This is a genomic window from Streptomyces sp. NPDC002018 (assembly GCF_042890865.1).
Classification (GTDB): domain Bacteria; phylum Actinomycetota; class Actinomycetes; order Streptomycetales; family Streptomycetaceae; genus Streptomyces.
The window spans coordinates 228,537-455,206 of sequence record NZ_JBIASO010000002.1 but is presented as its reverse complement, the minus strand read 5'-3'; the positions used below and the strand labels follow the sequence as shown (position 1 = coordinate 455,206).

202 protein-coding genes and 2 pseudogenes (2 of these 204 cut by a window edge) are annotated in these 226,670 nt (G+C 70.8%); 113 read left to right on the top strand and 91 right to left on the bottom strand.

Features of this window, described 5'->3' with window-relative positions:
• Positions 1-797: the 3' portion of a purine-cytosine permease family protein gene (locus tag ACFYYH_RS05515; RefSeq protein WP_388546233.1), read on the top strand. Its footprint begins 892 nt before the window's first position; 797 of the gene's 1,689 nt are visible here — the last part of the coding sequence; the start codon falls outside the window, past its left edge; it ends in the stop codon at positions 795-797.
• 194 nt (positions 798-991) lie between these two features.
• Here ACFYYH_RS05515 and msrA read toward each other — a convergent pair whose 3' ends face one another.
• Together msrA and ACFYYH_RS05505 are read right to left on the bottom strand one after the other, a co-directional pair.
• Positions 992-1,657, bottom strand: a complete 666-nt coding sequence (msrA, locus tag ACFYYH_RS05510) for a peptide-methionine (S)-S-oxide reductase MsrA (RefSeq protein ID WP_388546230.1) — start codon at positions 1,655-1,657, stop codon at positions 992-994.
• Between the two features lie 162 nt (positions 1,658-1,819).
• Positions 1,820-2,923, bottom strand: a complete 1,104-nt coding sequence (locus ACFYYH_RS05505) for a hypothetical protein (RefSeq protein WP_388546228.1) — start codon at positions 2,921-2,923, stop codon at positions 1,820-1,822.
• 273 nt (positions 2,924-3,196) lie between these two features.
• Here ACFYYH_RS05505 and ACFYYH_RS05500 point away from each other — a divergent pair, with 273 nt between their 5' ends.
• Positions 3,197-4,372, top strand: coding sequence for a cystathionine gamma-synthase (locus ACFYYH_RS05500; protein WP_388546225.1), 1,176 nt, complete (start codon positions 3,197-3,199; stop codon positions 4,370-4,372).
• A gap of 180 nt (positions 4,373-4,552) precedes the next feature.
• Here the strand turns inward: ACFYYH_RS05500 and ACFYYH_RS05495 are convergent, their stop codons facing one another.
• From ACFYYH_RS05495 to ACFYYH_RS05485, 3 genes are all read right to left on the bottom strand, one after another.
• A complete protein-coding gene (locus tag ACFYYH_RS05495) occupies positions 4,553-4,810 on the bottom strand; it encodes a hypothetical protein (RefSeq protein ID WP_388546222.1) in 258 nt (85 codons plus the stop codon).
• Positions 4,807-5,364, bottom strand: coding sequence for a sigma factor-like helix-turn-helix DNA-binding protein (locus ACFYYH_RS05490; RefSeq protein WP_388546362.1), 558 nt, complete (start codon positions 5,362-5,364; stop codon positions 4,807-4,809). The genes ACFYYH_RS05495 and ACFYYH_RS05490 overlap by 4 nt, the downstream gene beginning before the upstream one ends.
• A 118-nt stretch (positions 5,365-5,482) precedes the next feature.
• The gene (locus ACFYYH_RS05485) at positions 5,483-6,025 is read right to left on the bottom strand and encodes a MarR family winged helix-turn-helix transcriptional regulator (RefSeq protein ID WP_388546219.1); all 543 of its coding nucleotides are present in this window, start codon (positions 6,023-6,025) and stop codon (positions 5,483-5,485) included.
• Positions 6,026-6,180: 155 nt separating this feature from the next.
• On the opposite strand from ACFYYH_RS05485, the gene ilvA reads away from it, so the two are divergent.
• The 3 genes from ilvA to ACFYYH_RS05470 all read left to right on the top strand — a co-directional run bounded on the left by ilvA (position 6,181) and on the right by ACFYYH_RS05470 (position 9,498).
• Positions 6,181-7,410 (top strand): threonine ammonia-lyase, encoded by a 1,230-nt coding sequence (gene ilvA / locus ACFYYH_RS05480; RefSeq protein WP_388546217.1) that lies wholly within the window; start codon positions 6,181-6,183, stop codon positions 7,408-7,410.
• A 184-nt stretch (positions 7,411-7,594) separates the two neighbouring features.
• Positions 7,595-8,650 carry an ATP-binding cassette domain-containing protein gene (locus tag ACFYYH_RS05475; protein WP_388546214.1) on the top strand — a complete coding sequence of 352 codons (1,056 nt, stop codon included), beginning with the start codon at positions 7,595-7,597 and terminating at the stop codon, positions 8,648-8,650.
• Positions 8,647-9,498, top strand: a complete 852-nt coding sequence (locus tag ACFYYH_RS05470; protein ID WP_388546211.1) for an ABC transporter permease — start codon at positions 8,647-8,649, stop codon at positions 9,496-9,498. Before ACFYYH_RS05475 ends, ACFYYH_RS05470 begins: the two co-directional genes overlap by 4 nt.
• 126 nt (positions 9,499-9,624) lie before the next feature.
• Here ACFYYH_RS05470 and greA read toward each other — a convergent pair whose 3' ends face one another.
• Both greA and ACFYYH_RS05460 read right to left on the bottom strand, forming a co-directional pair.
• A complete protein-coding gene (greA, locus tag ACFYYH_RS05465; protein WP_388546208.1) occupies positions 9,625-10,122 on the bottom strand; it encodes a transcription elongation factor GreA in 498 nt (165 codons plus the stop codon).
• 225 nt (positions 10,123-10,347) lie between these two features.
• A complete protein-coding gene (locus ACFYYH_RS05460) occupies positions 10,348-10,749 on the bottom strand; it encodes a DUF4307 domain-containing protein (protein WP_388546205.1) in 402 nt (133 codons plus the stop codon).
• A gap of 97 nt (positions 10,750-10,846) precedes the next feature.
• On the opposite strand from ACFYYH_RS05460, the gene mca reads away from it, so the two are divergent.
• Positions 10,847-11,728 (top strand): mycothiol conjugate amidase Mca, encoded by an 882-nt coding sequence (gene mca, locus ACFYYH_RS05455; protein WP_388546203.1) that lies wholly within the window; start codon positions 10,847-10,849, stop codon positions 11,726-11,728.
• Position 11,729: 1 nt separating this feature from the next.
• Positions 11,730-11,963: a hypothetical protein gene (locus tag ACFYYH_RS05450; protein WP_388546201.1), complete on the top strand. Its 234-nt coding sequence runs from the start codon at positions 11,730-11,732 to the stop codon at positions 11,961-11,963.
• Positions 11,964-12,228: 265 nt separating this feature from the next.
• On the opposite strand, the gene ACFYYH_RS05445 is transcribed toward ACFYYH_RS05450, so the two are convergent.
• On the bottom strand, positions 12,229-15,567 hold the full coding sequence (locus tag ACFYYH_RS05445) for a tetratricopeptide repeat protein (RefSeq protein ID WP_388546198.1): 3,339 nt from the start codon (positions 15,565-15,567) through the stop codon (positions 12,229-12,231).
• A 454-nt stretch (positions 15,568-16,021) separates the two neighbouring features.
• Between ACFYYH_RS05445 and ACFYYH_RS05440 the strand changes: the two genes are divergently transcribed.
• Positions 16,022-16,819: an SDR family NAD(P)-dependent oxidoreductase gene (locus ACFYYH_RS05440; RefSeq protein ID WP_388546195.1), complete on the top strand. Its 798-nt coding sequence runs from the start codon at positions 16,022-16,024 to the stop codon at positions 16,817-16,819.
• A 13-nt stretch (positions 16,820-16,832) separates the two neighbouring features.
• On the opposite strand, the gene ACFYYH_RS05435 is transcribed toward ACFYYH_RS05440, so the two are convergent.
• Positions 16,833-17,813, bottom strand: a complete 981-nt coding sequence (locus ACFYYH_RS05435; protein ID WP_388546192.1) for a helix-turn-helix transcriptional regulator — start codon at positions 17,811-17,813, stop codon at positions 16,833-16,835.
• Positions 17,814-18,029: 216 nt separating this feature from the next.
• On the bottom strand, positions 18,030-19,040 hold the full coding sequence (locus tag ACFYYH_RS05430) for an NAD(P)-dependent alcohol dehydrogenase (protein ID WP_388546188.1): 1,011 nt from the start codon (positions 19,038-19,040) through the stop codon (positions 18,030-18,032).
• 454 nt (positions 19,041-19,494) lie between these two features.
• Here ACFYYH_RS05430 and ACFYYH_RS05425 point away from each other — a divergent pair, with 454 nt between their 5' ends.
• The 5 genes from ACFYYH_RS05425 (at position 19,495) to ACFYYH_RS05405 (ending at position 24,452) form a co-directional block, all read left to right on the top strand.
• A complete protein-coding gene (locus ACFYYH_RS05425) occupies positions 19,495-20,961 on the top strand; it encodes an aldehyde dehydrogenase (protein WP_388546185.1) in 1,467 nt (488 codons plus the stop codon).
• Positions 20,962-21,115: 154 nt separating this feature from the next.
• Positions 21,116-21,346, top strand: a complete 231-nt coding sequence (locus tag ACFYYH_RS05420) for a GMC oxidoreductase (RefSeq protein WP_388546360.1) — start codon at positions 21,116-21,118, stop codon at positions 21,344-21,346.
• 7 nt (positions 21,347-21,353) lie between these two features.
• The gene (locus tag ACFYYH_RS05415; protein ID WP_388546182.1) at positions 21,354-22,175 is read left to right on the top strand and encodes an SDR family NAD(P)-dependent oxidoreductase; all 822 of its coding nucleotides are present in this window, start codon (positions 21,354-21,356) and stop codon (positions 22,173-22,175) included.
• Positions 22,176-22,376: 201 nt separating this feature from the next.
• Positions 22,377-23,222: a helix-turn-helix transcriptional regulator gene (locus ACFYYH_RS05410; protein ID WP_388546180.1), complete on the top strand. Its 846-nt coding sequence runs from the start codon at positions 22,377-22,379 to the stop codon at positions 23,220-23,222.
• Between the two features lie 171 nt (positions 23,223-23,393).
• On the top strand, positions 23,394-24,452 hold the full coding sequence (locus ACFYYH_RS05405; RefSeq protein ID WP_388546178.1) for an aldo/keto reductase: 1,059 nt from the start codon (positions 23,394-23,396) through the stop codon (positions 24,450-24,452).
• A 699-nt stretch (positions 24,453-25,151) separates the two neighbouring features.
• On the opposite strand, the gene ACFYYH_RS05400 is transcribed toward ACFYYH_RS05405, so the two are convergent.
• A complete protein-coding gene (locus ACFYYH_RS05400; protein ID WP_388546175.1) occupies positions 25,152-25,718 on the bottom strand; it encodes a Uma2 family endonuclease in 567 nt (188 codons plus the stop codon).
• 122 nt (positions 25,719-25,840) lie between these two features.
• On the opposite strand from ACFYYH_RS05400, the gene ACFYYH_RS05395 reads away from it, so the two are divergent.
• The 6 genes from ACFYYH_RS05395 to ACFYYH_RS05370 all read left to right on the top strand — a co-directional run bounded on the left by ACFYYH_RS05395 (position 25,841) and on the right by ACFYYH_RS05370 (position 36,346).
• Positions 25,841-28,015, top strand: a complete 2,175-nt coding sequence (locus ACFYYH_RS05395) for a thioredoxin domain-containing protein (RefSeq protein WP_388546172.1) — start codon at positions 25,841-25,843, stop codon at positions 28,013-28,015.
• 205 nt (positions 28,016-28,220) lie between these two features.
• Positions 28,221-29,477 (top strand): glycosyltransferase, encoded by a 1,257-nt coding sequence (locus ACFYYH_RS05390; protein WP_388546358.1) that lies wholly within the window; start codon positions 28,221-28,223, stop codon positions 29,475-29,477.
• Positions 29,474-31,162 carry an ArnT family glycosyltransferase gene (locus ACFYYH_RS05385; protein ID WP_388546170.1) on the top strand — a complete coding sequence of 563 codons (1,689 nt, stop codon included), beginning with the start codon at positions 29,474-29,476 and terminating at the stop codon, positions 31,160-31,162. Before ACFYYH_RS05390 ends, ACFYYH_RS05385 begins: the two co-directional genes overlap by 4 nt.
• Entirely contained in the window at positions 31,159-32,565 is a 1,407-nt protein-coding gene (locus ACFYYH_RS05380; RefSeq protein ID WP_388546167.1) for a glycosyltransferase, read from the top strand. Before ACFYYH_RS05385 ends, ACFYYH_RS05380 begins: the two co-directional genes overlap by 4 nt.
• Positions 32,553-35,183, top strand: coding sequence for a galactose oxidase-like domain-containing protein (locus ACFYYH_RS05375; protein WP_388546164.1), 2,631 nt, complete (start codon positions 32,553-32,555; stop codon positions 35,181-35,183). Before ACFYYH_RS05380 ends, ACFYYH_RS05375 begins: the two co-directional genes overlap by 13 nt.
• A complete protein-coding gene (locus tag ACFYYH_RS05370; RefSeq protein ID WP_388546356.1) occupies positions 35,147-36,346 on the top strand; it encodes a transcriptional regulator in 1,200 nt (399 codons plus the stop codon). Before ACFYYH_RS05375 ends, ACFYYH_RS05370 begins: the two co-directional genes overlap by 37 nt.
• Before the next feature lie 122 nt (positions 36,347-36,468).
• On the opposite strand, the gene ACFYYH_RS05365 is transcribed toward ACFYYH_RS05370, so the two are convergent.
• The 5 genes from ACFYYH_RS05365 to ACFYYH_RS05345 all read right to left on the bottom strand — a co-directional run bounded on the left by ACFYYH_RS05365 (position 36,469) and on the right by ACFYYH_RS05345 (position 40,324).
• Positions 36,469-36,915, bottom strand: coding sequence for a hypothetical protein (locus tag ACFYYH_RS05365; protein ID WP_388546161.1), 447 nt, complete (start codon positions 36,913-36,915; stop codon positions 36,469-36,471).
• A 43-nt stretch (positions 36,916-36,958) separates the two neighbouring features.
• A complete protein-coding gene (locus ACFYYH_RS05360; protein ID WP_388546158.1) occupies positions 36,959-37,135 on the bottom strand; it encodes a hypothetical protein in 177 nt (58 codons plus the stop codon).
• Complete coding sequence (locus ACFYYH_RS05355; RefSeq protein ID WP_388546155.1) at positions 37,132-37,608, bottom strand: hypothetical protein; 477 nt, start codon at positions 37,606-37,608, stop codon at positions 37,132-37,134. The genes ACFYYH_RS05360 and ACFYYH_RS05355 overlap by 4 nt, the downstream gene beginning before the upstream one ends.
• Positions 37,609-37,776: 168 nt before the next feature.
• A complete protein-coding gene (locus tag ACFYYH_RS05350) occupies positions 37,777-38,982 on the bottom strand; it encodes a helix-turn-helix domain-containing protein (protein ID WP_388546153.1) in 1,206 nt (401 codons plus the stop codon).
• Between the two features lie 121 nt (positions 38,983-39,103).
• Entirely contained in the window at positions 39,104-40,324 is a 1,221-nt protein-coding gene (locus ACFYYH_RS05345; protein WP_388546150.1) for a helix-turn-helix domain-containing protein, read from the bottom strand.
• A 107-nt stretch (positions 40,325-40,431) separates the two neighbouring features.
• On the opposite strand from ACFYYH_RS05345, the gene ACFYYH_RS05340 reads away from it, so the two are divergent.
• Positions 40,432-41,052, top strand: a complete 621-nt coding sequence (locus ACFYYH_RS05340) for a 2'-5' RNA ligase family protein (RefSeq protein ID WP_388546147.1) — start codon at positions 40,432-40,434, stop codon at positions 41,050-41,052.
• Between the two features lie 109 nt (positions 41,053-41,161).
• On the opposite strand, the gene ACFYYH_RS05335 is transcribed toward ACFYYH_RS05340, so the two are convergent.
• Positions 41,162-41,635, bottom strand: coding sequence for a carboxymuconolactone decarboxylase family protein (locus ACFYYH_RS05335; protein WP_388546144.1), 474 nt, complete (start codon positions 41,633-41,635; stop codon positions 41,162-41,164).
• 179 nt (positions 41,636-41,814) lie between these two features.
• Positions 41,815-42,567 carry a hypothetical protein gene (locus tag ACFYYH_RS05330; RefSeq protein ID WP_388546141.1) on the bottom strand — a complete coding sequence of 251 codons (753 nt, stop codon included), beginning with the start codon at positions 42,565-42,567 and terminating at the stop codon, positions 41,815-41,817.
• 355 nt (positions 42,568-42,922) lie between these two features.
• Here ACFYYH_RS05330 and ACFYYH_RS05325 point away from each other — a divergent pair, with 355 nt between their 5' ends.
• The 6 genes from ACFYYH_RS05325 to ACFYYH_RS05300 all read left to right on the top strand — a co-directional run bounded on the left by ACFYYH_RS05325 (position 42,923) and on the right by ACFYYH_RS05300 (position 49,951).
• Positions 42,923-43,651, top strand: a complete 729-nt coding sequence (locus ACFYYH_RS05325; protein ID WP_388546138.1) for a cupin domain-containing protein — start codon at positions 42,923-42,925, stop codon at positions 43,649-43,651.
• Complete coding sequence (locus tag ACFYYH_RS05320) at positions 43,648-44,793, top strand: hypothetical protein (RefSeq protein WP_388546135.1); 1,146 nt, start codon at positions 43,648-43,650, stop codon at positions 44,791-44,793. The genes ACFYYH_RS05325 and ACFYYH_RS05320 overlap by 4 nt, the downstream gene beginning before the upstream one ends.
• Positions 44,790-45,806, top strand: coding sequence for a hypothetical protein (locus ACFYYH_RS05315; RefSeq protein WP_388546132.1), 1,017 nt, complete (start codon positions 44,790-44,792; stop codon positions 45,804-45,806). Before ACFYYH_RS05320 ends, ACFYYH_RS05315 begins: the two co-directional genes overlap by 4 nt.
• On the top strand, positions 45,772-46,368 hold the full coding sequence (locus ACFYYH_RS05310; RefSeq protein ID WP_388546130.1) for a hypothetical protein: 597 nt from the start codon (positions 45,772-45,774) through the stop codon (positions 46,366-46,368). Before ACFYYH_RS05315 ends, ACFYYH_RS05310 begins: the two co-directional genes overlap by 35 nt.
• A 242-nt stretch (positions 46,369-46,610) precedes the next feature.
• Entirely contained in the window at positions 46,611-48,455 is a 1,845-nt protein-coding gene (locus ACFYYH_RS05305; protein WP_388546128.1) for an asparagine synthetase B family protein, read from the top strand.
• A 20-nt stretch (positions 48,456-48,475) separates the two neighbouring features.
• Complete coding sequence (locus tag ACFYYH_RS05300; RefSeq protein ID WP_388546125.1) at positions 48,476-49,951, top strand: aldehyde dehydrogenase family protein; 1,476 nt, start codon at positions 48,476-48,478, stop codon at positions 49,949-49,951.
• A gap of 51 nt (positions 49,952-50,002) precedes the next feature.
• Here ACFYYH_RS05300 and ACFYYH_RS05295 read toward each other — a convergent pair whose 3' ends face one another.
• Positions 50,003-50,644, bottom strand: a complete 642-nt coding sequence (locus ACFYYH_RS05295) for a TetR/AcrR family transcriptional regulator (RefSeq protein ID WP_388546122.1) — start codon at positions 50,642-50,644, stop codon at positions 50,003-50,005.
• Positions 50,645-50,851: 207 nt separating this feature from the next.
• Entirely contained in the window at positions 50,852-51,448 is a 597-nt protein-coding gene (locus ACFYYH_RS05290) for a hemolysin III family protein (protein WP_388546354.1), read from the bottom strand.
• A 364-nt stretch (positions 51,449-51,812) separates the two neighbouring features.
• Between ACFYYH_RS05290 and ACFYYH_RS05285 the strand changes: the two genes are divergently transcribed.
• Positions 51,813-53,648, top strand: coding sequence for a phosphoenolpyruvate carboxykinase (GTP) (locus ACFYYH_RS05285; RefSeq protein WP_388546119.1), 1,836 nt, complete (start codon positions 51,813-51,815; stop codon positions 53,646-53,648).
• A gap of 75 nt (positions 53,649-53,723) precedes the next feature.
• Positions 53,724-53,999 carry a hypothetical protein gene (locus tag ACFYYH_RS05280; RefSeq protein WP_388546116.1) on the top strand — a complete coding sequence of 92 codons (276 nt, stop codon included), beginning with the start codon at positions 53,724-53,726 and terminating at the stop codon, positions 53,997-53,999.
• A gap of 23 nt (positions 54,000-54,022) precedes the next feature.
• Here ACFYYH_RS05280 and ACFYYH_RS05275 read toward each other — a convergent pair whose 3' ends face one another.
• Genes ACFYYH_RS05275 through ACFYYH_RS05260 form a run of 4 tightly spaced genes read right to left on the bottom strand, consistent with a single transcriptional unit; the run spans position 54,023 to position 58,580 of the window.
• On the bottom strand, positions 54,023-54,643 hold the full coding sequence (locus ACFYYH_RS05275) for a hypothetical protein (protein WP_388546114.1): 621 nt from the start codon (positions 54,641-54,643) through the stop codon (positions 54,023-54,025).
• A complete protein-coding gene (locus ACFYYH_RS05270) occupies positions 54,630-56,249 on the bottom strand; it encodes an extracellular solute-binding protein (RefSeq protein ID WP_388546111.1) in 1,620 nt (539 codons plus the stop codon). The genes ACFYYH_RS05275 and ACFYYH_RS05270 overlap by 14 nt, the downstream gene beginning before the upstream one ends.
• A complete protein-coding gene (locus ACFYYH_RS05265; protein WP_388546108.1) occupies positions 56,246-57,454 on the bottom strand; it encodes a toxic anion resistance protein in 1,209 nt (402 codons plus the stop codon). The genes ACFYYH_RS05270 and ACFYYH_RS05265 overlap by 4 nt, the downstream gene beginning before the upstream one ends.
• 49 nt (positions 57,455-57,503) lie before the next feature.
• Positions 57,504-58,580 (bottom strand): hypothetical protein, encoded by a 1,077-nt coding sequence (locus ACFYYH_RS05260; RefSeq protein WP_388546105.1) that lies wholly within the window; start codon positions 58,578-58,580, stop codon positions 57,504-57,506.
• A gap of 232 nt (positions 58,581-58,812) precedes the next feature.
• On the opposite strand from ACFYYH_RS05260, the gene ACFYYH_RS05255 reads away from it, so the two are divergent.
• Positions 58,813-58,998: a hypothetical protein gene (locus ACFYYH_RS05255; RefSeq protein ID WP_388546102.1), complete on the top strand. Its 186-nt coding sequence runs from the start codon at positions 58,813-58,815 to the stop codon at positions 58,996-58,998.
• Between the two features lie 59 nt (positions 58,999-59,057).
• On the opposite strand, the gene ACFYYH_RS05250 is transcribed toward ACFYYH_RS05255, so the two are convergent.
• From ACFYYH_RS05250 to ACFYYH_RS05240, 3 genes are all read right to left on the bottom strand, one after another.
• On the bottom strand, positions 59,058-59,462 hold the full coding sequence (locus ACFYYH_RS05250) for a hypothetical protein (protein ID WP_388546099.1): 405 nt from the start codon (positions 59,460-59,462) through the stop codon (positions 59,058-59,060).
• Between the two features lie 160 nt (positions 59,463-59,622).
• Positions 59,623-60,834 carry a pyridoxal phosphate-dependent aminotransferase gene (locus ACFYYH_RS05245; RefSeq protein WP_388546097.1) on the bottom strand — a complete coding sequence of 404 codons (1,212 nt, stop codon included), beginning with the start codon at positions 60,832-60,834 and terminating at the stop codon, positions 59,623-59,625.
• 200 nt (positions 60,835-61,034) lie between these two features.
• Entirely contained in the window at positions 61,035-61,895 is an 861-nt protein-coding gene (locus tag ACFYYH_RS05240; RefSeq protein WP_388546094.1) for a helix-turn-helix domain-containing protein, read from the bottom strand.
• A gap of 171 nt (positions 61,896-62,066) precedes the next feature.
• On the opposite strand from ACFYYH_RS05240, the gene ACFYYH_RS05235 reads away from it, so the two are divergent.
• Positions 62,067-62,414, top strand: a complete 348-nt coding sequence (locus tag ACFYYH_RS05235) for a DoxX family protein (RefSeq protein ID WP_388546092.1) — start codon at positions 62,067-62,069, stop codon at positions 62,412-62,414.
• Positions 62,415-62,519: 105 nt separating this feature from the next.
• Positions 62,520-63,143 (top strand): hypothetical protein, encoded by a 624-nt coding sequence (locus ACFYYH_RS05230; RefSeq protein WP_388546090.1) that lies wholly within the window; start codon positions 62,520-62,522, stop codon positions 63,141-63,143.
• 131 nt (positions 63,144-63,274) lie between these two features.
• Here ACFYYH_RS05230 and ACFYYH_RS05225 read toward each other — a convergent pair whose 3' ends face one another.
• Together ACFYYH_RS05225 and ACFYYH_RS05220 are read right to left on the bottom strand one after the other, a co-directional pair.
• The gene (locus ACFYYH_RS05225) at positions 63,275-64,903 is read right to left on the bottom strand and encodes an amidohydrolase family protein (protein ID WP_388546087.1); all 1,629 of its coding nucleotides are present in this window, start codon (positions 64,901-64,903) and stop codon (positions 63,275-63,277) included.
• An 11-nt stretch (positions 64,904-64,914) separates the two neighbouring features.
• A complete protein-coding gene (locus ACFYYH_RS05220; protein WP_388546085.1) occupies positions 64,915-66,279 on the bottom strand; it encodes an amino acid deaminase in 1,365 nt (454 codons plus the stop codon).
• A gap of 267 nt (positions 66,280-66,546) precedes the next feature.
• Here ACFYYH_RS05220 and ACFYYH_RS05215 point away from each other — a divergent pair, with 267 nt between their 5' ends.
• The 5 genes from ACFYYH_RS05215 to ACFYYH_RS05195 all read left to right on the top strand — a co-directional run bounded on the left by ACFYYH_RS05215 (position 66,547) and on the right by ACFYYH_RS05195 (position 72,514).
• Positions 66,547-67,830: a sugar kinase gene (locus ACFYYH_RS05215; RefSeq protein ID WP_388546082.1), complete on the top strand. Its 1,284-nt coding sequence runs from the start codon at positions 66,547-66,549 to the stop codon at positions 67,828-67,830.
• Positions 67,827-68,594 carry an IclR family transcriptional regulator gene (locus ACFYYH_RS05210; RefSeq protein ID WP_388546080.1) on the top strand — a complete coding sequence of 256 codons (768 nt, stop codon included), beginning with the start codon at positions 67,827-67,829 and terminating at the stop codon, positions 68,592-68,594. The genes ACFYYH_RS05215 and ACFYYH_RS05210 overlap by 4 nt, the downstream gene beginning before the upstream one ends.
• A 7-nt stretch (positions 68,595-68,601) precedes the next feature.
• A complete protein-coding gene (locus ACFYYH_RS05205; RefSeq protein WP_388546077.1) occupies positions 68,602-69,012 on the top strand; it encodes a RidA family protein in 411 nt (136 codons plus the stop codon).
• 270 nt (positions 69,013-69,282) lie between these two features.
• Positions 69,283-70,755, top strand: a complete 1,473-nt coding sequence (locus ACFYYH_RS05200) for a GntP family permease (RefSeq protein WP_388546075.1) — start codon at positions 69,283-69,285, stop codon at positions 70,753-70,755.
• A 190-nt stretch (positions 70,756-70,945) separates the two neighbouring features.
• On the top strand, positions 70,946-72,514 hold the full coding sequence (locus tag ACFYYH_RS05195; RefSeq protein ID WP_388546072.1) for an alpha-1,2-mannosidase: 1,569 nt from the start codon (positions 70,946-70,948) through the stop codon (positions 72,512-72,514).
• A gap of 69 nt (positions 72,515-72,583) precedes the next feature.
• Here ACFYYH_RS05195 and ACFYYH_RS05190 read toward each other — a convergent pair whose 3' ends face one another.
• On the bottom strand, positions 72,584-74,692 hold the full coding sequence (locus tag ACFYYH_RS05190) for a serine/threonine-protein kinase (RefSeq protein WP_388546069.1): 2,109 nt from the start codon (positions 74,690-74,692) through the stop codon (positions 72,584-72,586).
• A gap of 321 nt (positions 74,693-75,013) precedes the next feature.
• Here ACFYYH_RS05190 and ACFYYH_RS05185 point away from each other — a divergent pair, with 321 nt between their 5' ends.
• Positions 75,014-76,471: an Nramp family divalent metal transporter gene (locus tag ACFYYH_RS05185; protein ID WP_388546066.1), complete on the top strand. Its 1,458-nt coding sequence runs from the start codon at positions 75,014-75,016 to the stop codon at positions 76,469-76,471.
• A 242-nt stretch (positions 76,472-76,713) separates the two neighbouring features.
• Here ACFYYH_RS05185 and ACFYYH_RS05180 read toward each other — a convergent pair whose 3' ends face one another.
• The 7 genes from ACFYYH_RS05180 to ACFYYH_RS05150 all read right to left on the bottom strand — a co-directional run bounded on the left by ACFYYH_RS05180 (position 76,714) and on the right by ACFYYH_RS05150 (position 82,647).
• A complete protein-coding gene (locus tag ACFYYH_RS05180; RefSeq protein ID WP_388546064.1) occupies positions 76,714-78,429 on the bottom strand; it encodes a chitinase in 1,716 nt (571 codons plus the stop codon).
• A 138-nt stretch (positions 78,430-78,567) separates the two neighbouring features.
• Positions 78,568-78,978 (bottom strand): hypothetical protein, encoded by a 411-nt coding sequence (locus tag ACFYYH_RS05175; protein WP_388546062.1) that lies wholly within the window; start codon positions 78,976-78,978, stop codon positions 78,568-78,570.
• Between the two features lie 12 nt (positions 78,979-78,990).
• Positions 78,991-79,743 carry a DUF6415 family natural product biosynthesis protein gene (locus ACFYYH_RS05170; RefSeq protein WP_388546060.1) on the bottom strand — a complete coding sequence of 251 codons (753 nt, stop codon included), beginning with the start codon at positions 79,741-79,743 and terminating at the stop codon, positions 78,991-78,993.
• A gap of 225 nt (positions 79,744-79,968) precedes the next feature.
• Positions 79,969-81,222 carry a helix-turn-helix domain-containing protein gene (locus ACFYYH_RS05165; protein WP_388546058.1) on the bottom strand — a complete coding sequence of 418 codons (1,254 nt, stop codon included), beginning with the start codon at positions 81,220-81,222 and terminating at the stop codon, positions 79,969-79,971.
• Between the two features lie 201 nt (positions 81,223-81,423).
• Entirely contained in the window at positions 81,424-81,834 is a 411-nt protein-coding gene (locus ACFYYH_RS05160; protein ID WP_388546056.1) for a hypothetical protein, read from the bottom strand.
• Between the two features lie 166 nt (positions 81,835-82,000).
• Positions 82,001-82,156 (bottom strand): hypothetical protein, encoded by a 156-nt coding sequence (locus ACFYYH_RS05155; RefSeq protein ID WP_388546053.1) that lies wholly within the window; start codon positions 82,154-82,156, stop codon positions 82,001-82,003.
• Positions 82,153-82,647 (bottom strand): hypothetical protein, encoded by a 495-nt coding sequence (locus ACFYYH_RS05150; RefSeq protein ID WP_388546050.1) that lies wholly within the window; start codon positions 82,645-82,647, stop codon positions 82,153-82,155. The genes ACFYYH_RS05155 and ACFYYH_RS05150 overlap by 4 nt, the downstream gene beginning before the upstream one ends.
• Before the next feature lie 203 nt (positions 82,648-82,850).
• On the opposite strand from ACFYYH_RS05150, the gene ACFYYH_RS05145 reads away from it, so the two are divergent.
• A complete protein-coding gene (locus ACFYYH_RS05145; protein ID WP_388546047.1) occupies positions 82,851-84,248 on the top strand; it encodes a helix-turn-helix domain-containing protein in 1,398 nt (465 codons plus the stop codon).
• On the opposite strand, the gene ACFYYH_RS05140 is transcribed toward ACFYYH_RS05145, so the two are convergent.
• From ACFYYH_RS05140 to ACFYYH_RS05120, 5 genes are all read right to left on the bottom strand, one after another.
• On the bottom strand, positions 84,245-84,790 hold the full coding sequence (locus tag ACFYYH_RS05140) for an NUDIX domain-containing protein (protein WP_388546044.1): 546 nt from the start codon (positions 84,788-84,790) through the stop codon (positions 84,245-84,247). The two genes, ACFYYH_RS05145 and ACFYYH_RS05140, sit on opposite strands and share 4 nt — an antisense overlap.
• A gap of 142 nt (positions 84,791-84,932) precedes the next feature.
• On the bottom strand, positions 84,933-85,376 hold the full coding sequence (locus ACFYYH_RS05135) for a hypothetical protein (RefSeq protein WP_388546042.1): 444 nt from the start codon (positions 85,374-85,376) through the stop codon (positions 84,933-84,935).
• A 424-nt stretch (positions 85,377-85,800) separates the two neighbouring features.
• Complete coding sequence (locus ACFYYH_RS05130) at positions 85,801-86,226, bottom strand: DUF3592 domain-containing protein (RefSeq protein ID WP_388546040.1); 426 nt, start codon at positions 86,224-86,226, stop codon at positions 85,801-85,803.
• 8 nt (positions 86,227-86,234) lie between these two features.
• Positions 86,235-86,789 (bottom strand): hypothetical protein, encoded by a 555-nt coding sequence (locus ACFYYH_RS05125; protein WP_388546038.1) that lies wholly within the window; start codon positions 86,787-86,789, stop codon positions 86,235-86,237.
• Positions 86,790-86,816: 27 nt separating this feature from the next.
• Positions 86,817-88,274: a hypothetical protein gene (locus ACFYYH_RS05120; protein WP_388546036.1), complete on the bottom strand. Its 1,458-nt coding sequence runs from the start codon at positions 88,272-88,274 to the stop codon at positions 86,817-86,819.
• An 801-nt stretch (positions 88,275-89,075) separates the two neighbouring features.
• Between ACFYYH_RS05120 and ACFYYH_RS05115 the strand changes: the two genes are divergently transcribed.
• From ACFYYH_RS05115 to ACFYYH_RS05030, 18 genes are all read left to right on the top strand, one after another.
• Positions 89,076-89,954: a hypothetical protein gene (locus ACFYYH_RS05115; RefSeq protein ID WP_388546035.1), complete on the top strand. Its 879-nt coding sequence runs from the start codon at positions 89,076-89,078 to the stop codon at positions 89,952-89,954.
• A gap of 245 nt (positions 89,955-90,199) precedes the next feature.
• Positions 90,200-90,910, top strand: coding sequence for a Flp pilus assembly protein CpaB (gene cpaB / locus ACFYYH_RS05110; protein WP_388546033.1), 711 nt, complete (start codon positions 90,200-90,202; stop codon positions 90,908-90,910).
• 7 nt (positions 90,911-90,917) lie between these two features.
• Positions 90,918-92,174, top strand: a complete 1,257-nt coding sequence (locus ACFYYH_RS05105; RefSeq protein ID WP_388546031.1) for a CpaE family protein — start codon at positions 90,918-90,920, stop codon at positions 92,172-92,174.
• A gap of 81 nt (positions 92,175-92,255) precedes the next feature.
• On the top strand, positions 92,256-92,639 hold the full coding sequence (locus ACFYYH_RS05100) for a TadE/TadG family type IV pilus assembly protein (RefSeq protein ID WP_388546029.1): 384 nt from the start codon (positions 92,256-92,258) through the stop codon (positions 92,637-92,639).
• 2 nt (positions 92,640-92,641) lie between these two features.
• The gene (locus tag ACFYYH_RS05095; protein WP_388546027.1) at positions 92,642-93,160 is read left to right on the top strand and encodes a TadE/TadG family type IV pilus assembly protein; all 519 of its coding nucleotides are present in this window, start codon (positions 92,642-92,644) and stop codon (positions 93,158-93,160) included.
• A gap of 144 nt (positions 93,161-93,304) precedes the next feature.
• Positions 93,305-94,645 carry a CpaF family protein gene (locus tag ACFYYH_RS05090; protein ID WP_388546024.1) on the top strand — a complete coding sequence of 447 codons (1,341 nt, stop codon included), beginning with the start codon at positions 93,305-93,307 and terminating at the stop codon, positions 94,643-94,645.
• Between the two features lie 89 nt (positions 94,646-94,734).
• Positions 94,735-95,676 (top strand): type II secretion system F family protein, encoded by a 942-nt coding sequence (locus tag ACFYYH_RS05085; protein WP_388546021.1) that lies wholly within the window; start codon positions 94,735-94,737, stop codon positions 95,674-95,676.
• A gap of 18 nt (positions 95,677-95,694) precedes the next feature.
• Complete coding sequence (locus tag ACFYYH_RS05080; protein ID WP_388546351.1) at positions 95,695-96,582, top strand: DUF5936 domain-containing protein; 888 nt, start codon at positions 95,695-95,697, stop codon at positions 96,580-96,582.
• A gap of 97 nt (positions 96,583-96,679) precedes the next feature.
• A complete protein-coding gene (locus ACFYYH_RS05075; RefSeq protein ID WP_388546018.1) occupies positions 96,680-98,020 on the top strand; it encodes a sensor histidine kinase in 1,341 nt (446 codons plus the stop codon).
• A 108-nt stretch (positions 98,021-98,128) separates the two neighbouring features.
• Positions 98,129-99,229, top strand: coding sequence for a response regulator (locus ACFYYH_RS05070; RefSeq protein ID WP_388546015.1), 1,101 nt, complete (start codon positions 98,129-98,131; stop codon positions 99,227-99,229).
• A gap of 194 nt (positions 99,230-99,423) precedes the next feature.
• A complete protein-coding gene (locus tag ACFYYH_RS05065) occupies positions 99,424-99,660 on the top strand; it encodes a hypothetical protein (RefSeq protein WP_388546013.1) in 237 nt (78 codons plus the stop codon).
• Positions 99,661-99,665: 5 nt separating this feature from the next.
• Positions 99,666-100,340, top strand: a complete 675-nt coding sequence (locus ACFYYH_RS05060; RefSeq protein ID WP_388546011.1) for a pilus assembly protein TadG-related protein — start codon at positions 99,666-99,668, stop codon at positions 100,338-100,340.
• Between the two features lie 30 nt (positions 100,341-100,370).
• Positions 100,371-100,958: a hypothetical protein gene (locus ACFYYH_RS05055; protein ID WP_388546008.1), complete on the top strand. Its 588-nt coding sequence runs from the start codon at positions 100,371-100,373 to the stop codon at positions 100,956-100,958.
• Positions 100,958-101,626 carry an OmpA family protein gene (locus tag ACFYYH_RS05050; protein ID WP_388546005.1) on the top strand — a complete coding sequence of 223 codons (669 nt, stop codon included), beginning with the start codon at positions 100,958-100,960 and terminating at the stop codon, positions 101,624-101,626. The genes ACFYYH_RS05055 and ACFYYH_RS05050 overlap by 1 nt, the downstream gene beginning before the upstream one ends.
• Before the next feature lie 283 nt (positions 101,627-101,909).
• Positions 101,910-103,643 carry a polymorphic toxin-type HINT domain-containing protein gene (locus tag ACFYYH_RS05045; RefSeq protein ID WP_388546002.1) on the top strand — a complete coding sequence of 578 codons (1,734 nt, stop codon included), beginning with the start codon at positions 101,910-101,912 and terminating at the stop codon, positions 103,641-103,643.
• A gap of 27 nt (positions 103,644-103,670) precedes the next feature.
• Complete coding sequence (locus ACFYYH_RS05040) at positions 103,671-104,432, top strand: hypothetical protein (RefSeq protein WP_388546000.1); 762 nt, start codon at positions 103,671-103,673, stop codon at positions 104,430-104,432.
• Between the two features lie 277 nt (positions 104,433-104,709).
• Entirely contained in the window at positions 104,710-105,708 is a 999-nt protein-coding gene (locus ACFYYH_RS05035; RefSeq protein WP_388545997.1) for a hypothetical protein, read from the top strand.
• Between the two features lie 225 nt (positions 105,709-105,933).
• Entirely contained in the window at positions 105,934-106,758 is an 825-nt protein-coding gene (locus ACFYYH_RS05030; protein WP_388545994.1) for a hypothetical protein, read from the top strand.
• Between the two features lie 78 nt (positions 106,759-106,836).
• Here ACFYYH_RS05030 and ACFYYH_RS05025 read toward each other — a convergent pair whose 3' ends face one another.
• Positions 106,837-107,205 (bottom strand): DUF192 domain-containing protein, encoded by a 369-nt coding sequence (locus tag ACFYYH_RS05025; protein ID WP_388545991.1) that lies wholly within the window; start codon positions 107,203-107,205, stop codon positions 106,837-106,839.
• Positions 107,206-107,331: 126 nt separating this feature from the next.
• Here ACFYYH_RS05025 and ACFYYH_RS05020 point away from each other — a divergent pair, with 126 nt between their 5' ends.
• Positions 107,332-108,270, top strand: coding sequence for a prepilin peptidase (locus ACFYYH_RS05020; RefSeq protein WP_388545989.1), 939 nt, complete (start codon positions 107,332-107,334; stop codon positions 108,268-108,270).
• A gap of 576 nt (positions 108,271-108,846) precedes the next feature.
• Here the strand turns inward: ACFYYH_RS05020 and mgrA are convergent.
• The gene (mgrA, locus tag ACFYYH_RS05015; RefSeq protein ID WP_388545986.1) at positions 108,847-109,884 is read right to left on the bottom strand and encodes an L-glyceraldehyde 3-phosphate reductase; all 1,038 of its coding nucleotides are present in this window, start codon (positions 109,882-109,884) and stop codon (positions 108,847-108,849) included.
• A gap of 148 nt (positions 109,885-110,032) precedes the next feature.
• Between mgrA and ACFYYH_RS05010 the strand changes: the two genes are divergently transcribed.
• The 5 genes from ACFYYH_RS05010 (at position 110,033) to ACFYYH_RS04990 (ending at position 116,106) form a co-directional block, all read left to right on the top strand.
• Positions 110,033-110,794 (top strand): isoprenyl transferase, encoded by a 762-nt coding sequence (locus ACFYYH_RS05010; RefSeq protein WP_388545984.1) that lies wholly within the window; start codon positions 110,033-110,035, stop codon positions 110,792-110,794.
• A 454-nt stretch (positions 110,795-111,248) separates the two neighbouring features.
• Positions 111,249-112,574: a PhoH family protein gene (locus ACFYYH_RS05005; RefSeq protein ID WP_093598250.1), complete on the top strand. Its 1,326-nt coding sequence runs from the start codon at positions 111,249-111,251 to the stop codon at positions 112,572-112,574.
• A gap of 386 nt (positions 112,575-112,960) precedes the next feature.
• Positions 112,961-113,659 carry a transglycosylase SLT domain-containing protein gene (locus ACFYYH_RS05000; RefSeq protein WP_388545981.1) on the top strand — a complete coding sequence of 233 codons (699 nt, stop codon included), beginning with the start codon at positions 112,961-112,963 and terminating at the stop codon, positions 113,657-113,659.
• A 195-nt stretch (positions 113,660-113,854) separates the two neighbouring features.
• Positions 113,855-115,210 (top strand): AI-2E family transporter, encoded by a 1,356-nt coding sequence (locus ACFYYH_RS04995; protein ID WP_388545977.1) that lies wholly within the window; start codon positions 113,855-113,857, stop codon positions 115,208-115,210.
• Positions 115,207-116,106, top strand: coding sequence for a hypothetical protein (locus tag ACFYYH_RS04990; RefSeq protein WP_388545974.1), 900 nt, complete (start codon positions 115,207-115,209; stop codon positions 116,104-116,106). The genes ACFYYH_RS04995 and ACFYYH_RS04990 overlap by 4 nt, the downstream gene beginning before the upstream one ends.
• Before the next feature lie 139 nt (positions 116,107-116,245).
• Here the strand turns inward: ACFYYH_RS04990 and ACFYYH_RS04985 are convergent, their stop codons facing one another.
• A complete protein-coding gene (locus ACFYYH_RS04985) occupies positions 116,246-116,824 on the bottom strand; it encodes an alkyl hydroperoxide reductase (protein WP_388545972.1) in 579 nt (192 codons plus the stop codon).
• A gap of 5 nt (positions 116,825-116,829) precedes the next feature.
• Entirely contained in the window at positions 116,830-117,384 is a 555-nt protein-coding gene (locus ACFYYH_RS04980) for a peroxiredoxin (protein WP_388545969.1), read from the bottom strand.
• A gap of 142 nt (positions 117,385-117,526) precedes the next feature.
• Here ACFYYH_RS04980 and ACFYYH_RS04975 point away from each other — a divergent pair, with 142 nt between their 5' ends.
• Positions 117,527-118,525 (top strand): hydrogen peroxide-inducible genes activator, encoded by a 999-nt coding sequence (locus ACFYYH_RS04975; protein ID WP_388546349.1) that lies wholly within the window; start codon positions 117,527-117,529, stop codon positions 118,523-118,525.
• Between the two features lie 108 nt (positions 118,526-118,633).
• On the opposite strand, the gene ACFYYH_RS04970 is transcribed toward ACFYYH_RS04975, so the two are convergent.
• The 5 genes from ACFYYH_RS04970 to ACFYYH_RS04950 all read right to left on the bottom strand — a co-directional run bounded on the left by ACFYYH_RS04970 (position 118,634) and on the right by ACFYYH_RS04950 (position 123,552).
• A complete protein-coding gene (locus ACFYYH_RS04970; RefSeq protein WP_388545967.1) occupies positions 118,634-121,033 on the bottom strand; it encodes an FtsX-like permease family protein in 2,400 nt (799 codons plus the stop codon).
• Positions 121,030-121,716, bottom strand: coding sequence for an ABC transporter ATP-binding protein (locus ACFYYH_RS04965; protein WP_388545964.1), 687 nt, complete (start codon positions 121,714-121,716; stop codon positions 121,030-121,032). The genes ACFYYH_RS04970 and ACFYYH_RS04965 overlap by 4 nt, the downstream gene beginning before the upstream one ends.
• A complete protein-coding gene (locus ACFYYH_RS04960) occupies positions 121,713-122,237 on the bottom strand; it encodes a PadR family transcriptional regulator (RefSeq protein ID WP_388545961.1) in 525 nt (174 codons plus the stop codon). The genes ACFYYH_RS04965 and ACFYYH_RS04960 overlap by 4 nt, the downstream gene beginning before the upstream one ends.
• A 152-nt stretch (positions 122,238-122,389) precedes the next feature.
• On the bottom strand, positions 122,390-122,668 hold the full coding sequence (locus tag ACFYYH_RS04955) for a hypothetical protein (protein ID WP_388546346.1): 279 nt from the start codon (positions 122,666-122,668) through the stop codon (positions 122,390-122,392).
• Positions 122,614-123,552, bottom strand: coding sequence for an SPFH domain-containing protein (locus ACFYYH_RS04950; protein WP_388545958.1), 939 nt, complete (start codon positions 123,550-123,552; stop codon positions 122,614-122,616). The genes ACFYYH_RS04955 and ACFYYH_RS04950 overlap by 55 nt, the downstream gene beginning before the upstream one ends.
• A gap of 248 nt (positions 123,553-123,800) precedes the next feature.
• On the opposite strand from ACFYYH_RS04950, the gene ACFYYH_RS04945 reads away from it, so the two are divergent.
• Positions 123,801-126,044, top strand: coding sequence for a transglycosylase domain-containing protein (locus tag ACFYYH_RS04945; protein WP_388545955.1), 2,244 nt, complete (start codon positions 123,801-123,803; stop codon positions 126,042-126,044).
• Between the two features lie 82 nt (positions 126,045-126,126).
• Here ACFYYH_RS04945 and ACFYYH_RS04940 read toward each other — a convergent pair whose 3' ends face one another.
• The 5 genes from ACFYYH_RS04940 to ACFYYH_RS04920 form a co-directional block, all read right to left on the bottom strand.
• Positions 126,127-127,590 (bottom strand): catalase, encoded by a 1,464-nt coding sequence (locus ACFYYH_RS04940; protein WP_388545953.1) that lies wholly within the window; start codon positions 127,588-127,590, stop codon positions 126,127-126,129.
• 152 nt (positions 127,591-127,742) lie between these two features.
• Positions 127,743-129,617 carry a SpoIIE family protein phosphatase gene (locus ACFYYH_RS04935; protein WP_388545950.1) on the bottom strand — a complete coding sequence of 625 codons (1,875 nt, stop codon included), beginning with the start codon at positions 129,615-129,617 and terminating at the stop codon, positions 127,743-127,745.
• Between the two features lie 609 nt (positions 129,618-130,226).
• Complete coding sequence (locus ACFYYH_RS04930; protein WP_388545947.1) at positions 130,227-130,901, bottom strand: DUF402 domain-containing protein; 675 nt, start codon at positions 130,899-130,901, stop codon at positions 130,227-130,229.
• Positions 130,902-131,007: 106 nt separating this feature from the next.
• Complete coding sequence (locus ACFYYH_RS04925) at positions 131,008-132,405, bottom strand: class II fumarate hydratase (protein WP_388545946.1); 1,398 nt, start codon at positions 132,403-132,405, stop codon at positions 131,008-131,010.
• A gap of 247 nt (positions 132,406-132,652) precedes the next feature.
• Positions 132,653-134,335 (bottom strand): fumarate hydratase, encoded by a 1,683-nt coding sequence (locus ACFYYH_RS04920; RefSeq protein ID WP_388545944.1) that lies wholly within the window; start codon positions 134,333-134,335, stop codon positions 132,653-132,655.
• Positions 134,336-134,634: 299 nt separating this feature from the next.
• On the opposite strand from ACFYYH_RS04920, the gene ACFYYH_RS04915 reads away from it, so the two are divergent.
• Positions 134,635-135,318, top strand: a complete 684-nt coding sequence (locus tag ACFYYH_RS04915) for a DUF1707 domain-containing protein (protein ID WP_388545942.1) — start codon at positions 134,635-134,637, stop codon at positions 135,316-135,318.
• A 186-nt stretch (positions 135,319-135,504) separates the two neighbouring features.
• Positions 135,505-135,879, top strand: coding sequence for a WhiB family transcriptional regulator (locus tag ACFYYH_RS04910; RefSeq protein ID WP_066942704.1), 375 nt, complete (start codon positions 135,505-135,507; stop codon positions 135,877-135,879).
• 260 nt (positions 135,880-136,139) lie between these two features.
• Here ACFYYH_RS04910 and glpX read toward each other — a convergent pair whose 3' ends face one another.
• Complete coding sequence (gene glpX, locus ACFYYH_RS04905; protein ID WP_388545939.1) at positions 136,140-137,171, bottom strand: class II fructose-bisphosphatase; 1,032 nt, start codon at positions 137,169-137,171, stop codon at positions 136,140-136,142.
• Positions 137,172-137,303: 132 nt separating this feature from the next.
• Here glpX and ACFYYH_RS04900 point away from each other — a divergent pair, with 132 nt between their 5' ends.
• Positions 137,304-137,825: a DUF4245 domain-containing protein gene (locus ACFYYH_RS04900; RefSeq protein WP_388545936.1), complete on the top strand. Its 522-nt coding sequence runs from the start codon at positions 137,304-137,306 to the stop codon at positions 137,823-137,825.
• Between the two features lie 190 nt (positions 137,826-138,015).
• Here the strand turns inward: ACFYYH_RS04900 and ACFYYH_RS04895 are convergent, their stop codons facing one another.
• The 3 genes from ACFYYH_RS04895 to xseA form a co-directional block, all read right to left on the bottom strand.
• Positions 138,016-138,606, bottom strand: a complete 591-nt coding sequence (locus tag ACFYYH_RS04895) for a malonic semialdehyde reductase (protein WP_388545933.1) — start codon at positions 138,604-138,606, stop codon at positions 138,016-138,018.
• Positions 138,607-138,784: 178 nt separating this feature from the next.
• The gene (locus ACFYYH_RS04890; protein ID WP_388545930.1) at positions 138,785-139,024 is read right to left on the bottom strand and encodes an exodeoxyribonuclease VII small subunit; all 240 of its coding nucleotides are present in this window, start codon (positions 139,022-139,024) and stop codon (positions 138,785-138,787) included.
• 244 nt (positions 139,025-139,268) lie between these two features.
• The gene (xseA, locus tag ACFYYH_RS04885; RefSeq protein ID WP_388545927.1) at positions 139,269-140,477 is read right to left on the bottom strand and encodes an exodeoxyribonuclease VII large subunit; all 1,209 of its coding nucleotides are present in this window, start codon (positions 140,475-140,477) and stop codon (positions 139,269-139,271) included.
• Between the two features lie 192 nt (positions 140,478-140,669).
• Here xseA and ACFYYH_RS04880 point away from each other — a divergent pair, with 192 nt between their 5' ends.
• Complete coding sequence (locus ACFYYH_RS04880; protein WP_388545925.1) at positions 140,670-141,698, top strand: 4-hydroxy-3-methylbut-2-enyl diphosphate reductase; 1,029 nt, start codon at positions 140,670-140,672, stop codon at positions 141,696-141,698.
• A gap of 85 nt (positions 141,699-141,783) precedes the next feature.
• The gene (ppgK, locus tag ACFYYH_RS04875; protein ID WP_388545922.1) at positions 141,784-142,521 is read left to right on the top strand and encodes a polyphosphate--glucose phosphotransferase; all 738 of its coding nucleotides are present in this window, start codon (positions 141,784-141,786) and stop codon (positions 142,519-142,521) included.
• A gap of 254 nt (positions 142,522-142,775) precedes the next feature.
• On the opposite strand, the gene ACFYYH_RS04870 is transcribed toward ppgK, so the two are convergent.
• Positions 142,776-143,285 (bottom strand): DUF6542 domain-containing protein, encoded by a 510-nt coding sequence (locus tag ACFYYH_RS04870; protein WP_388546343.1) that lies wholly within the window; start codon positions 143,283-143,285, stop codon positions 142,776-142,778.
• A gap of 466 nt (positions 143,286-143,751) precedes the next feature.
• Here ACFYYH_RS04870 and ychF point away from each other — a divergent pair, with 466 nt between their 5' ends.
• Together ychF and ACFYYH_RS04860 are read left to right on the top strand one after the other, a co-directional pair.
• Entirely contained in the window at positions 143,752-144,840 is a 1,089-nt protein-coding gene (ychF, locus tag ACFYYH_RS04865; protein WP_388545919.1) for a redox-regulated ATPase YchF, read from the top strand.
• 464 nt (positions 144,841-145,304) lie between these two features.
• On the top strand, positions 145,305-145,580 hold the full coding sequence (locus tag ACFYYH_RS04860; RefSeq protein ID WP_200695347.1) for a hypothetical protein: 276 nt from the start codon (positions 145,305-145,307) through the stop codon (positions 145,578-145,580).
• A gap of 408 nt (positions 145,581-145,988) precedes the next feature.
• On the opposite strand, the gene ACFYYH_RS04855 is transcribed toward ACFYYH_RS04860, so the two are convergent.
• The 3 genes from ACFYYH_RS04855 to ACFYYH_RS04845 form a co-directional block, all read right to left on the bottom strand.
• On the bottom strand, positions 145,989-147,047 hold the full coding sequence (locus ACFYYH_RS04855) for a serine/arginine repetitive matrix protein 1 (protein WP_385830684.1): 1,059 nt from the start codon (positions 147,045-147,047) through the stop codon (positions 145,989-145,991).
• 813 nt (positions 147,048-147,860) lie between these two features.
• A complete protein-coding gene (locus ACFYYH_RS04850) occupies positions 147,861-148,220 on the bottom strand; it encodes a hypothetical protein (RefSeq protein WP_388545916.1) in 360 nt (119 codons plus the stop codon).
• 101 nt (positions 148,221-148,321) lie between these two features.
• The gene (locus tag ACFYYH_RS04845; RefSeq protein ID WP_385830682.1) at positions 148,322-148,882 is read right to left on the bottom strand and encodes a hypothetical protein; all 561 of its coding nucleotides are present in this window, start codon (positions 148,880-148,882) and stop codon (positions 148,322-148,324) included.
• Positions 148,883-149,010: 128 nt separating this feature from the next.
• On the opposite strand from ACFYYH_RS04845, the gene ACFYYH_RS04840 reads away from it, so the two are divergent.
• The gene (locus ACFYYH_RS04840; RefSeq protein WP_388545914.1) at positions 149,011-149,814 is read left to right on the top strand and encodes a hypothetical protein; all 804 of its coding nucleotides are present in this window, start codon (positions 149,011-149,013) and stop codon (positions 149,812-149,814) included.
• A 155-nt stretch (positions 149,815-149,969) separates the two neighbouring features.
• On the opposite strand, the gene ACFYYH_RS04835 is transcribed toward ACFYYH_RS04840, so the two are convergent.
• Positions 149,970-152,612 (bottom strand): S8 family peptidase, encoded by a 2,643-nt coding sequence (locus ACFYYH_RS04835; protein WP_388545912.1) that lies wholly within the window; start codon positions 152,610-152,612, stop codon positions 149,970-149,972.
• Positions 152,605-153,591: an AAA family ATPase gene (locus ACFYYH_RS04830; protein WP_388545909.1), complete on the bottom strand. Its 987-nt coding sequence runs from the start codon at positions 153,589-153,591 to the stop codon at positions 152,605-152,607. Before ACFYYH_RS04830 ends, ACFYYH_RS04835 begins: the two co-directional genes overlap by 8 nt.
• Positions 153,592-154,490: 899 nt before the next feature.
• Between ACFYYH_RS04830 and ACFYYH_RS04825 the strand changes: the two genes are divergently transcribed.
• Positions 154,491-155,702: a tyrosine-type recombinase/integrase gene (locus ACFYYH_RS04825; protein WP_388545906.1), complete on the top strand. Its 1,212-nt coding sequence runs from the start codon at positions 154,491-154,493 to the stop codon at positions 155,700-155,702.
• A 671-nt stretch (positions 155,703-156,373) separates the two neighbouring features.
• Positions 156,374-157,006, top strand: a complete 633-nt coding sequence (locus tag ACFYYH_RS04820; protein WP_388545904.1) for a hypothetical protein — start codon at positions 156,374-156,376, stop codon at positions 157,004-157,006.
• Positions 157,007-157,087: 81 nt separating this feature from the next.
• On the opposite strand, the gene ACFYYH_RS04815 is transcribed toward ACFYYH_RS04820, so the two are convergent.
• From ACFYYH_RS04815 to ACFYYH_RS04805, 3 genes are all read right to left on the bottom strand, one after another.
• Complete coding sequence (locus tag ACFYYH_RS04815; protein ID WP_352084052.1) at positions 157,088-157,351, bottom strand: type II toxin-antitoxin system RelE/ParE family toxin; 264 nt, start codon at positions 157,349-157,351, stop codon at positions 157,088-157,090.
• Positions 157,344-157,613 (bottom strand): type II toxin-antitoxin system Phd/YefM family antitoxin, encoded by a 270-nt coding sequence (locus ACFYYH_RS04810; RefSeq protein ID WP_382853427.1) that lies wholly within the window; start codon positions 157,611-157,613, stop codon positions 157,344-157,346. The genes ACFYYH_RS04815 and ACFYYH_RS04810 overlap by 8 nt, the downstream gene beginning before the upstream one ends.
• A gap of 75 nt (positions 157,614-157,688) precedes the next feature.
• Positions 157,689-157,883 carry a hypothetical protein gene (locus tag ACFYYH_RS04805; RefSeq protein WP_388545900.1) on the bottom strand — a complete coding sequence of 65 codons (195 nt, stop codon included), beginning with the start codon at positions 157,881-157,883 and terminating at the stop codon, positions 157,689-157,691.
• A gap of 33 nt (positions 157,884-157,916) precedes the next feature.
• On the opposite strand from ACFYYH_RS04805, the gene ACFYYH_RS04800 reads away from it, so the two are divergent.
• From ACFYYH_RS04800 to ACFYYH_RS04790, 3 genes are all read left to right on the top strand, one after another.
• On the top strand, positions 157,917-158,138 hold the full coding sequence (locus ACFYYH_RS04800) for a hypothetical protein (protein ID WP_388545898.1): 222 nt from the start codon (positions 157,917-157,919) through the stop codon (positions 158,136-158,138).
• A 96-nt stretch (positions 158,139-158,234) separates the two neighbouring features.
• A complete protein-coding gene (locus ACFYYH_RS04795) occupies positions 158,235-158,468 on the top strand; it encodes a hypothetical protein (protein ID WP_388545896.1) in 234 nt (77 codons plus the stop codon).
• Positions 158,465-158,860 carry a hypothetical protein gene (locus ACFYYH_RS04790; protein ID WP_388545894.1) on the top strand — a complete coding sequence of 132 codons (396 nt, stop codon included), beginning with the start codon at positions 158,465-158,467 and terminating at the stop codon, positions 158,858-158,860. The genes ACFYYH_RS04795 and ACFYYH_RS04790 overlap by 4 nt, the downstream gene beginning before the upstream one ends.
• Before the next feature lie 647 nt (positions 158,861-159,507).
• On the opposite strand, the gene ACFYYH_RS04785 is transcribed toward ACFYYH_RS04790, so the two are convergent.
• Complete coding sequence (locus ACFYYH_RS04785; protein WP_388545891.1) at positions 159,508-159,735, bottom strand: type II toxin-antitoxin system RelE/ParE family toxin; 228 nt, start codon at positions 159,733-159,735, stop codon at positions 159,508-159,510.
• A gap of 65 nt (positions 159,736-159,800) precedes the next feature.
• Between ACFYYH_RS04785 and ACFYYH_RS04780 the strand changes: the two genes are divergently transcribed.
• Positions 159,801-160,979, top strand: coding sequence for a damage-control phosphatase ARMT1 family protein (locus ACFYYH_RS04780; RefSeq protein ID WP_388545888.1), 1,179 nt, complete (start codon positions 159,801-159,803; stop codon positions 160,977-160,979).
• A gap of 24 nt (positions 160,980-161,003) precedes the next feature.
• Here the strand turns inward: ACFYYH_RS04780 and ACFYYH_RS04775 are convergent, their stop codons facing one another.
• Positions 161,004-162,215, bottom strand: coding sequence for a threonine synthase (locus tag ACFYYH_RS04775; protein WP_388545886.1), 1,212 nt, complete (start codon positions 162,213-162,215; stop codon positions 161,004-161,006).
• Between the two features lie 153 nt (positions 162,216-162,368).
• On the opposite strand from ACFYYH_RS04775, the gene ACFYYH_RS04770 reads away from it, so the two are divergent.
• The 5 genes from ACFYYH_RS04770 to ACFYYH_RS04750 all read left to right on the top strand — a co-directional run bounded on the left by ACFYYH_RS04770 (position 162,369) and on the right by ACFYYH_RS04750 (position 167,717).
• Positions 162,369-163,121, top strand: coding sequence for a GntR family transcriptional regulator (locus ACFYYH_RS04770; protein ID WP_388546341.1), 753 nt, complete (start codon positions 162,369-162,371; stop codon positions 163,119-163,121).
• A 395-nt stretch (positions 163,122-163,516) separates the two neighbouring features.
• Entirely contained in the window at positions 163,517-163,696 is a 180-nt protein-coding gene (locus tag ACFYYH_RS04765) for an SPOR domain-containing protein (RefSeq protein ID WP_388545884.1), read from the top strand.
• A gap of 101 nt (positions 163,697-163,797) precedes the next feature.
• On the top strand, positions 163,798-164,211 hold the full coding sequence (locus ACFYYH_RS04760; RefSeq protein WP_388545882.1) for a (deoxy)nucleoside triphosphate pyrophosphohydrolase: 414 nt from the start codon (positions 163,798-163,800) through the stop codon (positions 164,209-164,211).
• Between the two features lie 286 nt (positions 164,212-164,497).
• On the top strand, positions 164,498-165,004 hold the full coding sequence (locus ACFYYH_RS04755; protein WP_388545880.1) for an ATP-binding protein: 507 nt from the start codon (positions 164,498-164,500) through the stop codon (positions 165,002-165,004).
• 145 nt (positions 165,005-165,149) lie between these two features.
• On the top strand, positions 165,150-167,717 hold the full coding sequence (locus tag ACFYYH_RS04750) for a SpoIIE family protein phosphatase (protein ID WP_388545878.1): 2,568 nt from the start codon (positions 165,150-165,152) through the stop codon (positions 167,715-167,717).
• Positions 167,718-167,983: 266 nt separating this feature from the next.
• Here the strand turns inward: ACFYYH_RS04750 and ACFYYH_RS04745 are convergent, their stop codons facing one another.
• Positions 167,984-169,894: a TPM domain-containing protein gene (locus ACFYYH_RS04745; RefSeq protein WP_388546337.1), complete on the bottom strand. Its 1,911-nt coding sequence runs from the start codon at positions 169,892-169,894 to the stop codon at positions 167,984-167,986.
• 89 nt (positions 169,895-169,983) lie between these two features.
• On the opposite strand from ACFYYH_RS04745, the pseudogene ACFYYH_RS04740 reads away from it, so the two are divergent.
• A pseudogene (locus ACFYYH_RS04740) lies at positions 169,984-170,328 on the top strand (hypothetical protein); the annotation flags it as partial.
• Here the strand turns inward: ACFYYH_RS04740 and ACFYYH_RS04735 are convergent.
• The 6 genes from ACFYYH_RS04735 to ACFYYH_RS04710 form a co-directional block, all read right to left on the bottom strand.
• Entirely contained in the window at positions 170,312-171,796 is a 1,485-nt protein-coding gene (locus tag ACFYYH_RS04735; RefSeq protein ID WP_388545876.1) for a glucoamylase family protein, read from the bottom strand. The pseudogene ACFYYH_RS04740 and the gene ACFYYH_RS04735 overlap by 17 nt on opposite strands.
• Before the next feature lie 208 nt (positions 171,797-172,004).
• Positions 172,005-173,852: a glycoside hydrolase gene (locus tag ACFYYH_RS04730; RefSeq protein WP_388545874.1), complete on the bottom strand. Its 1,848-nt coding sequence runs from the start codon at positions 173,850-173,852 to the stop codon at positions 172,005-172,007.
• Positions 173,853-174,058: 206 nt separating this feature from the next.
• Complete coding sequence (locus tag ACFYYH_RS04725; protein WP_388545871.1) at positions 174,059-175,060, bottom strand: carbohydrate ABC transporter permease; 1,002 nt, start codon at positions 175,058-175,060, stop codon at positions 174,059-174,061.
• Entirely contained in the window at positions 175,057-176,055 is a 999-nt protein-coding gene (locus ACFYYH_RS04720; RefSeq protein ID WP_388545869.1) for a carbohydrate ABC transporter permease, read from the bottom strand. Before ACFYYH_RS04720 ends, ACFYYH_RS04725 begins: the two co-directional genes overlap by 4 nt.
• 5 nt (positions 176,056-176,060) lie before the next feature.
• Positions 176,061-177,305: a sugar ABC transporter substrate-binding protein gene (locus ACFYYH_RS04715; RefSeq protein ID WP_388545866.1), complete on the bottom strand. Its 1,245-nt coding sequence runs from the start codon at positions 177,303-177,305 to the stop codon at positions 176,061-176,063.
• A 463-nt stretch (positions 177,306-177,768) separates the two neighbouring features.
• Positions 177,769-178,833, bottom strand: coding sequence for a LacI family DNA-binding transcriptional regulator (locus tag ACFYYH_RS04710; RefSeq protein ID WP_388545863.1), 1,065 nt, complete (start codon positions 178,831-178,833; stop codon positions 177,769-177,771).
• 176 nt (positions 178,834-179,009) lie between these two features.
• Between ACFYYH_RS04710 and ACFYYH_RS04705 the strand changes: the two genes are divergently transcribed.
• Both ACFYYH_RS04705 and ACFYYH_RS04700 read left to right on the top strand, forming a co-directional pair.
• Positions 179,010-179,468 (top strand): MarR family winged helix-turn-helix transcriptional regulator, encoded by a 459-nt coding sequence (locus ACFYYH_RS04705; protein ID WP_388545860.1) that lies wholly within the window; start codon positions 179,010-179,012, stop codon positions 179,466-179,468.
• A gap of 154 nt (positions 179,469-179,622) precedes the next feature.
• Positions 179,623-180,177 carry an isochorismatase family protein gene (locus tag ACFYYH_RS04700; protein ID WP_388545858.1) on the top strand — a complete coding sequence of 185 codons (555 nt, stop codon included), beginning with the start codon at positions 179,623-179,625 and terminating at the stop codon, positions 180,175-180,177.
• A gap of 185 nt (positions 180,178-180,362) precedes the next feature.
• Here the strand turns inward: ACFYYH_RS04700 and ACFYYH_RS04695 are convergent, their stop codons facing one another.
• From ACFYYH_RS04695 to ACFYYH_RS04680, 4 genes are read right to left on the bottom strand one after another with little or no spacing between them, the layout of a single operon-like run.
• Positions 180,363-181,298: a succinate dehydrogenase/fumarate reductase iron-sulfur subunit gene (locus tag ACFYYH_RS04695; RefSeq protein ID WP_388545856.1), complete on the bottom strand. Its 936-nt coding sequence runs from the start codon at positions 181,296-181,298 to the stop codon at positions 180,363-180,365.
• On the bottom strand, positions 181,295-183,379 hold the full coding sequence (locus tag ACFYYH_RS04690; RefSeq protein ID WP_388545854.1) for a fumarate reductase/succinate dehydrogenase flavoprotein subunit: 2,085 nt from the start codon (positions 183,377-183,379) through the stop codon (positions 181,295-181,297). The genes ACFYYH_RS04695 and ACFYYH_RS04690 overlap by 4 nt, the downstream gene beginning before the upstream one ends.
• Positions 183,380-183,400: 21 nt before the next feature.
• Positions 183,401-184,222 (bottom strand): hypothetical protein, encoded by an 822-nt coding sequence (locus ACFYYH_RS04685; protein WP_388545852.1) that lies wholly within the window; start codon positions 184,220-184,222, stop codon positions 183,401-183,403.
• A gap of 55 nt (positions 184,223-184,277) precedes the next feature.
• Complete coding sequence (locus ACFYYH_RS04680; protein ID WP_388545851.1) at positions 184,278-184,508, bottom strand: hypothetical protein; 231 nt, start codon at positions 184,506-184,508, stop codon at positions 184,278-184,280.
• A gap of 282 nt (positions 184,509-184,790) precedes the next feature.
• Between ACFYYH_RS04680 and ACFYYH_RS04675 the strand changes: the two genes are divergently transcribed.
• The 7 genes from ACFYYH_RS04675 (at position 184,791) to ACFYYH_RS04645 (ending at position 196,294) form a co-directional block, all read left to right on the top strand.
• Positions 184,791-187,319: an ABC transporter substrate-binding protein gene (locus tag ACFYYH_RS04675; RefSeq protein ID WP_388545849.1), complete on the top strand. Its 2,529-nt coding sequence runs from the start codon at positions 184,791-184,793 to the stop codon at positions 187,317-187,319.
• Positions 187,320-187,608: 289 nt separating this feature from the next.
• On the top strand, positions 187,609-189,483 hold the full coding sequence (typA, locus tag ACFYYH_RS04670) for a translational GTPase TypA (protein WP_388545846.1): 1,875 nt from the start codon (positions 187,609-187,611) through the stop codon (positions 189,481-189,483).
• 559 nt (positions 189,484-190,042) lie between these two features.
• Complete coding sequence (locus ACFYYH_RS04665; RefSeq protein WP_388545843.1) at positions 190,043-191,074, top strand: ABC transporter permease; 1,032 nt, start codon at positions 190,043-190,045, stop codon at positions 191,072-191,074.
• Positions 191,075-191,171: 97 nt separating this feature from the next.
• The gene (locus tag ACFYYH_RS04660; protein WP_388545842.1) at positions 191,172-192,971 is read left to right on the top strand and encodes an ABC transporter substrate-binding protein; all 1,800 of its coding nucleotides are present in this window, start codon (positions 191,172-191,174) and stop codon (positions 192,969-192,971) included.
• Positions 192,972-193,085: 114 nt separating this feature from the next.
• Positions 193,086-194,063 (top strand): ABC transporter permease, encoded by a 978-nt coding sequence (locus ACFYYH_RS04655; protein ID WP_388545840.1) that lies wholly within the window; start codon positions 193,086-193,088, stop codon positions 194,061-194,063.
• A 10-nt stretch (positions 194,064-194,073) separates the two neighbouring features.
• Positions 194,074-195,135 (top strand): ABC transporter ATP-binding protein, encoded by a 1,062-nt coding sequence (locus ACFYYH_RS04650; protein ID WP_388545837.1) that lies wholly within the window; start codon positions 194,074-194,076, stop codon positions 195,133-195,135.
• A 25-nt stretch (positions 195,136-195,160) separates the two neighbouring features.
• Positions 195,161-196,294 (top strand): ABC transporter ATP-binding protein, encoded by a 1,134-nt coding sequence (locus tag ACFYYH_RS04645; RefSeq protein WP_388545835.1) that lies wholly within the window; start codon positions 195,161-195,163, stop codon positions 196,292-196,294.
• 181 nt (positions 196,295-196,475) lie between these two features.
• Here ACFYYH_RS04645 and ACFYYH_RS04640 read toward each other — a convergent pair whose 3' ends face one another.
• Positions 196,476-197,309 carry a hypothetical protein gene (locus ACFYYH_RS04640; protein ID WP_388545832.1) on the bottom strand — a complete coding sequence of 278 codons (834 nt, stop codon included), beginning with the start codon at positions 197,307-197,309 and terminating at the stop codon, positions 196,476-196,478.
• A 114-nt stretch (positions 197,310-197,423) separates the two neighbouring features.
• Between ACFYYH_RS04640 and ACFYYH_RS04635 the strand changes: the two genes are divergently transcribed.
• The 6 genes from ACFYYH_RS04635 to ACFYYH_RS04610 all read left to right on the top strand — a co-directional run bounded on the left by ACFYYH_RS04635 (position 197,424) and on the right by ACFYYH_RS04610 (position 204,186).
• On the top strand, positions 197,424-198,353 hold the full coding sequence (locus ACFYYH_RS04635) for a GNAT family N-acetyltransferase (RefSeq protein WP_388545829.1): 930 nt from the start codon (positions 197,424-197,426) through the stop codon (positions 198,351-198,353).
• Positions 198,354-198,528: 175 nt separating this feature from the next.
• A complete protein-coding gene (locus ACFYYH_RS04630; RefSeq protein ID WP_388546335.1) occupies positions 198,529-200,157 on the top strand; it encodes an ABC transporter substrate-binding protein in 1,629 nt (542 codons plus the stop codon).
• A 115-nt stretch (positions 200,158-200,272) separates the two neighbouring features.
• Positions 200,273-201,196, top strand: a complete 924-nt coding sequence (locus ACFYYH_RS04625; protein ID WP_388545827.1) for an ABC transporter permease — start codon at positions 200,273-200,275, stop codon at positions 201,194-201,196.
• Complete coding sequence (locus tag ACFYYH_RS04620) at positions 201,189-202,166, top strand: ABC transporter permease (protein ID WP_388545824.1); 978 nt, start codon at positions 201,189-201,191, stop codon at positions 202,164-202,166. Before ACFYYH_RS04625 ends, ACFYYH_RS04620 begins: the two co-directional genes overlap by 8 nt.
• Positions 202,167-202,178: 12 nt before the next feature.
• On the top strand, positions 202,179-203,153 hold the full coding sequence (locus ACFYYH_RS04615; protein WP_388545822.1) for an ABC transporter ATP-binding protein: 975 nt from the start codon (positions 202,179-202,181) through the stop codon (positions 203,151-203,153).
• Positions 203,101-204,186, top strand: a complete 1,086-nt coding sequence (locus ACFYYH_RS04610) for an ABC transporter ATP-binding protein (RefSeq protein WP_388545819.1) — start codon at positions 203,101-203,103, stop codon at positions 204,184-204,186. Before ACFYYH_RS04615 ends, ACFYYH_RS04610 begins: the two co-directional genes overlap by 53 nt.
• A 137-nt stretch (positions 204,187-204,323) precedes the next feature.
• Here the strand turns inward: ACFYYH_RS04610 and ACFYYH_RS04605 are convergent, their stop codons facing one another.
• Entirely contained in the window at positions 204,324-206,519 is a 2,196-nt protein-coding gene (locus tag ACFYYH_RS04605) for a prolyl oligopeptidase family serine peptidase (RefSeq protein ID WP_388545816.1), read from the bottom strand.
• A gap of 156 nt (positions 206,520-206,675) precedes the next feature.
• Between ACFYYH_RS04605 and ACFYYH_RS04600 the strand changes: the two genes are divergently transcribed.
• The 4 genes from ACFYYH_RS04600 (at position 206,676) to ACFYYH_RS04585 (ending at position 210,750) form a co-directional block, all read left to right on the top strand.
• Positions 206,676-206,870: a hypothetical protein gene (locus ACFYYH_RS04600; protein WP_046497980.1), complete on the top strand. Its 195-nt coding sequence runs from the start codon at positions 206,676-206,678 to the stop codon at positions 206,868-206,870.
• A 170-nt stretch (positions 206,871-207,040) separates the two neighbouring features.
• Entirely contained in the window at positions 207,041-208,009 is a 969-nt protein-coding gene (gene mshB / locus ACFYYH_RS04595) for an N-acetyl-1-D-myo-inositol-2-amino-2-deoxy-alpha-D-glucopyranoside deacetylase (protein WP_388545813.1), read from the top strand.
• On the top strand, positions 208,006-208,422 hold the full coding sequence (locus ACFYYH_RS04590) for a DUF6113 family protein (protein ID WP_388545811.1): 417 nt from the start codon (positions 208,006-208,008) through the stop codon (positions 208,420-208,422). Before mshB ends, ACFYYH_RS04590 begins: the two co-directional genes overlap by 4 nt.
• A 195-nt stretch (positions 208,423-208,617) precedes the next feature.
• Entirely contained in the window at positions 208,618-210,750 is a 2,133-nt protein-coding gene (locus tag ACFYYH_RS04585; RefSeq protein ID WP_388545808.1) for a hypothetical protein, read from the top strand.
• A gap of 151 nt (positions 210,751-210,901) precedes the next feature.
• On the opposite strand, the gene ACFYYH_RS04580 is transcribed toward ACFYYH_RS04585, so the two are convergent.
• Positions 210,902-211,732, bottom strand: coding sequence for a tetratricopeptide repeat protein (locus ACFYYH_RS04580; protein WP_388545805.1), 831 nt, complete (start codon positions 211,730-211,732; stop codon positions 210,902-210,904).
• Between the two features lie 17 nt (positions 211,733-211,749).
• The gene (locus ACFYYH_RS04575; protein WP_388545803.1) at positions 211,750-212,862 is read right to left on the bottom strand and encodes a GNAT family N-acetyltransferase; all 1,113 of its coding nucleotides are present in this window, start codon (positions 212,860-212,862) and stop codon (positions 211,750-211,752) included.
• Between the two features lie 140 nt (positions 212,863-213,002).
• Between ACFYYH_RS04575 and fdxA the strand changes: the two genes are divergently transcribed.
• Positions 213,003-213,323 (top strand): ferredoxin, encoded by a 321-nt coding sequence (fdxA, locus tag ACFYYH_RS04570; RefSeq protein ID WP_003985062.1) that lies wholly within the window; start codon positions 213,003-213,005, stop codon positions 213,321-213,323.
• A 120-nt stretch (positions 213,324-213,443) separates the two neighbouring features.
• Entirely contained in the window at positions 213,444-214,556 is a 1,113-nt protein-coding gene (gene dapC, locus ACFYYH_RS04565) for a succinyldiaminopimelate transaminase (protein ID WP_388545800.1), read from the top strand.
• Positions 214,557-214,667: 111 nt separating this feature from the next.
• Here the strand turns inward: dapC and ACFYYH_RS04560 are convergent, their stop codons facing one another.
• Together ACFYYH_RS04560 and ACFYYH_RS04555 are read right to left on the bottom strand one after the other, a co-directional pair.
• Positions 214,668-215,102, bottom strand: coding sequence for an ATP-binding protein (locus tag ACFYYH_RS04560; protein WP_388545797.1), 435 nt, complete (start codon positions 215,100-215,102; stop codon positions 214,668-214,670).
• Between the two features lie 411 nt (positions 215,103-215,513).
• Positions 215,514-216,479, bottom strand: a complete 966-nt coding sequence (locus ACFYYH_RS04555) for a hypothetical protein (RefSeq protein ID WP_388545794.1) — start codon at positions 216,477-216,479, stop codon at positions 215,514-215,516.
• A 325-nt stretch (positions 216,480-216,804) separates the two neighbouring features.
• On the opposite strand from ACFYYH_RS04555, the gene dapE reads away from it, so the two are divergent.
• Both dapE and ACFYYH_RS04545 read left to right on the top strand, forming a co-directional pair.
• The gene (gene dapE / locus ACFYYH_RS04550; RefSeq protein ID WP_388545792.1) at positions 216,805-217,884 is read left to right on the top strand and encodes a succinyl-diaminopimelate desuccinylase; all 1,080 of its coding nucleotides are present in this window, start codon (positions 216,805-216,807) and stop codon (positions 217,882-217,884) included.
• A gap of 91 nt (positions 217,885-217,975) precedes the next feature.
• Positions 217,976-218,725, top strand: coding sequence for a TIGR00730 family Rossman fold protein (locus ACFYYH_RS04545; protein WP_388545791.1), 750 nt, complete (start codon positions 217,976-217,978; stop codon positions 218,723-218,725).
• Positions 218,726-218,901: 176 nt separating this feature from the next.
• On the opposite strand, the gene folP is transcribed toward ACFYYH_RS04545, so the two are convergent.
• Positions 218,902-219,774, bottom strand: coding sequence for a dihydropteroate synthase (folP, locus tag ACFYYH_RS04540; protein WP_388545789.1), 873 nt, complete (start codon positions 219,772-219,774; stop codon positions 218,902-218,904).
• Positions 219,775-219,853: 79 nt separating this feature from the next.
• Here folP and ACFYYH_RS04535 point away from each other — a divergent pair, with 79 nt between their 5' ends.
• Both ACFYYH_RS04535 and ACFYYH_RS04530 read left to right on the top strand, forming a co-directional pair.
• On the top strand, positions 219,854-220,252 hold the full coding sequence (locus ACFYYH_RS04535; RefSeq protein ID WP_388545786.1) for a DivIVA domain-containing protein: 399 nt from the start codon (positions 219,854-219,856) through the stop codon (positions 220,250-220,252).
• Positions 220,249-220,830, top strand: coding sequence for a DNA-3-methyladenine glycosylase I (locus tag ACFYYH_RS04530; protein WP_388545784.1), 582 nt, complete (start codon positions 220,249-220,251; stop codon positions 220,828-220,830). The genes ACFYYH_RS04535 and ACFYYH_RS04530 overlap by 4 nt, the downstream gene beginning before the upstream one ends.
• A 117-nt stretch (positions 220,831-220,947) precedes the next feature.
• Here the strand turns inward: ACFYYH_RS04530 and ACFYYH_RS04525 are convergent, their stop codons facing one another.
• Positions 220,948-221,751 carry an enoyl-CoA hydratase/isomerase family protein gene (locus ACFYYH_RS04525; protein ID WP_388545782.1) on the bottom strand — a complete coding sequence of 268 codons (804 nt, stop codon included), beginning with the start codon at positions 221,749-221,751 and terminating at the stop codon, positions 220,948-220,950.
• Between the two features lie 312 nt (positions 221,752-222,063).
• Between ACFYYH_RS04525 and ACFYYH_RS04520 the strand changes: the two genes are divergently transcribed.
• Positions 222,064-222,231, top strand: a complete 168-nt coding sequence (locus ACFYYH_RS04520; RefSeq protein ID WP_003966491.1) for a DUF3117 domain-containing protein — start codon at positions 222,064-222,066, stop codon at positions 222,229-222,231.
• A gap of 215 nt (positions 222,232-222,446) precedes the next feature.
• Here the strand turns inward: ACFYYH_RS04520 and ACFYYH_RS04515 are convergent.
• A pseudogene (locus ACFYYH_RS04515) lies at positions 222,447-223,113 on the bottom strand (O-methyltransferase).
• A 152-nt stretch (positions 223,114-223,265) separates the two neighbouring features.
• Here ACFYYH_RS04515 and sigE point away from each other — a divergent pair.
• The 3 genes from sigE to ACFYYH_RS04500 form a co-directional block, all read left to right on the top strand.
• Positions 223,266-224,024 (top strand): RNA polymerase sigma factor SigE, encoded by a 759-nt coding sequence (gene sigE, locus ACFYYH_RS04510; protein WP_388545780.1) that lies wholly within the window; start codon positions 223,266-223,268, stop codon positions 224,022-224,024.
• Entirely contained in the window at positions 224,021-224,884 is an 864-nt protein-coding gene (locus ACFYYH_RS04505; RefSeq protein ID WP_388545777.1) for a zf-HC2 domain-containing protein, read from the top strand. The genes sigE and ACFYYH_RS04505 overlap by 4 nt, the downstream gene beginning before the upstream one ends.
• A 90-nt stretch (positions 224,885-224,974) precedes the next feature.
• Positions 224,975-226,670, top strand: partial view of a trypsin-like peptidase domain-containing protein gene (locus tag ACFYYH_RS04500; RefSeq protein ID WP_388545775.1) — the 5' portion only. It continues 131 nt past the right edge of the window; 1,696 of the gene's 1,827 nt are visible here — the first part of the coding sequence; the start codon lies at positions 224,975-224,977; the stop codon falls past the right edge of the window.

Genomic DNA, 226,670 nt, shown 5'->3' with positions numbered 1-226,670 from the left:
ACGTCCTCTCCGAGGTGGGACCGGCCGCCGCGACCGAGCCGATCCAGCAGTTCCGGGGCGCCTTCGACGCGATGATGCCGTCCTGGCTGGTCGTCCCGCTGGCGGTGGTCCTTGTCGTGATCAGCCAGATCAAGATCAACGTCACCAACGCGTACTCGGGATCGCTGGCGTGGACGAACTCCGTCACCCGGATCACCAAGCACTATCCGGGCCGGATGGTCTTCGTCCTGGTCAATCTGGCGTTCGCGCTGATCCTGATGGAAGCGGACATGTTCAGCTTTCTGAACACCATCCTCGGCTTCTACTCGAACTGCGCGATCGCCTGGGTCGTGACCGTGGCCACCGACATCATGGTCAACAAGTACCTGCTCAAACTCTCCCCGCGCGTACCGGAGTTCCGCAGGGGCATGCTCTACGCGGTCAACCCGGTCGGCGTCGTGGCCTTCACGGCCGCCTCGGGACTGTCCATCGCCATGTACTTCCATGTCCTGGGCGACGCGCTGCAACCGTACTCACCGGTCGCCGCCGCGCTGATCGCGTTCTTCCTCACGCCGCTGATGGCGGTCGTCACCAAGGGCCGCTACTACCTGCGGCGCACGGACGACGGCCTCGACGAACCGCTGCTCGACGCGGACGGCAACCCGAGCGCCGTCCCGTACGTGTGCCATGTCTGCCGGCAGGAGTTCGAACGCCCGGATGTGACCGCCTGCCGTACGCACGACGCGGTGGTCTGCTCCCTGTGCCTCAGCACGGACAAGGTCGGCGACCACCTGCTCCCCGCCGCCCCCGCCACCTGACCGCCGCCCCGGCCCGGGGCCCACGTGTCCGGTCGGGGGGCTGCCCCCGGCCCGGGTGGGCCTGCGCCGGGCCCAGTGGCCGCAGCCCCGCCCCGGGCCGGGTGGCAGCGCGTACAGCGGCGCGGCGCGGTGCTGACCGGGCCGGAGCCGGTCAGCAGCGCGTGCGACGCCGCGGCGACGTCGGGCGGAGAGGCTCAGCCATCCGCCTTGGCCACGCCGATCGGGCAGGAGACTCCTGTGCCGCCCAGGCCGCAGTAGCCCGCCGGGTTCTTGTCGAGGTACTGCTGGTGATAGGCCTCGGCCGGGTAGAAGGTGCGGCCCGTGGAGGGGAGGATCTCCGTGGTGATCGTGCCGTACCCCGAGCCCGTCAGGACCTTCTGATACGCCTCGCGGGAGGCGGCGGCCGCCTCGGCCTGGGCCGTGTCGTGGGTGTAGACCGCCGAGCGGTACTGCGTGCCCACGTCATTGCCCTGGCGGAAGCCCTGGGTGGGGTTGTGCGACTCCCAGAAGAGCTTCAGCAGCTCGTCGTACGAGATGATCTTGGGGTCGTAGACGACACGGACCGCCTCGGTGTGGCCCGTGAGGCCGGAGCAGACCTCTTCGTAGGTCGGGTTCGGTGTCGAACCGCCCTGATAGCCGACCAGCGTCGTCCAGACGCCGTCCTGCTTCCAGAACGTGCGCTCGGCACCCCAGAAACAGCCCAGGCCGAAGTCGGCGATCTCCAGGCCCTCCGGATACGGACCGAGCAAGGGGTTGCCGAGGACCGTGTGGCGGGAGGGCACCGGGAAGTCGCGCTCGGGCCGGCCGGGCAGGGCCTGCTCCGGGGTGGGAAGCTCGGGGGTGCGGCGGGTCAGGAACATCTCAGGTCTCCTCGGCTGTGGGGTCCTGCTCTCTCAAACGTAACGGCGGCCCCGGACATTCCGGAAAGCGCCGGGCGCCGGCCCGCGCCGGCGGGGGACCGTTGAGGGCCGGTGAGGGCCGGCGGGGAACGGTGAGGGCCGGTGGCCCTCAGGCCGGTCCGCTCACCGCGGCAGTGTCGCCGGGTTTCCGCCGTTCGCCTCGTACCCCGCCACCGCCAGCGCGCGGTACACCGCGTAGACATGCGCCGGGTCGCCCTCCAGCGTCCACGGCAGCGCCCCGACATGGCCGTCCACCCGCGTGAGCTGGTTCATCGCCTCCGCCCAGCGCTCCTGCCGTACGAGGAAGAGGACCAGCAGATGCCTTACGTGCGCGAGCATCGGGTCGTCCGGCCGCGCCGCGTGCACCGCGAAGAGCGCGCCCTCCACCGCCTTGGTGACCACCGCGCTCCGGTAGAAGCCCTGCACCAGATTGACCTCGGGCAGGTGCTCGTACACCGCGAACAGCGGCAGGGCCGCCAGCAGTGAGCCCCGGGGGGCGCGCGCCGCGGCCGTCGTCGCGAAGTGGTCGGCCTCCTCGCGTGAGCCGTGCCACTTCTCGCACCAGTAGTGCAGCGCGGCGAGATGCGCGCCCATGTGCGCCGGGGCGCGGTCGATCACCTTCGCCCAGAGCTGGTCGAACTGCTCGTGCGGATAGCCGAGTCCGCGCGCGACGGCCAGCTCGGTGATGTACGGCACCGGGTCGCCCGGCGCCAGCAGGGCCGCCTCGCCGCAGACCGTACGGGCCTCCTCCAGGATGATCCGGAAGTCGTCGGTCCCGGCGGACGAGGACCGCCAGGCCTGCTGCACCAGGAACTCGGCGTGCACCTGCGCGGCGCCCGCGTCCTTCGGCGCGTCGGACCGCCACGCCCGCAGCCAGGCCCCGCCGGCCCCGGGCCGCTGCTGGAGCTCCAGCGAGGCCGCGCCGGCGAACGCCTGGACGCGCTGCCAGCGCACCTCGCCCTCCTTGCCGGTGCCCGCGAGCAACTGCGCGGCGGCCCGCCACTCCTGGGTGTGCTGGACGACATCGAGGACATCGAGGAGATCCTGGTCCGGCCCCGGCAGCCGGATGTCCAGCTCCTCCTGGCGTACGAACCCGTACGCGGCGGGGTCGGCGGCATCGGGCGAACCGGGGGCGACCTGGCGGATACCACCGCGGCGGTGCATGACGTACGGGCCGATGACCGCGGCCAGCAGGCCCATCGCGATCAGGAACCAGAGAATCTCCATGGCCCCATTGTCCCGGACGCCGCGCGACGCGAACCCGGCCGGTGCGCGCGGTCCGCGCGCGGTCCCGCGCGGGGTCTGCGCGGGGTCTGCACGGGGTGGCCGTACGGGCGTCCTGCGCGCGGTCCGCGTGGGTGGCCGTGCGGGCGTGCGGGCGTACGCGGGTGCACCGGCGGGCGTGCGCCGCGCCCCGCCGCCCGGCGCGCGCTTCCGTTCAGCCGCAGGCCAGCCGCGTGTGTGCCCGGTGCTCCACGACCGGCGCTACGCTCGGGCCTCATGAGCCACCAGCACACCAGCGAGCAGTACTCCGACGAGCATCAGCACTTCGAGACTCTCGCCATCCACGCGGGCAACACCGCCGACCCCCTCACGGGCGCGGTCGTTCCGCCGATCTACCAGGTCTCCACCTACAAGCAGGACGGCGTCGGCGGCCTGCGCGGCGGTTACGAGTACAGCCGCAGCGCCAACCCGACCCGTACCGCGCTGGAGGAGAACCTCGCGGCGCTGGAGGGCGGCCGGCGCGGGCTCGCCTTCGCCTCGGGTCTCGCGGCCGAGGACTGTCTGCTCCGTACGCTGCTGGCGCCCGGTGACCATGTCGTGATCCCGGACGACGCCTACGGCGGCACCTTCCGGCTCTTCGCGAAGGTCCTGGAGCGCTGGGGGGTGGACTTCTCGGTCGCCCACACCTCGGAGCCCGCGGCCGTACGGGCCGCGCTCACGCCCCGTACGAAGGTGATCTGGGTCGAGACCCCGTCGAACCCGCTGCTCAACATCACCGACATCGCCGGTCTCGCCGGCATCGCGCACTCGGCCGGGGCGAGGCTCGTCGTCGACAACACCTTCGCCAGCCCGTACCTCCAGCAGCCGCTGGCGCTGGGCGCGGATGTCGTCGTCCACTCGACGACCAAGTACATGGGCGGGCACTCCGACGTGGTGGGTGGCGCGCTCGTCGTCGCCGACGCCGGGCTCGCGGACGAACTGGTCTACCACCAGAACGCGATGGGAGCGGTCGCCGGACCGTTCGACGCGTGGCTGGTGCTGCGGGGCATCAAGACGCTGGCGGTACGGATGGACCGGCACTGCGAGAACGCGACACGGATCGCGGAGATGCTCACCAAGCACCCGCGCGTCTCGAAGGTCCTCTACCCGGGCCTGCCCGAGCACCCGGGCCACGAGGTCGCCGCGAAGCAGATGAAGGCGTTCGGCGGGATGGTCTCCTTCCAGGTCGCGGACGGCGAGGAGGCGGCGGTGGCGGTCTGCGACCGCGCGAAGCTCTTCACCCTGGGCGAGTCCCTGGGCGGCGTCGAGTCGCTGATCGAGCACCCCGGCCGGATGACGCACGCGTCGGCGGCGGGCTCGGCGCTGGAGGTGCCGTCCGACCTGGTCAGGCTGTCGGTGGGGATCGAGGCCGGGGACGATCTGCTGGCGGACCTCCAGCAGGCGCTGGGTTAGCAGGTCCTGTCCGGTAGGTCCTGTCCGGCGGCCTGTTGTGTCCCGGGCACCGGTCTGTCGTGTCCCGGGGACGTGCCGCCCGTCCTGCGGGGCGGCGGGGTGGCGGCGCGGCGGGGCGGCGGGGCGCGGACGGCGGGTCCGGTGGCCGCGCCCGTTCGTTCCCGCGCGCCTTGTCGCTGCCTACCAGCCCTCCAGCGGCGGGGTCGTGTCGGCGGGCGGCGGCGCGTTCCAGGGATCGGCCACGGACGCCCAGACCGTGAACACCAGCACGCCGACGCACAGCAGGGTCCAGAACACCCGGTGGACGGCCCGGCGGCGGTGCAGCAGCCGGGCGCCGAGTTCGGTGGCGCGCGGGACGAGATCGCCCGGCACGGCGGGCCGGCCCGCCTCCAGCATCCGCCGCACTTCGGCGGTTTTCCTGTGATCGGGCCCGGTCATGACCGGGCCTCCCCGAGGCGTACGTCGCCCCGCCCGGCCCCGCCGCCGGTTCCGCCGCCGGGGACCGGGCCCGGCGGGGCCGCCGGACGGGGTCCGGCCGCCGGGTGGCGCGGTGGCTTCTGCCGCATCGTTCGGATCGCGCGTGCGCAGATCGCGTGGACGCGCTCCACCGGCAGGCCGATCAGGGCCGCCGTCTGCTCCTCGGCCACGCCCTCGTAGACGCGCAGGACGAGTACGACACGCTCCTGCGGGCCCAGCCGCGCCAGGATGCCCGCCGTGGGGCGGCGCCGCCGGGGGTGCCAGGCGGTGCGGGCGAAGCGCAGGGCGAGGTCCTGACGGGTGCGGTCGTAAGGGTCCTCGCCGCGCAGCCGGTCCCAGTCCGCGTACGTACGGGCCAGCGAGGCGATCAGCAGCCGCTGCGCGCGCGGCGCCGCGTCCGGGGACTCTCCCGTGAGCAGCGCCGCCGCATGCAGCAGCCGGCCGCCCGCACCCGCGGCGAACGCCTCGAACTCGCGGGCGCGGCGGCGATCCGTGGCTGTCCGCCGCTCTCGCACGTCCTCCATTGACGCCAGTCGGCGGCCCCTGGTCAAGAGGGCCTTTCGCGTACCGGGCCCGTCGGGGTGCGGCCGACCGCACGATCCGAACGTGACGGCACGTTCCGGACGAGAGGCCCTAGTTGTCCGTGCCGCCCTCGCCGGACGGCTGTCCCGCCGCCCGTGCCGACAGCGCCCCGTTGAACCGTGTGAGCAGCGTGGTGAAGGACTGCCGTTCCTCCGCCGTCCAGCCGCCCGTGACCTGCGCCATCAGCTCGCGCCGCGACGAGCGGACCTCGTCCAGCCTGGCCAGTCCGCGCGCCGAGAGCTGGAGCACGACCGCACGGCCGTCCTCCGGGTGCGAGGTGCGTTTGACCAGGCCGGTGTCGACGAGCGGCGCCACCTGCCGGGTGACCGTGGAGGAGTCGATGCCCATGCCCGCGGCCAGGGCCTTGACACCCATCGGGCCCTCCTGGTCGAGCCGGTTGAGCAGCAGATACGCGGCGCGGTCCATCGAGTTGCGGACCTGGCCGATACCGCCGAGCCGGGTCTGTTCGGCCCGCCGGGCGAAGACGGCCACCTGGTGCTGGAGTGCATCGAGGAGGCCGGCGTCACCCAAGGGTTCGGAGGCCGTCTCCCGGGAGGCCGACGCAGCGGAAGTCATGTCCTGAATGGGGGGCATGGCTGGGGGCTCTCTTGTGCGGGGGTCGGTTGGTGGGGGACAGAGTACGCGTGGATGACCCCGCCCGTACCGGGGCTGCGCAAACCCATGGGCAGGGATTCACGGTCGGCGGTCGCCGACCGCCGCCGCCCCGGTGAGCTGCGAGACTGACAACCATGAGCTTCGGTACGTCCCGCCTCCCGCGTCCCGTGATCCTCGATGACATCAGGGGAGCCCAGAAGATGCTGTCCGGCGTGGCGAGGACGACCGCCATGGAGGGCAGCAGATATCTGACCCGGCTCGTCGGCGCCCCCGTCCTCCTCAAGTGCGAGAACCTCCAGCGGACCGGCTCGTTCAAGCTGCGCGGCGCCTATGTACGGATCGCGGGGCTCTCCCCGGAGGAGCGCGCTGCGGGTGTCGTCGCCGCCAGCGCGGGCAACCACGCGCAGGGAGTCGCGCTCGCCTCCACCCTGCTCGGAGTCCGCTCGACGGTGTTCATGCCGGTCGCCGCGCCCCTGCCCAAGGTCGCGGCCACCCGCGACTACGGCGCCGAGGTCCGGCTGCACGGACAGGTCGTGGACGAGACACTGGCCGCCGCGCAGGAGTACGCGCGCGACACCGGCGCGGTCTTCATCCACCCCTTCGACCACCCGGACATCATCGCCGGACAGGGGACGGTCGGGCTGGAGATCCTGGAGCAGTGCCCGGAGGTGCGCACCGTCGTCGTGGGGATCGGCGGGGGCGGACTGGCCGCGGGCATCGCCCTCGCCGTGAAGTCCCTGCGCCCCGAGGTCCGGGTGGTCGGGGTGCAGGCGGAGGGCGCCGCCGCGTATCCGCCCTCGCTGCGCGCGGGCCGCCCGGTGGCGGTCAGGACACCGCAGACGATGGCCGACGGCATCAAGGTGGGCCGCCCCGGGGACGTACCGTTCCAGATCATCCAGGAGCTGGTCGACGAGGTGCGTACGGTCTCCGAGGACGAGCTGTCCAGCGCGCTGCTGCTCTGTCTGGAGCGGGCGAAGCTGGTCGTGGAGCCGGCCGGGGCGAGTCCCGTGGCCGCGCTGCTGAGCGATCCGGGGGCCTTCCGCGGGCCGGTGGTGGCGGTGCTCTCGGGCGGCAATGTGGATCCGGTGCTGATGGAGCGCATCCTGCGGCACGGGATGGCGGCCGCCGGGCGCTATCTGAGTCTGCGGCTACGGGTGACGGACCGGCCGGGCGCGCTCGCGACGATGCTCACGGTGCTGTCGGGGGCCGACGCCAATGTGCTCGACATCAGCCATGTACGGACCGATCCCCGGCTCGGGCTGGCGGAGGCCGAGGTGGAGGTGCATCTGGAGACCAAGGGGCCGGACCACTGCGCGGAGGTCGCGACGGCGCTGCGGTCGGCGGGTTACACGATCCTCCCCTGAGCCCCCGGGGAGGGGCGTTCCACCGGCGTGGGAAACCCTCTTGTGAGTCGCGATGTATCGCGTTACTGTGCCGGTCCTGGCGCCTGCCGCGACCGGACTTCCGCAACGGCCGGGCAGGGGACGACCAGCGAACCTAAGCTCTGCGTAAGCAGCAGCACCGACAGCGATCCACGGGAGAAACCACATGCCGGGCGCCATCTACGCCGAAGGCCTGGTGAAGACCTTCGGCGATGTCAGGGCTCTGGACGGCGTCGATCTCGATGTTCCCGAGGGCACGGTCCTGGGGCTCCTCGGACCCAACGGCGCGGGCAAGACCACCGCCGTGCGCGTGCTCACCACCCTGCTCAGGCCCGACAGCGGCAAGGCCGTGGTCGCGGGCATCGACGTTCTCAAGCACCCCAACGAAGTCCGCCGCTCCATCGGGCTCTCCGGCCAGTTCGCGGCGGTCGACGAGTATCTGACCGGCCGCGAGAACCTGCGGATGGTCGGCCGGCTCTACCAGATGAGCGCCCGCGCGGCGAAGGCGCGGGCGGACGAGCTGCTGGAGCGCTTCAACCTCTCCGACGCGGCGGACCGTACGGCCAAGACCTACTCCGGGGGCATGCGCCGCCGGCTCGACCTCGCCGCCGCGCTCGTCGTCTCCCCGCCCGTGATGTTCATGGACGAGCCGACGACGGGCCTGGACCCGCGCAACCGGCAGCAGCTCTGGGGCATCATCCAGGAGCTGGTGGCCGGCGGGACGACCCTGCTGCTCACCACCCAGTATCTGGAGGAGGCCGACCATCTGGCCCATGACATCTGTGTCGTGGACCACGGTCAGGTCATCGCCCGGGGCACCGCCGACCAGCTCAAGGCCCGTACGGGCGGCGAGCGCGTCGAGGTCGTCGTGCACGAGCGCGACCGGATCGACACCGCCCGCACCGTCCTCGGGGCGTTCGGCAAGGGCGGCGAGGTGACGGTCGACGAGCACACCCGCAAGCTGACCGTCCCGGTGACCGGCGGCGCCAAGCTGCTCGCCGAGGTCATCAGGGAGCTGGACACCCGGGGCGTCGAGATCGACGACATCGCCCTGCGCCGCCCCACCCTCGACGACGTCTTCATCTCCCTGACCGGCCACGCGGCCGAGGACGCGGTTGCCGAAGCCGACGGCCCCGGCGGCCCCGGCGGCACCACCGCCGGGAGCGGCAGGGCCGCCAGGGCCGCGAGGACCGCCAAGAGCACGAAGGAGACCGGGAAGTGACCGTCACCACGGAAGCCGCACCGACCGCGGCCCCCCGGCCGCGCGGCGGGATCGTCCAGTCGGCCACCGACTCGCTGGTCGTCGCCCGCCGGAATCTGATCCGCATGACCAGGATCCCCGAGGTCGTTCTCTTCGGGCTCATCCAGCCGATCATGTTCGTGGTGATGTTCAGCTATGTGTTCGGCGGATCGCTCCAGGTGGGCGGCTCTGTCAACGCCGATGTCTACCGCAACTTCCTGATGGCCGGGATCTTCGCGCAGACCGTGACCTTCGCCACCGCGGGCGCGGGCGCCGGAATCGCCGACGACATGCACAAGGGCCTCATCGACCGGTTCCGCTCACTGCCCATGGCGCGTGGCGCGGTCCTCACCGGCCGTACGCTCGCCGATCTGGTGCAGACCGCGCTGACCGTGGTGGTGCTCGCGATCGTCGCCGTGCTCGTGGGCTGGCGCATCCACGAGGGGCTGCCGAAGGCGCTGGGCGCGTTCGGGCTGCTGCTGCTCCTCGGGTACGCCTTCTCCTGGATCGGGGCGCTGATCGGGCTGTCCGTCCGTACCCCGGAGGCCGCCACCTCGGGCGGGCTGATCTGGCTCTTCCCGGTGACGTTCATCTCCAACGCCTTCGTGGACACCAGCGGGATGACGCCCTGGCTGCGGCACATCGCCGACTGGAATCCGTTCAGCGCGACGGTGCAGGCGTGCCGGGTGCTGTTCGGCAACCCGGGGGTCTCGCAGTCCGACGCCTGGCCCATGGAGCATCCGGTGCTGGCGTCGCTGATCTGGTCGGTCCTGATCATCGCGGTGTTCCGGACGCTGGCGGTGCGGAAGTACCGCTCGGCGACGGCCTGAGGGCCTGAGGGTCTGACGGCCTGACGGCTCGTTGCGGGTCTGCGGGTCCGCTGGTCTGCGGGTCCGCGGGCCCGTACGTCCCGCGGAAACAGCCCCCGGCTCCCTGGGCCGGGGGCTGTCGCGCTCTCAGCCCTGGTAGGGCTTGGCGTCCAGGATCTTCACGGAGGCCTTCTTGCCGTTGGGCAGTTCGTACTCCGCGTCGTCGCCGACCTTCTTGCCGTTCACACCGCTGCCGAGCGGGGACTGCGGCGAGTAGGTCTCGATGTCCGAGCTGGCGTACTCGCGCGAGGCCAGCAGGAAGTCCAGGGTGTCGTCCGGATCGCCGTCGAAGGCGATGGTCACGACCATGCCCGGTTCGACGACGCCGTCGTCCGCGGGGGCCTCGCCGACCTTCGCGTTCTGAAGGAGCTGGGTGAGCTGGCGAACCCGGAGCTCCTGCTTGCCCTGCTCCTCCTTGGCCGCGTGGTACCCGCCGTTCTCCCGGAGGTCGCCCTCCTCACGGGCCGCCGCGATCTTCATGGCGATCTCGGTGCGGGCGGGACCAGACAGGTACTCCAGCTCGGCCTTGAGCTGGTTGTACGCCTCCTGGGTGAGCCAGGTGACGTTTTCGCTGGTCTGGGTCACAGGTGCTCCTCGTAGGTACCGGGAATACAAAGCAACGCCCTACCCAGAAGAATGTTGCCTTCTCGGGCGGGCGAAACCACGAGCCTAACAATTTCGTGGCGCGAGGGGGAGGACGAAAGCCATCAGAATTGCGTTAGCGCAGGTCAGCGCCGAGATGTGCGGCGGGTCCCGGTGCCGCTGGGAGCGGTGGGACCAGCGTGACGGGCGGGACCGGCGGGGGATCCGTCAGTCCGACGTACAGCCCAGCAGCTCCGCACTGGTCGCGGTCGCCGTCGTACGCACGGTGACGACCTGGTCGATCCTGGCCTCGCCGGAACCGAACCGTACGTCCTTGCGGCCCACCTCGGCGCCGTTCTCCGCGAGGGAGCGCAGTGTGCAGCTTCCCCTCGCGTCCCGGTCCTTGCGGACCTCCAGATGGACTTCGACCGAGGTGGCGGAGACCACCTTGAACTTGATGAGTTCCCCGGAGACACTGCGATCGACCACGTAGTGGTAGCCGAACCAGCCGATCACGGCGAGCAGGACGGCGCCGAGTACGGCACCCACGATCCGCAGCCGGCGATCCGCGTGCTCGTCCGCCGTGCGGCCGTAACGGCCGGGGGGGAGCTGCTCGCGCACCACGGCCATGATCGTCCCTTTCCGCGTCGGGCGGCCGGAATTTCCGCCCCCGGACATCCGTCACTATAGAAGCCGTCCGATGCGACGAATCACTGAGGATCGAGTCTTGACTGAGCAGCTACGGCTGATGGCCGTCCACGCGCACCCCGACGACGAGTCGAGCAAGGGCGCGGCCACCATGGCCAAGTACGTGTCCGAGGGGGTGGACGTGCTGGTCGTGACCTGCACGGGGGGCGAGCGCGGCTCCATCCTCAACCCCAAGCTCCAGGGTGACAGCTATATCGAGGAGCACATCCACGAGGTCCGCAAGAAGGAGATGGACGAGGCGCGCGAGATCCTCGGCGTCGAGCAGGAGTGGCTGGGCTATGTCGACTCCGGGCTGCCCGAGGGCGACCCGCTGCCGCCGCTGCCCGAGGGCTGCTTCGCGCTGGAGGACGTCGACGAGGCCGCCGGGCGGCTGGTGCGGCTGATCCGTTCGTTCCGGCCGCAGGTCATCACGACGTACGACGAGAACGGCGGGTATCCGCACCCCGACCACATCATGACCCACAAGATCTCGATGGTGGCGTTCGAGGCCGCGGCGGACAAGGAGAAGTACCCGGAGGACGAGTTCGGCCCGGTCTGGCGGCCGCAGAAGCTCTACTACAACCAGGGCTTCAACCGGCCGCGCACGGTCGCGCTGCACGAGGCGCTGCTGGCGCGCGGCCTGGAGTCGCCGTACGGGGAGTGGCTGGAGCGCTGGAAGGAGATCGCCCGCGAGGAGCGGACGCTCACCACCTACGTGCCGTGCGCGGACTTCTACGAGATCCGGGACAAGGCGCTGATCGCGCACGCCACGCAGATCGACCCCGACGGGGGCTGGTTCCGGGTGCCGATGGACGTCCAGCGGGAGGTCTGGCCGACCGAGGAGTACGAGCTGGCGAAGTCGTTCGTCGATACGTCCCTCCCCGAGAGCGACCTCTTCGCGGGCATCCGCGACAATGCCTGATATGTATGCGACCCAGGCAATGACGCACATGCTTCCGCTCGCCAAGGAGCTGGACGAGAACAAGGTGACGCCCGGTGTCCTCGGGTTCATCGTGTTCGCGGTGATGGCGGGCGGCGTGTGGCTGCTGATGAAGTCGATGAACCGGCATATGAGCATGGTCAACTTCGAGGAGACCCCGGAGCCGGAGAAGACTCCGGCCGGCGCCCCGACGAAGACGCCGCCGCACGGCGAGTAGCGCGTCCGCCCGCCCCGCCGCCCGCCGCCGTAGGGCGGTAGCGCGTCCCGACGCCACCGGCCGCCCCGAGGGGCGGCCGGCCCCCCGACGCCGCAGTGACGGCCCCGGGCGGATCCCCGACGGCCCGGTCCGGTTCCGGCCCCGCCCCGGCCGGTGACGGCGGCGGAACACCCCGTGCCCGTGCGGGCCGACCGGCCGGCCGCTGGGCGGGACCGGGCACGGGCCACGCGGGGGCGGGTCGGATTACGCCCGAGGTGGGGCCGGATTACGCCGGGGTGGGTTCCACGGGCACGCCCATGACCTCGCGGGCGTGGCGGGTCGGGACCATGCCGAGGTGCCAGGCCTGCCAGCCGTCCTCCAGGCTGACGCCGCGCCGCAGCATCACCGCGTACGCCTCCGCGCAGTCCTCCAGCTTGCCGTCGCGCTGCCCGTGGCGCGCGGCCGTCAGCTCCGCCAGCTCCTGTTCGGCCACCACCGAGCCCACCTCGATACCGCCCGCCGAGGCGTACGGCAGCAGGGTGCAGCGCAGGAAGCGGGACCAGTCGGCGCCCCGGTGGTCCCCGTACGAGACGAAGAGCGCCGTCGCCTCGTCACAGAGCTGGAGCGCCTGGGCCGCGCGGTTGTTGCCCGCGTCGATGATGGCCAGTTCCAGACAGGTCCACGCCTCGCCGTGCGCCACCCCGATCCGGTGGAAGTCCGCGCGGGCGTCGACCAGGAGCTGACGGGCGAAGCCCGAGTTGCGCAGATTGCCGGTCCTGGCGGCGCTCTGGTCGCGGGTGACCCGGCCCGAGTGGTGCCGGGCGCAGGCCAGACCGTAGACGTCGCGCATCCGCGAGAACATCGTGCGGGCCCGCTCCAGCTCCCGTACCGCCTCGTCCCGGCCGCCGTTCTCCTCCAGCGCCTGGCCCAGGTAGTAGAGCGTCCACGCCTCGCCGCGCGCGTCCTCGTTCTCCCGGTGGCGGGCGAGGGCGTCCCGGAGCTGCCCGATCGCCGGGCCCGGCTCGCCGTCCACCAGCCGCCCCCGCGCGAGCTGGGTCAGCGCCCAGGCCTCACCGCGGCCGTCACGGGTCCTGCCGTACAGCTCCAGCGCCTCGCCCAGCGCGGCCTCCGCGCGCGGTACGTCGCCCATCCGCAGACAGACCTGGCCGAGCTGGAAGTGCGTCCAGGCCTCGCCGTGGACGGACTCGCTCTCGCGGTGCAGCACCAGCGCCGTGTCGAGCATCGCCAGCGCCTCCGCGAGAGCGCCGCGGTCCCGCTCGACGGCGGCGAGGGCGTGCAGGGTCCAGGCGCGGTCCGCCGCCAGCTCGTCGCCGGACTGGAGCTCCAGCGCCTCGCGCAGCTTCGCCGACGCCTCGGTCAGATTGCCCTGGTGGTGCAGGGTGATGCCCAGCGAGCAGAGCGCGCGGGCCGCGCCCGCGTCGTGCTGCGCCTCCCGGTAGAGGTCGACCACCGAGGTCAGGGTGGAGCGCGCCTTGTCCAGCTCCCCGAGCTGGCGGGCCGCGATACCCGTACGCCACTGGACCGAGCGCACGAGCAGTCCCTGGTCCACCGCCTGGGTCAGCTCGTTGATCTCGCCCAGCCGGTAGAGATCGCCGCGCAGCAGGCAGTAGTCGCAGAGCGCGCCGAGCAGATCCAGCACGGCCTGCTGGTCGACGCCCTCTGCGTGCCGCAGCGTGGCCGTGATGAAGCTGGACTCGTCGTCCAGCCAGCGCAGCGCCGCGTCCAGGGAGGAGAAGCCGTGCGCGCCCGCCGGGCTCTTGAAGATGTCCGCGCGCGTCGAGGTCTTGCCGTCGACCAGCCGGATCACCGAGTCGGCCAGCTCCGCGTAGTTGCGGATCAGCCGCTCCTGCGCGGCGGTACGGTCGGCCGCCTCCTCCTCGTCCAGCAGCCGTGCCTGGGCGAAGGTCCGTACGGCGTCGTGCAGCCGGTAGCGGCTGGCCCGTACGTGGTCGATCAGACCGGCCCGGGACAGGGTGGTCAGAAGCCGTCCGGCCTCCTGCTCGTCCGTCGCCATCAGCGCCGCCGCGGCGGCGGCGCCCAGGGACGCGCGGCCCGCCAGCGCGAGGCGCCGCAGCAGCGTGCGGGCCTGCTCGGACTGGTCGGTGTAGCGCAGCCACAGCGCGCGCTCGACCGGCCCGACCGGGCCGTACGCCGCGAGGTCCGTGGCCAGGCCCTGGGGGGTACGGGTGCCGAGCGAGGACCCCGCGACCCGCAGGGCGAGCGGCAGCCCGCCGCACAGCTCCCGCACCCGGTCGGCCGACTGGGCGTCGTAGAGGGCGTCGGAGCCGGTCCCCGCGCCGGCCGCTGCTCCGCCTGTTCCGGCCCCTGCTCCGGTCCCTGCGCCGGTGCCTGCGCCGGTCCCTGCTCCGGTTCCTGCGGAGTCGGCCCGGGTGGTGGCCGCCACCGCCCGCAGCAGCTCCTCGGCGCCCGCGCCGTCCAGTGCCTCCACCGGCAGATGGTGCACCCAGGCCGGTACGTCGGCGGGCAGATCGAGGGGCTCGCGCGCCGTCACCAGCACCAGGCTCTCGGACCGCTCCGGCACCAGGGTGCGCACCTGCTCGGGATCGGAGGCGTCGTCCAGCACGACCGTCACCGGAAGGCCCGTCAGATGCTGGTGGTACAGCTCGCTCAGCCGCCGTACCTGCTGCTCGGGGGAGGACCGCTCACGGAACAGGAGCTGTTCGCGCGGGGCGCCGAGCCGGTTCAGCAGATGCAGCAGCGCGTCGCGGGTCGACAGCGGAGTCTCGCCCGTCCCGCCGCCGCGCAGATCGACGACGCACGCCCCGCGGAACTGGTCCTTGAGCCGGTGCGCCGCCCGTACGGCCAGGGTGGTGCGCCCGGAGCCCGGATCGCCGTGGATCACCACCACCGTCGGCCGGGTCTCCGTCGAGGCGCGCGCCGCGTGGACCCACTGCGCGATCCGCGCCAGCTCGGCGCGGCGCCCGGCGAACGGCCCGTCGGGCTGCGGGAGATGACCGAAGGACTGCTCCAGCACCGTGCGCCGGCGCGCCGCCGCGCTGCGGTCGCCGCCCCGCAGCCGTGGGGCGGCGGCGGACTTCTTGGCGCTGGTGCGGCGGGTCGCGGAGGTGAGCACCCGCTGCTGGTCGAGGAACGGGCGGATGCCCCGTACCTCCAGCGCGGTCAGCCACTGGAGCCGCAACTGCTCGGTGCCGCCCGGCTGGCCCGCCGCGCCCGCCCGCTGGTGCGCGGCGGGCCAGTGGGACGCGGTCACCTTGGCGACGGTGGTGGCGGCTCCGGCGACGGCCACCACGGCGCCCGCGCCGAGCGCGACACCCGTGGCGGTGCCCAGCGCGACGTCCGCGCCGACGGCGGCGGCGGTGGCGACGGCCGTGACCAGCACGGGCGTTGCCAGGGCCTGCCTGCTGAAGCGCTGGGACAGGGGCCGCTGTTCCGCCTCCGCCGCCTCCACGGCCCGCGCGTAGGCGGCGTATTCCTCGGCCGCTCCTGACGCCATGGCGTCCAGCGCGCTCCGCCCCCGCGCCAGCAGCGCGCTCCCGTCGGTCCGGCCGCCGGAGCGCCGTACCTCCTCCTCGACGGCGCGCACCAACAGCCGCTCGGCTTCGACCCGATGGCTCTCCCGCATACGCGTCCCCCTCCGCAAGCACTCGCTGGAGGGTCATTCTCCTGCGCCGGACCCACGAACGCGAGGAACTCGTGGGTGTTCCTCCCGGACGAGTGGTCCCGCGGGCCGGGCGCTGACGAGGTCCGGAGCCTGGCCGTATTACGTCCTGGTTGGCCGAGGACGCTTTTCCTAGGGTCGATGTCAGGGAACAGCGGCGGGGCACCGCCGTGAATCCGGCCGACTCGTCTCCAGGGAGATCCATGTACGCGACCCCCGAGCAGCCGGCCGATGCCGGGGCGTTTCCTGGGAGACCGGTGAGGATCCCACGCGGGCCTTTTCCTGAGCGGACCCGAGCGGCCCTTTTCCTGAGCGGACCCGAGCGACGCGGAAACGGAAGCCGGCGGAATCCGGCACTCGCCGGACGCTCGGTCCGGCGGGTGCCGGACCGAGCGGAACAGCAAGGAACGGAGCGGACATGACATCGACACAGACGGACACCCGGCAGAGCGGTCTCACCGACGCGGTGCTGCTCGTGACCGGCGGCACGAGCGGTATCGGCTTCGCCACCGTGCGCCATCTCCTCAAGAGCGGTGCGCGGGTGGTGGTGACAGGGCGGAGCGAAGAGCGGCTGACGACGGCCCGCGAACAGCTCAAGGACGTCTCCGACGGGGGTTCCCGGCTCCTGCCGGTGCGGGCGGACGCCGCGGATCTCCCGGGCACGGACGCGCTCATGGAGGAGATCGGTGAGCGGTACGGCCGGCTCGACGGCCTTTTCGCCAACGCGGGGTCCGGAATCTTCAGGACCATCCACGACACCGAGGAGGACGACTTCGACAAACTGGTGGCGGTGAATTTCAAGGGCGCCTTCTTCACGGTGAAGAAGGCCCTTCCGCTGCTGCGGCAGGCGGGCGGCGGCTCGGTCGTCCTCACCGCCTCCTGGACCCTGCACCGGGGCATGTTCCCGGCGGCGGTCTACGCGGCCACCAAGGCGGCCGTCCACAACCTCGCCCGCTCCCTCGGGACCGATCTCGCGCACGAGGGGATCCGCGTGAACTCGGTGAGCCCCGGTTACATCCGCACGCCGATGTACGACACGTTCGTGCCGAGCGAGGCCGGACGGGAGGCCACCGCCGCCGCGGTCCCGGCCGGGCACAACGGGACGCCGGAGGACATCGCGCACGCCGTCGGCTTTCTCCTGTCGCCGCAGTCCCACTACATCGTGGGCCAGGACGTGGTGATCGACGGAGGCCTGACGATGGGCCTGCCGCGGTGAGGTGAAACGGAGGTCAGCCTTCGCCGGGGGCGCGGCCGCCTCCCGGCGGGGCCGCGGCGGTCAGCGCCCCGTCGGCCGAGGGTGTCGCCGAGGGTGTCCTCGCCCCGTCGGGCGAGGGTGTCCTTGCGGCATCGGCCGAGGGGGTCCTCGCCCCGTCGCGCGAGGGCGTCCGCCCGGCGAGGGTGCCCAGCAGCCGCAGCGCATGCTCCGAGGGGCTGCCCGGCTCGGCCTGGTAGACGAGGAGCTGCTGGCCCGGGGCGCTGTTCACGGTGAACGTCTCGTAGGTCAGGGTCAGGTCCCCGGCCACGGGGTGGTGGAAACTCTTGTCCGACCAGGTCTTGGCGCGTACGTCGTGGCTGTGCCACAGCCTCCGGAAGTCCGCGCTCCCCGCCGAGAGTTCCGCCACGAGCGCGACCAGCCGAGGGTCCTCGGGATCGACACCGGCCGCGGCGCGCAGGGACCCGACACCGTTGCGCGCCACCCTCTCCCATTCGGCGTAGAAGCCGCGGGAGGCCGGGGAGAGGAAGACGAAGCGGAGCAGGCTGTCGCCGGGCTCCATCGGCGAGAAGAGCGTCCTGGCCAGGTCGTTCACCGCGAGTACGTACAGGCAGCGGCTCAGCACCATGGCCGGTGTCTCCGTCCAGCGGCTCATCAGCCGCAGGAGGTGGGGGCTGACCTCCTCGCTCCACTCCTGCCGGAACCGTGCGTCGCCGCGGAGCCGGGCCAGGCCCTGCAAATGGGCGCGGGCCTCGGCGTCGAGCCCCAGGACGGTGGCCAGCGCGTCGAGCACCTGCTCCGAGGGGTGCCGTTCGCGTCCCTGCTCCAGCCGGGTGTAGTAGTCCTTGCTGACCCCGGCGAGCGCGGCCACCTCCTCGCGGCGCATTCCCGGCGTGCGCCGCCGGCCCCCGGTCATCACCACGGGCTGCGGATCCGTGGTGACGCGCCGTGCCCGCAGGAAATCTCCGAGCGCGTTGTTCTTCCTGTTGGCAGTCATGTTGGCACTCATGCTCACCATGCGTTTCCGACGGACGTCGCCCTGCCGGGGCGGGTGGTCCAGTTTACCGGGCAGGGCGGGTGCGCGACCGGAGACCTCATCGGGTGCGCGACGGAGACCTCACCGGGCGCACGATCGGAGACGTCACCGGGCGCACGGCCGGAGGCGCACGGCCGCGGCACCGTGCGCCTCCCACCGAGCCGGGCGGACCGGCGGTCAGCCGACGCGGACGACGATCTTCCCGAACGCGCCCTGCCCGAGCCGCTCGAATGCCAGCGGCGCGTCGTCGAAGGCGTGGACGGTGTCGATGACCGGCTTGATGCCATGGACGCCGACGAAGGCGGCCAGTTCCTCGAAGGCGCGCCGGTGGCCGGTGGCGATGCCGGTGACGCGGGTCTGCCCGTACAGGAGCGGCATGAGGTCCAGGGAGGCGGTCATCGACTCCAGGAAGCCGATGACGGCCACGTGTCCGTTCGGTCGCGTGGCGGACACCGACCGGTTCAGGCTGCTGCCGCCGACGACGTCGAGCACCTGGTCGACGCCGTTCCCTCCGGTGAGCTCGACGGCGGCGGCCGCCCAGTCCGGCGTGGTCCGGTAGTTGATCACTTCGGCGGCGCCGAGTTCACGCATCCTGGCCAGTTTGCCGTCGTCGCTGGAGGTGGCGATGACGCGGGCGCCGAAGGCCGAGGCGAGCTGCGCCGCGGCGACGGAGACCCCACCGGTCCCCTGCACCAGCACGGTCTGGCCGGGCTCCAGCCCGCCGCGCTCGAACAGCGCGAACCACGCGGTCAGCGCGGCGATGGGCAGCGTGGAGGCCTCCTCGTCGCTGAGCGACGGCGGTGTGGCGACCGCGCCGTCCTGGTCGAGCAGCAGATATTCGGCGAGGCCGCCGTCGAGCGGTCCGCCGAGGGTGAAGTCGCCCAGGTCGCGGCGCGGGGGCCCGTCCAGCCAGCGCGACGCGTAGTGCGACATCACCCGGTCGCCGACGGAGAAGCGGCTCACTCCCGGGCCGACGGCGCTCACCGTCCCGGCGGCATCCGACACGGGAATGAGGTTCGGCGGCATTTTCTCCGGGGTGTAGTAGCCCTCCGCGACGGCGCGGTCGCGGAAGTTCAGGGAGACCGCGGAGACCTTCACCAGGATCTGACCGGGTCCTGGTTCCGGGGTCGGTACCGTGCGTTGTTTCAGATTCTTCAAGCCGAAGTCTTCGAGGACGAAAGCCTTCACGAGGAACTCCCTGGTGATGTGCTGGTATTTCCGCCGGTGTTACCGGGCGACGACAGTCAATGCGATCACAGGAACAGGGGTGTCGGCGCCTTTCAGGGAGGGTGCGACACACCCTCCCTGACCAGCCGCCTTCTTGCTAGCGTCGAGATTCGACAGGCATTACCGGAGCGGTTGGGCCATTCCGGGGCGGCTGGGCCCGCATTCCCCGGGACCATCGCGCTCCTTGAACCCGGGCGGCCGTCCGCCGTACCCGCGATGCCGTACGGAGCTGCCGCCCCCGGTGTGCGGAACCCCGAGGAGAAAAGCCGGGGAGCACCCCGACGAGAAACCCGGAGAGCACTCCGATGAGAAAGCCGGGGAGCCCCCCGAGGAGAAACCCGGGGAGCACCCCCGGAGAACACCCCGAGGAGAAATCCCGGAGAGAAAGCAGCCCCCCCGAAGGGAAACGTCCTCCATGAGCACCAGCATCTTCCCGGCCACACGAACGGAGTTCTTCATCGGCGGACGGTGGGTGGCGCCCCGTTCGCGGACCACCCTCGAGGTCCGGTCGGCGAACACCGGCGAGCCGATCGGTTCCGTGCCCGCCGCCGGCCCGGCGGACGTGGCCGCCGCCGTGGCCGCCGCCCGGTCCGCGTTCGACGCCCCGGACGGCTGGGCGCACCAGCCCGCTTCCCCGCGCGCGGCCGTGTTGCGGCGTTTCGCCGACGCGCTCGACGCCCGAGCCCAGGCCATGGCGCCCCTGGTGAGCGAGCAGAACGGCATGCCGGTCTTCCTGGCCGAGGCGGGGGACTCCCGGCGGCCGGGCCACCTGCTGCGCTACTACGCCGATCTCCTCGACGGGCCGGACGGGGCCGGTGAGGAGATCCGGGAGGGCGCCGGCACCGGCCGTACGCTCGTGCGCCGGCTCCCGCTCGGCGTGGTGGCGGCCGTCGTGCCGTGGAACTTCCCCAACACCATGGCAGCGCTCAAGTACGCGCCCGCGCTCGCCGCGGGCTGCACGGTCGTCCTCAAGCCGTCGCCGGAGACCGTCCTCGACACCTACCTGGTGGCGGAGGCCGCCGTCGAGGCCGGCCTGCCGGAGGGCGTGCTCAACATCGTGCCGGGCGGCCGGGAGACCGGGGCCCACCTGGTCGGCCACCCCGGGGTCGACAAGGTCGCCTTCACCGGCTCCACGGCGGCGGGGCGGCACATCGGCGAGGTCTGCGGGCACCTGCTGCGCCCGGTCACGCTGGAGCTCGGCGGCAAGTCGGCCGCGATCGTACTGGACGACGCCGACCTCGACCTGCCGTCCGCCGCACCACGACTGGCACCGGCGCTGTTCGGCAACAACGGGCAGACGTGCTTCCTCACCAGCCGCGTCCTGGCTCCGCGCAGCCGCTACGAGGAGGTCGTCGGGACCGTCGCCGCGCTGGCCCGGTCGCTCAGGGTCGGCAACTCCCTCGACCCGACGACCCAGGTGGGTCCCCTGGTGAGCGAGCGGCAGCGCGAACGCGTGGAGGAGTACATCGCCCAGGGCGTCGCCTCCGACGCGCGGCTGATCACCGGCGGGGGACGGCCGGCGGGCCTGCGCGCGGGCTGGTTCGTCGAGCCGACGGTCTTTGCCGACGTCGATCCCTCCCACCCGATCGCGCGGGAGGAGATCTTCGGCCCGGTGGTCACCGTGACCCCGTACGAGGACGACGACCAGGCGGTGGAGCTGGCCAACGACTCGGAGTACGGCCTGGCCGGAACGGTGTGGACGGCCGACCCCGACCGCGGCCTCGCCGTCGCGCGCCGGATCGTGACGGGGTCCGTCGGCATCAACCACTACACCCCGGACACGACCTCCCCCACGACCATGATCAAGGCCAGCGGAGTGGGCCTGAAGTTCGGCCCCGAGGCCCTGCTGTCGTACCAGCGCTACCAGTCGGTCTACCTCTGAGCTGCCTCTGAGCTGCCTCTGAGCTGCCTCTGAGCGACGCCCCCGGCGGGGCGGGGGCGCGCGGGGCTCGACGGGAGGACAAAGAAGCCGCGCCCGCCCGTGTGCGGACGCGCTCGCGCGGCGGGCCGTCGGCGCGGGTACAACGGAAGGAGAGCTGTGCGGAGAGAGCTGTGCGTCGGTTCGACTACGTCGGGGTCGCGGTTCGACTGCGTCGTGGTCGCCTACGTCGTGGTCGCGACTCCCCGTCCACGGCGTCCACGGCATCACGCGGCTGAGGATCGCGGACGCCTCCGTCATGCCGTCCCCCGTCTCGGGAAACACCGACGCCGCCGTGCTCGCCGTCACCGAGCGCGCGGCGGACCTCCTCACCCGGCAGGAGCCGTGACACGGATATGAGTGCTGTGCCGAGCCACACGAAGGGCGGGACCGGGCTTGCCGGGCTTGCCGGCCACGTCGCGATCGTCACCGGCGGTGGGCGCGGGCTGGGGCACGACATCGCCAGGACCCTCCACACGGCCGGGGCCGACGTCGTCGTCTGCGGCCGGGAAGGGGAGGTCCTGACGGCGTCTGCCCGGGAGATCGATCCCTCCGGCGAGTCGGTCGTGCCCATGGTGTGCGACATCAGGGACGAGCGGGCGGTGTCCGCCCTGGTCCCAGGCGTGCTCCAACGGTTCGGCCGGATCGACGCGCTGGTCAACAACAGCGGCATAGCCGGCCCGACCTCGCGGCTGTGGGAGTCCTCGCTCGCCGAGTGGCAGGACACGCTCGACACCAATGTGACGGGCACTTTCCTGTGCTGCCGGGCGGTATTGCCGTCCATGATCGAGCAGCGCTCCGGCGCCGTGGTGACCATAGGTTCCGCCGGTGGCAAACGGCCGAATTCCGGGCGGGCGGCCTATGCGGCGAGCAAGACCGCCCTGATCGGTCTGACACGGACGCTCGCCGTGGAGGCGGGTCCTTTCGGGATCAGGGTGAATCTGGTGACGCCGGGAGCCATCAACAGCGAGAGATTCCAGAAAGTCATCGATCAGCTCGCCGTGGGGCGCGGCGTCCCCCGGGCGGAGGTGCTGCGCGAAGCCGTCTCCGGGTCGCCCCTCGGACGACTGGTGGAACCCTCCCATGTGGCCGATGTGGTCGCCTTTCTCCTCGGCGACGGCGCCGCTTCCATCACCGGAGAGGACATCAATGTCTCGGCCGGCCTGGTGATGTATTGAGGTGAGGAATCGCCCGCTTGAGGGGGTGCGGCACGGCCACCCTGAGCGGGGGACGGCTGCCCGACCGTGGTCGACCATGGCGGTGGACGCGTCGGCGCCTCTCTTGCCGGCGCCTCTCTTGTGGGCTTGTGGGCTTGTGGGCGATTTCCTGTCGGCGAGCGCGGTCGGCCATTGCCGGAGACACCAGAAAGCGCGGCGATCATGCCTGTCGGCAAGAAGAACAACGAACTCGGCGAGTTCTTGCGGGCCCGGCGGACCTCGACGGAACCCGACCCGACAGTGATCACGTCCGGGCGGCGGCGTACGACCGGAATGCGCCGCGAGGAAGTGGCGGCGCTGGCCGGGGTCAGCAAGGACTACTACACCCGGCTGGAACAGGGCCGCGAGCGGTACCCCTCGGACCAGGTCCTCGGCGCGATCGCCCTTGCCCTGCGCCTCGACGCCGAGGCCCGCGCCCACCTGCTGGGTCTGGTGCGCCGTCAGAGCGCCGCCCGGTACCGGAGCACCTGGAACCAGGACGTCGCGCCGGACCTGGTGCGGCTGATGGCGGGGTGGACGGACCTCCCCGCCATGGTGCTGAGCCGCTGCCTGGACGTGCTCGCCGCCAATGAACTCGCCCGCGTTCTGTTCTCGCATGTGCCCCCCGGCGACAATCTCCTGCGCTTCATTTTTCTGCATCCGGCCTCCTGCCGGTTCTATCCCCGGTGGGACGAAGCGGCGCGGGACGGAGTCGGGGCCCTTCGTGCGGCGGCCGGCGCCGATTCGCGGGATCCCCGGCTCACCTCGCTGGTGGCGGAACTGACAGCCGGGAGCGAGGAATTCCGGCGGCTGTGGGACAGCCATCACGTACGGGCCAAGACGGCCGCGGACAAGGAATTCCACCACCCGGAGGTGGGGGAATTCACGTTGGCCTACGAGACGCTCACCGTGAACAGCGCCCCGGGCCAGCAGTTGGTCATCTACCAGGCCGAGCCGGGCAGTCCGTCCGAGACGGCGCTGCGGCTGCTGAGCACGCTCACCGAGGACAGCGTCATAGCGGGCGGTTGAACAGGTGAACAGGTGAACAGGTGAACAGGTGGGGCGGGGCGGGGCGGCCGGTGCCCTGACGGTGGGTGCGATGCACCCTCTCTGCCGTGCCCGTTGATGTCCCTCACGTGCATAGACTTTTTCTCGTCGTAAGGAACTTCCGTAGCGAACTCACGAACGAGGACGGGCACGATGAAATACAACAGGTTGGGGAACACCGGTCTCCTCGTCTCGCAACTCTGCTTCGGGACGATGACATTCAGCGGCTCGGGCGGTGTCTACGAGCACATCGGAAATGTCGACCAGGCCGGTGCGGACGAACTCGTCAAGGCGGCGGTGGACGCCGGTATCAATTTCTTCGACACGGCCGACGTTTATTCGGCCGGGCAGAGCGAGGAGATTCTCGGCCGGACCTTCCGCAACCTCGGCATCGCCAGGCACGAATACGTTCTGGCGACCAAGGTGTACAGCCGTATGGGACCGGGCCCCAACGACGTCGGCGCCTCGCGCGGACACATCATGAACGCGGTCGAGGCGAGCCTGCGCCGACTGGGGACCGACTACCTCGACCTCTACCACGTCCATGCCACCGACACGGTGACTCCCGTCGAGGAAACGCTGCGGGCGCTGGACGACCTGGTCCGGCAGGGGAAGGTCCGCTATGTCGGCGTCTCCAACTGGCACGCGTGGCGGATCGCCAAGGCCCTGGGGATCCAGGCGCGTTCCCACTTCGCCCCGCTGAGCACGGTGCAGGCCTATTACTCGGTCGCCGGGCGGGACGTCGAACGCGAGATCGTTCCGCTGCTGGAGGAGGAGGGCTTGGGGCTGCTCGTCTGGAGCCCGCTGGCCGGCGGACTGCTGTCGGGCAAGTTCAGCCGCGACAACCAGAACCCCGCGGGGTCCCGGCGGTCCGGCTTCGACTTCCCCGTGGTCGACAAGGAGCGGGTCTGGAAGGTGCTCGACGTCCTCGGCCCCATCGCCGAGGCGCACGGGTGCAGTCCGGCCAGGATCGCCCTCGCCTGGCTCCTCGCCCGGCCCGCGGTCACATCCGTGCTCGTCGGCGCGAAGCGGCTCGACCAACTGCGGGACAACGTGGCCGCCGTGGACGTCGCCCTGACACCGGAGGAGACCCGCCGACTGGACGAGGTCAGCCAACTGCCCCCCGAGTACCCGGGCTGGATGGTCGAGACCCAGGGAGCGGACCGCTGGGGAGCCGTCGACCTCTGGGACTCCCACGTCGCCCAGTCCTGACCCCGCCCCGCCCCCAGCCGCCCTTCGCCCGCCCCCTCGCCCCGCCGGGCCCCGCCCACCGACGCCGCCCACCGACGTCCGCGCCGGCGGGGCGATGGCTGCCTCGGTATCAGTTGCCGGAACGCAGCACGTTCCCCGTGGACGGCAATGACCGGTGGTTGTACGACAACCGTCTCCTGGCGGTCGGCCACTTCGATCCCGAGGGCCGGGTGCGGGGGTCTGAAATCACCGGGCCCTGGGTGCCCGGCTCCGCGGATTCCGCAAGGACGCGGGGTTCGCGAGCGGCCGGGCATTCGCTGTGGCCACGGGATGGGCGGAATTCCCGCTGTTCCCCGCTTCGGCCGACGAACCAGGGCGGGGCTTCCGGAGAGATTTCCGACACACCTGCGACCTGGACCGGTGTCTCGTTTGTGTGTCGGTTCAAACGCTGCTGGATGAATGCATGGGCAGCTTCTGGAAAAAGGTCGACACTATCTGTGCGGAGCTCTTGTTCACGGGGAATATGGATCCATTTTGGTGCATCCTCGGATGATTCCAAGGCCTCTGTCGAATTGGTCCAGAAAAGCCTTCGTGAGCCGACGTGGAATACCACGCCGAAAACAGGAAGAAGCGCGTTCTTCCAGTCGCTCGCGTGTGCGTGACCGATCCTCCGTCGGCCTGTGCCGGGCCGTGATGATGCTGCCCGACGATTGTTGATCGTCAGATAATTCCCAGGTCCACAATGACGGAGAAGGGCGCGGCAGCCTTGATCACGCCGGTGAACATCTCGCCATCCCTGTATGCCTTGGTGGCTGGGTCGAGAACGTAGGTGTAGATGATCGGGACACCGGTGGCGGCCTGTTCGACCCGCCAGTAGAAGGGGATGCCGGCCTTGGCGTACTGGTCCACCTTCACGATCCGGTCGGTGGTCTCCGAGCCGGGCGACACGACCTCGACGACCAGGAGTACGTGTTCGGGGCGCGTGGGCGTGTGGTCGATGGTCTCCGCCCGGTAGACGACGATGTCCGGACGGCGGTTGGTGAGCGGAACGTCCTGCAGACGGACATCGAAGTCCGTGTCGGCGTTCCAGTCCGGGCCCGCGGCGGCGTCCAGGGCATTGGCCAGGATCCTGGCCAGCCGGTTGTGGCGCTTGGACGCGCTGGGGCTCACGACGACCATCCCGTCCACGATCTCAATGCCGGCACACTGCTCCTCGGACCAGGAGTCGTACTGCTCCGCGCTGATCTGCGTGTGCATCCACGCGGGCGCCACCATTTCGGCGGTCATGGCGTACCTCCTTCTCGAGGGCGTTCGCCGGGTCCGGTGCTGCTGGGCCCAGCGTACTGTTCCCGGTGCGGTGGGGCGCCGTGCTCCGGCGGGTCGGGGGTGGGCTCCGGCAGGATGGGGGCATGGCGAACCGACTGGCCCATGAGACCTCCCCGTATCTGCTCCAGCACGCCGAGAACCCCGTGGACTGGTGGCCCTGGTCGGCCGGGGCGTTCGCGGAGGCGCGCAGGCGGGATGTGCCGGTGCTGCTGAGCGTGGGGTACAGCAGTTGTCACTGGTGCCATGTGATGGCGCACGAGAGCTTCGAGGACGCGACGACCGCGAAGTACATGAACCGGCACTTCGTGAATATCAAGGTGGACCGCGAGGAGCGGCCCGATGTCGACGCCGTCTATATGGAGGCCGTGCAGGCCGCCACCGGGCAGGGGGGCTGGCCCATGACCGTGTTCCTGACCGGGGACGGGGAGCCGTTCTACTTCGGTACGTACTTCCCGCCCGCGCCCCGGCACGGCATGGCCTCCTTCCCGCAGGTCCTGGAGGGCGTCAGCGCCGCGTGGACCGACCGGCGCGAGGAGGTCGCGGAGGTCGCCGGACGGATCGTGCGGGAGCTGGCCGGGCGCTCGCTCGCGCACGGCGGGGACGGGGTGCCGGGCGAGGCGGAGCTGTCGCAGGCGCTGCTCGGGCTGACCCGGGAGTACGACGCGCGGCACGGCGGCTTCGGCGGGGCGCCCAAGTTCCCGCCGTCGATGGTGGTGGAGTTCCTGCTGCGCCACCATGCCCGTACCGGCTCCGAGGGCGCGCTCCAGATGGCGGCCGACACCTGTGAGGCCATGGCGCGCGGCGGGATCTACGACCAGCTCGGCGGCGGCTTCGCGCGCTACTCGGTCGACCGCGAGTGGACCGTGCCGCACTTCGAGAAGATGCTCTACGACAACGCGCTGCTGTGCCGGGTGTACGCGCATCTCTGGCGGGCCACCGGATCCGATCTGGCCCGGCGGGTCGCGGTGGAGACCGCGGACTTCCTGGTGCGTGAACTGCGCACGGAGGAAGGCGGGTTCGCCTCCGCGCTGGACGCGGACAGCGACGACGGCACCGGACGGCATGTCGAGGGCGCCTACTACGTCTGGACGCCGGAGCGACTGCGCGAGGTGCTGGGGGAGGCGGACGCCGAGTTCGCCGCGCGGTACTTCGGGGTGACGGAGGAGGGCACGTTCGAGGAGGGTGCCTCCGTGCTCCAGCTCCCCCAGGGCGGCGGGGTGGTGGACGCCGCGCGGGTCGAGTCCGTACGGGCCCGGCTGCTCGCCGCGCGCGAGGAGCGGCCCCGGCCCGGCCGGGACGACAAGATCGTGGCCGCGTGGAACGGGCTGGCGATCGCCGCGCTGGCCGAGACCGGCGCGTACTTCGACCGGCCGGATCTGGTGGAACGGGCCACGGAGGCCGCCGATCTGCTGGTACGGGTGCATCTGGGCGGGACGGGCGGGACGGGCGGGACGGGCGGGACGGGCGGGACGGATGGGACGGGCGGTACGGGGGCCACGGCGGGCGGGACGGGCGGCGCGGGGGCCACGGCGGGCGGTACGGGTGACACCGGCGGCGCGGGGGCCACGGCGGCCGCCGTGCGCCTCGCCCGTACCTCGAAGGACGGCAGGTCCGGCGCCCACGCCGGCGTGCTGGAGGACTACGGGGATGTCGCCGAGGGCTTTCTGACCCTCGCGGCGGTCACCGGCGAGGGGACCTGGCTGGAATTCGCCGGGTTCCTGCTGGACATTGTCCTCGACCGGTTCGTGGCCGAGGACGGCGCGCTGTTCGACACGGCGGACGACGCCGAACAGTTGATCCGCAGGCCCCAGGACCCGACGGACAACGCGACGCCGTCCGGCTGGACCGCCGCCGCCGGGGCACTGCTCTCCTATGCCGCGCACACCGGCTCCGAGTCCCATCGCACCGCCGCCGAGGGGGCGTTGGGCGTGGTGAAGGCGCTGGGGCCCCGGGCGCCGCGCTTCATCGGCTGGGGGCTCGCGGTCGCGGAAGCGCTGCTCGACGGGCCGCGCGAGATCGCCGTGGTCGGACCCGAGGGGGACCCGGCGGCACGGGAGCTGCACCGTACGGCGCTCCTCGCGACGGTCCCCGGCGCGGTCGTGGCGTACGGCTCCCCGGACAGCGACGAGTTCCCGCTGCTCGCCGAACGGCCCCTGGTCGGCGGGCGGTCCGCGGCGTATGTCTGCCGGCGGTTCGTATGCGCGGCTCCCACAACTGAAGTAGGCGTGCTGCGGGGCGAGTTGGGTGTGTTCGAGTGAGCTGTGGCCGGTTTATGACCTACGGTGAATCGGCCGGAAACGCAGTATTCATCTGATCGGCCCCCCGACCGTCACAGGTCGGCCCTATTGTCTTCACAAGAGGTGCAACAGGTGGCCATGGGGGGCCCGTTGCGCGAGGGGGATGACGGGTGCGCCGGCGGCCAGGGGGGCCTTGCCGCGGCCACCCGGGCCGAGGGGGGCCGTGTTGTACACGTCTGTGTTCGTCGCTGCCATTTCACTGGCGCTGTTCTGGATGGCCGCGTTCACGCTCTGGTGGCAGATGCATGCCTGGCGTACGCCGGAGACGCTGGCCGCGACCAAGTTCGCCCCGCCCGACGGGGGCCGGGCCGGCTCGTTCTCGCTGCTCCTGCCCGCCCGGCACGAGCAGGCGGTGCTGGAGCACACCGTGGAACGGCTGCTCCAGTCCAGCCACACCGACTTCGAGATCATCGTCATCGTCGGACACGACGACCCGGAGACCGCCGCGGTCGCCGAGCGGGCCGCGGCCCGTGACCCGGACCGCGTCCGGGTCGTCGTCGACACCCACGAGGCGAAGAACAAACCCAAGGCGCTCAACACCGCGCTGCCGCACTGCACCGGCGAGGTCGTCGGGGTCTTCGACGCCGAGGACCAGGTCCATCCCGAGCTGCTGACCCATGTCGACCACGCCTTCCGCTCCACCGGCGCCGATGTCGTCCAGGGCGGCGTCCAGCTCATCAACTTCCATTCGAGCTGGTACAGCCTGCGCAACTGCCTGGAGTACTTCTTCTGGTTCCGCAGCAGGCTCCATCTGCACGCGCAGAAGGGCTTCATCCCGCTCGGCGGCAACACCGTCTTCGTACGGACCGAGGTCCTGCGCACGGCCGGCGGCTGGGACCCCGACTGTCTGGCCGAGGACTGCGATCTGGGCGTACGGCTCTCCAGCGCCGGCAAGAAGGTCGTCGTCGCGTACGACTCGGACATGGTGACCCGCGAGGAGACACCCGGCTCGCTGATGTCCCTGCTCAAGCAGCGCACCCGGTGGAACCAGGGCTTCCTTCAGGTCTACCGCAAGAAGGACTGGAGACAACTGCCCACCCCGGGACAGCGGATGCTCGCCCGCTACACCCTGATGACCCCGTTCCTCCAGGCGTTCACCGGACTGGTCATCCCGCTCAACGTGGGCATCGCGCTCTTCCTGGACGTACCGGTGACGATCGCCTTCATCACCTTCCTGCCGCTGGTCACCGCGATGGTCACCTTCGTCTTCGAGGTCGTCGGGCTGCATGACTTCGGCAAGCAGTACGGACTCCGGGTCCGGCTCACGCACTATCTGAAGCTCATCCTCGGCGGCCCCTTCTACCAGGTGCTGCTCGCCGGAGCGGCGATCCGTGCCGTCTGGCGCGAGCAGCGGGGACGCAGCGACTGGGAGCTGACCAGTCATACCGGCGCGCATCTCCTCCGAGAGGACGTCCACGCGTGACCTCCACCCTTCCCGCGGTGACGACGGATCAGGAAACCGCCGTCACCGCGCAGCCGAACGATGCCCGGAACGCCGAGGACACCGCCGGCGAGCGGGACGGGCGGACGCCCGGCAACAGACGGCTCACGGTCCGTCCCGTGGTGCGCTTCCGCCGCTCCCGTCCCGATCTGCTGCTCTGCGGAGCGCTGCTGGTCGCGATCCTGCTGGTCCAGGGCTGGAACATCCAGCACTATCCGACGCTCAGCGACGACGAGGGCACCTATCTCGCCCAGGCCTGGGCGGTCCAGGAGGGCAAGGGCCTCGCCCACTACACCTACTGGTACGACCATCCGCCGCTCGGCTGGATGCAGATCGCCTTTCTGACCTGGCTGCCCTCGCTCCTCTCGCCCGAGTCGATGACCGTCGCCCCGATGCGGTTCGCGATGCTGCTGGTCAGCGCGGCCGGCGCGGTGCTCCTCTACATACTGGCCCGCCGGCTGTGGCTGCCGCGCTGGGCCGCGGGACTGGCGATGGTCCTCTTCGGGCTCTCCCCGCTCTCCGTGGTGCTCCAGCGGGAGATCTTCCTCGACAACATCGCCGTGATGTGGATGCTGCTCGCGTTCTGCCTGGCGGCCTCGCCGCACCGCCACCTCTGGCACCACTTCGCGGCCGGGATCGCCGCCGCCGTGGGGGTGCTCACCAAGGAGACCATGCTGGTCGTCCTGCCCGCGCTGCTGGTGACGATGTGGCGCTTCAGCCATCGCGACACCCGTAAGTTCGCCCTCACCGGCGCGATCACCGCCTGCGCGCTCATCGGGCTCTTCTATCCGCTGTTCGCGCTGCTCAAGGGCGAACTGCTGCCGGGCGGCGGGCATGTCTCGCTCTGGGACGGCATCACGTACCAGATGAGCCGGCCCGGCTCCGGCTTCATCCTCGACCCCGGCAGCGGCTCGTACGGAGTGCTTCAGTCCTGGCTGTACTACGACCGGGTACTGCCGCTGGGCGGTGTCGCCGGTGCCGTCCTGCTGATGGTGACCCTCCGCTGGTCGGTCACCGCGCGGGCGCTGGCCGGCCCCGCGCTCGCCGTGGTGATCCTCACCGCCGTCGCCCTGCGCCCCTCCGGCTATCTGCCCGCGATGTATGTCATCCAGGCGATGCCGTTCCTGGCGCTGGTGCTGGCGGGCGGTGCGGCGAGCGTCACCCACGCCGTGCTGCGCAGACGGCGCGAGGGCCGGGAGAGCGGAAAGCTGACCGTCGTACGCTGGACGGCGCTGGCCGCCCTGGCCGCGACCGCCGCCGTGTATGTGGCGCCCCGCTGGTACGAGGGCAACCGCACCGCGCTCACCGCCGACGCCAACGCCCCCTACCGGGCCGCCGCCTCCTGGATGGCGAAGGAGGTCCCCGACCCGTCCCGGGCGCGGGTGCTCGTGGACGACGCGCTCTGGCTCGACCTCGTGCACGCCGGATACGAACCGGGCCTGGGCGCGATCTGGTTCTACAAGGCCGACCTCGACCCGGCCGTCACCGAGACCATGCCCCGAGGCTGGCGCGACCTGGACTATGTGGTCGCCTCCCCGACAGTACGGCGCGACGCGCGTGACCTGGCCACTGTGCGGGACGCGCTGGCCCACTCGGACACCGTCGCCGTCTTCGGCGAGGGCGAGGACCGGATCGAGATCCGGCAGATCGTGGGAGGCGAACGATGAGCATTCTTCCCCCCACCGGCGCCGGGGAACTCGGCGAACCGGAGCTGAACCCCGTCTCCCCGCTCCCCGCGGGCCCGCGCAGAGGGGAGAGGCGGGACCCGGAAGCCACGGCCGTGGCCGAGCCGGGAGCCGTCACCGTCATCATCCCGACCTTCAACGAGTCGGGAAACGTACGGGAGTTGCTGCGCCAGCTCACCGACGCCGTACCGGCCAGGCTGCCCTGTGAGGTGATCTTCGTCGACGACTCGACGGACGACACCCCCGAGGTGATCGTGGCCGCCGCGCAGGACTGCCCGTTCCCCGTCGAGGTGATCCACCGGCAGACCCCCGAGGGCGGTCTCGGCGGGGCCGTCGTCGAGGGGCTCAAGGCCGCGGGCTCCGAGTGGATCGTCGTCATGGACGCCGACCTCCAGCATCCGCCCGCCCTCGTCCCCGATCTGGTCGCGGCCGGTGAGCGCGAGCGCGCCGATCTCGTCGTCGCCAGCCGCTACATCAGCGGCGGCAGCCGGGCCGGACTGGCCGGCGGCTACCGGGTCGCGGTCTCCCGGGCGGCGACCTGGCTGGCCAAGGGGATCTTCCCGGCCAGGCTGCGCGGGATCAGCGACCCCATGAGCGGGTTCTTCGCGATCCGGCGCTCGGCGGTCACCGCGGAGGCGCTGCGCCCGCTCGGCTACAAGATCCTGCTGGAACTGGCGGTGCGCTGCCGGCCCGAGCAGCCCGCCGAGGTGCCCTTCGTCTTCCGGGACCGGTTCGCGGGTGAGTCCAAGTCCTCCGCCAGGGAAGGGCTGCGGTTCCTGCGCCATCTCGTGGAGCTGCGGACGGCCTCACCGCTCGCCCGGATGACCGTCTTCGGACTGATCGGCCTCACCGGTTTCGTGCCGAATCTGCTCGCGCTGTACGGGCTGACGCTCGCCGGGCTGCACTATCTGCCGGCCGAGGTGCTGGCCAACCAGTTCGGCGTGGCGTGGAACTTCCTGCTGATCGAGACGCTGCTCTTCCGCAGCAGACGGGCCCACCGGCACTGGGCGGACCGGGTGGGCCGGTTCGCGCTGATCGCCAACGCCGATCTGCTGCTCCGTATCCCGCTGATCGCGCTCTTCGTCTCCCGGATGGGACTGGCGGTGCTGCCGGCGACGGCCCTGGCGATGCTGGCCACGTTCGTGCTGCGGTTCGTGGGGACGGAGGCGCTGGTGTATCTGCCCAAGCGCGGGCGGCGCGCCGCCGCCGCCCGTGGGCCGGTGAGCGGGCGCGCGGTCGACCTCGTCGGGGATGCCGGGCGTTTCGAGGGCCCCGGGCGTTTCGAGGGTGTCGGTCGTTACGAGGGCCCCGGGCGTTACGAGGGTGCCGGGCGTTACGAGGGTGTCGAGATCATCGAGGGGGGAGCCGCGCGATGGGAGCACTGAGATTCGGGCGGAAGCCACGTGCGGCGGGGGCGGGGGCGGGGGCCGCCGGCTCCGTACGCCCGTTCCGCAGGCCGCCCGCCCGGCGCAGCCGCAGGACCGCCCTGCTCGCCGTCGCGGCGCTCACCGGCGGGCTGCTGCTCAGCGCACAGCAGCCCGCCGCGGCCGGGGTGAACCTGGTCAAGAACGCCGGTTTCGAGACGGCGGGCGCGGGCGCCGGAGCGATGCCGTACTGCTGGGAGCAGTCCGGCTGGGGCGACAACGACTTCACCTTCGCGACCGTCGCCGACGCCCACTCCGGCACCAAGGCGCTCAGGGTCGAGCTGACCCGCCGGGTCGACGGCGACCGCAAGGCGCTGATCACGGAGTCCGTGGCGTGCGCGCCCGATGTGGTGCAGGACCGGCAGTACGACCTGTCCCTCTGGTACAAGTCGACCACCCCGGACGCGGCGATCACGCTCTTCCGGCATGACACCACGGCCGGCTGGCAGTACTGGACCGACCTCAAGACCCTGGACCTGAGCGCCGGTTACCAGCGGGCCGAGGTCCGTACCCCGGTCGTGCCGCCCGGCACCGACCGGATCACCTGGGGCGTGTCCGTCTACGGCACGGGCAGTGTGACCACCGACGACTACGCGATGGAAGAGGTGGCACCGCCGCCCGTCGAACCCGACTGCACCGGGACGCCCCAGGAGTGCGCGGACGGGAAGTGGGAGGTCCTGCCGACGGAGAACCCCGTGCGTTCCATGCACTCGGTGGTGCTCCACAACGGCAAGGTGCTGCTGATCGCCGGGTCGGGCAATAACACGGACATGTTCGAGGCCGGTACGTTCACCTCCGCCGTGTACGACCCGGAGGACGGTTCGTACCACACGGTCCCCACGCCGGACGACATGTTCTGCGCCGGCCATGTCCAGCTCTCCGACGGCCGCGTCCTGGTGATGAGCGGCAACAAGGGCTATCCGTCGGCGGACGGCACCGTCGGCTACCAGGGGTACAAGGACTCGTACGTCTTCGACCCCGCCACCGAGACGTACACCAGGACCAACGACATGAACGACGGCCACTGGTACCCGTCGGCCACGATCATGGGCAACGGCGATGTGCTGTCCTTCGGCGGGCTGCGCGAGGACTCCAGCGGTTCGGTGACCGCCGAGCGCTGGTCCGCCGCGCAGGACGCGTGGCTGCCGCTGTGGCAGGTCAACCAGACGTGGTCGTACTGGGGTCTGTACCCGTCCATGATCCTGATGCAGGACGGCCGGCTCTTCTACTCCGGCAGCCATGTATTCGGCAACGGCACCCCGGGCACCGGGTCCTCCATCTACGACTACGACGCCAACACCGTCACGGATGTGGCCGGGCTCCAGAACAAGGACGAGCGCGACCAGTCGGCCAGTGTGCTGCTGCCGCCCGCGCAGGACCAGCGGGTGCTGACCATCGGCGGCGGCAACATCGACTCCAACCCGGAGGCGAACCGGCTGACCGACCTGATCGATCTCAAGGAGCCCAGCCCCCAGTACACCCCGGGTCCGCCGCTGCCGCAGGGCACGGTCGATCTTGGCAACGGCCCGCAGCCGCAGACCGGGGCGCAGGGCAAGATGTACGGTTCCGCGGTGCTGCTGCCCGACGGCACGGTCCTGGAGACCGGCGGGGCGCTGCACAACCGGGCGAACCCCGTCTACGAGTCGTCGATCTTCGACCCGCGTACGGACACCTTCGACCCGGTGGCCGTGGACCCCGAGGCGCGCGGCTACCACTCCTCGGCGTTCCTGCTCCCGGACGGCCGGGTCATGACGACGGGCGACAACCCGGGCAACGGCACCTGGAACCATCAGGTGTCGCTGTACACCCCGCCGTATCTGCTCAAGGGGCCGCGCCCCGAGATCACCTCGCTGACCGACGACCAGTGGCAGTACGGGGACACCCAGCGGATCACGGTGGACCGGCCCATCGCCAAGGCGGAGCTGATCCGCCCGGCCGCGGTGACCCACTCGTCCGACCCCAACCAGCGGTTCGTGGATCTGCCGCTCACGGTGGACGGGAACACCGTCGATCTCAATGTGACGAGCAACCCGAATCTGGCGCCGCCCGGCTGGTACATGCTGTTCGCGGTCGACGCCAACGGCGTTCCCTCGGTGGCCGAGTGGGTACGCCTCGGCGGTCCGCCGGCGCTCGCGAAGCAGTCGGCGGGACCGCATGGGGCGGGGGCGGCGGATTCGGCGGGATCTGCGGCGGGATCGGCGGCGGCGGGATCTGCGGCGGATTCGGCGGCGGATTCGGCGGGGGCGGCGGATTCGGCGGGGGGAGCGCACGCGGCACACGTGCACGACTTCGCGGGTGACCTGGCGAAGCCCGCCAAGAAGCCGCAGAAGAAGCGGACCTCGGCGCCCGTGAGCCCGCAGATCGCGGGCTGCGACCGGCACTACGGCTCGGCGGACGTCTGCGTCCCCACGGTCTTCCCGGAGACGGTGAAGGCGACGACGAAGGCGCGCTGCGACTGGCTGGCGGAGAACGCGTACGGGCGGCTGAAGGTCAACGGCAAGGACGACCCCCTGCGCCTGGACCCGGACAAGGACGGCACGGCCTGCGGAAAGGGCGACGTGCGGCAGACCAGGGGCTGAGGCCCCGTCCGCCCCCCGGGTGCCGCGGCGCTGCGGCACCCGGGGGCTCCGTCTGCGCCTGGGGCTCCGTGGGCGCTGCCCTCGTTTACAACTCTTCCTACGTGACTACCGTGGAAGTAGTGGCCGACCTGGGGAGCGCCGACGTGGACCGACGAAAGATCCTTTCAGCCGCGCCGTTTGCGGCCTTTGCTGGGGTAGGACCGTCGCGGGACTGGCTCGTGAACACTCTTGACCAAGAGCAGGAACCGGGGTCGCGTGTGCGGCTCGAAGACGTCTCGGCCGTGAAGAACATGTTCGCCACCTTCCAGCGGATGGACATCTTCCAAGGCGGCGGATCAGGCCGGCTGGTCCTGGCCGAGTACATGACGCAGCACGTGTATCCGCTCCTGCGCCGTACTCATGGTGAGGAGGTGCGGCGTGCTCTGTGCGAGGCAGCGGCCGAGCAGACGTACCTGCTGGGCTGGATGGCGTACGACAACGGGGAGAGCAGGGCCGCGCAGAGGTACCTGACCCAGGCGCTTCGCCTCGCCCAGGAATCGAAGGATGCCGCCCTGGGCGCGCATGTCCTCGCGGGGATGGCGGACCAGGCGACGCTGCTCGGTGACCCCGCCGAGGGCCGTCGACTGGCGCAGGCGGGGCGGCATGGGCTGGCGCGGGCGCACTCGCCCGCGTGCCTGGCGGATCTGTGGTGCCTGGAGGCGCGGGCACTCGCCCTGCTCGGCGAGAAGTCGGCTGCGGCGCACGCCGTCGCGCAGTCCGAGAAGGCGTACGAGCGAGTGCGGCTCGATGAAGAACCGGCCTGGGCCGCGTTCATCGACCCTGCCTATCTCCACGGCGAGCACGCGAACACCTTCCGCGACCTGGACGACCCGTTGGCGGCCGAGGAGCATGCGCGGCGGTCCATCAACCACGCCAAGAAGCAGCAGCGAGCGCGTCGAGGGGCGATGTCGCAGGCCGCTCTGGCGGTCTCCCATCTGCAAAGGCGCGATCTCGATTCAGCGTATGCCGCCGGTATCCGTACGTTGTCCCTGACCAAGCGCGTGAAGTCGTCGCGGGCCGTCGAGGCTGTGCAGGACCTGCAACGGCGCATGCAGCCGTTCGGCGCCCATCGGCTGGTTGCAGACTTCAACGAGAGGGCGCGTGACCTCGTCACCGCGGCGTAGTCGCGACAACGTCCCGGGCCGACGACCCGTCGGGACCCGGGTGCCGCGCCTGCTGCGACACCCGGGTTTCCGGTGGCTCCGAGGCTTCCGGGCCTCGGGTGTCGGCCGTTGCGCGGGCCCTGCTACGGGGGGTGTGGGCAGCCGCTACAGGGGTGGCGTGGGTCGAGGGTGCCGAGGCTGCGGCCGGGGCCGGGGCCGGGGCCTGGGCCGGGGCCTGGGCAGAGGTCGAGGGTGCGGGTGATGTAGCGGCCGTCGACGGAGTAGTAGAACCAGTCGATTTCTCCGCCGTGGTCGAGTCGTTCCCGTGCCTGGGCGAGTACGTCTTCGGGGAGCGGGGTTCTGGCGGCGCGGGGGTACTCCTGGAGGGTGGTCTCCAGCCAGGCGTATGCGTCGTCGGCCGTGGTGTGTGTGGTGAGGACGGTGGCGGTTTCGGCGATGCGTCTCAACTGGTCTTCGGGGCTGAGTGGTTGGGCCTCGACGGGGGTGACGCGGGGCTTCGGGTCGCTTCCGGGCCGGCACCGGGGGCCGTTCCAGGCGTAGCCGTGCCAGTGCGCCGGGGGGTTGTCCATACGGGGGGTCATCTCCACGGGCGGTCCGGACGTAGGAAGGTGCTCATGGCTCCCGCGCGTCACGGGCGTTGAGGAAGTTCCGCCAAGCGTGTTCCCCCTCGGAGCAGCGCCGACCGCCGGAGCAGCGCGAGCACTCCGCCGCGTGGGTTATGTACTCCCCGTAGCAGCCGAGAAGACGGCCCGCGTCGGCCAGCAGACGGCGGAGTGCGAGCGCGGTCACGGCGCGGCCTCGACGCGCCGGTGGCCGGCATCGAGCAGGTCGGCCACGGCGTCCGCCGAGCACAGCCTCCCGACGGTCTCGACGGGCACGGCCCAGTACGCGGCGACGGCGGTCGGTTCCGTACGGTCCGTCCTGGGGATACCGAGCCACCCGCCGCTCCCGCGCACCACCGCGAGCGGCGACCGCCATGTCTCGCAGGTCCCGGTGGGCACGAGCGCGTAGTACCAGGAGCCCGGCTGGCAGATCACCGGCCCGCCGAGGACATCGGCGAGGACGGCGTTCACCTCGTCCGGTTCGGTACGGCCGACCGCGGCGAGCACCAGCTCCCGGGGCATCCGCACGGCGTCGTACGCGCCCCCGGTACGCAGGATGGCCGGTCTGCCGTCCGCCCAGTCCGCGCGGGCGATGTCCGGTACGTGAGTGGACGACAGGAGCCATCGCATGATGGCCCTTTCGGTCGTGTGCGTCGTCATGATCGGCTCCTGGGCTGCACATGGCGCGGCGCCGACCATGACCTGTGGGCGGTCGGCCGACGCCGCCTTATGCGGTCACGCTATGGAGTGGTGTCATCACAGCCCAGTGGCAGAATGCCCTACCCGGAATCTCAGTTGCCCTCCAGCTAGGACGTGTTGTCCTACCGGTCAGAGAGCCGGGTCGACTCCCAGGCGCGCCGCGAGGCCCCGTAGCGGGGTATTGCGCCGACGTTCCGCCTCCAGCATCTCCCGCACCGTGGCGGCAGCCAGCGTCTGGAACCGGATCCACTCCGGCTGGTCCCGCTCCACCTCCAGCAGTGTGTCCAGGGCACCGTCGACATCCCCGGTCTGGTACTGGGCCTGCGCCACATCCACTCGGTACGCGGCGGAGTGGACGGGCCTGGTGATGTCTTCGACGTCGACCTTCCGCGACAGCCTCAGCGCCTCGGCGGGCTCGGGCTCCTGTCCCGCCAGGGCGATATTGACCTGCTGTGTAAGGACATCCACCACGGAGAACGCGCTGCCGTAGGCGTGCACTGATCCTGACCGGGTCGCCGCGGCCTCGGCCATGTTCAGGAAGACATTGGCGTCAGCTCGGTTGTCCCGCCGCGCCGCCGGTGTGGCGGCCGCGACCAGCAGATTTCCGTAGACGGCGAATTGCTCGGGAGTCGCATGCCGGAAGCTGGGCTCCAGCGCGTCGGCCTTCCGTTCCGCGACGTCCTGGGCCTGTTCCCAGCGGCCCTGCCGGAGGAGAACCCACGACAGGGTGGAGATGGCCATGCCTTCCATCAGTGGGTCGGACGCGCGTTGTGCGGCGGCCAGTTGCTTCTCGACGGCGGCGAACGCCCAGTCCGGATGGCCGGCCTGCGCGGAGAGTGAGGCGGCCAGTTGGTACGCGAGCGCGAGCTTCTGCCACACCTGCTCCGTGTCGCTCTCGCGGGCGATGGCTCGCCCGTCGCGGAGCAGGAGCGGGAGCGTGTCGGAGAGGCCGGTGTACTCGCCCGACCAATACTGATCGGTCGCGTCCTTCACGGAGCTGGTCCACGTCTCCGCGTCCGGGGGGTCCTCAAGGTTGTCGTCGGCGAGCACGCCGGGCAGAGCGGTGATGTCCTGGACGGCGTCGCGCAGGGCGATGAGGCCGCCGTCCTCGGAGAGTTCTCGGGTCACGGTCGGCTGTCCCACCAAGCGCTCAAGCTGGACGTCCAGGGCACGAGCGAGGGCGCGCAGGGTGTTGATGCGCGCGGACTGCCTGACGTTCTGCTCCAGCTTCCGGATGGTGTCGACGTGTACGTCGGCGCGCTCGGCAAGCTGCTCCTGAGTGACGTCGCGGAACTCCCGCAGAGCACGGACGCGGTCACCAATCGTGGTGTTCATATGGGCTCCCGCCAGGGGTTGTCCATCCACGGTACTGCTCCGAGTCCGTATGACACGTGGGAACACCTATCGCTCGGCTGACGGCGTCTCCGCGTTCGTGGATCAGGTAAGACACCGCGTCCTATCCGATCAGGCCGAGTCGGTCGGCCAGGCCCAGGAGGGCTGTGTCGCGGCGGGAGGCGCGTTCGCGCAGGTCCTCCACGAGGCGGCGTGACGTGGAGTGGTAGCGCAGCCATTCGGGGGCGTCCTGCTCGGCCTTGAGCAGTGCGTTTCCCGAGGCTCCGTCCTTGCCCAGGTCGTTGTAGGCGAGTGCTCTGTCGACATGGAAGCGGGCGCGCCATGTCGGTGGCAGTGAGTTCAGGTCCGGGACGGTGCGCGCGGCCCGGATCGCCTCGTCGCTCTTCTCCATCTCCACCAGGAAATTGACGTTCGCGACAGCGGCGTTCGTCGGTCCGAACGGGGTGGCGTGGACCATGAGGTCCTCGCCCATGCTCGCGGCGGCCCCCTTCGCCATACGCAGCAGATCCGTCACCGTGTCGTGCCTTTCCCGCCGTGCGGCGGCGGTGGCCGCGCGCAGCAGCAGAATCCCCCACAACGCCAACTCCTCGGGAGTGGAGCGGAAGGACGGCTCGATCTGCTCGGCACGGGCAAGGGCCACCCGCTCGGCGTCGGCGAGACGCCCCTGCTTGGTGAAGACCCACGACAGAGTCGAGGCGGCGAGAGTCTCCAGATTCGGATCGTCGCACCGTCGAATCGCGGAGAGGGAACGCTCCATCGCGGTGAACGCCGCGTCTTCCTTGCCGAGCGCGGTGAGGGTCGTCGCGGCGACCTGGTACGCCACGGCGAGAACGGAGTTGGCCGCCGCCGCATCCCTTCCCGTGTAGGCGTGGGCCGCGGTACGGGCGTCCCTGATGAGCTGGGGAAGGAGCACTCCGATCTCGGACATGCGGCCGTCACGGCGGATGGTCTCCGTCGACCTCAGAGCCGCACGCAGGTCCTCGATGCTCGGCGGATCCTCCGGATCCGTGTCACCGCCCAGCAGATCGGCCACCGGGGACACGGCCTGCCGGAGCGCCAGAACGGACGGCAGCCCCTCGTCCGAGGCGTCGCGTACGTCGAAGGTGCTGGGCTGGCCGACCAGATAACTGGGTTCGGTGTCCAGGGCGCGCGCCAAAGCGTTGATGCTGGAGAGCCGGGCCGTCTTCCGGCGCCCCTGTTCCAGCTTGCGGATCACGTCGACGGACAGCCCGGCGTGTTCGGACAGTTGTTCCTGGGTCATGTTCCGCCGTAGCCGCAGTTCTGCGAGACGGTCGCCCATGCCCGATTCCGCCGTGGAACTCATCGCTACCTCCGCCAGAAGGTGAACTTCCACGGTACGCCCGCCTTGAGAGCGTCGTGGACCACGGAACCACGGACACACGACGGCGCCACCTGATTGGATTCCGGGCCATGACGACTCGGCCTGAATACATGCGGAATCACTGGTGGTGGCGCTCCGGGTGGAGCGTCGGGCGGCGGTTCTACACGTGGCATCTGGTCTTCGACGGACAGCGGGACGTCCACCGGTTCGCCCAGCAGTACCGGGCCGCGCTCACCGGAGTGGGCGGGCTCGATCCGATTCCGGAGCAGTGGCTGCATCTGACCATGCAGGGAATCGGGTTCATCGACGAGGTCGAACAGCGCGACGTCGATGACATCGTCACCGCGGCCCGCACCCGGCTCGCCTCCGTGCCGGCCTTCGACGTCACGCTTTCCGCGCCGGTCATCGACCCGGAGGCCGTACTCGTTCCGGTGCGGCCCAATGAGCCGGTACGCGCGGTGCGCGACGCCGTCCGGTCCGCGATCGGGGATGTCCTTCCCGAAGTGCCCGAAGAGGCAGAGGGGTTCCGGCCCCATGTGTCGGTGGCGTACAGCAGCGGTGACGGACCGGCGTCCGCGCTGGGTGACGCGCTGGACGCGGCGGACATCGAGCCGGCCACGGCGCGTATCGCGTCAGCGGAGCTGATTGTGCTGCACCGTGACCACCGTATGTACGAGTGGCGGCGGTACGCGCGGGTGGCGCTGGGCTGATTCTGTGCCGTGGGTGCGGCGCCCCGGGACCTGTGGGAGGGCCCGGGGCGGGGCGTGTTGCGGGTGCGGGGAGGGGGCCCGGTCCGGGGCCCGGTCGCGGGGGGTGTCGTCAGGCGAGCCGGCCGGGCTGGTAGTCGCCCGCGGGCTGCCGGACGATGACGTTCACGCGGTTGAAGGCGTTGATGAGGGCGATGATCGACACCAAGGTGGCGAGCTGCTCCTCGTCGTAGTGCTTGGCGGCGTTCGCCCACGCCTCGTCCGTGACCCCTCCGGCCGCGTCGGCGATGCGGGTGCCCTGCTCCGTCAGTTCCAGGGCGGCGCGTTCGGCGTCGGTGAACACCGTGGCCTCCCGCCAGGCGGCGATCAGGTTGAGGCGTGTCGGGGTCTCCCCGGCGTGGGTGGCTTCCTTTGTGTGCATGTCGGTGCAGAAACCGCAGCCGTTGATCTGACTGGCGCGGATCTTCACCAGCTCCTGCGTCGCGGTCGGCACCGTCGAGTCCGAGACCGCCTTGCCGGCGGAGACGAGGTGCTTCAGGGACTTGGCCGCGACCTGGCTGTCGAGGAGATTCAAGCGTGCGTCCATGGTGCGCTCCTTGCCGTTGTCGGTGGTTACACCTCCTGGACGGAACAGCCCGGCGGGATGTGACAGGAACGCATGTGACGTGGGTCTCGCCCGGCCTTCTGTCAGGCCCTGGGTCTCCCGGGCCTACGACACGACCCGGTGACGGGCGAGGAGGCCGTGCCGGCGGCGAAGGACAGGGTCTAGCCCTGGATGACCCGCTCGGCGATGCCCTTCTTGATCGTCACCTTGACGTTGAGGTTGCCGTTCTTCGCGGCCATGTCGAGGTCGTCGGGGGTGCAGTTCTCGGTTTCGGGGGTCTCGGGGTCGCCGCAGATTTCGCCGCCCTGGATCACGGTGTCTTCCGCGACGAAGAAGGGCCGGCCGCCGACCTCCAGCTTTCCGGGTGCCATGAAGGTGAGCAGGCCGGTGACCGTACCGTCCTCACGGTTGTCGGTACTGGCCTGGTCTCCCGCACCGTCCTCCCCGGACGGAGGCTTGGAGAAGAACTTCTGGAGGACCTTGACGGCTATGCCCTTCTCGATGGTCACCTCGGCGTTGAGACCGCCGTCCTTGGCGGCCATGTCCAGTTCGTCGGGGGTGCAGTTCTCGGTTTCGGGGGTCTCGGGGTCGCCGCAGATTTCGCCGCCCTGGATCACGGTGTCTTCCGCGACGAAGAAGGGCCGGCCGCCGACCTCCAGCTTTCCGGGTGCCATGTAGGTGAGCAGGCCGGTCACCGTACCGTCCTCACGGTTGTCGGTACTGGCGCCGCCGCCGTCGGCCGCCCCGGAACCGGCGTCCGCACCGGCGTCCGCACTGGCGTCGGCGCTGGCCTCCGCACCGGAAGCGGCGTCGGAGCCGGAGGGCTCACAGGCGGTGAGGAACAGTCCGGTGGCGGCCAGGAGACCGACAGCGGCCAGCGTGCGGGAGCGGGTGCGGGTGCGGCGGAGAGACATGTGGGTGCCCTTTCGGCGTTGGCGCTTTGATCTCGGTTGTTGATTTTGATCTGTCAAACGCCGTACGCGGCAAGGCGGTTCGCCGATCAGTACCTCTGTTGCACACCCATGATCAACCATCGGTATCTGTTACACGACTCCGCTCTCCCGTGACCGTCCCGCCGCGCGGACGGCGGACGGAAGACGGAGGACGGCGGACGGCGGAGGAACGGAAGAGGGGGGACGGAGGCGTCGGACGCGCTTCGTTCACCGTGACCTCGCCTGCCATTTGTGCCATCCGCGCCATGTGTTCCCGGGCACCGGCCTACGATGCGATCGTGGGTCGACAGCGCGATGGGGGGCGTCGATGTCCGGCGTGGAATTCGGATCCGGCAGGTCGGGGCTGCGCGGTATGGCGCGGCTGGCGCGTGAACTGCCGTACGGGGTGGAGCTGTTCCAGCTCGGCTCCGAGGGCAGTGTGCTGTTCGCGGACCGTGACGGGGCGCGGGAGCTGGGACCCCGGGAGGAGTTCCTGCCCTTCATCGACGACGGGCAGTTCGCCCACTATCTCGTCGGTGACGCGGGGACCTCGCCCGAGCGCCCGTCCAACGCCACCGTCAAACTCGGCGTCGTCGGGCCGCGCAGCGCGTTCACCCCGCACGCCCACGGCGGTGAGCACTTCGTACTCAGCCTCGGCCACGCCTCCTGCGGTCTCTGGGACGCGCCCCGGGGCCGGGTCACCGAGATCCCGCTCGTCCCCGGCGGGATGATCCGTATCCCCGAGATGATGCCCCACTCCTTCGCCAACCGGGGCACCAGGCCGCTGAACATCCTCGCCGCCAACACCGGCTTCGGCATCGATCACGAGGACTACGCCATCACCGCGGACGAGGCCGAGCGCCGCGCCACGGACGATGTCGTACGCGGCCGTCGGCACAGCGTCGGCACCGTCGCCCGGATCGGCACCGACTTCGGGCTGCTCGCCGCCGCGCTGCGCGACATCGAACGGGCCCAGCGGCTCAGGGGCGTCGGCACGACCACCGCGCGGGAGCGGCTCGCCGCCGGGCTGCGCCGGGTCGCGTCCGCGCTGGAGGCCCCGAGATGATCTGCCCGCACTGCGACAAGAACCTGCTCTTCAAGGAGCGGCCCGACCGCACCTGCTCCAAGTGCGGCGAGCGCTACGCCCTGGACCCGAGGACCAACTCGCTGGGGCTGAGCGACGCACGGATCCGCCGCCTCATGGCGAAGCTCACCGACGGCGGGCGGCTGAAGATCTCCCTCGACCAGCTCGGCGCCGCCGCGATACGCAAGAAACAGATCAGCTCCGAGGACGGGACCGCGACGGCCATCGGATGCACGGTGATGGGGGTGCCGGTCGGCGTCGGGCTGCTCATCGCGGGCGCGGCCGTCGGCGGGGACGAGGGCATACTCAGCTTCCTCGGCGTCGTGCTCCTCGTCGCTGTCGTCATCTCCGTGGTCGCCGCCCTGCGGAGCGGCAGACGCGGGCTCCATGACGCCAGGCTGAACATGTTCCGCAGCGCCCTGCTGACCGACTGGAAGCAGGTCTACGGTTCGCTCCCGGCCGGGATCGTGGCCGACATCCCGCACGGCGCCGTCCACCGGCCGGACCGGGCGCGGATCGCGCTGCTCTGCCCCGACCGGGCCGTCGCCGCCTTCCTGGCCGCCAACGGGATGCCGGAGCGGTACGGGGTCGCCGTCGTCACCGATGTTCCGCAGGTGCCGGACGCGCTGCCCGTCATCGTGCTCCACGACGCGAGCGCCGCCGGGTGCCGGATGGTGCTGCGGGCCCGTGAGGAACTGCCGGGCCGCCGGGTCGTCGACGGGGGGCTGCCCCCGCGCGCGGTGATGAAGGTGAAGGACGCGCCGGTGGTACGCGGCGCCCGGCCGGCGCCCGACCTCCTCGCGGAACTGGGCGGGAACGCGAGCGGGAGTGGGAGTGGGAACGCGAGCGGGAGTGGGAACGCGAGCGGGAGTGGGAACGCGAGCGGGAGTGGGGACGCGAGCGGGAATGGGAACGCGAGCGGGAGCGGGACGCTGACCAAGGACGAACTGGGGTGGCTGGCCAAGGGGCGGGCCGTACCCCTGATCGCCGTACGGCCCGCGAGGCTCATCGCCGCCGTCACCAGGACCGTCGAACGCGTCGCCGCCACGTCCGGCCCGGATCCCGACCGGCGCAGGGCCGAGGCCGTCGGCTTCCTCACCTGGCCCGGCGAGGCGGGCCGATGAGGCCACGCGTCGGCGCGGGCCTCGGTGACCGGCTGCTCGACCGTGCCCTCACCACCGCGGTGGCCCGCGCGGGCGCGCCGGGGCGTATCCGGTTCACCGAGCGCCAGCTCTACTACGAGATGTGCCGTGTGCTGCGCCCGCTGCACACCGTGCCGCGCCGGATCCCGCTCACGCCGGCCCCGCCCGTACGGTACGAACGGTTCGAGGAGGCGCTGCGCCGGCGGGGCGAGGTGCCGGGGCTGCTGAGGTCCCTGCCGCCCGGCCCGTCCGCTCCGGCCGGTCCGCCGTCCGGCCCGTCCGCTCCGGCCGGTTCATCAGCTCCCGCCGGTCCGCCCGCCGGTCCGTCGTCCGGTCCGCCCGCCGGTGCCTCGGCCGGTCCGCCCGCCGCGCGTCCGGCGCCCGAGGAGCCCGACCTCTACGACTACGGGCTGCCCCGGCTGCTCGTCTGCCAGAGCCGCTCCGTGGCCCGGATGCTGCTCGCCAACGACATCCATCTGGAGGCCGCCTGCCCGGTGCTCGCCGCCGAGGGCCTGCCGCTCGACCCCCGCCTCGCCGCCGGGCTCGCCCGGGTCGACGGCGCCACCGTGCAGGTCCTGCACGACGCGAGCACCGCCGGGATCGCCCTCACCGCGCGGGTGCGCGCGGACCTCCCCGGGGTGCGGGTCTCCTCGATGGGCCTCGTCCCCCGGCACGCCGTGGCGCTGCACCTGGTCTCGCCGCACGGCCCGGCGCCGGGGCCGGACGACGGGCGGGCGCTGCCCTCCGGGCTCGGCCCCCGTGAGCGCGACTGGCTCGCCGAAGGGCGCTACGCCGAGGTGGAGTCGATCCAGCCGGCGCGTCTGCTCCGTACGGTCCTGCGCGTGGTACGCGGACCGAGAATGCCCAGCCACTCCCTGTGGACCGGTCTGCGCGAGCTGCGTACGGCCGGGTTCATGACCTGGCCGACGGACCGGCCGGGCGATACGAGGACACGAGGCGATGAACCGGCCACGCGAAACACCGTACAGAGATGAACTGCTCGCGGACGGCAGTGTCCACCGCCGGTACGAGGACGGGCGCGAGGAGTGGCGGCGGCGCGAGGGCGGCACCGTGGTGCGCTGGCACGACAACCGGGGCGCCGCAGGCACCGACGAACTGCTCGGCGGCCGGATCATCAAACGGTGGTACGCGGACGGCACCGTCGCCTACGGCCGGGACATCGGCTACGGCCGTACGGTCTGGGGCCAGGGCGAGACGGTCATGGTCAACAGGACCTCGTTCGGCGGACGCGTGGGTGTCCTGCTCGGCGGACTCGGTCTGGCGACGCTCGCGGTCACGGCGGCCCAGTTCCCGCCGGTGAGTCTCAGCCCGGAGGAGGAGGAAGAGCTGCGGCAGCAGGCGGCGGCCCAGAACTCCTCCGGCGGTGACGCGGGCGGCGGCGGCTCCTACGACGACGGCAGTGGCGGCGATTCCGGGGCCGGCGATCCCGGGGATTCCGGCGATCCCGGCGGTTCCGGCGGTGACAGCGGCGACTGGGACTCCGGGGACGACTGGAACTCCGACGACGGCGGCTGGAGCGACGACGACTTCGGATGAGCCGTGACGGATCCGCCACGGCGGGCGAGCCGGACCCCGTGCCCGAGCCCGACCCCGAGCTTGACCCCGAGCCCGAGCCCGCCGTGCCGTGCCGTGTCCCGCGTGGTCGAGCGGGGACCGAGCAGCGGACCCATCGGGAGATCCGGCGGACGACCCGGCGGAAGATCCAGCAGGAGACCGAGCGGAAGACCAGCAGAAGGCCAGCGGAAGACCAGCGGAAGACCGGCAGAAGGAGGACGACGATGGCGCGGTTCAGCGCCTTCCTGGCGGCGGATCCCGCGCACGCCCGGGACCAACTGGCAGCGACGGGCGCCCGTGTGCGCCCCGACGGCCCCGCGCTGGCGCTGATCGAGGACGAACCGGGCCATGCCACCGGCCCGTTCACCGCGTACGGCCGCACCGCCGTTGGTGAGGTCACGCTCCACAACCGGCCCGAACTGCTCACCGCGCTGGCCGAGGCCGGCGCCCCCGCCCCGCCCGACTGCGCCGACGGAGAGCTGCTGCTGCGCTGCTGGGCGCGGCTCGGTGCGGCCGGGATTCGCGCGGCGGAGGGCATGTTCGCCCTCGCCGTGCACGAGGACGGCGCGCTGGTCCTGATCCGCGACCATGTCGGGGCCCGCACCCTGTTCTACGCCCGCGCCGGGAACTGCTGGGCCGCGTCCACCTCGCTCCGGGCCCTGCGCCGCTGGCCCGCGCTCGGCACGGGCCTCGAACTGGCCGCCGTACGCTCGTTCCTGACCTTCGCCTATCTCCCCGGCGAGGAGACCCTGCTGCGCGGAGTGCGCGAGGTGCTGCCCGGACGGTGTCTGCGGCTGGCGGCGGACGGGAACCTCACGGAGGAGCACTACTGGGAGCCCCAGGAGCTGATCGAGGACGACGGCGCCGGGCCCGCGAGCTACGCGCTGCGGCTGCGTGAACTGCTGGAGGAGGCCACCGCGCGGCGGCTGCCGGAGGCGGAGGCCGTGGGTGTGCTGCTCTCCGGCGGTGTCGACAGCTCGCTGGTGACCGCCCTCGCCGCCAAGCTGCACGCCCACCCCGTGCACACGTACTCCATCAGCTTCGGCGACGAACTCCCCAACGAACTCGGCTACTCGGGCCTGGTCGCCGCGCACTGCCACACCCGCCACCGGGTGCTCACGGTGTCCGGGGAGGCCGTGGCCGCCCGGCTCGCGGAGGCCGCGGCACTGCTCGACAGCCCCGTGGGCGATCCGCTCACCGTGCCCAATCTGATGCTGGCCGAGGCCGTGGCGGGCGACGGGCTGCGGGTCGTGCTCAACGGGGAGGGCGGGGACCCGGTCTTCGGCGGGCCGAAGAACCTGCCCATGCTGGTCCACGAGATGCACCGCGACATGCACCGCGACATGTCGGCCGGGCTGCCCGGCGGGGCCGACGGATACACCGGATCCGATGGACACGCCGGATCCGACGGACACGCCGTATCCGGCGGGTACGCGGGGGCCGCCCGTGAGACCGCCTATCTGCGCTCGTACCGCAAGTGCTACACCGATCTCCCCGAGCTGCTCACCCCCGAGACGCTCGACGCCCTCGCCACCGCGCCCCGTCCGGAACGTTTCGTCACCCCGTATCTGCGGCCCGGGGCGAGGGACGGCCGGATGGACCATCTGCTCAATCAGCTTCTGCACTGCAATCTGCGGACCAAGGGCGCCCATCACATCCTCACCAAGGTCGAACGGCTCACCGCCTCCCAGTCGCTCCAGGGCCGCGCCCCGCTCTTCGACCGGCGGGTGGTGGACCACGCCTTCGCCACCCCGCCCCGGTGGAAGCTCAACGGCGCGGTGGAGAAGTGGGTGCTGAAGGAGGCCGTACGGGATCTCCTGCCCGGCACGGTGGTGGACCGGCCCAAGAGCGGGATGCGCGTCCCGGTGCAGCAGTGGCTCGGCGGACCGCTGCGCGAGCTGGCGGGCGATCTGCTGCTGGGCCGGGAGGCACGCGCCCGCGGGCTCTTCCGGCAGGACACCGTACGCGCGTGGATGCGCGGGGAGGGCGCGCTGCTGCCCCGGCAGGGCGGCAAGCTGTGGCTCGTGCTCACCCTGGAACTGTGGCTGCGCGCCTACGACATACGCTGAATACGCCGATGGAGGCCCGGTTGAGCACCGACACCGACACCGCCACCGATACCCACACCGACACCGCCACCGATACCGACACCGAAACCCCCGCCGAAACCGCCACCGCCACGGACACCGCCGCCGTGGCCCCGGACACCGTTCCGGACACCGTGTCGCTGGTCGATCCCCGTACCGGACGGGTACGCGGTGAGTCCGCCGTCGCCCGGGGGGAGCGGGTCACCGCCGCCGTCGCGGCGGGCCGCCGGGCCTTCGGCGGCTGGCGGGCGCTGACCCCGAGGGAACGGTCACGGCGGCTCGACCGCCTCGCCGGTCTGATCGAGGAGCACGCCGCCGAGTACGCCGCCCTGGAGCGCGCCGGTACGGGCAAACCGCTCCACGAGGCGGCCGGTGAGGTGGAGCAGGCGGCGGATCTCTTCCGCTTCTACGCCTGGGCCGCGCGCACCCAGGCGGCCCCGGCCGCCGGCAGCTTTGTCGCGGGCCATGAGAGCTGGGTCCGCTGGGAGCCGCTCGGTGTCGTCGGGGTGGTCGTCCCCTGGAACTACCCGCTGATGATGGCCACCTGGCGGTGCGCGCCCGCGCTCGCCGCCGGGAACACGGTCGTGACCAAGCCCGCGCAGACCACCCCCGACTCGCTCACCCTGCTCGCCGGGCACGCCCGCGAGGCGCTCGGCGCGGGGGTGGTCCAGACGCTCCCCGGCGACCGCGAGACCGGCCGGCTGCTGGTGGCGGCCGAGGTGGACATGGTGGCCTTCACCGGGAGCGCGGGCGCAGGGGCCGAGGTGGCGGCGCGCGCGGGCACCCGGCGCGTCAGCCTGGAACTGGGCGGCAACAGCCCGGTCGTCGTCCTGCCCGACGCCCCCGAGGACACCTGGACGGAGCTGGCCGCGGCGGTCACGTACAACGCCGGGCAGAGCTGTGCCGTCCCCGCGCGGGTGATCACCCTCCGCGAGAACCACGAGTCGGCCGTGGCCCTGCTCTCCGACGCGATGCGCGAGCGCCGCGCGGGCCGTGACTTCGGCCCGCTCAACAACGCCGACCAGGCGGCGCGTTACGACCGTATCGTCGGCGCCTCCGCCGCCAAGGTGACCGTGACCGGCGAACTGGCCCCGGGGGAGGGCGAGGAGGGCGGCTACTGGCGGCCCGCGTGTGTGCTCGCCGAGCTGCCGGACGACGATCCCGCGGTGGTGGAGGAGGTCTTCGGCCCGCTGCTGACGGTCCAGGCGGCGGACACGGTCGAGGACGCGCTCGCCCTGGCGAACGGGGTGCCGCAGGCCCTCGCGGCGAGTGTCTGGACGCGTGATCTGTCGGCGGGACTCGGTATCGCCGGGCGGCTGAACGCGGGGGAGGCCTGGGTCAACTGCCATCTGGTGCAGACGGCGGAGCTTCCCCACGGAGGACGTGGCTCCTCGGGCCATGGCACGGACCTCAGCACACTGGCCCTGCACGAGTACCAGCGCCCGAAGACGATCACCGCCAGGCTGCGGACGAGCTGAGACCGGCCCCTCACAACCGCAGACCGGCGGTCACAGCCGCAGACCGGCCCCTCACAACCGCAGACCGGCGGCGAGGCTGTCCAGAGCGCGGTGGGTCAGGGCGAGCAGATCGTCGCGGCTGCCGCCGCGCTCGCCCCAGTAGAGGGTGATCTCGCGCAGGGCGCCCAGCACGGCGGCGACGAAGATCCGCGTCTCGATGTCGTCGGCGTCCCTGCCGGTACGCTCCGCCAGCACCTCCGTGAGCAGCTTCGCCGTCGTCGACATCGTCTCGGTCATCCTGGCCCGGACGGCGGGGACCTCGACCATCAGCTTGGTGCGCTGGACCAGCTCGTCGTACTCGGAGGCCAGGACGGTCCGGGTCGTCTCGTCCAGGACGGCCCGGATCGACTCCAGCGGAGCTTCCCCGGCCGGCCGGGAGCGCAGTACGGACGCCATGACCGGGTCGTACTCGTCGGTGAGGACGATGTCCTCCTTGGTCGGGAAGTAGCGGAAGACGGTCGAGGGGGAGACCTCGGCCGCTTCCGCGATCTGCTCGATGGTCGTGGCCTCGTACCCCTGCTCGGCGATCAGCCCGTAGGTCGCGCGCCGGATCGCGATCCGGGTCTTGAGCTTCTTGCGCTCGCGCAGGCCCATCGGAGGCTGCGGTTCCGCGCGACGGGCGTGCGTGAGAGAGGTGTGAGAAGTGGCGGCCATGACTCCTATTGTCCGGCATTGACGGGCGCGGAGGCCACGCCCGCGCCATGCCCATGTCAGCACACCGCCCCTCCGGGTGTCCGTGGCACATGACGGTGGATGTCATATGGCACGGACTCCCGAAGGGGCGGTGATGCCGGATTCCCTTCCCGGCGGTACGGCGCGGAGCGGCCGGGCTCAGGAGTGCTCCGGAGTGCTCCGGAGTGCTCAGGAGTGCTGGTAGGCCACCAGGGAGATGCCGACGAAGTGCACGACGAACGCGGCCAGCGTGAAGGAGTGGAACACCTCGTGGAAGCCGAACCAGCGCGGTGACGGGTTGGGGCGCTTGAGGCCGTAGATCACACCGCCGGCGCTGTAGAGCAGTCCGCCGACCACCACGAGCACGAGGACGGCGATCCCGCCGGTCCGCAGGAAATCGGGCAGATAGAACACGGCGGCCCAGCCCATCGCGATATAGCACGGGGTGTAGAGCCAGCGCGGCGCCCCGACCCAGAACACCCGGAAGGCTATGCCCGCGGCCGCGGCCGCCCAGACCGCCCACAGCAGGGTCCGGCCCGTCGATTCGGGCAGCAGCAGCATGGTCAGCGGGGTGTAGGTGCCCGCGATGATCAGGAAGATATTGGCGTGGTCGAGCCGGCGCAGGATGGCCTCGCCGAGCGGTCCCCAGGTGCCGCGGTGGTATATCGCGCTGACGCCGAAGAGCAGGCAGGCGGTGAGGACGTAGATCCCGCAGGCGATCCGGGCCCGGACCGAGTCGGTGGTGACGACGAGTGTCAGTCCCGCGACCAGTACGGCGGGGAACATCCCCGCGTGGAGCCAGCCGCGCAGCCTCGGCTTGACCACGTCCAGCAACTCGGGAACGGTCTCCGGGCCGCCTCGGCTCGTGGCCCCTTCCTCTTCCTGTGACTGGGGGTTGGCGAGTGGCTCGGGCGAGGCAGGAGTCATGAGTTCATGCTACCTACGGGAGCGTAGGTTACGTTCCCCCGCACATCACCCCCTGGCCATCTCCCGTGAGTGGCGATGCTCACGTGTGCGCTCCTCTGGACAGATGGGCGCACGCGGCGGATGATCATATGAGTGCGGTCGGCACCGGATGAGCGGCTACGAAGCGTCCGGGTCGCGGCCCCCAAGGGGCAAACAACCTCAAAACCCTCATCAAGGAGCAATCGTGGCGCGCGATATCGCGGCTCCCCCCACCGTTCCCTCCCAGCACCAGGAACTGATCTCCTGGGTCGACGACATCGCGGCGATCACGCGGCCGGACAGCGTGGTCTGGTGCGACGGGTCCGCGAGCGAGTACGAGCGCCTGTGCGGGGAGCTCGTCGCCAAGGGCACGTTCGTCGAACTCGACCCGGTCAAGCGGCCCAACTCGTACTACGCGGCCTCCGACCCGTCCGATGTGGCACGGGTCGAGGACCGTACGTTCATCTGCTCCGAGAAGGAGGAGGACGCGGGGCCGACCAACCACTGGAAGGCGCCCGCCGAGATGCGGGAGATCTTCACGGGGGACAAGGGCGTCTTCCGCGGCTCGATGCGCGGCAGGACGATGTACGTGGTGCCGTTCTGCATGGGTCCGCTGGGCTCCCCGCTCTCCGCGATCGGTGTCGAGATCACCGACTCCGCGTATGTCGCGGCCTCCATGCGCACCATGACCCGGATGGGACAGGCCGTCCTCGACGAGCTGGGCTCCGACGGCTTCTTCGTCAAAGCCGTGCACACGCTGGGCGCGCCGCTGGCGGAGGGCGAGGCCGATGTGCCGTGGCCCTGTAACACGACCAAGTACATCTCGCACTTCCCCGAGTCCCGCGAGATCTGGTCGTACGGTTCCGGCTACGGCGGCAACGCGCTGCTGGGCAAGAAGTGCTACGCGCTGCGTATCGCGTCCGTCATGGCGCGTGACGAGGGCTGGCTCGCCGAGCACATGCTGATCCTCAAGCTCACCCCGCCGAGGGGAGAGTCGAAGTACGTCGCCGCGGCCTTCCCGTCGGCGTGCGGCAAGACGAACCTCGCCATGCTGGAGCCGACCGTCTCCGGCTGGACCGTGGAGACGATAGGCGACGACATCGCCTGGATGCGCTTCGGCGAGGACGGCCGGCTCTACGCGATCAACCCGGAGGCGGGCTTCTTCGGAGTCGCGCCGGGCACGGGCGAGCACACCAACGCCAACGCGATGAAGACCATGTGGGGCAACTCGGTCTTCACCAATGTCGCGCTCACCGACGACGGAGACGTCTGGTGGGAGGGCATGACGGAGGAGCCGCCCGCGCACCTCACCGACTGGAAGGGCAACGACTGGACACCGGAGTCCGGTACGCCCGCCGCGCACCCCAACGCCCGCTTCACCGTGCCGGCCGGGCAGTGCCCGATCATCGCGCCCGAGTGGGAGGACCCCCGGGGTGTCCCGATCTCGGCCATCCTCTTCGGCGGTCGCCGTGCCTCCGCCGTACCGCTGGTCACCGAGTCCTTCGACTGGCAGCACGGCGTCTTCCTCGGAGCCAACGTCGCCTCCGAGAAGACGGCGGCCGCCGAGGGCAAGGTCGGCGAACTGCGCCGCGACCCCTTCGCCATGCTGCCGTTCTGCGGCTACAACATGGGCGACTACATGGGGCACTGGGTCAAGGTCGGCGCCGATGCCACCGCCCGGGGCGACGGGGCGAAGCTGCCGAAGATCTACTACGTGAACTGGTTCCGCAAGGACGAGGACGGCCAGTTCGTGTGGCCCGGCTTCGGCGAGAACAGCCGGGTGCTCAAGTGGATCGTGGAGCGCCTCGAAGGAAAGGCCGACGGCGTCGAGACCCCGATCGGTGTCCTCCCGACCAAGGAGGCCCTGGACACGGACGGTCTGGCGCTGTCCGAGTCCGAGCTGGACTTCCTGCTCTCGGTCGACAAGGAGGTCTGGCGCGAGGAGGCGGCGCTCGTCCCCGAGCACCTCAACACCTTCGGTGACCACGCGCCCAAGGAGCTGTGGGACGAGTACCACGCGCTGGTGGACCGCCTGCGCTGAGGCGCGCCGCCCCCGCCCCGTGGCGTACGGGCCCGTCGGTTGGCACTCTGGTCTCCGACGCGAGGGGGGGAACGCATGAGCAGGTCGTCGCTCAGGCAGGTGACCGGACAGGTGACCGGGCACGCGCTCGGGCAGGCGTACAGGCCGGTGACCGGGCCGGCGCGGTTCGTGGCGGCCGGGGCGGTGATGCTCGCGCTGCTCGGTGCGAGCGGGTGCGACGGGGACGGCGACGGGGAGCGCCCCGGGCCGTCCTCGACCCCCGTCACCATGCCGGCGACGCTGCCGCCCCTGCCGCCGCCGGAGACCGGGGGCGACGGGGGCGGCGAGGGCGGCGGCACCGAGCGGCCGTAGGCGGTTGCGGCGCCCGGGCGCGGCTACGGCGCCCGGCGGCGGTCCTCCAGATAGCGGGTATGGGTCTCCTGGCGCCGGGACTCGGCCTCCCGCAGCGCCGTCGCCAGCGCGCGGGCCTCGTCGTACAGGACCGTGAGCTGGCGTTCGAGATGGCGCTCCGGGGGTTCGGTGCCGGGCTGGAGCCGGGTCCACCAGCGGGTGCGCACGAATGTGTCCACCGACTCCGGGACATCCTGGCGGACGGCCCGGGACAGGGCGTGCACGCCCTCCGCGTCCATGGCCAGCGCCTCGGCGACCCAGCCGGGTTCGAGGAGCGCGTCCAGCACCTCGGTCAGCTCGGTGAGGCGGCCGGCCGCGGCGGGCGGCAGGTCGACCTCGGCCAGATACGCGCGGAGCCTGGTGAAGTCGGCGCGCAGCTCGTCCAGTTGCTCCGCCGGATCGCTGAAGGCCGGGGCGTCCGGGCGTTCCGGCGGGGCGATCAGGGCGCCCGCGCCGTACAGCCCCGCCACGACCACCGGCCAGTAGGACCCCGCCAGGCCGGTGAAGGTCAGCGCCAGCCCTCCCACGCCCGCCGCACCGCCCACCAGGTTCTTGCGCGACTCCAGATAGGCCAGGACCCCGCCGAGCGCTCTACTGGTAGCCACGGATCTCCTCGAAGGCGCCGTCGAGCGACTGGTCCCCACCGGTCGCGTCGAACAGCCGGCCGCCCGTGAGCCGGGCGATGTGCTCCAGCTCGGCGCGGTCCGAGTCGCCGAAGAGGATGGGGAAGACGGGGGTGGTGCGCCGGGACGGGGGCAGCTCCGCGTAGAAGCCGTCGAAGTCGCCGGCGCTCGCGCCGGTCGTGTTCTCGCCGTCCGTCATCAGCACGACGGAGGTGAAGGTGTCGGTGTCGCCGTCGCCCAGATGGGAGTACGCCTCCCGCAGACTGCTGTAGACGGCCGTGTCGCCGGAGGCCGACAGCGCCCTGGCGTCCGCGCGGATCGCGTCCAGCGCGGCGGCCCGGTTCCCCGGATCCACCGTATGGCTGCGGACCTGTTTCACCTCGGAGCCGAACGGCATCAGCGTCACCTCCTCCCGGTCACGGAAGCGCTCCCCGGTCGCGGAGTCGTCCGTACCGGTGAGCCCGGCCAGCGCGTCCTTCAGCCGGGCGAGCCGCTCGCCCTCCATCGAGCCCGAGGTGTCCAGCACATACACGGTGCGGGAGGGACGGCGGAGCTGGTTCTCGTACGAGTCGAGCAGCCCGTCGGCGACCGAACGCGTGCCGGGGAAGGGCAGTTCACGGCGCTTGTCGCCGGCCAGCCCCGCCGCGGGCGGCACGGACGGCACGACGGGCCGCCGGAACGTCTGCTCGGTCAGCGCCTTCTGGGCCTCTGGGCCGCGCAGATACGCGGTGAGGGCCTGGCCCGCCTCCCGGGCCTCCCGGGGCGCCGACGTCAGCAGGGTGAAGGGGTAGTCGGCGGTCACCACCCCGTCCCTGGGACGGATCACGGTGAGCCCGGTGCGGCTGTCCCGGTTCATGGAGAGCAGTACCGACTCGTAGTTGACGAGCGCGTCGACGCTGCCGCGCCGGGTGTACGCCGTCGCCAGCCACCCGGACGAACCGGAGGTCAGCTTCTGCCCGGTGAAGAACTCCTTCAGCTTCGCGGACGCCCGGCGCACATCGGCGTCCGTGAGCGCCGACTGCGCCCCCGAGAGTCCCGAGGCCACCGAGATCAGCGCGGAGAAGCCGGAGTTGGAGCGCACCGGGTCGGTCATCCCGTAGGTCAGCTTCCCGGCCACGACCGCCTGGTGCACCTGCGACCAGGTGACCTGGTCGGGCCGCCAGCCGAGCCGCCGTACGGTCTGCGTCCGCACTCCGAGCGCGACGGGCGAGGACATCACCGGTGTCTCGTTGGTCAGGCGCCGCGCGGCCCCCGGGTCCAGCCGCAGATAGTCGTTGGACGACAGCCAGACCGCGTCGTACCTGCCGTCCGCCTCGCCCGACGCGATCAGCTCGGCGGCGTCCAGCGTGCCGGTCCAGGTGGGGCGTACCCGCACCCCCGTCCTCCGCTCGGCCAGGTCCAGTACGCCCCGCATATCGGCGAGTTCGCTGGAGGCGAGCACCCGGAGGGTGCCCGGACGGTGGGCCGTGTCCGGGCCGGGTTCCGGTCCGTCCGGCGTGCCGCCCCCGCCCGAGCCCCCGCCGCCCGTGCATGCCGTGGCGGCGGTCAGCAGGGCCGTGACCAGTACGGCGGTCAGCGCGCGTCTCACCGGAGGCCCCCTTCCAGCGCGCCCGCAGAACGGGTCCGCTCCAGATGGGTGCTCGCGAGCTGGAGTTCGGCCGTCAGCGACTCCACCGTGGACGCCATCGACTCCGTCGCCTGGATCTTGTACGTGTCGATCGCGTCCAGCGTCCGGTAGATCTGCTGGAACGCGGAGCGCAGGGTCTCCGCCCCCACCGCCGGGTCGGCCGCGACGCGCTGGATCTCACCGCTCTGGGTGGCCAGCATCTCCGCGTTGCCGCGGATCAGGTCCTCCGTGGTCGAGCGCAGCACGTTCACCTGCTCGGTCACCCTGCGCTGGTTCTCCAGGGCCGAGGACAGCATCACCGCGATCCGCAGCGCCGAGACCGTGGTGGTGGCGGCGCGGTCGACGCCCTTGATCAGCTCCTCGTTGTTGCGCCGTACGACGTCCATCGCCAGATATCCCTGCGCGCACACCGCGAGCTGGGTCAGCAGGTCCTGGTGCTTCTGCCGGACGGGAAAGAGGACATCGGCGCGGAGCGCGTCCGCCTGCGCCGGATCGGCCGCCTCGACCGTGCCGATGCGCTCCTCGACCGCCGTGTCGAGCGCCGAGGTGAGCACCGCGTACTCCTGGAGCTTGCCCATGGTCTCCCACAGACGTGTGCGCTCGGTGTGCAACGCGGCGTTGTCGCGGCGCAGTTCGTCCTGGCCGCCCCGGAGCGAGCTCACGATCCTGTTCAGGGTGCCCTGGGAGGAGGCGTACTGGGCGGCGTGATCGCGCAGTCTGTTGCCGCCGGGCAGCCGGGAGAGAAACCGGCGGGCCCCCTTGCCCGGGGTGTCGCGCGGGTCGAGGTCCTCGACCGTACGGCGCAGTTCGACCAGTGAGGACGACACCCGGGCCTGCGCGTCCTCGCCACCGGACGCCAGGGAGCGGACCGTACGGTCGAGCATCCGGTTGGACTGCTGGGCCGCGGTACGGATCTCACCCGAGCCGAGACCGGCGATCTCGCCGATCCGGGCGGTGAACTCGGGCGAGCGGGCGTCGAGCGCGGCGAGCGACCCGACGTAGTCCGTGGCGCGCCGGGTCATCTCCTCGCGTACGGAGTCGTCGACCGGCACCAGTCCGGCGGCCTGTTCGGAGCGGACCGGGGCGACGGGTTCCGGCGGGGTGAGGATCAACTCGGCCGGGCCGGCGGGCCCGGGACCGCTCCCGGGACTCTGTTCTGTGGACATCTGGTTCCCCCTGGGACGTGGAAGAGCGAAGCGCGAGGAGCCGGTACGGCTACGACCGGGCCTGCCGCGCCATCGCGTGCAGCCACTCGGTGGTGGGCACGGGCGCCTGGCGCACCCCGGTCAGCCGCTGATTGAGGAAGGCCCGGTAGGGGGCGGTGGCGGTGGTGAACTCCGCCGCGGCTCCCTGCGGCCGGAAGCCGTGCCGTACCGCCAGCTCCCGCAGCCGCGGGTCCGTCGTGAGCAGGGCGCCGAGCGCCCGGCCGTTCTCGGTGAGCGGGACGAGGGTGTGGTCGCTGTTGACGGTGGTGTCCGGGTAGAGCACCACCAGGTCCCCGACGTCCTGCTTCTGGAGCAGCACCGAGGCCACCTGCGATTCGTAGACCAGCACGAGCGGATTGCCGACGCCGCTGATGAAGTCGCGGAACGGGGCGTCGGAACTGCTCTGCTGGGCGCCCTGGACCACGGTGAGCTGCTTGAGCAGCGGTGCCGTACGGGCGACGGCCGCCTTGTCGCCGACGACCTTCCCGCCGTCGGCGACATAGGACGCGGCGGCGAGATAGAGCGCGCCCGAACTGGAGGTCATGGGGTCGGTGCTGGTGATGAAGACCGTGCCGGTCAGCTCGGCGTGGGCGGCGGCGCCCCTGAGCCGCTGCCAGGTCCGCTGCTCGCGCGCGGCCTCCAGATACGGGCCCATCCGCAGGGTGCCGCGCGACGCGCCGTCCAGGGTGGCCAGCCCGTTGCCGGCCAGGACCTGGGCGGCGGAGCGATGGGCGACCACCACCAGCGGGGAGTAGAAGGGCCGCGGCGGGGTGCCCCGCACCCGGTGCTTGGCGGCCAGCTCGTCGGCCGGCGCCTTGGAGGACGGAAAGGCGAAGTCCGCCCCGTCCAGGGAGAGTTCCTCCATGGCCCAGGAGCCGGAGGTCTCCGTCCGCACGGTGTAACCGTGTTCGTCGAGGGCCCTGACCACATCGGGGTCGGCGAAGAACTCCGCCTTCTCCGAACCGATGACCCCGCGCACGGTCTTCGTTGCCGTGCCTGCTCCCTGACTCTCCCGGCCTGCCACGACGGCTGCTGCCACTCCGCCGATCAGCAGCACCGCCAGGATGATTCCCACGATGCGTCTCACATGGGAAGCGTGCTCGCGGATACCCACGTTCCGGGGGGAGTTGGGTGTACGCGGGGTGAAGTGCCCATCCCGGTAAGGAACCGGAGCGAAGGGTTCACAGCGGTCACGCCGGTCACGGCGCCCGCGCACCCGGGCTCCGCACCGCTTGACTCTCCCGCCGTGGGAGACCCGAGGGTCCGCTGCGACTTCGGCGCCGACCATCTCGGCGCGGACCACGTCGAGGCGTTCCGCGGTGCCTCGCGGACGGCCCTTCGACGGCGTACAGGATCTGGCCGCGCCGGCTCTTCCGGTCGTACGGGAGATCTACGGCGATCTGCCGCGCACGGCAGGCGGCTCCTTCGCCCCGCCCCGGCGGGTGACCGGGGACGCCAGCCCTCTCGACCGGCTGGCGGGCTATCTCGGCCGCGAGGCCCTCTGAGCGGCGCGGGGCGGTGGCACCCGGTCCGCGCGCCTCCGCGGCCCGCGGGACCGGGGCCGTCAGTGGGCGCCGACCAGCCGCTGGCCCTGCGGGGCCGGCAGCGTGTCCAGCGCGGCGGTGTGCGCGTCCATGCGCTCGGCGGAGAGGATCGCCGCGGCGGTGTCGGCGCGCGAGGCGGCGACGACCAGCGCGCGGCCCGCGAGGGCCAGGGCGCGGCGGTGGAGCGCGACCGGGTCGGCGTCGGTGAGCGCCGCGTGGCGGGCCGGCGGGGTGCCGCGCAGCCGGGCGATCTGCCGGGCGATGCTCTCGGCGGGACCGTCGAGACCCAGTTCGTCGGTGACGGCGAGCAGTGCGGAGAGATGTCCGGCGAGCTGGATGTTCAGCTCTTCCTCGCGGGTGCGGTGGGGGAAATCTGCGTCATCGGCCATCGTGTGGACCGACTTGGCGCGGATCGGCTCGTACATGAGGATGGCCTCCTGGCATCGTCAGGAGACCATCCTACCTTGGATTCAGTCTAAAGTTGAGTGGAGTCCGGAGGGTGGGTCCGGAGGGCGGGTCCGCAGGGCCGGGGGGCCGAGGGGCACGGACGGCAGGGTCGCGGGTCCGGGGCCGTCTCCCGGGTGGCTACGGCTGTGCGTAGCCGTCCAGGAAGTTCCCGATCCGGGTCACCGCGTCCGCCAGATCCTGGACGGCGGGCAGGGTCACGATCCGGAAGTGGTCCGGCTCCGGCCAGTTGAAGCCCGTACCGTGCACGACCATGATCTTCTCGGCCCGCAGCAGGTCGAGCACCATCTGCCGGTCGTCCTTGATCTTGTAGACCTTCGGGTCGAGCCGGGGGAAGAGATACAGCGCGCCCTTGGGCTTGACGCAGGTCACGCCCGGGATCCGGGTGAGCAGCTCGTACGCGGTGTTCCGCTGCTCCAGGATCCGGCCGCCCGGCAGCACCAGATCCTGGATCGACTGCCGGCCGCCCAGCGCCGTGGCCACCGCGTGCTGCGACGGCATATTGGCGCACAGCCGCATATTGGCCAGGATCGTCAGGCCCTCGATGTACGAGGCCGCGTGCGCCTTGGGGCCGCAGACCGCCAGCCAGCCGGAGCGGAACCCGGCCACCCGGTAGTTCTTGGAGAGCCCGTTGAAGGTGAGCGTGAGCAGATCGGGCGCGATGGCGCCGGTCGGGGTGTGTGTGGCGCCGTCGTACAGGATCCGGTCGTAGATCTCGTCGGAGCAGACGACGAGATGGTGGCGGCGGGCGATCTCCGTGAGCGCCGTGAGCATCTCCTCGCCGTATACGGCGCCCGTGGGATTGTTCGGGTTGATGATCACGAGCGCCTTGGTGCGGTCGGTGATCTTCCGCTCGATGTCGGCGAGGTCCGGCATCCAGTCGGACTGCTCGTCGCAGCGGTAGTGCACGGCCGTGCCGCCCGCGAGGGAGACCGCCGCGGTCCACAGCGGATAGTCCGGGGCGGGTACGAGCACCTCGTCGCCGTCGTCGAGCAGCGCCTGCATCGACATCTGGATCAGTTCGGAGACCCCGTTGCCGAGGTAGATGTCCTCGACGTCCAGCTCGATGCCCTTGGTCTGGTAGTGCTGCATCACCGCGCGCCGGGCGGAGAGCAGCCCCTTCGCGTCGCCGTAGCCATGGGCGTCCCCGAGATTGCGGAGGACGTCCTCCAGGATCTCGGGCGGGCACTCGAAGCCGAAGGCGGCCGGGTTGCCGGTGTTGAGCTTGAGGATGCGCTGGCCCGCCGCCTCCAGCCGCATCGCCTCGTCGAGGACGGGGCCCCGGATCTCGTAACAGACGTTGGCGAGCTTCGTCGACTGGATGACCTGCATGTCCGCGAGCTTACGGCCGCGTAACGGAGCCCGCGTGGTGTTTTGGGACACGTCACCGGGTCGGGGCGGGGTTGTGGGCCGGGCGGCGCAGTCCGGCGTGCGGGCGTGCTCGATGTGTGCCGCCCGCCGTGCGCAGCCGTACGCGGTGCTCAGCCCGGCACCGGGTTCAGCCCGCCACCGTGTTCAGCCCGGCACCGGCTTCAGCCAGCCACCGCGCGCAGCGCGCCGGGGCGGCGGCCGGTGAGGGTGTCGAGCGCGGTGGCCGTCGCCTCGTCGGCCGGGAGATGGATCAGCAGCCGCTGGCCCTCGGCCTCCGGCAGTTCGAGGCACTCGTCGAGCAGCCGCAGCTCCCCCGCGCCGGGATGCGCCAGCCGCCACGGGGTGAGGCTCGCGGGCATCCGGGGCGCGGCGGCCCAGCGCTCCGTGAACGAGGCGCCCGCGACCCGGGTCAGCTCCTCGACGATCGCCGCGAGATGGGGATCGTCCGGTACGGAGCCGGTCTTCAGCCGGCCGACCTGCTCGTCGGCGGCGCGGGACCACTCCGGGTGCGCGGTACGGGCCCGGGGGTCCTGGAACAGATACCGGACGAGACTCGGCGCCGGCGCGTCCAGCAGGCCGAGCGGGCGGACGAGCTGCTCGTAACCGCTGGTGAAGGCGAGCACCTCGGTCAGCCGGTTCAGCAGGACGGCGGGGGTGGGCTCCAGCCGGTCGAGCACCGCGCGCAGGGTGGGCCGTACGGTCCTGGCCGGGGGGCGGCCCGCCCCCGGGCAGAGCTTGAGCGTGTCGCTGGTCGCCTTGACGCGGTGCAGCAGGGCGAACCGCTCGTCGTCGGTGAGCCGCAGGGCGTCCGCGAGCGCGGTCAGCACCTGCGGGGACGGATGACGGTCCCGGCCCTGTTCGAGCCGGGCCAGATACTCGACGCTGATCCCTGCGAGCGTGGCCAGCTCCGAGCGGCGCAGACCGGGCGTACGGCGCCGGCTGCCGTCCGCGAGCCCGACCTCGGCGGGGGTGACGGACTCGCGGCGGGCGCGCAGGAAGAGGCCCAGCTCGTTGTCGCTCACGGCACGCAATGTACCGGCCGGAGCCCGCCCCGGGGTGCGGGGGATCGTAGCCCTGTCACTACTAGCCTCAGCCCGGTGTTCCTCCGCGCGCCGGACTCCGGCACGTTGGGCGGGGGCCCGCGACCGGTGGCCCCTCTGTGGTCTTCCCCGCACACCTCCGAGAGGTCCTCCGTGTTCATCGCCTACGCCGTTGTCGGCATCCTGCTCGCCGCCGTCCTGACGGGCTCCGCCTTCGCCACCTTCACCCGGCAGGAGGCGGTCGTCGGTTCGATGTCCTCGCTGGGCGTCCCCGACTCCTGGTTCCCGCGCCTCGCCGCGCTCAAGGCGGCGGGCGCGGTGGGCCTGGTGGTGGGGCTCTGGGTCGTCCCGCTGGGCGTGGCCGCCGCGATCGGCGTGATCCTCTACTTCATCGGCGCCGCCATCACCCACCTGCGCGTGAAGGACTACGCGATCGCCCCGGTCGTCGTCATCTTCCTGCTGGCGGTCGCGGCCCTGGTCCTGCGCCTGGCCTCGGCCTGAGCCCGAGCCCCCGCTCCCCGCGGACCGGACGTCCCGCGGGCGTCCCGAACCCCCCTTCCGCGCCTGCGAGTTGAGGGCGGTCCACGGGCGTGGAAGAGTCGCGTCGTGAACAGGAACATGGACGCGTTCGTACCGGGGTTCATCAGCGGGACCTGGCCCGGCGACAGGATCGACTCCCAGCCCGGCCCGCCCCCGCTGATCGACCGGGCCGGAGATCTCGTGGTGGCGGGCGGCACCGTGCGATGGACGTCCCCCGCCTACGAGAACGAGGGGGGCGGGCGTTCCCACCCGGTGCCGGACGGGACGTATCCCGTGTACGCGGGCAGCGTCCCGTGGGAGGACGAGGACAACGGTCCGCGGTACTACGTGACCTCGCTCTTCATTCCTCTCGCGGAACCCGGACCGCTGGCCGCGTCGAGCTGGGACGACGGCTATGACGGCGGAGGCCCGGTGTTCGAGAGCTACGCCTGTCTGTGGAGCGAACGCGCGAGTCGCGCGACGCTTCCCCACTGGGGGGACGACCGGAGCGAGTTCCTCCTCAGGACGGAGAAGGAACTGCTGTCCGGGGACGCGCTCTCCAGAAGGGGCAACTGGACCGACGAGGTCGTCGATCCGGAGACCGGTGCGAACGTGCTGGCGTTCCCGGTGTATTTCGACATCAGCATGACGGGGTTCGAGGCGAGGGGCGAGGACGGGCGGCTCGTCGGCCTTCTCTTCACCACCTGGTGAGACTTCCCGAAAGCGCCCTCCCGCCGTCCTCCCCCGGCTCTCCCGCCGTTCTCCCGCCCCGGGCCGGTGAACCTCGCCGAGGGGTTCCGCCGGTCCGGGGCGGAGGGCGCTTTCCACGGGGCCCGGCCGGTCTACCGCCCCGGTGTCCGGCGTACGGAGCGGCCCGCCAGGACGTCCGTGCGGCGGCCGTCCTCGATCACGAAGCGGCCGTCGATCAGTACGTACGGGATACCGGTCGGCAGCACGCGCGGTGACGCGAAGGTCGAGCCCGCCGCGACCGTGGCCGGGTCGAAGAGGACCAGATCGGCCCGGTACCCCTCCCGGACCAGACCGCGGTCGGGCAGGCGCAGCCGCGCGGCCGGGCGCGAGGTCAGATGGGCCACGCACTCCTCCAGCGACAGCACGCCCAGGTCACGCGCGTACCGGCCCAGATACTGGGGGAAGGTGCCGTAGGCGCGCGGGTGCGGCTTGGCGCCCTGGAGGATGCCGTCGCTGCCGCCCGTGTGGACCCGGTGGCGCATGATCGCGCGGACGTTCTCCTCGTGGCCCACGTGCTGGAGGATCGTCGGGGCCAGCCGGTCGTCGATCAGCAGCCGGCGGGCCGTCGTCCAGGGGCTCTCGCCGCGCGCGCCCGCCGACTCCGCGACCGTACGGCCCACATGGTCCGCCAGCTCCGGCGCCGAGACACCGGAGATCTCGATCGTGTCCCACTCGATGGGCACCCCGTGGCAGCCGTCGGAGCCCACCACCTCCAGATGGTGGCGGATCCGCTCGGCGGCGGTGTCGTCGCGGAGCCGCTCCAGCACGGTGTCGGGACCGCCCTCGTTCGCCCAGCTCGGCAGCATCGCGACGAGCGTGGTGCAGCCGGGGGTGTACGGATAGGTGTCGAGGGAGATGTCCGCGCCCGTCTCCAGCGCCCGGTCGAGCAGGGCGAGCAGTTCGGGCGCCTTCCCCTTGTTGACGCCGAAGTTCATGGTGGCGTGGGCGAGATGGAGGGCGCAGCCCGCGTGACGGGTGAGCGTCACCATCTCGTCGTACGCCTGGAGGGCTCCGGCGCCGTACGAGCGGTGGTGCGGGCAGTAATAGCCGTCGTACTCCGCCACCACCCGGCACAGCTCGGTCAGTTCGGCGTCGTTCGCGTACATCCCGGGCGTGTAGGTCAGCCCGGAGGACATCCCGACCGCGCCCTGTTCCATGGACTCGGCCACCAGCCGCTTCATCCGGGTGAGTTCGGCGTCGGTCGCGGGCCGGTCGTCCCAGCCGACCGCGTACATACGGACCGTGCCCTGCGGGATCAGATACGCGGCGTTGACCGCGATGCCCCGGCCGTCGAAGCCGTGGTCGAGGCGGTCCAGATACTCCCCGACCGTGCGCCAGTCGAAGTCGACGCCCGTGTCGCCGGGCGCGCCGCCGTTCCAGCCGGTGATCGTCCGCCGGACCTCGGCCAGGGTCCGGTCGTCGACGGGCGCGTACGACAGACCGTCCTGGCCGATCACTTCGAGGGTCACGCCCTGCGCGGCCTTCGCGGAGTGGTCGGGGTCGCGCAGCAGCGCGAGATCGCTGTGCGCGTGCATGTCGATGAAGCCGGGGGACAGGACGAGCCCGTCGGCGTCGAGGACCCGGGCGCCGCCGAGCCGGGCGCCGCCCGCGCCCTCCGCGCGTATCGCGGCGATGCGGCCGTCGGTGAGGCCCACGTCCGCGCGGTACGAGGGGCCGCCGGTGCCGTCGATGACACGCGCGTCCCGGAGAACGAGATCCATGACCGGCCCTCTCAGAAGAACGTACGGATGAGGTCCGTGACCGTGCCGTCCGCCGACACCAGCGGAATGAGCTGCCACTTGTCGAACGAGGTGCACGGATGGGACAGCCCCATCCCGACCCAGTCTCCGACCTCCAGATCCGCCCCGGGGGCGGTGGTCAGCCAGCCGTGCTGGTCGGACAGGCCCGTGACCGTGACCCCGGCCGCCGGGCGGATCTCGCCGGTGCGGCCGTCCCGTACGACCTGGGCCTCGGGCAGATCCAGGTCGTACGCCGCGTCCCGCTTGCCCGCGTTGACGAAGGCCTGACCGGGGGAGGGACGGGAGACGACCTGGGCCCAGAGCCGGAACGCGGGCTGGAGGGAGCCCTCCTCGGGGACCCGGTTGAAGGGGGTGAGATGGCGGTAGTGCCCGTCGTCGTGCGAGATGTACGCGCCCGAGCGCAGCAGCTTGAGCACGGGACGGGAGAGCGGGGGGATCTCCGCGAAGACGTCCGCGACGGCGTCGAACCAGGCGCTGCCGCCCGCGCTGATGACGATCTCGTCGGGGACACCCGCGTCCGTACCCGCACCCGCACCCGTATCCGCATCTGTACCCGCACCGGCACCGGCACCGGCACCGCCGAAGCGGCCGGCCTTGTCGAAGTCGGCCGCCAGGGCGACGAGTCGGCGCAGCCAGGCGCGGACGCTGTCACCGTCGGCCGCCGGCACCTCGCCCTCGTAACCCGCGACGCCCGCCAGCCGCAGGGTCGGCACGGCCGCCACCGCGTCGGCGACCGCCGCGCACTCGGCCTCGGTACGGGCCCCGGTCCTGGCGCCCTCGCCCGCGCCCAGCTCCACCACGACCTCGACCGGGCGGGTGGCGGCCGCCGCCCTCAGGGCCTCGTCCATCAGCTCGACGCCGCGCACGGAGTCGACGTAGCAGAGGAACCGGAAGCCGGGGTCCCGGTCCAGCTCCCCGGCGAGCCAGCGCAGGGCCGCCGCGTCGACCAGCTCGTTGGCGAGGAAGATCCGCCGGATGCCGAAGGCGCGGTAGACGCGGACCTGGTGGGGGACCGCGGCGGTGATGCCCCAGGCGCCGTGGTCGAGCTGGCGCGCGAAGAGCTGGGGCGACATGGAGGTCTTGCCGTGCGGGGCGAAGGCGAGGCCGTGGCGCGCGGAGTAGGTCTCCAGTAGGGCGAGATTGTGCTCGACGGACTCGGCGGAGAGGGCGAGGACGGGGGTGGTGAAGCCGCCGGTGAAGAGGGAGCGGCGCTCGGCGGCGAGCGCGGCGACGGTGAGGCCCTCGGCGTCCGGGGGGAGGCCCTTGAAGCGGTGGTCGACGCGCTCGTCACCGAGTCGCCGGTCCAGACGCTCGTCGGTACGTCCATCGGCGGCCATGGAGCCTCCCCTTGTTTCGGCAGTGTCATGTCTTTCGACAGTGTCATTGCGATACTTGGCCATTGCGATACTTGCAACGCCCATTGCGTATATCGCTCACCGCTGTCTAACATCCGAGCGACAGCGGGTCAATGGTGACCCCGCCGCCATCGCCACCACCATGAGCAGCCGCCACCACCATGAGCAGTCGCCATTGTCACGAGCCACAAGTAGTCGCCATCACCACGAGCATCGCCCGGAACGGGCCGAGGGACGAGGAGCCCCAGCGTGACCGGAACCGTGGACGCGGACACCCCGCCGCGCCTGGACACGGAGGTCGTCTGTCTCGGTGAGTCCATGGTCACCTTCCTGCCCTCGCGCCCCGGCCCGCTCGCGGACGTCCCGTCGTTCGACCGCGCGATCGGCGGCGCCGAATCCAATGTCGCCTGCGCGCTGGCGGCGGCCGGCCACCGGGTGAGCTGGATCAGCCGGGTCGGCGCCGACGGCTTCGGCGACCACCTCGTGCAGGCGGTCGCGGCCTACGGGGTCGACACCTCGGGCGTCCGCAGGGACCCGCACCGCCCGACCGGCGTCTACTTCCGTACGGCGACGGACCGCGCCACCGACGCGCACGAGGTCGTCTACTACCGGACGGGCTCCGCCGCCTCCGCGATGTCCCCGGACACCATGGAGCCCGAGGACCTGTGGTCGGGGAAGGTGCTGCATCTCTCCGGCATCACCGCCGCGCTCTCGGACGACTGCCTGGCGCTGACACGGGCGCTGACCGCGCGCGTCCCCGGGCGCCCGCTGGTCTCCTTCGACGTCAACCACCGCCCTCGGCTGTGGCGCGACCCCTCCGGCGCCCGGGTGCTGCTGGACCTCGCGCGCGGCGCCGATCTGGTGTTCGTCGGCGAGGACGAGGCAGCGGCGGCGTGGGACCTGCACGGCGCGGAGGCGATCCGTGCCGCGCTGCCGGAACCGGGGACGCTGGTGGTCAAACGCGGCGCCGCGGGGGCGACGGTCTTCACCCGCGAGCCCGAGCCCGGGGCGCGCGCCTCCGCCTCCGCGTCCGGGACCGCAACTGCAACTGCAACCGCAACCGCAACCGCGTCCGCCTCCGCCACCGCCTGTGGTCCGGGCACCGCGTCCGGTGCCGCCGCCGCGGATGGTCCGGGCGCCGTGCCCGTCCCCGGCGCCGGTCCCGGTGGTGCCACGGCCCGCGCCCCCTGGCCTGAGGCCGGCGCCGGCGGCGGCGCCGCGCCCGCCCCCGGTGGCGACACCGTCGTCTCCGTACCCGCCCTCCGGGTCGAGGTCGTCGCGCCCGTCGGGGCCGGGGACGCCTTCGCCGCCGGGTTCCTCTCCGCCACCCTGCGCGGCCTGCCCGCCGCCGCGCGGCTGCGGCACGGGCATCTCATGGCCGCCGCCGCGCTCACCGTGCCCGGCGATCTCGGGGCGCCGCCCGCGCGGGCGTACGCCGACCGGCTCGCGGGACTCGACGCCGAGGCGTGGGGGACACTTCGTCTCGGCCCCGGCTGGACGGAGGCCACGGAGCAGGAGGTACGTACCCCATGAGCCAGACGGTCGACCGCGCGCTGAGCATCCTTCCGCTGCTCGCCCAGGGACCCGCCGATCTCGGGCAGGTCGCGGACCGGCTCGGCGTGCACAAGTCCACCGCGCTGCGGCTGCTCCGCACGCTCCACGAGCACGGACTCGTCCACCGCCAGCAGGACCAGCGCTACCGCCTCGGCGCCCGCCTCTTCGCGCTGGCGCAGGAGGCCGTGGAGAACCTGGACGTACGCGAGATCGCGCACCCCCATCTCACCGCGCTCAACGAGGAGATCGGGCACACCGTCCATCTCGCCGTGTACGAGGAGAACGAGGTCCTCTACATCGACAAGGTGGAGAGCCGCTACCCGGTGCGTATGTACTCACGGATCGGCAAGCCCGTCGCCATCACCGTCGCCGCCGTGGCCAAGCTGCTCCTCGCCGATCTGCCCGAGCCCGAGCGCCGCGCCGTCGCGGAGAAGCTCGACTACCCGGCCTACACGGCCCGTTCGACGCCGAACGCCGCCGCCTTCCTCAAGGAACTGGCGACCGTCCGCGAACAGGGCTGGGCCACCGACCTCGGCGGCCACGAGGAGTCCATCAACTGCGTCGGCGCCCCGATCCGCGGTACGGACGGCCGGGCCGTCGCCGCCATGTCGGTCTCCGCGCCGAACGTCGTGGTGACCGCCGAGGAACTCCTCACCCTGCTTCCGCTGGTACGCCGTACCGCGGACGCCATCAGCCGGGAGTACTCCGGCACCACCCCCATCAAGGACGCGCGCAAAGGATGAGTGCCCCATGACCGAGAAGACCGCCCTCACGCCCGCCACCCACACCGCCCCGCCGGCGAAGTTCTCGCACGGCGTCCGCAAGGGGAACATCCTCCAGGTCGCGGGCCAGGTCGGCTTCCTCCCCGCCGTCGAGGGCCGGGCGCCCACGGTCGCCGGGCCGACCCTGCGCGAGCAGACCCTCCAGACGTTCGCCAATGTCCGGGCCATCCTGGAGGAGGGCGGGGCGAGCTGGGACGACGTCATGATGATGCGCGTCTACCTCACCGACGTGGACCACTTCGCCGAGATGAACGCGATCTACAACGCGTACTTCGAGGAGCAGGGGCTGAAGGAGGCCCCCGCCGCGCGGACGACGGTCTATGTCGGCCTGCCCAAGGGGCTGTTGATCGAGATCGACGCGCTCGCCGTGCTCGGCTGAGCGGTCTCCCCGGCCCGTCCACCCGCCTCCCCCATCCATCGCCCGACCCCGCCGACTCCGACCCATTCCGTCCATGGTCTCAGCGTTCTGAGCGTTCGGCACGTTCCACGGCGCGGTACGGCGTCCGCCCTCCCGGCGGCGCCGTACCGCGATCCCCCCGTGCCCGCGTGCCGCCGTATCCCGCGCGCCCGTATCCGTACCCGCGCGCCCGAACCCCCTCATATGCCTTTACGTCCGTACCGCCGCAAGCCCCAGAACAGAGGTCCCCCCATGCTCCTGGCCGCCGACGCGCCACCCGGGACACCGCCCCACACCGGTGGTCTGCTCCTCCTCATCGACGGCACCGCCGGTCTGCTGACCGTCGCCGCCCTCGGTATCGCCCTCCTTCTCCTCCTGATCATCAAGGTCAGGCTCCAGCCGTTCGTGGCCCTCCTCGGTGTCTCCATAGCCGTCGGCCTCGCCGCCGGTCTCTCCGTCACCGAACTCTTCGGCACGGTCCAGAAGTCCGCCGCCGTCTCGATGATCGAGTCGGGGATGGGCGGCATCCTCGGCCATGTCGCGATCATCATCGGTCTGGGCACCATGCTCGGCGCGATCCTCGAGGTGTCCGGCGGCGCCGAGGTGCTGAGCGCCCGGCTGCTGAACCTCTTCGGTGAGAAGCGCGCCCCGCTCGCCATGGGTGTCACCGGTGTCGTCTTCGGTATCCCGGTCTTCTTCGACGTCGGCATCTTCGTGCTCGCGCCGATCGTGTACGCCGCCGCCAAGCGCTCGGGCAAGTCGGTCGTGCTGTACGCGATGCCGCTGCTCGCCGGGCTCTCCATGACCCACGCGTTCCTGCCCCCGCACCCCGGTCCCGTCGCCGCGGCGGGGCTCTTCGGGGTGGACCTCGGCTGGGTCATCCTGATGGGTGTCGTCGTCGGCGTCCCGGCCGTACTCGCCGCCTGGGTGTACGCCGCGTGGATCGGCAAGCGGCTGTTCGTCGAGGTCCCGCAGGACATGGTCGAGGCCGCGGCGGAGGCCAAGGAGGCCGTCGCCGCCGAGCAGCGGGCCTCCGGGGTCACCCCGCGCGAGCGGCCCGTCGCGCTCACGACCGTCCTCACGATCATCGGCACCCCGCTGGTCCTGATCCTGCTCGCGACGTTCTCGTCCATCGCGCTGGATCCGTCCACCGGCCGCTCGGTGATCGAGTTCTTCGGCCACCCGTTCGTGGCGCTGACGATCGCGCTGCTGCTCGCGTACTACCTGCTCGGCGTGCGCCGGGGCTGGTCCCGCGCCTCGCTGGAGTCGGTCTCCACCTCCTCCCTCAAGCCGGTCGGCAACATCCTGCTGGTCGTCGGCGCGGGCGGGGTCTTCGGCGCGGTCCTCAAGGGCAGCGGAATCGCGGACGCGCTCGCCGACACCTTCAACGACGTGGGGCTGCCGGTCATCCTGCTGGCCTGGCTGATCTCCGTCGTCCTGCGGGTGGCCCAGGGCTCCGCGACGGTCGCGATCGTGACCACCGCGGGGATCGTCGTCCCGCTGGTCGAGGGCCAGGGCTTCTCGCAGGCGCATCTCGCCCTGATCATCATGGCGATCTCGGCGGGCTCCATCTTCGCCTCGCACGTCAACGACGGCGGCTTCTGGATGGTCGCCAAGTACTTCGGGATATCGGAGCGCGACACCCTGAAGTCCTGGACCGTCCTGGAGACCGTGCTCTCGGTGGCGGGCTTCGTCGTGGCGGCACTGCTGAGCCTGGTCATCTAGACGCTCCACCCGGACGGACGATTCCGTCCGGGGCCGCGAAGGCCCGTTCCGCCGCTGCCGGCGGAACGGGCCGGACCGGCGGTGGTTCCTCGCGATGTCAGTGGGTGCCGATAGCTTCTTGGCATCCGGGGACGGGAGTTGTCCGCGGATCGCCGTCGCAGCACGACTGCCCGATCACTGAGGGACGCTCATGGAACCGGTCTTCGCGGATTTCTCCACCACTCCGGCCCGGCTGTCGAACGCCGTCGTGGGGTACCATCGGTGCGGGGTCGCCCCCTCGCATCTCGCGCTGGGCTCCGACGGATACATCAAGCTCGACTTCACGACGGACGAACACGAGGAAGTCGCCGGGGCCGTCCTCACCGTGACGACCCTCGGCGCGGGTGTCCCCATGGACGTCCTGCTCAACGGCAAGGCCGTGGCGGAGGGACTCACATTCCCCGAGGCCGGCGGGGACGACGTCCCCCAGGACAGGGTCCTGTCCCTCCCGGGAGACCTGCTGACGCCGGGCGACAACCTCCTGGAGATACGCAGCCCCGCCGGCGAGCAGGGGCTGCTCCGGCTGACCACCGTCACCCTGGACCCCGCCCAGGACGGCGGCCGGGCCCGGCGCGCCATGGCGGCCAGGGCGAGCACCCGGTCGGTCTTCGCGTTCGGTACCGAGCGGCGCCCGGTCGGCTCCGCCGCGTGGCAGCCCGCTTCGCGGCTGCTCTTCCACATCGACCGGGGTGACCGGGCGGTTCCCGCGCAGCTCTCCTGGCGCGGGACGGACGGCGCGGAGACGGCGATAGCGCTCCGGGCGGACATGTCCGGCTTCCACGGTCACCACCGGGCCGCCGACGGCGCGCTCGGCGAGATCCGCGGCACGCTCACCGACCGCTGGGCCTACCCCGAGGGCACTACGGACGTTCCGCTGCACCGCTTCTCCACCGAGGAGGGACAGGACGGCCACTGGCGTCCCTCCGGTGAACTGCGCATCCTGCTCGACGACGGCCGGGCGATGCCCGTGGAGCGGGTGTCCTGGAGCGACCGCCGGGGGAACGCGGCCTCGGTCACCCTGACCGCCGCCGTCGCGACGGCGGACGGTCCCGCCGCGCCCGGTGAACTGCGCGACATCACCGACACGGTCGTCGATGTGGAGGCGAGCGACGAGTTCGAGGCCGGCGGGGAGGTCGCGCGGAACGTGCTCCGCACGTCCCGGAGCAAGTGGCTGGTGCACGAGGACACCGCCGAACTGGACTTCACCCTCCAGGCCCCGGCCGCCGTCGCGTCGTACAGGCTGACCTCCGCCAACGACGCCCCGGGCCGCGATCCGCGCAACTGGCAGTTCCAGGGCTCGCACGACGGCAGCACGTGGACGACGCTCGACACCCGTACCGGCGAGCGCTTCACACGCCGCTTCGAGACGAGGGACTTCCCCTTCGCCAACACCGCCTCCTACCGCCGCTACCGGCTGCGCATCACCGACAACTCCGGCGACGACGAGATCCAGCTCAGCCAGGTCCGGCTCCTCGCCGGTGCCGGCCGGGCTCCGGCATCCGCCGCGTCCGACTTCATCGGCTACTACGGGCCGGCCGGAGAGGCCCCCACCGGGTACCGGGGCACGACTGTTCCCGGACCGGAGGCCGACGCCGTGGGGGAGCGGAAAGACGGGCCGAAGGAGAAGCTGCTCGCCGGGGATCTGACGGACACCGCCCAGGACCTGGACAGCGCCGCCCGCCTCCTCGGGAAGCTGGCGGAGTACCTCCGGACCCCCTGACCCGGCCCGGCGCGAAGGTGCCGGGACACCGGCGCCGGCCGCCGCGATCCCGTACGGCAGCCACAGGGCTCAGGAGAAGACGGGCTTGGCGCAGACAAAGTTCTCCTTGTCGTCCACTTCCCACCAGTAGTCCTGGCAGGTGGGATCGGCGCCGCCCGACGGCATCCGGTAGTAGCCGGTGATCTGCATGATGTACGCGTAGCCCTTGGGCACGGTGTCGGCCGAGCAGTTCCACACGGTCTGGAGCCGGCCGGCACCGACGCGGTCGCCGTTCTTCTTGGCGACGAAACACTGGCCCGCGACATAGTTGCGGGAGAGACAGAGCGTGGTGACGACATCGTCGTCGCCCCGGTTCGTCCATGTCTGCTGGTCGTCGTTTCCGTCGCAGGTGGTGCCGGTCACGTTCGAGACGGCGTGGTCGACGCGGTTGTAGGCGTCGGGCGCCGAGCAGTCGACCTGTCGCGGCGCGTCGTCGCTCCAGCCGCCGAACCCGTTGTCGTGCGAGCTGACGCACTCCCCGGTCCCCACGGCACGGAAGGCGAGGTCGACGGCGCTCGGGGTGGGGGTGGCCGACGCGGTGTCACTGGGGTAGGAGCCGCTGTCGTAGGAACTCCCGCCGCTCGACGAGGTACCCGAGGAAGAGGTACCCGAGGTCGCGGAGGTGTCGGGGGTGTCGGACTCCCAGGGGCGCCAGATGAAGATGACGACGAAGGCCACGACGAGCAGGAACACACCGCCGCCGGAGGACTTCTTCGCGGCGGACGTCGAGGGCGCCGAAGCGGAGGAGGGCGTGGAGGCCGAGGAGGCGGACGCCGACGGGGTCGCCCGCGCGCCGGCCCGCCGTCCGGCCGCCGGGCCCGGTCCGGCGGGGGAGCCCCGACCTGCGGCCGATCCCGCCCGTGACCCGCGGCCGCCCGGGGCGTTCTGCCGCCGGGCCTTCTCCTGGTCGGCCCGCACCCGGGCCATATCGCGGGCCAGACGCTCCTGCTGGGCCCGGCGTTCGGCCCGCTCCGCTTCCGCGCGCTCGTGCTCGCGGGCGGCCCGCTCCCGTTCGCGCCGGGCCTTCTCCCGTTCGGCCTTCTCCCTTTCCGCCTTCTCCTTCTCCGCCTTCTCCTTCTCGGCCCTCTCCCGTTCCGCCCGGAGCGCCTCCTCGGCCGCCACGCCGCGCGCCCGGGTGTACTGGCGGGTCGGGCCGGGCTCCCGTACCCCGTGCGTGCGCTGGTCCGCCGTCGGGGCGTCGGGGTCCGCCCCGGGCGCCATGCCGGGGCCGCCCTCCCGCAGCCGCCGCCCCTGCTGGTCGTACTCCTCGATCAGCGCCGTCCAGCGCGGCGGCAGCCACCGGCGCCCGCTGTCCGACACCGGCAGCCCGACGAGAGCGGCCTTGAACTGCGCGAGGACATCGGCGGGCCGGGGCCTGGCGGCCGGGTCGAAGGCCAGACACGGCCGGATGAGCTGGTCCAGCTCACGCGGCAGCCCGGTCAGATCCAGCTCGGCCCTGGCCACCCGCGCCAGCAGTCGCAGGGTGTCGCCGTCGGGGGAGTACGGCGGCCGGCCCACCGCGAGATGGAAGAGGGTCGCGCCCAACGAGTAGACGTCGGAGGCCGCCGTGGACGGCTCGCCCCTGGCCTGCTCGGGGGAGGTGAAGGCGATCGTGCCGAGGGTGAGACTGGTGCGGGTGAGATCGCTGGCGTGGGAGATCCCGAAGTCGATGACGCGCGGGCCGTCCAGCGGGAGCAGGACGTTCGGGGGCTTGATGTCACGGTGGACGATGCCCGCGCCATGCAGGTCGACCAGCGCGGCGGACACCCCCGCCCCCACCCAGCGCACCGCCGAGGCCGGTGGCTGACCGGCCCTCCGTACCAGTTCGGACAGGGGCGGCGCGGCGATGTACTCGATGGCCATCCAGGGCCGGGCGGCCCCGGCGTCGGCGTCCAGGACCCGCGCCGTGAACCCGCTGTCGACCCGCTGGGCCACGGCCACCTCACGGGCGAACCGCCGCCGGTCGGCGTCGTCGACGTGCCCCTCGGCGAGCAGCGTCTTGACCGCCACCAGCCGTCGGCCGGAGCGGGCCAGATAGATCCGGCCCATCCCGCCCGAGCCCAGTCTGCCGATGATCCGGTACGGGCCCAGAGACTCCGGGTCGTCCGTCCCCAGCCGTTCGATCTTCACCCCGGACATGCCGAAACTCCCCCCGCAGATCCCCCGTCGATTCCGGTGGCCGGTGGATAACACGCGTGGCGGCGACACCCCGTTCCCGTCACGGCCACGCGATCCACCGGATCCGGAACCCACCAGGAATGCTCGTCCGCCGCCGCACCGGCGTCAACTCCCCTGGCAGGGGCCCCCGGACCGCGCCCGGCGCCCGCACCGTACCCGTCACCCGTGTGTCACCCGTTGCTCCTCCGTCCCCGGGCCCGACGCGGTCTTGCGTGATCACTGCCGCTCCGCTTTGGTGACGTGGGTCACGTGAGGGGGGTCGAGTGAGAGGCGACAAGACGAATGGCGGACACCACGGACACCTCGGGCGCCGGGGATGCGACGGGCGCCGGGGATGCGACGGACACGGGTCCCGGCACCGGAGCCGGAGCAGGCACCGGGGCCGGTGCCGGAGTCGGCACCCCAGCAGGCGCCGGAGCGGGCACCGGGGCAGGCATCGGGGCCGGTGAGGCCGTCTCCCGGCCGCGCAGGTCGAGTTGGACCTATATCGGCCCCGGGATCGTCGTCGCGGCGACCGGTGTCGGCGCGGGCGATCTGGTCGCGACCCTCATCGCGGGCAGCAAGTTCGGCTACACCCTGCTGTGGGCGGCGGTGATCGGCTGCGTCGTGAAGATCTCCCTCGCCGAGGCGGCGGGCCGCTGGCATCTCGCCACCGGCCGTACGCTCTTCGAGGGCTGGCGCAGCCTCGGCCGCTGGACCACCGTGTACTTCGCCGGATACGTCATGGTGTGGGGATTCGTCTACGGCGCCACGGCCATGTCCTCCAGCGCCCTGCCGATCGTCGCGCTGTTCCCCGACGGCCCCGGCCTCAAGACCTGGGCGGTCATCACCGGTCTGATCGGCCTGGTCTTCGTCTGGTTCAACCAGTACGCCGTCTTCGAGAAGGCCATGACGGTCCTGATCGGCGTGATGTTCGTGGTGGTCATGTATGTGGCGGTCCGTGTAGCCCCCGACCTCGGCGCCGCGTTCGCGGGTCTCGCCCCGGTCCTGCCGGACGGCTCGCTGCTCTACACCCTGGGGCTGATCGGCGGGGTGGGCGGCACGATCACCATGGCCGCGTACGGGTACTGGGTGAACGCCAAGGGCTGGACCAACGCGGGCTGGATGAAGGTGATGCGCCTGGACAACCGCGTCGCGTACCTCACCACGGGACTCTTCGTCATCGCCATGCTGATCATCGGCGCCGAGCTGCTGCACTCCACCCGTATCGCCCTCACCTCGGGCGACCAGGGGCTGATCGATCTCGGCACGATCCTGGAGGACCGCTTCGGCACCTTCACCGCGAAGCTCTTCCTGATCGGTTTCTTCGCCACGTCCTTCTCGTCGCTGATCGGGGTCTGGCACGGGGTGAGCCTGATGTTCGCCGACTTCGTGGAGCGCCTGCGCGAGGAGCGCCAGGACCGGACGGGGGGTTCCGGCGAGGGGAGCGAGGGCGCGGCGGCGGAGGTCGCGACCGGGGAACGGGAGCGCTCGGTGCCCTTCCGCGCGTATCTGCTCTGGCTGACCTTCCCGCCGATCTCGCTGCTCTTCCTCGACGAGCCGTTCGGGCTGGTCGTGGTGTACGGCGTGCTGGGCGCGTTCTTCATGCCGTTCCTGGCGCTCACCCTGATCTGGCTGCTCAACTCCTCCCGTACACCGGCCGAATGGCGCAACGGTGTGCTGAGCAATGTGATGCTCGCGGCGGCCGGGCTGCTGTTCGTCGTGCTGTGTGTGCAGCAGGTACGGGACATTCCCTGGTAGCTCCCCGGTGACCGCCCCCCCCCGATGACCGCCGCCCCCGTGCCGTCCCGCCCCGGTGCGTGCCGCCCCGCCCCGGCCCCGCGTGCGGTACGGGGGCGAGCCCGCGCGGTACGGAGCCGAGCCGGGCCGGACACACGGCAGCGCCGTCGGGTGGGGTTCGACGGCGCTGCCGGCCCTGTGGGGGGCTTGGGGGCCTGGCCGTGCCGCCGGGGGAGCGGCGGCACGGCCGGTACGGGCGGGTGCTACGGCAGGCCGTGCACGTGCGGGCCCACCGCGTTGGACCAGGCGTTGCCCGCCGTCGCGTCCCAGTTGGTCGACCAGGTCATGGCGCCACGGATACCCGGGTACGTCCTGGAGGGCTTGAAGGAACCGCAGTTGGTGCCCCGGGCGAGGCAGTCCAGCGCGTTCTTCACGATGGACGGGTCGACATAGCCGCTGCCCGCGCCCCGCGTGGAGGCGGGCACTCCGAGACCGACCTGCGACGGGTCGAGGCCGCCTTCGAGCTGGATGCAGGCGAGGGCGGTGAGGAAGTCCACCGAGCCCTGTGAGTAGACCTTGCCGTCGCAGCCGAGCATCGAACCGCTGTTGTAGTACTGCATATTGACGACCGTGAGGATGTCCTTCACGTTCAGCGCCGTCTTGAAGTACTCGCCCGACGTCGACTGCATGTCGATCGTCTGCGGCGCCATCGTCAGCACCAGTCCGCTGCCGGCCTTCGCGGAGAGCTGCCGCAGCGCCTTCGTCAGATAGGTCGAGTTGATGCCGTGTTCGAGGTCGATGTCGACCCCGCTGAAGCCGTACTCCTGCATCAGCGCGTAGGTGCTGTTGGCGAAGGCGGTGGCGGAGGCGTCACTGTTGATGGTGACGTTGCCCTTCTCACCGCCGACCGAGATGATCACCGACTTGCCCGCGGACTTCTTCGCGGCGATGTCCGCCTTGAAGTCGGCCACCGAGGCGTAGCCGACGGCCGGGTCGAGGTTGAAGGTGATCTGACCGGGCGTGGCCGTCGCGTCGGCGAACGACACGGCGATGATGTCGTACTGCGACTGGACGTCACGGAGCTTCTGGACGGCCGCGCCGTTGTTGAAGTTCTGCCAGTAGCCGGTCAGCGCGTGCTTCGGCACGGCGGGGTTGCCCGGATTGCCGCCGCCCTGCTGCGCGGTCCTGCCGGTGACCGTGGCGGACCGCGTGGACTCACCGGCCGCGTTGGTCGCGCTCACCTGGAAGTCGTACGAGGTGTTCGCGGCCAGCCCGGTCACGGTCGTGGAGGTGCCGGTCGCCGACTGGACCCTCGTACCGCCCCGGTAGACGTTGTATCCGGTCGCCCCGGACACACCGTTCCAGTTGAGCGTCACGGACGACGAGGTCACGGAGCCGACGGCGAGACCGGCGGGCGCGGCGGGGATCTGCGGACCGGGGTCGGTGCCGCCACCGCCGTCGGGGCCGAAGACGGAGAGGTCGTCGGCGTAGTAGGGGGCCTGGCCGTACCAGCCGTGGGTGTAGACGGTCACGGACCGGGTGGAGGCACCGGTCCTGAACGTGGTCGTGAGCTGCTTCCAGCCGGAGCTGTCGGGAGTCCAGGTCGACACATCGGTGGTGCCGGTCCCCTCGGCCCCGAGGTACGCGTATCCGCCCTGCACCCACGCGCTCAGCGTGTACGTCGAGTTGGGCTGCACGGCGACGGCCTGGGCGCACTTGGCGTTGTCCTGGCCCGCGGGCGTGCCCCTGAGGGCGGTGGCGCCACCGTGGACGGGCGAGCCGACCGTGGCCCCGCTGCCCGCCGAACAGGTCCAGTTGGCGAGCCCGGACTCGTAGCCCGCGTTCTTGGCGACATTCACATCGGCGGCCTGCGCACTCCCGGAAAGCCCGGTCACACTCAGCGCCCCGGCGGCCAGCACGGCCACCGCGCCGCCGATCCAGGTACGTATACGACCTCTGCCGCCTGGTGCACGTTCCACTTGCTGCCTCCGCTGGGGGTTCGGGGATGGAGGTACCGAGAGGGGGAACGGTGGCCACCGTCGGGCGTAAAGGTGGTCCAGACCAATCGACTTGTCAAGACCTCTGGCAGAAGGCCGTATACAACGGGGCCCGCCCGCCTACGGGGGGTCTGGGCAGCCGCCGCAGGGCTGTCGTGGAGCAAGGGCGCGGGGGCCTGGGCAGATGTCGAGGGTGCGGGTGATGTAGCGGCCGTCGACGGAGTAGTAGAACCAGTCGACTTCCCTGCCGTGGTCGAGTCGTTCCCGTGCCTGGGCGAGTACGTCTTCGGGGAGCGGGGTTCTGGCGGCGCGGGGGTACTCCTGGAGGGTGGTCTCCAGCCAGGCGTAGGCCTGGTCGGCGGTGTGGTGTGTGGTGAGGACGGTGGCGGTCTCGGCGATGCGCTGCAACTGGGCGTCGGGGGTGAGTGGTTGGGTGTGCTCGGGTATGAGGCGGGGCTTCGGGTCGCTCCCGGGCCGGCACCGGGGGCCGTTCCAGGCGTAGCCGTGCCAGTGTGTCGTGGGGTCGGTCACTGCCGGACGGTCTCAGCGGGGGCCGGCCGTCACGGAGATCTCCGTGGTGAGCGCGTGGTGCAGCAGTTCGGGATCGGTCAGATAGCGCGTGGCGGTAAGCGGGACGATCCAGCGCAGACGTTCCTCGTCCGTGTAACTCACGGGCGGCACCGCGACGAAGGTGGCGACGCCCAGCGGTACGACCACCGACAGGGGCAGGTCCCATGTGTCGGCGGTGCCGAGGGGGACCAGCCAGTAGAGGACCCGGCCGTGCCAGTCCTCGATGACCGCGCCGCTGTCGGCGCCGAGGCGCTCGATCACGCGCTCACCGATGTGGGACCGCACCCGTACGGCGTCCCAGTGACGCCCGACGGGCACCAGTTCCACGGTCGTACCGACCGGCGGCGTCCACGGCTCCCGGCCCCACGGCTCGCGGCCCCCGGGCTCGTCGCGCATCCCCTTGTGGCCGTGCCCCAGGTGGGCGCACAGGGCGATCACGGACCGCGCCAGGTCGTACGCGTGACGCCCCGCCCCGAGCGGACCGGACCCGGCGTCCAGACACCGCCGGGCCTCCCCGACGGCCGCGTCCGCGAGGCGCCCGAGCCGGTCCTGCGCCTCCGGAACCAGCAGGGCGAGGTGGCCCCGCAGCAGGAGCGTGGCGGTCTCCGCGTCAAGCGCGCCGGCCCCGGAGCCGACGACGCGCCGGGCGGTGTCGAGCATGGTGGCGAAGTCGAGCGGCGGGGAACCGGTGTCCGGCTCTGCGGGGCTGATGGCGGATTCGGGCATGTCGGCGCTCCTCGCGTGGTGGCTGCCTCTGGTGCCGTGGGGACGGCCGCAGAGGCTCTCACGGGGACGCGCGGGCCGAACGCGGGCCGTGCACGCGCGTCGGCGTTCAGGCAGCGTGGTCCCGGTCGCGGACTGCGCGAACGTCCCCGTCGTCGGTGGTTCTTCTGCTCCGACGACGGTAGGAGCGGTCGGCGGGGAGCAGGCGCACAGAATGTGCGCCCTCGGTCAGGCCGACAGCAGCCCCAGTTTGACGGCGAGTTCGGAGGCCCGCCGCTGCCGCGCCGGGACCTTCGATTCGGTCTCCTCGATGACGATGGCCTTCGCGTAACCGTTGTACTTGATCGTTTCCGGGGCGGCCTCGTGCGCGCGGGCCAGGGTGTCGAGGGCGACGTCCGGCTGTCCGTCCAACCGGTAGCCGCGCGCCTCCTCGATCCGGTGGCGGGCACGGCGCGGCCGGGACGGGATCGTGCCGGCGTCGGACTTCGTGGCCTGACGCACCGACTCACCGCCGGCGTGCAGTTCGACGGCCACAGTGACGGCGTGCGCGCCCATGATGGCCTGGGAGAAGCTCGTCACGGGGTGGAAGTAGTCGGCGGGGAGCCGGCTGGCCATGGTGCACGCCTGGTCCCAGTAGCGCCAGGCCGTACCCGTCTCACGCCGGCGGGCGGCCGTGTATCCCGCCTCGAAGGTCAGGGCTCCGGCAATGGCGAGGACCTCGTCCGAGGCGTCAGGGAGGAGCGGCCTGAGGTAGGCCAGCGCCTCCGTGTTCACCGCGTCCGCGGCGTCGTAGTGGCCGGGGCCCGAGTCCCGGTGGGCCTGTGCGGTGAGCCATGCCGCGACACCGATGGCATGAGGGTCCTCGGACTCCTGCGCGGCGACCATGCCGCGCTCGGCGATCCGCCACAGCAGAGGTGCGTCCGGCTGGTAGGCCACGAAGAACTGGCTGAGGCTGTACACCTCGCTGAGAGCCGCCGACGCCGCCCGGCGTTCATCCGCATGTCCGGCCTGGCGTACGGCAAGCTGGGCGTCCCGGATCAGATCCGGCAGCAGCGCCCCGACGACCTCCCGATGGTGCGGGGCGGAGTGCCGCGCCTTCCACGCACGGGCGAGGCGGGCCTGGATATGGGCGGTCGGAGGCGCTTCGCGTGCGGTCGTGAGGGGGAACGCGTCGATGGCCGCCTTGACCGCGGCGAGGCGGGGGTGACCGGGGCCCGTGAACAGGGCCACGGGCACGGAGAGGTCACCTGTGAGTTCGGAGAGATCCCCGACCCGCAGGACTTCCGCCAGGCGCAACAACGTCTCCAGCTTGGGGGTCCGGAGCCGGCCTTCCTCCATGGCACGGACCCACGAGGCGGACTTGTCGCCCACCAGGCCCCCGAGTTGCGCGCGGGTCATGCCACGACGGGTGCGGAGGATCTTGAGCCTCTGCCCGAAAGCGATCGGGTTGGCGTACGGGTCCGGGGTAGCGTCAGATGGCATGGCCTCGCCCTTCTCTGAGCAGCCTGTCACCCCTCAGAGTAGGGGGCAGGACCACCACCACGCGCCCGCACGAACCAAACGCACGACGCTGCGAAAGACATTCCTCGCTTGAAGCTCGGGCATCGAATTGGGGGTACCGAAGGGCCGGCTGAGCCACCGAGATGTCTGCTCCACGCCCGCGCTGGGGGTGACCCCTTCGGACTACGGGGGGTCTGGGCAGCCGCCGCAGGGCTGTCGTGGAGCAAGGGCGCGGGGACCTGGGCAGATGTCGAGGGTGCGGGTGATGTAGCGGCCGTCGACGGAGTAGTAGAACCAGTCGACTTCCCTGCCGTGATCGAGTCGTTCCCGTGCCTGGGCGAGTACGTCTTCGGGGAGCGGGGTTCTGGCGGCGCGGGGGTACTCCTGGAGGGTGGTCTCCAGCCAGGCGTATGCGTCGTCGGCGGTGTGGTGTGTGGTGAGGACGGTGGCGGTTTCGGCGATGCGCCTCAACTGCTCCTCGGGGCTGAGCGGTTGGGCATCGACGGGGGTGACGCGGGGCTTCGGATCGCTTCCGGGCCGGCACCGGGGGCCGTTCCAGGCGTAGCCGTGCCAGTGTGTCGTGGGGTCGCTCACTGCCACCTGATCATGAGGTCGGTTCCTTTCGAATGTATGGCCCGGCAAGGCCCCCTAGGCCCTGTCTGCGCCGCTCTGCCTGTGGACCATCAGGGGGCCGACAGGCCAGGACGGCCCCGGCGGCGGCGACGCCGGGGCGGAGATGTTTGTTCGCCAGGGCGCTCCCTCAGCGCGCGTCGAGAAAGCCGCGCCAGATGCGTCGGCCCTCGTCGCACCGCCGGTCGCCGGCGCAGTGCTCGCAGGCCGTGGCGTGCTCCATGTAGGCCCGATAGCGGCCGAGAAGTCGACCCGCGCCGACCAGCAGTCGACGTAGTGGAGTCATGAGTCCGTGCCTTCGAGGCAGCTCTGTCCGTCTGCCAGCAGCTTGGCGACTGCCTCGGGGTTGCACAGGTTGCCGGTCCGGGCAAGGGGTACGGCCCAGTATGTGCTCACCGCGCTGGGCTCCGTGAGATCGGGGCGCGGTACGCCGAGCCAGCCGCCACTGCCACGCACGACCGCGTGCGGCGAACGCCAGGTCTCCGCTGTGCGCGGCGGCACGAGCGCGTAGAGCCATTGACCGGGGTGGCAGATCACGGGACCGCGGAGGATCTCGGCCAGGGCGCGGCTGACGGCGGCCGGGGTGTTGCTGCCGATCGCGGCATACACCAACTCCTGGGGCATCCGTACGGCGTCCATGATGCGGCCCATGCGGAGCACCGCGGGTTGTCCATTGGCCCAGTCGTCGAAGGCGAAGTCCGGGGTCTGGATGGAGGAGGCGAGCCATCGGGCGACGGCGGTCTGTGGTCCGGTGCGTACGGTACGGCGCTCGTTCATCCGAGTGCCTCCTTGCAGAAGAGGTCCATGTCCCCACCGTGCCGTCGAACGTAAGCCGATGCATTGGCGAGGTGATCATGAAACCGTGCCAAGTTCATCAGTGCGCCATGAAGGATCGCGCCGGTTCTCATACGGTCGTGGTGAAAGCGCCTGAACCGGGAGCCGGTCGCCCTCTACCGTGAAGGGAACCGATCGGAGAAGCGATGGCACGTCATGACGCGCAGTCGGTCCGCACTCTCATTGCTCGTTCGGAGGCGGACAGATGGACGCCGTGGCAGCTCAGTGCCGCTATTTCGGAGCGGTGCGGGTGCTCTCTGCTGAAGGCGCACCGGCTCGGCCGGGACTGGACCCTCCATACCGCCTGTGAACGTCTGGCCCAGAGCGGGGGCAGGGTGACTGTCCAGCAGTTGTCAGCGTGGGAGACGGGTCGTGGCCGACCGGGTGAGAGCAATCTGGATCTGCTGTGCCGGATGTACGAGACGCGCCCGGACCGGCTGGGTTACGGCCATGACTACACCCCTTCGGGCGAGTCGGAGACGGACTCGTCCGGCTCTGACCGGTTCGCAACAAAGCCGCGCGAGAACCAGCCCGCTCCGATCGGCCTGACGTCCATGCCGCCGACGAGCACCGCGCTTTCGGCCCTGGCATCCGTACGGCGCAGCATGACCACTATTCTCGCGACTCCTATAGCGGAGACAACCATCGAACAGTGGGACCGGCAGGCTGCCGAGTACGGCCACGCCTACCAGATCACCCCACCCGCCACGCTCCTGGCCAGCAGCATCGGTGACCTGTTGGAGCTGCGTGCCCTTCTGGAGCAGCGGCAGCCCACGGACGTCCGTACCCGCCTGTGCCGCATTGCGGCCCAGCTCGCCGGGACAGCGGGTATCGCACTGGTTGCTCTGGGGGAGCATCGAGAGGCGCGGCAGTGGTATCACCTCGGCCAACTCCTGGCCGAGGAGACGGGCGACCGCGCCCTTCGTGCCTGGCTGCTCGCTCGGGAGGCCGTGATTCCTCTCTACTTCGGTGCGCCCGCCGCGGCTCTCGCGCTCGCGGAGCGGGCCCGTCTGGTGGCCGGCTCGACGGTGTGCGCCACCGCGGCCTGGGCGCCGAGTCTGGAGACACGAGCTCTTGCCCGATTGGGGCGGGTGCGGGAGGCCCGGGACGCGATGGCCCTCGCACAGCGGGCCTTCTCCAGACTCGGTACCTCGGACACCTCGGACACCGCCTATGGGTACACGGAACGGCAGCTCGTCTGGCATGGCGGAAGTATGTGGACCACTCTCGGCGACAGTCGGCGGGCGCAGGCCGCTCTGCACGCCGCGCGTGATCTCTACTCCCCGGACGAGCACCTCGACCGAGCGCTGATCGCCATGGACGAGGCCACTTGTCTGGTCGGAGTCGGTGAGATCGCGGTGGCGTGCCGGGAGACGGAAATGCTGCTGCTCGGCCTACCCGCCGAGCATCGGACCGGCATCGTCGTCTCGCGCGCACGCGACCTGCTCGCGTCGATTCCCGCACGCGGCTCGACCCTTGCCGCGGTGGGCGACTTGCGCGAGCTGGTCGAGGTCAGCGCGCGACCGGAGTTGACCACCGGCTAGGGCCTGGGCCAGCGCCGTGCGAGTACCTGCAACAGGCCGGTGACGGCGACGCCGGCCACGATCTGCCGGTCGTCGATCATCTGCTGGATGCTGTCCAGCGGCAGCCATTCAAGGCGGTCGGCCTCGTGGGTATCGACCGGCTCGGTGACGCGTATGGCGTCCCGGGCGAGGAACACTGTGTGCTCGGCGTCGCTCATCCCGCCGATCGGCTGGATGTACGCCAGGTGCTCAAGTCGGTCGGCGTCCACTCGGTAGCCGGTCTCTTCGAGTACCTCCCGAGCGGCAGCGGCGGCCAACTCCTCGCCCTGCTCGGCAATTCCGCTTGGGATTTCCCAGTTCCAGGTGTTGGTGGCGAAGCGGTGGCGCCACATCAGCAGGACACGCTCCGAGTCGTCCAGCAGAACCGCAGCGGCGACTGGGGCCAGTCTGATCAGGTGATGCTCATATCTCGCGTGGCCGGGCGGCTCGACATCCACCAGGTCCAGGTTCACCCACGGGCTGGCGTAGACGGTACGGGATCCATACACGGTCCATTCGCTCATTGACTGCCTCCACACCCGGGGTCGATCAGCGAGGGTGCCACAGAACACCGGACAGGGCGAAGAAGTCCCTGCCCCGGTCACGGGCTTCCTCGGCCGGGTGGCCGCGCGAGCCAGGCCGCGTGAGCGGCCCGCGCGGGGACGGTCAGTCCTCCTGGAGGCGGTCCGCCGCGTAGCCCGTCACACAGCCCAGTACCAGGACCGCGTTGGACATCAGCAGGCCCTCCGCGGCGAGGTCCTGCCACTGGAGCGCCATGTTCAGCCCCTGTGCCACCGCCGGGACGGTGAAGGCGGCCAGGAAGTGCTGGAACGGGGCGTCGCGGAAGGGGTCGCGGTGGACGCGGCCCGCCGCCCAGGAGGCCAGGGCTATGCACACGGCGTTCGGGAGGTGGATCAGCATCAGACGGCCGAAGAACGTCTCCAGGTTGTTCTCGGACGCGAGATGGTCGTAGACCAACGTGGCCTGGAGATACTCCGTCACGACCAGGACGACGATACCGGCCGCCCAGGCGCGTACGAGCGCGAAGACCGGCGCCCCGGGCCCCTCGTCCCGCTGGGTGCGCGCCCCCGGGTAGTCATACCGCGTCATCGCCCCTCGCCTCCGAACAGATCGCCGTGCGTGCCGTGCATCAGAACTCCGTGCTTCACTTCGCCGCGCTTCGCATTTCTGTAGTCCGGGCCGCCGTACGTCCGGCTCCCGGCCGCTGTGTCTCCGGCCCCGCTGTTGGACCGCCGTCCCCCGGCCCCCGTACACCGGACCCGCGTCCCCCGGCCTCCGTAAACCGGACCCGCGTCCCCCGGCCTCCGTACAACGGACCCGCCATCCCCCGGGCCCGCCATCCCCCGGACCCCGTACACCGGATCCGTACGCCCAAGCCCTCCGCCCGGCCGCCCTGTCCCGGCCGCCCCGCCCCATCTGCCCCGTCCGGGGCCGCCGGGCTACGGCGCTCGTACGCGGGCCCCGTGTCCCGGACCTTCGTGTCCCGGCCCCCGGTGCCCGGGGCCTCCGTGCCTCAGAACGTCGTGAACACGAACACCGCCGTGAACCCGGCCGCCGCCAGTCCGCAGCCCGTCACCAGCAGCCCGTACTGCGTCAGCGGCGACCAGCCGCCGCGTCCCGCGACCGTCGCGGTGCGCTCCGGGGCCGCGGGGTCGTACGCCACCGTGACCTCGCTGCCCACCTTCACGGCACGGCTCGCCAGTTCCTCGAACTCGATCGTCCGCCCGTCCTCCGGGGCGCGGAAGGAGAAGACATACCGCCGCGCCTCCGAGCGGTTGTACGGTTCGCTCTCGATCCGTACGCAGACACCGGCCGCCCGGCCGCCCGCGCGCAGCGCACGGGCCACGGCCGCCAGTCGCCGCGCGTAGTGTGCCGCCAGCCAGCCGAACAGCAGCATCATGCCCAGGAAGAAGATCTGGTCACCACCGGGAATCCGCATACCGCGCCCTACTTGACCGTGATGGACTCGATGATCTTCTTCAGATCGCCGTCGCCGAGTCTGCCCTGAGCCGCGTCGATCCGCACCGCGTAGGAGGCGTCGGCGGAGTCCAGCCCCGCGACGATCACGCCCTTGATCCGCGACCCCTTCTCGGTGAACGCGAAGTCGATCCGCCGGGCCTCCCGCGCGCCGTCCGCGCCCGCGACCTGGATCTCCCGCTGCTTGCCCAGGGTCGAGCCGAGAGCGATGCCCGCCTCGGCCCCGATCGCCGCCTCCTCCACCGAGTCCGCGTCGGTGAAGTCGAGCTGGACGGTGATCATTCCGACGGATTCGCCGCCCTCGGAGAGGGTGGCCGCCGCCGCGTTGTACTTGCTCCGCTCGGCGTCGCCCTGCGGGGTGAACGCGGGCGGGTACGCCACCGTGACCGCGGGCGTCCTCAGCGTGCCCCAGCCCTCGGGGACCGTGGCGGCCTCCGTGTCCGTACCGCATCCGGCCGTCAGCAGGACGGCGAAGACCGCGGCGGCTGCCCTGGCCGGCCACCGGGCCGTCTTCTCGCTGATCATCACGTGTGTGCTCCTGTCGCCGGCGGGTCAGTTCGCACAGTAGCTGTACGGGAGATAGGTGCGGCTGTCCCCATGGGGCGCACCGAGGAACTGCGCCTGGTCGAGGGTCTCTTCCTTCTTCTCGGTGGAGACCGAGAAGCCGAGGCTCAGCCCCAGGTTCAGCTCGAAGCCGTACTCGGCCGCGTCGGTCTGGCCGGTGTAGGTCGTCCGGCTGGAGAGGCCCTCGTCGAAGAGGAGCCGTCCGAACGGGTCGTCCGCCCCCGGGCGCTTCGTCGGCGCGTGGTCGTCGAACATGTAGGTGAAGGGCGCGGCGTTGTCGCCGTGGCCGTCCAGCCACTCCTGGGCGATCCGGCGCTGCTCGTCGCCGGCGCTGCCCGGCGGGATCACGACGGAGTTGGTGACGACCTCGATCCCGGTGGACTGGTCGGTGCCCTTCGCCCCGCCGCTGCCGCCGCGCTTGTCGTCGCCGCTCTTGCCGTTGTCGCCGCCGAGTTTCGCGCCGTCCTTGGTGGCGCCCTTCTCGACGGTGCGGGTCATGTCGATCCGCAGCAGCTCACCGGTCTTCTTGTCGTGGGTGACGGTGATCGTGCCGGTCTGGGTGGTGGTTCCCGAGGACTCGCCGCTGAGGGGCCCGGCCTCGTAGCCGATCTTGCCGCCGTACTCGACGGCCGCGCTGTACGTGTACGCCTTGGTGCCCTTGAAGTCGTTGTCCGTCCAGGTCACCTCGGGGGAGAACTTGAAGTTGCCGCCGAGGGTGGCGCTCAGCTTCTTCTCGTCGCCCGGCGAGAGCTTGAGCCCGCCGGCCGCGCTGGCCTCCAGGCCGACCTTGCCGTAGCTGATGTGACGGTTGCCGAGCTTCTCCTCGATGCGGTCACGCAGCTTCTCCTCCTCGGCCATCGGGCCCTTGCCGAAGAGGTAGAGGATGCTGTTGCCGAGGCCGCCGCCGCGGGAGTTGGAGTTACGGTTGGCCAGTTCGTAGGTCTTCAGGGACTCGATGTCATCACGGAAGGCCGCGGCCTGTTCCTCGCTGTCGAAGACCCAGGTGTCGCCGTTGGTGACCTTGATTCCGGCTCCGAGTTCGACTTTGTCGGCTCCGAACTTGCCTATTTTCGCGCCCGGTTTCCAGTCCTTCTTGGCGGCGACGGACGCGGCGTCGGTGAAAGTCATCATGACCTGCTGGTCGTTGGCGTCGACCTTGCCGTCCTTGTTGACATCCGTATTGGCCTGGAAGGTCGTCTGCTGGAAGCCGTACTCCTCGCCCCACTCGATGAAGAGGACCTTCGCCTTGGCGCCGGCCTTGTCGCTGACCGAGGAGATCTGGCACAGCGGGGGCTCGTAGTCGGCATCGGTCTTGGGCTGCGGGTTGTTCCCCGTACCGCCGCCGCCGGGGGCGCACGGGCCGTTGAAGGTCACCAGGCAGCGCAGACTGGCGCCGAGCGTCTCGTCGACACCGGTGCCGACCATCGCGCCGGCGATGGCGGCCACGACCACGATCACACCGACGTACTCGGTGGCCGTGGCGCCGCGGTCGTGCGCGCGGCCCCGGCGCCCGAACGGGCCCCGCGCCGGGCCCGTTTCCCGGCCCGTTTCCCGGCTGGTTTCCCGGCTGGTTTCCCGGCTCGTCCTCCGGAGCAATTCACCGCCCGTTTCCCGGACCGTTTCCGCGGCGGTTCCCCGGACCGTTCCCCGGACCGTTCCCCAGCCCGTTCCCCGGCTCGGGCCCCGGACCGCAAGACGGCCCGGACCCCGGTCCCGGCGCGGGTCCTGATCGCGGCGCGGGTCCCGCTCAGGGAGCCGGTCCTGATCGCGGCTCAGGGCCTGACCGGGGTCCCGGCCCCGGTCCCGGCGCGGGTCCTGCTCACGGCCCCGGCCCTGGTCAGGGCCCTGGTCCCGGCTCCGCTCCCGGCCTCGCTCCGCTTCCCGTCTCATCCGACGTCCCCGTCCCGTCCCCCTCGGTGGCCGCGCGCCTTTCGCACGCGGGAATCGGAATGGGAGCGTACGAGCGCGGGCACAGCGGAGGCGTGGGTCCCTGGGCCCAACCCGGGCCCAAAGTGGCCTGATTGAGTGCGGAATTCGACCGAATGAAATATTCATTGAAACGTGAGTGAACAGGTGACTGCTTCGCCCGAGTTTGCCGGTGCTTGTTACGCGGGTGGCGGAGCATCGACTTCTGATAGGTGTTCTCTGTGCCGTACGTCGTGGATAAAGTGCTGGGGCAGAAGCGCCGAGCAGGAGAGAACTGCGGTCGCCGGGACTCCGACGGCCGGAGCCGAACGGGGAACCAGCGTGCCGACCGCGATCGCAGTCACCAGCCCTGATCTGGTGCTACCACCGACGGACCATCAGACGCCCACCGCGGCGCTGCTACAGTCGCCCGGAGCCCAGCCCCTGGACGCCGCGCTCGCGGACATGCAGGTGCTGGTGGAGCAGCACGGCTATGTCATCGGTCTGTACCCCGCTTCCATCGCACCGGCCCACGAACGGCGTCTGCACACGGTCAGGTCGATCCTGGAGAGTGACCGGATCGCTCTGATCAAGCTCGATCTGCCGCCGCTCGGTGTGGCCGTGCTCGTGCGCCAGTTGCGGCAGTTGTCGATCTGTGACTTCAGTGCCGGGGTCGTCGCCTCGGCCGCCCGGCTGCTCTCGCACTACATCTACTCCGGGGCGCTGCTCAACTCCGTCGCCAAGCTCGACCGGGTGCCGGTGAGCCTCAAGTCCCATGCCAAGTCATGGGTGCCGGGTTCGCAGTTCGGCGTCCTCGCCAACCCGGCACCGCAATTGATCAAGATCGGAAGCGGTGAGCTGACCGGTCCGGACTTCGCAACACAACTGATGGTCGGAAAGGGGCAATTGCAGTCGGACTGGGTGACCGCGACGCTCGCTCCCGCCTGGCAGGTGCAGGGAATTCAGGAGTGCGCGCTCCCGGCCGATTCGCCGCGCTGGTGGGGAACCGCCAAAATGATCGAGTTCGCCGCGTTCCTTCCGGATATCTCCGTCCTCTATCAGTTGGTTTCCTCCGTCCGTCGCGAGGTGTGTTCCTGGTGTGGTATCGAACTGATAGGTGACCGCTGCGGATTCTGCTCGGCACCGCTCAGTCCACCGGAGAACCAGGGCCGGGCCTCCGGCGTCATGAACCAGGGAGCGCCTATCCAGCACGGATCGTAATCCGCGAGTGCCGACCGGGTCCTGAGGACCGGCGGCGGCTCCCCGGGGCCCCGGCCGTCCGTCACCGGCCGTCACGCACCACGCACCACGGGCCCCGGACGCCGCCCGTCGGCCGCCGGGAGGCCGGCCGAAGACCGTCAGCGTCAACAGGCTGTTGTCCACGGGTCGTCCGTCGGGGGTTCCCGTCCACGGGCCCCTGCCCCCAGACTCTCCTTCTCACGTCTCCGAACGAGGTTGTCCCGCTCATGAATTCACGGCAACGCCGCGGCGTCATACTTCTTCTTCTCTCGGTGCTCTGCGCCTTCGCCGCCTTCGCCGGTGTCCTCTCGGTGATCAGCGACGTGAATTCGAAGGTCGGTCCCGAAGTGACCGCGTACCGGCTGAAAGAGGACGTGGCACCGTACACACCGCTCCAGGTGAACCAGTTCGAGAAGATCACCATGCCCAAGCGGTGGCTCTCGGACAACGCGGTGACCGATCTGGCCGTCGTCAGCGGGAAGATCGCCGTCAACCAGCTCAAGAAGGGCTCGCTGCTCCAGGACGACATGATCGTCCAGCGGCCCGCGCTCGCCAATGACGAGCAGGAGATCGCCATCATGATCGACGCGGCGACCGGGGTCGCCGGCAAGATCACCCCCGGCGATCTGGTCAATATCTTCGCCACCTTCGCCGCCGAGAACGACGGCGCCCGTGCCCAGTCGCGGATCATCGTCCCCAACGCCAAGGTCATCGACGTCGGCCGGCTCACCGCACTGGAGCCCGACGAGAACGACAGGAACCGCAGCGCGGTCAAGCAGGCCGTGCCGATCACCTTCGCGCTGAAGACCAAGGACGCCCAGCGCGTCGCGTACGCCGAGTCCTTCGCCCAGCATGTACGGCTCGCTCTCCTCGCCGACGGCAGCCCGACCACGCTGCGCCCCGGGGAGAGCACCTACACCCTCGAAGGGGACAAGTGAGGGACGAATGACGACCAGAATCCTCCCGGTCGTCGGCGAAGCCGACGCCGCACGGTCCATCACCACCCTGCTCAGCCAGCTCCCCGACGCGGAGCCGGCCGCGCCGGTCGGTGACTCGACCTCGCTGATCGACACCCTGGGGCGGCTGGCGGCCGAGTCGATCGACGAACTCCCCGAGGTCGTCCTGGTCCATGAACGGATCGGTCCCGTACCGGCACTCGAACTCATCCGGGAAGTGGCGCTCCGCTTCCCGGCCGTCGGGGTCATCCTGGTCACCACGGACGCGAGCCCCGGCCTCTTCTCGGCGGCCATGGACGCGGGCGCCCGAGGACTGGTCGGGCTGCCGCTCTCGTACGAGGAACTGGCCCAGCGCGTCCAGGCCGCCGCAGGCTGGTCCGTGGGCGTACGCCGCCACCTCGGCCAGGGCGCCGACGTGTTCACCGGCCCCGGCGGCACGGTGGTCACGGTCAGCGGCGCGAAGGGCGGGGTCGGCACGACCCTCGTGGCGGTCCAGCTCGCCCTGGCGGCCAGGGCGAGCGGTATGAACACCGCGCTCGTCGATCTGGACCTCCAGGCCGGGGATGTCGCCTCGTACCTCGATGTGCAGTTCCGCCGGTCGATCGTGGACCTCGCCACCATCCAGGACATATCCCCGCGGGTGCTCCAGGACGCCGTCTTCATCCACCCGACCGGTATGGGCCTGCTGCTCGCGCCGGGAGAGGGGGAGCGCGGCGAGGAGGTCAACGAGCGGTCCGTACGGCAGATCGTCAGCGCCCTGCGCAACCGCTACGAGGTCGTGGTCATCGACTGCGGCACGCAGATGAACGCCGCGAACGCGGCGGCGATCGAGATGGCGGACACCACGCTGCTGGTGACCACGCCCGACGTGGTCTCGGTCCGCGCGGCCAAGCGCCTGGTGCGGCTGTGGGACCGGCTCCAGATCCGCAAGGCGGAGGAGACCGTCACGGTCGTCAACCGCCACAACAGGAACACCGAGATCCAGCCGCCGCTGATCGAGCGCATCACCAGCACCCGGGTATCCCGGGTGGTCATCCCGGCCAACTTCAAGGAACTCCAGTCGGCCGTCGACGCGGGCCGGATGCAGGACCTGGAGTCGAAGTCCACGGTGAAGCAGGCGATGTGGGGGCTGGCGGGCGAACTGGGCCTGGTGAAGGCCCCCGAAGGCGGCGAGAAACAGGGCAAGTTCAAGGGAGACAGAGGATCGGTCGGGGTCCTGCGCGGACGATCGAAGCCGCAGGACTGACGCAGCCGCAGGACCGACGAGCCGGAGGGGGCACGTTGAACCATGAACGCCACAGGAAGCGCCAGACAGTACGGAGAGAGCGTGGCCGCGCGGCAGGGTGACCGGTCGTACGACGACCGGGGCCAGGCCGCGATCGAGTTCACGGGCATGGTCCCGATCATCCTGGCCACGGTGGTCCTGCTCTGGCAGGCCGTGCTGGTCGGCTACACGTTCTCGCTCGCGGGCAACGCGGCGGACGAGGCCGTCCGCGCGGCGACGGCCGCGGTGCCCGGGACCAGGACGGCGGCGTGCACCGAGGCCGCCGAGGACAATCTGCCCGGGGCCTGGAACCTCCAGGACGTCGACTGCTGGGCGGTGGGCGATCTGGTCAAGGTGGATCTCACCCTCGACCTCCCGCTGTTCTTCCCCGGAGTCAACCTTCCGATCAATGTCCCCGCCCACGCGTCCGCAGTGAGGGAGAGCTGACCATGGGGAAGCGCGCATCTCGCGGCGCACGCGAGCAGGGACGGCCGGCCGGACGGGGCGTGGCCGAGCGCGCCCGGGGCCGGAGCGGCCAGGGCCTGGGCGGCCGGGACCTGGACCGCCAGGACCTGGGCGGCCGGGTCCTGAGCGGCCAGGACTTGGGCGGCCGGGTCCTGAGCGGCCGGGGTCAGCGGGGCCAGGCGGCCATCGAGTACGTGGGCGTGGTCGTCCTGCTGATCTTCGTGGTCCTGGCCGCGATCCAGCTCGGGATCGCCGCGTACGCCGTACAGCAGGCCGGCACGGCGTCGAGGGCCGCCGCCCGCGCCGCCACGTACCGTGAGGCGACGACGAGCCCGCAGACGGCCGGCGAGGCCGCCGTGAGTGACTGGCTGGACATCACCATCGAGGATCCGACCTCGTTCGGTGAGGAGATCACGGTCACCGCGAATGTCGAGATCCCGGCCATCCTGCCGGTCTTCGACTTCGGCGAGGCGTCGAGGAGCACCACCATGCCCCTCGACTGACTGCCCCACAGCCCCGACCGACCGCCCCACCGCCCGACTGACCGACCGCTCCACCGACCGTACGGACGCCTGTACGTACGTACATACGCACCACAGCACCGGACCAGCACATCAGCACACCAGCAGAACCTGGGAGTTGAGGACATGAGCCTGCGGGCGCGCATCAACAGCCCCGAGCCGACGAACGGGCACAGCGAGGAGAGCATTCTCGTCGGGGTCTACCGCGCCAAGCTCCTGGAGGAGATCGACCTCGCGGAGATGTCCGCGCTCGCCGCGGCGGAGCGCCGGGCCCGGCTGGAACGGGTCCTGAGTCACATCATCAGCAGGGAGGGCCCGGTCCTCTCGACCGTCGAGCGCTCCCAGCTGATCCGCAGGGTCGTGGACGAGGCCCTGGGCCTCGGCATCCTGGAGCCGCTGCTCGAAGACGCCTCCATCAGCGAGATCATGGTCAACGGCGCCGAGCAGGTCTTCGTCGAGCGCGGCGGCCGGCTGGAGATGCTGCCGATGCGGTTCACCTCCAACGAGCAGCTCATGCAGACCATCGAACGCATCGTCTCCACCGTCAACCGCCGGGTGGACGAGGCGAATCCCATGGTGGACGCCCGCCTCCCGTCCGGCGAGCGTGTCAACGTGATCATCCCGCCGCTCTCGCTGACCGGGCCGATCCTCACCATCCGGCGCTTCCCCAGGGCCTTCACCCTCCAGGAGATGATCAGCCTCGGCTCGCTGGACGAGCAGATGATGGTGCTGCTGGCCGGGCTGGTGCGGGCGAAGTTCAATGTGATCGTCTCCGGGGCGACCGGCACCGGGAAGACGACCCTGCTCAACTCGCTCTCCGGGCTGATCCCCAACGGGGAGCGCATCGTGACGATCGAGGACTCCGCCGAGCTCCAGCTCCAGCAGTCCCATGTGATCACGCTGGAGAGCCGGCCCGCGAACGTCGAGGGCAAGGGCCAGGTCACCATCCGCGACCTCGTGCGCAACTCCCTGCGTATGCGGCCCGACCGCATCATCGTCGGTGAGGTCCGTGGCGGCGAGACGCTCGACATGCTCCAGGCGATGTCGACCGGTCACGACGGCTCGCTGGCCACCGTCCACGCCAACAACGCCGAGGACGCGCTGATGCGTCTCCAGACCCTGGCCTCCATGTCGGAGGTCGAGATCCCGTTCGTGGCGATCAAGGACCAGATCAACAGCGCCGTCGATGTCATCGTGCAGCTCACCCGGCACGCGGACGGCTCCCGCCGGGTCACCGAGATCGCCATCGTCGACTCGCACGGCCGCGAGGAGTACCGGATCGTCTCCGTCTGCAAGTTCCTCGCCCAGCCGATGTCCTCGGACGGCAGGATCTACGGGAAGTTCGAGTACTACCCGCTGCCCCGCAGGATCGCGGAACGCCTCTACCTGAAGAGCGAACCCGTCCCTCCGGCCTTCGGGGTGGCCGAGTCGGAGGAGGAGCTGGCCGTCAGGAAAGCGGCTGCCTGACACCATCCCGCTCCCGCCCCTCCCACTCCCCTCCCACCCCCTCCCGCCCCTGAACCCGCCCCCGTCCATCGAGAAGGTCCCCGCACGACATGGATAATCTCCCGCTCCTGACGATCGGCGTCACGCTGCTCACCTGTGTGTTCGCCGTCATCGGCGTGCACGTCTACTCGTCGGGCAAGGCCCAGCGGGAGGCGCTCGTCGAGCGCATGTCCCACACGGGACAGATCACCAACGCGTCCGGCCGGCGCCGTCGCTTCGTCGGCGTCGACCGCCAACTGCGCACCACCAAGCTGGGCAAGCGCATCGAACGCAAGATCGCCGCCACCGGCCTCGATCTGACCCCGGGCGAGTACGTCGTCTATGTGGTGGCCGGACTGCTCGCCCTGTACTTCGTGATCGGCGCGATCTTCGCCCCGTTCTTCGGCGTGCTGGCGGCACTGATCGGCATATGGGGCGGAAACGCCTTCCTCAACTGGCAGCGGACGAAGCGCACGGAAGCCTTCATCGGCCAGCTCCCCGAACTGACCCGCGTCCTCGCCAACGCGACCCAGGCGGGCCTGGCGATGCGTACGGCACTGGCGATGGCGGCGGAGGAACTCGACAACCCCGCGGGCGAGGAACTGCGCCGCGTCGCCGACCAACTGGCCATCGGCCACTCCCTGGACGACGCACTCGGCGAACTCGCCGACCGGCTCCCGTCCCGCGAACTGGTCGTCCTGGTCACCACACTGGTCCTCTCCAGCCGCGCCGGTGGTCAGGTCGTCACCTCCCTGCGGAACCTGACGGAAACGCTGGAGGAGCGCAAGGAGACCCGCCGCGAGGTCACCACGATGCTCTCCCAGGTCAAGGTCACCGCTCTCGCCGTCCCTCTGCTGGGCCTCGGATTTCTGCTGATGATCAACGGCATGGCACCGGGAGCGCTGGACAAGATGACGGGCTCGGTACTGGGCCAGCTCGCGGTCGTGCTGTCCTTCGGCATGTATGCCGTCGGGTTCTTCCTGATCCGGCGTATGTCCCGGGTCCAGGTCTGAGGCGGGAGAAGACACATGATGGGCCTACTGCTCGCGGCCGTTCTCGGACTGGCTGTCTACGGCGTCTTCCACGGCGTCCGTCTCTATCGCGCCGACGCGACCCTGCCCAGCGACCTCGCTGTCGCACTGGAGGTCGGCGCTACCCGGACCACCGCGGTGGGATCGGGCATCGACCGGCTCGGGATGCCCTACGCGCCGTCCATGCTCAGAATGATGGGCCCCAAGCGGGTCGACGCGCTGCGGCGCAGGCTCGACATGGCGGGCAATCCCGGCGGTATGACCGTCGACCGCTTTGCCGCCCGCAGGGCCGTGTACGGAGCCCTCGGGGTGCTCGCCGGACTCGCCCTGGTGGTGCGCGGACAGCCGGTCATCGCGCTCGTCGCCCTGGCGTACGGTCTGGTCTGGCCCGATGTGATCATCCGGGCGGCCATCCGTAAGCGCAAGGACGACATCGAACGCACCCTGCCCGACTTCCTCGATGTCCTCGCCGTCGTCGTGTCCGCGGGTCTCGGCTTCCGCCAGGCACTGGAGCGTGTCGCCGACAAGTACAAGGGTCCCTGGTCCGACGAACTGCGCATCACCCTGCGCCAGATGGACATGGGCGTCAGCCGGCGTGAGGCGTTCGAGCAGTTGCGCAAGCGCAACGCGTCGGAGCAGGTCTCCATGTTCGTGACAGCGCTCCAGCAGGGTGAGGAACTGGGTGCCCCCATCGTCGACACCTTGATCCAGATCGCCAACGACATGCGCCGTACGGACTCCCAGAACGCGCGGCGCAGGGCGGCCCAGGCCGTTCCGAAGACCACACTCGTCGTCACGATGGTCATGCTCCCGGCCACCATGATCCTGATCGTTCTCAGCTTCTACTACGGCTCCGGTGTCGACTTCGGCGACATCCTCGGCCAGTGACGCGGCCCCGCCGCCGGCCCGCCGCACCCCCGGGCCACCGACCGTGAAGCGCACCCGGGCGTGTGAACCGTACGACCCGAACAGGAGGTGACCCGCCATGGCCCCGAGGATCGCGACGCTCACCGGAGGCGTCGGCAGCGATGTGCCGCGACCGACAGACAGTTCCACGCCGAGCCATGTGCCGACCCTGGCGATCCAGGTCAACGCCCTCCAGGCACTCTGCCGGCAGGTGTTCGCCTTCAGACTGGCGATGATCGCTCTCGCGGCGCCCTTCGCCCTCGACCGGACGGCCTCGGGGCTCGCGACCTGGTTGGTCGGCCTGGCCGTGCTCGTCACTTTCATGCTGTCGTACGTCCTGCTGCGCGACTGGGAGCGCTTCGGGCCCTTCCTGCTGCGCCATCCGCTCCTGCTCGGCGCCGACATGTTCTTCGGTGCCCTGCTGCTGGCGACGGCCTCCCCGGACTCGACCCTCGCCTATGTCACCATCTGCACCCCGCTGCTCGCCGGGCTGGTGTACGGCTGGCGCGGGGCGGCGCTCTTCGCCGTGCTCCAGTCGCTGATCCTGGCCTGCTCCTACGCCGTCAACAGCGACGTCGAGGCCGGTTTCAACGCTCTGCTGCTGCCGGGGCTGTGTGTCATCGCTGGCGCGATCGGCAGTACGCTGCGCGGTCTCATGCTGGGCTTCGGCACCGCCAGCCATGCCCTGACCGAGGCCCGAGCCCGGCTCGCGGTGCACGGCGCGGTCGAGGAGGAACGCGCCCGGCTCGCCCGGGAGATGCACGACTCGGTGGCCAAGACCCTGCACGGCCTCGCGCTCGCGGCGGACGGCCTGGCACACTCGGCGGACCGTATGGATCCGCTCACGGTGAAGCACCAGGCCGAGCTGGTCGCACGCTCGGCCCGGCGCGCCGCGGCCGAGTCGCGGGAGTTGCTCTCCGATCTGCGGCGCGAGTCGGGACTGGACGGCGGTGTCGACGTACTGACCGAACTGCGCTCCCGCACCGAGGACTTCGCCCGCCGTCACAGCGTCGAGGCGACCTTCGGGCTGATCGGGGAGGCACCCGTACCGCCGATCCCGCACGCCGTCGCCCGGCACGCCCTGACGATCGCCAGCGAGGCCATGGAGAACGCCCAGCGCCACGCGCACCCCAGCTTTGTGAAGGTCTCGGCGGGCGCGGTCGGCGATGTGCTCCGTATCAGCGTCTACGACGACGGACACGGTCTGCCGCCGGGAACCACCCTGAGCGACCTCCGGCGGGCGGGCCACTTCGGCCTGGTCGGCATGGTCGAGCGGGCGGCGTCCATCGGGGCGCGGATCCGGATCGGCAGGGGCCGCGCGGCGAAGGGCACGGAGGTGCGTCTGGAACTGCCGCTCACCGCTCTGCGGCCTGCACATGAGCCCGGGTGGAACAGTCATCCGGCTCCGCAACTCAATTGAGACCGCAAGGCTCCACCGAGACGCAAGACTTGACCGAGACGCAAGACTCCACGCACGGCACGGAACCACCCACCCACAGTTCCCACACCTTGAGAGGAGGCCGCAGCCATGCCGGACGACATCTCCAGAAGCTCCGGGCAGCACTGGACGCAGCAGTCCCATGTGTCCCAGCACACGTCCTCGCACGCCACACCGCTCAGCTCGGAACACACCGCGGGAGTCCCCACCGCCGGGCCGCAGGCGGCATCCGGAGCGTTTCCCCCCGACTTCCCCCTGACACCGCCGACCGCGCCGCCGATGCGTGTCGTGGTCGCCGACGACAACCCGGTGGTACGGGCGGGTCTCACCGTCCTGCTCTCCGGACGTGACGACCTGGAAGTCGTCGCGGAGGCCTCGGACGGCCGCCAGGCGTACGAACAGGCCGTACGGCACCGTCCCGATGTCATCCTGCTGGACGTCCGGATGCCGGGAGTCGACGGGATCTCGGCGCTGCCGCATCTCGTCCGGCTCGCACCGGTCCTGATGATGACGTACAGCCGCGAGAGCGAGATCGTCCACGAGGCGCTGAGGCTCGGCGCGGGCGGCTATCTCGTCCACGGTGAGTTCACGGCCGACCAACTGGTCCACGCGGTAAGGGACATCAAGCAGGGCCGGGCCCACTTCACCTACTCCGCGTCCAGCGCGCTCCTGGCGACGGTACGGGGCGGTGGCGCCGGTTCCGGGCCAGGCTCCGACGAGCGGGGTGCGCATCTGCCGGAGGGCCTGGGAACCGCCTTCACCGGCCCCGGATATCTGCCTGCGGTACCGGACCAGTCGTCTGCACACGCACACGCTCCGGCGCAGGCCCATCCGCCTCACCTTCCGCCAACATATGCACAGGCGAGGCAGGTTGAACGAGAATCGGGTACGCAACAATCCCCTTCAGGGTCTTTGCTTTCGCAAGCGAATGTGGGACATTCTCTTCAGGGGCAGCAGAGCGGGCCTGTCGAGGGCCTGTACTCCGAACTGAGCCAGAGGGAGGTGGAGATCATGGACCTGATCGCGTCGGGCATGACCAATCAGCAGATCGCCGCCGCCTGTTTCATCAGCCAGAAGACCGTGAAGAACCACATCAACCGCATCTTCGCCAAGCTCAACGCGGGCAGCCGCGGCGAGGCGATAGCCCTGTGGCACGGACTTGCCCGAGGGGGGGCCGGTGGCCATGTCTGAGTACGCGCGCGGGGCCCAATCCCCGCGTTGGGCCCCTGGTTGGGCCCTGAGGCCCATGTCGAGGGGCATCTCCCCGGCGTACGTTTCTCCTGTCGACAGCGACACCGGCCGGGAGGAAGCCGGGGACGCGGACGACACCACAGACTCGTACGAGTCGGCCGGTAGACGGCCGGCCGACACCGGAGGAGAACACCATGTCGAACATCACGCTGAAGGCCGCCACCGCCGCCAAGGTCTACGTCGGCACCTGGGCGAACACGACCGTCACGGCCATGAAGGCCCGTCGCGACAGGGGCCAGGGCGCCGTCGAGTACGTCGGCGTGATCGTGCTGGTGGCCCTGATCATCGTGGCGATCGTCGGCACGGGCGTGGCCGAGGACATCGCGACCGGCCTGTCGGACAAGGTCAGCGAGATCCTCGAGGCCAGCTAAGCCAGATGACCGTAAGCGATTCTCGCGAGTCAGGGCAGGCCGCTCCCATCTACATCACGATGGTGGCGGGCCTGCTCTTTCTCGCGCTCGCGTTCTTCGCGGTCGGTCAGGCCGGTGCCACCCACAACGGTGCCCAGTCGGCGGCGGACGCCGCCGCACTGGCGGCGGCCCAGGAGTCCCGGGACCAGTTCCGGGAGGATCTGCTGGGAGGCCTGCTGAACCCCGGTTTTCTGGACGACATCTTCAACGGCAATCCGCTCGGCACGTTCAACGGCTGTCAGGCGGCGGAGTACTTCGCCGACCAGAACGGTGCCGATCTGAAGCCGCCGGCCGGTTGCGGCTGGGCGTCGGGTGGCAAGTGGGGCTTCACGGTCCGTGTCATCACCCAGAAGCCGATGGGCGAGAGCATCCTGGCGGGCACCGGTGACCAGAAGGCCGAGGCCAGTGCCACGGCGGTCATCGAGCCCCGGTGCCGCTTCGAGCCCGCCGAAGAAGAGTCGGAGTCACCGGGTGACGGCGAGTCACCCGAGGACGGGGACGAGCCGCAAGAGGAGGACGAGCCGGTCTCCCCGGGCGAACTCGTCTGCGGTGGCGGCCCGAATTGGCTCATCGATCCGGAGCATCTCGATCTCCTCCCGGACATGGCCGATCTATTCTCCGTCCGACTGGCGCAGGACTGACCGCGAGCGAACGCAAAGGAAACTGGATCAATGAGTCTGTGGCATGGGGCGAAGGCCCGTAGGGCGGCGGGGGCCGCTCTCGCTGTGGTGGTGCTGAGCGTTTCCCTGAGTGCCTGCGGGGGAAGCGACGGCGGTACGAAGGAGGGCGCCAGCTCGTCGTCCTCCGCTCCGGGCGACGACAAGCCCAAGGAAGAGAACGGCCCCACCGTCCCCGACACCAGCACGACCTTGGCGACGATCAACGGCAGCAACGGTTTCCAGGTCCTCATTCACACGGCTGACCGGGACGAGGGCGGCTTCCTGACCGTCACCGGTACGGTCAAGAACACCGCGAGCAGCAATCAGTCAGTGCCGATCCAGTGGAACGGGCTGGAGTCGCAGATCAAGGCCAAGGGGCGGTCGTTCGGGGGCATGACGCTCGTGGACAAGGTGGAGAAGAAGCGCTACTACGTCCTGCGGGACACTGACGGGAACCCCCTGACCACGACCGGCATCACCCGTCTGGACGGGGGAGCCAGCGCGACGTTCTTCGCTCAGTTCCCGGCTCCGCCCGAGTCCACCTCGCAGGTGGACCTCCAGTTGCCGCTGCTGCCCTCCGCCACGATTGAGATCTCCTGATGGGCGCCACCACTCCCCGCGTACGCAGGGTCTCCAGGCGTCCGGCGGTGACCGCCGTCGCCGCCGCCGTGCTCTTCACCAGTGTTCAGTTCACCATGGCCGCCGGCGCGCGGGCGGATGAGACCCCCAGTACCCCGCCGGGTACGGAGTCGACCTCGCCCCCACCCCCGGTGGACGCCAACTCGCCCGGTCTCAAGCTGCGCAGCGGTGCCACGCTCGCCCCGGCCAAGGTGCTGGACATCATCTCGGTCATCGAGTCCGAGGGCGGTGAGGAACGGCGTGAGGACACCAACCAGAGTGTGAAGTTCGCGCTCCAGGCCGAGGTCCTCTTCGGCAAGGACAGCGCCAAGCTGTCGCCGGCGGCGAACTCCCGTATCGCCGCCATCGCCGACGAGGTCAAGGCGCAGGGTGCCTCGAAGGTCCGGGTCTTCGGCTTCACCGACAACCTCGGCTCGGCCGCCCACGGCGATGTGCTCTCCAAGCAGCGGGCCGAGGCCGTGCACGGCGTGCTGGACAGGGAACTGTCGTCGGCCGGGATCACCTATGAGATCCGCGGTTACGGGGAGCAGTACCCGATCGCCGACAACAGCACCGAGGAAGGCCGCAAGAAGAACCGTCGCGTGGAGGTCTCCTTCCCGCGCGGGGAGAGCGGCGGCTCGCAGAGCTGACGCGTCGTAGGGGCGCGTGACACGTACGGGGTGCCACGAGCCACGTGCCACGACTCACGTGCCGCGACCCACGTGCCACGGCCAAGGGGCCCGGTCCGCAGCGAAGTCCGCGCGGGCCGGGCCCCTTTGTGCCCCATACCGGCTCATGCTCCCCTCCTGGCAGGGGATTTGAGTCCCTCCTTGGGCCCCAGGGCCCAAGACCGTGAGGGAATCGGCACATACCCTCGTTTTCATGTCGCCACTGGGGGTAGTGCGTCGTTTTTGTCGTCGTGTACGGCGGGTCATGCCGCGTACGGACGTACGTCTGCTGGGGCTGCGCACGGCGCAGCGGGGCCAGGGAACCATCGAGTACGTCGGCCTCGTGGTCGTCGTCGCGGCCATCGTCGGAGCGCTGGTGGCCACGGGGGCCGGGCCGACCATCGCCCAGGGACTCAGCACGCAGGTGTGCCGGATCACCGGCGGGAGCAACTGCGGCGGGGGCGGGGGCGGCGACAGCGAAGCCGTCGGCGAAGAGGACGACTCCGGTGCGGGTGACCCGGTCGACGGCACCACCTCGGACACGGGCGGCACCGGCGGCACCGGAGACGGCGGAGACGGCGATCCCGGCGACCCGGGCGAAGCCGACCCGGGCGACCCCGGCGGCGAGAAGCCCCAGACCCAGATCGACTACGAGGCCGCCCTCAAGGAGCTCCAGGACGCCCAGGCCGCCGAGAAGACCGACTCGGACAAGGCCAAGGAGGCGGCCAAGGAGCTGGCGAAGATCCTCGCCGACGAGCTGGGGATCACCGACGCCCTCGACTGCATCACCAAGGGCGACATGGGCGCCTGCACGGAGACCCTCGTCAATGTGCTGACCAGCCTCATCGGCGGCGCCGTCGGCAAGCTCGCGGCGAAGTACGGGGCGCCGTGGAAGTGGAAGAAGGCCGCCGAGCTGGTCGGGAAGCTGAAGAAGCACGGCGGCGATCTGTACGACGGCATCAAGGGCCTGATCAAGAACCGCAAGCGGGTGAGCGAGGCCGAGGACAGACTCGCCGACGCGAAACGCAAGCTCGACGCCGAGAACAAGGGCAAGCCGAAGGACGGCGAGGAGCAGCCCGACAAGAAACCCACCGCCTGCCCGGTCACCCACAGCTTCCTGCCGGGCACCCCCGTCCTGCTCGCGGACGGGTCACGGGCCGCCATCGAGGACGTACGCGTCGGCGACCGGGTGCTCGCCACCGATCCGGCGCGGGGGCTCACCGTGGCCCGCGCGGTCACGGACACGATCACGACCGAGGACGACAAGGACTTCACCCGGCTGACGGTGCGTGCGGCCGGTCGTACGGCCACCCTGACAGCCACGGACACCCACCCGTTCTGGCTCATGGACGAGGACCGGTGGGCCGACGCGGGCGAGATCACCGCCGGCGACGAACTACGGGCTCCCGACGGGGGCGAGCTGACGGTCGTCGCGGTCGACCGCTTCGTGAAGAAGCAGCGCACCCACGACCTCACCGTCAGCGGCGTGCACACCTATTACGTCGGTGTCGGCCGCACGCATGTCCTCGTCCACAACAACGACCCGGACGAGTGCAAGCGGCAGAAGCGCGAGGCACAGGAACGCAAGCGCATGTCGAAGAAGCTCGACGAGGTGATGGAGAGCGCGCGCGACGGAAAGTTCCGCAAGAAGGTGGACGGGGACGACCCGAGGAAGAGCTACCACGGGCGGCTCGACGACGAGAAGGTCCTCGACATCCTCTCCAACCCCGACGAGATCTATATCTCGGAGGGCCAGCGCGGCGCGATCATGTTCTACAAGGACGGGAACATCGTGATCCTGGACGGTCAGAAGGCCACGATCGGACAGGCGGTCACGGCCTTCGGGAAGGACGGACCGCGCGGGACGTCCGGTGCCAAGATCTTCGGAGGCAGTCCGGACGACCCCGGCATGCCGATCACCCCTGAGATGATCGAAGAGGGCAGGATCCCCAACACGACCGGTGGGTTCAATCCGCCCGGCAAGAAGTTCAAACGGTGAGGCGGGCACGCGAGCGGTGAGGCGGGCATGAGAGTGGTCACGATGGGCGGGGCCGAGTTCTGGATCCAGGAGGGGAAGACCCTCGGTCAACGGCCGCGCCTCGCCCCCGGCGACCTCCTGGTCGACCGGCCCCGCGGTCCGGAGGAGCACGAGCTGCATCTCGTCGAGACCTTCGGATGCGGGGACTGGCGGATCTGGGGTACGGAGGAGTTCCGCTTCTCCCCGGAGAGCCTCGCTCTCGTCAGCGTCTGGCTGGGGGTCCCCGACGACACGTACGACGATCACCAGACGCCGGAGGCGTGGGCCGGGCGGACCGTCGTCCGGGGGCTGCCGACGGCACGGGAACCGCGTTCCTTCCAGCTTCCGCCGGAGGTCTCCCGTCAGTTCAGCGTCGAACACGACCTGCTCGCCTGCTTCGTGGCCGATGTGAGCGGATACGGCGAGAAGCTGGGAGTCGAGATCGCCGAGGGCCTGGAACTGCTCTTCGCGGACGGACGGTACGCGGGCTGGCTGCTCCGCGCCCCCGAGACGGCACTGGGCCGGGGACCCGCCGCACCGGACGGTACGGAGCGGGACCCTGAACTGATGGGCTGGCTGGCGGAGTTCTACGCCGTGACCCGTGACGACATCGTCGCGGGCATCGAACTGGAAGACGATCTGGAGGCCCTGGGAGCCATGCGCCGGCTCATGGAGAGCATCCGGCTCGACGGCGATGTCCGGGGGCGCCGCGCGGCACTCCGCAACCATCTGGCGGCCTGGGTCGAGAATCTGGAGGAGCAGATCGCCTAGGTCCTCTCGTTTGGATCGTGCCGGGCTCGCGTGCGCCGGCGCCGCGTCTCGGCGCGTTGTCGGCGCGCGGCGCGGGGCGCAGGGCGCGCCGCGAGCGGGGGAGGGCGAGCGGGGGCATGGTCGGCCGGGGGGTGAGTGGGACCGGAGTGGGTCCTGGGGCCCATGACCGCGTCGGGAGCAGCGCGTAGCGTCGCGGCTCTCGATGGGTTGTGCACGTCCAGGAACAGCATCCACACGCTTCCGCGAACGCCGGAGCCGTCGACCGGGGGAACGTACCGTGATCTGCAACTTCCTGCTCAGCAGACGTCTGGAGCCGTGCGAGCTGGCCGAGGCGCTGGCCGATGTGGTGCGGGTGCCGCCCGGTCAGGTGGATGTCTGCGCCGGAGGGGACGAGTTCGGCGAGCGCGACTGGGAGGCGTTCGTCCTGTGCACGTACCGTCCGGTGGACGGCGATGTGGCGATGAGCCTTGACATCCAGGTCCAGCCCTCGACCGCCGTCCACGGCGCGCCCGCGAGCGAACCCGAGCTGGCCGTGGCCTTCGCGCGGGGGACCGGTGTCACTGTGCTCCATCCGGACGACCGGATCGACCCGGACACGTACTGGCTCACGGATCCGGCGGGCACGGTGACCAGGGTCCGGCTGCTGGCCCGGGGAGACGGGCCGACGACGTACACCGTCGGCACCGCCGAGGCGGCCGTGGCCGCCTTTCCCGGCGCCGAGGTGACGCCGCCGGCCGAGGTCCTGCGCTCGGACCGCATCCCCACGCCCGTCGCCACCCGCGTCGCGGCGGCGCTCGGCCAGGACGGCCCCCAGGGTTCCCAGGGTTCCCGGGGCTCCCAGGACCGTCACGGCCTTCACGGGCACCGGGCCCCGGACGGTCCGGATGCCCCGGACGCCCAAGATGACCCGCACGCCCAGGACCCCGCGCACGCCCCGGGTGGTCAGGACAGCCCCGCCGCCCTGTCGCTCTTCGTCTGGGAGCGGCTGGGGCGGCGCATGGAGAGCGGCTGGGCGCCGTCGGGGCGGTATCTGCCCGAGCTGTACGTGGAGGACCTGACGGCACGCGACCTGTTCGACCGGTGCGTCGGCGAGTGCGCCGAGCGGGAGCGGGAGTTGCTGCTCGCCGCCGTCGCGGAGCTGGACGAACTGTTCCGTACGCAGACGGAGGCCTGCGCGCGGGACGTGGACGGCGTGCTGCCGACCCCGGCCGTACGGGGCGACGGCTGGTGGTGGTCGCGGCGGCCCCGGCGGCTGCCCTGGTCCACCGGCGCCTGATACGAGCGCCCGATCAGCCCGATCAGCCCGATCAGCCCGACCAGCCCGACCAGCCGGATCGCCGGACAGCCGAGCGCGCCCGACAGCGCGGGCGGCGCGGGCGCGCGGGCGCGGATTGGGTCCCTAGGCCCATGCGTGCTGATGAACGCCGTTGCTAGCGTGCGACGACAGTCGGCGCCGCGCACGCCCGGCGAGCCGCAGGTCCAGCGAGATGGGGGAACCGTCATGAGGACGACCACCGCGGGTATGCCGGTCATGTCACGACGCGTCATCCTGGCCGCCACGGCCTCCGCTCTCGCCCTGGGGCTCACGGGTGCGTGCGGCGGCGGAAAGACGGGCGGCGGGGAGACGTCGTCGAGGAAGAGCGGCGATCCGACGGCCGCCGCGACGGCCGCCTCACCCGCGACCTCGCCCGCCGCTCCGGCCGGCAAGCCCTCCCTGGAGCCGAAGCCCCGGGCCGGTCTGACCGGCATCGGCGCGAGTGACGGAAGGGTGCTCGGCCAGGGCGAGCTGGACCGCGCGGTACTGACCAACGGCGATGTGTCCGGCTTCACGGTCGAACGGATGGCCGCCCCGCCGCCCCGGGGCGAGACCGCCGCGAAGACCGAGTGCCTGCCGCTGACCGCGGTGATCAACGGCAAGCCCGAACCCCTGGCGAAGGCCGTCGCGTACCGGCAGCTCGTCGGCTCGCGAAACGGCCGTCCCGCCGTCTCCGAGTTCCTCACCGCCCACGGTGAGCAGGGCGCGAATGCCCTGCTGAGCAGGGTCCGCACCGCCGTCACGGCGTGCGCGGACGGCTTCACGGCGACCGGCGGCGACAGCCCGTCGAAGTACACCGGGGTGAAGCCACTGCCCCCGGTCGAGGTCGGTGACGACGCGCTGGCCTACCAGGTGACGGGCGACCTCGAGGGCCGGCCGGTCCCGCTGGTCTTCCATCTCGTACGGGTCGGCGGCACCGTGGCCACCTTCTACACCGCGAACCTGGAGGACGGCAGGACCCCGCAGATGCCCGCCGCGCTGCTCCGGGCCCAGGCCGCCAAACTCATCTAGGGTCTGTTCACGCCCTGGCCCCCGCCTTTCGAACCACGGCCGTCCTCCGGGTCCCGGCCACCTTCCGGAGCCCGGGACTCAGACGTCCGCCTTCTGTACGTCCATGCTCACCCGGGTGCCCGGCCGCAGGCCCCAGCGCGCCATCGCACCTGCCTCCGCCTCCAGCACATGACGGGCCCGCCAGCGCGGCATGGCGAGCCGTCCCGGCTTGAGCGTGTGGACGTCGACGACCCTCAACTCCTTGTCCAGGTACGCCACATCGATCGCGAAGCGCATCCTGAAGGTGTGCACGCTGTTGCACGGGGTGATCAGCAGCGCGCCGTCGATGCCGTCGCGCCCGAGCAGACCGCGCCGCCGTGTCCCGTACGACGCGGCGATCTCCAGGTCCACCGGGGCGTCCTGCCCCGCGACCGTCAACTGTCCCTTGCCGTTACGCCATGTCCCCATGGCCGTAGACCGTAGCGCCCGGCGGCCGGCCCGTCTCCCGGGGCCGCCGGTTCTGGGTCCTGGTGCGCCGGGAGTGGGCCCGTGGACCCATGACCCGGCCCGGCGGACGGCCCTAGGGTCACTCCTGTGTACGCCACGCTGATCGTCGTCGCCGCCCTGTGGGGCGGGGCCACCGGACTGCTGCTGCCGCGTGCCGTGTACCGGCTCTCGGTCGAGCCGGACCAGGCGTGGCGCGACAGTTGCCCGGCCGGACACAGCATCACCGGTCCGCTCGGCGGATGGGTCGGCGGCACGCGATGCGCGGACTGCGCGGCGGGGGTTCCCGCTGTTCCCGCTCGTACGGCGAACAGCCCCGAGGCCGCCACCACCGCCACCACCGCCCCGGCCGCTCCGGCCGCCACGACCGCCGCCGATCCCGGTCCCGCCGCCGATCCCGGTCCCGCCGCTGATCCCGGTCCCGACACCGATCCCGGTCCCGGAGCGGGGGCCGGGGCGTCCCGTGACGCTCAACTCCCCGTCCCCTACGCCGCCTCCGTCCTCATCCCCCTCCTCACCGCCCTCGCCTGCGCGGCCCTCGCGGCAGCCACGGGGCCGCGCCCCGAACTGGCCGTCTGGCTGCTGCTCACCCCCTTCTCCGTACTGCTCGCGCTGGTGGACCGTCATGTGCACCGGCTGCCCGACCAGTTGACGCTTCCCCTCGCCGTCGCCGCGGCCGTGCTGCTCGGCGTGGCCGCGCTGCTTCCCGCCGCGGGCGGCTCCTGGCCGCCGGCCCTGCTCGGCGGAGTGGCCCTCGGCGCCTGCTACTTCCTGCTGTTCGTGATCAACCCGAACGGCATGGGCTTCGGAGATGTGAAGCTCGCGCTGTCGCTCGGGGTCGGCCTCGGCTGGTACGGCTGGCCGGTCCTGTTCGTCGGTGCCTTCGCCGGGTTCCTGCTGGGCGCCCTGTACGGGCTCGGGCTGATCCTGCTGCGCCGGGCGGGCCGCAAGTCGGCGATCCCCTTCGGCCCCTTCATGATCACCGGGGCCCTGATCGGCATCCTGCTCGGCGGCCTCGGCGCGGCCTGAACCCCTGCCCGGCGCACGGAAGCCGTCCGAGGTCGGGGGACCGTCCGAGGCCGGGGGACCGTTCGTGGCGAGGAACCCGGAGGACCGTGATCCGCACGGGGGAGTCCGGCCCTGTTCCCCGGTCCGGTCCGTATGAGCCCGGCGTCTCCGTATGAGCCCGGCGTCAACGCCTCACTCGCCGTCCCTCGCTCCTGAGGGGGACGGCGCGGCGTGGCTCCTACTCGCCACGCCCGGTCCGTACCCCCTGTGAGCGGGGATTTCCCGGTGTCGCGGGGCCGTCCGCCGCCTCCGGAGCGTCATCCCGGCCTGTCGTGGCGCGCACCATCCCTTACGAAGGGTTATGGTGGAAACCCCCCCTCGGGCCGGTCCGTATCCCCCCCACGGACCGGCCCGTTTTCTGTCCGGCGACGGGTCGGCGGACCGTTCATGGCCCGCCGACCCGCCGACCCGCCGACCCGCCGACCCGCCGACCCGCCGACCCGCCGACCCGCCGACCCGCCGACCCGCCCGTGCACCGGTCCTCGGCTGTCGGTCCTCGGCGGGCCGGTCCTCGGCGGGCCGGACCGCCGTGGAGCGTCAGCCCCGTCCGGCCCAGATGTTCGTGCCCTCGGTGTCCACCGCGTAGCTGTCGATCTCCTTCAGCTCATCGGCGGAGAGCGGTGCCGCGGCCAGCGCCGCGACGTTCTCCTCCAACTGCTTCACGCTCGACGCGCCGATCAGTGCCGACGTCATCCGCGGGTCGCGCAGCACCCAGTTCAGCGCGAGCTGCGCCAGGGACTGGCCCCGCCGCTGCGCGATCTCGTTCAGCCCGTTCAACCGCCGCGTGACCTCGTCCGACAGCAGATCCGGGTCGAGGGACTTGCCCTGGGTGGCCCGCGATCCCTCCGGAATCCCCTTCAGGTACTTGTTCGTCAGAAGACCCTGGGCCAGCGGTACGAAGGAGATGCAGCCCATCCCGGCCGCCTCCAGCGTGTCCAGCAGACCGTCGTCCTCGGTCCAGCGGTTGATCATCGAGTAGGACGGCTGGTGGATGAGCGCCGGGACACCCATCTCCTTCAGCAGCCGGGCCGCCTCCGCGGTCTGCTCCGCGGTGTACGAGGACACACCGACGTACAGCGCCTTGCCCTGCTGTACGGCGGAGGCCAGCGCCCCCATCGTCTCCTCGAGCGGGGTGTCCGGGTCGAATCGGTGCGAATAGAAGATATCGACGTAATCGAGGCCCATCCGGTCGAGGGAGGCATCGAGCGACGACAGCAGGTACTTACGCGAACCCCATTCACCGTAGGGGCCGGGATGCATGAGATATCCGGCCTTGGTGGAAATGATGAGTTCGTCCCGATAGGGCGAGAAGTCCTGTGCGAAGAGCTTGCCGAAATTCAGCTCGGCGGATCCCGGCGGGGGACCGTAGTTGTTCGCCAGATCGAAGTGGGTGACGCCGAGATCGAAGGCGCGGCGCAGGATGGCGCGCTGCGAATCGAGGGTCCGGTCATCACCGAAGTTGTGCCAGAGGCCGAGCGAGATCGCGGGCAGTTTCAGGCCGCTGCGTCCGCTGCGCCGGTACTCCATGGAGTCGTACCGGCCGTCGGCTGCGAGGTAAGAGGGAAAATCAGTCACGGTTCATTCCTTATCACGGACTTGTGACAGACCGGGTTGGGTGCCCGTGGGGACCGCGCAGTAATGTGACGGCTTCGGGGTCCCTGGGCCGGCCCCAGGATCCCGCCAGCGGACGTGCCGGTCCCCATGGAATCGAGAGGTGGACTCAGTGAACTTGCGCGACCTGGTGTACGGGCTCTACGCACGCCGGGTGGAAGGCCGCCTCGATCATGCTCAGGTGCCCAAGCACATCGGCGTCATCCTCGACGGCAACCGCCGCTGGGCCAAGGCCTCCGGCGGTACGACCGAGCAGGGACACAAAGCCGGTGCGACCAAGATCCAGGAACTGCTCGGCTGGTGCTCCGAGACCAATGTCGAGGTCGTCACCCTCTGGCTGCTCTCCACGGACAACCTCGACCGGCCCGAGGACGAGCTGATCCCCCTTCTCGGCATCATCGAGAACGCGGTCCGTGACCTGGCCGCCGACGGCCGCTGGCGGGTGCACCACGTCGGCACGCTGGACCTGCTGCCCGGCCGTACGCAGACCGTCCTCAAGGAGGCCGAGCAGGCCACCATCGGCAACAAGGGCATACTCGTCAATGTCGCCGTGGGCTACGGCGGCCGGCAGGAGATCGCGGACGCGGTCCGCTCCCTGCTGACGGACCACGCCAACAAGGGCACCACCTTCGAGGAACTGGCCGACATCGTCGACACCGACCTGATCTCCTCCCATCTCTACACCCGTGGCCAGCCCGACCCCGATCTCGTCATCCGCACCAGCGGCGAGCAGCGTCTGTCCGGCTTCATGCTCTGGCAGAGCGCCCATTCGGAGTACTACTTCTGCGAGGTCTTCTGGCCCGCCTTCCGCAAGGTCGACTTCCTGCGCGCCCTGCGTGACTACGCGGCGCGTCACCGCCGCTACGGAAGCTGACCTTCCGCTTCTTTTCCGGGCCGGGCGGGGCCGCGCAAGGCCTTCCCAGGCCACCCGGAGGGTCGGCATCCGGCCGCCTCCGGAGGCGTGCGGGCGCCCCCGGGGCCCGGGAAAAGCGCCTGGCGGGCACCGTCGGGGTCCCCCGTTCGGCCCCTGTGCACCCTCTTCACCTGTGGTTCATCCATCGTCCGTCATATGCCATGGCATGGCTGCGCGTGTTCGAGGGAATACCTCTTCCAGGTCGATGTCCGAAAGCCAGGTCCGTGGACGTCGCATCTCAGCGGACGGCATGGGGCCGTCCGCCCGGGAGGCCCTTTGCACCAGGACGACCGTGCGCTGAGACGTACGGGCGACATGGAGGGCCGGAGCTCGGCCCGCGCATGGGACCCGAGCCCGGCCCACCCGCCCGCGACGCCGTCGCACCCCGACCTCATTCGAGGGGGTACGTCCTTCCGTGGTGACCAGCACAAAGCGCCGCATGCCCGACAGGCGCACCTATGTTCTCGACACCAGCGTCCTGCTGGCCGATCCGAACGCCATGTCCCGCTTCGACGAGCACGAGGTAGTGCTGCCGATCGTGGTGATCACGGAGTTGGAGGCCAAGAGGCACCATCCGGAGCTCGGGTATTTCGCCCGGCAGGTTCTCCGCCTGCTCGACGACTTCCGGGTCCGGTACGGCCGTCTCGACGCCCCCATTCCGCTGGGCGACCTGGGCGGCACGATGCGTGTCGAGCTCAACCACTCTGATCCCGGCATCCTGCCCGCCGGCTTCCGTCTGGGGGACAACGACTCACGGATCCTCGCGGTCGCGCGCAATCTCCAGGCCGAGGGGTACGACGTCACGGTCGTCTCCAAGGACCTGCCGCTGCGCATCAAGGCGTCGTCGGTCGGTCTCCTCGCCGAGGAGTACCGCGCCGAACTCGCCATCACCGACTCCTCCGGCTGGACCGGGATGAGCGAGCTGACGCTCGCCGCGGACCAGGTCGACCTCCTCTTCACCGAGGAGTCGCTCTATGTGCCCGAGGCGAGCGAGCTGCCCGTGCACACCGGGCTGGTGCTCCAGTCCGAGCGCGGCAAGGCGCTCGGCCGGGTCACCGCCGAGGGCAATGTCCGGCTCGTCCGCGGCGACCGTGAGGCCTTCGGGATCCACGGCCGCAGCGCCGAGCAGCGCATCGCCCTCGATCTCCTCCTCGACCCCGACATCGGCATCGTGTCGATGGGCGGCCGGGCGGGCACGGGCAAGTCGGCGCTGGCCCTCTGCGCGGGCCTGGAGGCGGTCCTGGAGCGCCGGCAGCATCAGAAGGTGATGGTCTTCCGGCCGCTGTACGCGGTGGGCGGGCAGGAGCTGGGTTATCTGCCCGGCACCGAGGCCGAGAAGATGAGCCCCTGGGCCCAGGCGGTCTTCGACACGCTCTCCGCGGTCGCGGGCCGCGAGGTGATCGAGGAGGTGCTGGGGCGCGGCATGCTCGAAGTGCTGCCGCTCACCCATATCCGCGGACGCTCCCTCCATGACGCGTTCGTCATCGTCGACGAGGCCCAGTCCCTGGAGCGGAATGTCCTGCTGACCGTTCTGTCCCGGATCGGGGCGAACTCCCGGGTCGTGCTCACCCACGATGTGGCGCAGCGCGACAACCTCCGGGTGGGGCGGTACGACGGAATCGTCGCCGTCGTGGAGAAGCTGAAGGGTCATCCGCTGTTCGCGCATGTCACCCTCACGCGCTCCGAGCGCTCCCAGATCGCCGCGCTGGTGACCGAAATGTTGGAGGACGGTCAGATCTAGGCCTTATCGGCCCAGTTGGCGCCGCCCGGCGAAGCCGAAGAGCTTAGCCGGGCGGCGCTGTGCTGCGCGGCTCTTTCCTTTTTCTTCCCGGCCAAACGGGGTGTGAGCTTTCCCACGTAACGAAGAATTGCCTCACGGCGTTGCCTTCCGGCAGAGTCTTGCTTCCGTCAGGCCCCGCATGCGGCACACGCGCACCCCCAGTGGTGCGGCACCACACAACTCAACAACTGCCGCCGTATGCCGCCCGCGCACCACGCGGCAGTCCCCGCAAGGGGGTTGCCCACCGGGCCCGTGTCTCCCGTGACCCAAGTAGTGCGGAGGCCAGTGCCAGGGGCACGATCGCGCCCGCGGGGTCACCTGTGCGGGCGATGCTGGAAGGACACCGTGTGAGCCGGATCTCGGTCCGGGGATTCGCCGTGGCATCGGCCACTGCGGTCACCACCGTCGGCGCTGTCGTGGGTGTCGCCTCGGGCGACCCCCAGGTTTCGGGCGACAATTTCGAGGCGGCCGCAGCCGACACGACGCTCCTCGCAGACATTCCCGCGGGGCAGCAGGCGCAGGTGCAGACCGCGTCGCTGACCCAGCAGGCGGACGTACAGGCCGCCGCGGCCGACGCGTCCGCGAAGAAGTCCGCGGAGGAAGCGGCCCGTATCCAGGCCGCCAAGGACGCCAAGGCGAAGAAGGAAGCCGCCGAGGACAAGGCCGAGCGCGAGCGGGAGGCCAAGGAGGCCGCCGAGCGCGCCAGCCGTGACGAGGTGCGTTCCGCCTCCTCCTTCGCGACGCAGAGTTCGTACACCGTGGCACAGGTCCAGGCGATGGCACGGCAGATGATTCCCGCCGACCAGTTCCAGTGCTTCAGCAACATCGTGGACCACGAGTCGGGCTGGAACTACACGGCGCAGAACCCGTCCTCGGGCGCGTACGGTCTGGTCCAGGCGCTGCCCGGTTCGAAGATGTCCTCGGCGGGCGCCGACTGGCAGACCAACCCGGCCACCCAGATCAAGTGGGGTCTGAACTACATGGACGACCGCTATGGCAGCCCTTGCGGCGCCTGGTCGTTCTGGCAGGCCAACAACTGGTACTAGGACCACCGGTACCGGCAGCCGGTACGGGTACCGGGGCGTCTCGCGAGAGCCCCGGGAACCGCACCGGCCCCGCCCGGCGCTCAACCTCATGAAGCCCCCCGCCGTCCTACGGCGGGGGGCTTCACCCGTGTACGGTCGATCCGGACATCTCGGGGGGAGTGCGTGGAGCGAGGGGCGGGGGGAAGAGGACACATCATGTCGAGAGCTCAGGCGTGGCTGAACCAGATGGGTACGGGGCTGACCCGTATGGGACAGCGCCTGGACCAGCGCAGGGCCGAGGCCGAGGACCCCCCGCTCACCGTCACCGCCCCCGAGGCCGTTCCGCCGCCTCCCTCCTACGCCCCCGCCGTCGCCGCCAAGCCCGACCCCGTCTCCGCCATCCCCTGGGGCATGCGCGTCGCGGGCGAGGCCGCCTGGCGGCTGCTCGTCCTGGCCGGGACGGTCTGGGTGCTGATGCGGGTCATCAGCGCCGTACAGCTCGTGGTCATGGCCTTCGTCGCCGCCCTGCTCATCACGGCGCTGCTCCAGCCCACGGTCGCCTGGCTGAAGAGGCTGGGGGTGCCGCGCGGGGTGGCCACCGCCCTCACGACGATCGCCGGATTCGTCCTCATGGGACTGGTGGGCTGGTTCGTCGTGTGGCAGGTCATGGAGAACATCGACGATCTCTCCAACCGGGTCACGGACGGCATCAACGAGCTGAAGCGCTGGCTGCTCAACAGCCCGTTCCATGTGACCGAGGGCCAGATCAACGACATCGCGAAGAGCCTGAGCGACGCCGTCGGCTCCAACACCGAGGAGATCACGTCCGCCGGGCTCCAGGGCGTGACCGTGATAGTCGAGATGCTGACCGGCATCTTCCTCGCGATGTTCTCGACGCTCTTCCTGCTGTACGACGGCAAGAAGGTCTGGCAGTGGTCGCTCAAGCTGGTCCCGGCCCAGGCGCGTGAGGGTGTCGCGGGAGCGGGGCCGCGCGCCTGGCACACCCTGACCGCCTATGTGCGCGGCACGGTGATCGTGGCGATGATCGACGCGCTCTTCATCGGGCTCGGGCTCTACTTCCTGGAGGTCCCGCTGGCCGTGCCGCTGGCCGTCATCATCTTCCTCGGGGCGTTCGTCCCGCTGGTCGGGGCGGTCGTGTCGGGCGCGCTGGCCGTGGTCGTGGCGCTGGTGACCCAGGATGTGTTCACCGCGCTGATGGTGCTGCTCATCGTCCTCGGGGTGCAGCAGATCGAGGGCCATGTCCTCCAGCCGTTCATCCTGGGCCGCGCGGTGCGGGTGCATCCGCTCGCGGTGGTCCTGGCCGTCGCCGCGGGCGGTCTGGTGGCGGGGATCGCGGGGGCGGTGGTGGCGGTACCGCTGGTGGCGGTCACCAACACCGTCGTCGGCTATCTCCGCGCGTACAGCCTGGAACGGGACCTGCGGCTCGCGTCCCTGGCGGACCGCGCCGCGGCGGGTGTCTCCGAGCCGGCCCCGGTGCCCGTCCCGGCGGCTCCGGCCGCGGTGCCCGTGACCACGCCGGTGGCCGCCGAAGGCGCGGACGGCCGGGAATGATCTCCGAGCCGGAACTGGAGGGCGCCGACGACGGGCCGCCGGACGGCTCGTCCAGGACCGTGCCCCCGGTCCCCGCCCCCCGGGCGGGCGGCGGCGTACCGGGCGCTTCAGCGGGGTTCGCCGGATTCGACTCCTCGGCCGCCTTCAGGCCGCCCTCCGGCTCGGGGTCCGCCGTCGCTCCTGGGGCGGTCGGGGGAGCAGGGACGGGCACCGGCGCCGAGACGATCTCCGGCCAGGGCCTGCCCCGGGTGCCGTCCCGGCGGGGCCCCTGGCTGTGGGCGCTCGGCGGCGCGGTGGTCTCCTCCGCCGTATGGGCGGCCGGACTGTACGCGTACGGCACGGCCGGGCCGGATCTGGGCGGCTACCGGGTCAGCGCCAACCTCTGTCTGGACGCGGAGCTGCCCGCCCTCTCCGGGCTCCTCGGCAAGCGGCAGTTCCCGATGGCGGCGGTGGACGAACAGCTCGCGATCGACCGGGCCTCCTGCACGCTGGCGCTGACCACGGGCCGGCGGAACGAGGTCAAGAACGACACCCGTCCGGTCCCGTACACCCGCGTCGACATCGAGTACGCCCGGCACAAGCGGACCGACCCGGGGCCCGAGTTCGACGCGACGGTGACCCGGCTCGCCCCCGAAGGGGCCCTGGAGCGGCGCGTCCTGCGGATACCGGACCTGGGGGAGCGCGCGTATCTGGTGACGGACCCCTCGGGGGAGTCCCCGGAGCTGAAGGTCCTCGACGGCCAGGCCGTCCTCACGATCGCGGTCAACCGTGTCGCCAACTATGCCGCCGACCCGGTCACCGGCCATGTCCGTGAGCCGGAGCGGCCGGACTTCTCCGGGGTCGAACCCGCCATGATCGAGGACATGAGGGATCTGATGGCCGCGCTCAAGCGGTGACGCCGGCGAGGCGGCCGGCCGGGCCGCGACCGGCCGGCGCTGAGCCGTGACCGGGACGCCGTGACGGACCGAGGGGCCCGTGGACGGTGTCCACGGGCCCCTCGGCGGTCCGCCCGGCCCGCACTCCGGGTGCGGGGCCCTACTCGGCGCCGGTCCCGGCTCCCGCGGCCTCCGCAGCCTCCGCGGCCTCCGCGAGAACGGCCTCCGCGTCGAGCGTCGTACCGACCGCCTGGATCACCGAAGCGATCTTGAACGCCTCCTGGACCGTCTCCCGGTCCACGCCCGCCTTGCGCAGCACCTGCTCGTGCGAGTCCAGGCACTGGCCGCAGCCGTTGATGGCGGAGACGGCGAGCGACCACAGCTCGAAGTCGGTCTTCTCCACACCCGGGTTGCCGATGACATTCATCCGCAGCCCCGCGCGGAGCGTCCCGTACTCGGGGTCCGAGAGGAGATGCCGGGTCCGGTAGAAGACGTTGTTCATCGCCATGACGGCCGCGGCCGACTTGGCGGCGGTGTACGCCTCGGCGCTCAGACGGGCCCTGGCCTCGGGCTCCAGCGCGGAGAGCACGGCCCGCGAGCGCGAGGCGATCGCGCAGGCCAGCACCGTGCCCCAGAGCCGCTGCGCGGGCAGCTCACTGTTGCCGATCACCGAACCGAGGTTCAGCCGCAGGTCCTTGGCGTAGTCCGGTATGGCCGACTTGAGTTGATCGAGTCCCATCAGGATCACTCGCCCGACAGCAGCTTGGCGGCGTCGAGGGTGTTCTCGCCCTTGTTCCAGTTGCACGGGCACAGCTCGTCGGTCTGGAGGGCGTCCAGCACCCGCAGGACCTCCTTGGGGTTACGGCCCACGGAACCGGCGGTCACCATCGTGAACTGGATCTCGTCGAACGGGTCGACGATGAAGACCGCGCGCTGCGCGAAGCCGTCCTCGCCCTCGATGCCCAGTGCGCGCATCAGCTCGTGCTTGGAGTCGGCCATCATCGGGAACGGCAGGTCACGCAGGTCCGCGTGGTCCTTGCGCCAGGCGTGGTGCACGTACTCGGAGTCGCCGGAGAAGCCGAGGACCTGGGCGTCACGGTCGGCGAACTCGTCGTTCAGCCGGCCGAAGGCCGCGATCTCCGTCGGGCACACGAAGGTGAAGTCCTTGGGCCAGGCGAAGTAGATCTTCCACTTGCCCTCGTAGGTCTTGTGATGGATCTCCTCGAACTCCTTGCCGCTCTCCAGCGAGACGCAGGCGTTCAGTTCGAACGAGGGGAACTTGTCACCAACAGTGAGCACACGCTCTCCTAGTGGGGGATGGAAGTCCCTTTTGGGGCCTTCCGGAGGGTTGCACGGATTACTGATGGTGGCACAGGGCGTATTGATCACAGAAATAGCTAGACTCGGTCGCCGTGATCGGAGGTACCTATCAGTGGTGGCCATGCACCGCCTCACCCAGCACAGCCCGCTCAGCCAGCCCGGCCACCGGGCCAGACAGCCCAGCCTCTCCCAGCTCCGCGCCTTCGTGGCGGTGGCCGAGCAGCTCCACTTCCGGGACGCGGCCGCCGCGATCGGGATGAGCCAGCCCGCGCTCTCCGGCGCCGTCTCGGCGCTGGAGGACGTGCTCGGCGTCCAGCTCGTGGAGCGCACGACCCGCAGGGTGCTGCTCTCCCCGGCCGGGGAACGGATCGCGGTGCGGGCCAGGGGTGTCCTGGACGCGGTGGGCACACTGCTGGACGAGGCCGAGGCGGTACGGGCCCCCTTCACCGGAGTGCTCAGGCTGGGGGCGATCCCGACCGTGGCGCCGTATCTGCTGCCGACCGTCCTGCGGCTCGTGCACGAGCGCTATCCGGAGCTGGACCTCCAGGTGCACGAGGAGCAGACCGCCTCCCTGCTGGACGGTCTGCTGGCGGGCCGGCTGGACCTGCTGCTGCTCGCGGTACCGCTCGGGCGGCCGGGGATCACCGAACTGCCCCTGTTCGACGAGGACTTCGTACTGGTCGCGCCGCGGGGCCATGAGTTCGGCGGACGCCGGGACCTGCCGCGTGAGGCGCTGCGGGAGCTGCCGCTGCTGCTGCTCGACGAGGGGCACTGTCTGCGCGACCAGGCGCTGGACATCTGCCGCGAGGCGGGCCGGGCCGAGGGGGTGCCCGCGACGACCACCGCGGCCGGTCTCTCCACCCTGGTCCAACTGGTCGCGGGCGGCCTCGGGGTCACGCTGCTGCCCCGTACGGCGGTGCGGGTCGAGACGGGACGCAACGAGCGCCTGTCGACGGGGTACTTCGCCGATCCCGCGCCCTCGCGCACGGTCGCGCTGGCGATGCGGACGGGCGCGGCCCGGAGCGAGGAGTTCGAGACCTTCGCGGACGCGCTCAGGGAGGCGCTGCGGATCCTGCCGGTACGGGTGGCCCGGCCCGCACGTGGTCCGGCACCCGCGTGACCCGTGCGCGGTCCGGCACCCGCCTGAACCGTGCGCCGTCCGGCGCCCGCGTGATCCGTACCGCTGTGCGGCGCACCCCCGCGGGCGCGCCGCACACCCGGCCGCCGCTCACTCCGACCGCAGCCCCTCCGGCCGCATCATCCGCCACAGCGGCGGCAGACTGGCCGCCGTCACCAGCATGATCACCGCGGCGCCCGCGCCCGCGAAGGGCAGGAAGGCCCACCAGTCGGTGAACGGCTTGGCGACCATGCGCAGCAGGACCACCCCCAGCGTCAGCCCGCCGGCGATCGCCAGGACCGTACCGAGCACCACCGGCAGGGCCGTCTGCCACAGCACCGACCAGGCGAGCGTCGAGCGGCGCGTGCCGAACGCCACCAGCACCGACAGCAGCCGTCTGCGCTCCCGCAGTTGCTCGACCTGGGAGACCAGCATGCTCGCCGCGATCAGCCCCATCGTGGCGGTGCCGCCGATCAGCAGCCCCTTGCGCACACTCGCGTACTTCGCGTCCCGCTCCACGGCCTTGACCGTCCACACCCGCGCCGTCGGATCGAGACGCGCCGCCGTGTTCCGTACGTACTCCTCGGCGTCCGGCACCCGGGCGTCGATGCGGATCGCGGCGGTGGTCGAGGCCGTGAGCAGCAGATCGGCGTCGACGGCGCCGGGCGTCGCCAGGATGCCGTTGATCTCCCGGCCCACCGGGTCCTTCCTCGCCGCGACCGTGCGGGCCGACGCCGGCAGCGTCCACAGCGAGGGTTTCGAACCGTCGTCCACCGAGCGCGTGTTGAGATCCACCTGTCCGCCCGGCCTGGCCGTCCTGTCGGTCCAGTCGTTCTGCTCCCCGCGCCCCGGGAGATGGGAGACGAACGCGTCCCCGTCGCGGCAGGACGGCAGCTCGGCGAGTTCCCGCAGCGTGGCACAGCTTCCGACGGTCAGCGTGGTGGTGGGCTGGATCTCGTCCGGGCCCACGCGGCCGGGCCGGATCACATAGCTCTCGACCGTGCCGACCACCGTCGTCACCCCCTCGGTGTCCCGGAAGCCGTCGATCATCCGCTGGGCCAGCTCCCCGCTGCCGTACTCCGCGGAGACGGCGATGTCCGCCCGCGCCGGGTCCTGCCCGGTGGGATGCAGGAACGCCTCATGGACCCCGGTGGAGACCATCTGGAGCGCGATGGCGCCCGCCACCGCGACGGTGATACCGCTGACCGCGCGGGCCGCCGAACCGCTGTTGAGCTGGAGCCGGCGCACGGCGAGCTGCCAGGGCACGGGACCGCCGCGCAGCCTGGCCACCACCGCCTCGACCAGCCAGGGCAGCAGCGTGGTCAGACCCACCAGCACCAGGATCGCCCCGGCCGCGATCGGATAGGGATCGACCGCCACCCTGCTCTCGTCGACGATCCCGATCCGCGCCAGGAGCACCACGCCGACGACGGGCGGCAGCGGCCGCCACCACAGCCGGCGGCGCCGGGGGACCGTGTGCCGTACGACGCCCAGCGGCTCGATGGTCACCGAGCGCAGCGCGAGCAGCGTGACGGCGACGGCCGCGGCCGGTACGCCCAGCACGACCAGAGCCGCGAGCGCCGGTACCGGGACCAGATCGGCGGGGAAGGCGCTCAGACTCCACAGCCGCACCCCGCCCGCCAGCGGGCGCACGGCCAGGAAGAGCCCGAACCCGGTCAGCACGCCCAGCACCGCACCGAACAGCGCCTCCCCGGCGGCGATCCGCCGGGTGGCCCGGATGTCGGCGCCCACCAGCCGCAGCGCGGCGAGCCTGCGGTCCCTGCGGTCGCCGCCGAAGCGCACGGCGGTGGCGATGAAGATGGTCACCGGCACCAGCAGGACGACGGCGATCAGTACGGTCAGGACCACCAGCAGGGGTTCCATCGGGTTGGGCGCCCGGTGGTCGCCGTACCCGGTGGTCCGCTGGGCGCCCCTCGCCAGGGTGAGGGTGTCGCTGCCCGCGTAGTAGTACAGCTCGTCGGGGTCGAGCAGACCGGCGTCGGCGACGGTGCCGGTGATCCGGTGGCCGAGCCGCTCCCTCAGCAGGGCGCCGCCGGGCGAGGCGAGCAGGTCCCGCAGCGCGGGGGAGACCAGCATCTCGTCGGGACCCGGCAGCGCGGTCACCCCGGGCGGAAGCGGCGGACGCGAGCCGTCCGGGCGCACGAGCCGCCCGCCGACGCCCTCACCCCGGTACTCGGTTCCCGCGTCGGTCCACACGAGCGTCGTGTCCGAACGCTCTACCGGTGTGCCGGAGACCTCCTCGGCGGTGGTGCGCGCCTGAGCACGCGCGTCCCGCGCCTCGATGGCACGCGGTACGGAGGCGGCGAAGAAGAGCAGGGCGACACCGAGCCCGACGCCCAGCGCGGTCAGTCCCGTACGGATCCAGCCCTCGCGCCCGCCCGCCGCGGCGAACCGTATGCCGAGGCCGAGATCGCGTATCCAGGAGCCCGCGCCGCCCGGCGCCCGCACCGGCGGGGGTACGGGGGGCCGCGGCCGGTCGAGCAGCGTCATACGGCGTACTCCGGATCGCGTGTCTTCCCGTCCCGTACGACGAGCTCCCGGTCCGAGTAGGCGGCGACCCGGGCCTCGTGCGTGACCAGGACCACGGCGGCGCCGGCGGACCGGGCGGCCTCGGTCAGCATCTCCATCACCCGCTCGCCGCCGTAGGAGTCGAGCGCGCCGGTCGGCTCGTCGGCGAAGATCACCCGCGGAGAGGTGACCAGCGACCGGGCCACGGCGACCCGCTGGCCCTGCCCGCCGGAGACCTCGCCCGGACGCTTGGACCTCAGCCCGGCGACCTCCAGCCGCTCCATCCACTCCAGCGCGGTGCGCTCGGCGTCCTTGCGCCGGGCACCGGAGAGCCGCAGCGGCAGCGCGACATTCTCCACGCAGGTCAGCTCGGGTACGAGCTGGCCGAACTGGAACACGAAGCCGAAGTCGGTACGGCGCAGGGCGCTCAGCTCGGCGTCCGGCAGGCCGGTCAGCTCGCGGCCCCGGTACGTGATGACGCCCGCGTCGGGACGCACGATCCCGGCGAGACAGTGCAGCAGGGTCGACTTCCCCGAGCCCGAGGGACCCATGACGGCGACGATCTCGCCGGGGTGGATGGAGAACGAGGCGCCGTCGAGCGCGGGGGTCGGACCGTACGACTTGCGCAGCTCCTCGGCGACGAGCAGGGAGCCTTCGGGCGTCACGGCCTGACCACCACGGCGAGCTTGTCCAGCCGGGCGGCGGTCAGCTCCAGCCAGCGCAGATCGGCCTCCAGATGGAACAGGGCGTGATCGCAGACGAGCTGGTCGGCGAGGTCGCCCTCGCGCTTGCGCGCGGTGAGATCACGCATCATCCGCAGATGCTCGGCGCGCTGGGTGTCGAGCAGATCGGCGGCGCTGCGGCCGGTGAGCAGCGCGATGACGATCTTCGTGTAGAGCGCGGACTGGAGATACGGCTCGGGCTTCTCCGGCTGCGCGAGCCACCGCTCGACATCGGTGACGCCGGCGTCGGTGATGGCGTACCGCTTGCGCTCCGGTCCGCCGCCGGCCTCCATGCCGTCGACGGCGACGAGGCCGTTCTTCAGGAGCCGGGACATGGTCGAGTAGACCTGGCCGTAGTGGAGCGGCCGGTCGTGACCGAACTGCTGGTCGAAGGCGCGCTTGAGGTCGTAGCCGTGGCGCGGTCCGGACTCCAGGAGCCCGAGAAGGGTGTGCCCGATTGACATGCCGGAACTATACACCGCGTGTATAGCCGACCGAAGGCGCGGTGCGCGCGCCTCCGGCGGTGGACGCCGCCGAAGACGGACCGCGCTCCCGGACCGCACCCCTGGACCGGTCCCTCGGACCCCGGCCCCGCACCGCGCCCCCCGGACACGGCCTAGCCGGGAGGCGGGGGCGTCTCGTCCGGGGGCGGGGGCTTGCGGGGGCGGCCGCGGCGCGGGATCGGCGCCGCGTTGCCCGGGAGGCGCCCCGTCTCCGCCAGGGCCCGGCGGAGCAGGAACTCGATCTGCGCGTTCGCGCTGCGCAGTTCGTCGGACGCCCAGCGGGCCAGGGCGTCGTACACCGCCGGATCCAGTCGCAGGAGGACCTGCTTGCGTTCGGTCACTGGTAGAGCGTGCCCGTGTTCACGACCGGCTGTGCCGAGCGGTCCCCGCAGAGGACGACCAGCAGATTGCTCACCATCGCCGCCTTGCGCTCCGAGTCCAGCTCGACGATGTCCTGTTCGGTGAGCCGGGTCAGGGCCGCCTCGACCATGCCGACCGCGCCGTCCACGATCTGCCGGCGGGCGGCGACGACCGCGCCCGCCTGCTGGCGCTGGAGCATCGCCGAGGCGATCTCCGGGGCGTAGGCGAGATGCGTGAAGCGGGACTCGATGATGTCGACACCCGCCGCGTCCACCCGGGCGCGCAGTTCGACGGCGAGCTTCTCGGTGATCTCCTCGGCGTTGCCGCGCAGCGACAGGCCTTCCTCGTCGTGGTTGTCGTACGGGTACTCGATGGCGATGTGCCGCAGGGCGGCCTCGGTCTGGGTGGAGACGAACTCCAGGAAGTCGTCCACCTCGAACAGCGCCTGGGAGGTGTCCTCGACCCGCCAGACCACGACCGCGGCCAGCTCGATCGGGTTGCCGTAGGCGTCGTTGACCTTGAGGACCGGGGTCTCGTGGTTCCGTACCCGCGTCGAGATCTTGACGCGGGAGGTGAGCGGGTTCACCCAGCGCAGTCCGTCGGTGCGGATCGTGCCGCGGTAGCGGCCGAAGAGCTGGACCACCCGGGCCTCGCCCGGCGCCACCATGTTCAGCCCGCACATCGCGAGGAACGCGGCGAGAGCGATGAGCGCGCCGGTCACGATCACCGCGACCTTGGCGCCGGCGGAGCCGAGCAGGGCGCCGAAGACGATCAGCAGCACGCCGGCGGCGAGGCCGAGCAGCCCGAGCAGCAGGGCGAGGGCGCCCCCGATGCTGTGCGCGGAGAACTCCCGTACCTGCGGATCCGGCATCTCCGGGAGATCGTCGACAGGTGTCCTGGTGCTGGTGATGGTCATGTTCCTACCCCGTTTCCGGCTCTGGTCCGCGCGACCGCGGTAGCTATCATTGTGATTACACATTATTGGTTCTGGCAACCCTTCGGCCGTCTGGTGAGTCGGTTCCATAGAGATGGGTGCGGATTGTCACGTCCGGAAAGTCAGGATCGGATGCCCTTTGTCACAGGGAGTGGTGTTAGCTTTCTGAGCTGATTCCGATGGAGGGCGCGAGTCCTGACGACATGACCTGAGAGCGGAGCGACACGGCGATGGGCCGAGGTGAAGCCGGACGGGCGGGGCGGCATGGAACGCGCCGGGCGCCGAAAGAGGGCGGCATACGCCGTTTCTTCGGCCCGAAGAAGCTGCTCGGCACCTTCTTCGGGCTCTGCCTGCTCGCCATGGGCGGGTTCTTCGTGATCTATCTGCTGGTCCCGGTGCCGAGCGCCAACGCGCAGGCCGAGATGCAGAGCAATGTCTACAAGTACAGCGACGGCACGGTCCTGACCCGTACCGGCCGGATCAACCGCGAGATCGTCGGTCTGGAGCAGATACCCAAGGAGGTCCAGCGGACCTTCGTCGCCGCCGAGAACAAGAGCTTCTACCAGGACAGCGGCGTCGACCTCAAAGGGACGGCGCGCGGTCTGCTGAACACCGTCTCCGGCAAGGGCAAGCAGGGCGGCTCGACCATCACCCAGCAGTACGTCAAGAACTACTACCTGAACCAGGACCAGACGATCACCCGCAAGCTCAAGGAGCTGGTGATCTCCCTGAAGGTGGACCGCAAGAAGGACAAGAACGAGATCCTCGCCGGGTACATCAACACCAGCTACTACGGGCGCGGTGCGTACGGGATCCAGGCCGCGGCGCAGGCGTACTACGGCGTCGACGCGGAGCGGCTGAACGTCTCCCAGGGCGCGTATCTCGCCGCGCTGCTCCAGGCCCCCAGCCAGTACGACTGGGCCGTGGCCGGCGACACCGGCAAGCGGCTGGTGACCCAGCGCTGGAACTACGTCCTCGACAACATGGTCGAGATGGACTGGCTGGACGCGTCGGCCCGCTCCGCTCTGAAGTTCCCCGTACCGCACGAGCCCAAGGCCGCCCGCGGGATGGAGGGCCAGACCGGCTATCTGGTCGAGGCCGCCGACGACGAACTGGCACGCCAGGGCATCGACAAGGCGGACATCGAGGCGGGCGGCTGGACGATCACCCTCAACATCGACAGGAAGCGGCAGAAGCAGCTCGAACAGTCGGTCGACAAGGAGCTGGAGAGCAAGCTCGACCGCGAGAACAACACGACCGACGCGACGGTCCAGGCCGGCGCGACCTCCGTCGACCCGAGGACCGGACATGTCGTCGCGCTCTACGGGGGCAGGAGCGCCACCGAGCACTGGATCTCCAACGCCACCCGCGAGGACTACCAGCCGGCGTCGACCTTCAAGCCGGTGGTGCTCGCCTCCGCCCTGGAGAACGGCTCGGAGACCCAGGACGGCGAGAAGATCGGCGTCAACACGCGGTACGACGGCACCAGCAAGCGGAAGGTCGTGGGCAGCGACACCCCCTTCGCCCCGGAGAACGAGGACGACCGGGACTACGGCACGGTGAACGTGCAGACCGCCATGAACAAGTCGATCAACTCGGTCTTCGCGCAGATGGTCGTGGACGTCACCCCCGCCAAGGTCAAGCGCACGGCGCTGGACCTCGGGATGCGGGACGGCGAGGACTTCCCCGAGCGCCCCGCCATCACGCTCGGCGTGATGAACGCCTCCACCTGGGACATGGCCGGTGTCTACGCGACGCTCGACAACCACGGCAGGAAGGTCACCCCGGCCATCGTGCGGTCGGCCTCGCACAAGGACCGTACGGCCGACCTGCCCGATCCGGTCGGCAAGCGGGTGCTCAGCCGGGAGACGGCCGACACCGTGACCCATGTCCTCCAGGGCGTCGTGGACAACGGATCGGGCTCCGCGGCCGACACGTCCGCCTATGACGCGGCGGGCAAGACCGGTACCTCGGAGGACAACAAGTCCGCCTGGTTCGCCGCCTACACCCCCCAGCTCACGACGGTGGTGGCGCTCTTCGGCGAGTCCCCGAAGGAGGGCGGCGGACAGGTCACCCTGACCGGCACCGCCAACAGCGGCCGGGCCAACGGCGGTGGCTTCCCCGCCAGGATCTGGGCGGACTACACGCTCGGCGCGCTGAACGGCGGCTCGGACGCGCGGTTCGACCTGGAGATCGCCGAGCCCGTACGCGAGGAGCCCACGCTGACGCCCAGCGAGACGGCGCCGAGCGAGACGCCGAGCACCGAGCCGGCGCCGACCACCTCGGCGCCGCAGGAGCCGGAGCCGTCGGACACCCCGAGCGAGAGCGCGCCCGAGACGCCCGAGGAGAGCCCGCCCGTCACCGAGCCCGGCCCCGGAAACACCCTCAGCGGCGATCCCGGTGACGGTGAGACCGGCGATGTGCCGACCGCCGGGGCCGACGTTCCCGAGGGCCGCGCCACCGGCGGTCACTGACCCGGCGCGACAGGGCGCAACAGGGAGCGGCCCCGGCCGGTGATCCTCCACCGGCCGGGGCCGCTCCCCGGGGACGGCACGGTCAGCCGCCGTTCACCTTGTTCGCGATACGGTCGCCGATCACCTTGTCGATATTGCGCCAGTACTGGATCGCCCGGTCGAGCACCGGCCGGGAGACGCCCTGGGCCAGATGTCCGCTGACGTTCGACACCAGCCGGTCGCGGGCGGCGTCGTCGAGGACCTCGCGGACCTGGGTGCCCGCCTGGCCCCAGTCGTCGTCCTCGCGGTGCAGCCGGTACGTCTGGCGCACCATCTCGCCCGCAGCGGCCCAGCCGGCCGGATCGCCGAAGCGCTCCGTGTCGGCCGCGGGACCGCCGTACGAGTTCGGCGCGTACGGCCTGGCCGCCGTCGAGGGCTCGTACCGCATCGGTCCGTCCTTGGCGTACGAGTGGACCGGCACCCGGGCCCGGTTGGGCGGGAGCTGGGCGTAGTTCGGTCCGATGCGGTACCGGTGCGTGTCCGGGTACGAGAAGAGCCGGCCGAGCAGCATCTTGTCCGGCGACGGGCCGATGCCCGGCACCAGATTCGAGGGCTCGAACGCCGCCTGCTCGATATGGATGAAGAAGTCGTCCGGGTTCTTGTCCAGCGTCATCCGGCCGACATCGATCAGCGGGTAGTCACCGTGCGGCCACACCTTGGTCAGATCGAACGGGTTGAACCGGTAGTCGGCCGCGTCCTCGAACGGCATGATCTGGACCTTGAGGCTCCAGGTCGGCGCGTTCCCGGACTCGATCGACTCGTACAGATCACGCCGGTGGTGGTCCGCGTCGGAACCGGCCATCGCGTCGGCGTCGGCCTGGGTGAGGAAGTCGATGCCCTGGTCGGTCTTGAAGTGGTACTTCACCCAGAACCGCTCACCCGCGCCGTTCACCCACATATAGGTGTGCGAGCTGTAGCCGTTCATGTGCCGGAACGACTTCGGGATGCCCCGGTCGCCCATCAGCCAGGTGACCATATGGGCGGACTCGGGGGAGAGGGTCCAGAAGTCCCACTGCATGTCGTTGTTGCGCAGCCCGGTGGCCGGGTGGCGCTTCTGCGAACGGATGAAGTCCTGGAACTTGCTCGGGTCACGGACGAAGAAGACCGGCGTGTTGTTGCCGACCATGTCGTAGTTGCCCAGCTCGGTGTAGAACTTCAGCGCGAAGCCGCGGGGGTCGCGCCAGGTGTCGGGCGATCCCAGCTCACCGGCGACCGTCGAGAAACGGGCCAGCATGTCCGTGCGCCTGCCGGGCTGGAAGAGATCGGCCTTGGTGAACTGGCTGACGTCGTTCGTCACCTCGAAGACGCCGTACGCGCCCGCGCCCTTGGCGTGGACCACGCGTTCGGGGACCCGTTCCCGGTTGAACTGGGCCATTTTCTCGATCAGATAGTGGTCTTGCAGCAGGATCGGCCCGTCGGGGCTGATGGTGAGCGAGTGTTCGTCGCTCTCCACCGGGATGCCGACGTTGTTCGTCGTGTAAGCCGTCCTGGGAGATGACGCGGTCACGAACGTACTCCCGTCGATAGCAGGCCCGGGAAACCGGGGGCGACCCGGGGAATGGCAGCGTTCATTGAGAGCGCCTTCCCCAGTCAAGCCCTCCCACACCATGTCGGCAACATCTATTTATGTCCTTTTTGTGGTGTGGGGCGCTCTTCCGCTCACATCCGGGTCGGCAGCTCGAACCAGACGACCTTGCCGGTCGAAAGACGCGTCGCTCCCCAGCGCCGCGCCAGCCGGTTGACCAGGAACAATCCCCGTCCGCTCTCATCCGTGTCCCGGGCCCGCCGCTGCCGTGGGAGCTGCGGCGAGTCGTCCCCCACCTCACAGCGCAGGACATCCGTACGGAGCAGCCGCAGGGTCACCGGACGCTCGGCGTACCGCACGGCGTTCGTGACGACCTCGCTGATCAGCAGCTCGACGGAGTCGCTCAGCTCCTCCAGGTCCCAGCGGGCCAGCGCCCGCCTGGCCAGCCGCCGGGCCCGGCCGGGAGCGGCGTCCTCCGGCTCCAGGAACCAGTACGCCACATCGCTCGGCGCGATCCCGTCGAAGCGGGCGGCGAGCAGCGCGATGTCGTCGTCACGGTCGCCGGGGCCCAGCACATCGAGGACGTCGTCGCAGAGCGCCTCCAGCGGCGGCGAATGATCGGGCCCGGTGAGCTGCGCGGTGGCCGCGAGCCGCTCCCGGAGCTGCTCGATCCCCGTCCACACGTCACGCAGCCGGGACTCGACGAGCCCGTCCGTGTAGAGCAGCAGGGTCGCCCCGGCGGGCGCGTCGAGCTCCACGGCCTCGAAGTCCACCCCGCCGACCCCGATCGGTGCCCCGGGCGGAACCCGGAGCACCTCGGCCCGGCCGCCGAGATGCAGCAGTATGGGCGGCGGATGGCCCGCGTTGGCGATGGTGATCCGGTGCGAGACCGGGTCGTAGACGGCGTAGAGGCAGGTCGCCATCCGGTCCGAGCCGAGCCGCTGCGCCTGCTCGTCGAGATGGTGCAGCACCTCCTGCGGCGGCAGATCGAGACCGGCGAGGGTCTGCGCGGTCGTACGGAGCTGGCCCATGATCGCCGCGGACGTCATGGAGTGGCCCATGACATCGCCGACGACCAGGGCGACCCGGCTGCCGGGCAGCGGGATCGCGTCGTACCAGTCACCGCCCACCCGGGCGGTCTCGGCGGCCGGGAGATAGCGGGAGGCCAGCCGGACACCCGTGGGCTGCGGAAGGTTCTCCGGCAGCATCGTGCGCTGGAGCTCGTCCGCGATATACGCCTCACGGCCGTACAGCACCGCCTTGTCGATCCCCAGCGCGGTGTGCGTGGCGAGCTGCGCCGCCACCAGCAGATCGTTCGGCTCGAAGGCGGCGCGGTCCGGCCTGCGCAGGAAGACGGCCGCGCCGATGACGCGCCGGCGGCCGCGCAGCGGCGCGAGGATCGCGCGGTGCCCGTTCGGCACGGCGCGGTCGGCGCCCAGCAGTTCCGGCAGCGCGGCGCGGGCCGCGGCGGAGTCGCCGAAGACCGGGCGCACGCCCCGCAGGACCTCGGAGAGCGCGCCGCCCGAACCGACCTCGCACAGCTCCGCGGCCGGCATCACATCGGACTGCGGATCGAGGATCGGCAGCAGCAGACCGTCGCTGAGCTGGAGCGGGACACCGCCGCCCTCGGTGTCGTCGTCGGTCAGCCGCAGCCGGTCCGTGCGCCGCAGCCGCAGCACGAACGGCGACACCGGACGCTCGTCACCGACGGGCAGCGGATCACGGAGATAGACGAGTATGGCGTCGGAGAACGTCGGCACGGTCGCGCGGCACAGCCCGAGCACGATCTCGTCCAGGTCTATGCCGCGTGCGATACGGCGGGTCGCGGCGCCCACGAAGCGCAGCCGGTCGCCCTCGCGCCGCGCGGTCCCCGCGGGGTCGGGCGCGGGCGCGGGCACGGAGGGCTGTGGTACCCCGGAGGCGCCCGCCTCCTGCCGCGGCCGCGTACGTTCCTGCGGCCGGGCAACCAGGGGCTGCCTGCCTTCGTGGGAGGGTGGGTGCTCCGTCACGCGTGGGATTCCGTCCGTCCGGGCCGGTGGTGCGATGCGGTCGCTGCGACTGGGTCGGGTCCCGGCCATGCCGTTCCCCGCCGGGGTCTGCGCCCAGGCCCTGTCCGGTACCTGGTGCGGCTCAGGACACCCGGGGGCGTCCTGCGGTTCCTGCTGGGCCCGCGACGCATGGCTCCACCCCCTCGTAGTGACTCACGGTCGTCATGACGTGCGGTCGTAGCGGCTAACGGTGTGACGTCTGGTGACATGCGGTGTGACTAATGGTCAGGCCGGTTGCTGCGCGCGCCCGTTGCCCCGGTGCAGTCTTCCGGAGGACGATCCTACGTTTGAACCCTGGGGGCACATCAAGGGTCTCACGACGGCGGCGGCGGTGCCCCTGTGATCACGGTGTTGGTCAGCATCGTTCCAGCCACCCGGGCCGCTTCCGGCCAGGTCTTCGGACCGGCGGAGAGCTGCCGCACGGCTGTGCGAGGGGCGGTGCGAAGGGCTGTACGGACAGCCGCACGCCGGGGCGTACGGGGTTCTGTGCGGCCGTACCCGGGGACGGCCGGGGCGCGGGGCGCGCGGAGAGGGCGCGGGGCGGTGCCGAAAGCCCGCGCGACGGGCCGCTCAACGGGCCTGCACCCCGGCGTCCACCGGCGCCCGGTCCCAGTCGTCGGGCAGCTCGGGCACCGTCCAGTGCGGCTCGGGCCGCCAGTGCTCCCAGCCGTCGCGGAACGGCGTGCCCCAGGCGCCGATCAGCTCGACCGCCGCGAGCCCCGCCTCCCTGACCCGGCGGGCCTGGGCGGGTGTCATCAGACCGTCCTGCTGGGCCTGGGCGAACTCGTCCTCGTCACGCCACCGCCAGCTCCGGTCGGGAAAGACGTCGATGTCGAGGAAGTGGTCCTCCGAGTCGACGCCGCCGGCCCAACGGGTGCGCGGCTCCTCCAGGTTCACGTACCAGTTCTGGAAGCGCCAGTCGCGCCCCCACCACAGCCACACCGACCACGGCTCCCCCGGCCGGGCCAGCTTCAGCACGCCCATCCCGTACCACCGGTCCCGCACCACCGTGCGCGGGGTGGTGTAGCGGGTGGCGAGCGGCTCGTTCTGGATCGGCGAACCGTCCGCGAGGGCCGGCTTCACACACGGCGTGTCCGGTGCCAGCCAGGCGGCGAGCAGTTCGTCGGAGTCCTCGACGACCGTGACGGGACGGCAGATGTGCACCCGGTCCCCGGCGTTCTCCCGGTACCGCCACAGAATCTGTGTGCCGGGCGCCCAGTGCCCGGTCGCCGCCGTCTCTGTCATGCGCAGATCTTAGGGCTTGTCGTCACGGTCCCGTCCGGCGCGCGGGTCCCGGCACGGCACACGGTCCGCCGGCCGCCGTCCTCCCCCCGCCGCCCCGTCACGCCCGTCACGGACGGGTCATCCGCAGCACGTCCAGCGCCTCGTCGAGCTGTTCCAGGGTGAGGTCCCCGCGCTCCACATACCCCAGCTCCAGGACCGTCTCGCGGATCGTCCGGTGCTCGGCCAGGGACTTCTTGGCGACCTTCGCGGCCTCCTCGTACCCGATGTACTTGTTCAGCGGGGTGACGACGGAGGGCGACGACTCGGCGTACTCACGCGCCCGTTCGACGTGGGCGACGACACCGTCGACCGTACGGTCCGCCAGCAGCCGGGACACGTTCGCCAGCAGCCGCACGGACTCCAGGAGGTTCTTGGCGATCACCGGGAGCATGACGTTCAGCTCGAAGTTCCCGGCGGCGCCCGCCGCGGCGACCGTGGCGTCATTGCCGGTGACCTGCGCGGCGACCATCAGCACGGCCTCCGGAATCACCGGATTGACCTTGCCGGGCATGATCGAGGAACCGGGCTGGAGATCCGGCAGGCTGATCTCGGCGAGTCCGGTGCGCGGCCCCGAGGCCATCCAGCGCAGATCGTTGGAGATCTTGGTGAGGGAGACCGCGAGCGTACGGAGCTGCCCCGAGGTCTCCACGAGCCCGTCCCGTGCCCCCTGCGCCTCGAAGTGGTTGCGCGCCTCCGTCAGCGGCAGTCCCGTGGCGCGGGCCACCTCGGCGATCACGGCGGCGGAGAAGCCGGGCGGGGTGTTGATGCCGGTGCCCACCGCCGTACCGCCGAGGGGCAGTTCGGCGAGCCGGGGGAGGGAGGCGGTCAGCCGCTCCACCGCGTATCGGATCTGCGCGGCGTACCCGCCGAACTCCTGGCCGAGCGTGACGGGCGTGGCGTCCATGAGATGCGTACGGCCCGACTTGACCACGGAGGCGAACTCCCCGGCCTTGCGCTCCAGGGCGGCGGCGAGATGCTCCAGCGCCGGGATCAGCTCGCCGGTGACGGCGGCGGTCGCGGCGATATGGATGCTGGAGGGGAAGACGTCGTTGGAGCTCTGTGACGCGTTCACATGATCGTTCGGATGGACCGCACGGCCGAGGCGCTCGGTGGCCAGCGTGGCCAGCACCTCATTCGTGTTCATATTCGAGGAGGTACCCGAGCCCGTCTGGAAGACGTCCACCGGGAAGTGGTCGTCCCAGCGGCCCGCGGCGACCTCGGCCGCCGCCTCCTGGACGGCGTCGGCGATGTCCTTGTCGATCACTCCCAGCTCGGCGTTGACCTTGGCCGCGGCGGCCTTGATCCGGGCCAGCGCCTCGATATGGGCGCGTTCGAGACGCTGTCCCGAGATGGGGAAGTTCTCCACGGCCCGCTGGGTCTGCGCACGCCACTTGGCGTGGGCGGGGACCCGCACCTCACCCATCGAGTCGTGTTCGGTGCGGTACCGGTTCTCGTCCGTCGTCATCGTCGTCGTACCTCCTGAGGGAAGAGCGTCCGGCCGATCCGATGTGTTCCCGGGGAGCGTTCCCACGAAAGGGTTGCGGCGGGGCGGTGAAAAGGCGGGGCGGCGGGGCGGCGAGGCACCGGGCCGGTGGAACAGCGGGGCGGCGGGGCGGACGGCACGGGTGTCCGGGGCACAGGGGGCACAGGAGAACGCCCTCCCCGGAGGAAGGCCGGGGAGGGCGCGCCGGGGGGCCTGAGCCCTGGGGTGGTCAGCCGAGCCCGGGACCGCGGACCGGGATGCTGGTGAACGTGGGCGCCGGAGCCGGCTCGGTGAAGAAGTCGTTCCCCTTGTCGTCCACCACGATGAACGCGGGGAAGTCCTCCACCTCGATCCGCCAGACCGCCTCCATCCCCAGCTCCTCGTACTCGACGACCTCGACCTTCTTGATGCAGTCCTGCGCCAGCCGGGCCGCCGGGCCGCCGATCGAGCCGAGGTAGAAGCCGCCGTGCGCGGCGCAGGCGTCGGTGACCTGCTTCGAACGGTTGCCCTTGGCGAGCATCACCTTCGAGCCGCCGGCCGCCTGGAACCGCTCCACGTACGAGTCCATCCGGCCCGCCGTCGTCGGGCCGAAGGAGCCGGAGGCGTATCCCTCGGGCGTCTTCGCCGGTCCCGCGTAGTACACCGGGTGGTCCTTCAGGTACTGGGGCATCTCCTCGCCCGCGTCCAGCCGCTCCTTGATCTTGGCGTGCGCGATGTCACGGGCCACGACCAGCGGCCCGGTGAGCGAGAGCCGGGTCTTGACCGGATACTTCGTCAACTCCGCGAGTACGTCGTCCATCGGACGGTTGAGGTCGACCCGTACGACGTCGTCCTCGGCACTCCCGGCCCCCTCGTTCAGGTGCTCGTCCGTGGTGTCCGGCAGGAAGCGCGCCGGGTCGGTCTCCAACTGCTCCAGGAAGACGCCCTCCGCGGTGATCTTCGCGACGGCCTGGCGGTCGGCCGAGCAGGAGACGGCGATCGCGACCGGCAGCGAGGCACCGTGCCGCGGCAGGCGCACCACGCGGACGTCGTGGCAGAAATACTTGCCGCCGAACTGGGCGCCGATACCGATGCGCTGCGTCAGCTCGAAGACCTTCTCCTCCAACTCCTTGTCACGGAAGCCATGTCCGGTCGGGGAACCCTCGGACGGCAATTCGTCCAGATAGTGCGCGGAGGCGTACTTCGCGGTCTTGAGGGCGAACTCGGCGGATGTTCCGCCCACGACGATCGCCAAGTGGTAGGGCGGGCAGGCGGCCGTACCCAGCGAACGAATCTTCTCCTCCAGGAACTTCATCATGGAGGCCTCGTTGAGAACCGCCTTCGTCTCCTGGTAGAGGAACGACTTGTTGGCGGAGCCGCCGCCCTTCGCCATGAAGAGGAACTTGTACGCGCCGCCGTCGGTCGCGTACAGCTCGATCTGCGCGGGCAGGTTCGAGCCGGTGTTCTTCTCTTCCCACATCGTGAGCGGAGCCATCTGCGAATAACGCAGATTCAACTTGGTGTACGCGTCGTAGATACCGTGCGAAAGGGCTTCCTCGTCACTGCCCCGGGTCAGCACGTTCTGTCCGCGCTTGCCCATCACGATCGCCGTGCCGGTGTCCTGACACATCGGGAGAACACCGGCTGCCGCGATATTCGCGTTCTTCAGCAGATCGAGCGCCACGAACTTGTCGTTCGACGAGGCCTCGGGGTCGTCCACGATCCTGCGGAGCTGGGCGAGGTGGGCGGGGCGGAGATAGTGCGAGATGTCGTGCATCGCCTCGGCGGCGAGGGTGCGCAGTGCCTCCGGCTCGACCTTGAGGAACGTACGACCGTCGGCCTCGAAGGTCGAGACGCCCTCGGCGGTCACCAACCGGTAGGGCGTGGTGTCCTCTCCCAGCGGGAGCAGATCGGAGTACGCAAACTCTGGCATTACGGCCATTCCTCACTCGACAGACGGCGGCGCGGCCTCCATTGGCGGCGCGCCCTCCAGCGTAGGGCGCCGCACCGGTGCCGCACCTGTGAGGTAGGGCTCAGTAAAGGAGATAGGGCTCGGTAAAGGAGGTAGGGCTCGGTAAAGGGGCGACGAGGCTCGCGCCGCCCGTCGGCGCCGCCCGTTCGGGGCCGTTGGGGCACCGCGTGCGGACGGGGCGGGTCGGGCTCCGGACGCTGTCCGACCGGACAGGGCCCAGGCCCTAGTCGCGATCTATCGCGTTTCGCTACCCTGGGGCGGTGGACCTCGAAAAGCACCCCCAGAAGCCGGCCGCGCCGGTGGAGCCCGCCGGTATCCGGGCCTCCGACGCCGACCGGGACCGGATCGCGGACATCCTCCGGGAGGCCCTGGCGGAGGGCCGCCTGGACGCCGAGGAGCATGCCGAGCGCATCGACTCCGTCTACCGCGCCAAGACCCTCGGCGAACTGGAGCCGCTGGTACGGGACTTGCCCGCGGTCGGCGCCGACGGCCGGACGGCCCCCGGGGCCGCGCCCTCGGCGGCCGGGTACGGATACGGGCCCGAGGACCCGGACGCCCCGGCCGAGAATCTGGTCGCCGTCTTCAGCAGTTCGACGCGCAAGGGCCGCTGGCGCATCGGCCGCAGGACCAATGCCTTCGCGCTCTTCGGCAATGTCGAGATCGATCTGACCGAAGCGCTCTTCGGACAGCGCACCACCGTGATCAACGCGACGGCCATTTTCGGCAATGTCGAGGTCCGTGTCCCCGAGAACATCTCGCTGCGCGGCAGCGGCACGGGTGTCTTCGGCAATTTCGAAGTCGTCACGCTGGAGGCCGCCGACGCGGACGCGCCGGCCGTCGTCGTGAACGGATACTCGGTGTTCGGCAATGTCGAGGCCAAGCCGAAGCGCGGCAAGCGCGTCGCGGACCTCCACGACCGGCTCCGTAAGCACCTCGGTTACTGAGCCGGTTAGCGGACCGGGGCGACTGTTTCTTTCCGGCCAAAGCCGTCCGACGGTGATTGAACGTCCACAATTCCGCACGGCGTTCCGAACTCCGAACGGCGTGCCACGCAGTGCTTAGGCGCGCGCACAGCGGGTAGGGAAAGCTGCATCGTCTCTCGCTCGCGAAGCCGTCGTCAGGAGTAGACCGTGCTGCAACTGCCGCATCAGCCCCTGCAGGTCGCCGCCGTGCCCTCCCAGCGGAGTCCCGCTCGGGAGGATCAGGCCGGCCCCTGGCATTCGGAGGCGGTGTGCCGCCGGGACGAAGCCGCATTGTTCTTCGCCCCCTCGAAGGAACCGACAGCCGCGAGGCTGGCGCGGGAGGAGGCCGCGAAACGGGTCTGCGCCCGCTGTCCCGTCATGGTCGACTGCCGGGAGCACGCGCTGCTCCAGCCCGAGCCGTACGGCGTGTGGGGCGGGCTGACGGCCGCCGAGCGCCGGGTGGTGCTCGCCCGCCGGAGGCGGCGCGAGGTGGAGCTGAGAAAGGCCGCCGCGGCGGGCGAGCGGATCGCCGCCGCGGGCTGACCGGCCCGGCTTCCCCGCCCGCCGCACACGGGCCGGGACACGGACACGGCTGCGGAAGGGGCGCCCCGCCGCACAACGGGGCGCCCTCTCCCTGTCCGCGTCCGGCATCCGGCATCCGGTCCGGCATCCGCCGTCCGCCGGCTGTCCACCGCCCTGTCCGACCGTTCGGACCGTCTTCGGATCGGACCGTCTTCGGACCGTTCGGACCCTTCGGGCTGTCCGGAGCATTCGGACCGTTCCGACGGGTGGGGCCGCGGGCGCTATCTGGCGCGGTCGAAATCGATCGTGCTGTAGGCCCGGAGCTTCGAGAGCCGGTGGGTGGAGTCGATCTGCCGGATCGTGCCGGACTTGGACCGCATCACCAGCGACTGGGTGGTCGCGGTCTCCGAGCGGTAGCGCACCCCGCGCAGCAGCTCACCGTCGGTGATGCCGGTGGCCACGAAGAACACGTTGTCACCGCTGACCAGATCGTCGGTCGCGAGGACGCGGTCCAGATCGTGCCCCGCGTCGATCGCGCGCTGCCGCTCCGCCTCGTCCTTGGGCCAGAGCTTGCCCTGGATGACACCGCCGAGGCACTTTATGGCGCACGCCGAGATGATGCCCTCGGGAGTGCCGCCCACGCCCATCAGCAGATCGACGCCGGTGCCCTCGCGCGCGGCCATGATCGAACCGGCGACATCGCCGTCGGAGATGAACTTGATCCGCGCGCCGGTCTCCCGGATCTCCTTGACGATCCCGTCATGACGGGGACGGTCGAGGACGACCACCGTGACGTCCTCGGGCGAGGAACGCTTGGCCTTGGCGACCCGCCGGATGTTCACGGCGACGGGCGCGTCGATGTCGACGAAGTCGGCGGCCTCGGGCCCGGTCACCAGCTTGTCCATGTAGAAGACCGCGGACGGGTCGAACATCGCGCCGCGGTCGGCGGCGGCCAGCACGGCGATGGCGTTGGGCATGCCCTTGGCGTTCAGGGTCGTGCCGTCGATGGGGTCCACCGCGATGTCGACCTCGGCGCCGGTGCCGTCCCCGACCCGCTCCCCGTTGTAGAGCATCGGGGCTTCGTCCTTCTCGCCCTCGCCGATGACGACCACGCCGTTCATCGACACGGTGGAGACGAGGGTGCGCATGGCGTTCACCGCGGCGCCGTCCGCGCCGTTCTTGTCACCGCGCCCGACCCACCGGCCGGCCGCCATGGCGGCGGCCTCCGTGACCCGGACCAGTTCCAGGGCGAGGTTGCGGTCGGGTGCCTCGGGAGACACCTCGAGCGGGGGCGGCAGGTGGTGTTCGGTCATCGGAACGCACCTTTCTGTACGGCGACGGCCGGAAAAGAGGGTGATACGACTGTATCCGCAGCGCGACAGATTGAGCAGAGGGGCCCACGGATGAGCGGGGAGCCCTGATGCGACGATGGTGGGGTGGCAGGTATGCGAGGCAGACAGACGGTGCGGGACATGTTCCTGTCGATGGCGGCCATCGGAGTCGTCGTCGCGGGGATCTACATCTTCATTCCGCACGACGACGAGGCGGTTCCGGTCAAGGCGGTCGACTACCGGGTCGAGCTGCTGACCGCGCGCCGCGTCGCGCCCTATCCGGTGCTGGCGCCGGCCGGGCTGACGGAGCAGTGGAAGCCGACCTCCGTCTCGTACCGGGCGCAGGAAGCCGATGCCTGGCACCTCGGCTATCTGGCCCCGGACGGCGAGTATGTCGCGGTCGAGCAGTCCACGGCGCCGGCGAGGACGTATGTGCCCGAGGTGAGCCGGGAGGCGACCGACACCGGCAGGAGCCAGCAGGTGGCGGGCGAGGCCTGGCGGCGCTGGGAGGGGCCCAAGTACGACGCCCTGGTCCGCACGGAGGGGAACGCGACGACGGTGGTGACGGGGACGGCCTCGTACGAGCGGCTGGCGGAGATGGCCGCCGCGCTGAAGCCGGGCACGCCGGGGCCCTGACGTCTTGACGCCTCGACGCCCTGGCCGGTCGTACGGCCTGTACGGCGAAGGCCGCCGTCCCTCCGGGGACGGCGGCCTTCGTGCTGTGCGGCACGGGGATCCGGGCCTCGGCGGCCCCGGGAGCTCCGGACGCTCCGGGGCTCGGCCGGGCCCGGCCGGTCGTGACGACCTCAGACCGGTCGTGACGACCTCAGACGGTCGTGACGACCTCGTCGAAGTCGAGGCGCGGGTTGCGCGGGAACCAGGCGTTCTCGCCGGGCTTGCCGATGTTGACGATCATCAGCGGCGTGTGGTCGTCGTCCAGGAACTCCTTCTGGACCCCGGCGAAGTCGAAGCCGGTCATCGGGCCCGCGGCGAGACCGGCGGCGCGGATGCCGAGGATGAAGTAGCCGGCCTGGAGAGCGGCGTTCATCGAGGCGTTCTGCTCGCGGACACCGCGCTCGCTGAAGAACGCGTCCTTGGCCTGCGGGAAGTGCGGAAGGAGCCGGGGGAGCTCCTCGTGGAACTCGTTGTCGGCGGCCAGGATCGCGACCAGGGGCGCGGTGACGGTCTTGTCGCGGTTGCCGTCGGACATCAGCGGAGCCAGGCGCGCACGGCCCTCGGCGGAGCGCACCAGGACGATGCGCAGCGGCGACTGGTTGAAGGCGGTGGGTCCGTACTTGACCAGCTCGTAGATCGCCCGCACCTGCTCCTCGGTCACCGGCTCGTCGGTGAACGTGTTGGCGGTGCGGGCCTCGCGGAAGAGGAGGTCCTGAGCTGCGGGGTCAAGGGAGAGGGACATCTGGGGGGCACCTTCCGGGGCGTGCGGTGGACCGACTAATCTCATTGAAGGTACAACTAGATGGATGAACCTTCAACTAAATCGGCCCCTCGGTGACCTGTCTCACAGCGGCCACGCCCCCGAGAGCCTCCGCGCCACGCCTCCGCGGGCCCCTGTCTTCGCTACTCCGCTGTCTTCGCTACTCCGCGTCCGGCTCCTGCCCCGCCCCGGCCTTCTCGTCGGCCAGTGACGCGTCCAGCCGTGCCCGCGCGCCCTCCAGCCAGCGGCGGCAGACCTTCGCCAGCTCCTCGCCCCGCTCCCACAGGGCCAGCGAGTCCTCCAGGGACGTACCGCCCGCCTCCAGCCGGCGTACGACCTCGATCAGCTCGTCCCGTGCCTGCTCGTATCCGAGCGCGGCGGCTTCGTCCGTCCTGGCCATGCCATCCACCCTATGTACGCGCGCCTGTGCGCGATCCGACAACGACTCCGTCAACGATTCCGCGACCCGCGACCCGCGACCCGCGACCCGCGACCCGCGACCCATGCCCGTGCCGCGGCCCGCGCGCCTGCCTGTACCTCGGCCCGCGTGCCTGCCCGCGCCGCAGGCCGTGCCGTAACCCGCACCGCGGCTCCCGCACCGGCTTCCGCACCGGCTCACGATGCGCTGATGTCCGGCACCGGCCTCACTCCGTGACCCGGACCGTGAACTCACCCTCCGCCACCCGGGCCCGCAGCTCCTCGGCCGCGGTGACCTCGCCCGGTGACCGTACGACCGAACCGTCGGGCCGTTGCAGCACGGCGTACCCGCGCTCCAGCGTCGCCGCGGGGGACAGCGCGACCACCCGCGCCAGGGTGTGCGACAGCTCCGAGTCCGCGCGGTCCAGGAGATGCCGCAGCACCCGCCTGCTCCGGTCGGCCAGCGCGGCCACCTCGGCCTCGCGTTCGTCCACCATCCGGTGCGGGCGCTCCATCACGGGACGGGCCAGCGCGTGGGCGAGCCCGCGCTCCTCGCGGTCGAGCAGCCCCCGCACCGTCCGCAGCGCCCGGTCACGCAGCGCCTGCACCCGGTCCAGTTCCTCCCCGACGTCCGGCACGGTCTTCTTCGCCGCGTCCGTCGGCGTGGAGGCCCGGACATCCGCCACGAGATCCAGCAGCGGCGCGTCCGGTTCATGGCCGATCGCGGAGACGACGGGCGTACGGCACGCGGCCACCGTCCGCACCAACTGCTCGTCGGAGAACGGCAGCAGATCCTCCACGCTCCCGCCGCCGCGCGCCACGATGATCACATCGACCTCGGGCAGCGCGTCCAGCTCCTTCACCGCCTGGACGACCTGCGCCACCGCGTTGACCCCCTGCACCGCCGTGTTGCGCACCTCGAAGCGGACCGCGGGCCACCGCCGCCGCGCGTTCTCCAGCACATCGCGCTCGGCCGCCGACGCCCGCCCGCAGACCAGCCCGATCAACTGCGGGAGAAAGGGCAGCGGCTTCTTGCGGTCTGCGGCGAACAGCCCCTCCGCGCCCAGGGACTTCTTCAACTGCTCCAGCCGCACCAGCAGTTCGCCGATCCCGACCGGACGTATCTCCGTGGCCCGCAGCGAGAGCTGCCCGCGCGGCGCGTACCACTCCGGCTTGGCCTGCACCACGACCCGCGCACCCTCGGAGACCACATCCGCGATCGCGTCGAAGACCTGCCGGTAGCAGGTGACGCTCACCGAGATGTCGTACGACGGGTCGCGCAGCGTCAGAAAGACGACCCCCGCGCCGGGCCGGCGCGAGAGCTGGGTGATCTGCCCCTCGACCCAGACCGCGCCGAGCCGGTCGATCCACCCGCCGATGAGCCGCGACACCTCGCCGACCGGCAGCGGAGCGTCCGCGGACGTATGCAGAGCCATACCGAGGAGCGTATCCGTCCCCTACGACATCACTCCCGGACCGACCTGCGGCCCAGACCGGTCCGTCCCCGCCACCGGCCGGTCCGCCCCCGGCGCCCCCTCTGCGCCGGGGGGCAGGGCCGTGCCCGTACCGCCCGTGCCGGGCGGACGGGCGAACTCCCGCCTCTTCTGGGCGGCCTTACGATGGGACGCATGACTGCAACGTCCCGCCCGTCGCCCGCCGCCACCCCTAGTGGAGACGCCGCGCGCCGCGCCGGCAAACGCGTCCTGCTCGCCGCTCCCCGTGGCTACTGCGCGGGTGTCGACCGCGCCGTGATCGCCGTGGAGAAGGCTCTGGAGCAGTACGGGGCGCCGATCTACGTCCGTCACGAGATCGTCCACAACAAGTACGTCGTCAAGACCCTGGAGAAGAAGGGTGCGATCTTCGTCGACGAGACGGCGGAGGTCCCCGAGGGGTCGATCGTCATGTTCTCGGCGCACGGCGTCGCGCCGGTCGTCCACGAGGAGGCGGCCCAGCGCCGGCTCGCCACCATCGACGCGACCTGCCCCCTGGTGACCAAGGTCCACAAGGAAGCCGTCCGGTTCGCCAACGAGGACTACGACATCCTGCTGATCGGCCACGACGGCCATGAAGAGGTCATCGGTACGTCGGGCGAGGCGCCGGACCACATCACGCTGGTCGACGGCCCCGCCGATGTCGCACAGGTCCAGGTGCGCGACGAGTCGAAGGTCGTCTGGCTCTCCCAGACCACGCTCTCCGTGGACGAGACGATGGAGACGGTCGACGCGCTGAAGCAGAAGTTCCCGCAGCTCATCTCGCCGCCCAGCGACGACATCTGCTACGCCACGCAGAACCGCCAGATCGCCGTCAAGCAGATGGGCGCCGAGGCGGACCTGGTGATCGTCGTCGGCTCCAAGAACTCCTCCAACTCGGTACGGCTGGTCGAGGTCGCCCTCGGCGCGGGCGCGGGCGCCTCCCACCTGGTGGACGGCGCCGACGAGATCGACGAGGCATGGCTGGAGGGTGTGTCCACGGTCGGTCTGACCTCGGGCGCGTCCGTTCCGGAGGTCCTGGTCGAGGGTGTCCTGGAGTGGCTCTCGCAGCGGGGCTTCGAGGATGTCGGGATCGTCAAGGCGGCGGAGGAGTCGATCACGTTCTCCCTCCCCAAGGAGCTGCGGCGTGACCTGCGGGCGGAGGCCGCCGCCCTCGCGGAGAAGTGAGGGCCGCGGGGGAGATTCGTAAGGACGCCCCCGCAAGCTGTTCTCCCGGAAGTCGCTGTCAGCGTCTGGCCGTAACGTTGTGTCCATGAACGTCTTCGGAGTGGATATCGGCGGCTCGGGCATCAAGGGCGCGCCCGTGGACCTGGAGCGCGGCGATCTGGCAGAGCCGCGGTACAAAGTGCTCACCCCGCACCCGGCCACGCCGGACGGCGTCGCCGAAGGGGTGGCGGAGGTCGTACGGCATTTCGGCTGGTCAGGTCCGGTCGGTATCACCTTTCCCGGAGTGGTCACGGGTTCTGTGGTCCGTACCGCCGCCAATGTCGACAAAGCGTGGATCAATACGGACGCGGGCCGGCTGTTCGGCGACAAGCTGAATCTGCGGACCACCGTGCTGAACGACGCGGACGCGGCAGGTGTCGCGGAGATGTCCTTCGGCGCCGGCCGTGGCCGCAAGGGGGTGGTCTTCCTGCTGACCTTCGGCACGGGGATCGGCAGCGCGCTGTTCATCGACGGCAAGCTGGTGCCCAACACCGAACTGGGCCATCTGGAGTTGCACGGCCATGAGGCGGAGAAGCGCGCGTCCACGAAGGCCAAGGAGGACGCGGATCTGACCTGGCAGCACTGGGCGCACCGGGTGCAGAAGTATCTGGCCCATGTGGAGATGCTGTTCTCGCCGGAGCTGTTCATCATCGGCGGCGGGGTGAGCCGTAAGTCGGAGAAGTTCCTGCCGCTGATCGAGGGGATCCGGGCCGAGATCATTCCGGCGGAGCTCCAGAACAACGCGGGGATCGTGGGCGCGGCGATGGCGGCGGCGGGCCGGTAGGAGGTACGGGGAGTCGGGCGGGGGCCGGGGCGGAAGCGGGGGCCGGGAGGCGGGTCGTGGTCGAGGGCGGCGGCGCGGCCCGGATGGCGCGAGGGCGTCGAGGTGCCGTGCCGGCTTCGCGGCTGCCCGGACCCGGAACCGGGCTGGACTGGACTGGGACCGGACCCGGACCGGACCGGCCGGGGCCGGACGTGGCCAGGGCCGGACAGGGCTGGACGGGACCGGCGGGGCTCGTCCGGGCCGACTGACAGGGCCTAACCGCGTCCTACGGCGCGGTACGCCGTGGCTCCGTCGGGCGGGGTCCGTGGCGCTCTGACCCTGGCCCCGGCCCGGAGCGCGGCGGCGTCCCGGGCGCGCTGTCTGCGCCCCATCTGGCGCACCTTCCGCACGGACGCGATCAGCCCGGCGACCAGTGTGCCGCCGTAGAGCCACCCCGCCTGGACGGCCAGCGCCGTGACCAGCGCCATGATCTGGCCGCCGAGACCGCCGGAGCCGCCGGCGATCGGGAGCGTGCCCACCGCGAAGGCGATCGGCACGCTGATCGGGGCCGTCACCAGGTCGGCGGTCCGGACCCAGAGCGCGGTCAACGCGCTGGCCGACACGAACAGCACTCCGTACACCACGGGCGCGCCGTCGAGCAGCAGCCGGTCCAGAAAGCCGACGCACAGCATGGTCGCGGCGGCGAAGAGTCCGGCGCCGAGTCCGGTGAACCGTGGGTTGGGCAGTCCGCGCGCCCTCCGGAGCCTGCCCGCCCTTCCCGGGATCCCCGGTCTTCCCGGCCTTCCCGGCCGGCCGGGTTTCCGTGCGTTCCGGGAGTCCCGTGCGTCGCGTGGGGTGCGCGGGGGGAGCGCGGTGGACGGCACGCGCCTGCGGCCCGTCCCGGACAGCCGGTACACGTCGGCGGATCCCGCTACGGCATCCCGCGAGGAGGGCGGGTTCTGCGGCCGCTGCCGGCTCCCGGGCTGACGTGTCCTGTGCTGCTCCACCGCTCCAACGTAGGTGGCGCAAGGGGAGGAATCAGGCGATGGACACGCCCTTTGGGTGACCTTGGAGTTGAGTTCGAGATCATGGGGCGGGTCGCACGGAGGCCCGAACCCGTCGTCGGCCCTCGCGGCCCGCCCGTAAACTGGGGGATCGGCCCCCCCCGGGGCCACCAGCAGGCCATCCACGGGACCTCGGCCCCTCCGGTCGGTCTCCGTCAGCCCGTCCTCACTCCAGGAAGTCGCCAACGTGTCGCTCACGATCGGAATCGTCGGCCTGCCGAATGTCGGCAAGTCGACCCTGTTCAACGCCCTGACCAAGAACGACGTGCTGGCGGCCAACTACCCGTTCGCCACCATCGAGCCCAACGTCGGTGTGGTCGGTGTGCCGGACCCGCGGCTGAACAAGCTCGCGGAGATCTTCGGCTCCCAGCGGATCCTCCCCGCCACGGTCGACTTCGTCGACATCGCCGGTATCGTGCGCGGCGCCTCCGAGGGCGAGGGTCTGGGCAACAAGTTCCTGGCGAACATCCGTGAGTCGGATGCCATCTGCCAGGTCATCCGGGCCTTCAAGGACGAGAACGTCGTCCATGTCGACGGCAAGGTCTCGCCCAAGGACGACATCGAGACGATCAACACCGAGCTGATCCTCGCCGACCTCCAGACGGTCGAGAAGGTCCTTCCGCGCCTCCAGCGGGAGTCCCGGATCAAGAAGGAGGTGCTGGGCCAGGTCAAGGCGATCGAGGAGGCCCAGGCCATCCTGGAGACCGGTGAGACCCTCTTCTCCGCGGGCATCGTCCAGGGCACGGAGAAGGCGGAGCCGCTGCGCGAACTGCATCTGCTCACGACCAAGCCCTTCCTCTATGTCTTCAACGTCGACGAGGAGGAGCTGACGGACGACGCCTTCAAGGACGAGCAGCGCGCTCTGGTCGCCCCGGCGGAGGCGATCTTCCTCAACGCCAAGCTGGAGTCCGACCTCGCCGAGCTGGACGACGAGGAGGCCCTCGAACTCCTCCAGTCCGTGGGCCAGCAGGAACCGGGCCTCGCCACCCTGGCCCACGTGGGCTTCCGCACCCTGGGCCTCCAGACCTACCTCACGGCAGGCCCCAAGGAGTCCCGCGCCTGGACGATCAAGAAGGGCGCCACGGCCCCCGAGGCGGCCGGCGTGATCCACACCGACTTCCAGAAGGGCTTCATCAAGGCCGAGGTGATCTCCTTCGCCGACCTGGTGACCACCGGCTCGGTCGCCGACGCCCGCTCCGCCGGCAAGGCCCGCATGGAGGGCAAGGACTACGTCATGCAGGACGGCGACGTGGTCGAATTCCGCTTCAGTCTATGAATTCCCCCGCGTCGCCGACGTGAGGGAATTCAATGCGAAAGTACAAGTGACTGATGGGGCCGGGACGAGTTCGTCCCGGCCCCATCAGGTGTCCCTGCGGTCTTGACGGGGGCCTCGAATGCGAGGGTGAAGATTTCCCTTCCCCCTGCCTCAGCCGTCCCATTCTTTTTCGTCCTTGTGCTGGTGGGCTCTCGGATCCAACTGTCGCGGGTTCGTCGGGCACTCTATCCGGCTCGTGACGGTCCGTGATCGCGAACGGCGTCCGGTTTCAGGGCCGGTTGGTCTCCTTCACCGACCACTGCCAGGACCGTCGCGCAGCGGACAGGGTGCCCTCAGCGCCTCGCACCATCGGCGGCGGAGGCTCCCGCACCCGATGACGTACTTCCGTGAACGCCCCACCCACGACGTGTCGCCCTGCGATCATTGATCCATCTTTGAGTGAGCGACACGAATTGAGGAGCACCATGGCGTGGGCCTACGCGGAACTGGCCAAGGAAGCAGCCAAGCGCGGCGGTCCCACCGCGCTGCGCGCCTTCTACACCGGGCGGGGCATCATCATCGGCGGCGCTATCACCAGCGCCTCCATCGCGGGGACCGTCGCCTACGACAAGTGGAGCAAACGCCGCACCGCTGCCGCTGCCGAAACGGCGTCTGACGCTACAACGGAAACTCCAGCCGCTGGCGACACCCGGAGCGGGCAACCTGCCGATAGCTCTCGCACGGACCGACTCCTGCAGTGAGCGAACAGCTACCAAGCGTACTGGCGGGCTCGCGTATTCGACTGTCGCCAGTTCCCCGTTGAGCCCAGCCTTCCAGTAACTGTGCGTGGTCTCTTCGTAGGACTGGCTCCGTAAGGTTCTCTTGGTCCGGCCCACTGCCGAAACTGAGAACGATCATGATCAGAGCGTGAGCGTGCTGACGCGATTCGTGTACTCGCGACGGGCCTTGCGCTGGGCCGGGACCGCAGGTCGCATCTCGGTGAAGCGGTGGTCGGCGAGCCCTCGTCCAGGTGTGCGCGCATCTCGTAGAGCGGGCCGTCGGGCCAGTTCACATGCTCCACTCGGCGCCGCGGACGCACTCCAGGATCGCCTCGACGCAGGTGACCTCCGGCAGGTGCCGCCCGAGGAGGAACGCCTGGCGAGCTCGGCTCATGCTCCGTCTCCTTTCCTGGGGAACCAGCTGTTTTCGTAGGCGGGCGGTTCTGCGTCCTCGTCGAAGCCGTAGTCCGCCGGGTCCTCGTAAGGCGGCCCGTATTCGGCTGCGGGGCTGGGCTCCCATGCGTCTTCGCACGGGCGGCACAGCGGCGCGGAACCTTCGTCCGAGACGTCTATCGGCTTGCCACACCCGTCGCAGGGTGCGATTTCCTTGGCGATGTGGGAGCAGGCAAAACAGAAGTAGACAGGTTCGGGCTCGCTGCGGACCCGAACGTCGATGCCGAGCGCCGCCACACCGCACATCGGGCAGATGTCTGCCTCCTCCCACACTGGTCTTCCCCGAAAGTGGATGTGGAGCCCTTGCGGGGGCCAGGACGTCGAACAGAAACGACATGTCGCACGGTCGCCCCAGTCGTCCGGAAGCCCCGAGGTTGTACGTGGCTGCACCACAAGGGCGGTCTCCTGACAGGAAACGCACTCGATGGTGCGAGCTTCGACCCCCTCCGCCTTCAGTTCTCCACCGATCCGGTTCATCCGCTCACGCACATAGGAGTTGATGTTGTTCAGCCCCTCGCGCAGACCATCAAGCTCCCGCTCCGTTTCCGCCATCTCTGGTTCGTCGAGATAAGGCAGGAGCTGGTCCTCAATGAAGTGGATCAAAAAGTCGAGGACGGCGCCAGCGCGTGCCTCGACGGCGCGAGCGTTGTGGGTCAGGCCGAAGTGCTGGAGCTTGTTGCGGTCCTCTGTGAGCCTGGTGAGCGCCTTCTGCTCCTTGTCGGTAATGGGAACGCCAACGATGTTCCGCAACCGCGCAATGGCCTTGTCGGTGGACACACTGTTGAGCGTGGCCTCCTCCAGGGCCTTCCGGTTGGCCTCGCCAGGGTGAGTGAAGACGAGGGTCCAGTGCTCGGCGAGCAGTCGCGCCTTGAACAGCACCTCGACCGCGGCCTGGAGGTGGAGGACTGCGTACTTCACGTCGCTGGGCGTCACCTCGGACTCGGTCTCGTCCAGGTGCTCTACGACGCTGGTGAGGTAGTCGAGCCCGTTCTTCACCGGGGGGAAGTCGAGCTGCGGGGGACCCGGCGTCCGGGGCGGGGCGGAGGGGGGTAGCCGTCGCATCCGGCGCGCTGGGCGGGAGTCCTGCTCGATGCCGGCCCCTCCCGGCGCCGTGGTGGCGGTGTCGCCGGATGTGGTTGTGGCCGCCGTGGCCGTCCCCTCGGATCCGCTCATCAGTGTGGGTTCCCCTCCCGGTCAACCGACTCCCGTTTCACCCCTGTTGCCGCGTTGATAAATGGAGAGGTTATCCGACGCAACTTCCCGTCCGGCTACCGTTCCATTATCGGCCTCGGTACTGGTGGGCTCTCGTATTCAACTGTCGCCGGTTCCCGCGGAACCCAGCCCGCTGGTGACCTGGTGTGGTCCCCGGGCGCGTAGCGGCTCCAGGTCCCTCCTATCTCGTTGCGGAGGCGACTGGTGGTCTTGTCGTGGTAGCCGAGAGCGTCCGCGACGACGGGTGCGGGGAGTTCGAGGAGTTGCTGCCGGACGGCGGCTCCGCGGGCGGCGGCGATCGGGATGTCGGCCTTGTTCACGAGTGCGGACAGGTGATTCGAGCCGAGCGGCTGGCCGGTCCGACTGCCGGGGAAGAGCCAGCGCGACGCCGGGTTGGCGGCGGTTCATGTTGCTGCGGGTAGCGAGGGGCTCCAGCAGCAGGGCGGCGACGGGCGACGCCGGCTCGCCGAGTCGTAGCAGCACGGCGTCGCCGTCGTGACGATGTCGTCCACGGTGAGCCGGACGACGCGGCTCAGAGGCTGCGCGTAGAGAAGAGCGATGACTCCGGCGACGCGGAGTCGCATCGGTATCTCCGTGTCAGTCAGCAGGCACCCAAGGACGGCGAGGCGTTGGTCCTCGCTCAGTGCGGGCCGGCGGGAGATCTTTCATCGTGGGGACGGCCAGGGAACGTGGGCAGAGGCGGCCCTGCATGGCCCAGTTGAGGACGCCTCTCAGGCGGGTGCGGGCTTGCTCGGAGTTCTCGCGGGTCCAGTCGAAGACGGTCAGCACCCCACGGCGTTTGGGCGGCGAGCCCTTCTTGGCCTTGCCGAACCGGACCTGGCAGCGGCCGTACTCGCCGAACTCGGCGCCGTGCGGGTTGCGGCCGAAGTCGGCGGCGTCGTTGTGCGGCTTCGAGCCGCCGCCGAGTCCGGCGAGCGTGACGGAGGCCGCCGACACGCGCCGGACGCCCGGCGCTGACCGGCCGCCGCGCGGAGGAACAGGGGGATGGGGCCCTGGGGACGGCCCTCATCGATGGGAGCAACCTGGGTGGCAGGTAATCACAGCTTGAGGGCGTACTCCTTGGTGGCCTTGTCGATCTTGGCAGTTAGTACTTCAAGGTCGAGATAACTCACTTCGCTCCAGTCGCTGGAGCGTCGCGTGATATCAACTCCCAACCCGGAGAGTGTTTCGACCTGGTTGCTTAGCTGGTCGATGGCTGCTAGGTAGCGGACGAGTTTCGCACGCTCGGTGTCGACTTCGGATTGGTTTGTCAGGGTAGGGAATGTCCGGCTTGCGTATGCCAATGTGTCGAGGAAGCTCTGGCTCGTGTGGGTCCGCAGGGCCTCATTGGCGACTGGCAGCGCCTTTTTGAGCTCGGCGTGTGCGCGGCGGACCCTTTTGCGTTCCGCCTCCTTGGCTGTAGCGTCTGCCGCTACCTGCTGGTCAAGCTTCGCGTGGCGGATCGCCTGCTTCTTGCGACGGTCAGTCTTGCGTACCTTGACGACGTCGCGGAGCTCCTCCAGCCATGCCAGTACAGCCCCCTTGGCTGCGATGCGCCAGGCTGTCATCAGTCCACCGAGAACCCCGAACGCAGCTCCTGCCAGCAGCTCGACCAGCATTGTGGCCCCCACCCCCGTGTCTATGTCGCGACAGAGTGTAGCTGGCGCCTCCGGCCTGATCCGGTCGACCGTTCCAACGCGGTCGGAGAACAACGGCGTTGTCGGTGCTGGCTGTCAGAATGCTCTGTATGGGTGAAGCGCTGTCGCTGGCCGACATCATGGAGAAGAATCCGATCGACCAAGTGGGGGAGCAGTGGTTGGCCGTTGCTGCCACTCTGCTCTATCAGCAGGGCGATACCGAGGCTGCGATTGCCGCCACTGACGTGCTTGCGGTCGATCTGACTCTCTGGAACTCAAACGAGTACGAGCCGGACGAGTACATGGTGTACTTCACGGTGGAACCGAACCTGGTTGATCAGTTCACGGAAGCGGTGGTGAGCCGCATCGAGGATGGCATGCACGCCGTCGTGCCCAGGCGGGCTAGCATTCGCATCGATTCGATCGAGGTCAGTCCGGTTGTCCCGGTTCCTAGCGCGGATTGGCGGAAGCAACTCCGCACGGCTAACGGGCCCATGCCGACGAACCAGGCAAGGAAGGTCCGCCTTGAGCCCGAGGATCAGCATCCGATCGAGGATGACCTGCACTTCACCAACGAGTGGGAGCACAGGGTCTACCAAGTGCTGAAGGAACGGCAAGCCACTCTGTCGGACAGCGAGACGATCGGCATCATGCCCCTGGGCAGGATGCGGCTGCTCGGGTCTACACGAGAGCCGGACTTCTTGGTCACTTACAGAGGGCGTGCGGGGGTCATCGAGGTGGATGGCCCCCATCACGGAAAGCCTGGCAGAGCGTCAAGTGATAGCAGCCGGGACAGCCTGATGATCAACGCTGGGGTTGAGTGGGTCAGCCGCCTCGACGTTCGCGATGTGCACTCGAAAGCTGAAGTTGAGAAGTTCGTAGACACATTCCTTGCGAGGCTCGCGCGACGGTAGAGACGCGGCTCAGCAGCGTTCGTGGGCTTGCTGCGCTGCGGATCTCACCCGGGCCAAGAGCTTGGACGGCTTGGGCGTCGCTTGGCTGCCGACAGGGGAGCCCCACGTGGGCGCGGTCGGACCAAGCTCGGCCTCGACCGAACTCGCCTGGGAAGCTACCAGCCGAATTCCATCTGAATGGGGATGCCGTCCACGATTTCGGTCTGGGCGTGTGGAGTCACCCCGATCGACACGCCGAGTTGGTTGGCGATGGGCGTGTACAGGTCGGTGGAGACTTCTGGGGTGCGCAGGGAGACCAGGAGGGCGTAGCTGACGGGTAGGCCGATGCGGTCGTTGCGCCTGTTCGCCTTCCACCAGCCCCCGACGGGGTAGACGGCGAGCGTGCCGCAGTCGGCGAGTTCGGCCGCCGATCCGCGCCAGATGTCCGCGTGCAGGGAGCCGAGATTGCGGGTGCGGGGGCCGACCAGCCACCTGCTGTTGGACTCGAATGCCTTGGGGTTGCCAAGGCCGTCGCTCTCGTGTTCGGCCTGTTCGGCCAGTCGCCTCTGGAAGGAGTCGCTGGATTCGGTGGAGCCCTTGATGGCGAAGCGAAGGCCGTGCGAGGCGTAGCTGTAGCGGCCGAGCATGCCGCGTCGGCCGGGATTGGGCTCGATCATGTAGGCGAGCGTCACCCGCAGGTCGACGGTGGTCTCGGCCAGGTCGCGCAGTTGTTCCAGGGGCCACGGCAGCTCGTGCAGCTTGAGCTCGGCCAGGCGAACCTGCCCGCCCTTGACCTTGTAGGGCACCAGGGTGTTCTGGACGATCATGGTGACAGCGTTCGAGGCGCTGCTGCGGATACGACCAGCGGTGGGCATGCCCCACCCGTACCGGCGGATCACCTGTCGCATCACGTCGCCCTTGGCGAGTCTGGGGGTGCCGGTCTTTTTGAACAGGCCCTGTTCGACCATGGCTGGGGTCCACTGGGCTTCGTGCACGAGAAGGGCGCGGACCGTCTCCGGTCGCAGTCCGGGGTAGGCGCTCATCGCCGTGGCGGCGAGCGCAGCCGCCTGCGCCGTGGCGGCGCTCGTGGCGTTCGTCCAGGTCAGCTGACGCGCAGGGTCGTGGTGGGTGGTCGCCACGCTCACCAGATCGTGTGGGTCCAGGATGCTGTCGTCGGGGGCGACGAGCATGTTGCCGCCCTCCAGAACGATGTCGGGCTTGGTGATGGAGCCGTTGGTCAGCGCCACCGAGGTCCGGCTGAAGGGGGACAGGGCCCCGGGAACGGCCAGCGGACGGAATCCGCTGAACAGGGCGGAATCGGGGACGGCGTCCATATGCGTGCACGCCCCGACGGTGAGTACGTTGTGCGCCTGGGCGGGTTCCTCGATGCGCGACAGGTCGGAGAGGAGCAGCGGATCGAGCGTGCCGTCGTCGCGGCGCATCTGGTGGGGGACAGCACCGCGGATGTTGCCAGCGCTGACGATGATCAGCCGTGACGCTTCAGGATCGGGAGCTCCGACCAGCTCGATCCGGTCGTCCCGGACGGTGACGTCCGTGCCTGCTGCCAGGGCGTCCAGCGTGGCCGACCACAGGGTCGCCGTGCCGTCTACGCCATTCTCGCCTTCCCCGGACTCCCGGGTGACGGCCATCGAGAAGACCCGTCCCGATGGTGCGGGGCCTCCGTTGCCGATCTCAGCGGTCGCGACCGCGTTCGCAGTCGTCTCCGCACAGGTCCGCGGGGACACGTCGGGTGCGTGAGCGTCGTTGAGGATCTTCACGGACTCAAGGCCGTGACCGAGAACGACGGGACCTTGTGATTCAAGGGCTGCGGCGAAGTCCCCGAAGAGGGCGAGCCCAGCCATCTGCGTGCCGTGCCCGATCCGGTCGGCCGGCGTGCTGCCAGGGAGCACGCTGTAGGCGCGCTCGTGCAACGCGGGCTTCAGCAGGGCGTGCTCCTGGGCTATCCCTGTGTCCAGGATGCATACCGCCGGGGCTTCCGGTGCGGCCGGCTCGATTCGCGCGGCGAGATCCTTGACGAGGTCCACGCGGAACTCGCGGTCGACGGTGTAGAGGCCCTCGGCGAAGGTAGGACTGCGGATCTCAGCAGGGCAGGCGTTCGTGGCCAACAGGAACGCCAGGTCGTTACCGGTCGTCGCGACGTGCGCCACCAACCGTTCTCCGACGTGGATCGCCCGTTCGCTGACCCGCCAGCGGTGATCTTCGGCCAGGGAACGCAAGGTGGCAACCGCCGTCGGCGAGATCCGCGGATCGAACCACAACTCCCACCACCGCTCCTCGTCCAGCGGCGGCAGATCCTGCCGCTCCTGCCAGAGGTGCTCCAGCAGAGCCCGCTGGACCTGTTCCATATTGGCCACCAGCACGGCCTGTTTAGGCTTACCGCCGGGGGTGTCGTCAGTGAAGTCGGCGATCCGCTGGGTGAACGAGGCGACTTTGTCGAAGGGGACCCAGACCAGCGCGTCCTGCTGAGTGCTTTCGGTCTGTGGGCGGCTGCTCATGAGTGTCAGGCCAGATGCGTCCAGGCGCTCCAGGCTCAGAGGATGGTCGCGAGCCGCCTCGATGCGCACCGCGAAACCGTCAGGCTGACGGTCTTCGGCAACCTGTTGCATGAGCTGGGTTGCCTCACTGCGGGCCTTCTCCAGCCCGTCCACCAAAGCGTCGGCATGCCTCTGCCGGTCCGTGTGCTGAACCAGGTCCGGGCCGCTCCCGCCGGCAGCCTCGGAGCGCGGCGTGAGGGTGGCGGCTTCCCAGGGCACGATCAGGTGCGGACTGAGCTGTGCGGAAGAGTCGGGCTCAGGCATGGTGGGTGGCGTGCCGCTCGCTCAGGGCTTCCAGCAGCAGTTGCTCGTCCACCACGTCCCGGTCAGCCAGGATGGCTCGTTTGGCCGCTGCTTCCGCCGCTTTGACCAGCTCGGCGTGACTCAGGCCCGATGCACGTTCTGTCACGAGGCCCCACCGTAGTGTGCTTGTGTCCATTCCGGCTAGACGTCGCTGCAGCACCTGTACAGCTTCCTCCCCGGTGGGAGGACCGTAGGTGGCGATCATGTCGAAGCGACGGAACAGAGCTTGGTCCAGAAGCTGGTGGTGGTTGGTGCCGGCCACCACGAGACTCTCAGAGGGTGCCTCGTCCAAAAACAGCAGGAATGAGTTGAGGATCCTGCGCGCTTCGCCGACGTCGTTGCCTGCCGCCCGTTCGGCTCCCAGAGCGTCGAACTCATCGAACAGGTAGACCGCACGGGTCTGAGCCACGGCGTCGAAGACCAGACGCAGCTTGGCGGCGGTCTCGCCCATGAACCGACTGATCAGCCCGTCCAGGCGAATGGTGAACAGGGGCAGTTTCAGCTCTCCTGCCAGTGCCGCTGCCGTCATGCTTTTGCCCGTCCCGGGAGGCCCGGACAGCAGAATGCGGTGCACCGGGGTAAAGCCGAAACGCTCAAGCCGTGCACGCTGTCGCTGTTCGTGCAGCACGCGATCCAGCGAGGCGCGCAGTCCGGTGTCCAGGGTCATGTCGTCGAGCTGGGTGTCCGGATAGCCTGCCGTCAGGAGACTGGTCAGCTCACCGCGGGGCTGCACCACCGGGGTAGCGGCACGCTGGGTGTCCGGCTTCCCCTGCCTCTGTTGGGCGGCCTCGACCAGCTCTCGCAGCTCTACGGCGAACTTTCCCTGCCCCTGGCGGGCGGACTTCGCCGCAACTTGTAGAGCGACGCTGTAGAAGAGGTCGTCGTTGGCTTCGGAGTGCGCCCGCACAAGAGCTTTCAGGTGATCGGCGTTCGCCGCCATACGCCTGTCACCCTCCGATGTGGACTGCCTGTAAGAAGAGGTATACCCAAATCAGCGGGCCCCTGCGCCTGCATCGTACGGCTCTGGGCTCCGGGCTGCTGCCCGGATCCTCCACTGGCCGTGATGTTCCGAATGAGCGGATCGCGGTGCCAGAACCCGCGCAGCCTGCTGGCCTGGGATCTATCTGTAACCCAGGCGGCGGCAGGTTTGTCTGCCGGTGATGCCCGAATCATGTATGCCGAGCAAGGGCCGAGTGCAGGCAACCTAGGTGTTCGGTGCCCCTCTCAGGCCCCGCGTTCCTTCAGCCCCTCAGCCTGCCTCCGGATCGAGGATCTGCCTGCGAGAAGCCAACGCTCGCTTCGAAGATCCCGTTCCGGCCGGCGGCGCTACGCCATCCGCCGCCCCTCGGATGGGGCAGGAGGCGGATGGTCCCTCCACGGCTGTGTGAAGGGCGCGCCGAACTTCCCGTTCGGCCCGGGGAGTGCACGAGCGGGACTGCACATTCACCGCAAGGGGGGGTTTGGTCAGTTTTTCCTTGCCCGTCTTGAGTAGAGGGAGCACGGTTTCGGGTGCTGGGCGAGTCAGGGAGGACTGCCGCTCGGCGCACGGAGGCCGCAGCGGTGAGGTCCCTAGTAGGCGGAGCACGCGCCGGTCCGGACGGATGGCTGACGCGGATGGCCGCGGGCTGGGTTGCCGCAGAGAGCGATACAGCGGCTGCCTCGATCTCGGTACGAGCAGAGGAGGCGTGGGTGGCCAGCGTTTTCCAGAAGTGCAAGCGGGATGTCCGGGACCCGAGCTATCCCTGCGAACGTCCAAGGTGCGGCCACAGGTGGACGGTGCGATGTCGGGAGCCGGGCGGCAGGCGGGGCCGGCAACGGGAGAAGTCGTTCTCTCGGAGGGTGGGCCCGGACGGTGCGGACGCCTTTGTCGTCTATGTCGAGAACGACAAGAAGTCGGGCACCCTCTTGGACCCCGCTCGGGGAGCCGTGCGCCTGCAGGTTTGGGCACAGGACTGGGTCGAGCGGCGAGCCATCGGTGACACGACTCGCCGCAACTACGAGGGCTTCATTCGCAACCACCTCGTGCCGCGCCTGGGACATAGGACTCTGGCCAGTCTGGCGCGCCGCGACTTCGAACAGTTCGCCAAGAGCCAGCACGGATCGGGTGCGGGCCTGGCGGCTTCCACGGTCAACGATCGCATGCTCGTGGTGGCCGCCATACTGCAGGCGGCCGTAGTCGACAAACAGATCCCGGACAACCCCGCACGAGGGATCCGGATATCCCGAGCGAGGCCGGCAGCAGCGGATGAAGACGAAATCCCGACGCCGACGGAGGTCGACCTTATTGCGGCGCATATATCGCCGCAATACCGGCTCGCGGTCTATTTGCAGGCGGGCACTGGCCAGCGTCCAAGCGAAGCCCTCGCCTTCTCCACTGAATGTCGGCGGTCCGGATTCGTCAGGATTCGTTGGCAGGTCAGCGCCATGGCCCACCGTGCGGACTGCCGCACGGTCTTCGTACCGCTCAAAAATCGGACGGAGGGTGAATATCGCGATGTCCCGACCGCTCTCTTTGTTGATCAGGAGATGGACGCTCACCTGTCGACATGGAAGCCGGTGCCCGTGATCTTCATCGGGCAGAGGGGCAAGCCGCGCAGGCTTGAAGCCTTCTTCTCCCCGCGTTCCCACGGCAAAAGCAGGATGCCCACCGCGTCCACCTACGGCTACCACTTCAGAAAAGCGTGCCAGTCGGCGGGCTTGGTCGGCGCGGACGGCGAGGCGGCATACACCCCTGGCAGCCTGCGGCACTTCTTCGCCTCGACCGCCTTGGCCCACGGCGTCCCGATCCACGAGGTGTCACGCTGGCTGGGCCACCGATCGGTCAAGACCACGATCGACATCTACGGGCATCTGTTGCCGAGCGCTTGGGGCCGCTGTCGTACGGTCCTGCAGAACGCGATGCGGCCAGCACCCCTCATTGAGGCGGGCCCGACTGAGGCGCCGACCGAATCCGGCGTTAGCACCCAGGCGACGGGTCAAGGGGCTGCCGGTGAGGCGACTGAGCTGCATGGTGCTGGGATAGAACTCCGTGCTGGGATGGTGCTGGGATAGGCACCCCGGAAACCCCGTTTCCGCAGGTGGGAGCTCTGCACCAAACATTCCGCTTCAACGTGTGAGCGGATGAAACAACACCGCGTCGCTGATGTGGCAAACAAGCAGATCAGAAGGGGCCGGGCTCTTGAGAGCCCGGCCCCTTCGTCCATGCCGTGCTGGTTCGGTGCTGGATCTCCTGACGATCAGTCACCTCTGCTCGGCCCTGATGATGGAACCGCTGTGACGACCTGATCGGTTGCGTGAGCTCCTGCCTTCCGGCGCCGCCAGCGGCGGACGGCCCAGCTGCCAGCGGCTGCCAAGCCGCCAGCGATCAGGGATGCAGGTAGCTGAGTGAGCAGGCCCTCGATTAGGAGCCGTTGCAGAGCCATGTCGCGTCCTCTCGCTCGATGTTGACGCATCAAGCGTGGCCCGCCACGAGCGCAGTTTTGACAGTTCTGGACAGCGTTGGACAACATCAGACGTCACTGGACGGGATTAGACGCGTGTTACGCGCAGTGGTCGAGGTTCGCCTCGGAGGGGGGGCCGTGGCAAAGCTGAGGGCGCCAGAGCTGCCGGGTGGGCCCATGCAACGGCTGAGTGAAGAGCTACATGGGCTGCATCGGAAGGCCGGATTTCCGTCAACGCGTGAACTGGCCCGCAGGACGAACGGGATCGGTAGTCACGGGCGCGTGCACGACCTGTTCTCAAAGCCGGTGCTCCCCGACTGGGGTTTCCTCGCGCTGGTCGTTCTGATCCTTGCTCAGGATATTGCCGGCCTGGAACCCGAGCCTGAAGTTGCTCGGTTCCACATGCTGTGGGATGAAGCGGCAATCGGAGAGCGGAAGGGTGTGTCCAGCGATGGCGCTGAAGGCGCTAGGACGGCTGACGCTACTGATGGAACACCGGCTGCCTGGGACGACGACGTAACTCGTGCGTTTGCAGATCACGAAGACGCTGTAAAGCAGGCAGCTTCGGCTCACGCCACTCAGCCAATAAACTCTTCCAGGCGACCATGGGCGCCACCCCATGCGGCTCCCCTGGGCGCCAGGAGGAATCTAGGGCGCTGCCTGTACTTTTTGTACGTCGATGCCGGCATGCCAACGTTCGCCGAAGCAATCGCTGCCATGGGCCTCGCGCCGAACACGCGCGAGACGCTGCGCAAGAACTTCATGCGGCCTGAAAACTTCTCTCTCGGCATGCTGCACAAGTTTGTTAGAGCACTGTCGGAGATGGCGCCCTATCAGGATCCCGAGCACATGGTTCCTGTCATCAGGGCGCTTTGGAACAGCGCTCAGTGGGAACGGAGAAGTGAGATGGAATAGCGCCCGCATGTAGGTGCAGAAGGCCAAAGGTTTGCCTCTGCTGGACCTTTTCTGGATGTTCAGACTCTGGATCAGTCGGGATCAGGTGTCGTAAACAGTGGAGCGATGCCCGACGTGGACGACCCATACCACGAGCTCTCCCTTGTCGAGCGTGTAGACGACCCGGTAGTCGCCGACCCGCAGTCGACGGCGTTCTGGCTGTGACACGAGCGCCGTGGTGTTAAAGCCGAGGGGGTCGCTCTCCAGTTCGGTCAGTTTGGTCAGGATGCGTAGGGCCATGTCGCGAGGGATCTTCCGGAGCTCGGCCTGTGCCTCTGGCCGGAAGACGGTTCGGTATTCACTCACCGCGCGCCAGCGTCTCCCTCATGATGTCCTCGATCGGGATGCCGGGTGCCGGGTTGGCCATGCGTTCGTCGATGATCCGGTTGATCTCGCGCTCTTCCCATTCCTGGTACTTGCGCAGCACCTCTACTGAGACGACGGCGGCAACCTGCTTGCCCCGTCGGGTGATCACGGTGGGCACGTCATCTCGATCGGCGCGCTCCACGACCTCGGCTAGGTGTGCACGTACGTCGCGGATGGACTCTATGGGCAGTGGCTGTGTCATGCACTCAAGTGTACCGAGTGTGTCATGTGTACACAACCGTTGCCGGGATGGGAATTGCCTGGCGGTGCGCGAGACCTATGCCGACATCTTCGACACCGTCGCGTCTTCCGGGGAGTACGCATAGGCCGAGGTCGGGGCAACACCCAGCCTGACCAAGACCGGATACGACGCCGCCGGACGCCTGACCACGACGACCTTCCTGGTCGGCGGCGTACAGAAGTGGCCGACCACCACCTGCACCGGTGACTCCACCGCCACCAGCACCGTCACCTCGGGCAAGGGCAAAGCCGCCACAAACCCCTGGTGACCTCGAAGGCACTCGCCTCGAAGGTGGTGGACTCCACCGCCCACTACAAGATCGACGGCACTCTGGGGCAGACCACCGAGCCCGCGGCCGGCGGACTCGCGGCGGAGACCGTCGAGTGGGACTACTCCGCCCAGGGGCTGCTCACCACCCTCACCGCCGACGGCAAGGGCATCGTTGCGAAAAGGGCTCAGCTCTCCGGCCCGCAGGGCGGACTTTAATTCGAGTCGGTCGGCGAACAGGCATTACGCTAAACACGTCCTGGGCGTGAAGGCCGGGAACAAGGGAAAAGTGACAGCGGTCGAAGGGGGCGGTAATTGCCGGAGTTCAAGGGCCCCGGTGGTCGGGTGCGCTACCGCGAAGCTGCTCAACAGTTCATGTCCGGTGCGGGACCTGAGGGGTCCATATCTCTGCCGAGTTCCGGCGGCGGGATGTTCGGGGTCGACCCGAAGGCTGGTTACTTCGGCTATATGAACTCTTCGGGAACGATCTCCACCTTCTACCGGCCCAAGGGTGATCCGGTCGAGTACTTCTGGAGTCGGTTCAAGTGACACTCGCGGACGGCAACTTCACCGAGCGGTTTCAGCTGATCGCACGTGCCTCAGGATGGGGATCGCCCCCCCGTCCGGCGCAGGCGCTCGGAATGTGGGAAGAATTCGTCACGGCGTGCGAGAGCGGCTATGCATTCGACCTGTCAGAATACCTGAACGACCTGTCTGTCCGTCGATTGCTCCAGGCGGTCTTGGATGACGCCGAGGCGGCTCAGCGCACTGAGACGTACGTTCCCTTCGCGCAACGGATCCGTCGCATCGACGATCATTTCCGCGAGCTGGTGAGCAAAGGCCCATTGATCCGCCCTGGGAGCGACGTCTGGTGGGACCGACGGGTCCCTCCCACGGGGCGGCCGAATTCGTCGAGGATGTGCGAGAACGGTACTTCGTGAAACTCCGGGTCGTGGAGGAATGACGAAGTTCGCTGTGTGCCACCTGTTCGCACCCAGATCGGCAACCTTGTGAACTCGATCATGAGAGGCGGCGAAATGGAATGCTCGCAGCTGTGGTGATATCGCCACGCAAGACTGAGAAATTGGTCGGGGTTTCCGACCGATTTATGTCGTGGTTACCTGCCGGGGAGTGGCTCGTCGGTTGTGTAGTTCTGAACCCCGGAGTACGAGCGCCATGTGAATCCCGGCGCATTCTCCGGCCAGGCGATATCCTCTGGGGTTGCCGCTGCAAGGGTGATGTCATGGCTTGCCTCGGGCCCGCCGCTCGGGTGAACAAGAGCCAACCAGTTCTCGCCGGAGAGTATGCGTGAATTGCGAGCCGGCCAGTTCCATGCATTGTTCCGGATGGGCTGTGGGAGCTCGCGCGGCCCCTGATTCCGCCGTCGAAGGCACTGGCTCGGTCACCGTGTATCAAGACCACCGTCGACAGCACCGGCGATCAACGTGGACCGCCCGTGTCGCCCTCCCTGTTGACGAACGGGCCGAGGGAAGCGCTCTTCGGAGGGGCCGGGGGCTGGTGAGCCCGGCTCCTTCGTCGTCCCGGTGCCGGATGGGCTCTGAATATCCGGATACGGGGTCAGTGGTGATCAGGCGCCGTGAACGGTGGAGCGATGTCCGATGTGGACGACCCATACCACCAGTTCGCCTTTGTTGATCGTGTAGACGACACGGTGGTCGCCGACTCGGAGGCGGCGACGTTCGGGCCGGGACACGAGTGCGGTCGTGTTGAAGCCGAGAGGGTCGCTCTCCAGCTCGGTCGGCTTGGCCACGATGCGCAGCGCGATGTCGCGGAGGATCTTGCGGGGAGAAAGCACCCCGGGGGGCACCTCCTCGTGCCTGCCGGCGGCGGGCGGGCAGTCTTCCGGGGGATCATCGAGCCATGTCCGACACCGCTGACGCGCCAGTCATCCTGAGCAACAGGCCCGGATCCTTCGCCTGGGGCGTGCTGAGCGAGCGGCATCCGGCGCTCATCGGCCGGGTGCGCGACGCCTTTCCGTACGGGCCCGGTCAGCACCGGGCGCTCGATGCCCTGCTCGCAGAGATCACCGGCGGCGTGATCGAGCCGCTGGGGCCCGACGCGCGTGACCGGGAGCGGTGGGAGGCGTGGGACCGGGGTCATGTCGGCGGATCATGGTTCGACGCGCCGTTCCTGTGGGCGGAGAGCTACTTCTACCGCAGGCTGCTCGACGCCGTGGGGTACTTCGGGCCGGGGCCCTGGCAGGGGATCGATCCGTTCCGGCCCTTCAAGCGGGCCGAGCTGGGCACCGAAGAGGCCGCCGCCGAACTGGCGGCGCTCGACCGGCTCGCCGCGCGGCCCGTCGACGAGCAGGGCCACGCACTGCTCCAGGGGGCCCTGTGGGGCAACCGCGCCGACCTCGGTTTCCATCTGCTCTCCGGCGGCGCGGCGGCGGACGGCGCGGGAGGCCCGCTCGTCGCGGACGACTCCACGGCGCTGTGGTCCCTGCTGCCCGCCGGAGGAGGGAACACGGTCTGCCTGGTCGCGGACAACGCCGGACGTGAGCTCGTCCCCGATCTCCTGCTGATCGACCATCTGTTGCGGCACCGGTACGCCGAACACGTCGTCCTGCACGTCAAGCCGTATCCGTACTTCGTCTCCGACGCCACGACCGCCGATGTGATCGACTGCCTGCGCCATGTGAGGCGGGCCGACGGCGTCGCCGGGGCGGTCGGCGCACGGCTGTGGGCGGCCATGGGGAGCGGCCGGCTCGTCGTGCGGGCGCACGCCTTCTCCTGCGCGCCCCTCCCGTACGCGGAGATGCCCGACGATCTGCGCCAGGACTTCGCGGAGGCCACGGTGACCTTGATGAAGGGCGACCTGAACTACCGGCGTCTGGTGGGCGATCGGCTCTGGCCCGCCACCACGTCGTTCGCCGGGCGTACGGCGTACTTCCCGGGCCCCGTGGCGGCGCTGCGCACACTGAAGTCCGATGTGATCGTCGGACTCGACGCGCTGACGGAGGCCGCGCTCGACGCCGAGCACGACGGCCGGCGGTGGCGTACCGGCGGCACCCACGCGCTGATCCAGGTACGGCGCTGACGACCAGCCTCGTCGCACGCGCCTCTACCGGCCGGGCTGAGCGTCGCTCGGTCCGGGCGCGGGCGCGAGTCCTGTTTTCGCGCCGGCGCCGCAGAGCGGTACGACGACGGAGCGGTCGGTCCAGTGGCCCACCGCCGCCCAGCAGGCGACGCCCGTCGACTCCACGAAGAGGCCCCGGGCGGCCAGATCGAGCTGGGCGGCGCGGAGCTGGTCCTCGGTCACGGTGAGGAAGGTGCCGCCGGACTCCCGTACGGCGCGCAGGATCTGACGGGCGCGCGGCGGACGGGGGATGGCGATGCCCTCGGCGAGGGTGGCGGCGGGACGGGGACCAGCGATGGCGTTCCTGGTGGCGTTCCCGTTCCCGTTCCCGGTCTTGGCGCTGGCGCTGGTGGCGGTGGCGGTGCTGGTGCCGGGAGAGTGGGGCAGGCTGTCGGCGCCCGCGTGGAAGGCGGTCGCCAGGGGCGAGACCGCCTCGGCCTGCACGGCGATCAGCGGCGGGCGTTCGGCGATCAGGCCGTGCCCGTACAGCTCCGCGATGGCGAGCGCGGCGCCCAGCAGCAGGGTGCCGTTGCCGACCGGTACGACGATCGCCTCGGGAAGGCGGCCCCCGAGGTCCTCCCACAGCTCGTAGACATAGGTCTTCGTGCCGTGCAGGAAGTACGGGTTGTGGACATGGCTCGCGTAGAACGTGCCCGGTTCGTCGGCCGCGGCGCGCGCGGCCAGCGCGGTGGCCTCGCGGTCGCCGGGGACACGGACGAGGTGCGCGCCGTGGGCCCGGATCTGCTCGGTCTTCTTCGGCGAGGTCCCCTCCGGCACATAGACGGTGCAGGGCAGCCCGGCCCGCGCGCAGTACGCCGCGACGGCCGTTCCCGCGTTGCCGCTGCTGTCCGCGACGACACGCTCCGGGCCCAGCCGCCGTGCCAGCTCGGCGAGCATCACCGCGCCCCGGTCCTTGAAGGAGAGCGTGGGCATCAGGAAGTCGAGCTTCGCGGTGACGGACGGGGTCAGCGCGACGAGCGGGGTACGGCCCTCACCGAGACTGGTGACGGGGGCGGAGAGCGGCAGCGCCTCCTCGTAGCGCCAGAGCGAGCCGACCCGTCCGGGAAGGGAACTGAGCGTCACCGGCGCGGTGTCGAGGTCGAGATCCCACGGCCCCCGGCAGACGGGGCAGCACCAGGCGGACACATCGACGGGCGCGCGGGTGCCGTCGACCGGGCAGAGATATGTCGTCGCCATGGTGCCCAGCATGGCAGTTGCCCAGGTCGGCCCGGGTGGCCGATTCCGGCTAAACCCCAACTCATCACATCGGGTGAAACTCTGGCCCACGCTTGCGGCCAACAACCGACGGTTGCCAGGCTGTTGCTGTCTGTCAACCTGATGGGAGTGCCCGTGGCCTTCGGTGAGCAGCCCGCCTATCTGCGCGTTGCGAGCGATCTACGAGACAAGATCGTCAATGGAGCGCTGCCGCCGCACACCCGATTGCCGTCGCAGGCCCGTATCCGCGAGGAGTACGGCGTCTCGGACACGGTCGCCCTGGAGGCGCGCAAGGTGCTGATGGCGGAAGGGCTCGTCGAGGGGCGCTCGGGGTCGGGCACCTATGTGCGGGAGCGGCCCGTGCCACGCCGGATCTCCCGCTCCGGGTACCGGCCGCCGGCGGGCTCCAGCCCGTTCCGCCAGGAGCAGGCGGAGGAGGGCGCGCGGGGCACCTGGGAGTCCAGGAGCGAGCAGGAGGAGGCGGGGGCCGAGATCGCGGTCCGCCTCGGCATCCAGCCGGGCGACCGGGTGATGCGGACGCGCTATGTGTTCCGGGACGGGGGCGAGCCGATGATGCTCTCCACCTCCTGGGAGCCCCTGGCGCTCACGGGGCGTACGCCGGTGATGCTGCCCGAGGAGGGGCCGCTCGGCGGGTGCGGGGTGGTCGAGCGGATGGCGGCCATCGACATCGTCGTGGACAACGTGCTGGAGCAGATCGGCGCGCGCCCCGGGCTCGCGGAGGAGCTGATGGCGCTCGGCGGTGTGCCCGGCCATGTGGTGATGGTGCTGGAGCGGACGTATTTCGCGTCGGGGCGGGCCGTGGAGACGGCGGATGTGGTCGTCCCCGGCGACCGGTACCGCATCGCGTATCACCTCTCCGTCAAGTGACCTGTCCCCGGCCGCCGTTGTCCGGCCGCGAGCGCCCGTCGTCCGACCGCTCCTGACCTCCGCCGCCCGTGATGGTGGCGGTGTGAGGGCGGCGGACGGCCGGTGTGCGGCCGACGAGTGGGCGGTGCTGACGGGGTGTCATATTCCGTTCTGCTGCGGCCGTCATGGCTCCGGGCGCACTGAAGTATCGTTGCGCCACACCCTGTTCCACCGGACCGGGGCGACGGCGCACGCCGGAGCGCGCCCCGTTTTCCGGAGCTTTCTTGGCCGGATGCGTATCTCTTCGTGAAAACACGTATCCGCTGAGTGAAGGTCAGGCGTAGGCTCGGGCATATGCGGAGTGCGGTTTCCTGGGAATCTTCAGAGACATGCAGGCCGGTGGCGGGAGGAGCCCGATGAACGAGGGCGTGGTCGCGCTCCCATGGCTGGTGATACGGGAGGACGACAACGGCAACCGCTATCGCGTCGGCAGATATGCCACCGAGGACGAGGCGAAGAAGATGGCGGACAGCCTCGACGATCGCGGACACAAGCAGCTCTACTGGGTCGAGCGCGTCGGCCAGGCCACGCACTAGGGCCTCTCGTTCGGATCTTGCCGGGCTCGCGTGCCCCGGGGCCGGCCCTTGTCCGGTCGGACGTCGCGGGTGCCGTGTGCGAGCGCGTTACGCTCCGGCGCATGAGTGATCGTGTCGTGGTGGCGGGCGCCGTGTGTGACCGGGGCCGACTGCTGGCCGCCCGTCGTAGTGCGCCTCCCGAGCTGGCCGGCCGCTGGGAGCTGCCCGGCGGCAAGATGGAGCCGGGGGAGGGGCCCGAGCAGGCGCTCGTGCGTGAGCTGCGGGAAGAACTCGGCGTGGAGGCGCGGCCGGTGGAGCGGATCCCCGGCGAGTGGCCGCTGAAGCCCGGCTATGTGCTCCAGGTGTGGACCGCCCTGCTGCTCTCCGGTGAGCCCCTTCCGCTGGAGGACCACGACGAGCTGCGCTGGCTCGGCCCGGACGAGATCCATACGGTGGACTGGCTCGACCAGGACCGCCCGGCCGTCGCCGAGGCCGCCCGCCGGCTCCGCGCCGCCTCGCCGGACGCCGTGACATAGGTCACTTTCCTGGAGTCCGTCCTCCGGCCCCCCGGGCTTCCTCCGGCCCCCCGGAGACCTTCCGGCCCCCCCGGATCCCCTCCGTCGGGGGTCCGTCCTCCGAGAGGTCGTCCCGCCGGCCCGCGGGTCGGTCCCGCCCATGGTGGGCGGCGGTGCGGGGCGCCGGTGCGGGGGCTACTCCGTTTGTCCCACCGTGCCTCGGGGGTGGCGATAACCGTCCTGAATATCGGGTATGTGCTGATTACCCCCTCACAAGGGACGCGGCCCCTGCCGTCGGTCTTGGGAAGTGATCGGCTTGATCGACACAGAGGACGGCGCGGAGGCCGTATGGACCTTCCCCGCCGAACTCGGTTCCGTCCACGCCGCCCGCCATGCCGTACGTGACGCGCTCCGTGCCTGGAAGGTCCCCCCTGCCGTCGGCGATGTGGCGATTCTGCTGGTCAGCGAGCTGGTGACCAACTCTCTGCGGTACACCTCGGGGCCCATCGGGGTACGCCTCGCCCTCCGCGCCCTGGCCCCCGGCCCCGGTGCCTCCCGGGGCGGCGGCCGTGGCGGCCGGGGCGAGGGCGGTGACGGGGCCGGGGACGGTGTGGGTTCCGTGGACGCGCGGCGTGCCGCGCTCCTGGTGGAGGTCTCGGACCCGCTGCCGGATCCGCCGACCGAGCGGCCCGCCGGCCCCGACGACGAGGGAGGGCGTGGAATCCAGCTCGTGGCCTGCTCCGCCCAGCGCTGGGGCACCCGACGTGGCAAGACGGGCAAGACCGTGTGGTTCGAGCTGCCTCTGCCTGGTTAGAAGTCTCAGGGGACAACGATCACGTCGACTCGGCTCAAAAAGAACGAGACCGTGATGTGATCGTGAACGGCGTGTCGGCCGGGGCCGTAGTGCTGAATACTGCGGGCATGGCCGGTCCGGTGCGTGAGCTGGAGGGGACGGTCGCGTGAGCGAGATATCTGGGACGACGGGCGACGTCGTATGGCAGAGCAGTCCGCCCGGCTCGATATATGACTACATCAGAGTCGCTTCCTTCTCGATCGGCCCGGACGGGCTGGTCGACCAGTGGAGCCAGCGGGCCGCCGACCTGTTCGGAATCGCCTCCCACCAGGTCAGGGGCAAGGACCCGGTCGAGGTCTTCGTACCCGCCGACCTGCGCCCGCGTGGTCGGCGCCGGGTGAGGGAGATCCTCGACGGCAAGGAGTGGACCGGCCTGGTCCCGTTCCGGACCGGGAGTGAGCGCGGAGGCCGGGGAGAGTACGGGCTCGCCGAGGTCTATGTGATGCCGAGTGAGACGGAGAGCGGCGAACGGGGCGCGCTCTGTATCGTCGTCGATGTCCGGGCCCTGCGCCGGATCGAAACCGATCTCGCCTCCTCGCAGGCCATTTTCGGCCAATCTCCCTTCGGCTTCCTCCTGTTCGGCACTGATCTCAAGGTGCAGCGCGCGAACCAGCGGTTCGCCACCGTCTTCGGCGGCGAGGCCGGGGACCACCGCGGACGCACGGTGTACGACTATCTCTCCCGCCCCGAGGCCGAGCGGATGACCGCCGCCCTCCAGCGGGTCCTGAAGACCGGGGAGGCCGTCACCGATCTCCAGATCGTCGGCACCCAGCCGGGCGGCAAGGACCGCAGGCACTGGGCGATCAATCTCTACCGTGTGCACAGCGGATCGGGCCGCCCCATCGGGGTCGCCGGGGTGGGCACCGATGTCACCCGGCGTCATATCGCCGCCCGCGAGGCCGCCAGCGCCCGCCGCAATCTCGCGCTGCTCAACGAGGCGAGCGCCCGGATAGGAAACTCCCTCGATCTGGAGACCACCGCCCGCGAACTGCTCGACGTGGCGGTCCCGGGCTTCTGCGACCTGGCCGCCGTCGATCTCTACCAGAGCCTGCTCACCGGCGAGGAGGCACCGCCGGGACGGTGGGGCTCCTCCGGAAACGACGCGGGCGGCGGCAGCGCACGGCTGCGCCGCGTCGCCTTCGCCAGCGCCGTGTCCGACGCCCCGCTGACCGGGCCCGGCGGTGTGGGCGACGGGGGGTATGTCCCGCCGGAGGTCGGCGCGGTCCACCGGTTCCCCTTCAGCTCGCTCAGCGCGAACGCCCTGCGGACCGGCCGGGTGCAGTCCATCCCCGGCGGGACCGGCAGCCTGGTCCAGTCGACCCTGGCCGTGCCGATGGTCGCCCATGACACCGTCATCGGACTCGCCCAGTTCTCCCGGACGAAGGGCAGCGAACCGTTCGGTGAACGGGACCGGGCCCTCGCGGTCGAACTCGCCGCGCGCGCCGCGGTCTGTATCGACAACGCCCGTCTCTACCGGAGGGAGCACGAGCGCGCGCTGATCCTCCAGCGCAGTCTGCTCCCGCCCGGCGACCCCGAGGCCGCCGGGCTGGACATCGCCTGCCGCTATCTGCCGGGCAACACCGCCACCGAGGTGGGCGGCGACTGGTTCGACGTCATCGAACTGCCCGGCCACCGGACCGCGCTGGTCGTGGGCGATGTGATGGGACGCGGTCTGCGGGCCGCCGTCGCCATGGGGGAACTGCGCACCGCCGTACGCACCCTGGCGCTGCTCGACCTGGAGCCCGCGGAGGTGCTCTCCGCGCTCGACGAGATCGCCCGGGGGCTCGGCACCCCCAGCGGGGCCCAGCAGGCCTCGCGGGTCGCCCACAAGAGCCGGGACGCCGATCTTTCCGAGGTCTATCTCGCCACCTGTGTCTACGCCGTCTACGACCCGGTCACCCGGCGCTGCACCTTCGCCAACGCCGGCCATCTCCCGCCCGTCCTCGTCGAACCGGGCGAGGAGGCGCTGATGCTCGACGTGCCGCCCGGGATGCCGCTGGGTGTGGGCGGTGAACCGTTCGAGCAGGTCGAGGTCGATCTGGCGGAGGGCGCGCTGCTGGCGCTCTACACCGATGGCCTCGTCGAGTCCAGGGACCATCCGCTCGACGAGGGGCTGAGCGCCTTCCGCGCCTCCCTCACCAACGCGGGCCGCCCGCTCGAAGACGTCTGCGACCACGTACTCAACACGCTCGACACCCGGCACGGCGAGGACGACATCGCCCTCCTGATGGCCCGTATCCAGGGGCTGCCGGCCGAGGCGGTCGGCGACTGGCGGCTGCCGCGCGAGCCCCGCTCCGTCGGCAAGGCCCGGGAACTGGCCCGCGCGCAGCTTCTGGCCTGGGATCTCGAACCGCTCGTGGACACCGTCGAGCTGCTCGTCAGCGAACTGGTCACCAACGCCATGCGCTACGGCGAGGGCGAGATCAGGCTGCGGCTGCTCCGCGACCGTACGCTCGTCTGCGAGGTGTGGGACGCCGGTCTGGTCCAGCCCCGGCGGCGCCGCGCCCGCGACACCGACGAGGGAGGCCGGGGGCTCCAACTGGTCGGCCTGCTGAGCGCGGCGTGGGGCTCGCGCCGGACCCCGCGCGGGAAGACGGTCTGGTTCGAACTCGCCCTGCCCGACGGGGACTCGACGGCGGAGCCGACGGTGGAGCAGCTCCTGAGCATGTTCTGACGGACCGCCACCCCGTCCGGCCGCCGCCGGGGCCACCCCGTCGGGCCCGAGCCGGGACCACCCCGTCCGGCCGCCGCCGGGGCAACCGCGCCCGGCCTGAGCCGGGGGCGCCGCGTCAGGCCGGAGCCGGGGCCGCCGCGCGCGGACCGGGCGGTGGCAGCCGTACGGTCGGCGCCGGCGCGAAGGTGTCCGCCGCCTTCCCCCCTCCGGTCGGACGAGCGCAGTCCGTCCGCCTTCCCGCTTCCCGCCGCCGGGCGCGAGTTCCTTCACGCCCCACCCCCGAACCCGGGCCCCCTCCGGGTCCTCCCGGTGGTCCCGCTCCCGCCGTACTGGTTCCCGTACGACCGCACATCCTCCTCGGCGAGGTACTGGGCCTCCCGGGCCAGCCCGTCCGCGAGCCGCGTCTCGGCCAGCGCGCCCCGCGCATCGCCCACCGCCGCCGCCGCGTGCCCCCGCTCCAGCCGTCGCCGCGCCTCCACCAGCCGGGTGCGCGCCTGGCTGCCCACCGCGCCCCGATGGGTGGTGAGGTAGTCGTCGGCGGCTCCGACGGCCGAACGCGCGCCGAGCGTCGCCTGCTCCAGGAGCGTGCCGGCCCGGCGGACGCCCCGCTCATGCTCACGGGCCCCGGCCAGCGCCTCGTCCAGCACCGCGTCGGTCTCCTCGACCCGGCGCAGGGCGTCGATCGGGTCGTACCGCCCCGCGTCCCGTTCCCGCCGTACGCCGGCGACCACCGCCTCGGCGCGGCCGATCCGGCCCTGGAGGTCGGCCGTCGGTGTCCCGGGCGGGGTGCCGCGCAGCAGGCCCCGGGCGTCGGCGAGGTCCGTCTCCGTCCCGGTGAGCGCGCCGGGGAGCCGTCCGGCCGCCTCCGCGAGTTCCCGCGCGCGTCGCTCGACGGCCCCGACGAGGATGGCCGCCTGCCCGATCGCGGCCTCGGCCGCCCGTACCCGCACGGCCGCCCCGCCGTTGTCCGCCGCGTCGAGGGAGCCACCCGCCTCGTCCAGTGCGGCGGAGGCGAACGCGAGCCGGTCCTCGGCCTGCTCGACACCGTCCCCGACGGGCGCGGAGGCCGAGTCGGCGTACCGTTCGCGCAGCGTGGCGAGGGTGCCGCGCGCGGTGGCGGCGCGTTCACCCAGCTCACGGAAGGCGGTGCGCGCCGCGTCCAGCGCCTGCGGGGCGTTCCGCTCCAGGGCCCGCAGCCGGTCGAAGCCCTCGGCCTCGGCGTCCAGCCGGTCGCCGGCCTCCGCGCAGCGGGCGATGATCTCGTCCAGCATCCGGCGCCGGACCGTGTCGTCCTCCGGCAGGGCCTCGTCCAGTCGCTGCCGCAGCCGGAACGCCAGGGTCAGTTCCCCTTGGGCGAAGTGCACCGCGTCGGTGAAGGGCGCGGTGGCCTCCTCGCCCAACTGCGCGGTCGCGAAACCCAGTTCCTCCCGGCTGGTCCGCAGGGCGTCGTCCGTCTCGACCAGGAGCTGTTTCGCCCGGCCGTCCAGCTCGGGCAGCGGCGTCGGCGGGGGCCGGGGGGCTTCGCCGGGGGAGCCCCGGCCCTGAGCGCCCGCGCGGGCCGGGGCGGAGGCCGACGCCCGCCGCCTGCGCTTGCGGTAGCGGTACGCCGCGACGGCCACGGCCCCGAGTACCACCACGACGGGCAGCACCAGATTGGCCGCCGCGCCTGCCTCGGCCGCCCTGCCGCCCGGGTCCGGCTCGCCCGGGGTGAGGGACGGGACGGGCACGGGCCGGCCCGCGAGCACCGCGCCGTACCCGTTCGCCGCGCCGATCGCCGCTCCCGCCCAGTCGTTCCGCCGCAGCGCGGGCTCGACGGCGGTCCTGGCGACCTCGGCGAGCCGGCTGTCCGTGAGAGGGGAGCCGGCGTCGGTGGACCAGGCGTACCGCCGGTCATGGGTGGCGACCGCCAGGAGGATGTCGTCGCGGCCGAGACCGCTGCGCACCGCCGTGGAATCGGCCCAGCTCTCCGGGGAGCGTCCGGAGAAGTCGCGTACGTACGCGACGAAGAGCCGCACACGGTGCTTGGTGCGGAGGCGGTCGAGGGAGGTCTCCACCGCCGCCCCGCGCCCGTCCAGCGCGTCCACCTTGTCGGTGATCTGCCCCCGCTGTGACAGCGTGATCGGATCCTCCGCCCGAGCGCCCGGGACGCCGGGGACGATCAGGCACCACCCCGCCATGACCAGTACGGCCAGTACGGCCAGGAGGGTCCGGAGGGTCCGGAGGGTCCGCCCGGATATGCGCGTCCGGGTGAAGCTTTCGGGAAGCGTCACAATGGGGAGGTTATGTCCGGACTGAGTCGATCGCGACCGGAAATGATCGCTCTCAGCAGACCGCGCTCGCACTGGAGGTCGCCCCGGGGGACGCTGGAGGTCGCCCCCCGGGGGACACCGACCTGCTGATGGGGCTGCCCTTCTCCTACGAGGAGGACCTGAGCCACCACGGACACGCGGAGACCGTCGCGGCCGCGGTCCGCGGCGCCAGGCTGGGGCTGGGGCGCACGGACCGCGACCGGGCACGTTTCGGGCTCGCCCTCTATGCCGACTTCGCCGCGAGGGAGAAGGACTGGACGGCGTACCGCGAGGGCTGGGGCTGCGTCACCCCTGGATGCTGAACCGCTCCCTCGCCAGCAGCGGCCGCACCCGCGCGGCGAACCCGCCCGTGCGGAACGGCCGCTGGAGCAGCCCGGGACGCAGCTCCTGGGCGAGGGCCGCGGCGATCATGCCCTGGTCCAGGGCGAGGACGAAGTCGCTGACCCGGCCCGTTCCCACATTGACGGAGTCGCGGAAGCCGTAGCGGTCGTCGTAGGCGCCGAAGTCGCGCGCGATCGCCTTCAGATTGGCGACGGCCTCCCCGCGCGCCTGCGGGAGCGCGAGGAACGAGGCGTGCGGGGTGACGACGCCGTTGGTGTAGGCGGAGGGCGGCGGCAGCGGCTCACCGTGGGTGACGAAGGTGCGGTCGGTGTTGGAGGCGTAGCCGTCGGTCTGCATGCCGATCGCGTCGACGCCGTACTCCTGGTAGCCGCCCTCGGGCACATTGGAGGGGGAGAAGCCCCAGTAGCCGTATCCGGCCTCCTCCAGGCCGTGTTCGATCTGGGAGCGGACATAGCGGCCGTGGGTGGCGCCCCAGGAGCGGGGCGACCACTCGGACTCGGGCACGAAGAGCGGCACCATCAGCGCCTCGAACATCGAGCCGCCCCAGGTGGGGATGAGCCTGCGGCCGCGATGGGTGTAGTGGCCCTGCCAGACGCGGACCCCGTCGACGGTCTCGTACGAGCCCTGCGGGGGCTGTTCCTGTCCGTTCTCGGGGACCATGGTGCGCAGCATGTGCCAGTAGTGCTCACCGGGCAGGGTGCCGTCGGCGATGCCCAGGTAACTGGCCATGCGCGGCTCGGTGTTGAGGGCGCCGTAGTGGTGGCCGGTGGGCTCGCCGGTGTCGGTCCAGAAGCCGCCGCGGAGCTGGCCGGGCCCGGCCACCGGGTCGGCGGGGTCGTACGGCGTGTAGTAGTACGACCAGTCGGCGGTGGCGAGGAGCGCGGCGACCCGGCCGCGCAGCCGCGGGTCCGCGTCGGCGGCGATCCGCAGGCCGGTGACGAGCCAGGCGTTGTCGACGGAGGAGAGGAAGGGCCGGACCGGGTCCCCGGTGCCGGGCCAGCTCGTGAGAACGGAACCGTCATAGGCGTCGTACCAGTTGAGCCAGAAGCCGTGGTGGCGTTCGAGCCGCTCGACGGCCGAGACGGTACGGGCCAGCCGGCGGTGCATGGTCTCCTGGTCGATCACGCCGAGGCCGGCCGCGGCGACGGTGGACCAGAGACCGCAGCCGATATTGGTCGGTGAGGTGTTCCGGGACGGGACGGGTGTGCCGGGCCCGCTGACGTCGATCTTGTCGGCGGCGAGACCGAGTTCGGTCGTCATCGCCTCGATCGAGCGATATGTGTCGCGGAACCACCGGCGCAGCAGCGGTGCGTCGGAGGCCCGGGAGACACGGGAACGCGGTGCGGCGACGGCGGGCGCGGACACGGCTCCGAGGGACAGGGCGGCGGCCCCGGTTCCCGCGGCGGCGAGAAACGTGCGACGGTCCATATGAGTGCGGCTCCCCTTGGCGGATGCGGAGTTGCGGCGGTAGTCCTGGCTGTGGCTGTGGCTGTGGCTGTGGCTGTGGCTCCGGCTCCGGCTGTGGTGACAGCCGTGGCCGGTGGTGTCGGCGGTGTCGGCGGCGGTGGCTGTGGTGGTGCGGGGGCCGGCGGCGGTCAGGTGCCGCCGGCCCCCGGGCGGGTGGGGGCGGTACGGATCAGGCGCGGGCGAGGCGCAGGAACCGGATGCCCGGGTTGGGCAGGGCGACGGTCAGCACCGCGGTGCCGTCGGCGTCCGCGGTGACGGGCGCGAGATCCTCCGCGGGCAGCCGGTCGGCGGCGCGCAGCTTCTCCCACTGCTGCTCGTCCGGCCAGTCGCCGCCGCCGAGGTCCTGCCAGACGGCCTGGATATTGCCGTGCCGTTCGTCGACCCGGTGCGAGGCGACGGTGTAGACGGCGCCCGGTTCCAGCCCGCCGACCCGTACGGCCGCCGTACGGTCCAGCGCGGCGGCGCCGTCGATCTTGGACTGGTCGAGGGTGCCGTTCCAGAACAGGACGTCCACGGTGGAGCGGTCCTCCGCGCGGGTGGCGAGGGCCTCGACGAGGGCCTCCGCGCCGTCGCCGGTGACGGCGGCGGGAATCCGGCCGCCGGCCAGCCGCGAGAGCAGATACAGCGCCCAGAAGCGCGGCTTGCGCAGATTGCCGACGGTCAGCAGTCCGAAGCCGCCGTGGAAGAGCCGGGGCGGCCAGCCCAGCTCCTCGAACTGGTCGGAGGCGACCCAGTAGGAGAGACAGTCGGTGGACGACAGCGCGCTGCGCATCCCCCGCAGGACGAACGGCGCGGCGAAGACGGAGTCGCTGACACGGTGGAAGTGCGTGGGGGTGACGCCCCACTCGGTCCACAGGATCTCCGGCTCGGGCCTGCCGGTCGCGGCGGCGAAGGCGCGGGTCATCGGACGGAAGTCCAGGGGGGCGTTGCCGTAGGTATGGGTGGAGACGAAGTCGACGGGGACATCGTGCTCCTGGCAGTACTCCAGCAGCGCGCCGACCCAGCCGGCCGCGGCGGAGGACGGTCCGCCGACCCGGATCCGCTCGTCCACGCCCTTCACGGCGCGTACGGCGACCTCGTAGAGCCGGTGGTAGTCGTCCTGGGTGCCGTTCCAGAACACCTCCAGATTGGCCTCGTTCCAGACCTCGAACTCCCAGCCGGCGACGGTGTCGCGCCCGTACCGCTCCTGGAGATGGACGGTCAGCTCACGGCAGAGATCACCCCAGCGCTCCCATCGCGCGGGGGTGGAGACCAGCGCCCGGTAGTCGAAGACGGTGTAGCCGGGGTCGGAGGCGAGTTCCCTCGGCATGAAGGAGAGTTCGACGACGGGCCGCAGGCCGGTGGCCAGGAAGCGGTCGTAGACGGTGTCGAGGCCGGAGAAGTCGAAGGAGCCGTCGTCCCGGACCGTCACGGTCTCGGGCAGGAAGGTCCCGTGCGCGCGCACGGACCGTACGCCGATCTCGTCACGGACGACGGCCAGCGCCTCCCCGTACTCCTTCGCGACATCGGAGCCGCCCGCGCCGGGCCGGTCCCAGGTCAGCAGGGAGAAGTGCTCGGCGCCGATCATCCGGTTCCAGACGCCCGGCAGCTCGGTGGCCGGGGCGGCGGCGTCCACCGCCACGGTGACCTCCGCGGGGCGGGGGCCCGCGGCCCTGGAGGAGCCCGGTACGGCCCCGGAGAGCGGACCGGGCCCGCTGTCGGACCAGGTGGCGACCTTGTAGAAATAGCCGTGGCCCGGTTCGGCCAGTGTGTCCGCGTACGGCGGATGAGGCACGGCGAGCACATCACCGCCGAGATGGTCGAGCGGCTCGAAGGGACCCCCGGGGGAGTCGGCGCGGTGGACCAGATAACCGAGCGCTCCCGCCACCGGCTCCCAGGTCAGCAGCACATGGCCGGTGCCGTCCTCGGCGGACAGGCCGACGGGAGCGGGCAGCTCCCCGATGCCGGTGAGCCGCTCGTCGCTGGGCTTCCCGATGCGTGACTCCCAGTCGGCGTGGGCGGCGGACTTTTCGGTCATGGCAGTACAAACCTTCTGGTAGGGGGGTGGGGAGATACGCCCGGCGCCGGGTGGGGGCCGCCGGTGGTGCGGTCGCGGGGGAGGGTCCGTCGTATGAGCCCGGCCCCCGCCTCCGGAGGGGTGGGACGCCGCCCCGGCGGGCGGGACGCTGCCCCCGGAGGGGTGGGACGCCGGCCCGGCGGGTGGGACGCCGCCCCGGCCGGTCGTTACTTCAGCCCGGCCGTGGCGATGCCCTGGGTGAAGTACCGCTGGAGTACGAGGAAGACGAGCAGCACCGGCAGGACGATCAGGAGGGAGCCGGCCATCAGCATCCCGTTCGACCCCGAGGACTGGTTCGGATCGGTGGCGAAGGTCGCGAGGGCCACCGGGAGCGTGTACTTGTCCGGATCGTTGGTGGCGATCAGCGGCCAGACGAAGTTGTTCCAGGAGCCGAGGAAGGTGAGGATCGCGAGCGTCGCCAGGGCGGGCTTGACCAGCGGCATCACGATCCGCCAGAAGATGTACCACTCACCGGCGCCGTCCATCCGGGCCGCTTCCAGGAGCTCGTCGGGGATCGAGAGCATGAACTGACGCATCAGGAAGACCCCGAGGGCCCCGGCGGCGAACGGCAGGACCAGCCCCGCGTACGAGTCGATCAGACGCAACTTGCTCATCAGGACGAAGAGCGGCAGCAGCATCAGATTGCCGGGGACCATGAGCGCGCCGAGCACCAGCGCGAAGACCTTGTTCCGGCCCGCGAACCGCAGCTTGGCCAGGGCATAGCCCAGCATCGAGCAGAAGACCAGATTCGAGACGGTCACCAGGACGGCGACGACCGCGGAGTTGAAGAAGTGGAGCGGGAGGTCCAGCCGGTCGAGCAACCGGGTGAAGTGATCGAGGGTCCACTCGGTGGGCAGCCAGACCGGAGGGCTGGCCCGCAGCTCACGGTCGGTCTTGAAGGCGGACAGCGCCATCCAGAGGAACGGTGTGGCCATGACCAGCAGTCCGAGCGACAGCAGCGCGTAGACGCCGGGCTTCCTGAGCCGCTCGCCGCGCGTGCCGCGCCGGGCCGGCGCGGGGGCCCGGCCCGCGGGCGGGGCCGGGGGCGGGGTGGCGGTCGTGGCGGTGGCCGGGGTGGCGGTCGTGGTGGTGGGCGGGGCGCCGGTCGTGGTGGTGGGCGGGGCGCCGGTCGTGGTGGCGGCCGGGGCCGGGGTCTGTGCGGCGCTCATTTCGTGTTGTCCTTCAGCAGACGGAGCTGGAGCACGGTGATGCCCATGATCACGACGAAGAGCACATACGCCATGGCACTCGCGTAGCCCATGTGGAAGAAGTTGAAGCCCTCGCGGTACATGTTCAGCGAGACGGTGAGGGTGCTGTCCGAGGGGCCGCCCTGGGTCATCACGAACGGCTCCTCGAAGACATTGAGATAGCCGATCGTGGTGATCACCGTGGCGTAGAGCAGGGTGGGCCGCAGCAGCGGGACGGTGATCCGGCGGAACTCCTGCCAGGCACCGGCGCCGTCCAGCCGGGCCGCCTCCCGTACATCGGCGGGGATCGCCTGGAGACCGGCGATGAGGAGCACCATGACCGTGCCGAGATTGCGCCACACCGCCATCAGGATCAGCGACGGCATGGCGAGCGCCTCGGAGCCCAGGAAGTCGGGTCCGGTAAGGCCGACTTCGGAGGCCAGGCCCGCGATCAGCCCGTCGGACGGATCGAGGACGAAGCGCCACACGACGGCGACCGCGACGATGCTGGTCACGACCGGGGCGTAGAAGCCGACCCGGAAGAAGGTGCGTGCCCGGTCGATGCCGTTGTTCAGCAGGACGGCGGCGGCGAGCCCCGCGCCGATGGTGAGCGGTACGCCGACGACCACGAAGTACGCCGTGTTGAAGAGGGCTTTGAGGAACTTCTCGTCACCGAAGAGCCGGGTGTAGTTCTCGAAGCCGATGAACTCCGCGGAGAACGGATCGGTCACATCGCGCAGCCCGAAGTCGGTGAAGCTCATCGCGAGCGTGGCGACGATCGGGAAGGCCATGAAGACGGTGAACAGCACCAGGAAGGGGGTGGAGAAGAGCCAGCCCGCCAGATTCTGCACACCCATCGGACGGGGCCTGCCGCCCCGCGCCCGGCGGGCGGTCCGGCCGGCCGGAGGACGGCCGCCCGGCCCGGACTGCACCGGGGCCGCCCCGGCGGCGGGTTCGGTCGAGATCGAGGTGCTCATGGCGGTTACTCCACGAGCCCTTCGATCTCGGACCGCGCCTTCTCGGCGGCCTCCCGCGGCGAGGACTTGCCCTGGGTCACCGACGCGATGGCGTCGTCGACCTTCGAGCTGATCTCGCTCCACCGGGGCTGGACGGGCGAGGCGCTGGAGGACTCCATCTGCTCACGGAAGACCTGGAGCGCGGGGTCGTCGGCGAGCCTGCCGGAGTCCCAGGCGCTGGTGTTGGCGGGCAGATCGCTGGAGCGGGTGAACCAGTCCTGCTGGCCCTCGGTGCCGGTGAGGTAGGAGATGAACTTCTGGGCGGCGGCCTTGTGTTCGCTGTCCTTGGAGACGACCAGGCTGGAGCCGCCCGCCATGGAGACGGAGTCCTTGTCGGCGGGGACCTTCGCCACACCCCACTTGCCCTGGAGGTCGGGGTAGCCGTCGTTGATCAGCGTCATGATCCAGGGGCCGGAGAAGAACATCGGCGCGTCACCGGTGTTGAAGTCCTTCAGCACGTCGTAGCCGGGCTGGACGCTCTTCTTGGCCAGGCCCTTGTCGAAGTACGAGCCGTACTCCGCCAGGGCGCGGACGGAGGCCGGGCTGTCGACGACCGTCTTGCCGTCGTCGGTGACGATCTCGCCGCCGGCCGAGTACAGGAACGGGTACCAGCTCTGTACGGTGTCCAGACCGCTGGGCTGGAGGGAGATGCCCCACTCGGTGCCGGCCTTGTCCTGGTAGGCGGTGGCGAGCTGCCGCAGCTCCTGCCAGGTGGCGGGTGCCTGCTGGACGCCGGCCTTCTTCGCCAGATCGGTGCGGTAGTAGAGGACCCGGGTGTCGACGTACCACGGGACGCCGTACACCTCGCCGTCGATCTCGCCCTGCTCCCAGGCGGCGGGGAAGAACGCGTCCTTCGTGAAGACGGTGGTGTCCACCGGCTCCAGCACGCCGAGTTCGGCGAACTCGCCCAGATAACTGCCGCCCATCTGGGCCACATCGGGCAGATTGCCCGCCGCGGCGGCGGAGACCAGCTTCTGGTGCGCGACGTCCCAGCCGACCGGGGTGACCTTGACGGTGAGGTGCGGATTCGCCTTCTCGTACACCTCGGCCACCTCCGCGAGCTTCTCGCCCTCGGCGCCCATGGCCCAGACGGTGAGCGTCTGCTTCTGGTCGGCGGCGACTCCTTCCCCACCGGAGCCGCCGCACGCGGCGATGGCGAAGGCCAGCGCGAGCGCGGTGGCGGCGGAGGCGGTTCTGGCGGTGCGGTGCATGGACGGCTCCTCCTTGAGCGACCCGATGTATGCGCTGCCTGTAAGCGCATACATCACTCTGCCGCCGTCTTTCGGGAAACCGCAAGAGGGGCCTTGGTCACACTCGTGCAACATGTGGGACATCTGCCGGGACCGCTTCCACGCACCGCGCCGAGGTGCGGACGCGCCGCATGGAGGGGTGACGGAATCCGCTCATTCCCGGCGTTCCGTGCCCCGCGGGCCACTTCCGGGGCCATGTCCGCGCCGGGGCACGGCTACGCCGTCGATCCGGCGCACGACCACCCCGTCGATCCGGCGCACGTCCGGAGTCCCGGCCGACTCCTCGTCGTTCCCGCGCCTGCCCCGCCGGACGGATTCGACACCTCTCGGCGGGCGCGTCATAGGACCGCGCCGAGAGCCGGGACGGTGCCGGCGGTCGGCGCGCGGCGCGGCCCCGTAGAGCCGGCGGCGGCCGGGACAGCCCTTAGCAGCCGCAGCTCGCGCGGCGGGTCATCGAGACCGGGAGCATCAGCGAGACCGGCTCGCGGTCGCGGTCGCCGAGGCGCTGGACGAGCAGTTCCACCGCCTCCTCGCCCAGCCGCCGGATCGGCTGCCGTACGGTCGTCAGCGCGGGCCGCACCATCCGGCTCAGCGGAATCCCGTCGAAGCCCGTCACCGCGATGTCCTCGGGCACCCGCACCCCGCGCCGCTCCAGGGCGTGGAGCGCGCCGATCGCCATCTGGTCGTTGGCGAAGAGCATCGCCCGCGGCCGTCCGCCGTCCCGGCCGCCCCGCTCCAGCAGTGCCTCCGCCGCGCGCTCGCCCTCGGCCTGGGTCATCATCCCGGCCCGCAGTTCCGGCTCGTCGGGCACCGGAAGACCGGCTTCCGCGCATGCCTCGCGGAATCCCCGGAACCGTGCCTCGGCGTCCGGTGACTCCTTCTCGCCGCCGATGAAGACCAGATCGCGCAGTCCGTGGTCGCGGATGAGATGGCGGGCCAGTTCGCGTTCGCCGTCGGAATTGGCCACTTCGACATGGTCGAGATGGTCGATCTCGCGGGGCCCGGCCAGCATCACCACCGGCAGCCGCCGGGAGATCACCTCAAGGTCTTCGGTGGGGACGGTCCTGGCCAGTACGGCGAAGCCGTCGACCCGCCCCGCCACCTTCGCCACCAGCGACTCGGGCCCGCCCTTCAGGGACGCGGCGATCAGCAGCGCGTATCCGTGGCGCCGCGCGGCCCGCTCCATCCCGCGGATGATCTGGTCGGAGTAGAGCATCACGGCGGAGTCGTCGTACGTGTCGTCTGCCTCGGCGCCGGTCTCGGCGTCCGGGTCCGCGTAGTCGGGGAAGCAGAGCCCGAGCACTCCGGTGGTCCTGCTGGCGAGACCGCGCGCGTTTCCGCTGGGTACGTAGCCGAGCGTACGGGCGGCCGCCAGCACCCGGTCGCGGGTCTGGGCGCGGACGGAATCGGGGTTCCGGTAGACCCGGGACACCGTCGCAATGGAGACGCCGGACCGTTCGGCGACGTCGTACACCGTGGGGGCACTCACCCGACCGACCGTCCGCTTCTTGTCCGTACATGATCTGTTCGTGAATGAAAGCGCATTCACCCTAGGTGCCGTGCCGCGCCCTGAGCAAGGCGGCCCCCGTCCGGGGTGGCCGGAACCTGCCCCGAGATGGACAGGTAACCTTGCAAGGTTACCTGTCCATCTCCTACGGTGAACGCATGTACGAAGAGTCCGGGCGGCCCGGCGATCCGACCGCCGAGCAGGTCGCGGGCGATCTCACCGCCGTGGTGCGCAAGCTGGTGCGGAGGCTGCGCACGGCATCGCCCGACAGCCGGCTCACGCCCTCCCAGCGGTCCGTGCTCTCCCGGCTGGACGGCGAAGGGCCGTCCACCACGGCCGCGCTGGCCCGCGCCGAGTACGTACGCCCGCAGTCCATGCGGCTGACGCTCGGCGGCCTGGAGGAACAGGGGCTGATCGAACGGACACCTGATCCCGACGACGGCCGGCAGTCCGTCGTCTCGGTCACGGACACCGGCCGCGACACCCTCGCCGCGGTCCGCGCGGCCAAACAGGGCTGGCTCTCCGAGGCGATCGCCGCGGAGCTCGACGGCGCCGAGCGCCGCACCCTGGCCGATGCCGCGGCGCTGCTGCGACGGCTGGTCGAGAGGAGTGAGTGAGACGGCCGCCCAGGGCGGAGAAGCACAGCCCTCAACCGCACAGCTCCCGACCGCACAGCTCCCGACCGCACAGCTCCCGACCGCACGACCCCCCGGACCGCACGACCCCCCGACCGCACGACCCCGTCATCGCACAGCCCCGAGGAGTACCACCATGACCGCCACCACTCTCGACCCCAGGACCGCCCTGGTCGTCATCGACCTCCAGAACGGCATCGTCGGCCGGCCCACGATCCACCCCGCCGAGGAGGTCGTCGCACGCTCCGCCGAACTCGCCGACGCCTTCCGGGCGAAGGGCCTGCCGGTCGTGCTGGTCAATGTCACCGAAGGCGCGCCAGGCCGGAACGAAGCCGTGCAGAGCGGCGGCATCGCGCCCGCGGCCGACTGGGCGGACCTCGTGCCCGGCCTGGGGCGGCAGGACAGCGACATCATCGTCACCAAGCAGACCTGGGGCGCCTTCTACGGCACCGACCTCGACATGCAGTTGCGCCGTCGCGGGATCACCCAGGTCGTGGTGACGGGCATCGCCACCAGCAAGGGCGTGGAGTCCACCGCCCGTGCCGCGCACGAGCGCGGATACAACGTCACCGTGGTCACCGACGCGGTCACCGACATGGACGAGGGCAGCCACCGCAACTCCGTCGAGAAGATCTTCCCGGCGATCGGCGAGACCGGAACCACCGAGGCGATCGTGAAGCTCCTCGGCTGAGCGGCCGCCCCACGGGTCACCCAGCGCGACCGAACGCCCCGCGCACCGGGCATCGGGCACCCAGCGCGACCGAACACCCGGCGCATCGGGTACCCAGCACGTCCGGGCGCACAGCGCACAGCGCACCGGGCACCGGGCACCCAGTGGGCCCGGTGCGCCGCGAGGGGCTCCGGCGTGGGGACGGGCTACTCGCCCCTGCGCCGGATCTTGTTGCCCAGCCACACCAGCGGGTCGTACTTCCGGTCCACCGCCCGCTCCTTCAGCGGGATCAGCGCGTTGTCCGTGATCTTGATGTGCTCGGGGCACACCTCCGTACAGCATTTGGTGATGTTGCAGTAGCCGAGTCCATGCTCGTCCTGAGCCGTCTTCTTCCGGTCGAGCCCGGCCTCCCCGGCGGCGTCCAGCGGATGCATGTCCAGCTCGGCCACCCGCATCAGGAAACGCGGCCCGGCGAAGGCGGCCTTGTTCTCCTCGTGGTCCCGCACCACATGACAGGTGTCCTGGCACAGGAAGCACTCGATGCACTTGCGGAACTCCTGCGAGCGCTCCACATCGATCTGCTGCATCCGGTACTCACCCGCGGCGACTCCCGGCGGCGGCACGAACGAGGGCACCTCACGCGCCTTGGTGTAGTTGAAGGACACATCCGTCACCAGATCCCGGATCACCGGAAAGGCGCGCAGCGGGGTGACGGTGATGGTCTCCTCGCGCGAGAAGACCGACATCCGGGTCATGCACATCAGCCGCGGCCGGCCGTTGATCTCCGCGCTGCACGAACCGCACTTGCCGGCCTTGCAGTTCCAGCGCACCGCCAGGTCCGCCGCCTGGGTCGCCTGGAGCCGGTGGATGATGTCGAGGACGACCTCTCCCTCGTTCACCTCGACCGCGAAGTCCGTCAGCTCTCCGCCGTCGGCGTCGCCCCGCCAGACCCGGAATTTCGCCTCGTACGCGGACGCCGCGCCCGCCCCCGCCCCGGCTCCCGCGCCCGCCCCCGCCCCGGCTCCCGCGCCCGCCCCCGCCCCGGCTCCCGCACCCGCCCCCGCTCCCGTGCTCAAGCCCGCCCCGGCTCCCCCGCCTGGGCCCGCGCTCGTACCCGTACCCGTACCCGTGCTCGCACTCATTCGTGAAGCTCCTCCTCGGCGAGGTACTTGACCAGCTCTTCCTTGTCGAACAGGGCGAGCAGATCCGGACGTATGGGCTCGGTCGTCCGGCGCGAGAGCGTGATCCGCCCGTCGGCGGGACCGGTGGCTTCCGTCAGCCGGCAGTACAGATTGACCCGGCGCCAGTCACGGTCCATGCCGGGCCAGTCCTCCCGGGTGTGGCCGCCACGGCTCTCCGTACGCTCCAGGGCCGCCCGCGCCACACACTCGCTGACCAGCAGCATGTTCCGCAGATCGAGTGCGAGGTGCCAGCCGGGGTTGAACTGCCGGTGCCCCTCGACCCCGGCGCGCGCGGCCCGTGTCCGCAGCTCGGCCAGTTTCTCCAGGGCCTGTGCCATCTCGCCCTCACGCCGGATGATGCCGACCAGATCGTTCATCGTCTGCTGGAGTTCCTGATGGAGCGTGTACGGATTCTCCGCGGGCCCGTCGGCTTCCGTTCCCGCAGCAACTCCCGCACCGGCCCCCGTTCCCGGGCCCGCTCCCGTTCCCGTGCCCGCCCCTGCCCCCGCACCGGCCCCCGTGCCGTGCCCGGCCGCGCCGCTGAACGGGCGGAGCGCCTCGGCCGCCGCCGCGTCGATCTGCCCCTCGTCCGGCGTGGGCCGCGTGCTCGCGCCCCTCGCGTACTCGGCGGCGTGCAGTCCCGCCCGCCGGCCGAAGACCAGCAGATCGGAGAGCGAGTTCCCGCCGAGCCGGTTGGAGCCGTGCATCCCGCCGGCCACCTCGCCCGCCGCGTACAGACCCCGGACACCGGGGGCCGCCGCGGTGTCCGAGTCGACGGCCACCCCGCCCATCACGTAGTGGCAGGTCGGGCCGACCTCCATCGCCTCCGCCGTGATGTCGACGTCCGCCAGCTCCTTGAACTGGTGGTACATCGACGGCAGCCGGCGGCGGATGACCTCGGCGGGCATCCGGGTCGAGACATCGAGGAAGACACCGCCGTGCGGTGAGCCGCGGCCCGCCTTGACCTCGGAGTTGATGGCGCGGGCCACCTCGTCGCGGGGGAGCAGCTCGGGCGGGCGCCGGTTGCGGTCCGGGTCCTCGTACCAGCGGTCGCCCTCCTCCTCCGACTCCGCGTACTTCTCCTTGAAGACATCGGGGATGTAGTCGAACATGAACCGCTTGCCCTCGGCGTTGCGCAGCACTCCGCCGTCGCCGCGCACCGATTCGGTGACGAGGATGCCCTTCACCGACGGCGGCCAGACCATCCCCGTCGGATGGAACTGCACGAATTCCATGTTCAGCAGGGGGGCTCCGGCGAGCAGCGCCAGCGCGTGCCCGTCGCCGGTGTACTCCCAGGAGTTCGACGTCACCTTGAAGGACTTGCCGATGCCGCCCGTGGCGAGGACGACGGAGGGGGCCTCCAGTACGAAGAAACGCCCGGACTCCCGCTCGTAGCAGAACACACCCGCGACCCGTCCGCCGCCGCCCGTGCCGGTGCCGCTGCCGCTGTCCGTGCCGCCACTGCTGCCGCCGCCGTCGGCGTCCTCGGCGTCGGCATCGGTGTCCTTCAGGATTCTGGTGACCGTGCACTCCTGGTAGACCTTGAGGCGGGCCTCGTGGTCCCCGTACTCCTGGAAGTCCTCCTGCTGGAGCGAGACGATCTTCTGCTGGAGGGTACGGATCAGCTCCAGGCCCGTACGGTCGCCGACATGGGCCAGCCGGGGGTACTCGTGCCCGCCGAAGTTGCGCTGGGAGATCCGGCCGTCGGCGGTGCGGTCGAAGAGGGCGCCCCAGGTCTCCAGCTCCCAGACCCGGTCCGGTGCCTCCCGCGCGTGCAGTTCCGCCATCCGCCACTGGTTGAGGAACTTCCCGCCGCGCAGGGTGTCGCGGAAGTGCACCTGCCAGTTGTCGCCCGCGTTCACATTGCCCATGGAGGCGGCGATGCCGCCCTCGGCCATCACCGTATGGGCCTTGCCGAAGAGGGACTTGCAGATGACGGCGGTACGAGCGCCCCGCTCGCGCGCCTCGATCGCGGCCCGCAGCCCCGCGCCACCCGCGCCCACCACCACGACGTCCCACTGACGGCGTTCGAGTTGCGTCATGTCCGAAGGGTCTCCCTGTACCTAGAAGAAGCGCGGATCGTCGAAGGCACCCGTGGCGAGCAGATAGACATAGAAGTCGGAGACGGCGACGCTGATCAGTGAGGCCCAGGCGAGCTGCATATGGCGGTGGTTGAGCCGGCCCACCCAGCCCCAGAGCCGATAGCGCACCGGATGCCGGGAGAAGTGCCGGAGCCGGCCGCCGATGATGTGCCGGCAGGAGTGGCAGGAGAGGGTGTACGCCCAGATCAGCCCGATATTGACCAGGAAGATCAGCGAGCCGAGCCCCATGTGCCCCCAGGCGTACTCCTCGTCGCGGAAGGAGAGCACGGTGTCGTACGTGAGGATGCCGGCGACCGGCACGGCGGCGTAGAAGAAGTACCGGTGGATGTTCTGGAGGATCAGCGGGAAGCGGGTCTCACCGCTGTACTTCGTATGCGGTTCGGCGACGGCGCAGGCGGGCGGCGAGGCCCAGAAGCCCCGGTAGTACGCCTTGCGGTAGTAGTAGCAGGTCAGCCGGAAACCCAGCGGGAAGATCAGGATCAGCAGCGCGGGGGAGAGGCCCCACCAGCTTCCGAAGAGCTCCCAGTTGGGGCCGCCGCGCATCGGCGCGCAGTTCTCCGCCAGACAGGGCGAGTAGAACGGCGAGACATACGGGGCGGCGTAGTAGTCGCTGTTCGCGAAGGCCCGCCAGGTCGAGTACACGATGAAGGCGAGCAGTCCGGCGGCGGTCGCGGCGGGCGCCAGCCACCAGCGGTCCGTGCGCAGATGGCGGGGCGCGATGGCGGCGCGCGAGGCGCCGCGTACGCCCGAACTGGCTTGTGGGGGTTGCGTACCGGTGGCCAAGGGGTCTCCTGGGGTGCGGGGGCACGTCCTGCCCGGTCCGGACGGGAGGCCGGGCCTAGGGGGCTCGTCGGTCGCTCACTCCCAGGCCTTCGTCGTCCGAGTCGGTCCACAGCGCGCTGTCGTAGGGGGTGTCGGGGATGGTCACCAGGTCGTCGACGCGGCCGGCCGACGGGGCGCGGATCTCGCTCTCACGCGCTTGCGCGAGGCTCTGTTCCAGCCGTCCGACCGTGCGGACCAGCTCGTCGAGGCAGCGCCTGACCGCTGTCACATCGTCCTGCAGGGACATGAGTTGCCCTCACTTCCGCGGTCGCGGGTGGTGTGCGAGGGGCGTGTGGTCACCCCTCGGACGGCTCTCTGTCTGCGCCTGAGAGTGTCGCGCGTCACACCCGTCTTTCACAAGGGTCGGTACGGGGGTCACCCGTACGGGGGAGCGGTTGGCCCGAGCGGGTGGCGTTTGCGGCGCGGGGCGACGTGTCACCGGGCCGGTTCCGCGGCTTTCCACTTCAGTGAGTGGGCAATAGGTGTGATCATCTCTAAATTCCACAAACAGGACGAAGAGGTACTAGCCATGTCCCACGTCGGCGCCCCACGCGGGAGGACATGCTCCCGAACGCTCCGCTCCCTCGCGCTCCTCACCACCGGTGTGCTCGCCCTGCCCGTCCTCTCCGCGTGCACCTCGGACGACGACGGCGCGAGTGCGGACGCCGCCCCGGACATCGCGTCGACGGGACGGGACCATGTCACCGCGGGCGGATCCATGCGCTGGGCGATCGACACCATGCCCACGACGCTCAACGCCTTCCAGGCCGACGCGGACGGCTCCACGGGCCGGATCGCCGCCGCCGTACTTCCCTCTCTCTTCACGCTCGACAAACGAGGCCGTCCGCAACGCAATCCGGACTATCTGGAATCCGCGAAGGTGGTCGAGCGCGAGCCCAAACAGGTCGTGCTCTACAAACTCAACCAGCAGGCGGTGTGGAGCGACGGCCGCGAGATCGGGGCACCCGACTTCGCGGCGCAGTGGCGTGCGCTGAGCGGCAAGAACTCCGCGTACTGGACCGCGCGCAACGCCGGTTACGAACGGATCGAGAAGATCGAGCGCGGGGCCAACGACCTGGAGGTCAGAGTCACCTTCAGCAAGCCCTACGCGGACTGGCGGTCCCTCTTCACCCCCCTGTATCCGAAGGATGTGACGGGCACGCCCAACTCCTTCAACGACGGGGCCAGATCCAGCCTCAAGACGACCGCCGGGCCCTTCGGCATCAAGAAGGTCGACCGCAAGGGCAAGGAGATCACCCTGGTCCGCAGCGCCCGCTGGTGGGGGGAGCCCGCCAAGCTGGACTCACTCGTACTGCGCGCGGTGCCCAGGAGCAAACGCGCGTCGGCCCTCGCGGACGGCAAGCTCGACCTCGCCGAGATCGACAAGAGCACGGCCGACCGTATCGCCCTGGCGGTCCGGGACCGCGGCTCCGGCGAGCAGAAGCTGACCCACGGCCCCGGCGTCGCGATCACCCCGGCCTCGGCGCTCCGTTCCTGGGCGCTGGCCAACGGCTCGGACGAGGACGAGGCCGAGGCCGCGCAGATCGCCCGTGAGCAGACGGCCGCGGCCATCGTCCGGTACGCGAAGGAGCAGAAGACGCTCCACGGATTCGTCGTACGCAAGTCGCTGGAGCCCGCCTACACCCAGCTCGCGCTGAACGGGGAGGCGGGACCGCTCTCCGACGAGCGGGTACGGCGTGCCGTCGCCCGCGCGCTGGACCGCCAGGAACTGGCCGACGTCGTGCTCAAACCGCTCGAACTGCCCGCGCGGCCGCTCGGCAGCCATCTGGCCCTGGCCGGCCAGGCGGCGTACGCGGACAGCAGCGCGGCCCTCGGCAAGCAGGACACCCAGGAGGCGCGGGCGCTGCTGGCCGACGCGGGCTGGGTGCCCGGCGGAGCCCTCAAGAAGAAGGACGGCGCCAAGGCGGGCAGCAAGGGCGTCGGCGCGAGCCCCGAGGGCGAGGAGGGGGACGAGGAGGCCGAGGAGAACGAGGCGGAGGCCGAGGAGGAGAAGCCCAAGGAGAAGTCGGCCGCCGAGAAGAAGTACGACGCGAAGCAGCGGGAGCTGGCCAAGAAGGAGGAAGAGGAGGCCAAGAAGAGGGACAAGCAGGACGACAAGCAGGACGGCGGGGACGTTCCCTCCGACGAGGGCACCTTCATCGTCGGTGACGAGAAGCCCGGCCAGGACCGCAAGCCGGGCGGCGGCCAGGGGCCGGACGCCCGCGGCCACGGGGCCGTCCAGGACGACAAGCCCGGTCAGACGGCCCCCCGCCCCGAGTCGGCGACCCATGTCCTCGCCCCCGCTCCCGCCGCCGCCTTCCAGGGCGTCACCCTGCTCCGCCAGGCCTCCGTCGTACGGGACACCGACGCCGCGCGGGCCCAGGACCAGGACAGGAAGCCGGCCGTGACGGGCGCCTACGCCCCGCGCGGCACGGCCGCCCCGGCCCCCTCGGGTTCGGGCTCCCCCGCCCCGATGACCGGCCCGCTCGGCAAGGACGGAAAGGCCCTGACCCTGCGCTTCGTGCTGCCGTCGGGGGAGGGCTCGGAGGCGCTGCGCTCGGTCGGTGAGCGGATCGCGCGGATGCTCAACCGCATCGGCATCAAGACCGAGATCTCCAAGGTGCCCGACGAGGGCTACTTCAAGGACCATGTGGCCGCCGGCGACTACGACCTGGCCCTCTACTCCTGGCCGGCCACCGCCTACCCGGCGACCGACGGCCGGCCGATCTTCGCCAAGCCCGTGCCCGCCAGCGACGGCTCCCTGCTGGTGGAGCAGAACTACACCCGGGTCGGTACGGACCACATCGACCAGCTCTTCAACCGGGCCGTGGCCGAGCTGGACGAGAAGGCCCAGCGCTCCTTGGTCAAGCAGGCCGACGCCCGGATCTGGGCCGCGGCCGGCTCCATCCCCCTCTTCCAGCGGCCGCAACTGGTCGCCGCCAAGCCGGAAGTGGTGAACGCGGGCGCCTTCGGCCTCGGCGCCCCCCGGTTCCAGGACATCGGGTTCGCCAACAGCGGTACCACGGGCTCCGGTGGCAAGGAGCAGAAGAAGAAGTAGCGAAGGAACGGTGAGCGACGCATGAAGCGGCGGAAAAGCACCAGGTGATCCCCCGCCCGAGCGGCTCATCCCCCGATCAATTCGCTTGCCCGCCGGCCCGCCCGGCGGGCAAGCTCGTATCCGTCCTTGACCCGGGCAGCACCACACCCCCAGATTCAGCCGCTTCGATCGGGCCGGGAAGCCCCCGACAGCTCGGCCCCGTACCATGGGACAAGCCGTGGCGTGTCAGCCCGGCGGGCGTACGAGGAAAGAACGCCGCATCCCACGATCGAGAGAAGCGCCAGCCAGCATGCCCACGCGCCACGACATCCGCAACGTCGCCATCGTCGCCCACGTCGACCATGGCAAGACCACTCTGGTCGACGCCATGCTGAAGCAGGCCGGCGCCTTCGCCGCGCACGCAGCCGAGCAGCTCGACGACCGGATGATGGACTCGAACGACCTGGAGCGTGAGAAGGGCATCACGATCCTGGCCAAGAACACCGCCGTGAAGTACCACCCCAAGACGGGTGGCGACCCGATCACCATCAACATCATCGACACCCCCGGCCACGCCGACTTCGGCGGTGAGGTCGAGCGCGGTCTCTCCATGGTCGACGCGGTCGTCCTGCTCGTCGACGCCTCCGAGGGCCCGCTCCCGCAGACCCGCTTCGTGCTCCGCAAGGCGCTCCAGGCGAAGATGCCGGTCATCCTCTGTATCAACAAGACGGACCGTCCGGACTCCCGGATCGCCGAGGTCGTCGACGAGACGTACGACCTCTTCCTCGATCTGGACGCGACCGAGGAGCAGATCGAGTTCCCCATCGTCTACGCCTGCGCGCGGGACGGGGTCGCCTCGCTGACCAAGCCGGAGGACGGTACGGTCCCGGCCGACAGCGACAGCCTGGAGCCGTTCTTCAACACGATCCTGTCGCATGTCCCGGCCCCCGAGTACGACGACGCCGCGCCGCTCCAGGCCCATGTCACCAACCTGGACGCCGACAACTTCCTCGGCCGTATCGCGCTCTGCCGGGTCGAGCAGGGTGAGCTGCGGAAGGGCCAGACCGTCACCTGGATCAAGCGTGACGGCTCGATGTCCAACGTCCGCATCACCGAGCTGCTGATGACCGAGGCGCTCACCCGCAAGCCGGCCGAGCGGGCCCGCCCCGGTGACATCTGCGCCATCGCCGGTATCCCGGACATCATGATCGGTGAGACCCTCGCCGACCCCGAGAACCCGATCGCACTGCCCCTGATCACCGTCGACGAGCCCGCGATCTCGATGACCATCGGTACGAACACCTCGCCGCTGGTCGGCAAGGGCGGCAAGGGCCACAAGGTCACCGCCCGCCAGGTCAAGGACCGGCTCGACCGCGAGCTGATCGGTAACGTCTCGCTGCGCGTGCTGGACACCGAGCGTCCCGACGCCTGGGAGGTGCAGGGCCGCGGTGAGCTGGCGCTGGCCATCCTGGTCGAGCAGATGCGCCGGGAGGGCTTCGAGCTGACCGTCGGCAAGCCCGAGGTGGTCACCAAGCAGGTCGACGGCAAGACGTACGAGCCCATCGAGCGTATGACGATCGACTCCCCCGAGGAGCACCTCGGCGCGATCACCCAGCTCATGGCCGCGCGCAAGGGCCGGATGGAGACCATGACCAACCATGGCTCGGGCTGGATCCGGATGGAGTGGATCGTTCCGTCCCGCGGTCTGATCGGCTTCCGTACGGAGTTCCTCACGCAGACGCGCGGTACGGGCATCGCCCACTCGATCTTCGAGGGCCACGAGCCGTGGTTCGGCGAGCTGCGCACCCGTAACAACGGTTCTCTCGTCGCGGACCGCTCGGGTTCCGTGACCCCCTTCGCGATGATCAATCTCCAGGAGCGCGGGGTCATCTTCACCGAGCCCGGCACCGAGGTCTACGAAGGAATGATCATCGGTGAGAACTCACGTTCCGACGACATGGACGTGAATATCACCAAGGAGAAGAAGCTCACCAATATGCGGGCCGCCTCCGCGGATTCCACCGAGAATGTGGTGCCGCCGCGGAAGCTCTCGCTGGAGCAGTCCCTGGAGTTCTGCCGCGATGACGAGTGCATCGAGGTGACCCCGGAGACGGTCCGTATCCGCAAGGTCGTCCTGGACCAGAAGGAGCGCGGCCGCGCCGCCTCCCGCGCCAAGCACGGCTGACCGTACCCGGCCCGACGGCCCGGCCCCCGCGATCTCCGCGGGGGCCGGGCCGTTTCGCGTGTGACGTCTGCGACGCGAGGGGAACGGGAGGGGAACAGGTTGCGATCGCGCCGTTCTGGAGGGTTACGTTGCGCGGATTCCGGACAGCTTGACGTCAAGTTCGTTTTTGCGGATCGCGTCCGATTATCGGTGGGTGGTCACCGGATGGTGTGTTAACGGTCCGTTTCGCGGGTGTCTGCCTGGGATAACTTTGTCCGGATTTCGGGCGGACAGTGGGTGTCGATGTTGCCAAAACGAGACCCTTTAAGTGTGGTTTACGGCCCGGTCGTACTTAATAGTTGGCCATTGAGCTCGGGTCAATGGGTCAAGCGCTATGGGGAGCGTCGACTCACGAGCACACTCGGGGTACTCGACAGCGCACTGTCAGGGGTGTCAGCGCGCGTAGACAGTGCCCTTCTTGTAGTGACAAGTGGACTCATGAGGAGGACCCCATGCGTGGTGCCATAAGCACCAAATGGGTCGGGCGCGCGGTAGTGATCCCCACGGGGGAAGAGCGATCGTGACAAGTCCTGTACAGACCGAGGACGCCTCGTCGTCCACCGTTCCCGACGCGGCCGACGTGTCGAAGGACGGGACCCAGGAGGCCAAGACGCTCGCCGGGCTCTCGCCCGGCCAGTTGATGTGGCGCCGTTTCAAGCGTGACCGCACCGGGGTCGTCTCCGCCGTCGTCGTCATCGTCTTCTTCGCGGTGGCGCTGCTCGCGCCCGTGATCAAGATGGTCTACGGCAAGGACCCGTACACCCTGTACGGCCAGGACAGTCTTGATCTGCTCGACGAGTTCAACATGCCGACCGGCACCTTCGGCGGGATGTCCGCCGACCACTGGTTCGGTATCGAGCCCAACCTCGGCCGCGATGTGTTCATGCAGCTCGTCTACGGCATGCGCACCTCGATCTACACCGCGCTCGCCGCGACCGTGCTGATGGTCGTCGTGGGTGTGCTGATCGGCCTGGTCGGCGGTTATTACGGCGGCAAGGTCGACTACTGGCTCGGCCGGCTGACGGACTTCCTGCTGGGCTTCCCCAGCCAGCTCTTCTTCATCGCCTCCATGCCCGTCGTCGTCGCGGCCTTCGTGCGCCCCGACGAGGAGACTCCCACCGCACTGCGCGCGGGAGCCATCATCGCGGTGCTGTCGTTCCTGGGCTGGATGGGACTCTCCCGGCTGATCCGTGCCGCCACCCTCTCCCTGCGTGAGCGGGAGTTCGTGGAGGCGGCCAAGATCGCGGGTGCCTCGCCCTGGCGCATCATCCGCAAGGAACTGCTGCCCAATCTGGTCACACCGATCCTGGTGCAGGCCACCCTGCTGCTGCCGTCCACCATTCTCTCGGTGGCCTTTCTCTCCTTCGTGGGTGTCGGCTATGTCGAGCCGACGCCGGACTGGGGCCGGATGTTCGCCACCGGCGCCAGCATCTACGAGCAGGACCCGGCTTACATGATCTTCCCGGGTGTCGCCATGGTCATCTTCGTCGTGGCGTTCAACCTTCTCGGCGACTCGGTTCGAGACGCCTTCGACCCGAAGTCCGGACGCTGACGTTCAGCCGAGGGGCTGCTGCCACCCGGGCGCCGGTCATACCGGATGCGCCAGGCAGCACAGTTGGATCACTACTGACAGATAGGTACTCATCACTATGAGCATCTTTGGCACGCGCAAGACACGCGCTGTCGTCGTCGCCCTGGCGGCCGGCTCGCTGGCGCTGACCGCCTGTGGCGGCAACAGCGACAGCGGTACGAAGGACAAGAGCAAGACTCAGGAGGACGCCGCCAAGCAGTCCGCGGCGGTCGCCTACGGCGATGTGAAGGCCTCCACCGGCCCGGCCCCCGAGGTCCCCGGTGCCAAGGCCGGCGGCACCATGACGGTCTACCAGGACTCGGACTTCTCCCACCTGGACCCGGGCCAGAGCTATGTCAGCGACGCCAAGATCCTGGACCGTCTGCTCCAGCGTGGTCTGACGCAGTACGAGGAGGCCGACGACGGCAAGCTCACCGTGGTCGGTGACCTCGCCACCGACTCCGGCAAGGCGACCGACGGCGGCAAGACCTGGACCTTCACCCTCAAGGACGGGCTGAAGGACCAGAACGGTTCCCCGATCACCTCGGCCGACATCCGTCACACCATCGAGCGCCTGTACGCGCCGTTCATCACGGACGGCCCGACCTACATCCAGGCATGGCTCTCCGGCGCGGGCACCACCTACCGCAAGGCGCTGCCGGACGGTCCGTACAAGGGCAAGCACCTGCCCGACTCGGTCCTGGCGACCCCGGACGCCAAGACGGTCGTCTTCAAGTTCAAGGACGCGCAGCCCGACCTGCCGCAGGCGCTCGCGATGCCCGGCTACTCCGTGGTCCCCGCCAAGACGGACACCAAGGAGAAGTACGACACGGCCCCGGTCTCGACCGGCCCGTACAAGATCTCGGACTTCAAGCCGGGCAAGTCGATGACGCTCGTCAAGAACGAGAACTGGGACGCGAAGACCGACTCGGTCCGTCACCAGTACGTCGACGGCTTCAACATCGAGTACAACCACGACGACGACGACCAGACCAAGACCCTGCTCGCCGACCGCGGCGAGGCCAAGAACGCCGTGATGTTCACGGGTCAGGTCTCCACCAACCAGGTCCGCAACGTCGTCAACGACGCCGAGGCGATGAAGCGCACGATCCAGGGCTACGCCCCGTACGTGTGGCAGCTCAACTTCAACCTGGACCGGCTGAAGGACAAGAAGGTCCGGGACGCCATCACCTACGCCATGCCGAGCGCGCAGATCTACAAGCTCGACGGTGGCGCCTACGGTGGTGAGACCGCGACCGGTCTGATGTCCCCGACCACCCCGGGCTACGAGAAGGGTTACGACCCCTTCGGCAAGCTGAAGAAGCCCAACGGTGACGTCGAGAAGGCCAAGGCGCTCATCAAGGAGGCCGGCGCCGAGGGCCAGAAGGTCGTCTACGCGTACGGCAACACCCCCGTCCGCCAGCAGCAGGCCGTCGTCATCGCCGACCGTCTGAAGGCGATCGGCCTGGACGTCGTCAAGAAGGAGATCGACTCCGCCACCTGGTACGAGCAGGTCGGCAAGGTCGACAACGGCCTGGACCTCTACATGACCGGCTGGGGCCAGGACTGGCCGTCCGCCTCCACCGTCTTCCCGCCGCTGTACGACGGTACGCAGCTCCAGGACGGTTCCTCGGTCTACTCGCACATCAACGACCCGAAGGTCAACTCCGAGATCGCCCGTATCGTGAAGATCACGGACCCGGCCGAGGCCCAGAAGGCGTGGACCGCGCTGCACCACGACATCGTCGAGCGGATCAACCCGGCCGCCCCGATCTACTACACCAAGGTGTTCCAGATCTTCGGCTCCAACGTCGGTGGCCTGCGCTACTCGACGGACTCCAGCTACGTCGACGTCACGCGTCTGTTCCTGAAGAAGTAATCAGCGTGTAGGCCGGACCCGGAGGTGCGCACCCGGCGGAGTGCGCACCTCCGGTCCGCCGAACCTCTTCTCTCGACCCCCTCACAGCCGCCGTCCTGAGAGCAGCGACCAGCCATGCTTCAATTCCTTCTTCGCCGGACGTTCGGCGCAGTCCTGACCCTCTTTCTGATCAGTGCCGTCACGTTCTTCATGTTCTTCGCGATCCCGCAGGACCCTGCCCTGCTCGCGTGTGGCAAGAACTGCACTCCGGACGCCCTGGCGGTCATCCACCAGAACCTCGGCCTCGACAAACCGGTGCCGGTACAGTTCTGGGACTTCATGGTTGGCATCTTCGCCGGCCGCGACTTCGCCGTCGGCCACTGTGACGCCCCCTGCTTCGGTATCTCCTTCGCCAACCAGCAGAACGTGTGGGACACCATCGTCGACCGGTTCCCCCTGACGCTCTCCCTCTCGGTCGGCGGACTCATCGTCTTCCTGATCGTGGGCCTCGGCGCCGGCATGATCGCCGCGTGGAAGAAGGGCACCGCCACCGACAAGGCGTTCAGCTCCGCCTCGCTGGTGCTCAGCTCGATGCAGATCTACTTCCTCGGCCCGGTCGTGCTCGGACTCTTCGTCTACAGCACCGGCTGGCTGGACAAGCCCAAGTGGGTCCCGATCAGCGAGGACCTCGGCGGCTGGTTCATGGGTCTGCTGATCCCCTGGCTGGTGATGTCCGTGATCTTCACCGCCAACTACACCCGTATGTCGCGGTCGACCATGATCGAACAGCTTCAGGAAGAACATGTGCGCGCGGCCCGTGCCAAGGGCATGAGCAGCCGCTATGTGTTCTTCCGCTACGCCTGGCGCGGCTCGCTCATCCCCATCGTCACCATCCTCGGCATGGACCTCGGCGCGCTCTTCGGCGGCGCGATGGTCACCGAGATCACCTTCGGACTGCCCGGCATCGGCCGCCTCGCCCGTGACTCCGTCATCGACAAGGACCTGCCGCTGACCATGGGCGTGATGATCGTCAGCGCCGCCTTCATCCTTCTGTTCAATGTCATCGTGGACGCGATGTACGCCATCATCGACCCGCGCGTACGTCTGTCCTAGGAGAACGACCGTGACCACACTCACCAAGACCGAGGGGGCTCCGGCTCCGACCGGGTCGGACGCGTTTCTGTCGGTGCGCGACCTGCGTGTCCACTTCTCCACCGAGGACGGCATCGTCAAGGCCGTGGACGGGCTCTCCTTCGACCTGGAGCGCGGCAAGACGCTCGGTATCGTCGGCGAGTCGGGCTCCGGCAAGTCGGTGACCAACCTGTCGATCCTGGGTCTGCACAACCCCCAGTCGACCACCATCACGGGGGAGATCCTGCTCGACGGGCAGGACCTCACCGACGCCTCGCCCAGGCAGCTCGAAAAGCTCCGGGGCGACAAGATGGCGATGATCTTCCAGGACGCCCTGACCGCCCTGTCGCCGTACTACACCGTCGGCCGGCAGATCGCCGAGCCGTTCATGAAGCACAGCGGCGCCTCCAAGAAGGAGGCCCGTGCGCGCGCCATCGAGATGCTGGGCAAGGTCGGCATCCCGGACCCGAAGAACCGGGTGGACGACTACCCGCACCAGTTCTCCGGCGGTATGCGCCAGCGCGCGATGATCGCCATGTCGCTGGTGTGCAACCCCGAACTGCTGATCGCCGACGAGCCGACCACCGCGCTGGACGTGACCGTCCAGGCACAGATCCTCGATCTGCTCAAGGACCTCCAGCAGGAGTTCGGCTCCGCGATCATCCTGATCACCCATGACCTGGGCGTCGTAGCCAATGTCGCCGACGATCTGCTGGTGATGTACGCGGGACGCGCCGTGGAGCGCGGCTCCGTGCGCGAGGTGCTCAAGCAGCCGAAGCACCCCTACACCTGGGGTCTGCTCGGCTCGATGCCGCGCCTCACGTCCGATGTGGACGAGCCGCTCCAGCCCATCCCCGGCACCCCGCCCAGCCTGCTGAACCCGCCGTCCGGCTGTGCGTTCAACCCGCGCTGTGCCTACACCGAACTGGTGGAGGGCGGCCGCTGCACGCACGAGCGCCCGCTGCTCCCCGAGGGGCGCGGCGCCGCCTGCCATCTGCCGGCGGACCTCAAACGGCAGGTTTTCATCGAGAAGATTCAGCCCCGGCTGGGCTGATGTACCGGCAACTGGGGCAATGACCATGAGCGAGAAGAACACCACCACACCCGTATCGGGCGCGGTCGCACCGCGCGGTGACGCGGTCCCGGCGACCGAGCCGCTGCTCGAAGTGAAGGGCCTGACCAAGCACTTCCCGATCTACGGCGGCTTTCCCATCAAGCGGAAGGTCGGCGCGGTCCAGGCGGTCGACGGCGTGGACCTGAGCGTCTACCCGGGCGAGAGCCTCGGCCTCGTCGGTGAGTCCGGCTGCGGCAAGTCGACCACGGGACGGCTGCTCACCCGGCTGCTGGAGCCGACCGCGGGCACGATCGAGTACAACGGCCGGGACATCACCCACGCCAACCGCCGGCAACTGGCGCCGATCCGGTCCGAGATCCAGATGATCTTCCAGGACCCGTATGCCTCGCTGAACCCGCGGCAGACGGTCGGCTCGATCATCTCCAGCCCGATGGAGATCAACGGCATCAACCCGCCCGGTGGCCGTGAGGCCCGGGTGCGGGAGCTGCTGGAGATCGTCGGCCTCAACCCGGAGCACTACAACCGCTTCCCGCACGAGTTCTCCGGCGGTCAGCGCCAGCGCATCGGCGTGGCCCGCGCGCTCGCGCTGGAGCCCAAGCTGATCGTCGCGGACGAGCCGGTCTCCGCCCTCGACGTCTCGATCCAGGCGCAGGTCGTCAATCTGCTCCAGGACCTCCGTCGCGACCTGGGCATCGCCTTCGTCTTCATCGCCCACGACCTGGCGATCGTGCGGCACTTCTCGCAGCGGGTCGCCGTGATGTACCTGGGCAAGGTGGTGGAGGTCGCGGACCGCGACTCGCTGTACGAGCGCCCCCGTCACCCGTACACCCACGCCCTGCTGTCGGCGGTGCCCGAGGCGGACATCGACCTGGACAAGAAGGAGCGGATCCGGCTCGCCGGTGACGTTCCCTCGCCGATCATGCCGCCGTCCGGCTGCCGGTTCCGTACGCGCTGCTGGAAGGCCCAGGACAAGTGCGCGACGCAGGAGCCGCCGCTGATCCAGATCGCGGGCAACCGCGAGGGTCATCTGACGGCCTGCCACTTCCCGGAGGACCCGACGACGGAGGCACGGGGCGAGGATGTCGTCCTGGACCCGGCGCTGGTGGCCATCGAGAAGGAGCTGTCCGAGGAGGCGTGAGCCGCCGCGGTGGTGTGCCGCGGCCGACGCGGCGCCGATACGACGTCCGGGCCCGCGCCCGAGGAGCTTCCTCGGGCGCGGGCCCGAGGCGTGTCGACCGCGATCCGGTTCAGTGATCCGGTCCGCGCCCCCTCCGTGATCCGGTCCGCGATCCGCGTCACGGGCCCGATCAGGGGCTGGATCACGGGTGCTGCCGGAGCACCCGCTCGATCCCCTGCCGTACGAACTCCCGTGCCAGCTCGGCGCGGCGGGCCGGCCACTCCTCGGACACCGGGCCCCCGGCCGGGTCCCCGGCAAGACCGCCGGCGGGGCGGCCCCCGCGGCCGCCTCCGTGATCCCCGTCCCGCGTCCCGTAGTCCCCCGTCCCGTATCTGCGCCGCTGGATGTCGTCGACGACCGGAGCCGGAGCCCCCTGCGCGCGCAGCTCGTCGAGGGCCTCCCGCTTGGTGATCAGCAGGCCCGCGCGCAGGGTCACCGACGCCCGTGCGAGGGTCAGCATGCCCGCGTCGACCCAGACGTCCTGGAGCCACAGCGCGGGCTTGGCGGTGACGGGCAGCCAGTACCCCCGCAGATCGGCGCGGATGAAGTCCGCCAGCTCCGTGTCGCTCACCCCGGGGAGCAGCCCGGACGGCGGCGGACCGCTCAGCACCCGTGCGCCCAGGGCCAGTTCACGGCGGGTCACCGGGGTCACCGGGCGCGCGAACCACTCACCGAGCGCCCATGTCGGATGCTGCCGTCCGGTGTCCGTGACCTCGTTGAGCGGCAGATACGTGCAGTGCAGCGCGGAGCCCAACGGCATCTCGGCGACCAGCCGTTCATGGACCGCCCGCAGCCGCTCCTCCTGGGCGCCGGTGAGTCCGGTGCCGACCAGCGCGATCAGATCGAGGTCGCTCCGGCCGGGCCGGAAGTCCCCCAGGGCCAGGGAACCGTGCGCCCAGAGCGCGACCGGGGGCAGCACGGCGCCCAGGTCGGCCCCGAAGCGGTCGAGCAGCCTTCTCACGTCGGTGTCCTCCATACGGGCCACCCTCCCACGAGGCCGGCGGGGGACGCCGGTGTCCGACGGCGGCCGCCGGGCCTGACCGCCGGAAATGCCGTTGCGTGAGCGTCCCGGCCACCGGACAGTGGGCCCATGGCTCTTTCGATACGCCCCGCCACACTCGACGACGCGCCCGCGATCCGTGATCTGCTGAACGCGATCGACACCATCGAGATCGGCCGGCCCGAGACCGATCTGAACGAAGTGGCGGCGGATCTCCGGCACCCGGAGGCGGACCTCCCGCGCAACTCCTGGCTGGCCCACGAGGACGGCGAGCTGGTCGGGTACGGACTGGTCTGGGACGACTCGGGCGCCGAGCGCATCGATATGGACCACTACGCGCTGCCCGACCACGACGGCGCGGCGGTCCGGCTGCTCGATCTCATGGAGGCCCGCGCCGCCGAGCGCGCCAGGGAGAACGGCGCGGGGCGCGCCGTCGTCCATATGCAGCTCAACACCGACCCGGTCCTGGACACCGCGCTCGTCACCGGACGCGGCTGGCAGCGCGTACGGCGGTATCACGTGATGACCCGTGAGGTGTCCCCGGAGAGCTGCCCGGTGCCCGTGCCGCCGCCGGGGGTGACCCTGCGGCCGTGCAGCGCCGAGGCCGACCGCCGGCTCGCCCACGAGCTGAGCGAGCGTACCTTCGCCGAACACTTCGACCACCAGCCCCTGACCTACCGGCAGTGGCTGGACAACCTGGACGCCGAGCGGTTCGACTGGTCCCTGGTCTGGATCGCCGCCGTCGAGGGAATGGGGGACGCGGGTCTGCTCATCACCCGCAACGACCGGGAGTCGAAGGGCTGGATCAGCAATATCGGTGTGGTCAAGGAGGCGCGCGGCCGGGGCCTCGGCGGGTATCTGCTGCACCACGCCTTCGGGGTCTTCGCCGCACTGGGCCGCGAGGTGGTCGGCCTCGGGGTGGACACCAGGAACGCCACGGGAGCGCTGAGGCTGTACGAGGCCAACGGCATGGGGCCGCACTTCTCGGTGGACACCTGGGAGATCACGCTTCCGGTGTGAGACCCGCGGTCTGACGGCCCGTCGGCGGTGCCGGCCCCCGGACGCCCCCTCATCGGGCATCCGGGGGCTTCGTGTTGCCGGGCCGCACGTACAGCCGCCATAAACATGCGGATGATCACCGCGTGGGGTGTATTGGGGGACACGGAGGACCGGCGCCCGGTGAGGAGGCATGTCGATGCGTGGAGCCGCCCAGGTCGCACGGGCCGCCTGCGCGGTGGCCGTCGCCCTCACCACGGCGTCCTGCGGCGGGGGAGCCGCCGGCGCCGCCGGGGGCCCCGACGGAGTGCTGTCCTCCTCCTGGGGCGACCCGCAGAACCCGCTGGAGCCCGCGAACACCAACGAGGTCCAGGGCGGCAAGGTCCTCGACATGATCTTCCGGGGCCTGAAGAAGTACGACCCGAGGACCGGCAGGGCGGAGAACGCCCTCGCCCAGCGGATCGACACCACGGACTCGACGCACTTCACCGTCACCGTCAAGGACGGCTGGACCTTCAGCAACGGGGAGAAGGTCACCGCGAAGTCGTTCGTGGACGCCTGGAACTACGGGGCGGACCTCAGGAACAACCAGAAGAACGCCTACTTCTTCGAGTACATCGAGGGGTACGCCCAGGTCCATCCGGCCTCGGGCCGGCCCACCGCGTCCACCCTGTCGGGCCTGCGCGTCACCGGCCCCCGGACCTTCACCGTCACGCTGTCCCAGCGCTTCTCCACCTGGCCGGACACCCTCGGGTACGCGGCCTTCGCGCCGCTGCCCCGGGCGTTCTTCGACGACCACGACGCCTGGCTCGCCCGGCCGGTCGGCAACGGCCCGTACACGGTCGAGAAGTACACCAGGGGCGCCCAGATGTCGCTGCGCACCTGGAAGGGGTATCCGGGCAGCGACAGACCGCGCAACGGCGGAGTGGATCTGCGGGTCTACACGGACGGCAACACCGCCTACACCGACCTGGTCTCCGGCAATCTCGATCTGGTCGACGACATCCCTGCCGCGCAGCTCAAGAACGTCAGGGCCGACCTCGAAGGCCGCTACATCAACACCCCCGCCGGGATCCTCCAGTCCCTGTCCTTCCCGTACTACGACCGGGCCTGGAACACCCCGGGCGCCGTCAAGGTCCGCACCGGCCTCTCCATGGCGATCAACCGTCGGCAGATCACCGAAAGGATCTTCCACGGGACCCGCACCCCCGCGACCGACTGGACCTCCCCGGTCCTCGGCGCGGCCGGCGGCTACCGGCCGGGGCTCTGCGGGCGGGCCTGCGGCTACGACCCGGCCGCGGCGAGGAGGCTGATCGCGGCCGGCGGCGGTCTTCCCGGCGGCCGGCTCACCATCACGTACAACGCCGACACCGGGTCGCACAAGGAGTGGGTGGACGCGGTCTGCAACAGCGTCAACAACGCGCTGGGCGACGACCGGGCCTGTGCCGGCAGCCCGGTCGGCACCTTCGCGGACTTCCGCAACAGAATTGCCGCGAAGAAGCTCACCGGCCCGTTCCGGGCGGGCTGGCAGATGGACTACCCGCTGATCCAGAACTTCCTCCAGCCGCTCTACTACTCCAACGGCTCGTCCAACGACGGCAGATGGACCAACGCCCGGTTCGACCGGCTGGTCAACGAGGCCAACGCAGACCCGGACACCACGACGGCGGTCCGTAAGTTCCAGCAGGCCGAGGAGGTCGTACGGGACGAGATGGCGGGGATCCCGCTCTGGTACCAGAACGGGAGCGCCGGTTACGCGGCCCGGATCTCCCATGTCGAACTGAACCCGTTCAGCGTCCCGGTCTACCCCGAGATCAGGGTCGGCTGACCCCGGCGGCCCGTCCCTTCCCCCCTTGGAACCCCGCGCCCACGACCCCCGGACCCACGACCCCCGCCCGCGCCCACGCCCCTCGGACCCACGACCCCCGGAGCAGGAGCACCTCATGGGACGTTATGTGATCCGCCGACTGCTCCAGATGATCCCCGTCTTCGTCGGCGCCACCCTGCTGATCTTCCTGATGGTCCATGTGATGGGCGACCCCGTCGCGGGACTGTGCGGCGAGAGGCAGTGCGATCCGGCGACCGAGGGCCGGCTGCGCCAGGAGTTCGGCCTCGACCGGCCGGTGTGGCAGCAGTATCTGACCTATATGGGCCATGTGTTCTCGGGCGACTTCGGGACCGCGTTCAACGGCCAGAAGGTCATCGACCTGATGGCGTCGTCCTTTCCGGTCACCATCCGGCTCACCCTGGTGGCCGTCGTCGTCGAGATCATCGTCGGGGTCGCCCTCGGGGTGGTCACGGGCCTGCGCCGGGGCCGCCCCGTCGACACCTCCGTCCTGCTGCTGACCCTGGTGGTCATCGCCGTACCGACCTTTGTCACCGGACTGCTGGCGCAGCTCGTGTTCGGCGTCAAGTGGAAGCTCGTCCAGCCGTCGGTCTCCTACGCCGCGCCGCTCGGTGAACTGCTCCTGCCCGGACTGGTGCTGGCGTCGGTCTCCCTGGCGTATGTCACCCGGCTGACCCGCGCCTCGATCGCCGAGAACGCCCGCGCCGACTATGTCCGTACGGCCGTCGCCAAGGGACTGCCCAGACACCGGGTGATCACCCGGCACCTGCTGCGCAACTCACTGATCCCGGTGGTCACCTTCATCGGCACGGACATCGGCGCGCTGATGGGCGGTGCCATCGTCACCGAGCGGATCTTCAACATCCATGGCGTGGGGTTCCAGCTCTACCAGGGCATCCTGCGCCAGAACACCCAGACCGTCGTCGGCTTCGTGACCGTGCTCGTCCTCGTCTTCCTGCTGGCGAATCTGCTGGTCGACCTCCTCTACGCCGTTCTCGACCCGAGGATCCGGTATGCCTGAACCGCAGCGCACCCGACCGAGGACCGCCGCCGCCGGGGCGGGCGCCGCCACCGCCCTCGCCGCCGACGGGGGAACCGTCCCGGAGCGGCGCCCCGCGAGCCCCGAGGGGGGCGCGCCCACCGGGCGGCCACGCGGTCTGTGGTCGGACGCCTGGCACGATCTGCGCCGCGACCCCGTCTTCCTCGTCTCGGCGCTCGTGATCGTCTTTCTGGTGGTCATCTCGGTCTGGCCGTCCCTGATCGCGAGCCGCAACCCGCTCTCCTGCGATCTGGCCCTGGCCCAGGAGGGCCCCCGGCCCGGTCATCCCTTCGGCTTCAACGGGCAGGGCTGCGACGTCTACACCCGTACGGTCCACGGCGCCAGGACCTCGGTCGTCGTCGGGGTGCTCGCCAGCCTCGGGGTCGCCGTGGCCGGCTCGGTCCTGGGCGGCCTGGCCGGCTTCTTCGGCGGGGCCTGGGACGCGGTCCTCTCCCGGATCACCGATGTGTTCTTCGCGATCCCGGTGGTGCTGGGCGGTCTCGTCCTGCTGTCCGTGGTGACCGGCTCCACCGTCTGGCCGGTGATCGGCTTCATGGTGCTGCTCGGCTGGCCGCAGATCGCCCGGATCGCGCGCGGGTCCGTCATCACGGTCGGCCGGAACGACTTCGTCCAGGCGGCCCGCGCGCTGGGCGCCTCCCCCGCGCGGATCATGGTGCGGCACATCCTGCCCAACGCCGTCGCGCCGGTGATCGTCGTGGCGACCATCGCGCTCGGTACGTTCATCGCGCTGGAGGCCACCCTCTCGTACCTCGGCGTGGGGCTCCGGCCGCCGACCGTCTCCTGGGGCATCGACATCTCCGACGCCTCGCCGTACATCCGCAACGCACCGCACATGCTGCTCTGGCCGGCCGGCGCGCTGGCGGTCACCGTGCTCGCGTTCATCATGCTCGGCGACGCGGTGCGCGACGCCCTCGACCCCAAACTGCGCTAGGGAGTCCCGCCCATGCTGCTGGACGTACGTGATCTGCGGGTGGAGTTCCGCACCCGCGACGGCGTCGCCAGGGCCGTCAACGGCGTCAGCTACGCCGTGGCGGCCGGGGAGACGCTGGCCGTGCTCGGTGAGTCTGGCTCGGGCAAGTCCGTCACCGCGCAGGCCGTCATGGGGATCCTGGACATGCCGCCCGGCCGGATCTCCGGCGGTGAGGTGTTCTTCCAGGGCCGCGATCTGCTGAAGCTCAAGGAGGAGCAGCGGCGCGGGATCCGGGGCGCCGAGATGGCGATGATCTTCCAGGACGCGCTGTCCGCGCTCAATCCCGTGCTCAGCGTGGGCACCCAGCTCGGCGAGATGTTCATCGTGCACCGGGGGATGTCCCGCCGGCGGGCGCGGGAGCGGGCCGTCGAGCTGATGGACCGGGTCGGGATCCCGGCGGCCGGGGACCGGGTGGGCGACTACCCGCACCAGTTCTCCGGCGGTATGCGCCAGCGCGTCATGATCGCGATGGCCCTCGCGCTGGAGCCCGCGCTGATCATCGCCGACGAGCCGACCACCGCGCTCGATGTGACCGTCCAGGCCCAGGTCATGGATCTGCTCGCGGAGCTGCGGCGCGAGCTGGGCATGGGACTGATCCTGATCACCCACGACCTGGGGGTGGTGGCCGATGTGGCCGACCGGATCGCGGTGATGTACGCGGGACGGATCGTGGAGACCGCCCCGGTGCGCGACCTCTACCGGGCGCCCGCCCATCCGTACACGCGCGGGCTGCTGGACTCGGTCCCGCGGCCGGACCGCAAGGGCCGGGAGCTGTACGCGATCAGGGGGCTGCCGCCGAATCTGCTGGACATCCCGCCCGGCTGCGCCTTCCACCCCCGCTGCCCGCTCGCCCGGGACGTCTGCCGGACGGACGAGCCGCCGCTCTTCGACGCCGGTGAGGGCCGGCGCAGCGCCTGCTACTTCTGGAGGGAGACGCTCGGTGGCTGAGGCCGTTCTGGAGGTCGAGGACCTGGTCAAGCACTATCCGCTGACCCGGGGTGTGCTGGTCGGGAAGCAGATCGGGGCGGTACGGGCCGTCGACGGGATCTCGTTCGGCCTGGCTCCCGGCGAGACCCTCGGCATCGTGGGGGAGTCCGGCTGCGGCAAGTCGACCCTGGCGAGAATGCTGGTGAGCCTGGAGCGGCCGACAGCCGGGCGGATCCGGTACCGGGGCGAGGACATCACCGGGCTGTCGGGGCGCGCGCTGAAGGCGGTGCGCCGCAATATCCAGATGGTGTTCCAGGATCCGTACACCTCGCTCGACCCGCGGATGACCGTCGGCGACATCGTGGGGGAGCCGTACGAGATCCATCCCGAGGTGGCGCCGAAGGGCGACCGGCGCCGGCGGGTCAGGGAACTGCTGGACGTGGTCGGGCTCAATCCGGAGTACCTCAACCGCTATCCGCACCAGTTCTCCGGGGGGCAGCGCCAGCGCATCGGCATCGCCCGCGGACTGGCCCTGCGGCCGGAGATCATCGTCGCCGACGAACCGGTCTCGGCCCTCGATGTCTCCGTCCAGGCGCAGGTCATCAATCTGATGGAGCGGCTCCAGGACGAGTTCGGGCTCTCCTATGTGTTCATCGCCCATGACCTGTCGATCGTCCGCCATATCTCCGACCGGGTCGGGGTGATGTATCTGGGGCGGCTGGCCGAGATCGGCACGGACACACAGATCTACGACCATCCGACGCACCCCTACACCCAGGCGCTGCTCTCGGCGGCGCCGCTGCCCGATCCGGCGGCGCGCGGGCACCGGGACCGGATCATCCTGGCGGGCGAGGTCCCCTCCCCGGCGCATCCTCCGTCCGGCTGCCGGTTCCGTACCCGCTGCTGGAAGGCGCGGGAGCGGTGCGCGGTGGAGGAACCGGTCCCGGAGGTCCCGGCGGCCTTCCTGGGAGAGAAGGGGCCGGCCGCCCACCCCTCGGCCTGTCATTTCGCCGAGGAGCGACGGAGCGTATCGGCCGAGGGGGGCGAAACGTAATAAAACACATCAATTTCGTTAACACGCAGGCAACTTGGCGGACCCGGCACCGATATACGAACGCGTCACGCTGAACAACGTACGGCCGTGCGGGTGCCGTAGATCGGCCGGGGCTCTGAGAGCCCCGGCCGGTCGCCTCACTCCAGGCCCAGGGACCGCTTCAGGAAGTCGACCTGGAGCAGCAGGAGATTCTCCGCGATCTGTTCCTGCGGTGTCATATGCGTCACACCGGTGAGCGGCAGTACTTCATGGGGCCGCCCGGCGGCCAGCAGTGCCGCCGAGAACCTGAGCGTGTGTGCCACCACCACATTGTCGTCCGCGAGCCCATGGATCAGCATCAGCGGGCGTACGGGGGACTGCGGCGAGGAGAGCCCGTCGTCCGTGACCAGCGAGTGCGCGTCGTACACCTCGGGGGCCTCCTGGGGGGTGCCGAGATACCGCTCCTGGTAGTGGGTGTCGTACAGCCGCAGATCGGTGACCGGGGCGCCGGAGACCGCCGCGTGGAAGACATCGGGGCGCCGCAGGACCGCCAGGGCGGCGAGATAGCCGCCGAAGGACCAGCCGCGGATCGCCACCCGCTCCAGATCGAGCGGGAACCGGTCCGCGAGGCCGTGCAGCGCCTCGATCTGATCGTCCAGGCTGAGCAGCAGATTCCGCTCGACCGCCTTCTCCCAGGCGGGCGAACGGCCCGGGGTGCCCCGGCCGTCGGCGACGATCACCGCGAACCCCTGGTCGGCGAACCACTGCGAGGTGAGATGCGGGTTCTGCGCGGCGACCACCCGCTGGCCGTGCGGACCGCCGTAGGGGTCGAGCAGCACCGGAAGCGGACCGTCCGATTCCTGGTGGCCGGTGGGCAGCAGCACCGCGCAGGGAATCCGGTGCGCGCCCGCCTCCGTGAGCCGCGGACGGGCCGTGAGCCCCGGCTTCTCCGCGTACGAGGCGATGGTGGCGAGCCGCTCGCCGCCCCTGAGGACCCGCGCGGACGACCCCGCCGTGTCCGGTACGGACGACACCAGGACGGACACCTCGCCCGCGCGGACGGCCGTGTGCACACCCGGCGCCGAGGAGACCCGTTCGACCCCCAGCTCATTGACCCGGTACACATGAATCTGGCCAATTTCCGGATCCCCCGCCGCCTCCCCGGCCGACGCCGATACCAGGACATCCCGGTCACCGATGTCCAGTACCGCGCGCGGGTGCAGCTGCGGCCCGGTCAGCGGCCGGTCGCCGACCATCAGGACCCGCGCGCCGCCCTGGTCGGCGAGCCGCACCAGCCGCCCGTCCGGAGCCCAGGCCGGCGCCCCCGGGAACAGCTCCAGCCACGCCGGATCCTCCTCCCGGTGCACGGTCCTGGTCGCGCCGGTCTCCGTGTCCACCGCCAGATAGAGCTGTTCGCGCTGGTCACGGCTCTGTGCAAGCAGCAGGGGAGCGCCCGCCGACGACCAGTGGACCCGGGCCAGATACGGGTACCGTGCCCGGTCCCAGACCACCTCCGTACGCTCCGGCGGCCCGTCGTCCGGCCCGCCGAGGGGCACCAGGAAGAGCCGTACGTCCGCGTTGGGCGTGCCCGCCGCGGGATAGGCGACCCGGGCGGGCTCCCGGTCGGGGCGGGAGGGATCGGAGATCCACCAGCGCCGCACCGGCGCGGTGTCCACCCGCGCGACCAGCAGCCGGTCCGACTCGGGCGACCACCAGTAGCCCCGGGTGCGGCTCATCTCCTCGGCCGCGATGAACTCCGCGAGACCGTAGGTGATGTCGTCGCCCTCGTCCCCCTCGTCCCCCTCGTCGCCCTCGTGCGCGCTCCGGCGGGGTCCCGCCAGCTCGCGGTCGCCCTCCCCGTCCGCGCCGGTCACCCGCAGCGCCCCCGCGGTCACATAGGCGATGTGCCGTCCGTCGGGCGCGGGCCGCGGGTCGATCACCGGTCCCGGCACGGGGAGTTGGCGCGTGGTGCCGGCGCGCAGCTCCGCCGCGTAGAGCCGTCCGGAGAGCGCGAACGCGGCCAGTTCGACTGCGCTGTCCACCGCGTAGCCGACGATGCCGCCCGCCCCCTCGCGGCTCCGCTCGCGGCGGGCCCGCTCCTCGGGCGAGAGCCGCTCCTCCGCGCCCCCCAGCAGCCCCCTGGGGTCCGCGGCGACCCGCTCCCGCCCCTCGGGTCCGGGGCCTTCGAGATCGAGCACCCAGAGGGCGTTCACGCGGTCCGTCCCCGAGGCGGAGCGGAGGAAGACCACCCGCGCTCCGTCGGGGGAGACGGTGAACGCCCGGGGGGCGCCCAGAGTGAACCGCATGGTCCTGGCGTGCCGGCGTGGGAACGAGTGCTCGTGGCTCAAGGTCATACGACCGAAACTAGTGCCCGTGCGCCCCCCTGTGCTGCCGTGCACCGACCGATGCGTACGTACGGATAGTTATGATCCGTAGCGCAAGGTGGGTAGGAATCTGCAGGCACATGCATGCCGCTCTTTCCCGACTGATATTTATGGAGGTGAACCGCCGTGGCACTCTCGATTTCGGCGGTGGTGCTGCTGGCGATCATCGTCTTCCTGCTGGTCCGGAAATCCGGGCTCAAGGCCGGTCACGCGGTGGTCTGCATGCTGCTCGGGTTCTACATCGCCAGTTCGTCCATCGCGCCCACCATCAGCGAACTGACCACGAACGTGGCGGGGATGATCGGCGGGATCAAGTTCTGACCTCCCGCTCCGGCCGCTGACCGCGGTCCCCGGCCCCGACCACGGCCGGCGCGTCCTCCGCACGCCGCCGGCCCCGCCCGACGTTTCCCGCCCGACGTTTCCTGCTCGACGCTCCCCGGCCGCCGTCCGCCGGCCGGGGAGTTCCACGGGTGGCCTCGTAGGCTGTCCCCATGACCGACCAACCCGCCCGCCGTCTGCTGCTGGTGCACGCGCACCCGGACGACGAGTCGATCAACAACGGCGCGACCATGGCCAAGTACGCGGCCGAGGGCGCCCGGGTCACCCTGGTGACCTGCACCCTCGGGGAGGAGGGCGAGATCATCCCGGCCGATCTCGCCCATCTCGCCGCCGACCGCGAGGACGGCCTCGGCACCCATCGCATCGGTGAACTCGCCGCGGCGATGCGGGAGCTGGGGGTCACCGACCACCGTTTCCTGGGCGGTCCCGGCAGATTCCGGGACTCCGGGATGATGGGCCTCCCGCAGAACGACCGCGAGAACGCCTTCTGGCACACCGAGGTCGACGAGGCCGCCGCGCATCTCGTCGAGGTGATCCGTGAGGTGCGCCCCCAGGTGCTGGTGACGTACGACCCGAAGGGCGGCTACGGCCACCCCGACCACATCCAGGCCCACCGTGTCGCCATGCGCGCCGCGGAGCTGGCGGCGCGGCGCGCGTACCGCCCCGGGTCCGGCGCCCCGCACGCGATCGACAAGATCTACTGGAACCGGGTGCCGCGTTCGGTGGCCACGGAGGGCTTCGAGCGGCTCCGCGCCGCCGGCGCCGGCTTCCCCGGGGTCGCGGAGATCGACGACATCCCGGGCGTGGTGGACGACTCGGAGATCACCGCGGCGATCGACGGAGCGCCGTACCGGGAGCGCAAGGCCGCCGCGATGCGGGCCCACGCGACCCAAATCGCCGTGGACGGGCCCTTCTTCGCGCTCTCCAACGATCTCGGCCAGCCGATCTTCGCCGCCGAGTACTACCAGTTGGCGCACGGGGTGTCCGGGGCCCCCGCGGGGGAACGCGAGAGCGATCTCTTCGCCGGAGTCGCGGAAGCCCCCGCGAACCCCGCGAACCCCGTGAACCCCGCGAACCCCGCGGCCGTCCCCGGCGCCGCGACCGACGGGGCCGGCGCATGAGTGAGCAGAAGCACTCCCATCCCGCCGACGGGCTCACGGCCCCGCCCCGGCCCGCCCGTGCCGCCGTCTACGCGGGCCTCGCCGTGCTCGGCGCCCTGGTCGCCGTCGCGGGCTCGCTCGTCCAAGGCGGCTGGTTCCCCGGCGGCTTGGTGCTGGCGCTGCTCGCCACCGCCGGGGTCTTCCTCGGCGGACTGCGCCTCACCGGTACGCAGATGGGCGTGGGAGCGCCCGCCGCGGGCTGGCTGATCGCGGCCGTCCTGCTGAGCATCGGCCGTCCGGAGGGCGACGCCGCCTTCTCCGCGGGCGTCGGACCGCTCATCTACCTGCTGGGCGGGATGGTGGTCGCTGTGATGTGTGCCACCATGTCGCGGTTGCCGCAACCGGGCACGAAGTCCGGCCGACTTGAGAGGTGACGCGCCCGTCATCCACTGAATTGCCCCTCTCCGCACGGCCCGCGAACCATAGCTTCACACGGTCGTCGGATGTCGGTCGGCGGAGGACAGTATGGTGGTGCGCGCTCCGGGCCTTCCCCTCGCCTTCGGCAATGGGGGACCTGAACAGTGAGTACCAGTAAGAACGGGCGGCGGAGCCAACCGGGAGAACCAGCTTTGAGTCGTGAAACTGACAGTTCGTCCTCCGGGCCCCAGGGGCGCGGCGGAGCCGCGTACCCCTCGGGGACACCGCCGTACGGATCCCGCCAGTATCCGTCGCCGCACCCCCGGCAGGACGCTCCGGAGGAGGCCGACACCGCGCTCGCCCCTCAGCCGGACGAGCCGAGAACCGAGACCACGCTGACCACCCGCATCCGGATCAACATCCCGGGTTCGCGGCCGATCCCGCCCGTCGTGATGCGCACGCCCGTGGGCGACAGCGACACCGCGGGCGGCCGGGGCGTCAAGGCCGTCGAGCGCACGGGCGGCGTCTCCGTACCGGAGCAGGGACGGGACAGAACGGATGCCCCGGGTGCCGAGGCCCCGGACGAGAAGCCCGCCGGGGACAAGCCCGCGAACGACTGGTTCGCGCCGCGCAGGCCCTCCAGCGGCACCGGCACGGGTACGGGTACGAGCGCGGGCATGAGCGCGGGCCTCGGCGCCAGCGGGGGCATGGGCGCGGGCGCCGCCGCCACGGGAGCGTCCGTACCGGCGCAGGCCGGCCCCGGAGCCGACCGGCGCGCGGACACCCCGTACTACGGCGACTACTCCGAGGCCCCGCAGCCGCGGTCGCACCCGGCCACGGGCGGCGGCCCGCTCGGTGATCTCCCCGGCGGCTCCGGTCTGCCGGGCCAGGGACTGCCGGGCCAGGGGACCAACGGCTTCGGGCCCGGCGGCGGCCCCACCACACCGGCGCTCGGTATCCGTCCCCCCGGCGGGCCGGGCGGGACCGGCGGTCCCAGCGGTCCGACCGCGGGACCCGTCACCGGCGGCGCCTCGCTGAGCACCCCGCCCTCGTCGCCGGGCACCCCGCCCGGGGCGGGCCAGGGCGGTGCGCGGCGGATGTCCGACGACACGGCGGAGCTGACCCCGCAGCAGCACGCGCCCGAGCCCGGCCCCGGCGGCCATGTCTCCGGCGACACGCTGACCAGCGGCATCCCCGTGGTGCCGCCGGAGCACCGCTCGCCGTTCCCGGGCTCCGGCCCGCACACCGACCAGGGTCCCGGGCCCGGCGGCCCCGGCTCCCAGGACCAGGACTTCTCGGCGCCGGACTTCCCCGGTGCCGTCGGCTCCACGAAGGGCGGCGGGCCCGCACCGGCCGCCCCCGCGCGGTCCTCGGCCCCGGCGGCCCCCGCCCCCGTCAAGAAGGGCCGCTCCAAGCTGGCGCTGCTTCTTGTCGCCGCCCTGGTGGCGGGCGGCGGTGTGTACGGCGCGGGCCTGCTCATGAACCACTCCGACGTACCGAAGGGCACCACCGTCCTCGGCGTCGACATCGGCGGCGGCACCCGTGACGCGGCGGTCATCAAGCTCGACGCCGCACTCGGTGAGCGGGCCACCGCGCCGCTGCTGCTCAGCGTCGGCGGCAAGACCGAGGAGCTCTCCCCGGACAAGGCGGGTCTCGGGCTGGACAGCCAGGCGACCGTCCGTGCCGCGGCCGGCAGCGACTACAACCCGGTCTCGGTGATCGGCTCGCTCTTCGGCGGCGAGCGGATCGCCCAGCCGGTGATCCCCGTCGACGAGGAGAAGCTCAGCGTCGCGCTGACCGATCTGGCCGGTGTCTCGGGGTCGGCCACCGAGGGAACGATCAAGTTCGAGCCGGGCCGCGCCGTCGCCGTACCGGGCAAGTCGGGCCAGGCGCTGGACGTCAGCCACTCGATCATCTCGGTACGGGACGCCTATCGCGCCCAGGTCCAGACGGGCCGTGCCAACCCCGTCGAGCTGCCGGTGGCCCAGCGCGATCCGACGATCACCCAGGCGGAGCTGGACCGGGCGATGAACGAGTTCGCCAAGCCCGCGATGTCCGACCTGGTCACGATCAAGGCCGGGGGCAAGCAGATCCAGTTCGGCCCCGCCAGGTCGCTGCCGAAGATCCTCTCGATGAAGGCGATCGACGGGCGGCTGGTCGAGGTCTACGACAAGAAGGCCATCGAGGAGCTGCTGGAAGGCGTCTTCGACGGCATCACGATCACCAAGGGGGACGGCAAGGAGCACCCCGTCTCCGCCGACGATGTCGCCCAGGCGATGCAGAAGGCGCTGCTCGGCACGACACCCGCCGAGCGCACCCAGGTGATCGATCTCGACCCCAGCTAGGGCCTCTCGGTCGGGACACGGCACAGATGACACGGAGCCCCCCGCTCTCGGGCGGGGGGCTCCGTGCCGTCTGTGCTGTCTGTGCTGTCTGTGCTGTCTGTGCTGTCTGTCGTCGTTCGAGGTGTTCGTGGTGTTCGTGGTGTTCGTGCTCTCAGTTGAGCATCGCCCGCGCCGCCCGTGCCCGGCGGCGGATCGCCTCCGCCGTCGACGGCTCGACCGCCGCGACCACCCGCGCGTACTCCTCCAGCTCCGTCGCCCCCTGGAGGAACTCCCCGCGCTGTACGAGGAGCTGGGCCCGGTCGTAACGGAGTCTGGCCGGGTGGGCGGGCAGCAGCAGGGAGAGTTCGACCGCCCACAGCGCCACATCGGTGCGCTCGGGCCGCGTCGCCGCCCAGGCGCGGATGTTGTTCAGGACGCGCAGGACGATGTCGAGGGGATCGGCCGGGGCGAAGAGGGCGTCCTCCGGCGGCCCGCCCGTCGCCTCGCCCACCAGCCGCGCCGTGTCCGCGCCGGTCAGCAGCCGCCCGCCGGCGAAGGGGTCGGCCAGGATCCGTTCGCCGGGATCGCCGAAGCCGACCACGAAATGGCCGGGCAGGGCCACCCCGTGCACCGGGGCCCCGGCCCGTCGCGCGACCTCCATCCAGACCACGGAGAGCAGGATGGGCAGCCCGCGCCGCCGGCGCAGCACCACCGGCAGGAGCGAGGAATCGAGCCGCTGGTACTCGGCGGGGGAGCCCTCGAAACCGCACCGCTCGCCGAGCAGCTCCGCCAGCGCGACGGCCCAGGCACGCGCGCCGAGGACACCGAAGGGCAACAGCCCCGCCAGCCGGTCCAGTTCGGCCTGGGCGGCGTCGATACCGGCCTCGCCCAGGGCGGGGTCCGCCTCCGCGCCCACCAGAAGACAGAGCGTGGCCAGGTCGGGACGGTCCGCTCGGGCCTCCAGGGCGAAGCGCCCGCGCGGATGGTCGGATTCCGGTCGCATATCGGCCTCGTACCCGCTCAGGGGGATCGGAAGTGGTGGTAGCGGTGGTGGACGGCGAAGCCCATCCCGTCGTACAGCGCGCGGGCCCCGTCGTTGTCCGACTCCACCTGGAGCCAGGCGGCCGACGCGCCCTCCTCCAGCGCGCGCCGGGCGAGCGCGGTCATCACGGCCGTCGCCAGCCCCTGGCGACGGTGGGCCGGATCGACCTCCACCGCCATGAATCCCGCCCAGCGTCCGTCGACCACACAGCGGCCGATGGCCGCGGGAATGTCCGCCGTCCCGGGTACCGAGGCGAACCACACAGAAGGGCCGCTGCCCAGTACGTGGAGCACATGGGGGCCGGGCACACTCGACCGCTGGTAACGCTGGAGCCAGCCGGTGGCCGCTTCGACGGAGCGGTCGAGCCGTACGCGGGAGACGGCGGCGTCGGCCGCGGCAGCGGTGCCGGCCGGATCGGCGGCACCGGCGGTACCGGTGGCCGGGTCCCCGAGCGGCGCGAGCGCCCCGATCCGTACCTCCGCGGTCACCTCCGGGCGCCAGCCGCGCCGCTCCAGCTCCGCGCACAGCCGCTCCTGGGTCCCCTTCGCACCGTTCGCGGCCTGCACATACGCGGGCAGCCCCCGCTCCCCGTACCACTGCCGTACGCGCTCCAGCGCCTCGTCCAGCGGCACCCCCGGGTCACCGAGCGGCAGGGCGGAGTTGGCCCGCCGGGTGAAGCCAGCCCTGCGCCGCGGCGCGGCCCCGGCGGGTGGGCCCCCGTCCGGCTCCGGGACCGGCGCGGCAGCGGCCCGCAGCAGCCATCCGCCGAGCGGCTCGCTCTCCACCGGCTGCCAGGCGCGGGCGCCGACCCGTGTCAGCTCCTCGAAGTCCGCCGCGGGCCCCCGGCGCCTGGCCGGTGCCTCCGGCACGACCTTCCCCGCGACCAGGGCCGACTCGGGGACCTCGACGCTCTCACCGGTACGGCGTGTGATCAGCAGCACACCTTTGTCCCACGATGTGAGAACGCCGACCGTGTCGGTGAACTTCTCGGTCCCCGCGCCGCCCTCCACCATCTGTCTGACTGATACACGTTTGCCCACGTCAGCCGGGGTCAGCCGGACCCGGAGCCGTCCGCCCGCAGTGAATTCCACAGCTCTGTCCGCCCCTCCTGTTCGGATCGTGCTCAAGAACGGAGATACTAGATGCGGGCATCGACGACGCCGCGCTCCCGCGCGCCCGTGGACGGAGCCGCAGATCGGCCCGCCGCGCCCTATCGAGGAGGAACGACAGCGTGACCTACGTCATCGCGCAGCCTTGTGTCGACGTCAAGGACAAGGCGTGCATCGAGGAGTGCCCGGTCGACTGCATCTACGAGGGCTCCCGGTCCTTGTACATCCACCCGGACGAATGCGTCGACTGTGGAGCCTGTGAGCCGGTCTGCCCGGTCGAGGCCATCTTCTACGAGGACGACACCCCGGAGGAGTGGAAGGACTACTACAAGGCGAACGTCGAGTTCTTCGACGAGCTCGGTTCGCCCGGCGGTGCTTCCAAGCTCGGCCTGATCGAGCGTGACCACCCCTTCATCGCCGCGCTGCCGCCCCAGAACGGCTGACAGCGCGCCTCCCGGTCCCGTACGGCGCGTGCCGTACGGGACCGGGGTGTTTCCGAACCCGGCGCTGTTTCCGAACCCGGCGCGGACCCGGTACGAGCGCGTACGAGAAAGAGTGAGCACGTGTCCCCAGTCTCTTCGAGCCTTCCCCTCTTCCCCTGGGACAAGCTGGAGCCTCACAAGGCGCGGGCCACGGCTCACCCGGACGGGATCGTCGACCTGTCCATCGGCACCCCCGTCGACCCGGTCCCCGAGCTGATCCGGCGGGCGCTGATCGGGGCCGCCGACTCACCCGGGTATCCGACGGTGTGGGGCACGGTCGCGCTGCGCGACGCGCTGACCGGCTGGGTGGAGCGCAGGCTCGGCGCGCGCGGGGTCACCCACGCGAACGTACTGCCGGTGCTCGGCTCCAAGGAGCTGGTGGCCTGGCTGCCGACGCAGCTCGGCCTCGGCGCGGGCGACCGGGTCGCGCATCCGCGCCTCGCGTACCCCACGTACGAGGTGGGCGCGCGGCTCGCCGGCACCGAGCCCGCTCCGTACGACATGGAGGCCTTCGCGGCCGACCCCGCGAGCGCCGGGCTGGAGGACGTGAAGCTCCTCTGGCTGAACTCGCCGTCGAACCCGACCGGAGCGGTGCTGGCCAAGGACGCGCTCGCCCGGATCGTGGCCTGGGCGCGGGAGCACGGGGTGCTGGTCTTCAGCGACGAGTGCTATCTGGAGCTGGGCTGGGAGGCCGAGCCGGTGTCCGTCCTGCACCCGGATGTCAGCGGCGGTACGTACGAGGGGATCGTCGCCGTCCACTCGCTCTCCAAGCGCTCCAATCTCGCCGGATACCGCGCCGCGTTCGCTGCGGGTGACGCGGCCGTCCTCGGCGAGCTGCTCCAGGTCCGCAAGCACGGCGGGATGATGACCCCCGCGCCCGTGCAGGCGGCGACGGTGGCGGCGCTCGGTGACGACACCCATGTACGGGAACAGCGTGCGCGGTACGCCGCCCGCCGCGCCGCGCTGCGCGCCGCGCTGGAGGCGCACGGCTTCCGTATCGACCACAGCGAGGCCAGCCTCTATCTGTGGTCGACCCGCGACGAGCCGTGCTGGGACACCGTGGCGCACCTCGCGGAGCTGGGCATCCTGGTCGCCCCCGGCGACTTCTACGGTCCCGCGGGCGCGCGCCATGTGCGGGTGGCGCTGACGGCCACCGACGAGCGCGTGGACGCGGCGGTCAAGCGGCTGGGCTGAGACGGGACGGGGACGGGGAGGGCCCGGGGAGCTGCTGCTCCCCGGGCCCTCCCCGTACACCCCACACACCTCTGCGGTATCTGTGTGCTCCGCGCCTACGCGCGGGGCGTGTCAGCCGCCGATCGGCAGTCCGCCGACCGGCAGACCGCCCACGAGGGCCCCGGTCGGGGCCGCCCCGGTGGTGCTCGTGGCGGTCGAGGCGGTGTCGCCCACCACCGCACCGGCGCTTCCCGCGGTGTCACCGGCCACCTTCTGAACGGCGGGGGTCGCCGTCTTGCCGACCGCGCCGACGGTCCTGCCCGCCGCGGGGACGCCCTTCTTGACGGCCTTGCTGCCGAGGTCGCCCGCCACATCGGTGGTCTGCCGCGCGCCGCGGTCCACGGTGCTGCCCACGGCGGCACCGTCGAGCGCGCTCACCGCGCCCAGGTCGGGGGTCTGCGGCAGCGCCGCCGCGCTCGCACTGCCGGCCGCACCGACCACGGGGGCTGCGCCGGCGGCGACGAGCAGCGCGGCACGGGCGATCCGACGGGTCAGGGGGAGGGTCATGATGCTCCTTCGACGGGAGGGAAACAGTGCTTGTCCGGCGATCGGACGTCATGACAACCCCCCGAGGGGCGACGGAAGTTGCGGCGCGCCAGGGTAAAGAATTGGTAACGCGTCGTATTGTCGGTGAGGGGCGAAAGCGGGCAAAAGCGGGTGTCCCGCAGTGTCCGGCGAACCGTCACTTCCCTGTTCCCGCAAGGGTTGTGGCACAGGGGGTCGGTGGTGCCGAATCATCGGAAGAGATGCCGTCGGAAGAGCGGACGACTCGTCCGTCCGGGTGGTCGGCCGTACTGCTGAGCGATAAGCGATATCGCCCGGTATGCCGGACTGCCCGGAGGCGGGCAGATGCCTCGGCGCGGGAGCGGCGCAGCGCGGGAGGGGTTCAGAGCGGGAGGGGCTCAGCGCGGGAGGGGTTCAGCGCGCGGTGCGCATCCTGACCTCGTCCGTGGCCGTGCCGGGGGCGTCCGAGCGCCGCCAGCCCCGGTCCGCCTCCTTCGCGCTCCACACCCGGCCCGCGTAGGAGACCTCGTCGATCCGCAGGACGGCGGACTGCGCCACCGCCCAGTGCGCCAGCTCCCAGCCGCGCCGCGACGACGGGCCCCCGCCCGCACGGCCGCCGCGCGAACCGGTGTCCGCGGTCGTGTCCGCGGTGTCGGTGCCGGTCGTCGCGGACACGGGCACGGACACCTCGGCGCCCGAGCCGGCGGACCGTACCCCGGCGCCGAAGGAGCGCTCCAGGGCGGCCCGTACCCGCGCCGGATCGCCCGGCGTCGCGGCACTCGGCACGGAACAGGTCAGCGAGGCCGCGGACCGGCCGGTGAGCGCCGCCGCGAGCAGCGCGGCGTCCGGCTCGTGCTTCGCGTACGCCTGCGGGAAGCCGCTGCGCTGGACCCGCTGGGCCGCCTCGGTGAGCGGCAGCCGGGAGTAGCCGGGGACCTCGACGAGATGGTCGTAGAACTGTCCCGCCGAGTAGACCGGATCGAGGATCTCCTTCGGCGTGCCCCAGCCCTTCGAGGGACGCTGCTGGAAGAGGCCGAGCGAATCGCGGTCGCCGTGGTTCAGATTGCGCAGCGCGGACTCCTGGAGGGCCGTCGCCAGCGCGATCGTGACCGCGCGCTCGGGCAGCCCCCGGGTGGTGCCCACCGCGGAGATCGTCGCCGCGTTCGCTGCCTGTTCCGGGCTCATCTCGTAGACCGGACCGCTGTCGCCCCCACCGCTGTCGCCCTCCGCGTCCGTGGCCCGGACCACACACCGGGGAGGGCCCCCGCCGCCGGACAGGTACTGCACCGCCAGATACCCGGCCAGGGCCAGCAGTACGGCGAGAGCGGCGGCGATCCGCAGGAGGCGGCCGCGCCGGGCGGGGGAAGCGGTCTCGGACACGCGCCCACCGTACTGGAGTCGGATCACCTCCACCGGCGCCGGATCCCGGGAGCCGCCGCCCTGATCGCCGCCCCGCCGCCGCCCGGATCGCCGCCCCGCCGGCCCGGGACCACCGCCCCGGCGACCCGGGACCACCGCCCCGCCGGCCCCGGGTCGCCGCCCCGGGCCGCCACCCCCTCCGCCGGCCCCGGACCACCCCTGCCGGGACCGGGGTCCCGGGCATGCACGGTGCCCGGCACCATGGGTGCCCACCCCATGGGGCGGGCGGTCACGGGCCGGATATCCACGGGCCGGACATCCATAAGCGGTGGATTAGGGTCGCACCATGTCTGAGAACGTGCTGGACCTCACTCTGGACGGCCCGCGGCTCACCGCTCGCCTGGTCGACTTCCCCTCGGTCAGCGGCGACGAGAAGCCGCTCGCCGACGCGATCGAGCAGGCGCTGCGTACCCTGCCCCATCTCACCGTCGACCGGCACGGCAACAACGTCGTCGCCAGGACCCGGCTGGGACGGGACGAGCGCATCATCCTGGCCGGTCATATCGACACCGTCCCGATCGCCGGCAATGTGCCCTCGCGCCTGGACGAGGACGGGATGCTGTGGGGCTGCGGCACCAGCGACATGAAGTCCGGGGTGGCCGTCCAGCTCCGTATCGCCGCGACGGTCCCCGAGCCCAACCGCGATCTCACCTTCGTCTTCTACGACAACGAGGAGGTCGACGCGGACCGCAACGGTCTCGGACATGTGGCGCAGGCCCACCCCGACTGGCTGGAGGGCGATTTCGCCCTGCTGCTGGAGTCGTCCGACGGGGAGGTCGAGGGCGGCTGCCAGGGCACGCTGCGGATCCTTCTCCGTACCACTGGGGAGCGCGCACACTCCGCGCGGAGCTGGATGGGCTCCAACGCCATTCACGCCGCCGCGCCGATCCTGGAACGCCTTGCCGCCTACGAGGCGCGCCGGCCCGTGATCGACGGCCTGGAGTACCGGGAAGGGCTCAACGCCGTACGGATCGAGGCCGGTGTCGCCAACAACGTCATTCCCGACGCCTGCACGGTCACGGTCAACTACCGCTATGCCCCGGACCGCAGCGCGGAGGAGGCCCTCGCACATGTCCATGAGGTCTTCGCCGGCTGCGGAGTGACGGAGTTCGTCGTGGACGACCACTCGGGAGCGGCGCTGCCCGGTCTCTCGCACCCGGCCGCCGCCGCCTTCATGGCCGCCGTGGGCGGTACGGCGCGGCCCAAGTTCGGCTGGACGGATGTCTCGCGGTTCGGCGGTCTCGGGGTGCCCGCGGTCAACTACGGTCCCGGGAACGCGCTGCTCGCCCACAAGCGCGACGAGCGGGTGGCCGTCGAGCGGATCACTCACTGCGAGGAGCGCCTGCGCGACTGGCTCACCAAGTGACGGTCTGATCGTCCGCCGGAATTTCGCCGTTTGTCACGCCCAGGGACCTACCCTTGCCCAGAACAACGCACAGCGGCGGAGGGAGCGGGTCATGGGCATGCCTGACGGAGCGCGGAAGCCTGAGGAACAGCGGCTCGGACCGGTGATCCGCAGACGGGAGCAGGTGCAGCCCGGTACGACCGATCAGCGGCTGCTGGACACCGAGGGCGACTCGGAGTGGGTGCACACCGACCCCTGGCGGGTGATGCGCATCCAGTCGGAGTTCGTCGAGGGCTTCGGCGCGCTCGCCGAACTGCCCAGCGCCATCAGTGTCTTCGGCTCCGCGCGCACCCCGGTCGGCTCCCCCGAGTACGAGGCGGGCACCCGGATCGGCGCGGCGCTCGTCGACGCCGGCTTCGCGGTGATCACGGGCGGCGGCCCCGGCGCGATGGAGGCCGCGAACAAGGGGGCCCGGGAGGCGGAGGGGATCTCCGTGGGGCTGGGGATCGAGCTGCCCTTCGAACAGGGACTCAATCCGCATGTCGACATCGGTGTGAACTTCCGCTACTTCTTCGTCCGCAAGACCATGTTCGTGAAGTACGCGCAGGGCTTCGTGGTGCTGCCGGGCGGCCTCGGCACGCTGGACGAACTGTTCGAGGCGCTCACCCTGGTCCAGACCCGCAAGGTGACCCGCTTCCCGATCGTGCTGTTCGGCACGGCGTACTGGGGCGGGCTCGTCGAATGGCTGCGGGACACCGTGGTCGCGCAGGGCAAGGCGTCGGAGAAGGACCTGCTGCTGTTCCATGTCACGGACGACGTGGACGAGGCGGTCGCCCTGGTCACCAAGGAAACGGGCAAGTAACGGGCAAGTAGGGCACAGCGGGCGGGCGCGGAGGCGGCTCGTCGGTGCCTCGGTACGGAGGCGGCCCCTTGGTACCTCGGTACGGAGGCGGCGGCCCCGCCCCGCTTCGGTGGGGAGGCGGCCTCTCGCCCCCTGTCTTCCCGCCACCCCCGGCGGGCGGCGGGCCGGGCCGCCGGTCAGGCCAGGCCCCTGCGGGCCACCTTCGGGGGGCGGTGACCGGCGATGGCCGCCACCATGTCCACCACCTGCCGGGTCTCCGCCACCTCGTGGACCCGGTAGATCCGGGCCCCGAGCCACGCGGACACCGCCGTCGTCGCCAGGGTGCCGATCAGCCGCTCCTTGACCGGCCTGTCGAGCGTCTCGCCGACGAAGTCCTTGTTGGACAGCGAGACCAGCACCGGCCAGCCGGTCTCCGCCATCTCGCCCAGCCTGCGGGTCGCCTCCAGCGAGTGCCGGGTGTTCTTGCCGAAGTCGTGCCCGGGGTCGATGACGATCCCGTCCCGGCGCACGCCCAGCTCCAGGGCGCGCTCCGCCAGTCCCCGCGTCACGCGCAGGATGTCCGCCATCACATCGTCGTAGGCGACCCGGTGCGGCCGGGTCCTGGGCTCGGCCCCGCCCGCGTGCGTACAGACCAGCCCCGCGCCGTACCGGGCGGCGACCTCGGCGAGCTTCGGGTCCACGCCGCCCCACGCGTCGTTGATCAGATCGGCGCCCGCCTCGCAGACCGCCTCGCCCACGTCGTGCCGCCAGGTGTCGACGCTGATCACCACGTCCGGATGGCGGCGGCGCACCTCGGCGACGAAACCGACCGTACGGCGTGCCTCCTCCGCCGCCGTGACCTCCGCCCCGGGCCCCGCCTTCACCCCGCCGATGTCGATGATCGCGGCGCCCTCGGACACCGCGCGCTCCACCCGGTCGAGGGCCGGCTCGTCGCGGAAGGACGCGCCCTGGTCGTAGAAGGAGTCCGGGGTCCGGTTGACGATCGCCATGATCACCGGCTCGTACGGGTCGAATTCCCGCCGTCCCAGCCGCAGAGTTCCGCCGCGCATCCCCTGTGTCCTCCTCGCGTTCGCTCGCCTGCGACCTTAGGCCCTGTCCCGCGGCCGGTCGGAACCCGACCGCCTTCCCATGGCACGATCGGCACCGGACGTTTTCCTGCCAGGGGAGAAGCTCGTGTTCTTGTTCTTGCTCATCGCGATGGTCGTGGTCGTCGCCGCGGTCACGCTCGCGGTCATCGGCGGCGGAGACCAGCCGGTCCTGCCGGAGGCCGCGCCCGACCGGCTGGTGGACCCCCTGCCCATGGCCCGTCCCGTCGGCCGCGCCGATGTCGAGGCGCTCCGGCTGCCGCTCGGTCTGCGCGGCTACCGGATGGCCGAGGTGGACGATGTGCTCGGCCGGCTCGGCGCGGAGCTGGCGGAGCGGGACGCGCGGATCGCGGAGCTGGAGGCCGCCCTCGCCGGGGTCCAGGCGACGGCGGTCTCCTCTCCCGACCTGTTCAAGAAGCCGGGAGAGGAGAGCGGCCGATGAGCGCCGGCGTCGTCGTGGCGGGGCAGGACGGGCGGCTGCGCTGCCCGTGGGGGCTCTCCACGGAGGACTATGTCGCGTACCACGACTCCGAGTGGGGCAGGCCGGTACGCGGCGACGACGCGCTCTTCGAGCGGCTGAGCCTGGAGGCCTTCCAGTCGGGTCTGTCCTGGATCACGATCCTGCGCAGGCGTGAGGGGTTCCGCGCGGCGTTCGCCTCCTTCAAGATCGCGTCCGTGGCCGAGTTCACCGAGGCGGACCGCGAGCGGCTGCTCGCCGACCCGGGGATCATCCGCAACCGCGCCAAGATCGACGCGACCCTCGCTAACGCGCGCGTCCTGGCGGACTGGCCCGCCGGAGAGCTGACCACGCTGATCTGGTCCCACGCCCCCGACCCGGCCCGGCCGGCCCCCCGGACGACGGCCGACGTCCCCGGGGTCACGGACGGGTCCACGGCGCTGGCGAAGGACCTGAAGAAGCGCGGTATCCGCTTCGTGGGACCCACCACGGCCTATGCCCTCATGCAGGCCTGCGGTCTGGTCAACGACCATCTGGCCGCCTGCGAGTTCCGCACCCCCTGACGGGGACGCCCGCGGGGCGCGCCCGGCCGCTCACGGGCCCGCCGCACCCCCCTCGCAGACCGCCCCGACCGCCCGGACCCGCGCCGGTCGCGCCGCCCACCCCGGCCGCCCCGGCCGTCAGCGGCCCACGTACGTCGGCTTCTCCTTCGCGAGGAACGCCCGCACCGCGATCGCGTGGTCCTCCGACGCGCCCGCCCTGGTCTGGAGTTCGTCCTCCTTCTCCAGCGTCCGCGCCAGCGGGTGCGCCGCGCCGTACGCCAGGGACTCCTTCAGCGCCGCGTACGCGAGCGTGGGGCCCGAGGCGAGGGCACGGGCCGTCGCCGCCGCCTCGGCCGGGAGATCGGCCGCGGGCACCAGCTTGCCGACGAGGCCCAGCTCGCACGCCTCCGCGGCCTTGACCGAGCGCGGGAACAGCAGCAGATCGGTCGCCCGGCCGCGGCCGACCAGCCGGGGCAGCGTCCAGGAGACGCCGGAGTCCGCGGTCAGCGCCACCCCCGCGAACGCGGTGTTGAACGACGCCGTGTCCGCCACCACCCGGTAGTCGGCCGCCAGCGCGAAGCCGAGACCCGCGCCCGCCGCGACCCCGTTGACCCCCGCCACCACGGGCTTGGGCATCTCGGTGATCGCCCGCAGGATCGGGTTGTAGTGCTCCCGTACGGTGCTCATGGTGTCCCCGGAGCCGCTCTCACGGTCCGCCGCGAGCAGGGCCGTGTGCTCCTTGAGGTCCTGCCCCACACTGAACGCCCGGTCGCCCGAGGCGGTCAGCAGGACACCCCGTACCCCGTCGTCGGCGGCGGCGGCCCGCAGCGCGTCCCTGAGGGCGACCTTGGCCTCGACGTTCAACGCGTTCATGGCCTCGGGCCGGTTGATCGTGATCGTTGCCAGTCCGTCGGTCACGTCGTAGAGCACGGTGTCGGCCATGATCGGGTCCCCTTCGCGGCTCGGGCAGTCCTGTCGGGCCCCAGCATGGCGGAGATCACCGCGACGGGCATGTGACCTGCGTCTAAGAATGTCGGGCCGGCCCGGAGCACGCGGTGGCGAAGTATCGCAGGCGGACCGCCGAATTGGGTGGTTTTGGGAGAGCGCGTTGCATAAGCGATGCCGCCCGATGTTGGTCATCGGGTCCCGCCATGCGGGATAATGGGCTGGAAGCAATGTGTTCGATGCCGGTGACACAGCGCCTGTCATGGGGCCGCCGGCTGCGATGAGCTGGTTTCAGGAAGGGGAACGAGCATGGCGGCCATGAAGCCGCGAACGGGCGACGGCCCGCTCGAGGTGACCAAGGAGGGGCGGGGCATCGTCATGCGCGTTCCGCTCGAAGGCGGCGGTCGGCTTGTCGTCGAGCTGACTCCGGACGAGGCGGATGCGCTGGGCGACGCGCTGAAGAAGGTCGTCGGCTGAGCGGAAGGCTCACAGTCTTCGGGGTGCACGGCCGCCCGCGGACCGGCACCGACACTGCCCCGGCACGGATGAGAGTCCGTACCGGGGCAGTGTGATGTTCCTTCCGGAAGCGTCGCGTCCCGCGCCCGGGGTGTACGCGTCCCACGCCGTCACGGCCCCGGCCCCGAATCCGGCGCGGGTCCCGTCCCGGTGCCGCAAGGGCCCGTCCCGTCGGGTCAGCCGCGCCGTACCGCGCACAGCAGCCCGTCGCCCACCGGCAGCAGCGTGGGCAGCAGCTCCGGGCTCTCCCGTACGGTCCGCAGCAGTTCCCGCAGCCGCAGCACCTCGGCGGGCTGGGCCGCGGAGTCGACCGTCCTGCCGTCCGCGAAGACGCCCTCGAAGCAGACGAGCCCGCCGGGCCGGAGCAGCCGCAACGATTCAGCGAGGTAGTCCAGGCACTCCAGGCGGTCCCCGTCGCAGAAGACCAGGTCGTATCCGCCGTCGGCGAGCCGGGGCAGTACGTCCAGGGCCCGGCCCGGGATGAACCGCGCGCGGTTGCCCGCGAAGCCGGCCGCCCGGAAGGCCTGCCGGGCGAACTGCTGGCGCTCGGGCTCCGTGTCGACCGTGGTCAGCACGCCGTCCGGCCGCATCCCCAGGAGCAGATACGTTCCCGAGACACCGGTGCCGGTGCCGATCTCGGCCACCGCCTTGGCGTCCAGCGTGGCGGCGAGCAGACGCAGCGCGGCTCCGGTGCCTGGTGACACCGAGCGGAGCCCTGTCTCCCGGGCCCGGTCCCGGGCCCAGCGCAGTGCTTCGTCCTCGGCGACAAAGGCGTCGGCGAACGCCCAGCTCGTCTGCCGGTTGGCGGTAATGACCCTCTCCTTGTCCCCGTTGGCGGCGCAACGGTGACTGTATCCGCTGCGCCCGGGAACCCGCAGATGGGACCGGGCGTTATGAAGAGGTGTGGCCTCCTCGTCATCAGCTCGGATTCCGCGTGGTGGCCGGTCCGAATTTCGCGTAAAGATTCTTATCCGGAGCTAACGGGCGGAGTGGCTATGGTAGGGGCTCCACTGGACACCACCAGAGCCGACAGGGGAGGTGCGGCTGCGCCTGTGGATCGGGGAGGAGTGCTGATGCGCTGTCTCAGGTCGGCCGGCAAGCCGAGATCCGTGACCAACTTCGCTGACCGTTCTCGCTCCAACGACTCCGCAGTGACCGCGACCTTCGCATCGGATGCGGAATCGCAGGCGTGGACGCCTCCCAGCTGGGAGGAGATCGTCAGCACGCACAGCGGACGTGTCTACCGCCTCGCCTACCGCCTCACGGGCAATCAGCACGATGCCGAGGACCTGACCCAGGAGGTCTTCGTCCGGGTCTTCCGCTCGCTGTCGACCTACACCCCCGGCACGTTCGAGGGCTGGCTGCACCGCATCACCACCAATCTCTTCCTGGACATGGTGCGCCGGAAGCAGCGGATCCGGTTCGACGCGCTCGGTGACGACGCCGCGGAGCGGCTGCCCAGCCGTGAGCCGTCGCCCCAGCAGGCCTTCCACGACACCCACTTCGACGCGGACGTCCAGCATGCGCTGGACACCCTCGCGCCCGAGTTCCGCGCGGCCGTGGTGCTCTGTGACATCGAGGGACTCTCGTACGAGGAGATCGCGGCCACGCTCGGTGTGAAGCTCGGCACCGTACGGAGCCGGATCCACCGCGGCCGCTCGCATCTGCGCAAGGCCCTTCAGCACCGTTCGCCCGAGGCCCGAGCCGAGCAGCGCGCCTTTGTGAGTGTGGCCGGGGAGGGCGGAGCGGCGTGAGTGGCACAAGCCCGACCCCCGCCGAACACCACCTGGGCGACCGGCTCGCCGCCCTGGTGGACGGAGAGCTGGACCATGACGCGCGCGAGCGGGTGCTGGCCCACCTCGCGACCTGCGCCAAGTGCAAGGCGGAGGCCGACGCCCAGCGACGGCTGAAGAGCGTCTTCGCGGAGACGGCCCCGCCGATGCCCTCCGCGGGACTCCTCGCGCGGCTCCAGGGACTGCCCGGCGGACCTCCCGGGGACGACGACGACGCGAAGGGGCTGTTCGACGGGGGGCGCTTCGGTGAGGGCGTCTTCGGGGTGCGTACGGACGGCTTCGGCTATGTCCCGGCCGGTGCCCACGCGGGTGTGCTGCCCGGCGGCTCCGGTTTCCGCATCCATGAGGTCGGCCGCCAGGAGGCCGAGCGCTCGCCCTGGCGCGGACGCCGCTTCGCCTTCGCCGCCGCCAGCGCGGTGTCGTTCGCCGCGATGGCCCTCGGCGGCACGATGCCGCTCGGTACGGCCGCCGACGCCCTGCCACGGGGCTCGGGCAACAGTGTGACGCCCCTGCGGGCCCCCGGCACCACCACCGCGGTGGGCACCGAGCCGGGTCGGCGCCAGGGCGGCGGCGGGCTTCTGCCGCACTCCGTGGACCGTCCGGCCACCGTGGCCCCTCCCGGGGTGTTCCAGACCCAGACGCTCTCCGAGCATCCGTTCGCGCCGAGCATCCTGATGGGCGCGCAGTCCCCGCTGATCCGGCCCGCGGACCCGGCCGTCCAGATCGACGCGGCCTCCGAGGCCCTGTACACGGCCACGCCCAACCCCACTCAGCTCGCGGCGCCGACACTGCCCGCCGGCACGCTCTCGACCCGGCGCTGAGCGGCCCCCTGCGCGGACGTTCGTAAACCTGGTTGAATCCTTCGCAGGGGTGCCTCTGTCGGGGCGCGGAGCGGCAGTTGCGGGGAGAGCATGGACGACGGGAAGCCCACCGGACCCGAGGCGAAGTGGTGGAGCCGTCCCCCGGCGGGGCGTGCGGTGCCGGGGGAGCCCGAGGTGCCGTCGGCCCCCGGTGACGACGGGACGGCGCGGCTGCCTTCCGCCGCCGACGACGGGGTGTCAGGGCCCGCCGAGCACGCTCCCGGGCCCGCCGGGCCCGCCGACCGCGGCCCGGTACCCGTGGACGCGCCCTCGGGTCCAGTCACGCCCGTACCGGTGCCGGCCGATCAGGCCCCCGTACCGCGCGGGGATCAGGCCCACGTACCGCAGCAGCGGCCGCAGCCCCTGCACGAGCCCGACGAATACAGCACACCGCCCTACGGCGGGCCGGGGCCCTGGGCGCCCGCGCCGCCCGTACAGCTCCCGACCCCCGCGCACGGCACCCCGCTGCCACCGCCGTACGCGGGCGCACAGGGCCCGCACGGCGCTCCTGGCGCCCCCGGCGCCCACGGTCCGCACGGCGCTCCTGGCGCCCCCGGCGCCCACGGTCCGCACGACGGCCCGCCGCCCCCGCCCGGCTACCCGGCCCCGCCGGGGCCCCCGCAACAGTCCCAGCCCCAGCCACCGCCCCATCAGGGCCGGCCTCAGCAGGGGCCCCGCACGACGCAGTGGCTCCAGTACGACCCGTGGAACACCGCCGCCCCCGGCCCCGGCCCGCAGCCCCTGACCCACCACGGTGAGCCGCGGCCGGCCAAGCGGCGCCGGGCCGGGGTGGCCGGCGCCGTCCTGCTCGGATTCGCGGGCTGTGTCCTGGGCGGCGCGGTCGGCGCGTACATCGAGCGCAACGGCGGCTTCACCAGCGTCGAACTCCCGCAGGCGGACCGGGAGCCCGGCGGCCGGGCCCCCGACAGCGTCGCGGGCATCGCCGCCAGCGCCCTGCCCAGTGTGGTCACCCTCCATGTCAGCGGCGGCGACGAGCAGGGCACCGGCACGGGCTTCGTCCTCGACCAGCAGGGCCACATCCTGACGAACAACCATGTCGTCCAGCCCGCGGGATCCTCGGGCGAGATATCGGTCACGTTCAGCGGCGGCCAGACCGTTAGGGCCGAACTGGTCGGCAAGGACAGCGGCTACGACCTCGCCGTCGTCAAGGTCACCGGGGTATCCGGACTCAAGCCCCTGCCGCTGGGCAACTCCGACAATGTCCAGGTCGGTGATCCGGTCGTGGCCATCGGCGCCCCCTTCGACCTGTCCAACACGGTGACCTCCGGGATCATCAGCGCCAAGGAGCGCCCCATCACCGCGGGCGGTGAGAGCGGCGACGGCAGCGATGTGAGCTATGTGGACGCCCTCCAGACCGACGCCCCGATCAACCCCGGCAACTCGGGCGGCCCCCTGGTGGACAGCCAGGCCCGGGTCATCGGCATCAACAGCGCCATCCGCGCCGCCGACAGCGGCGGCGGCCTCGGCGGCGGTCAGTCGGGATCCATCGGCCTCGGCTTCGCGATACCCATCAACCAGGGCAAGCGCGTCGCGGAGGAGCTGATTAACACCGGCAAGGCCACCCACCCCGTGATCGGGGTCAGCCTGGACATGGAGTACGCGGGCGACGGCGCCCGGGTCGGCACCGAGGGCGCCGACGGCGGTTCCGCGGTCACCCCCGGGGGCCCCGCCGCCCGTGCCGGGATCAGGGCGGGCGACGTCATCACCGCCGTGGACGGCCAGCGGG

What these genes read in the sequence shown, in the direction of transcription:
- ACFYYH_RS05350 (WP_388546153.1), bottom strand. Translation starts at nt 38,982, where the DNA reads ATGAACACCACGATTGGTGACCGCGTCCGTGCTCTGCGGGAGTTCCGC.
- ACFYYH_RS05345 (WP_388546150.1), bottom strand. Translation starts at nt 40,324, where the DNA reads ATGAGTTCCACGGCGGAATCGGGCATGGGCGACCGTCTCGCAGAACTG.
- ACFYYH_RS05150 (WP_388546050.1), bottom strand. Translation starts at nt 82,647, where the DNA reads ATGAACGAGCGCCGTACCGTACGCACCGGACCACAGACCGCCGTCGCC.
- ACFYYH_RS04890 (WP_388545930.1), bottom strand. Translation starts at nt 139,024, where the DNA reads ATGGCCAGGACGGACGAAGCCGCCGCGCTCGGATACGAGCAGGCACGG.
- ACFYYH_RS04970 (WP_388545967.1), bottom strand. Translation starts at nt 121,033, where the DNA reads ATGACGCTGCTCGACCGGCCGCGGCCCCCCGTACCCCCGCCGGTGCGG.
- ACFYYH_RS04780 (WP_388545888.1), top strand. Translation starts at nt 159,801, where the DNA reads ATGTCCGACACCGCTGACGCGCCAGTCATCCTGAGCAACAGGCCCGGA.
- ACFYYH_RS05135 (WP_388546042.1), bottom strand. Translation starts at nt 85,376, where the DNA reads ATGACGCGGTATGACTACCCGGGGGCGCGCACCCAGCGGGACGAGGGG.
- ACFYYH_RS05495 (WP_388546222.1), bottom strand. Translation starts at nt 4,810, where the DNA reads ATGACCGGGCCCGATCACAGGAAAACCGCCGAAGTGCGGCGGATGCTG.
- ACFYYH_RS04655 (WP_388545840.1), top strand. Translation starts at nt 193,086, where the DNA reads ATGCTTCAATTCCTTCTTCGCCGGACGTTCGGCGCAGTCCTGACCCTC.
- ACFYYH_RS04605 (WP_388545816.1), bottom strand. Translation starts at nt 206,519, where the DNA reads ATGACCTTGAGCCACGAGCACTCGTTCCCACGCCGGCACGCCAGGACC.
- ACFYYH_RS04645 (WP_388545835.1), top strand. Translation starts at nt 195,161, where the DNA reads ATGAGCGAGAAGAACACCACCACACCCGTATCGGGCGCGGTCGCACCG.
- ACFYYH_RS05165 (WP_388546058.1), bottom strand. Translation starts at nt 81,222, where the DNA reads ATGCCATCTGACGCTACCCCGGACCCGTACGCCAACCCGATCGCTTTC.
- ACFYYH_RS04765 (WP_388545884.1), top strand. Translation starts at nt 163,517, where the DNA reads ATGAACGAGGGCGTGGTCGCGCTCCCATGGCTGGTGATACGGGAGGAC.
- ACFYYH_RS05095 (WP_388546027.1), top strand. Translation starts at nt 92,642, where the DNA reads ATGGGGAAGCGCGCATCTCGCGGCGCACGCGAGCAGGGACGGCCGGCC.
- ACFYYH_RS04635 (WP_388545829.1), top strand. Translation starts at nt 197,424, where the DNA reads ATGGCTCTTTCGATACGCCCCGCCACACTCGACGACGCGCCCGCGATC.
- ACFYYH_RS05330 (WP_388546141.1), bottom strand. Translation starts at nt 42,567, where the DNA reads ATGTCTCTCCGCCGCACCCGCACCCGCTCCCGCACGCTGGCCGCTGTC.
- xseA (WP_388545927.1), bottom strand. Translation starts at nt 140,477, where the DNA reads ATGGCTCTGCATACGTCCGCGGACGCTCCGCTGCCGGTCGGCGAGGTG.
- ACFYYH_RS05185 (WP_388546066.1), top strand. Translation starts at nt 75,014, where the DNA reads ATGGCGGACACCACGGACACCTCGGGCGCCGGGGATGCGACGGGCGCC.
- ACFYYH_RS04675 (WP_388545849.1), top strand. Translation starts at nt 184,791, where the DNA reads ATGTCCCACGTCGGCGCCCCACGCGGGAGGACATGCTCCCGAACGCTC.
- ACFYYH_RS04690 (WP_388545854.1), bottom strand. Translation starts at nt 183,379, where the DNA reads ATGACGCAACTCGAACGCCGTCAGTGGGACGTCGTGGTGGTGGGCGCG.
- ACFYYH_RS05380 (WP_388546167.1), top strand. Translation starts at nt 31,159, where the DNA reads ATGAGCATTCTTCCCCCCACCGGCGCCGGGGAACTCGGCGAACCGGAG.
- ACFYYH_RS05070 (WP_388546015.1), top strand. Translation starts at nt 98,129, where the DNA reads ATGCCGGACGACATCTCCAGAAGCTCCGGGCAGCACTGGACGCAGCAG.
- ACFYYH_RS04880 (WP_388545925.1), top strand. Translation starts at nt 140,670, where the DNA reads ATGACTGCAACGTCCCGCCCGTCGCCCGCCGCCACCCCTAGTGGAGAC.
- ACFYYH_RS05365 (WP_388546161.1), bottom strand. Translation starts at nt 36,915, where the DNA reads ATGGACAACCCCCCGGCGCACTGGCACGGCTACGCCTGGAACGGCCCC.
- ACFYYH_RS05055 (WP_388546008.1), top strand. Translation starts at nt 100,371, where the DNA reads ATGAGTCTGTGGCATGGGGCGAAGGCCCGTAGGGCGGCGGGGGCCGCT.
- ACFYYH_RS05040 (WP_388546000.1), top strand. Translation starts at nt 103,671, where the DNA reads ATGAGAGTGGTCACGATGGGCGGGGCCGAGTTCTGGATCCAGGAGGGG.
- ACFYYH_RS04715 (WP_388545866.1), bottom strand. Translation starts at nt 177,305, where the DNA reads ATGCACCGCACCGCCAGAACCGCCTCCGCCGCCACCGCGCTCGCGCTG.
- ACFYYH_RS04620 (WP_388545824.1), top strand. Translation starts at nt 201,189, where the DNA reads ATGCCTGAACCGCAGCGCACCCGACCGAGGACCGCCGCCGCCGGGGCG.
- ACFYYH_RS05105 (WP_388546031.1), top strand. Translation starts at nt 90,918, where the DNA reads ATGACGACCAGAATCCTCCCGGTCGTCGGCGAAGCCGACGCCGCACGG.
- folP (WP_388545789.1), bottom strand. Translation starts at nt 219,774, where the DNA reads ATGCGCGGCGGAACTCTGCGGCTGGGACGGCGGGAATTCGACCCGTAC.
- ACFYYH_RS05245 (WP_388546097.1), bottom strand. Translation starts at nt 60,834, where the DNA reads ATGCAGGTCATCCAGTCGACGAAGCTCGCCAACGTCTGTTACGAGATC.
- ACFYYH_RS05195 (WP_388546072.1), top strand. Translation starts at nt 70,946, where the DNA reads ATGGAACCGGTCTTCGCGGATTTCTCCACCACTCCGGCCCGGCTGTCG.
- ACFYYH_RS05085 (WP_388546021.1), top strand. Translation starts at nt 94,735, where the DNA reads ATGGATAATCTCCCGCTCCTGACGATCGGCGTCACGCTGCTCACCTGT.
- ACFYYH_RS05400 (WP_388546175.1), bottom strand. Translation starts at nt 25,718, where the DNA reads ATGACCGCCGAAATGGTGGCGCCCGCGTGGATGCACACGCAGATCAGC.
- glpX (WP_388545939.1), bottom strand. Translation starts at nt 137,171, where the DNA reads ATGACCGAACACCACCTGCCGCCCCCGCTCGAGGTGTCTCCCGAGGCA.
- ACFYYH_RS05310 (WP_388546130.1), top strand. Translation starts at nt 45,772, where the DNA reads ATGAACCGGCCACGCGAAACACCGTACAGAGATGAACTGCTCGCGGAC.
- ACFYYH_RS05030 (WP_388545994.1), top strand. Translation starts at nt 105,934, where the DNA reads ATGAGGACGACCACCGCGGGTATGCCGGTCATGTCACGACGCGTCATC.
- ACFYYH_RS04525 (WP_388545782.1), bottom strand. Translation starts at nt 221,751, where the DNA reads ATGGCCGACACCGTGCTCTACGACGTGACCGACGGACTGGCAACGATC.
- ACFYYH_RS04945 (WP_388545955.1), top strand. Translation starts at nt 123,801, where the DNA reads ATGGGCCGAGGTGAAGCCGGACGGGCGGGGCGGCATGGAACGCGCCGG.
- ACFYYH_RS05475 (WP_388546214.1), top strand. Translation starts at nt 7,595, where the DNA reads ATGCCGGGCGCCATCTACGCCGAAGGCCTGGTGAAGACCTTCGGCGAT.
- ACFYYH_RS04760 (WP_388545882.1), top strand. Translation starts at nt 163,798, where the DNA reads ATGAGTGATCGTGTCGTGGTGGCGGGCGCCGTGTGTGACCGGGGCCGA.
- ACFYYH_RS05425 (WP_388546185.1), top strand. Translation starts at nt 19,495, where the DNA reads ATGAGCACCAGCATCTTCCCGGCCACACGAACGGAGTTCTTCATCGGC.
- ACFYYH_RS04960 (WP_388545961.1), bottom strand. Translation starts at nt 122,237, where the DNA reads ATGTCAATCGGGCACACCCTTCTCGGGCTCCTGGAGTCCGGACCGCGC.
- ACFYYH_RS05460 (WP_388546205.1), bottom strand. Translation starts at nt 10,749, where the DNA reads ATGGCCGTGGTGCGCGAGCAGCTCCCCCCCGGCCGTTACGGCCGCACG.
- ACFYYH_RS05295 (WP_388546122.1), bottom strand. Translation starts at nt 50,644, where the DNA reads ATGGCCGCCACTTCTCACACCTCTCTCACGCACGCCCGTCGCGCGGAA.
- ACFYYH_RS05375 (WP_388546164.1), top strand. Translation starts at nt 32,553, where the DNA reads ATGGGAGCACTGAGATTCGGGCGGAAGCCACGTGCGGCGGGGGCGGGG.
- ACFYYH_RS05405 (WP_388546178.1), top strand. Translation starts at nt 23,394, where the DNA reads ATGAAATACAACAGGTTGGGGAACACCGGTCTCCTCGTCTCGCAACTC.
- ACFYYH_RS05250 (WP_388546099.1), bottom strand. Translation starts at nt 59,462, where the DNA reads ATGTACGAGCCGATCCGCGCCAAGTCGGTCCACACGATGGCCGATGAC.
- ACFYYH_RS05225 (WP_388546087.1), bottom strand. Translation starts at nt 64,903, where the DNA reads ATGGATCTCGTTCTCCGGGACGCGCGTGTCATCGACGGCACCGGCGGC.
- ACFYYH_RS05050 (WP_388546005.1), top strand. Translation starts at nt 100,958, where the DNA reads ATGGGCGCCACCACTCCCCGCGTACGCAGGGTCTCCAGGCGTCCGGCG.
- ACFYYH_RS05305 (WP_388546128.1), top strand. Translation starts at nt 46,611, where the DNA reads ATGGCGCGGTTCAGCGCCTTCCTGGCGGCGGATCCCGCGCACGCCCGG.
- ACFYYH_RS04730 (WP_388545874.1), bottom strand. Translation starts at nt 173,852, where the DNA reads ATGACCGAAAAGTCCGCCGCCCACGCCGACTGGGAGTCACGCATCGGG.
- ACFYYH_RS04925 (WP_388545946.1), bottom strand. Translation starts at nt 132,405, where the DNA reads ATGACGACGGACGAGAACCGGTACCGCACCGAACACGACTCGATGGGT.
- ACFYYH_RS04720 (WP_388545869.1), bottom strand. Translation starts at nt 176,055, where the DNA reads ATGAGCACCTCGATCTCGACCGAACCCGCCGCCGGGGCGGCCCCGGTG.
- ACFYYH_RS05140 (WP_388546044.1), bottom strand. Translation starts at nt 84,790, where the DNA reads ATGAGCGAATGGACCGTGTATGGATCCCGTACCGTCTACGCCAGCCCG.
- ACFYYH_RS05415 (WP_388546182.1), top strand. Translation starts at nt 21,354, where the DNA reads ATGAGTGCTGTGCCGAGCCACACGAAGGGCGGGACCGGGCTTGCCGGG.
- ACFYYH_RS05125 (WP_388546038.1), bottom strand. Translation starts at nt 86,789, where the DNA reads ATGATCAGCGAGAAGACGGCCCGGTGGCCGGCCAGGGCAGCCGCCGCG.
- ACFYYH_RS05410 (WP_388546180.1), top strand. Translation starts at nt 22,377, where the DNA reads ATGCCTGTCGGCAAGAAGAACAACGAACTCGGCGAGTTCTTGCGGGCC.
- ACFYYH_RS05065 (WP_388546013.1), top strand. Translation starts at nt 99,424, where the DNA reads ATGTCGAACATCACGCTGAAGGCCGCCACCGCCGCCAAGGTCTACGTC.
- ilvA (WP_388546217.1), top strand. Translation starts at nt 6,181, where the DNA reads ATGAGCTTCGGTACGTCCCGCCTCCCGCGTCCCGTGATCCTCGATGAC.
- ACFYYH_RS04705 (WP_388545860.1), top strand. Translation starts at nt 179,010, where the DNA reads ATGTACGAAGAGTCCGGGCGGCCCGGCGATCCGACCGCCGAGCAGGTC.
- ACFYYH_RS05450 (WP_388546201.1), top strand. Translation starts at nt 11,730, where the DNA reads ATGTATGCGACCCAGGCAATGACGCACATGCTTCCGCTCGCCAAGGAG.
- ACFYYH_RS05440 (WP_388546195.1), top strand. Translation starts at nt 16,022, where the DNA reads ATGACATCGACACAGACGGACACCCGGCAGAGCGGTCTCACCGACGCG.
- ACFYYH_RS05445 (WP_388546198.1), bottom strand. Translation starts at nt 15,567, where the DNA reads ATGCGGGAGAGCCATCGGGTCGAAGCCGAGCGGCTGTTGGTGCGCGCC.
- ppgK (WP_388545922.1), top strand. Translation starts at nt 141,784, where the DNA reads ATGAACGTCTTCGGAGTGGATATCGGCGGCTCGGGCATCAAGGGCGCG.
- typA (WP_388545846.1), top strand. Translation starts at nt 187,609, where the DNA reads ATGCCCACGCGCCACGACATCCGCAACGTCGCCATCGTCGCCCACGTC.
- ACFYYH_RS04745 (WP_388546337.1), bottom strand. Translation starts at nt 169,894, where the DNA reads ATGGCGGGGTGGTGCCTGATCGTCCCCGGCGTCCCGGGCGCTCGGGCG.
- ACFYYH_RS04630 (WP_388546335.1), top strand. Translation starts at nt 198,529, where the DNA reads ATGCGTGGAGCCGCCCAGGTCGCACGGGCCGCCTGCGCGGTGGCCGTC.
- ACFYYH_RS05090 (WP_388546024.1), top strand. Translation starts at nt 93,305, where the DNA reads ATGAGCCTGCGGGCGCGCATCAACAGCCCCGAGCCGACGAACGGGCAC.
- ACFYYH_RS04845 (WP_385830682.1), bottom strand. Translation starts at nt 148,882, where the DNA reads ATGCTGGTCGAGCTGCTGGCAGGAGCTGCGTTCGGGGTTCTCGGTGGA.
- ACFYYH_RS04990 (WP_388545974.1), top strand. Translation starts at nt 115,207, where the DNA reads ATGATCTCCGAGCCGGAACTGGAGGGCGCCGACGACGGGCCGCCGGAC.
- ACFYYH_RS04930 (WP_388545947.1), bottom strand. Translation starts at nt 130,901, where the DNA reads ATGACAGAGACGGCGGCGACCGGGCACTGGGCGCCCGGCACACAGATT.
- ACFYYH_RS05290 (WP_388546354.1), bottom strand. Translation starts at nt 51,448, where the DNA reads ATGTTCCCCGCCGTACTGGTCGCGGGACTGACACTCGTCGTCACCACC.
- ACFYYH_RS04680 (WP_388545851.1), bottom strand. Translation starts at nt 184,508, where the DNA reads ATGTCCCTGCAGGACGATGTGACAGCGGTCAGGCGCTGCCTCGACGAG.
- ACFYYH_RS05505 (WP_388546228.1), bottom strand. Translation starts at nt 2,923, where the DNA reads ATGGAGATTCTCTGGTTCCTGATCGCGATGGGCCTGCTGGCCGCGGTC.
- ACFYYH_RS05355 (WP_388546155.1), bottom strand. Translation starts at nt 37,608, where the DNA reads ATGACGACGCACACGACCGAAAGGGCCATCATGCGATGGCTCCTGTCG.
- ACFYYH_RS05060 (WP_388546011.1), top strand. Translation starts at nt 99,666, where the DNA reads ATGACCGTAAGCGATTCTCGCGAGTCAGGGCAGGCCGCTCCCATCTAC.
- ACFYYH_RS05395 (WP_388546172.1), top strand. Translation starts at nt 25,841, where the DNA reads ATGGCGAACCGACTGGCCCATGAGACCTCCCCGTATCTGCTCCAGCAC.
- ACFYYH_RS04995 (WP_388545977.1), top strand. Translation starts at nt 113,855, where the DNA reads ATGTCGAGAGCTCAGGCGTGGCTGAACCAGATGGGTACGGGGCTGACC.
- ACFYYH_RS04590 (WP_388545811.1), top strand. Translation starts at nt 208,006, where the DNA reads ATGAGTGAGCAGAAGCACTCCCATCCCGCCGACGGGCTCACGGCCCCG.
- ACFYYH_RS04530 (WP_388545784.1), top strand. Translation starts at nt 220,249, where the DNA reads ATGAGCGCCGGCGTCGTCGTGGCGGGGCAGGACGGGCGGCTGCGCTGC.
- ACFYYH_RS04640 (WP_388545832.1), bottom strand. Translation starts at nt 197,309, where the DNA reads ATGGAGGACACCGACGTGAGAAGGCTGCTCGACCGCTTCGGGGCCGAC.
- ACFYYH_RS05340 (WP_388546147.1), top strand. Translation starts at nt 40,432, where the DNA reads ATGACGACTCGGCCTGAATACATGCGGAATCACTGGTGGTGGCGCTCC.
- sigE (WP_388545780.1), top strand. Translation starts at nt 223,266, where the DNA reads ATGGTAGGGGCTCCACTGGACACCACCAGAGCCGACAGGGGAGGTGCG.
- ACFYYH_RS04860 (WP_200695347.1), top strand. Translation starts at nt 145,305, where the DNA reads ATGGCGTGGGCCTACGCGGAACTGGCCAAGGAAGCAGCCAAGCGCGGC.
- ACFYYH_RS04830 (WP_388545909.1), bottom strand. Translation starts at nt 153,591, where the DNA reads ATGGCGGCGAACGCCGATCACCTGAAAGCTCTTGTGCGGGCGCACTCC.
- ACFYYH_RS04520 (WP_003966491.1), top strand. Translation starts at nt 222,064, where the DNA reads ATGGCGGCCATGAAGCCGCGAACGGGCGACGGCCCGCTCGAGGTGACC.
- ACFYYH_RS04695 (WP_388545856.1), bottom strand. Translation starts at nt 181,298, where the DNA reads ATGAGTGCGAGCACGGGTACGGGTACGGGTACGAGCGCGGGCCCAGGC.
- ACFYYH_RS05280 (WP_388546116.1), top strand. Translation starts at nt 53,724, where the DNA reads ATGAGCAGGTCGTCGCTCAGGCAGGTGACCGGACAGGTGACCGGGCAC.
- ACFYYH_RS05200 (WP_388546075.1), top strand. Translation starts at nt 69,283, where the DNA reads ATGCTCCTGGCCGCCGACGCGCCACCCGGGACACCGCCCCACACCGGT.
- ACFYYH_RS04950 (WP_388545958.1), bottom strand. Translation starts at nt 123,552, where the DNA reads ATGACCATCACCAGCACCAGGACACCTGTCGACGATCTCCCGGAGATG.
- ACFYYH_RS04700 (WP_388545858.1), top strand. Translation starts at nt 179,623, where the DNA reads ATGACCGCCACCACTCTCGACCCCAGGACCGCCCTGGTCGTCATCGAC.
- ACFYYH_RS04580 (WP_388545805.1), bottom strand. Translation starts at nt 211,732, where the DNA reads ATGCGACCGGAATCCGACCATCCGCGCGGGCGCTTCGCCCTGGAGGCC.
- ACFYYH_RS04895 (WP_388545933.1), bottom strand. Translation starts at nt 138,606, where the DNA reads ATGTCCCTCTCCCTTGACCCCGCAGCTCAGGACCTCCTCTTCCGCGAG.
- dapE (WP_388545792.1), top strand. Translation starts at nt 216,805, where the DNA reads ATGTCTGAGAACGTGCTGGACCTCACTCTGGACGGCCCGCGGCTCACC.
- ACFYYH_RS04725 (WP_388545871.1), bottom strand. Translation starts at nt 175,060, where the DNA reads ATGAGCGCCGCACAGACCCCGGCCCCGGCCGCCACCACGACCGGCGCC.
- ACFYYH_RS05220 (WP_388546085.1), bottom strand. Translation starts at nt 66,279, where the DNA reads ATGGCCGCCGATGGACGTACCGACGAGCGTCTGGACCGGCGACTCGGT.
- ACFYYH_RS05320 (WP_388546135.1), top strand. Translation starts at nt 43,648, where the DNA reads ATGATCTGCCCGCACTGCGACAAGAACCTGCTCTTCAAGGAGCGGCCC.
- ACFYYH_RS04615 (WP_388545822.1), top strand. Translation starts at nt 202,179, where the DNA reads ATGCTGCTGGACGTACGTGATCTGCGGGTGGAGTTCCGCACCCGCGAC.
- ACFYYH_RS04560 (WP_388545797.1), bottom strand. Translation starts at nt 215,102, where the DNA reads ATGACCCTCCCCCTGACCCGTCGGATCGCCCGTGCCGCGCTGCTCGTC.
- msrA (WP_388546230.1), bottom strand. Translation starts at nt 1,657, where the DNA reads ATGTTCCTGACCCGCCGCACCCCCGAGCTTCCCACCCCGGAGCAGGCC.
- ACFYYH_RS04810 (WP_382853427.1), bottom strand. Translation starts at nt 157,613, where the DNA reads ATGACACAGCCACTGCCCATAGAGTCCATCCGCGACGTACGTGCACAC.
- ACFYYH_RS05500 (WP_388546225.1), top strand. Translation starts at nt 3,197, where the DNA reads ATGAGCCACCAGCACACCAGCGAGCAGTACTCCGACGAGCATCAGCAC.
- cpaB (WP_388546033.1), top strand. Translation starts at nt 90,200, where the DNA reads ATGAATTCACGGCAACGCCGCGGCGTCATACTTCTTCTTCTCTCGGTG.
- ACFYYH_RS05170 (WP_388546060.1), bottom strand. Translation starts at nt 79,743, where the DNA reads ATGCCCGAATCCGCCATCAGCCCCGCAGAGCCGGACACCGGTTCCCCG.
- ACFYYH_RS05130 (WP_388546040.1), bottom strand. Translation starts at nt 86,226, where the DNA reads ATGCGGATTCCCGGTGGTGACCAGATCTTCTTCCTGGGCATGATGCTG.
- ACFYYH_RS04985 (WP_388545972.1), bottom strand. Translation starts at nt 116,824, where the DNA reads ATGGGACTCGATCAACTCAAGTCGGCCATACCGGACTACGCCAAGGAC.
- ACFYYH_RS05025 (WP_388545991.1), bottom strand. Translation starts at nt 107,205, where the DNA reads ATGGGGACATGGCGTAACGGCAAGGGACAGTTGACGGTCGCGGGGCAG.
- ACFYYH_RS05335 (WP_388546144.1), bottom strand. Translation starts at nt 41,635, where the DNA reads ATGGACGCACGCTTGAATCTCCTCGACAGCCAGGTCGCGGCCAAGTCC.
- ACFYYH_RS05155 (WP_388546053.1), bottom strand. Translation starts at nt 82,156, where the DNA reads ATGACTCCACTACGTCGACTGCTGGTCGGCGCGGGTCGACTTCTCGGC.
- ACFYYH_RS05190 (WP_388546069.1), bottom strand. Translation starts at nt 74,692, where the DNA reads ATGTCCGGGGTGAAGATCGAACGGCTGGGGACGGACGACCCGGAGTCT.
- ACFYYH_RS05315 (WP_388546132.1), top strand. Translation starts at nt 44,790, where the DNA reads ATGAGGCCACGCGTCGGCGCGGGCCTCGGTGACCGGCTGCTCGACCGT.
- mshB (WP_388545813.1), top strand. Translation starts at nt 207,041, where the DNA reads ATGACCGACCAACCCGCCCGCCGTCTGCTGCTGGTGCACGCGCACCCG.
- ACFYYH_RS05145 (WP_388546047.1), top strand. Translation starts at nt 82,851, where the DNA reads ATGGCACGTCATGACGCGCAGTCGGTCCGCACTCTCATTGCTCGTTCG.
- ACFYYH_RS05485 (WP_388546219.1), bottom strand. Translation starts at nt 6,025, where the DNA reads ATGCCCCCCATTCAGGACATGACTTCCGCTGCGTCGGCCTCCCGGGAG.
- ACFYYH_RS05075 (WP_388546018.1), top strand. Translation starts at nt 96,680, where the DNA reads ATGGCCCCGAGGATCGCGACGCTCACCGGAGGCGTCGGCAGCGATGTG.
- ACFYYH_RS04900 (WP_388545936.1), top strand. Translation starts at nt 137,304, where the DNA reads ATGCGAGGCAGACAGACGGTGCGGGACATGTTCCTGTCGATGGCGGCC.
- ACFYYH_RS05265 (WP_388546108.1), bottom strand. Translation starts at nt 57,454, where the DNA reads ATGTCCACAGAACAGAGTCCCGGGAGCGGTCCCGGGCCCGCCGGCCCG.
- ACFYYH_RS04625 (WP_388545827.1), top strand. Translation starts at nt 200,273, where the DNA reads ATGGGACGTTATGTGATCCGCCGACTGCTCCAGATGATCCCCGTCTTC.
- ACFYYH_RS05210 (WP_388546080.1), top strand. Translation starts at nt 67,827, where the DNA reads ATGAGCCAGACGGTCGACCGCGCGCTGAGCATCCTTCCGCTGCTCGCC.
- ACFYYH_RS05045 (WP_388546002.1), top strand. Translation starts at nt 101,910, where the DNA reads ATGCCGCGTACGGACGTACGTCTGCTGGGGCTGCGCACGGCGCAGCGG.
- ACFYYH_RS04775 (WP_388545886.1), bottom strand. Translation starts at nt 162,215, where the DNA reads ATGGCGACGACATATCTCTGCCCGGTCGACGGCACCCGCGCGCCCGTC.
- ACFYYH_RS05205 (WP_388546077.1), top strand. Translation starts at nt 68,602, where the DNA reads ATGACCGAGAAGACCGCCCTCACGCCCGCCACCCACACCGCCCCGCCG.
- ACFYYH_RS04535 (WP_388545786.1), top strand. Translation starts at nt 219,854, where the DNA reads ATGGCACGATCGGCACCGGACGTTTTCCTGCCAGGGGAGAAGCTCGTG.
- ACFYYH_RS05435 (WP_388546192.1), bottom strand. Translation starts at nt 17,813, where the DNA reads ATGACTGCCAACAGGAAGAACAACGCGCTCGGAGATTTCCTGCGGGCA.
- ACFYYH_RS04735 (WP_388545876.1), bottom strand. Translation starts at nt 171,796, where the DNA reads ATGGACCGTCGCACGTTTCTCGCCGCCGCGGGAACCGGGGCCGCCGCC.
- ACFYYH_RS04660 (WP_388545842.1), top strand. Translation starts at nt 191,172, where the DNA reads ATGAGCATCTTTGGCACGCGCAAGACACGCGCTGTCGTCGTCGCCCTG.
- ACFYYH_RS04835 (WP_388545912.1), bottom strand. Translation starts at nt 152,612, where the DNA reads ATGCCTGAGCCCGACTCTTCCGCACAGCTCAGTCCGCACCTGATCGTG.
- ACFYYH_RS04840 (WP_388545914.1), top strand. Translation starts at nt 149,011, where the DNA reads ATGGGTGAAGCGCTGTCGCTGGCCGACATCATGGAGAAGAATCCGATC.
- ACFYYH_RS05080 (WP_388546351.1), top strand. Translation starts at nt 95,695, where the DNA reads ATGGGCCTACTGCTCGCGGCCGTTCTCGGACTGGCTGTCTACGGCGTC.
- ACFYYH_RS04975 (WP_388546349.1), top strand. Translation starts at nt 117,527, where the DNA reads ATGCACCGCCTCACCCAGCACAGCCCGCTCAGCCAGCCCGGCCACCGG.
- ACFYYH_RS04545 (WP_388545791.1), top strand. Translation starts at nt 217,976, where the DNA reads ATGGGCATGCCTGACGGAGCGCGGAAGCCTGAGGAACAGCGGCTCGGA.
- ACFYYH_RS04920 (WP_388545944.1), bottom strand. Translation starts at nt 134,335, where the DNA reads ATGCCAGAGTTTGCGTACTCCGATCTGCTCCCGCTGGGAGAGGACACC.